The following is a 230,686-nucleotide window of genomic DNA, read 5'->3' as shown; positions in this document are numbered from 1 at the left end:
AAAAGTCTTTATGATTTTCAATAAGTTGACAAGCCAATCGATGAAGAATGATGTTTACCTCTTTTTCGTTAAGTAACACTTTTTGACTCATAGAATATCCAAACGTATTTGGTAAACAAAGTTACGGTAAAATTTTAGAAGTTGAAAGACTAATTATATGTATTAAAAAAGCCTCATATTTCTAAGAGGCTTTTTTAATTAAATTATTAACCTTTATTTTTTGATAAACTTTTTAGTGGTTTGTACGCCATTCACTTTTATACTTATAAAATAGACTCCCGTATGTAATTTGGTAACATTAATAGCATTGTAATTTACAGAATATGTATGGTTTAAAATTTTTCTTCCGTTTAAATCAAATATTGCAACCGATGCTTCCTTTAAAGGATTAGATTCTATTTTTAAATAGTCAGTAACTGGATTGGGATATATTTTAATTTTAACTTCATTAAAAGTAACAGTAGATAAAGTAACATTAGACTCTAAATAATCTGGTATTTCATTACTATTAGTATCATCATCTAAAGGAGAACCATTATTATTATAATCTTCATTTATGGTTAAAACACCATCGCCATCATCATCATCATCTTCGAAGTTTTTTAAACCATCGTTATCGGTATCGTCATCATTAATATTTCCATTTCTGTTTGCATCTTCTCTAACATTATCAATTCCATCTGCATCATCATCTACAGGAGTACAAGTAGTAATATTTAAAATATAATCGAAGATATTAACTTCTGTATTTACTGTGTTTTTTACTTTGCTATATATGTAAGTATCTGTACTAAATGTAAAAACCGGATTAATAGGATTTAAATCATCTACAGCATCTTGGTAAGACAAGTGGTATGTAACTGTTAATTCATTATCGTACAAACCACAAAGCAGTGTATTATAGATTCTCCCTTCTGTTTGGTATAAATTATTTAAATATGCTGTTTCTACTCCGTCATTATCTACATCACAAAAATCGAATTGATATTGGCCATTTGGAGGTGGTGGGCAACAAGTAAATACATTTAAAGCAATAGTAATTTGCGAAGTTGCATACGTTGCGTTTACTGTGTTACTTACTCTTGCGTATACCGTTTCATTATTGGAAGTGTACGTATAAAAACGAGTTAATGGATTTATGTTATTTTGCGCATCTACTAAAGAATTATGATAGGAAACTTCTACATCTACTTGATGTCCTTTTACTGTAGTATTAAGTATAAACAAATCTATACAATCTGTATTATCAAAATTAATAAAAGTGGCATCATAAGCAACGGTTTGCGCATGTATAATTAAACTGTAAAAGAAGGCAAAAAAAAGAAGTACTTTATATTTCATAATCATTTAGTTATATGGATAAAGGTATAAAAAAAACCTCTCCAAAAGGAGAGGCTTTTATTTATAAAAAATTTCAGGAAAGACTATGCTTTTCCGTCTAATTTATCTTTAAGTGCTTGTAAAGCTTCATTAGCATCTCCTAAAGTAGGTTTTGCTTCAGCTGCTTGACTTGCTGCTTTTTTAACAGCTTCTTTTACATTCTTGATTTCTTCTTCTCTAAAGATAGCAGTATGCGAAGCAACTACTCTTTTAAATTCTTTATTAAATTCGATAATCTTGAATTCTGCTGAATCTCCTTTTTTAAGTTTCTTACCATCTTCTTTTTCAAGGTGACGAGAAGGTACAAAGGCAACGATATCTTCATTAAATTCGATAGTTGCTCCTTTGTCTACAACTTCTGCAATTTCTGCAGTATGTGTAGTACCTAAAGCGAATTCAGTTTCGTATTTATCCCAAGGGTTTTCTGTTGTTTGTTTATGACCTAAAGATAATTTACGTCCTTCAACATCTAACTCAAGTACAACTACATCTAATTTATCTCCAACTGCACAAAACTCCGATGGATGTTTGATTTTCTTAGTCCAAGATAAATCTGAGATGTAAATTAATCCATCAATACCTTCTTCTAATTCTACAAAAACACCAAAGTTTGTAAAGTTACGAACTGTTCCTGAGTGTTTAGAACCTACAGGATATTTAGTTGTAATGTCTGTCCATGGATCTGGAGCTAATTGCTTGATACCAAGAGACATTTTTCTATCTTCTCTATCTAAAGTTAAGATTTGCGCTTCAACAACATCTCCAACAGATACGAAATCTTGAGCAGAACGTAAATGTGTAGACCAAGACATTTCACTTACGTGAACTAATCCTTCAACACCTTCAGCAACTTCAACAAAAGCACCGTAATCTGCAATAACTACAACTTTACCTTTTACTTTATCACCTACTTTTACTTCTTCTCCTAAAGCATCCCAAGGATGTTTAGATAATTGTTTAAGACCTAATTGAATTCTTGATTTGTTTTCATCAAAATCAAGGATTACAACATTTAATTTTTGATCTAACTCAACAATCTCATTTGGATGATTGATTCTAGACCAAGAAAGATCTGTAATATGAACTAATCCATCAACTCCTCCAAGATCAATAAATACACCATAAGAAGTAATGTTTTTAACAACACCTTCTAGTACTTGACCTTTTTCTAATTGACCAATAATTTCTTTCTTTTGTACTTCAATATCCGCTTCAATTAAAGCTTTATGAGATACTACTACGTTTTTAAATTCGTGATTAATTTTCACCACTTTAAATTCCATAGTTTTATTTACATACTGATCGTAATCTCTAATTGGCTTCACGTCAATTTGAGAACCTGGTAAGAATGCTTCAATACCAAATACATCTACAATCATTCCACCTTTAGTTCTGCATTTTACAAAACCGTTTACTATTTCACCAGTGTCATGTGCATTGTTTACTCTATCCCAAGCTTTAATTACACGAGCTTTTCTGTGCGATAATACTAATTGACCAGTTGCGTCTTCACGAACATCAATTAATACTTCTACTTTATCTCCTACTTTTAAACCTGGATTGTAACGAAATTCGTTTAATGAAATTACACCTTCAGATTTTGCGTTGATGTCAATAATTGCATCACGATCTGAAATGTGAATTACTTCACCTTCTACTACTTCATCATCTAAAGTATCTACGAAATTTTCGGATACTAATTTTTCAAATTCTTTTAATTGAGAATCTTCAACCTCATCAATACCTTCTTGGTAATTGTGCCAATTAAAATCTGCTAAGAATTTTTCTGGGTTTGCTTGTGCTTCAGAAACTTGAGGAGTTTCTTTTACTACTGCTTCCGTTGCTTCAACTTCCGCTTGTTTTGCTTTTTCAGCCATTAAATTAATTTAATAATGTAATTGTTTAATTTAAACGTCTTTACATTATGTTTTGTATTCTGTTATGTTTTAAGAAATGAAATGCGAGAACACACAGAAGTGTTAAAATTGTTTTATTTTATCCCTTTTATATTTCTACTATTCGCTAAAAGGAGTGCAAATTTACAATTATATTTTTGATTCTCAAATGTTTTCTAGTTGAAATTGAAGTTGTAATTTAGAAAAATAATCCATCTTAGCTACTTCGCTAAACGGAAGGAAGAACAATTCTACTTTAGCGGAATTCGTTAGGTTAAAAAAACGAAGTTTTTAATCTATAATAAACCTAATTTATAATTTAAGATTTTTAACTACTCAGAATCCTTCAAAGTCATGTTAACTAGATCTAAAACTTTATTAAATTGTTCTTCTAAAGAAAGGTTCGAGTTATCTATTTCTACAGCATCATCTGCCTTTACTAATGGCGAGTCTTCTCTATGCGAATCTATATAATCGCGTTCTTGTACATTATGCAGTACATCTTTGTAAGAGACATTATCGCCTCTATTGATAAGCTCATCAAATCTACGTTGTGCTCTAGTTTCGGCAGAAGCAGTCATAAATATTTTTAATTCAGCATACGGAAAAACTACGGTTCCAATATCTCTTCCGTCCATTACTACGCCTTTATCTTTTCCCATTTTTTGCTGTTGTTTTACCAATTGGTAACGTACTTCTGGAATGGTTGCTATTTGGCTTACAAAACTGGATACTTCGAGTGTTCTAATTTGTTTTTCAACATTTACACTATTTAAATACACCTCCGCAAAGCCTAATTTTTCATTAAATAAAAAGCTGATATTAATTTCTGCTAGCTTTGCAACTAAAGCTTCTATGTCAAAATGGTTTTCATCAATAAAATCATGTTGCATTGCATATAGCGTAATAGCTCGATACATTGCTCCAGAATCTACATAAATGTAACCCAAATGTTTTGCTATTTGTTTTGCTACTGTACTTTTTCCTGTGGATGAAAATCCGTCGATGGCTATGGTAATATTATTCATATAATAAATTAGAGATGTCTAAATTATTTTTTATTGTAAATCAATTTGTAAACCGAAAAAGTTAGCATTTGCTGCACTTGTATATTTAGCGTGTGTATAACTAAAACGCAATTTGTTTAATTTGATTGAAATTCCTGCAGATAATCCAGAAAAGTTTCTTTGTTCAACAATTCTAAGTTCTTCTGCTCTTCTAAAGTTATAACCAAATCTAACTTGAAAACCTCCTTCTGGAAACAGCTCTGCTCCTATTATTGTATGACGTAAAACTTGATTAAAAAAACCAACTTCTTCTTGCGTTTGGTTTCCTTCTAGATCTGTTGTAGCTCTTGCTGGGTTTGAAGCTCCTATTGGCCATTTCTGCAAATTCTCGAAAGTTAAATGCCAACGTATTGGAACAAATTCTAATGTTTGCGACATACCAAAGTCTACCTCAAAGGGTAAAGGTTCATTTTGTCCAGCATAGGTAGTAATTTGTAATCCAGCATTTCTAAGAACCAATGTTGCTTGAAACTCTATGTCTTCGTTTATATAAATTAAGCCTGCATCTATAGCAGCTCCAATAGAGCTATATTCTTCTAGTTTTGATGTGATTAATTTTATATTCCCTCCTAAATAAAAATTGGAATATCCTATTTGTCTTGCATGTCCAAACGAGACTGCTGCTTCATTACCGGAAAAGGAGGAAGTAGCATTACCTTGTTCATCATAACCATCAAAACTTCCATAATTAATATAAGTAACTCCTACATGATAGGTTAGATTTCTTCTATCTACAGTATATGCATATGCAGCAGTACCATAGTTTACACCTCCTAAATAGCTAGAATAATTTACCGCTAATTGATTATCCATATCTAAATTAATAGTAGCTGGATTAAATATAGCTTGCGTTACATCGTAATCTACGTTAGTTAACACTTTTCCTCCAAGCGCTGCTTGACGAGGGGAAGACACCAAGTTTAAAAATTGGTATGTTGTTTCTCCTCCTAATTGCGCATTAGAAGTAACAAAGTACAAAAGACAAATACAAGTAAAATATTTCTTAACCATAAAGATGCAAAGTAACTAAATCTATCTTAAAACGTAGATATAAGAAATATATTTTTATTGAAGCTTTAACTTTTGCCCAATACTTAGATTATTGGATTCTAAATTGTTTAATTTTTTAAGGACATCTACTGATATATCATGCCTTTTAGCAATGTTGTACAAGTTGTCACCTTTTTTAACTGTGTAAAAAGAATTTAAAGAATTTTTAGTGGAAGCCTTCACATTTTCAATAATTTCTTCTGTATTTTCAATTTCTTCTGCTTTTTTAGTTACTTCTGTTTCCTTTACAACAGGACTAGATGTAACTACAGTAGGTCTATTTGTAGGAGCAGCATCTAAACCAGTTGGTGTTTGACCTGGACTCAACTTTGCTATAATTGTAGCTTCTTCTTGACTAATAACAGGGCTACTAGATTTTACTACTATTTTTTTAATGATTTTAAGTTGCTGACCAATACTTAATTTAGAATTAGATAATTTATTTTGTTTTATTACCTCTTCCTTGCTTAAACTATAGAGTTTTGCAATTTTAGAAATCGTTTCCTTTTTGGCTACATCATGTGTTTTTATATCTGTATAAATAACACCATTATTAGTAGTCTCTAATTTAGTTGCATCTGTTTTTGCATGTTCTAAAAAAACATATTCTCCTGTTTTAGTAGAAAGGAATGCTTCTTTTCCTTCTAGATTTATAGGAAGAAATTCTTCTTTAGCTTCTGCTTCTTGTGCAAAGGAAGCAAACGAAACGAAACAAGTTAAAATAAAAATTAGAGACCTCATAATTACAGTTTTTTATAATTCTTAACTTTAGAATTTGTTATTGCAATATCGATAACATCTTTCATTTCTGAAACATAATGGAAAGTTAATCCTTTTAAATAATCTGGTTTAATCTCCTCGATATCACGTCTATTATCTTCGCAAAGTAATATTTCTTTTATTCTTGCACGCTTAGCTGCTAGAATTTTTTCTTTAATTCCGCCAACAGGTAATACTTTTCCTCTTAACGTAATTTCACCAGTCATTGCTAAGCTCTTTTTTACTTTACGTTGCGTAAACAAAGATACTAAAGAAGTTAACATAGTAACACCAGCACTTGGTCCATCTTTTGGTGTAGCTCCTTCTGGTACGTGAATATGCACATTGTATTTAGCAAAAACTTCTGGATTAACTCCTAATTCTTCTGCATTTGCTTTAATATATTCCATCGCAATGGTTGCAGATTCTTTCATGACTTTACCAAGGTTTCCAGTAATGGTCATTGCTCCTTTTCCTTTAGAAAGAATGGATTCTATAAATAAAATATCTCCTCCTACTCTAGTCCAAGCTAATCCTGTAACTACTCCTGCTACATTATTATTTTCGTATTTATCTCTTTCTAGTTTTGGTCCCCCAAGCACAGTAATAATATCTTCGTTAGATACTTTTACATCGTATGCTTCTTCCATCGCAATATTTTTGGCTGCATAACGCACCATTTTTGCAATTTGCTTTTCTAAACTACGAACACCAGATTCTCTTGTATATCCTTCCACTATTTTTTCTAATTGCGGCTTTCCTATTTTAAGATGCTTGTCTGTTAAACCATGTTCTTTTAATTGTTTAGGTAATAAATGACGTTTTGCTATTTCTACCTTTTCTTCAATAGTATAACCTGTAACATTTATAATTTCCATTCTATCTCTTAAAGCAGGTTGAATGGTAGATAAACTATTAGAGGTTGCAATAAACATGACTTTAGAAAGATCGAAGCCCATTTCTAAAAAGTTGTCATAAAAGGCACTATTTTGTTCTGGATCTAACACTTCTAACATTGCAGAAGAAGGGTCCCCTTGATGCGAATTAGAAAGCTTGTCTATTTCATCTAAAACAAAAACCGGATTTGCAGTTCCTGCTTTTTTCAAACTTTGAAGAATTCGTCCTGGCATTGCACCAATATACGTTTTTCTATGTCCGCGAATTTCTGCTTCATCACGTAAACCACCAAGTGACATACGTACATATTCTCTACCTAAAGCTTCAGCAATAGATTTCCCTAAAGATGTTTTACCAACTCCAGGAGGTCCATATAAACAAAGAATTGGGGACTTCATATCTTTTCGCAATTTAATAACTGCAAGATGCTCGATGATACGTTGTTTTACATCATCTAAACCATAATGATCTCTATCTAATATTTTTTTAGCTCTTTTTAAATCAAATTTATCTTTAGAAAAATCATTCCAAGGCAAATCTAAAAACAGATCAAGATAGTTACGTTGTATGGAGTATTCTGCAACTTGCGGATTCATACGTTGCATTTTAGCTAATTCCTTTTTAAAATGCGCTGCAACTTTATCATCCCACTTTTTAGTTTTAGCACGAGTACGCATTTCTTCTACTTCTTCTCCAGACGAAACACCACCACCAAGTTCTTCTTGGATCGTTTTCATTTGCTGGTGTAAGAAATATTCGCGTTGTTGTTGGCTCATATCACTTTGAACCTTTAATTGAATATCATTTTTAAGTTCCAATTTTTGAAACTCTAAATTCATATATTTTAATGTTGCAAGAGCACGTTCTTTTAAATCATTATTTTCTAATAAAAGTTGTTTTTCTTTTACAGAAAGATTCATATTAGACGATACAAAGTTTATTAAAAACGAATTGCTTTCAATATTCTTAATTGCAAAAGAAGCTTCGCTTGGTATGTTTGGGCTATCTTTAATTATTTGTAAAGCAAGCTCCTTTATAGAATCTATAATAGCATCAAACTCTTTATTCTCTTTTGCTGGTTTAGCTTCAGGAACTTCACGAATGGTAGCATTCATGTAAGGTTCTTCTGTTATAACTTCTGCAACTTTAAAACGTTTTTTACCTTGAATAATCACTGTTGTATTACCATCTGGCATTTTTAAAACACGTAAAATTCTAGCAACAGTTCCAGTCTCGTGTATATCTCCTGCTTTGGGATCTTCTACACTTTCATCTTTTTGAGCAACAACTCCAATAACTTTACTTCCTTTATTGGCATCGTTAATTAACTTGATCGATTTATCTCTACCTGCTGTTATTGGAATTACAACTCCTGGAAACAAAACCGTGTTTCTTAAAGAAAGAATTGGTAAGGTTTCTGGTAGTTTTTCTTTATTTATTTCTTCTTCATCTTCAGGTGTCATTAATGGAATTAACTCTGAATTTTCATCAAAATCCTGTAATGACAAACTGTCAAGGCCTAATAAACTTGATTTTTTCATATATATATTTAAGTCATAATGTCATTAATTAAAATAATAACAAAATGATTTTTGTTTAAAATTAATACTATTTTTTAACTTACTACAATGAATACCAGCGTATTGCTATCATTTCTCTAGTATTCATTCTATACATTAAAGTCAATTAATATGCCAATAGACAGAAAAAATAGAAAGTTTTTATTTGTAAACTGTAACAGTTTATCTTTATGCGTATCTATACTATAACAATTTGATTTAATTTTTTTGACACTAACCAACCAAAATATCGAACAGCTCATAGCGCTATGTAGATCTAACAACCAATTTGCGCAATTGGAGATTTACAATAGGTACTATAAAGCAATGTTTAATGTAGCATATAGAATTGTAAAAGATAGATTTGAAGCAGAAGATATTATGCAAGATTCTTTTCTTTCGGCTTTTACAAAACTAGACACTATAAAAGATACAATGACTTTTGGTGCTTGGTTAAAGCGAATTGTAATTAATAATAGTATTTATCATTTTAATAAAAATAATAAGTATCAAGACGTTCCTTTAGATGATGTATTGTATAAAATGGAAGACAATGATGGTATTTCTAGTGATTACGAGTTTACAAACTTAAAAGCGCAACAAGTTTTAGAGACTATGAAATTACTAAAAGACAATTACCGAATTGCGCTAACATTGCATCTTATTGAAGGATATGATTACGAGGAAATAAGTGGAATTATGAATCTTACTTATGCAAATTGTAGAACAACAGTTTCTCGAGCAAAAGAAAGCTTAAGAAAAAAATTAGAACTAGTAGAAAATTAATAAAGATGAAAAAAGACAATTTAGATACACTCTTTGATAATTTAAAAGATGATTTTGATGTAGAAACTCCTACACTAGATCATGAAAAAAGATTTTTAAAGAAACTAAACAAGCAAGAAATTGCATATACATCTAAACCAAAAAATAATTTTTGGAAACCTTTTCTTGGTATTGCTGCCACATTAGCAATTTTAGTTACTGTTTTTGTAACTACACAACAAGAAGAAGCGGTTAATGATCTAGCAAGTATTTCTCCCGAAATGGCAGAAACACAAAATTTCTTTACTAATGCAATTGCAAGTGAATTAACAAAAATAGAACAAGAATCTAATCCAGAAACAAAATTATTAATTGCAGATGCAATGATGCAAATGCAACGATTAGAAAAAGAATATCAAGGCTTAAAAGAAGATTTATCGGAAAGTGGCGAAGACAAGCGCGTTATCTATGCCATGATTAGCAATTTTCAAAACAGAATTGATATTCTACAAAACACATTATCACAAATAGAAAACATTAAACAATTAAAGAATAATTATAATGAGAACAGCACAACTATATAAAACCCTTATAGCTTTTATGCTATTACCAATGTTACTTGTTGCAGGTACAAACCCTGTTCATATAGGAAAACATACCAAAGAAAAAGTAATAAAAAAAGAATTTAATGTTACTCCAGATGCTACTTTAAAAGTAGATAATAGTTATGGTAATTTAGACATTATTACTTGGGAAGAAAACCGAATAGTCTTTGAAGTTACCATAACAACAAATGGTAATGATCTAGAAAAAGTACAGGAAAAATTAGACGACATCTCTGTTAATTTTGAAGCTTCTTCTAACCAAGTTTCTGCAAAGACACTTTTTAACAATAGTAAATCTAGCTCTTGGTGGAAATGGAATAAAGGCAATAGCGTTAATATGAAGATTAATTACGTAATAAAAATGCCTATTACCAATAATGTAAACCTATATAATGATTATGGCAATATTAATCTAGATAAATTAAAAGGCAATACTGCAATTAATTGCGATTACGGAAAAATTACTACCAAAGAACTTTTAGGAGACACGAACAATATCAATTTTGACTACTCTAATAATTGCTATTTTGAATACATTAAAAAGGGAAAAATAAACGCAGATTATAGTGGCTTTACAGTAGCAAAAGCTAAAGATTTAGATATTATTGCAGACTACACAAAATCGGTTGTCGAAATTGCAGAAGATGTTACTTACGATTGTGATTATGGATCTATTTATATTGAAAAAGCAAATAATATAAAAGGAGATGGCGATTATCTTACAACTAGAATAGGAGATATTTACAAAAACCTAACTATTAATGCAGATTATGGTTCTATAAAAATTGAAAACATAACTGCAAATGCAAAAAATGTTAATATAGTATCCGATTACGTAGGAATAACTATTGGCTATCATCCTAACTATAACTTTAACTTTAATATAGATTTAGAATATGCTTCATTAAGAGATTATGAAGGATTAGAATTCACTAAAAAAAGAATTGAATCTACAGACAAATATTACGAAGGTTATAATGGGAATACAAATTCTGGAAACACACTTAGCATATCCTCCGATTACGGAAGCGTAACACTAAAGAAAAATTAATAAATAACAATCATCCATCAAAAAACGAAAATTATGAAAACTTTAAAATCATTTCAAAAATCTATTTTAATAGTTGCGACTATTTTATTAACTACGCAAACACAAGCACAATCTTGGTTTGGTAATAAAGTAAAAGGAAACGGTAATGTTACTACCATCTCTAGAACCACTAACGATTATGATGCTGTTGCTTGCACAGGATCTATGGACTTTATTTTAGTAAAAGGACAAGAAGGGAAAATTACTATCGAAGGAGAAGAAAACCTATTAGAACATATTGTAACAGAGGTAAAAAACAATACGTTGGTAGTAAAAGTAGAAAAAGGAGTTAACTTAAGTACTAGCTATAATAAAACAATTAAAATTACAATTCCTTTTGAAGATATAAACAAAGTATCACTAACAGGATCTGGAGATTTATGGAATACTAATACCATTAACACTACCGATTTAGATGTAGATTTAACTGGATCTGGAGATATTGTATTAGATATTAATACCAATAATGCAGAAGGAAGCGTAACAGGTTCTGGAAATGTAACTTTAAAAGGAAAAACGACTAACCTTGAAGCTAGTGTTACAGGTTCTGGAGATTTCAACGGAAACAGCCTACAATCAGAAAACACAGAGGTTTCTGTAACAGGTTCTGGTGATGCAGAAGTAGTTAGCACCGAATTTTTAAAAGCAAGAGTCTCTGGTTCTGGTGATATAGAATATTCTGGAAACCCTAAAAAAGAAGATACTAAAGTTGCTGGCTCTGGAAGTATTAGTCGAAGTTAGAAAATAATGACATAAAAAAAAGCCATTCAAATAGAGTGGCTTTTTTTATGTTTTAAAAAAGATTATTCGTAGATATACTCTCTTGTTGAATCTAAATCTCCTTCTATATAATCATTAGAACTTACAGGATAATTACTAGAGTTATACGTATACTCATAATTCTCATATACAACAGGAGTACCATTAACATCTTCTGTTAATGATATAAGATTATTAAATCCACCATCTATATAGCCTGAGAAATCTATGTTAATTAAGTTTAGCGTACGTAAATTAGAAATATTTTTAAACATCCCATTTCGGGTGTCATAAGCATAAACAGAATCTGTACCATCATCATAGCTTTCTGCTATAATTTGATTATTTTCCATAGTAATTATTGTCTCACTAAGAAAGCTAGTTTGAGATACATGGTCTCCACTATACTTCCTTTCCGTAATGGTTCCGTTGGTATTATAGGTAAGGTCAAATTTTAAACCTTCATTACCATTAGTAATATATACAACGTACGAAATCAATTCATCATCTGCATTGTATTCTGGTATCACATAGTCGAGGATACTACCATCTTCATAACTATTAATTCTAGTTAATACATCACTTTCATATATATACGTATTAACTAAATCTCCGTTTTCTGTAATAGATGTTAATTTATTTCCATCATAAGAGAACGTATCGGTATAGCTTGTACCATCTAATTCTGTCCAGATCATTTCTTTTAATAATAAATCTTCTGAATTAGTAGTTTCACAATCCAACCCATCTAAAGTACTTTGTAAACTTCCATCTGCATCACCACAAAGAGCAATTTCATTTTCTAGAGCAGTTTTATAGGCTAAACATAAATTATTATTTGTAGTATCTGCTGTGTAAGCTAATTCTGCACTACTTGTTGTTTCTTGTGCAGTTGCACAATCTTCTGTAATAGCCGGGCAATTTAACGCATCTAATAGCGTTTGTATTCCTCCAGTATCATCGCCACAAGCTGTAATAACATCTTGTAATGCAGCTGCATACGCATTACAAACAACTGCATAATTAGCATCGTCTGTTGGAGTTGTTCCATAAGCTGCAGAAGCAGTTGAAAGAGTTTGAGTTGCTTCTACACATGTAACATCACCTCCACCATCTGTGACAAAATCCCCTTCTAATGGTTCATCATTACAAGACAAAACAACAAGCATAAATAGTGATAAAATAAAAACACTAGCAATTTTTAAGTTTTTCATAAACATATTGTTAATTTAATTTATAATATAAACAAACTTAGTGAAATAATTTAATTTATATCTTCTTTAGGAACCCTAAACAAGAGAACTATTCCTATTAAAAAGAAAACAAATAAAAATAGTATGGCATTACGCATGCTACCTGTTATTTGGTCTATAGTTGCAAATATTACCATTCCAATAACAATTCCTATTTTTTCGGCTACATCATAAAAACTAAAATACGATGTCGTATCCTCTGTTTCTGGTAGAAATTTAGAATAAGTAGAACGGGCTAAACTTTGAATACCTCCCATTACTAAACCAACAAAACCTGCCGCTAAATAAAACTGAAATGGGGTTTGCATAAAATAGGCATAAAAACACAATGCCATCCAAACAAAATTAACAACAATTAAAGTTTTAATGTTTCCAAATTTAGATGAAGCTTTAGAGGTTAAATAAGCACCAAGTATCGCTACTACTTGAATTACTAATATACTTACAATTAGTCCTGTTGTTTTTTCACCATCAGTTCCCCAAGCTATTTCTTCTTCACCAAAATATACAGCAACTAACATAATAGTTTGCACAGCCATACTGAACACAAAAAAAGCTACTAAATATCTTTTTAGCCTAAGATTTTGTTTTAATTGACTCCAAACAATTTGTAATTCTTTTAAACCATTAAAAACAATAGCTTTAGTTACTTTATGACCAGAAGAAACTCCTTTTGGTAAAATATAAAAAGTGTATTGACTAAATAAAACCCACCATAAACCAACAGTTATAAAAGAGTAACGCATCATTTGCATTTTTTCTTCACCCGTTTCTTGAGTCATAACCATTGCTAAATTGATTATCAATAACAAAACGCTACCAATATAACCAAAGCTAAATCCTTTGGCACTAATACTATCTTGTTGTTCAGGGAATGCAATATCTGGTAAATAGGAATTGTAAAAAACCAAACTTCCCCAATACCCTATTAAGCCCATAAAATAGAACAGTAAACTTAAGTGTATATTTTCTATACTAAACCAGTATAAACCTATGCAACCAAAACCACCAACATAACAAAAGAACTTCATAAAATTCTTTTTATTACCAACATAATCAGCAATACCAGATAGAATTGGTGATGTAAAAGTTACCACTAAAAAAGTAAAAGCTGTAACATAAGTTATTAATGCTGTACTTTTAAAATCCATACCAAAAGCATGTACTGTTTTAATTTCGCTAAGAAATAAGGCAGAATAAAATATAGGAAAGATGGAAGATGCAATGGTAAGTGTATACACCGAGTTTGCCCAATCGTAAAATGCCCAGGCATTTAGAAGTTTCTGACTTCCTTTTTCAAGTTTATTCATAAAAAAAGCTGCTCTTTTTTGGAGCAGCTTCTAAAGTAAACAAATATTTTTAATTAGTACGAAAAACTAGTAATTGGTCGGAATGATTGTACCCCAAACTTTTTAGATTCGGCAATAGCTTGAGGTGCTAATGCTTTTAAGTTAGCAATTCTGCTATCATTAGATGGATGCGTACTTAATATTTCTGGTGGTGCTTCTCCTCCACTGTTTTCTTTCATTCTAACCCAAAGATTAGAAGCTTCTGTAGGATTATACCCAGCAATTCCCATTAAATATAAACCAATTTTATCTGCTTCGGTTTCATGACTTCTACTAAAAGGCAGCATAACTCCTACTTGTGAACCAATACCATAATATTGATTAAAAGTGTTTCTATCTTGCTCATTTTGTATTGCTATATTTCCTGCAATTGCAACTCCTTGTTGTATATAAGCAGCACTCATACGTTGTTGCCCGTGGTTTGCTAATGCATGAGCTACCTCATGTCCCATTATTGCTGCAACACCAGTTTCGCTTTGTGCAATTGGTAATATTCCTGTATAGAATACTATTTTCCCACCTGGCATACACCACGCATTTACAGTAGCATCATTAATGAGGTTATATTCCCATTTATAATCTGCTAAATATCCTTGATGGCCATTAGCATTTAACCAACGCTCTGCAGCAACAGCAATACGTTGACCGACTCTAGTAATCATATCTGCTCTAGCAGTTCCAGTTTCTACATTACTTTCGGATAATACTTGATTATATTGAGCAAATGCAGTTGGAAACAATTGCGAATTTGGCACTAATGCCATAGTTTGTTTTCCTGTAAAAGGGTTTGTTGCGCAAGACAGAAAAACTACAATTGTACCGCATGCAATTATTGTATTTTTAAATTTCATTTTAGGTAAGTGTTTTAAATATTGACTATAAATTTACAAAAACTGTTCCTAAATCAGTATACAACTACACTATATTAATAGCAACAATACCGATAGAATACAAATAAATCCTATTAACGACTTCCCTTTATATGAATTTCACTAAAATTCTTATCTACTAACATATAAGAAGTTCCATTTTCATGTAAATGATTTAATGGAATTATTTCATTGTCAACCTCTATTTCTTCAATTTTAAAAGGTAGGCCATGAATATTTAATTTGAACGATTGGTAAGATGCTTCGTATTTTCCTTCTTTATGTTGTTGCAAAATTAGCTCATTAGATTTACCAGTAAGTTTAATAGTTCTAAAACTATAACGTCCTTTTGTATAATCATAACCATCATGTGCATCATCAAATAATTGCGAACTTTCTTTTCCTTCTGTATAATAAATATCTAGAGTAAGTTCTTCTATATTTTTTTCACCAACATATTGTTGTACCGGATATTTTGGTATAACAGCTCCTGCTTTTATAAAAATTGGCATACTATCTATTTCTGCATCTACCCATTTTTCTTTACCTCCTTCTACGATCTCGTCTGTCCATATATTATACCAATTACCTCTTGGTATATACATGCGTCTTCCTTTAGCATTAGGTTCTAAAATAGGACATGCTAATATGTGATTACCAAAAACAAATTCGTCTGTTCTATAATGTGTTTGCGTATCTTCTTGATCGAACATTACTAAAGATTGAAGAATTGGTGTACCATGTTCTACTAAATTCCAAAAACAGGTATATAAATATGGAAGTAGTTGGTATCTTAATTCAATAAATTTTCTAACAATATCTGTTACATCCTCATCAAAAGCCCATGGTTCTTGATCACCATGATCTCCAGAAGAATGCACACGACAAAAAGGGTGGAAAATTCCTAATTGAATCCAACGTGTAAATAATTCGCCTTGAGGTTGTTCGGCAAACCCTCCAATATCACTACCTGCAAAACTAAAACCAGACATTGACATACGTTGTGCTTGTACGTTTGCAATCCATAGATGCTCCCAAGTTGCAACATTATCACCTGTCCAAGTAGAAGTATAACGTTGAGTACCAGAATATGCAGCTCTAGTAATTACAAATGGTCGTTTTGGATAATTAAACTTTTTTAAACCATGATACGTAGCTCTTGCCATTTGCATACCATACACATTATGTGCTTTTCTATGGCTACAAGGGTTACCATCATAATCATGGCGTACATCGTCAGGAAATGTTTTATTTGGCACTTCCATAACTGCTGGTTCATTCATATCATTCCAAACACCTTGAATACCTACGTCTTCAATAAGCTCTTGAAATAATCCTGACCACCAATCACGAACTTCAGGTTTTGTAAAATCTGGAAAATAACATTCTCCAGGCCAAACTTTACCTTTCATATATGGACCATCTGCACGTTTGCAAAAATAATCTTTATCTAGTGCTTCTTTAAACACCGAATATTCGTCGTCAATTTTTATTCCTGGATCAATAATAGCAACGGTTTTAAAACCATCATCTGCTAATTCTTTTACCATACGCTTGGGATCTGGAAAGTACTCTTTGTTCCAAGTAAAGCATCTAAAACCATCCATGTAATCGATATCTAAATAAATAGCATCACATGGTATTTGTAGTTCTCTAAATTTATTGGTGATTTCTTTTACATTAGCTTCCGGGTAATAACTCCATTTACATTGATGAAATCCTAAAGCCCAAAGTGGAGGCAATTGATGTGGTTTACCTGTTAAATCTGTATATTTTTCTACAACTGTTTGAATTTTTGGTCCATAGATAAAATAGTAATCCATTTCTCCTCCTTGCGCCCAAAAACTAGTTACATTTCTTCTTTCTTGACCAAAATCGAAATACGAACGAAAAGTATTATCAAAAAAGATTCCGTAGGCTTTATTGTGATGTAATCCTGTAAAAAACGGAATTGCTTTATAAATAGGATCTGTTTCTTTACCAAAAGCATAAGAATCTGTAACCCAATTTTGAAATCGTTTTCCTTTTAAATTTAAATGTTCTGGTTTATCACCAAGCCCAAAATAACTTTCACGCTCGTTAACCACTTTACTCATTTTTACAATGTTCCCACCAAATTCATAACTTTCTTCCCAGTGAAAACCAATTTCGTCTTGATTAACAAGCGTCATATCTAAAGCGTCATATAAAGAAACGCCTAAATTTTCTTTAGAAATTCTACAAATTAATTTTAAAGTAGAAACTTCATAATACTCCTCTTTTTCTTCAATTTCAAGCTTATTATAACCAGTACTTGCATATTTGGTTATAGCATATGAGAAATCGTTTTCAAAAGTTCCAGTTGTTGTATATCGAAAACGAAATACACTATCTCTTAATACTTTTAATTGTAGTATTACATTGTTCTCTGTATAAAAGAATAATGTGTCTACATCTTTTTTAAATTTTATAATTTTCGAAGGAAATAAATTCCCTTTTTGTTCTAATTCTGTATTTACAATCATCAAGTAATCTTTTAAATAGGTATGTAAAAAAACATAAAATAATGGTGAAAAAAAAACTAAAGCAATAGTAGTTATAACTAATTGTTAACTACATCGTTTTAGTTTCATTTTTTTATTAAATATCTAATATGTAAGCCTTAAAATGAGATATATATTTATTGATATTTAAAAGCAACCATGGTTAAAGGAGGAATATTAACTGCAACAGAATGCTTTCTAAACTGCCAATTTTTTGTTTGAGATGTTACTACTTTATTCTTAAAATCTCCAGTTCCAAAATATTCTTTCTCGTTGCTATTAAAAACTTCTTTAAGTTTTCCTTTTTTTGGAAGCCCAATACGATAATTCTCTCTAGGTACAGGAGTCATATTACAAGCAATAATTAAATTATCTTTTGCTTTTTTTCCTTTTCTAATATATACTAGAACCGAATTTTCGGCGTCGTTATAGTCTATCCATTCAAAACCATCTTGTGTGAATTGATTTTGGTGTAAAGCGGGTTCTAATTTATAGAGCGCATTTAAGTCTTTTATTAGTTTTTGTACACCTTTATGAGGTTTGTATTGTAATAAATGCCAATCTAAGCTTGTTTCAAAATTCCATTCTTCACTTTGGCCAAATTCTGCTCCTTGAAACAATAGTTTTGTTCCTGGATGCGTAAACATATAACTATATAACAAACGTAAATTAGCGAATTTTTGCCATTCGTCTCCCGGCATTCTATTTAGTATCGATTTTTTACCATAGACTACTTCATCGTGACTTAATGGTAGCATAAAGTTTTCGGAAAATGCATAAGTCATGCTAAAAGTTAAATCGTTTTGATGGTGTTTTCTATATACTGGTTCTTTAGCAAAATACTGAAGTGTATCGTGCATCCATCCCATCATCCATTTCATTCCAAATCCTAATCCTCCTAAAAATACTGGTTTAGAAACACCTGGAAAAGATGTAGATTCTTCTGCTATAGATTGCACATCTGGAAATGTACCGTAAATAGCTTCGTTTAAGTCTTTCATGAAAGCAATAGCTGCTAAATTTTCACGACCTCCATATTGGTTAGGTTCCCATTCACCTTCTTCTCTAGAATAATCTAAAAATAGCATGGATGCTACAGCATCTACACGTAATCCGTCTGCATGATATTGGTCTAACCAAAACAAAGCATTGCTAATTAGAAAAGATTTTACCTCATTACGTTCGTAATTAAAAATAAGGCTTTTCCAGTCTTGATGATAGCCTTTGCGTTTATCTGGATGTTCGTATAAACAAGAACCATCAAAAAAGCCTAAACCGTGAGCGTCTTCAGGAAAATGGGATGGTACCCAATCTAATAAAATGCCGATATCATTTTGGTGTAATTTATCGACTAAAAGTTTAAATTCTTCTGGATAACCAAATCTTGATGTTGGTGCAAAATAGCCAGTAACTTGATAGCCCCAACTTGGATCGTAAGGAAACTCCATAATTGGCATAAGCTCTACATGCGTAAAGTTCATTTCTTTTACATAATTCACTAATTGATCTGCTAATTCTACGTAAGAAAGGAATCGATTTTCTTCGATTTGTTTTTTCCAAGAACCTAAATGCACTTCGTAAACAGAAAATGGTGCATCTAATGCATTTTTTTTCTTTCGAGATTTCATCCATTTAGAATCTTTCCAACCATATTCATCTTCCCAAACTATAGATGCTGTTTTTGGGTTGTGTTCATAGCGTCTAGCATAAGGGTCTGCTTTTTCGGTTTTAATACCATTATTATGGCTTTCAATTTTATATTTATAGGTAGTTCCTTTACCTATGTTTGGAATAAAACCTTCCCAAATACCACTTTCGTCCCAACGTACATTTAATTGGTGTTCTCCTTCTTGCCAATAATTAAAATCACCAATAACCGAAACGTATTTTGCTGTTGGTGCCCAAACTGAAAAATAAGTTCCTTCTACTCCATTTAAAGTGGTTATATGTGATCCAAATTTTTCGTAAAGTTTATAATGTTTTCCGGATTTAAATAAATTAATATCAAAATCTGTAAATAAGCTATGCGCTATTACTTTAGACATATGTTGTTTTTAGGTAAGTATACTATTATTTTATGATTGTTCCTTTTGGAATTGTTGCTCCTTTTTTAATAACAACTATTCCATCTTTTACTAAATAATCATCGGTTTCAATATCTTTTAAATGTTTACCACCTTCTATTTTAACATCATCACCAATTCTACAGTTTTTATCTACAATACAATTATTTATATAGCATCTATCTCCTATCCCTAAAAGGTTTACAATTTTATTTTCTTCAATTGTTTTTAAAGATTCATAAGAATCGTTACCCATCATATAAGTATTTAAGACAACGGATTCTTTACCAATTCGAGAACGAATACCAATCACACTTCTTTCAATTTTAGCTGCATGTATAATACAACCATCTGAAATTACAGTCTTATTTAAAAGTGTTCCAGAAATTTTAGAAGTAGGCAATATTCTTGCTCTTGTGTATACTCTATCGTCTGCATATAAGTTAAACTTAGGAATATCATCTGTTAGACCTAAATTAGCATCAAAAAAAGATTCAATGGTTCCAATGTCTGTCCAGTATCCTTCATATTGATAACTAAGTGTTTTATGCTCATGAATAGATTGCGGAATAATTTCTTTCCCAAAATCGTTTGTATCAGGATTTTCCATTAATTTGACTAAAAGATCTCTATTAAAAATGTAAATCCCCATAGAAGCTAGATAATTTCTACCTTCTTTTTTCATATCTTCACTAACATCTGATGTCCAATCTGGTAATAAATCGGCCGCTGGTTTCTCTATAAAAGAAGTAATAATATTATCATCATCAGTTTTTAAAAGCCCAAAACCTGTAGCATCACTTGCATTTACAGGATAAGTTGCAATAGTAATTTCTGCATTACTTGCTTCGTGCTTATCGATCATATCTTGCAAATCCATATTATACAATTGATCTCCAGAAAGTATTAAAGCATATTTAAAATCATTACTTAAAACATGATGCATACTTTGTCTTACTGCATCTGCAGTACCTTGAAACCACTTATCACTCTGCATGGTTTGCTCTGCAGCCAAAACATCTACAAAAGCTGAACTAAAGAAACTAAAGTGATAGGTATTTTTTATATGTTTATTTAAAGAAGCTGAATTAAACTGTGTTAAAACATACATTCTTTTAATATCGGAATTAATACAGTTAGAAATTGGAATATCGACCAATCTATATTTTCCTGCTATTGGAACAGCTGGTTTAGATCTGTCTGCAGTTAATGGATATAATCTGGAGCCTTGTCCTCCACCTAAAATAATAGATAACACCTTATCATTAATCATAGTTTTGTTAGTTTATTGAATTATACAATTTAATATATTCTTTTGCTGATGCATCCCAGGAATGATCAATTTTCATTATGTTTTTTCTAATTTCTTTAAATCGTTCTTGATTATTATATAACGAAACACCTCTTTTTATTGCCTGTTCTATTTGCAAAACTGTTACCTCGTTATGGCAAATACCAAATCCGTTTTTATCTTCAATATCTATAACTGTGTCTTTTAATCCTCCTGTACTTCTTACTATTGGAATGGTTCCGTATCGTAAGGAATACATTTGGTTTAATCCACAAGGTTCTACACGAGAAGGCATTAATAAAAAGTCTGCTCCTGCATAGATAATATGCGATAGTTTTTCATCGTACCCAATAAAAGCATCGTAGTTTCCTTTATGATGTTCTTTTAATGCGTTTAACTGTTCTTCCACTTCATTATGACCTGAGCCTAAAAGAAGAATATTACATTCTTTTTCTTTTAAAATAGTATCAAAAACTTCTGGAAGTAAATCGGTTCCCTTCTCACCTACTAATCTTCCAATAAAAGCAAATAAAGGTTTTGTTTTATCTAAATTAAAAGTTTCACACAACCAGTTTTTATTTTTACCTCTTCCTAAAGTTACGTTTTTTTCAGAGAAATTTTCAATAATATATACATCGGTTTCCGGATTCCATACTTTTATGTCTATTCCGTTTAAAATACCAACACATTTTTGACTTTCTTGTTTTAATAAATCTTGTAAACCATTAGCTTCTATTTTCAATTCTTCCATATAACTTGGAGAAACTGTGGTAACTCGCCATGCACATTTTATTGCAGCTGCAAGTGGATTAATCATACCATTCCAATCTAATAAACCTGCATTATTCATTTCAAAAGGTGGAATTAAATGCAATTTATTATAAGCAAACCATCCTTGGTATTGTGCATTATGAATGGTAGTAATAACTGGAATTTTATTTAAGGATGTATATTTAAAACTTTCTTGTAACATAAAAGGAACAAGTCCGGTGTGATGATCATGGCAATGTATAATGTTTGGTTTATCTTCTAGAGCAAGCATCCAATCTAGAGCTGCAATTTGAAATGCCAAAAAACGATCAGTATCTTCATACGAATACACATAATCTTTAAAAAGTAAAGTTGGAATATCTATAAAAAAAACATCAAATTCTAATATGTTTTTTTTAAGCTTTAATACTTCAAATTTATGATCATAAACACCGAGCAAAACTTCTGATTTACAGATAGATACAAATTCGTTTTCTTTGCTAAATTTATTGTCATAAAAAGGCATAATAACACTACTTTTTAATCCAAGTTCATTTTGATATTTTGGTAACGCACCAACAACATCTGCTAAGCCTCCAACCTTAGCAATAGGATAACATTCTGCACTAATATGGGTTATATTCATTAAATAATGTTCAATTTTACTCTTCTAATTTAGTAATTTATTATTAATACAATCCTTTTTTTAGGAAATAATAAATATAAAGTTAAAACTAAAACGATTTCGTAATGAAGTCGTTTTTATTACGACCTATTAAAGAAACAAAAACAATATATATTTAAACATGAAAAAGTATTTATTAGTGAGTCTTATTGGTATTTTCTTTAGTTGCAATTCTTCTGCACAGAAAAGTGATTCGAATACTAAAAAAAAGTACCCTGTTACAAAAACAGATATAGAATGGAAAAAGGAGCTAACTGAAGCACAATATTATGTATTGCGAGAAGCAGGAACCGAACGCCCTTTTTCTAGTCCGCTTAACAAAAACTACCAAAAAGGAACCTACCATTGTGCAGCTTGTAATATTGCTTTGTTTAAAAGCGAACACAAATTTGATTCTGGAACAGGTTGGCCAAGTTTTGACAGAGAAATTAAAGGAAATGTTGCATATGGCTCTGATAACAAATTGGGGTATTCTAGAGATGAAGAACATTGTGCTAACTGTGGTGGTCATTTAGGTCATGTATTTAATGATGGCCCTAGAAAAACTACCGGTAAACGCCATTGTATTAATGGTGATGCTTTAGTATTTGTCCCAATAGAATAAAGCAATAACAGAATAAATTCTATAAATAATTCCCTTTCTTTTTTATACCTTTAGATTGTTTATTTTAGGTAATCCGTTTTTAATACAATGAAAAACTCCTATTTATCGAGTACTATTAAACAATTTGAATATTATAAGTCATTAGGTGATAAAACCATAAACCAACTTTCTTTTGAAGAATTACAATGGCAAGTACATGTCGATTCTAATAGTATATCTATTCTAATAAAACATATTGTTGGTAATATGTTATCGCGTTGGACTAACTTTTTGACCGAAGATGGTGAAAAAACATGGCGTAAACGAGATGATGAATTTAATGATACTTATACTACAAAAGAACAACTTGTTGCCTCTTGGGAAAGTGGATGGCATTGTTTATTTAATGCAATTACTCCATTAAAGACTATAGATTTAGAATCTATTATCTACATACGAAACCAAGGACATACTGTAACCGAAGCCATTAACAGACAACTTGCACACTACTCTTACCATATTGGACAAATAGTTTTTTTAGGAAAACTTTTAAAAGGAAGCAATTGGCAAACCTTATCTATTGCTAAAGGGGAATCTATTTCCTATAATGAAGAAAAATTTTCGAAAGAAAAAGAAAGAAAACATTTTACCGACGATTTATAAACCATTCTAGCATTCGCGTGAGGGATAGAAACGGCATCCTTTTGCTTTTTTATAGCAAAAGATACAGTGTATAGCCCGACCTTTAGGTCACGCCCAAATAAAAATGAAGCATCAATTTATTATTTCGGCTTTGTTTTGTAAATTCGTTGCTTTATAAAACGATTAAAAAACACACAATGAGTAAATACGATATAATTGTACTTGGAAGTGGTCCTGGAGGCTACGTAGCTGCTATTAGAGCATCTCAATTAGGTTTTAAAACCGCTGTTGTTGAAAAAGAAAGCCTTGGTGGTATCTGCCTAAATTGGGGTTGTATTCCTACTAAAGCACTTTTAAAGTCTGCCCAAGTTTTTGAATATTTGAAACATGCAGAAGATTATGGACTTTCTGTAGCAGGTTTTGATAAAGATTTTGATGCTGTTGTAAAACGTAGTCGTGGTGTTGCTGAAGGAATGAGTAATGGCGTTAAGTTTTTAATGAAAAAAAATAAAATTGATGTTATTGAAGGTTTTGGGAAACTAAAAACTGGAAAAAAGATCGATGTAGATGGCAAAGAATATAGTGCCGATCATATTATAATTGCAACTGGAGCACGTTCTCGCGAGTTACCTAGTTTACCACAAGATGGTAAAAAAGTAATTGGCTATAGAGAAGCAATGGTTTTACCAGAGCAACCAAAGAAAATGATCGTTGTAGGTTCTGGAGCAATTGGTGTAGAGTTTGCATATTTTTATAACTCTTTAGGAACAGACGTTACTATTGTTGAATATTTAGATAGAATTGTACCTGTTGAAGATGATGAAGTTTCTAAACAATTAGAGCGTAGCTTTAAAAAAGGAGGTATAAACATTATGACTTCTGCCGAAGTAACTAGTGTAGATACTTCTGGTAAAGGAGTAAAAGCTACGGTTAAAACAAAAAAAGGAGAAGAAGTATTAGAAGCCGATATTGTATTATCTGCTGTTGGTATAAAATCGAATATAGAAAATATAGGTTTAGAAGACGTAGGTATTGTTGTAGATAGAGATAAAGTTTTAGTTAACGATTTCTACCAAACAAACATTCCTGGTTATTATGCTATTGGAGACATTACTCCTGGACAAGCTTTAGCACACGTTGCTTCTGCAGAAGCTATTTTATGTGTAGAAAAAATTGCGGGACAGCATGTAGAAGCTTTAGATTACGGGAACGTTCCTGGTTGTACTTATTGTACTCCAGAAATTGCTTCTGTAGGTTTAACCGAAAAACAAGCAAAAGAAAAAGGTATCGATATTAAAGTTGGTAAATTTCCATTCTCTGCTTCTGGTAAAGCAAGTGCTTCTGGAGCAAAAGATGGTTTTGTAAAAGTTATTTTTGATGCTAAATATGGCGAATGGTTAGGTTGCCATATGATTGGAGCTGGAGTTACAGATATGATTGCCGAAGCTGTTTTAGGTAGAAAGCTGGAAACAACTGGTCATGAAGTATTAAAAGCTATTCATCCACACCCAACCATGAGTGAAGCGGTTATGGAAGCTGTAGCTGCCGCTTATGATGAAGTGATACATCTTTAAGAAAAAAAAAGCAGAATAAAAAAAGACGATTTCATTATGAAATCGTCTTTTTTTTATTCTATAACCAACAAACCTACAAAAAACTCTGAATAGCAAGTTCATAACTCTGCAATCCAAAACCAAGAATAACTCCTTTCGCATTTGGAGAAACATATGAGGTATGTCTAAACTCTTCCCTTGAAAATGTATTAGAAATATGTACTTCTACTACTGGTGTTTTAATAGCATTAATAGCATCGCCAATTCCAACAGAAGTATGTGTATAAGCTGCTGCATTTAAAATAATTCCGTCGTAAGAAAACCCTACTTCTTGTAATTTATTAATCAGTTCTCCTTCTACATTAGATTGGTAATAATCTAGATCTGCTTGTGGGTACTTCCCTTTTATTTCCTCTAAAAATTCAGTAAAAGATAAACTTCCGTAAATTTCTGGTTCTCGAGTTCCTAATAAATTTAAATTAGGACCATTAATGATAATGAGTTTCTTCATAAAGTAAAAATACAAAAGTTATTGTATAAAAAAAGCCAAAGCAAGAACTTCGGCTTTTACAATATTATAATAATTACTGTTAAAACATATAACCAACAGAAAATTGAATTACTTTATTTTTAACATCATTACCTCCATCGTTAATATTGATTATTCCTAAGTTGTAACGTACAGAAAACAGGATACCGCTATCCATTTTGTAACCTGCTCCAAAATTAATTCCAAAATCTATATCCTTTATGTTATCAAGATCTATAGAATCGGAATCATTTTTCGCTTTTGCATTAACCAAATAACCAACTTGTGGTCCTGTTTCTACACTTAAACCTTCTATTACAAAATATTTAACCATAACGGGAACATTAATATAATCAAAGTTATATTTAAAGTTATCATCACCAATATCTTCCTTACCACCTTGCGAAGAATACAAAATCTCTGGTTGCACACCTAGCTTGTCATTAAACATAATTTCTGCAACACCTCCAACATGAAACCCTACTTTCATATCCGTATTATTACTATCTCCATCTATGGAAGCTAAATTAACACCTGCTTTAGCTCCAAAAGAAACCTCTTGCGCTTGTAAACCAAACGATAAACCAAATACAGCAATAGCTGCAATACATAATTTTCTCATAATTTATAAGTTTTAAAAATTGATTAGTCCAAACTAACACTTTTTTTTAACTTATCACCAAAAAAAACAACTGATTATCAAGTTGTTAGCAAACAATATAATGATATTGAATTAATACAATTGAATTAAATTAGAACAAAATCTAAATTCCTATTTTTGCAGCAATGAAATGGGAACAAGCACTTTTAGATTATAAAATGTATTTAAAGATAGAACGAGGTTTATCGCAAAACTCTATAGATAATTACGCTTTAGATGTACATAAACTAATTGGTTTTTTAGAAGAAAATAGCATTCAAGAATCCCCTTTAACAATTACTTCAGAAATTATTCAACAATTTATTTATGAAATTGCGAAACATGTTAATGCAAGATCGCAGTCTAGAATAATATCAGGCTTACGAAGTTTTTTTAATTACTTAGTTTTTGAAGATTACATGAAAACAAATCCACTAGAACTAATAGAATCTCCAAAAATTGGAAGAAAACTTCCAGACACATTATCGGAAAAAGATATCAATGCACTTATTAATGCTATAGATTTGAGCAAACCACAAGGAGAAAGAAATCGCGCCATTTTAGAAACTCTTTATAGTTGTGGATTACGTGTTAGCGAGCTTGTTGGTTTAAAAATTTCGGATTTATTTTTTGAAGAGGGCTTTATAAAAGTTACAGGTAAAGGAGACAAACAACGCTTTGTGCCTATTGTACCAGAAACACAGAAGATAATCAACATCTACAAGAATCAAGTAAGAGTTCACAGTCCTATTAAAGAAGAGTTTCAAGATGTTTTATTTTTAAACAGACGGGGAAAACAGCTTACAAGAGCTATGATTTTTACAATAATTAAACAATTAGCAGTAAAAATTGATTTAAATAAAAATATTTCACCACATACTTTTAGGCATTCTTTTGCAACCCACTTGTTAGAAAATGGAGCAGATTTAAGAGCAATACAGCTTATGCTTGGCCATGAAAGTATTACAACTACAGAAATATATATGCATGTAGACAAAAGTCATTTAAAGGAAGTTATGAATTCCTATCACCCTAGAAACTAGAGCTTTTAGCTCATAATTATTTGTTTTTAGTCGGTGTTTTGTTATATTTGAGTAGACTTATGTAAGTTGAAACTGACTTAAATAATTTAAAAATATCCCTAAAAACATTTTTAAATATAATATCTATGTCTGCTCTAAACCCAAGAATTATAAAAAACAACACTTTAAATGTGCTTAATGACACAAAGTGGAAACTCGCATTAGAATATACTAATATTGGTTTTTGGGAATTTGATGCAGATTTGAATAAAGTTTACTTTTCTAATGAATCCAAAAAGATAATAGGTACTCAAAACAAAACTTCCTTTGGTTCTAATATAAACGACTGGAATGAAAGAGTGCATCCAGATGATATAGAAAAATATTATCAAGACTTTCAAGACCATCTCAATGGATTAAAACCTATGTATGAAAATGAACATAGAGTAAAATGTCAAGACGGGAGTTACAAGTGGATTTTAGACAGAGGAAAAATAGTAGAATTCACTAAAGATGGTATTGCAAAACGTGTTATTGGTACACATACAGAAATAACCAATCAAAAAGTTGCTGAAAACAAAGTAATTGAAGCTTTAAGTATTGCAACAGAACAAAATAATAAGCTGAAGAATTTTGCACATATAGTTACCCATAACCTAAAACAACATGTAGCCAATTTTGAAAGCCTCCTTCAATTTCATGATGAAGCCGAAACTTGCGAAGAAAAAGAGAGCTTAATGAATCATTTAAAAACACTTTCCTCCTCTTTAACTAAAACAATACATAATCTAAACCAAGTCGTTTCTGTACAAACAAATAAGAATAAAAAAATAGAAAGAATATACGTTGCTAAAGAAATTAATAATGTTTTAAAAACACTCGATTTTGTTATTAAAGAAAGTAAGGCTACAATTAATAATAATGTAAATGAAAGGTATTTTATCTATTATAATATATCCTATTTTGAAAGTGTAATTCAAAATCTATTAACTAACGCTATTAAATATAAACACAAAGATAGAAACCCTGTAATTAATATAGATTCTATTTTTAAAAAGGACGCTATTGATTTAATTGTCACCGATAATGGTATCGGAATTGATTTAAATAAATTTGGAAATGATATTTTTGGTTTATACAAAACGTTTCACAAGAATGAAGATGCCGAAGGAGTTGGCTTATATCTAATTAAAAACCAAATTGAATCCTTTGGTGGAAAAATTTCTGTAGCAAGTACTGTGAATACAGGAACCGCTTTCACCATTACAGTAACTAATAAATAAACTATTTTCTTCTCTCTCTATTTATGTTATTACTCTTTATTCTAAAGGTTTAAAATAATTACCACCTCAAATACACGTACTTAAACGGAAAAAATTGTATTTAATCGTGTTTTAAAGGTTTTTACACTTTTTAGAAACTAGAATAAACCCTACGAGTATATTTTTGTTTTACCAAAGCTAATTAAAGACCTCTAATGGAAAACAATAATAATTCGAATACTACAGTTTCCAACCCCAACGAAAAAAGTACAAAACTAAATATTAAAGAACAAGTTTTAAGGTTTGCCCTAGAAAATTCTAATATTGGCGCTTGGGATTATGATGCTAGTACACAAAAAGTTATATACTCTAAAGAATCTAAAAACATTTTAGGTTTTAAAGATCATGAAATTGGATCATCTGCTGAAGAATGGAATAATCGTGTTCACCCAGAAGACAAAGCGCATTATTTTAAAGAATTTAACGACCATCTTAATGGGATAAACCCTTTTTACGAAAGTGAACATAGAATACAATGCAAAAATGGTACATATAAATGGATACTAGATAAAGGCAGAATAGTTTCGGTAGGAGAAAATGGTAAACCTAAAAGAGTAATAGGCACACATACTGATATAACAAAAATAAAACTTGCAGAAAAGAAAACAAAAGAGGCATTAAACTTAGCTACTGAATTAAATAATAAATTAAGAAATTTTGCGCACATAGTTACACATAATTTAAAACAACATGCAGGTAATTTTGAAAATTTAATTGAGTTTTATAACGAAGCGGAAACAGTTAACGAAAAAGATGAATTAGTAAAGCATATTGAAACTACTTCTAATTCTTTAACAAAAACGATTAAAAATTTAAACCAAGTTGTATCAGTACAAACAAATAAAAACAAAAGGGTAGAAAAAATATTTATCGCTCAAGAAATTAATAATATTCTAAATAACCTTGAATTTGTTGTTTTAAATAACAATGCCATAATAAACAATAATGTTCCTGAAAATATATATATAAACTATAATCCTATTTATTTTGAAAGCATTGTACAAAACATGTTAACGAATGCAATAAAATATAAACATCCTGAAAGAGATCCTGTAGTAAATATAGATTTAAATATATTAGAAAAAAGGATGGAGTTATTAATATCGGATAATGGAATAGGTATAGACTTAGAAAAATACGGTAATACTATTTTTGGTTTATATAAAACGTTTCATAATAATGAAGATTCTGAAGGTGTAGGTTTATATCTAATAAAAAATCAAATTGAATCCTTTGGCGGCAAAATTACTATAGCCAGTAAAATAAATACAGGTACTACTTTTACGGTTACTTTAACTAATTAAGTTAAAGTATAATTCTTCAAAAACGCACTATGATAAGGTTACCTGCTAATTTTCCCTTGCAACAAAAATACAATGAAAGTAACAAGCTCGTGCTAAAACTTTACTTGCAAAAATTATTTGTTTAACCGCAAATTAACCATGAACTATTATAGTTTAGAGCAATCTGAATAAAAAAAACATGTATTTAGACGCTTTTATTTGCTTTTAATCGTATATTCGCAAGAATTACCGATTAAATGTTATGATGAAAGTCAATAACTTATTTTTGGAGTCCCAAATTATTATTTCTACTAAATGAAAACTACTTTAACTTCAAATCAAGATATTTCAAATATTGTTGATTACGATTCAAAATTAATATTAGAAGAATTCGTTTCTAAATTTGCTTTAGAAAACTCTAATATTGGTGTATGGGATTTTAATGTAATTAATAAAACAGTTAACTACTCTAAAGAAGCTAAACAAATACTTGATCTTAAAAACACAGACCATAATGCCGAAACTTATAATTGGCAAGAAAAAGTACATCCGGATGATTTGGATAATGTAATTGAAAATTTACTAAATCATTTAAACTACAAAACACCTAATTATATAAGCGAACATAGAATACTTATTAGTAATGGTAGTTACAAATGGATAAAAGATATTGGTAAAGTTGTAAAACGTGATGAAAATGGAAATCACACCCGTATGATTGGTACAACAATAGATATTAGTGAAAGAAAAAAACAAGAAGCTAAATTAATAGAAAAGAATAATATTATTAAAGATCAAAATACAAAACTTAAAAATTTTGCTCTAATTGTTTCACATAATTTAAAATCACATACTGCAAATTTTGAAAGCCTTTTAAGTTTTCATGATGAAACAGAAGATGAAGATGAAAAAAAGGATATTATTAATCATTTAAAAACGGTTAATAACTCACTATCTAAAACAATTTCAAATTTAAACAAGATTGTTAATGTAAGTAACTCTAAAAATAAAAGCTTACAAACAATAAATTTAAATAACATTGTAAAGAACACTTTAGAGCTTTTAGCAGTAAAAATTATTAGCTCTAATACTATTATTAACAATCAAATTGATAGTGATTTGTACCTAGAATTTAATTTGTCCTATCTTGAAAGTATTATTCAAAATTTACTCACTAATGCAATTAAATACAAGCATCCAGAGAGAAATCCGATAATAAATATAAGTTCAGAAAAAACTAACGAACATATAATTATTACTTTTTCAGATAATGGTTTAGGAATAGATTTAGATAAATTTGGAGATGCTATTTTTGGACTGTATAGAACATTCCATAAAAACGCAAATTCCGAAGGTGTTGGTCTTTATCTTATAAAAAGTCAAATTGAAGCTTTTAATGGCACTATAGATGTTACTAGCACAGTAAATGTTGGAACTACTTTTAATATTAAGTTACCAAACAAAAAAGTCTAACTAAATAGTTAGACTTTTTTATATAAATATTTATTATTACTTACTTCGCTATATTTACTGCTCTAGTTTCACGTATTACTGTCACTTTTACTTGACCAGGATAAGTCATATCTGTTTGTATTTTTTGCGAAATATTAAACGATAAATCCGCTGCATTTTGGTCAGAGACTTTTTCGCTTTCTACAATGACTCTTAGCTCACGTCCAGCTTGAATAGCATAAGCTTTCTTTACCCCTTGAAAACCAAAAGCAATATCTTCTAAATCTTTTAAACGTTGTATATAACTATCTAATACTTGACGTCTTGCACCAGGTCTAGCTCCAGAAATAGCATCACATACTTGTATAATTGGCGATAATAAAGAAGTCATTTCTATTTCATCATGGTGTGCACCAATAGCATTACAAACATCTCCTTTTTCACCAAACTTTTCTGCCCATTGCATACCAAGAATTGCGTGAGGTGTTTCCATATCTGCTTCTGCATCAGGAACTTTACCTATATCATGTAATAAACCAGCACGTTTCGCTAATTTAGGGTTTAAACCAAGTTCTGCTGCCATCACACCACAAAGTTTAGCAACTTCACGCGAATGCTGTAGTAAATTTTGTCCATAAGAAGATCGGTATTTCATTCTACCTACCATTTTTATTAACTCAGGATGCAAGTTATGAATACCTAAATCGATAACAGTACGTTTACCAACTTCAATAATTTCTTGCTCTATTTGTTTTTGCGTTTTCTTAACTACTTCTTCAATTCTAGCAGGATGTATACGCCCATCGGTTACTAGTTTATGTAAAGATAATCGTGCAACTTCACGTCTTACCGAATCGAAACAAGATAAAATAATTGCTTCTGGAGTATCATCTACAATAATCTCTACTCCTGTTGCAGCTTCAATAGCTCTAATATTTCTTCCTTCTCTACCAATAATACGCCCTTTAACATCATCAGATTCAATATTAAATACAGAAACACAGTTATCTACTGCTTCTTCTGTACCAATACGTTGTATGGTATTTATTATCACTTTTTTAGCTTCTTGCTGTGCCGTCATTTTTGCTTCTTCCAGCGTACTTTGCACAAATGCCATAGCATCATTTTTAGCCTCTCCTTTTAAAGATTCCACAAGTTGTTCTTTTGCTTCTTCGGCAGAAAGACTAGATATAACTTCTAATTGTTGTATTTGACTCTTATGTAACCTATCTACTTCTTCTTGCTTTTTCTCAATAATATCCAACCTATGGTTGTAGTCTTTTATTTTAGCTTCAACTTGCGTATTTACTTTTTTACTTTTAGAAAGTTCGTTAGAAATTTGTGACTCTTTATCACGAATACGTTTTTCTGTTTCTGCCATTTTCTTATCGCGAGATAAGATAACTTTTTCATGTTCCGATTTTAATTCAATAAACTTTTCTTTTGCTTGAAGAATTTTATCTTTTTTTATAGACTCTCCTTCAATATTTGCTTCTTTAAGAATAGAAGTTGCAGATTTTTTTGCTTCTTTAATTAGTTTTGATGCATTACTTTTTTCTAATGCTTTAGCTATAATGTATCCTATAATTACACCTACTACAATGCCTATTATTGCTAATACAATTGGGTTTTCCATGTTTAGTTAATTAGTTTTAATGTATAAAAAAGCCTACATTAATTTATGGTTTTGTATAAACTCCTTAAAAACAAGTTTAGGGCTAACAAGCTGATCAAGTATCTACTCAAGGTAGCTCGCTTTTACAACTTCAACTCACCCTTTTTAAAGAATTAACGTTGAGTTTATCAAAAAAAATAACTAATGCAGGCAGTAACCTTTATTTTATTTAAAGAACGAATTATAAATTTAAATGCTCCTGTAACAAATCATTCAAAGCACTAAGCTTATCTTGTACATGTTCGTTAACATTTTCTTTATCTATAGTTTTTTGTTCTGTTTGTGATGCAAATTGTAAAGCACACATGGCTAATACATCTTGTTTATCTCTAACAGAATAACTTTGCTCAAATTGTGTAATCATAGCTTCAATATTTTTGGCTGCTTTACGTAAACCTTCTTCCTGACTTGGATTAATGGTTAAAGGATATACTCGATTTGCTATAGATAGCTTTATTTTAAGCTGTTCTGCCATTTAACTATGTGCATTATTCAGAAAGTTGAGCGATACAATGATCTATCTCTCTAATTAATGTATTTATTTTAAGCTTAGTTTCTCTTTTATTATTATCACTGCCAAGCAAAGAATTTGCCATTTTGAGTGCTTCATATTTTTCTTGCCAAACAACAATGTGTTGTTTCTCCTTTAAAAGCTCTTGATTGGATGCTTGTAAATCTTTCTCTAGTTTAATATTAGCTTGTTTTAAAACTTCTAGTTTATGTAATACTTTGCTAATTTTATTCTCTAAAGCATCTACAATATCTTCAATATGACTCATTTACAAATTCAATACTTATCTCACAAAGTTAACATACCTAACGCAAATTAGCAATTGTTTTTTATAATAAAATTAAAAAACATTCAAATGTGCTAGATATCAATACAATGCAGTAGTATTTGTAAATATTCTTCCATAATAAAAAAAAATAATTATATTTATAGAAAATATTCTACATATGTTTTTTTTGAATATTTTATAACTTTTTGGTTATGCTCATTTCAATTTAATACTTTAGCAACACAAATTATTTTATGAAAATTCTATTTATTTTAATGCTCTTTTATACTTCGCTTTGCAATGCACAAAGTATATATCCTACAGATTATTTTAGGTCTCCTTTAGACATCACACTAATTGCCGCTGGTACTTTTGGAGAGTTACGATCTAATCATTTTCATTCTGGAATGGATTTAAAAACACAACAACGTCAAGGTTTACATGTTTATGGCGCTGCAGATGGATATATTAGTAGAATTAAAGTTTCGCATTTTGGATATGGTAAAGCTTTATATGTAACACACCCAAATGGATACACTACGGTTTATGGTCATTTACAAAGTTTTTCTAAAGAAATTGAAGCATATGTAAAAAAACGGCAATATGAAGAGGAATCGTTTGAAATTCAATTATTTCCTAATCCCGAAGAATTAAAAATAAATAAAGGAGAAATTATCGCTTATTCTGGAAATACCGGTAGTTCTGGCGGTCCTCATTTACACTACGAAATAAGAGATAACCAAGAAAGACCTATAAATCCATTACTTTTCGGCTTAGATATTAAAGATAGTACAAAACCAATTATCACAGAAGTATACGCATATGCCATTGGAGAAAATGCACATATAAACAAATCAAAGAAAAAGCAAAAACTCCGTTTAATAGATAATAAAAACGGCACATATTCTGTAGAAAACATAGAAGCTTATGGCAAAATTGGCTTTGCTATTGCTACTATAGATAGACAAGATTTAGCTGCCAATAAAAATGGTGTTTACAACATACAAGCTAGATACAATGGTGATTTATGCTTTGAATTAGATTTTAAACGATTTTCATTTAACGAAACTAAACATTTAAACAGATTAATAGATTACGACCTTTATAAAACGAAAAAACAAAGGCTTCAAAAGTTATTCATAGAAGAAAACAATCCATTGAGTATGTACAATAACAGCTCTAATGATGGTTATGTTGAAGTAGAAGACAACACATCATCTGTTTATAAAGTGCGTGTTAAAGATATTGAAGATAACGACGCTTGGCTGCAAATTAATATTAAAGGTGTAAAATCTAATGATATAGAACCTTTGGAAGATACCACTACTCCATTTTATATATATGCAAACCAGGATGAAAATTTAAACGAAGGTCGCGTTCATGTAAATATTTCTAAAAACACTTTTTATGATGATTTTTTTATCGATTTTAAAGTGGAAAAAGATACATTAACACTTCATAAAAACACAATCCCTGCAAAAAAGAATTTCGACATTAGTTATGATTTAAGTGGTTATACAACCGAAGATGCTAGCAAATTATATATTGCCAGATTAGTAGGTTGGAATGATTATCCGCTATATTCCACTACAAAAAGAAAAGGAAATATACTAACCACTAGTACAAAAACCTTAGGGAAATATGCATTAGCAACAGATACTATTGCTCCTACTATTAAACCAAAAAACTTTTCTAAAGGAAAATGGTTAAGCAAATACAGGTTTTTAAAAATTAAAATTGAAGATCAAGGCTCTGGAATATCCAATTATAGAGCCACTATTAATGGAAAATGGATTTTAACTGAGTACGATTATAAAACAAAAACATTAACTTACGACTTTAATGATGGGGTTTCCACAGAGACTAAAAATAATTTAAAGCTAATTGTTACGGATAATGTTGGAAATAATTCTACATTTGAAACTATGTTTTACCGAAAATAAAAACGAACTATCTTGAATACTAAATTTCGATTCCTAACTTCATTCTTTATTCTTTTACCTTTTTTCATGTTCGCACAAACAGGAACATTAAGAGGTGTTATTCTTGACGAATTTAACAAGCCAGTAGATAATGTAAATATTAAAACGGAAGATTCTGGAACCACTACCAATGCAAATGGTTTTTTTATTATAAAAATACCTGCAAACCAAGACATAACAGTAACCTTTACTCATATTTCATTAAAAAAAATAACTGCTACTTTTAATCTAAAAAATGGCGAAGAGTTAGAGTTTAATCCAGTAATGCAAACCAATATTGAGCAAATTGCAACAGTTGTTATTTCTAGTAGAAAAAGGAAAGATGTTCAAGGTGTTCTTACTTTAAAACCAGCAACTATTAGAAAAATTCCTGGTGCAAATGCAGGTGTAGAAAACTTATTAAAAACACTTCCCGGTGTAAATAGTAACAATGAATTAAGTACGCAATATTCTGTTCGTGGTGGTAATTACGATGAAAACTTAGTATATGTAAATGGCATTGAAGTTTACAGACCATTTTTAATTCGTTCTGGCCAACAGGAAGGTTTAAGTTTTGTAAATACCGATTTAGTTCAAAATGTAGACTTTTCAGCTGGAGGATTTCAAGCCAAATATGGAGATAAACTTTCTTCTGTTTTAGATATTACTTATAGAAAACCTACAGATTTTGGAATTGCTGCAGATTTAAGCCTACTTGGAGGAAGCCTAGCTATTGAAGCCGTAAGTAATGACAATAAACTAACTGGAATTGTTGGTGTACGTTATAGAGATAACAGCTTGTTGGTAAATGCAAAAGAAACAGAAACCAATTACGACCCAAAATTTTTAGACGTACAATCGTTTGTAACATATAATTTTACCGATAAGTTTAGCCTGAGCTTTTTAGGAAACGCTTCTCTAAACAAATACAATTACGAGCCACAAACAAGACAAACCAATTTTGGTACACTTACAGATCCTATTGCATTACTTGTTTTTTATGAAGGACAAGAAAAAGATGCTTACCAAACCCTTTTTGGTGCATTACAAGGTACTTATAAAGTTAATGACGATTTAAATTTAAGTTTAGTAGCTTCTACATATCACACCACAGAAGAGGAATATTTCGACATTTTAGCGCAATATAGACTTGGTGAAGTAAATACCAATATTGGTGACGAAGATTTAGGAGAAGTTGAATTTAGCGAAGGTATTGGAGGACAATTAAATCATGGTAGAAATGATTTAGATGCACTTATTACAACAATAGAACATAAAGGAGACTATGAAATAAATGAAAACAACTTCGAGTGGTCTGTTAAATATACCAACGAAGATATTAGGGATCGATTAGTAGAATGGGAAGTTATTGATTCAGCAGGATTTACAATCAACCCTCCTAGCCTAGATGATTTTAACACACAACCTTACCAACCAAACGAAGGTCCTATTACTGCATACCAAAACGTTAGAGCAACCAACAATACATCTATAGATAGAATTCAAGCCTACCTACAATGGAGCAGACGGTTTGATGTTGGAGATAGTAAACTTTGGGTAAATGCAGGAGCAAGAATGCATAATTGGAATGTAGAAGGTGACGGAATTGAAAGTAGTTCACAAACCGTTTTTAGTCCAAGAGCTCAAGTAGCAATTAAACCTAATTGGAAAAAAGATATGCTTTTTCGATTTGGAACTGGTTTATACTACCAACCTCCTTTTTACAGAGAATTACGTGACCAAAACGGAGAGGTACAACCTAATGTAAAAGCGCAACAATCTATACATTTTGTTCTAGGAAATGATTATAGTTTTGAAATGTGGGATAGACCTTTTAAACTAACTACTGAAGCTTATTACAAAAAAATAAATGATGTAAATCCGTACACTGTTGAAAACGTAAGAATTCGTTATAGAGCAAATAATTCTGCCGAAGCATATGCCTATGGTTTAGATTTAAGATTAAATGGAGAATTTGTTCCTGGTACAGAATCTTGGTTTAGTTTTGGGTATCTTAAAACCGAAGAAAACATAGATGATCGAGGGTATATTGCAAGACCAACAGACCAACGTTTAAAATTTGCTGCACTGTTTCAAGACTACGTGCCAACCATGCCTAACTTAAAAATGTATTTAAACTTAGTTTATAATACGGGACTTCCTGGAGGTTCCCCAAGTTATGCAGATCCTTATGTGTATCAAAACCGTTTACCAGATTATAAACGTGCCGATTTAGGTATCCAATATGTAATTGTAGACGATAAAAAACAATTTAATTCTGGTTGGCGTAAACCATTTAAAGAACTTACTTTAGGTTTAGAAATTTTTAATGTTTTCGATGTGCAAAACTCAATTACCAATACTTGGGTTAGAGACGTATATAGCAAACGCCAGTATGCAATACCAAACTACTTAACGCCTAGAGTTTTTAATGTAAGAACAACAATGAAGTTTTAACATTTCTTTTTATTGTTGCTTTTTACAACTTAGCTAAATTTGCACTTATGAAACAAATGTTTAGAAATATAATGGCATTAAGCCTGCTACTTGCTTATAGTTTAAGCATGAGTATTTCTATGCAAAATCTAATTATCGATGTTGTTTCAGATAGCAGTAAACAGCAAGATGTTGCTTATCATACTTCCGATTCTAAAACACCAGAGTTAGCTGCTTTTCCGAGCTTAGAACCACTTGCAGATTTAGCAAATGATACCAATTTTAGTTTTAAAACGGAAAAGTTAAAATCGAAGTTTATACTTTTCAAATACGTTGAAAACTATACCGTAACTAAAAACAATCAATATCTTTTCCGAAGTGTTCATATTCAACCTGGATTAGATAAGGACGCACTACTCTATCCTTTTCACCGTTTTACATAAAATTATTTTTTATTTATTCGAACAGCAAGTGCATAAAACTGCATTCGTTGTTACACTATATTACTCTTGGTTTTTATCCAAGAAAAATTACTTATAATCAAATAAAAAAATAAAATTATGGAATCTACAAGCACCATTATTGGAGTTATAATAACACTTATCATATTATTACCTATTATAGGTATTCAAAGATCACAAACGAGTAAAAAGAAAAAATCAAAAAAGCGATTTATAGATGAAGCTATAAAAAACAATTTAAATATTATAGAACCAGATTTTTGGGGAACATACTATGCTATTGCTATAGATGAAAGTAAAAACAAATTAATATATTCTAAAATAATTAATGAAGTATACAACACCAAAATCTTGGATTTAAATACAATTAATTCTTGCGAAATTATTAGAACCAATAGAACTTTTAAAAATAATAAGGTTTTTAAAACAGAAACCGATAAAATAGACTTAGTTATTAGTTTTACTACAAACAAGGATATAGAAATCTTAGAATTTTATAATGTAGATGTAAATCTTGAAATGACAAATGAAATTGCTCTTTTAGAAAAATGGGAAACTAAAATTAAAAGTAAAGCACATAAAAACGAACAGGCCGCATAAACCGGAATCAAATGGAATAAAAAACCTTCAGAAAAAATCTGAAGGTTTTTTTTATATTTAATAACATAACTGCGGTTTAAACAAACTCCTTCAATACACCAACAGCATAGTCGATCTCTTCTTTGGTATTGTATTTACAAAATGAAAAACGAATAGAAGGTTTTAGCATATCTTCTTCATCTAAAATTTGCGCCAAAACATGAGAGCCTTTTCCGCTTCCACTCTGGCAAGCAGACCCTTTAGAACATGCAATTCCTTTTAAATCTAATTGAAACTGTAATGTCAATGCCTTTTCTGGACTCATTGGCAAACACACATTAATTAATGTATAAGTACTTTTTACTTGGTCTTCGCAGTTTCCATTATACTTAACTTCTGGAATCTCTTTTTTAAGAATAGCTTTAAAATAATCTTTTAAATCTTGTACATAAGCACGTTCTTCTTCTAAATTCTCATAAGCTAATTTAAAAGCGGTTTCTAACCCCTTTATCGCATGTACAGGTTCTGTTCCTGCTCTATAACCACGTTCTTGGGATCCTCCAAAAATAAGTGGTTTAAAATTACTATTCTTTCGTATGTATGCAAAACCAATACCTTTTGGCCCATGAAATTTATGTGCTGCAGCAGTCATAAAATCAATAGGGATTTCTTCAACATTCCACTCATAATGACCAATAGATTGTACCGTATCACTATGAAAAAGCGCATTATTAGTCTTACACAAATTTGCTACTTTATCTATGTCTAAAATATTACCAATTTCATTATTTATATGCATTAAACTAACTAGTTTTCGTTCATCGTTAGCAGCTAGCAATCGTTCTAAATCTTCATAATCTGGTGTACCACAATGTTGTAGCTTTACATACTCTACAGTAACATTATATTCGTTCCTTAATTCTTCTACAGTATGCAAAACGGCATGATGTTCTATTGGAGAAGTAATTATAGTTGTTACATTTCCATCTCTAACCGCACAACGTAAAATCATATTATCTGCTTCAGTACCACCAGAAGTAAAAATAATTTCTTGCGGTAATGCATGTAATTGCTTTGCAATGGTTTTTCTAGCTGTTTCAATAATAGATTTTGAAGCACGACCAAATGCATGTGTTGAAGAAGGGTTACCATAATGTACAGCAAGAACATCTTGCATATCTTTTATTACTTCATCACGTACTTGTGTGGTTGCAGCACTATCAAAATAAACAGTTTTCATAAATAAAATTGTGTGTTAGAAACAACAAAAATAGTGCAATTAAAATTATTTGCAAGAAGCATCGTTATAAGTTTAACAATTATATTATTTTTGATTAAAATTACAATACTATGAAAAAATTACTTTTTGGTTTTCTATCTGCTTTTTTGCTTATTTCTTGTAATGATGGAGATATAATTACCGAAGAACTTGATTTTGAAGATACCTTTTTAGCTTGTGGTGAATTAGTATTTTATAAAATTAAAGAAGATCCAGCAGAATCCCTTTCTTTACAAATAACATCGGAAGAGTTATCTCTTGCAGATTTGTTAATCCAAACAGATGGTGTTTTAGAAACTACAGAAGAAGAATTCTCCATTAATGGAACTACTAATACTTTTAATTACAGAAGATATAATACTACACCAACAGATTTCTTTTGTAACGATGTACCTTCCTCTGATATAACAATTACACATGACGAAGAAAGTACAACCGGTACAGCAACAGTTTATATTGCTTTAATTGAAGATGATAATGATGGTATTGAAGCCGATTTAGAAGATATTAATGGTAATGGAGACTTAACAGATGATGATACCGATGGTGATGGGTTACCAAATTACTTAGATGAAGATGATGATGGTGATAATGTATTAACACGCTTAGAAATAGATACAGAGGATGAGGATGGAGATGACGATCCCACAACAAATGCATTAGACACAGATATTGATGGCATTCCAGATTACTTAGATACAGATGACGATAATGATGGTGTAGCTACTATTGATGAAGAAAACGATAGTCAAGACGAAGATCCGAGTAACGATTTTACATCGACCAATCCTGCGATTACAGTTGCCGATTTTTTAAACGCTGAAGTTGCAAATACGGTTCTTGCAACTGCTTATAAAGACCATGATATCCAACAAACATTTGAAGTAACCGTAGAAATAACAAGCTTAGAACTGCCTTCTAATGTGACTTTTGATTATTTAGATTTTGGAACTCTAGAAGATGATAGTTTAATTGATGAACGAACAGTAGAAATTCCTTTTTAAGATTTCGCATTTTGGTAAATGTATACCTCCGTTGCTCCTAATCCATATTTTTGGTAATTAGCTTCATAGTATTTCACATTATATCTACCAAAAAGGTATTCTAGTTCCATTTTTAAAACACCTTCTCCTACTCCATGAATAAAAACCATTTTTTGCATACGTTTATGTATAGCAAATTCTAACTGACGTCTCGCTGTGTCTAATTGCAAATTTAACATGTCATGGTTAGACATGCCTCTAGAAGATTTTGTTAAATGATGAATATGTAAATCTACTTCAAAAGTAGGTTCGTAACGTTCTTTAGACTTTCTTATAATGGGCTTTCGTTTTTTACTTTCTTTTTCTGTAACTACCGATTGGAGAGAAGCTTCACTAAAAACATTTGCTTTAAATGCGGAAGTATCCTCTATTTTAACCAACTCTTTTTTATTAAAATCTAATGGGAAACCATCTTCCGTTAAAACGGTAACACTTTCTCCTAAAATTGCTGTTATTTTTCCAGAGAGATTATCGTCTAAAACCATAACAGAATCTCCAACATTAAATATTTTCATTTTCTTCCTCCTTTTTTTTATTTGGAATAGTTCTAGAAATTCTAAACAAACCAAACATTAAAACAACAATCCCCACAACTAAAATTAGTGTGTTTTGTTTTGATTCCGCACTAGCATAAATTGCTACAATACAACCTATTACCACTAACAGATAATCGTATTTTTTTGTCATACCTCATTTACTTTTAACAACATTATCCCCACATTTTTACATTACATCGAAAATACTGATTATAAATTAATTAAGTATAACTTTTTTTATAGTTTTAAAATTAAAACCTAATAAAACGCTATTTATATGGAAAAGATTACAAAACTTTTAAACTCCCAATTTCTACTGTTTTTTATTATATTTACAACTACTGCTTCTGCTCAAATAGGTATTGGTACAACTACACCTAGTTTAATGCTTGATGTGGAAACTAATGCTTTAGCAGATGGTATTCAAATAAACAATACTCGTGGAAATGGAGATCCCATATTACAATATCAAGTAAATGGAAATTCACAAATTACTATGGGTATTGATGATAATGATGATGATAAATTTAAAATTGGTACAACCGGAATTACAGCTAATACTAGATTAACAATTCAAACTAATGGCTATATTGGTGTTGGTTTGACTGCTCCTGCATATCATTTTCATTTGGTTAACAATAGAAATAATTACTTAGCTTATTTCGAAAACACAAACACAAATGGTTCAAGTTTAGCAGGCTATGTAAATGGTACATATAATGCTTTAGGTGGAATAACAAATAATAATAATGGATTAGGTATTTATGGTGTTCATCTTCCTGCTACTGGCTCTGGAACTTCCATTTGGGGAACTTCAAATAGTTCGGATGCTATTGGTGTTTATGGTACTATTCCAACAACTGGTTCATGGCTTGGTTTTGGCGGATTATTTACTGGAGCATTAGGATATGCAAATGGCCTTTATAATTTATCTGATGAAAGAGTAAAATCTAATATTGTAACTATTGATAATGCTATTAACAAACTTAAACAAATTCGTGGTGTTTCTTACACATATAATTTAGATGAATATAATTATTTAGCTAAAGGAGATACAAGAACTTATTTAGGTTTTTTGGCACAAAATATTAAAGAAACTTTTCCTGAAGCTGTTGCAGAAAAAAATCTAATTGTTGACGGTCCTGATAAAGTATCATCAACAATTAATAATTCTGAATTTAAAAGAGAAGTCTTTAATGTAGTAGACTATACTTCATTAATTCCTGTAACTGTTGAAGCTATTAAAGAACAACAAGAAATCATTGAAAATCAAAACAATAAAATCGATACTCTTGAAGACAAAATTACCGTGTTAGAAAATAAATTAAATGAATTGATTGATAATCAAAATTAATATATTTGTTATTTATACCTATCCGCAATTAAATAATCCGTTAAAATTAAAATTTTATGAAATATTCCCTCTCTATATTATTGCTAACCATATCTAGCATAACATTTGCTCAATCTGATTTATTTGTCAGTAATGGTAGTTATGTCTATGTAGATGGTACTGCATTTACAAGTGGACCAAATGTTGCTCCATTATATGTAACAGACGATGTTAATTTAGATACAAATGGTCATGTATATTTACGTAATGATGCACAATTATTACAGAGTAATGCTACTCTAGCTAGTACGAATACTGGTACAGGACAACTTAGTGTATACCAAACAGGTAATTCTAATACTTATATGTATAATTACTGGGCTTCTCCTGTTGGTCAAAATAGTGGAGTAACTGGTAATTCTGCTTTAATGCCATCCAATAATATGTATCGCGAAACTGGTGCACCTATAACAAGTACTCCTTATGGATTTGTAGCTGGTTATGATGGTACTACAACTCAAATAGCAAGCTATTGGCTTTATACATTTATTGGATTGCCATCTACAACTAATGCTTATGAGGATTGGATTGGTCTTGGTGGTGGTTCTTTACCTGTTGGTGGAGACCCAAATGGTACATTAGCTTCAGGTTATGGTTTTTCTATGAAAGGGAATGCTACTGGAGCAATGCAATACGATTTTAGAGGAAGACCTAACAATGGAGATATCACAGTAACATTACACCCAAATAGAGAAACTCTAGTTGGCAATCCTTATCCTTCTGCTATAGATGCTCTAGAGTTTATTCATGACACAAATACGCAAGCTAATACCACTGGTGTTCTAAAATATTGGGAACAAGCTCCTGGTGCTACTTCACATGTATTATCGAACTATGTTGGAGGTTATGCATTATATACCATTTCTGCAGGAGGTGTAGACTCTTTTACTCCTGCTGTTTTTAGAATGTATTTATTAAATGGCAATGTTGCTGGTGGACCATCTCCAGGAACTGGATCTAAAACAGGAAGAAGATATATACCTATTGGACAAGGGTTTATGATGGAGGGAACCGCAAGTGCAACTAACATTTCTTTTTCTAACTCGCATAGAGTATTTTATAAACAATCTAGTCCTAATAGTGAATTTTTTAGAACATCAAATTCAAGTTCAGATACAAATAGTGAAACACTACCCCAATCTAGATACAACGAAGATGGTAACAATATCGTTCCTGCAGATTTTAAACGCTTTAGAATAAATGTTGGATTTGATAATAATGGAAACGACTCCTACACTAGACAACTATTACTAAATTTTCATGCAACTGCTACAGATGGTTTTGACTATGGTCTAGAAGCACAAATAGCGGAACAAGTTTCATCGGATGCAAATTGGGTTTTAGATGGAACTCCATATGCTATTCAAGCTTTTAATTATGACCAAACATTGAAAATACCACTAATTGTAAATATTAACAACCAACAATTAGTAAGATTTGGTATTTATGATGTTCAAAATTTTAATGAAGAGCAACCTATATACATTCACGATAAAATCAATGATTCCTATATTAATTTACAAGATCAAGCCTATGAAATAACACTCGAAACCGGAAATTACACCGATCGCTTTGAAATTGTATTTCAATCGCAGTCTTTATCTACAGAAGAATTTAATGAGGAGGACTTCTTGGTTATGCAAAACAATAATACAGCGCAATTAATTGTTTTAAACCCAAAACAATTAGAAGTACAATCAATATCTTTATTTGATGTCTCTGGAAAAAGAATTTTTAATGAAGTAAATTTATCTACTCAAGATAGCTACCAATTTTCTACTCAAGGTTTAAGTGATGGTGTTTATATAACTAAAGTAACTTTTACAAACCAAAGCACTAGTAGTAAGAAAGTAGTTATTTCACAAAAAAATTAAACAACACCAATTTATAATCTAAAAAGCCAATTGTATACAATTGGCTTTTTAATACATTTGCATTATATAAAACAAACAAATTTATGTCTTCATTTGAAGATTACATGCTTCCTTGTTTAAACAAAAAACTATTTGGTATAGACTGCCCAGGTTGTGGTATGCAACGCTCTGTTGCACTAATAGTTCAGGGAGATTTTACTGCTGCATTTAATATGTATCCTGCAATTTTTACCATTATTTTAATGCTAATTTTATTAGTATTACACATTAAGTTTAAAATAAAAAACGGACATAAATACTTAATGCTTTTATTTATTATAAATATTCTAATTATCTTTATTAACTATATCAACAAATTTATTTAAACTAACTATGGAAAAACAAACATTACCAAACTCGACACTTATTTTAGTATTTGGAATATTATCTATTTTAACCTGCTGGTGCTATGGAATTATTGGATTAGTATTAGGAATCGTTGCAATAGTACTATCCAGCAAAGCAACTGCTTTATACAAGGAAGCTCCTGAAAATTACTTAGGATATGGAAATGTAAAAGCTGGTAAAATAATGGCAATAATTGGCATTATATTATGTATTGCTACTATAATTTTTATGATTTGGGCAGTAATGTTTATTGGTTGGGATGCTATGCAAAACCCAGAACTTATGCAACAAAGAATGGAAGAGTTACAACAAACAAACCAATAATATATATTATTTTGAAATAAAAAAAGCGACCAATTGGTCGCTTTTTTTATTACTTATATTTCACTTCTATATTAGTTTTCAAATTGCTTTAAAGTTTTTATAATAATAGCAACACAATCTAATAATTGCGCTTCGGTCATAACTAAAGGTGGAGCAAATCTAATAATGTTTCCATGTGTAGGTTTTGCTAATAACCCATTATCACGTAAAGCTATACATATATTCCAAGCTGTTTCACTTTCTTCATCATCATTAATTAAAATAGCATTTAACAAACCTTTACCTCTTACACCATTAACAATATTAGATGTTTCTATAAATTTAGAAAGTTCTGTTCTAAATAATTTTCCTAAAGCTTGTGCATTATCGGCTAGGTTCTCGTCTTTAATCACTTGTAAAGCAGCCATACCAACTGCAGCAGCTACAGGATTACCGCCAAATGTGCTTCCATGATTTCCTGGTTTAATAACATTCATAATAGCATTGTTCGCTAAAACTGCAGAAACTGGATAAGCTCCTCCAGACAATGCTTTTCCAAGAATTAAAATATCTGCCTTAATATTTTCATGATCAATTGCGAGCATTTTTCCAGTTCTTGCAATTCCTGTTTGCACTTCATCTGCAATAAATAAAACATTATACTTTTCGCACAATGCTTTTGCTTTTGTTAAATATCCTTCGGTTGGTACATAAACACCAGCTTCACCTTGAATTGGTTCTACTAAAAATCCTGCAACATTTTTATTGCTAGAAAGTACTTCTTCTAAAGCTATAAGGTTGTCGTATTCAATTTTAATAAACCCATTCGTATAAGGTCCAAAGTTTTTTCTAGCTACTGGATCGTTAGAAAACGAAATAATTGTAGTAGTTCTTCCGTGAAAGTTATTTTCACAAACAATAATTTCTGCTTCATTTTCGTCTATTCCTTTTACCTCGTAAGCCCATTTTCTACATAGTTTTAAAGCTGTTTCTACAGCTTCAGCTCCCGTATTCATTGGTAATAACTTATCGTACTTAAAAGTTTCTGTTGCATACTTTTCGAACGCTCCTAACATATCGTTATAAAACGCACGAGAAGTTAGTGTAAGAGTTTGTGCTTGGTTTACCATTGCTCCAATAATTTTTGGATGACAATGCCCTTGGTTTACTGCAGAATAAGCGGAAAGAAAATCGTAATATTTTTTTCCTTCTACATCCCAAACATATACACCTTCTCCTCTACTCAGTACTACTGGAAGCGGATGGTAATTGTGTGCGCCATACTTGTTTTCTAAATCCATCGCTTCTTGCGATGTTAATTGGTCTAAAACAGCCATTTTTAATAATTTTTAATTTATAAAATAACCATTCCTTATCTACCTTTATCCTTTCGAAGTGTCGAAAATTCAGCGTGGGAAAGAAATCATCCCTAAAGACTTGCAAATTACTAAATATTAGTGCCGAATAAAAAATCTTATTAAGATATTTTTCCAGCTATAGAGGATACTTGTAATTCTAATCGTTTTAATTCTCTTAACAACGCATTTTTATCCATTTGCATCCATGCGAAAATTTTAAGCATACTCACTCCAAGCATAAAAAGGATACTTGCTAATCCCCATTTTAATAAATCTTTAGTTGCTTCAACATTGAAAAATTGGACCAAACAGTAAATAAATAATCCAAAAAAGATTAGAGTCATCATGTTCATTAGTATTAATAGCCATTTATTTTTCCCTTTAAATAATCCGAAAATCATTCCTAAAACACCTTGTTCTTCAAGTGTGTCGTAAAATTTTGCTTCTTCTTCAGATAAAGTTTCTTTTATTAGTGCATCGATGTCTTCCATATTATTTTTCATAATAAAACGAATTTTATAGTTCTCCAAAAAGAGGAAAACAGTTATTAATTATTTTTTATTTTTTTAATATTAATCGTAATTTCTCTCTAGCATAAAATAGTCTAGATTTTGCTGTACCAACAGAAATATTAAGTGTTTTGCTAATTTCTTTTAGTCCATATTCTTCTACATAAAATAACTTAACAACTAATTGCTGCTCTGTAGACAAACCTTGAATTGCTCTTAAAACTTTCTTTTTTAAAGCTGTATCTTCAGAAGCATCTTCTGCTATAGCATCCTGGTTTTTCGCATATTCTTCGTTATTACATCGCTCGTAATTTTTTTTTCGTAAAACATCTAAAGATTTAGAATACACAATACGAAAAGCCCAACTACTAAAGCTATTTTTATCTTGCAAAGTATCTATTTTATCAATAATTGTTTGCCAAGTATCTTGAGCTATATCTTTAGAAAGTTCTGCGTCTTTAACAATCCAAAAAGCTTTCTTACAAAACGTAAAATGCCATCTTTTTACCAGTTTGGCTAGAGCTTCTTTATCGCCAGATTGAAAAGCTTCTACCAATTGTGCATCTATATGTTTGTATGGTTTCAATTATACTTGTTTGGTTAGCAACGGTTTTCTTTTATACCTATTTCTTAAAAATTGTACCCAAATATTGTATCTCGGAATTTTCTTTACTTCCATAAAATGATTTTCAACATTATCAAAAGCCTCTTCTATTAATGCATCGTGCAACCATTTAATTACAAAAAACCATAAAATAGACGCTCTAAAAGTAGAGGTATGCATTCTTATTTCATGAATGATTTCTGTTTCTTTTTCTGAAACTATTTCTAGAAATAATTGATGTATTCCAATAAAACCATCTGGTTTGGTAAATTTAAAGGTGATACTTTTTCCTTCTTCAAAAGCAATAATTGTATATTTAATAATACCATGTCCGCCTTTACTTTTTACTTTTACTCCTTCATTAAAACGTATTGCTGGCCAATTTTTAACAGGCCAAATGGCATCCTTATTTGTTGCTATCGTATTAAATAACACGGAAACATTTTCAATAGGTTGCTTAATTTTTCGTTTATGAACATTTACTACTTGCATATTATAAAGACGTAAAAAAATTAAAAAGGTTCATTTTATTTCCACTAAAATGAGAATCTTAGGAATAAAACTAAAATTTACTTCACGAAAAGGATAAACTTTTAAAATAAACTAGAAATCTTTTAAAGATAATTCAAATAACATACATTTTATTTACTGCTATTATTATTTTTGCAACATGTCAAGAAGAAAAAACAGAAAACAAGTTTTCACAAACGTGGAAGTTATAGATGCAGGAGCAAAAGGTAAAACCGTTGCAAAAGCACCAGATGGAAAAGTGATTTTTTTACCAAACGCAGTTCCTGGAGATGTTGTAGATGTACAAACATTTAAAAAACGTAAAGCATATTACGAAGGAAAAGCAACCGTTTTTCATAAATTATCAGACAAACGTACAGCACCTGCTTGCCAACATTTTGGAACTTGTGGTGGTTGCAAATGGCAAGACATGGCATATGAGCACCAATTGTTTTATAAACAAAAAGAAGTTACCAATAATTTAACTAGAATTGGGCATATAGAACTTCCAGAAGTTACTCCTATTTTAGGAGCTGCTGAACAATATTTTTATAGAAATAAAATGGAATTCTCTTTTAGCGATTCTCGTTGGTTAACGTATGAAGAAGTTGAATCTTCAGACGATTTAGGAGACAGAAATGCTTTAGGTTTTCATATTCCTGGTATGTGGGACAAAATTCTGGATGTTAAAAAGTGTCATTTACAAGCAGATCCTTCAAACGCTATTCGTAATGCTGTTAAACAGTTTGCTTTAGATAATGATATGGAATTCTTTAATACCAGAAATCAAACAGGTTTGCTTCGTACGTTAATGATTCGTACCTCTTCGACTGGAGATATCATGGTAGTAGTTCAGTTTTTTAAAGACGATAAAGAAAAACGAGAATTATTATTAGATTTCCTTTCCGAAGAATTTAAACAAATTACATCCTTACAATATATCATTAACCAAAAAGCTAATGATACTATTTACGATCAAGAAGTTGTTTGCTATAAAGGAGAAGATCATATCTTTGAAGAAATGGAAGGTTTAAAGTTTAAAATTAATGCTAAATCTTTTTACCAAACCAATTCCGCGCAAGCGTTCGAATTATATAAAATAACACGTGATTTTGCTGAATTATCTGGCAATGAGTTAGTATACGATTTATATACAGGAACTGGAACTATTGCGCAATTTGTTGCTAAAAAAGCTAAAAAAGTAGTTGGTGTAGAGGCTGTTCCAGATGCTATTCTTGCTGCAAAAGAAAACGCCAAACTAAATAAAATTGATAATACCGATTTTTATGTAGGCGATATGAAAAACGTATTTAATCAAGAGTTTATTGAAACACACGGTAAACCTGATGTAATTATTACAGATCCTCCTAGAGATGGAATGCATAAAGATGTTGTTAATCAAATATTAAACATTGCGCCAAATAAAATAGTTTATGTAAGTTGCAATAGTGCAACACAAGCTAGAGATTTAGCTTTAATGAAAGACATGTATAAAGTGACTAAATTACAATCTGTAGATATGTTTCCGCAAACTTTTCATGTTGAAAATGTTGTACTTTTAGAAAAAAGATAAATTTAATGCGATTTCCGTTTTTTCGGAAAATAAATATGAAAAAATTAAAAATCATACTAATACCAGTACTTATCCTTTTTACCATTTTTTTAAGTTGTGAAAGAGATGATTTATGTTCCGACGATACTTCTACCACAGCACATCTTTATATGCAATTTTATAATAGTGCAAATACAGAAAACCTAAAAAATGTACTAAATTTTAGAGCACAGGGCGTAGACAATGATGCTGTTTTAAGTGATTATGATGTAGTTACTGCTAATAGTGTTTATTTGCCATTAAAAACTACAGAAACTTCTACGCAGTTTAAATTACATAATGATTATTCTATTAATGATAATGGAACTCCAGATGATGATACAGATGATTATGTAGACGGAAATGAAGATATAATAACCATTCATTATGTTACAAAACTAGAATATGTATCTAAAGCTTGTGGCTATAAAACCGTTTTCGAAAATGTTACTATAAGCATAGAAGACGATGGAGATAAATGGATAGACTACATACTATCAACAACAGATAACGAACCAATTAGCAACGAAGATGAAGCGCACTTTAACCTTTTCCATTAATATATTTCTCTTTTTTATGCTCTTTTGTGTATCTGTTAATGCACAAAATGACAGTATTGCTAAAGCAAAGAAAGATTCTATTAAACATATTCAAAAATACGGACTTCGTATTGGAGGAGATTTAAGTAAACTAATAAGAACTGCCCTCGAAGACGACTATAAAGGTTTTGAGATTATGGCAGATTTTAGACTAACAAAACGTTTATATGTTGCTGGAGAATTAGGTACAGAAGAAAGAACTTTAGGTAACGACAATATTAACGCAACAGCTTCTGGTTCTTATTTTAAGGCTGGAGTAGATTACAACACATACACCAATTGGTTTGGTATGCATAATATGATTTATGGAGGTTTACGTGTTGGTGCAAGTACTTTTAGTCAAACTAGAAATAGCTACTCGGTATATTCTCAAGACCAATATTGGGATCCTGAAATTTCTAACGAATCCAAAAAATTTAGTGGACTTACAGCAATATGGGCAGAATTAATAATTGGTATTAAAGCAGAAATATTACCAAATTTATTTATCGGGCTTAATGCGCAATTAAAAAATATTTTTAGTCAAGACCAACCAGAGAACTTTGAAAATCTATATGTTCCAGGTTATAATAGAACTTATGATGGTAGTAGCTTTGGTGTTGGCTATGGCTATAATATTTCTTACCTTATTCCTTTATTTAAAAAAGGATAAACTAATGAACAAGGAAGATATTGTAAGCAATTTAGAAGAAAAACATACTACACTTTTAAATTGGTTGCAAAATCAAGAAGACGATAAATGGCAAAAAGGCCCAGAAGGAAAATGGACCTCTGGTCAACAAGCATTGCACTTGCTTCAAAGTATAAAGCCGCTAAATGATGCGTTAAGTATGCCAAAAATTTTATTAAAATTTAAATTTGGTAAAGCAAATAGAGACTTAAGAGATTATGATACAATTGTAAATCGGTATCATGAACGTTTAAAAAACGTAAAAGGAAGCACTTTTAAAGGATCGCAAAACATGAAAACCCCTACTTTAAGTGAAAAAGAATACATTCTTAACAGATTACAAGTAGAGAATAAAAAACTACAATACAAAACCTTAAAACGCTGGAACGATAAACAACTGGATAGCTATATTTTACCACATCCTTTAATGGGAAAAATGCCAGTAAGAGAAATTATTATGTGGACAGCATATCATATAGAACATCATACTAAAATACTTCAAGAAAAATATTAGCTATAAAACTGACAAATATCATAGTTAAACACTTTTTAAAGAAAGACCTTTAAGGTATAATACTTATATCATGAGATCTTTAATCGTTTTAAAATTTTTAAGCCTTTTTACAGTTATTCTTTTATTTGGTTGTGCTGTAACAGAAGACATTATCTCCGATTATGATGATAAAATAGATTTTAATTACTACGAAACATATGTTCTTTGTTTAGATGATTTTCAAGTTGACAATACCAAGTATACAAATTTAGATAATGCTTTTGTACGTCAATTAATAGGAAATGAATTAGATAATCAAATGGCTGCTTTGGGATACAAAACCAATGTATTTAAACCACAATTACAGGCTGGTTTTAAAATCTCAATTATTGAAAAAGAAAATATAGTGCGAAACTGTGAATTCGAAAGTGAATTCGACTATTGGAGAACTTGCACTATAAATACCGTAATTTATACGCAAGAAGCACTTATTATTTATGTTTCCGATATTGAAAAAAATCAAGTGATATGGCAAGCTTCCATTCCTTGTGAATTAAATAAATCTAAACATGCTTTAAAAAAGTACACAAAAGAATTAGTAGACCAATTGTTTTTAGAATATCCTGAAATTAGCAAATAAAAACATGAAAAGCTATACGCTGTAAAAAAGCTAAAAAAAAACTATTTGCAACGCAAAAACACTAGTTTTCCTTATTCATATATTTACCTTTCTTACTCCCAGCATACATTTCATATTTCACCAAACGCGCTTCCAGCTTTGCATTAAATACTTTTATTTTTCGTGAAGGACGTAAACCTACAAACTTTAGGGCCTCTAAGTTTGAAGTAACCAACCAAGCATCGGTTCCTGGATAGCCTTGCTTTAAGGTATCTCCTATTTTACTATAAAAATCTTCTACATCTAAATTATCTAAACGTTCACCGTAAGGAGGATTAAATACCATGTGTAATTTTTCCTCTCCTCCCTTTTGAGTTTTAAAAAAATCTTCATGTTTTATAGTGGCAAATTCATCTAAATGTGCATTTTTTAAATTCTCTTTTGCTTTGGTAACTGCACTTGGTGATTTATCAAAACCAAGTAATCTATGATGAAAATCTCTAGTTTTACTTAATAAAGATGCTTCAATTTTTTCAAAAAGTTCTACATCCCAATCGTTCCAACGTTCAAAACCAAATTCTTTACGCATTAGGTTTGGCGGTATATTACAAGCAATCATTGCTGCTTCTACAAGCATAGTTCCAGAACCACACATTGGATCCATAAAATCGGTTTGTCCATCCCAACCAGAAAGCATAATTAAACCTGCAGCAAGAACTTCGTTAATTGGTGCAATATTAGTTGCTGTTTTATATCCACGTTTGTGTAACGATTCTCCAGAAGAATCTAAAGAAAGCGTACACATTTGTCTATCTATATGTACATTAATCTTTAAATCTGGAAAACGTAAATCTACATTTGGTCTTTCTCCAGTAGTATCTCTAAACTTATCTACAATAGCATCTTTTGTTTTAAGCGAAATATATTGTGAGTGTGTAAACTGCTTAGAATTTACCGTAGAGCTAATAGCTAAAGTTCCAGAAGATTTTAGATATTCACTCCAATCCATTTTATACACTTGCTTGTACAAATCCTCTTCGTTTACAATTCTAAAAGTCTTTATAGGTTTTAAAATTTTAATTGCAGTACGCAGTCCTAAATTCGCTTTGTACATAAAGCCTTTATCACCAACAAATGAAACACTTCGCACTCCTATTTTAACTTGTTGTGCACCAAGTTGTGTTAGCTCTTTTGCTAATAAATCTTCAAAGCCAAATAAAGTTTTGGCTAGCATTTTATAATTATTCTCCATGTATTACGACAAATAGATTGCAAAAATAGATTATTTTTGTGCTGATATATAACAATACATGATAAAAAGCGAAAAAGAATGGTTTGCTTCGTGGTTTGATTCGCCATTTTACCATATTCTTTACAAAGATAGAGATTATACCGAAGCCCAACAGTTTATGGATAATCTTACCAATTATTTAAATATTCCAGAAGGTGGAAGCATACTAGATCTTGCCTGCGGAAAAGGCAGACATTCCATATACTTAAACACTATAGGTTATACTATAACTGGAGTAGATTTGTCTGCTAATAGCATAGCACATGCAAAACAGTTTGAAAATGAGACCTTAAAATTTAAGGTGCACGATATGAGTAAGTCATATCCAGATCAATTTGATGCAGTTTTTAATTTGTTTACCAGTTTTGGTTATTTTGATAAAGAAGAAGACAACTTAAACACTATTAAAGCTATTAAAGCAGAATTAAACGAGTTTGGTTTTGGTGTAATCGATTTTATGAATAGTGAATATGTAATAGATAACCTAGTTGCTGAAGATGTTAAAACCGTTGAAGGGATAGCTTTTACTCAAAAACGAAGTGTTGTTGATGGTTATATTATTAAAGATATTTCTTTTACTGTAGATGGTAAAGATTATTCGTTTCAAGAACGTGTTAGAGGATTTACTTTAGCTGACTTTGAATCTCTCTTTAATCAAGCAGGAGTTTATTTATTAGATGCTTTTGGCGATTATAAACTCAATCCCTTTCACGCCAAACAAAGTGAAAGATTAATCTTAATTTTTAAATAATTAGAAAATTGTTACTCTAAGCTTGTCTAAGAGTCATTAATTTAAATATTGCTTTAAATAGATGCAAAACATATTATTACCAATATTAAGTGTTCTTTTAGGTTATGCTTTTGTTTTAATTTTAAAACCATCGCGAAATAAAAACTTAAAACTATTACTCGCTTTTAGTGGAGCTTTCCTCCTATCTATTACTGTTTTCAACTTTTTACCTGAAGTATACCAACACACTAATAAACCAATAGGATTGTTTATTATGATTGGTATTTTACTTCAAATAATTTTAGAGTTTTTCTCTAAAGGTGCAGAACATGGTCACGTGCATTTAAATAAAAGCGCAACTGCTTTTCCCTGGCTATTATTTATAAGCTTAAGTATACATAGCGTTTTAGAAGGTATACCAATACACAACCACAGTAGTTTACTGTTTGGTATTATTATACATAAATTACCAGTTGCTATTATTCTTGCATCCTTCTTTTTTGCATCCCAATTACCAAAAACAAAAATTGCCTTTTTCTTAATTTTATTTGCATTAATGACACCTTTTGGTGTTTTACTTTCTGAAAATTTTAGCTTTATACAAGAATATTATTTTGAATTTTCAGCAATAGTAATTGGTATATTTTTACATATTTCGACAACTATTTTGTTTGAAAGTAATGAAGATCATAAATTTAATATCACTAAATTAATAACTATTGTTGCAGCTATTGCAATTGCTTATTTTGTGTAACCATATATGTTTAGCAAAGAAGAATCAAGACAGATAAAACAGTTATTTTGGACCAGCTTTGGAAAATCTTTTCCAAGAAAGTGGATTTTATATAACACCAAAATAAAAGGATTTAGCTTTAAGTTTCATTTTGATAACAAAAAAGCATTAGTCGCACTAGATCTTGAAGATGATTTAGAAAATCGAATAACCTATTGGGAAAAACTAGAATCCCTCCAAAATATTTTAGTTAACGAATACCTACCAGAAGCGATTTTTGAAGAAGAATACTTTTTAGAAAATGGAAAAGAAATTTCTCGTATCTATATTCCTTTAGGTAAAAAAGTATCTATACACAACAAAAATACATGGCAAGAAGTTATGGTGTTTTTTAATGAAAACATGCATCAATTTGAAGCCTTTTTCAACGAATATCAAGATATTATAAAGGTTTAACTTGCCTTTAATAAAAGTTTCTACTAACTTCGTTAAACGACTGACAAGGAACTTATTATACTTAAAGATTATTCAATATGAAATTACGTCGTCTGGTTTATTCTAGCCAAGCTACAACTCCGTTTAGTAAACGTGATTTATTAAATTTGTTACACGATTCACACGGTTATAATACTATAGATAACATTAGCGGAGTATTAATGCATAGCAAAGGATTCTTTATTCAAGTGATAGAAGGAGAACCAGAAATTATTGATGATCTTTTATTTAGAATACGAAAAGATTCTAGACATACCAAAATAAAAATAATTTATGATAATTTAGTAAACAATCGTCTTTTTAAAAACTGGGCTATGGGTTGTGCAGATTTTGATGATCCATCTTTAAGTATGTTGCCAGGAATTACAACAGAATTTTCTAATCCAAAAGTAATGGAAGACTTAATAAATAAACTACCAGAAACAGCAAATTTTTTAATAGAAAACCTTACCGAAGAACAAATACATGGATAATAAGTCTTTTATTATTTTGTGTTTATATAAAAAAACAACTATTCTTTTACTAATTTACTTAATTGGATTTTTGTATATAAAGTATAGACATATCAAAAAATGCATTACCCATGGATTTACCTACAAACAAACAATTGTTTATAAGGTGTTAGCTTAAGTAACTTTTTCATTAGTTATAAGTTAAATAAAATAGAATTTACTTAATATATTTACTCCTTTTTAACCCAATAAAAATCAACCTTGAAACTATTAGCCAACTATATTATAATTATTTTTATTATTTTCTTCTGTACATCCACTTATGGTCAAAGTGATTTTGCTACAATAAATATTTATAGACCAAAGATGACTTATGGTTCTGGAGCTAGGCATCATATTATTATGAATGGCGAAAAAATTTGCTACCTAAAAAATGGAGGACATTTAGAATATAAGATTTTCAATTCAGACAGTATTACAATTGGTATTTATGCTTCTGCTATTGGCTCAAAAAGTAAAGTTCAAAAATATGATGTTTATTTAGAAAAGGGGAAAAGTTACTATTTTCAAACCATCCCTAAGTTTAGCAAGACTATAATGGAACAAATAGATTCGCCAATTTCAGATAAAAAATTAAATTATAGACATTTTAAAATGTATTCCGATTTTAAAGACAATTCGATTTTATTAAATACATCCAGTAATGAAAAATCTAGTGCAGACAAATTGAGAGAATTAAAACAATTACTAGATGATGGAATAATAACTTTAGATGATTTTGAAAAGAAAAAAGAGGAATTATTAAATAAATATTAGTGACTGTTTATAACCAAAAACATTCGCTACATACTATTAATACGCTACTCTAAACTTCCTTTTTAAAATTTTTAAAATCTATTCTTTATTTCGTTTCCTAAGCATAACTAGTTGCTCCTGAACAAAAGCTACATGTTGTTCTTTTACCTGTGTTTTTGTAAGTCCTTTTAGACCACCAACATAACCAGTAAAAATATGACTAATATTTAGAGGTGTAATACTTTTTTTATGAGTTGCACCATGACAAAGAAAACAATTTACAAGATTACTATCAATGGTAGTATGTATTCCTTTAGAAGTAAAACCTACTTGCACATAGGTTTCCATAGTTATATTATATGCAGCAACAGAACCTCTAGTAAAATCTCCTTTTTTTGAATTTTGAAGTGCAAATTTTTCAGATAACGAATCAATTAATTTAGCCTGTGCTTCTATACCTTTATAACCTTCGGTATTAATCCATAAAGAACCATTGTAAAAGTAATTATTCCAAATTCCAGATAGCTGGCTCTTTACACTAGTATTTATGTTTTGTATGTTATTAAAGTTTTCCGAACCATTCTGGCTAGTTTCCATATACGATTGCACATTTTTATTATCAATGCTTTTTATCTCAATTGGTGTTCCATATTTATACACCGAAAAGACATTCGTGTTTATACTATTTGGCGATGTAATGTTTTTTACGCTAGAGGTGTTACTTTTATCAAAAAGCGGATAATCTATTGTACTAGTAACTGGTGCATCTGTAGTAGCTGTAGCTTTACTCCAATCGTAATAAGGTGCAAGTGCATCATGTTCAAAAGTTGCCCAAACAAACTCTGGATGGTTTTCTACTACTCCAACAACATGCATTCCTAAAAGTGCTACTTTAGTAGGTATATCATTTATTAATGCATCGGTTACAAAATAAGAAGAAGCATCACTTAAAGCATTTACATCTACCCAAGAAGTTTTAAGCTCTAATGCACCAACAGGAAAAGCAACATTTTTCGCGCTTAAAGGATCTGCTTTCACTTTCGGACCATATTCTATCATTGTACTATAACTAATATCATTCATATAAATCGCATAATATATAGTGCTTGATACTGGTTTTCCTGAAGTAAAAACTGGTGTTTTTAAAATATCTTGTTTATTACTTGCTTGCGACGTATCTGTTAATACAATCGTTTTATTTTTAGGATATTTTTCTCCTATAGATGAAACTTGGTGCAAACTATCTAAAAACATTGGTCTTTCATTATATTCATTAGTTAACCATAAAAATTTTTGCCAGGACCATTGGTGAAAATTACAATTAGAAACCGTAACATTATTTGCAAATACACTAGTTTGTCCTTCATTTGGTGCTGGAGTTCTACGCGAACCATTTACCATAGTAAACCAACTAGGATCTGGAGAACAATTCGAGTTTTCAATATTTGAAATCTGTACATACTCAGACAAAGTATTATTATTTTTAACATCTTGCTTTACTTCTTTTTTACAAGCATACATAATGACTAAAGCAACAAAAATTAAAATGAATTTTAAAGATTTCATAATACAGGTTTTTAATAATTAGACTAGTTCGTTTAACAATATAAATATCTGATTTATAATTAAATACAAACAGCGTAAAAACACCTGAATATAAAAGAAGTTATAAATACTTGATAAAATATTTTAATTTTCAAAACATTAATCGTAATATTGCAATGAACAAATTAACACTTTAAAATGGGACTAGCGAAAACGGAAATATTTACAGATCAACAAAACGAAATTGCCCTATTTGCAAAAGTATTTGGGCATCCTGCTCGAGTTGCAATTTTACAGCATTTATTTAAGATTAACACTTGTGTTTGTGGCGATTTAGTTAACGAAATTGGTTTAGCACAACCAACCATTTCGCAACATTTAAAAGAACTTAAACTACTAGGATTAATAAAAGGAAATGTTGAAGGCACTAGCGTTTGCTATTGTATAGATAAAGAAAACTGGACAAAAATGAAAAATGTAATGCTTCTGTTTTTAGATCAGGATATTAATATTGCCAATTGCTGCTAAAAAAAATTTGAATTCATTAATCGTATAATCGCAATAAACAAATATAACTGTAAAACATTCATAACAAAGACCTGAAAATCAAGTAAAAAAATAAAATATGAAACTATCTGAAATTAAAAACATCTTAAAAGAATTAAAAACGATTGCTTTTCAATTACCAAATGGCGAGTTAGTACCTAATCACTTTCATGTAACTGAAGTTGGAAAAATAACTAAACACTTTATAGATTGTGGAGGAACTGTTAGAAAAGAAGAAGTAGTAAACTTTCAACTTTGGAATGCAAATGATTACGATCACAGATTACATCCTGAAAAATTGGTGCATATTATTTCTCTATCTGAAAAAACACTTGGAATCGAAGATTTAGAAATTGAAGTAGAATATCAAGCGGAAACCATTGGTAAATTCGGATTAGATTTTGATGGAAAAAACTTCTTATTAACAACAAAACAAACAGATTGCTTAGCAAAAGATAATTGCGGTATTCCTACAGAAAAACCAAAATTGCAATTTTCAGAAATACAAACAGGAAACACTTGCGAACCAGGAAGTGGTTGTTGTTAATTAATAAAATCAATCAAATACCAATAAAATGTCCATATTCAAATCTATTGAAAAATCTATTGCTTCGCTAGATGTAGAAAGCATAGATGCTACTCGAAAAGAAATACTACAACCATTAGTTACTTACCTTGAAGATAAAGTGAAAGCAAATCAAGAAATTAGGTTAAACTTTATTTGCACACACAACTCTAGAAGAAGTCATTTATCGCAAGTTTGGGCGCAAACCATGGCAAACCATTTTAGTATTAGGAATGTATTTTGCTATTCTGGAGGAACCGAAGCTACTGCTCTATTTCCAATGGTTACTGAAACCTTAAAGAATGCCGGTTTTAAAATTCAAAAAATAGCAGAAGCAAGCAACCCAATATACAGTATTAAATATACAGATAATGCACATCCAATAATTGGTTTTTCCAAAAAGCTGGAAGCTGATTTTAATCCGAAATCCGAATTCGCAGCAATCATGACCTGCTCGCAGGCAGATGGAGGTTGTCCTTTTATAGCTGGAGCAGAAAAACGAATTCCAATTACTTTCGAAGACCCAAAAGCTTTCGATAATACACCACTACAAGCAGAAAAATATAAAGAAAGAAGCTTACAAATTGCTACCGAAATGTTTTACGTATTCTCACAAATTCAATCTTAAAATGGCAAATAAAAAACTAAGTTTTCTAGACAGGAATCTAACCTTATGGATTTTTGTAGCAATGGCTATTGGTGTTTCTATAGGCTATTTTTCACCAAGTTTTCCAGATTTTATTAATTCGCTAAGTAGTGGTACCACAAACATTCCAATTGCAATTGGTTTAATTTTAATGATGTACCCGCCTTTGGCAAAAGTAAATTATGCACTATTACCTAAAGTATTTAAAAATACCAAAATCCTTTCCATTTCCTTAATCCTAAATTGGATTATTGGTCCTGTTTTAATGTTTATTCTAGCCATTACTTTTTTAAGGGATTATCCTGAATATATGGTTGGACTTATTTTAATAGGTCTTGCAAGATGTATTGCTATGGTTTTAGTGTGGAACGACCTTGCCGAAGGCAGCAGCGAATATGGAGCAGGTTTAGTTGCCTTAAACAGTGTTTTCCAAGTGTTTGCCTATAGTTTTTATGCTTGGCTTTTTATTACAGTACTTCCTCCCTATTTTGGTTTTGAAGGTGCTATTGTAGATATTTCAATAACTACTATTGCAGAAAGTGTTGCCATTTATTTAGGAATTCCTTTTGCTTTAGGAATTTTAAGTCGTCTTATTCTTGTTCCTTTAAAAGGAGAACATTGGTATACAACCAAGTTTATTCCTACTATTTCACCAATTACTTTAATTGCTTTACTCTTTACTATTATTGTTATGTTCTCATTAAAAGGAGAACTTATTGTACAAATCCCAATGGATGTTATAATTATTGCTATACCTCTACTCATTTACTTCACCTTAATGTTTATTATAGGCTTTTTCTTTACTAAAGCTACAGGAGCAACTTATGACAAAACAGCTTCGGTTGCATTTACAGCAGCAGGTAATAATTTTGAATTAGCTATAGCGGTTGCTATTGCTGTTTTTGGATTGAATTCCGGACAAGCATTTGCAGGTGTAATAGGCCCTTTGGTAGAAGTTCCTGCATTAATATTGTTAGTTAAAGTATCCTTTTGGTTACGAAAAAAATATTATGGCAAAGGAAGTATTTAAAAAGTTATCGGTTTAAAAATTTCCTATTTTGAAAACCAGAATGTCACAAAAAAAGAACTTAAAGAAGTTGCTAAACTATTTTTAACCTTTTAAGCATTGCAGTTATTGTTTAGTTGGTGTTCGTGCTAATTTAGACGAGCTATTTTAATACAGCTTCAACTAATAAAAATTAAAACCTCTTCTTTTTAATCTCTAAAGAAGAGGTTTTTAGGTATATAATAAACCAACACACAAAAAATTAAACTAAAACTCCAACATCTAAAAAGAAGTAGTACCTTTGCACTCGATTTAGAAAACAGCTTTATACATGAAACGCATCAACGAATACAAGAAATTATTTAACGTAGAAAAAGAAATGACTTTAAAAAGTTTAAAAACTACGTATAGAAGTTTAGTAAAAGAATGGCATCCAGATAAGTTTCAAGAAGGAGATGAAAAGGCTGTAGAAGCAGAAATCATGAGCCGTAAAGTTATTGATGGTTACCACTTTTTAGTAAGTATGGCACCAGAAACTATTGCTGCAAATAAAGAAGAATACACAACTACTATTTCTAGTCCAATAGTAGACTGGCAACATAAAGGATTGTTGTTAGAGGTTTCTTTTTTAGATGGTAACACCTATGAGTACTTTGGTGTAAACAAAGGTTTATATATTAAATTCTCACAAAGCGATAAGCAATCTCGTTTTGGAAAACGCAGTATTTTTAACTCATTTCCATACCGAAAAATTAAAAAGAAAGACGTTGTGGCTTAATACTACAAAGCGTTATTAAATAAAAACAAGGTCCCATTACAGACCTTGTTTTTTTATGCCTTCGTTGGACTAATAATAAATGGCAAAGAGGATTGTTTAATTAATTTAGACTAACTTCGTTTTGCAACTTATAAAAACCTAACGAATTCTATTTGAAGACCATTAAGAAAATACTATTTCCTCTAATATCTGTTTTTTTATGCTATCAAACAATTGCTATGCTAAAACTTCTAATAGCGACGCAACCTGATGATTATAGTCTTTTAGCGAATTTTATAATTGCCTTTTTAATTACTTTATTTGTTACAGGTATTTTTGCCTTTATTGGATTTGTATTCCCAACGCATCGCATTCTTCCTAACCGCTACTATCGACTTAAAAATGTAAAAGCGCTAACAACTATTAGTAATATTCTTGGTGTTAAATATTTTAAATACCTACTACTCATTGCTTTCTGGGGTACTAAAAAAAATAAAACAAAATACTTTAATGGGACTAAAAAAGGATTGACAAACTTTGTATATCAAACCAAGCAATCCGAATTTGGACATTTTGCCGCTTTGGTTATCCTCCTTATTTTATCTATAGGTTTATTACTACAAGGTTATTTACTTTTGGTAAGCATTATCACTATAATAAACATAATAGGAAACTTTTACCCAATTCTGCTACAACGCCAACACAGAATTAGAGTGGATAGAATAAGAAATTCATTTAAAACTCCCATATAATCAAAAGAATTACTAGCTCATATAGTAGATAAAAACTTACAGCTAATACAAACAAATGCGAAATACATTATTGCATTTCGCATTCATAAAAATTAAATGTACTGTGTTTAATTATGATTTAACATAATTATAATTTGCAACAGTATATTTATAGTCATAAGAGTAATGATCTGTGCTAACACATAAAACATCAACAAACCATTGGCTTGTTTCTGCAGAAGAGAACACATATTGAAAGCTTGTTACAGGCACTTCTAAAACTGGCATTACAGATATTAAACCTACAACTACACCAAAAGTATCTGTTACAGTATTCTTTTTTACTTGTGCTTGCACATCTCCCATTTGTGTTGTTAAATATTTAAGCATAGGTGCAACGTCACCTGTTAATCCTCCTAAAACTACTTGAAAAAATTCTTTAGTAATACCTACTGCAGTTCCAGAACCTTGATTTTCATGTTGCGCACTTGCGGTTAACCCCATTCCATCAATAGAATTCATTGCTTTTGTCATTGCTGGTTGATCTAAAAGATACAAACCATCTACTACAGCTTGACCACTAGTCGTTTTTACCGCATCTTTAATTTTTGTAGACATTTTAAGAGCTTCTTTAAAGGCGTCTGTTACCGCTTTTGTAGTACTAGGATCCCAATCATTATCTAAATAAGCGAATAAAAAATCTGATCCTGGAGCATGCACCATGATCCTTTTTCTGTTACTAAAACATGATAAGTTAAATGTTTTACTGGTTTTGTTTGTGTTTCCATAATTTTTGATATTTAAAAAATTGATAATTGCGTTTTTAAAATCAAAAAAAAGATAGTAGCTACTCAATCTGAATATGTAGTTTTTGATTTCTATACAAATTTAAAAGGAAACAAAGGGAATAGTAAGAGTATAAATACGCGATTAAACAATCACGTATATTACTGAAAAACAGATAGATATACGCGAAATAATTAAAATTATATCACATAAAAATATACCATAAAGAAATGAAAAATAGCTCCCGCTAATACAAACAAGTGCCAGATAACATGATTGTATGGTATTTTATTTATAATATAAAAAATAATTCCTCCCGTATATGCTAATCCACCAGCAAAGAGTAGTGAAATTCCTGTACTACCAATAACTTCACTCAAATGACTAAAATCGAAAACTACTAACCACCCCATTGCTAAATATAGGATTACCGAAAAAGCTTCAAAACGTCCTGTAAAAAATATTTTTAAGATTACACCAAAAGCAGCAATACCCCAAACCGTATAAAACAAAGGCCATCCTAAACTATTTTGTAAAGATATTAATAGAATTGGCGTGTAGGTTCCAGCGATTAAGATATAGATACTAATATGATCTAAAACTCTAAAGTAATGTTTCTTCTTTTCATCTAATACAAAATGATACAAAGTAGATGCTGCAAATAAAATAATAATAGAAATGCCATATACAATAACACTAAAAAGGCTCCAATCGCTTTTATGCGACTCTTTAATTATTAAGAGCACCAAGGCTGCAATACCAAATAAAACACCAAAACTATGTGTTATTGCATTTAGTTTTTCTTCAAAAGGAGTTTGAATACGCATTATGGTAGGTTTTTAGAAGATAACCATTTATTAGAAAGCGCATAAAAATCGAAAGATATCGCAGGTTTTTGTTTTTCTAAAATTCCGTTTTGAAAATTTCTTTGTAATATATCTTCAATAAGATAGTCTTCTTTTTCATTTTCTGGATCAAATTCCCTTTTTAACGAAATATCAAATAAGTTTGCTGTACTATTAAACCAAAAAGCTCTCCAACCACTTCGTAATTCTTTTATTAAATCGAAAGCAGTACTACCTGTTTGTCTGTGTATTAGTTTTACGAGTATTTGTCCTTCGGTACGTGTTAATTTTTTTAACTCTTCAGAAAACTCTTCTTCAATATATTTCTGTACCCGTTTAGCATATTTTTTCTTTAAATTTTTTCTTTCAATGGCATCCATTCTTTCTTGCATGGTTTGTAAACGTTCTGCTGCAAGTTTAGCATAAGGATATACTTTTATGGTTTTTCGTCTTAAAATAAGATAACGTTTTCTATCTGCTCTACTATCAAATTTTAATTTATTTAATAACATGACTTCGTCTAAATCGATTGACGATGTTGCAATAGAATCTCCTTCAACAATAATATATTCATAATCTGTTGTATCCTTTGCTACTTCTTTAATTTGTGCAAAGAGAAACATTGGAAAAAGTATAAAAAGGGAACTAAAATATTTCATTTGTATTTCTGTGAAAACGGAATTATTTTGATTTTTAATACTAAATGCCAAAATCATTCCAAACCTAATAAGAAACTTTTTTTCTTAAAATTATAGCATATTAGATACGTACAAAATTAACTAATCTATTCTTTATAACAAACAGAGTAAAATTAATAATTTACACTTTGTAAACCCTTAAATTATTATTAATATTCTTAATTTAGACAAAAATTAATTCAAATGGCAAAAAAGAGCATACTTAACAAAAAGTCTATAGACTTTTTAGAAAAATATTTAAACAATGCAGCTCCTACTGGTTACGAATGGGAAGGACAAAAAATATGGATGGACTATTTAAAACCGTATGTAGATGATTTTATTACAGATACTTATGGTACTGCAGTTGGTGTTATTAACCCAAAAGCAAAATACAAAGTAGTTATTGAAGGACATGCAGACGAAATTTCATGGTATGTAAACTACATTAGTGATGATGGTTTAATTTATGTAATTAGAAACGGAGGAAGCGATCACCAAATAGCACCAAGTAAAATTGTAAACATTCATACCAAAAATGGAATTGTTAAAGGTGTGTTTGGCTGGCCAGCAATACATACTAGAAATAGAGCTAAAGAAGAAGCTCCGAAACCAACAAACATTTTTATAGATTGTGGTTGTACTACTAAAGAAGAAGTTGAAAAACTAGGAGTACATGTTGGTTGTGTTATTACATATCCTGATGAGTTTCATATACTAAACAAAGACAAATTTGTATGTCGTGCTTTAGATAATAGGATGGGCGGATTTATGATTGCTGAAGTTGCTCGTTTACTTAAAGAAAATAAAAAAACACTTCCTTTTGGTTTATACATAACCAATTCGGTACAAGAAGAAATTGGCTTACGTGGTGCCGAAATGATTACACAAACCATCAAACCTAACGTTGCGATTGTTACAGATGTTACGCATGACACAACGACGCCAATGATTGACAAAAAGAAAGAAGGTCATTTAGAACTTGGCAAAGGTCCTGTGGTTGCTTATGCGCCTGCTGTACAACAAAAACTAAGAGATTTAATTACAGAAACTGCCGAAGCTAACGAAATACCTTTTCAACGTTCTGCTTTATCAAGAGCTACCGGAACAGATACAGATGCTTTCGCGTATAGTAATGGTGGTGTTGCTTCTGCCCTAATCTCATTACCTTTACGTTACATGCATACCACAGTCGAAATGGTTCATAGAGACGATGTAGAAAATGTAATAAAAATGATTTATGAAACGCTTCTTAAAATTGAAGATGGAGAGACATTTTCATATTTTAAATAAAGTTTTAAGAATAATAAATACAAAATAAAAAAGTCTCTCTTTAAGAGGCTTTTTTTATTTAATATAAAAAATGAGTAATACTTTTAACAGCTTACTTAGTTGATTATATTACTTTTAATATATATTAACTAAAATTACATTATAATGTATACTTCTAAATATATTTTTGTTTTATCTATTATACTGATTTGTCTTTTCAATTGTAAAGATGATGAATACACAGAAAATAATACTTCCATTTCTTTAACTAGTAATGTTGAAATATTTAATAACGAGAAATTAGATAATAGTCTAACTCTTGCTATTCTAAAAGGTGAAAAATCGGCCTTTTTAGTAGACAAACAAGGCTACAAAAAACATGAATGGGAATTTGAAGACAATTTGGGTAATGATTTGGAAATTATGCCAAATGGTAAATTATTAGGTATTTTTAAAGATGAAAACGCACAAATTACTTTTGGCGGTTATGGTGGTAAATTAAAAATTATTAATCCCGATCATACTGTTGATTGGGAATATACTATAAGTTCACATGATTATATTTCACATCACGACATAGAAATGCTACCAAATGGAAATGTCTTGTTTTTAGTATGGGAAAAAATTGAGGAAGAAATTGCAGAACAAAATGGAGCCATATCAAGTGGTAGTATCTATCCTGAAAAATTAATAGAAATCAACCCAAATACAAATCAAATTGTATGGGAATGGAGAAGCTGGGATCATATTATACAAGATAATGATAGCAATTTTCCAAACCATGGCGTTGTAAGCGAAAACCCGCAATTAATTAATATAAACTATAATGCTGCATCAAATGGAGATATTATGCATGCCAATGGAATAGACTATGATGAAAATAAGGATGTTATTTTTTTAAGTATCAATTTTTTTAATGAAATATGGGTCGTAGACCATAGTACTTCTACTTTAGAAGCTTCAACTAATTCTGGTGGAAATTATAATAAAGGCGGAGATTTAATTTATAGATTTGGTAACCCGCTAGCATATGATAATCTTCAAGGAGAAATACGTTTTGATAGAAACCATTTTCCAAATTTATTAGAGAATGGCGTACCTGGTGAAGGAAATTTATTAGTATATGTTAATGGAAAAAGCGAAAATAAATCTAAAATATACGAATTAGAACTACCTGAAACTTTTAATTTATTACCTAATACAGATAACGAACCTGTTGTTGCTTGGGAGTTTCAAGATGAAGCTTTATATGATGATAATATCTCTGGAGCTGTAAGACTTACAAATGGGAATACTTTAATTTGTGAAGGAGATTATGGAATCTGGGAGGTCACTCCAAATAAAGAGGTTGTATGGAAATATAATAATTTAGGAGGTGAACTTTGGAGATGCTATAATTATGATTTAAACGCTACAGAATTAAGCTATTATAATTTAATTGATTAATGAATGACCTACATTTATTAAAATCTGTCTTTTGTATGTAGTAAGATAAATCAAATACAACTCTATTTTTATCCTAATAAATCTAATGCATTATGAGATTTACTAAAATAGATTATCCTTAGTATTAATAAACACATTATTATGAGCTTAGCAAACCAAAAAAAGCATTTCGATATTCCTGAAAATATTACGTACCTAAATACTGCTTCACAAGCTCCTGCTTTTAAAGCAATCTATGAAGCTGGAATAGAAGGTTTAAAACAGAAAAGCAGACCGTATACTATTAAAGGATCCGATTATTTTGAACCGGTAGTAGAACTCAAAAAATTGTTTGCTGAATTAATAGATGTTTCCAATTATAATAGAATAGCTTGTATACCTTCTGCTTCCTATGGAATTGCAACGGTTACAAATAATATTGTTTTAAAGGAAGGGGATGAAATTTTAGTAATTGATGAACAGTTTCCTAGTAATTATTATTCTTGGAAAAATTTAGCAGAAAAATATGATGCTACAATTAAAACAATTTCTAAAAAGGAAGGAGAACTTTGGAACACTAATATTCTAAATGCGATTACAAACAAAACAGCAGTTGTTGCCATGGGTCATATTCATTGGTCTAATGGAAGTCTCTTTGATTTAAAAACTATCAGTTCAAAAACAAAACAACATAAAGCCTTATTCATTATAGATGGTAGCCAAACCATTGGCGCTTTACCTTTTTCTGTTAAAGAAATACAACCCGATGCACTAATTTGTGCAGGATACAAATGGTTATTTGGTCCTTATGGTTGTGCTTATGCATATTTTGGGGAACACTTTGATCATGGTAACCCAATTGAAGAAAACTGGAGTAATCGATTAGATAGTGAAAACTTTGCTGGGCTAACTAATTACCAAGAAGAATACAAACCCTTAGCGAATAGATATTCTGTTGGTGAAAGTGGAAACTTTATATATGTAAAAATGCAAATTGCTGCACTAAAACAAATTATAGCATGGACTCCTAATGCAATTCAAGAATATTGTAAAAATATTTCATCTGAAGCTGTAAAAGAATTAAGAAATCTAGGTTGTCAAATTGAAGAAGAATCCATTAGAACACATCACCTTTTCGGAATAAAATTACCAGAAAACATAAACATAGAAGCTTTAAAAGCAAGTTTAGCACAACAACAAATCTTTGTTTCGTTTAGAGGGAATTACATTCGTGTATCTTGCCATTTATTGAATACTACAGAAGATTTTTCTAGATTGGTACATTGTCTAACTTCCGTTTTAGCCAAATAATATTTTAAGTTGTTTTTTTTGAAAACAAACTTTGGATTGTTATTATATTTAGAGGAAACTCTAACATCACATGAGATACGCTCAAAAAAACAGACAACACTAAACCTAATCGGAAGTCATATAAATAACATAATAATATTCCTATCCAAACACCTAAAATAATTATTGTTTTCTTATTGGTTAATTGTTTATGCCATCCAATAATTGTTGTTTTTGAAAACCAATTAAGATAATGGTATATATATGCAAAGGCTATAAATATTTGAATTTTTAAATCTATTTTCTCATAGAAAAAGAACTTTAGATCCTCATAGACACCAAATAGTTTAGCTAAATTAGCGTTAAGTAAATGAAAATTATTACTTAAATAGGTGTTTTTTACTTCAGAAGAAAATTGATAATTAAATATACCAACATCTAAATAAACTAAGCTTAAAGGTAAAACAATAATTAAAACGATATTTAATAAACCATATATCGTTTTTTTATTTTTCACTCCATAAACCATAAAAAGAATCGTAAAAATATATACATGTATAATTGTTGGTAATAAAACACCAATAATTAAAAGATAAACACTGGTAGTATATGTCCAAATAGATAATAATAATGTTATTAAAAAACTAATAACAAATGCTTTATACGTTTTATAAACCAAAGCTAAAATAGCCGAAATTAGTATAAAAAAGAGAACGAAATTCGTGTATTTCCCAATTTTATAAGTTAAGAATGTAATTGTTGATTCGTTTAAAAATTCTAACATGATAGATAAACTAAAAATGTAGGGTATAGAATAAATAATAGCAGCTACTAAAACTAAATACTTCCAGTTTTTGTTAGCAACAAAATAGTTTTTATCTGCAATCCAATTTGTTTCTGTTAAATAATGTAAAGGCCCTAAAAATGCATATGCAAAAAGAAATAATTCAAAAGGAAGGAAACAAGCAAGAGCAAAACTAATGAGTAATAATATTAAATTTAACTTATCTATATAAAGAGTTTTCATACGTAGTGGTTTAAAGATATATTTAAAGACATTTAAATATATAAACATAAAAAGCTACACATGAAGTGTAGCTTTTGTATGTTTAATTTTTAGATCAATTACTCTATAATCATCTTTTTAGTATCAAATTTTCTACCATCAATAAATAATGTGTAATAATACATACCAGATGCTAAAGATTCACTATTAAAAAATATTTCATGATCTCCTAACTGCTTCAGTGCAACATTATCTATTATTTGACCAGATGTATTACTAAATACAATCGCAGCACTCTTATTAGATGCAGGAACATAATACTTTATAGAAGTAGTCCCATTAAATGGGTTTGGAATATTTTGATATAATATTGGACCACTTTTACTATTTGCTGGGTTAGAATCTTCAACAGATAGTGTTTGACAAGCACAAGCTTCTAATGTTTCTAATCTAGTAGTTAAATCTGCAACTTGAGCATCTAATGTTGCTAAAATAGGAGCTAAATCAACATTTACCGACGTTCCTCCTTCTATAGCTACTGTTAAAGTATTTCCAGATAATGTAGCAGAAGTTAAATTTTGATCATCTGTTCCTGCTCCATCTTGTAAAGCAGACAAATCTACTGTTGTAGGGTTTCCTGTTATTGCTAATGTTGTTCCTGTTAAGGACAACTCTTGCGCATCGGTTCCTGTTCCATCTTGTAAAGCAGACAAATCTACTGTTGTAGCGTTTCCTGTTATAGCAAGTGTTGTTCCTGTTAAAGACAATTCTTGTGCATCGGTATTATCTAAATAAGGAGCTAAATCTACGGTACCTGCATCCCCAGTAATACTTAAAGTGTTCGTAGTTAAAGAAATAGCCTGAGCATCTGTGTTATCTAAATAAGGGGTTAAATCTACCGTATCTGTACTTCCTGTAATACTCAATATATCACTAGCTACCGAAAGGTCTTGAGCATCTGTATTAATGCCACTTAACCATGCTGTACCATCCCAAACGTATAAAGCGGTATCTTCTGTATCATATACAGCTAAACCTTCGTCTGTAGTTCCTAAAGAAGTACCTAATGCAGTTCTTTCCGAGGTAAGCATACGGTTTAATTGTAAACCTTTTGTTGTTCCGGATAAATCTAAAGACGCATTCGGATTTGGAGTATCTGTACCAATACCAACACTTAAAGGGTTAGTAAAACCACCAAGTACCATGGTATTATCATTAATTGCAGTTGCTGCATTTCCAATAGCAACTGAGTTTATTCCTTGTACATTTGCTGCATATCCAATTGCAATATTATTTGTTGGATCTAAAGCAGATGGATCTGTAGAAGAAGCGGTATAACCAATAACAATAGCTCCATCATTTTGCGCTATTGTTGTAGAACCAATAGCTACAGCTTGTTGATTGTCTACATCTACACTACGTCCAATACCTACTACATCATTTTCTTCAATATCTATTCGATCACCTATACCAACAGAATAATCTGCTAATGTACTCATGTTTCCTAAGTATCCCATCATCACTGAGTAATCACCTCTAACATCATGATCGTGTCCTAAAGAAATTGAATATTGTCCATCTACAAAAGCTCTATTTCCAAATCCCATTACGTTATTATTACTAGCAGTTATATCATATCCAAAAAACATCGTGTTAGAACGGTTTGTATTGTCAAAATCTGCTAATGATCCCATACCAACATTGTATTGTCCTTCTCTGTTTGAAAAACCAGTAGAGAAACCTACATAGGTATTGTGGTTTGCATTACTTGTATTATTTGTACGGTTATTATCCCAACCCGATTGCGCACCTATAAACGTGTTATAATCTGCATATTCTGTTGCAACTCCAGAGGCAGCTCCTACAAAAGTATTATAAATACCATCCCCAACATCAATACCAGCAGAATCACCTAATGCAGTATTGTGATGTCCATCGTCTACATCACTCATAGATTCACTACCAACAGCTGTGTTTCTATATCCTACATCTGATGAAATTCCAACTTCGTTTCCAATAAAGGTTTGTTTATACCCCGTTGTATTGCTAAAACCAGCATCTTCTCCAATAAACGTATTTTCGTAACCTGTAGTATTATTTGCTCCAGACTCTTCCCCAACAAAAGTATTGTCGTAACCCGTTGTATTATTTTCTCCAGATTCTGCACCAATAAAAGTATTATCTCCACCATTAATGTTTAATCTACCTGCTTCATAACCAATAAATGTATTATCAAAACCTGTAGTATTTGAGTATCCCGCAAGATACCCAATGGCAACTAGCTCACTAGTAGTAACACTTCTTCCGGCGCTATAACCATACAATGTGTTTCTAGATCCTGTACTTGTAAAAGATCCGGTACTGTCTCCGTAATAGGTGTTAAAATCTCCAGATGTTATGGATACTCCAGAGCCTGTACCCATTGTTTCGTTTAAAGTTTGTGCTTTCATCCCTAACATAGAGAAAAAGAAAACACATAAATAAATGTAATAGTTTTTCATGATTTAATTATTTTGGTTTATGGTTTTATGGTTTAATTACTTTATACTTTACTTAAAACAGCTTTTTGTAATAAAATTACATTAGACAATTTAGCCGCATCTTTTTCTAACTCCTTAGTTCTTTTATTATTTATTTTTTTAGATAAAATAATGTTTAATTTAACTTTTCCGTTGTTAGTAAATTCTAATGCTGTAAACATTATGTTTTCATTAATTTCGAACGTACTATATAGCGTATTATCTATTAAGGTTGCTGTAAACTCTAAGCCCATGTCATCTTTTATAGCATAAAATCCTTTTTCTTGATCGATTATAAATACTTTATATGTGCTACTTTTTTTATCTTTACCTTGTAAATAAGATAAAGAATAGACAAATTCATCTTTAACATCTGTTTCTTTAAATGAAAATTCTGAGGGAAGATTAGCAACAACACCTGTATAATCTGAAACTCTTAAGTTTCCAGAATAATTGCCAAAATAATCGTAAGGGAAAGATATTGGGGTTGGAAATTCTTCATCTATTCTATTTTCTCTTTTCTGAGCAAATGCAGATATATTAAAGAGAACTAAAACAAATAAAATCTTTTTGTAATGCTTAAAATTCATTTATATTCTGATTTTTCAACAATATTTTACACCAAATATTGATTAAATAGACTATAAAATCTTACGGAACACCTTTTTCATCGTGAATTAGACAAAAAAAATCACACGAAACAAGTGTTTTCATGCAGGTTAAGAAGATTAATAGCTTTTACGAATATAATAAATATTTTTAATATAATTTTAAAAATTAAACCTTTACCTATTTATGACGCAAAGATATTTAGTATTGCTTCTAATTTTATTTAGTAATTTATTATTTAGTCAAAAAAAAAACAATCCTAATAAAGAAGAAATAACTACTCGCTCGTTAGATTTTCAATCCGTTACTTTTAATGGAATTTGGAGTTGGTTTTCAGATCCCAGAGCTGTTTATTATGAAGGAAAACATAAAAGAACATATACTGGTTGGGTTGATAATTATGGAGACATCCATATAGCATATTATGACCATGATAATAAAAAAATTAAATCTAAAGTAATTTTTGATAACCTCGAGATAGATGATCATAATAATCCATCTCTCTTAATAGACAAAAACGGGTATATAACCGTCTTTTTTAACTCGCACCTACAAAATGAAAAACCTTTGTACATGGTTAAATCTAGTGCTCCAGAACGTATTGATAATTGGAATACAGTAAAAGAGTTATTTCTAAACGATGAAACACACTATAAAAATGCAAAAAACTTAAATCATACCTACACCAATCCTATTCAATTAAGTGCCGAAAATGATAAAATATTTCTATTTTGGAGAGGAGTGGACTTAAAACCTAATTTTGCAACATCTATAGACAATGGAGAAACATGGAGTTCTGGCAAAATTCTTTTTAAGCCTAATGAAGTCGCTTCTTTAAAAGTGCCTTATACAAAAGTGTATTCGGATGGAGTGTCTAAAATCCATTTTACTTTTACTAATGGGCATCCAACTCAAGAAACTTCTAACGCGATCTATTATATGTATTATGAAGCTGGCGCTTTTTATAAAGCAGATGGAACAAAAATAAAGACTATAGACGAGTTACCTATTCAAGAACAAGATTTGGATGTTATTTACAAACAAACACCTGAAAACAATAAAGTTTGGAATTGGGATATTGCGCAAAGTAAAAACGGAAACCCAATAATCGTCTACGCAAAATTTCCTGATAGCGAAAACCATATTTACTGTTATGCTATATGGAAAAACAATAAATGGCATAATTATGATTTAATAAATTCTGGCACTAGTTTTCTTGATATCCCAGAAGGGGACAAAGCTTCAGAACCAAATTACTCTGGAGGAATTACTATAGACCATGAAACGCCAAACACATTATATTTATCGGTTAAAAGGAATGATTTTTTTGAAATAGAAAAATGGATTACCAAAGACGATGGAAAAACTTGGAAAGTGAAGCATATAACTAATAATTCTACTAAAAATAATATTAGACCATTTGCCATTCGAAATGCAAAAAAAGATCAGTATCCGCAAATTTTATGGATTCAGAATACAAATTACATTAATTACTCCTTGTTTTCTGTAAATAAAAACAGAGCGCTTCACTTTGAAGACAGGTATAAAACAGCCATAAAAATGGATGTTAAATATCCTAAAACAGACAAAGAAACAACAAAAGAAGGAATACTTCAAACCATGCGTGAATTAGCAGATTGGCAGTTAGAAAACCCTTCTGCTTTAAAAAAAGGAGAACATGAATATGGTATCTTTTTAGATGGATTAAAAGCTTTTTACACGATTACTAATGAAAACCGATACAAAAATGAAGTGCTTAACATACTTCAATATGAGGAAGAAGTTGAATTTGATGTACTTTCACTAGAAAACCTTATTTGGAACTTTAACTTAGGAGATAATCGAACGGTAGTAAATAGATTAAATGCATTAAACACAGAAGATATAGAACAAATAAACCCAGATATTAAAGTAGTTACCTTATCGAAGCTATTAAGCTTAATTAATGAAAATGATAATTTAGAAAAGGAAAATCTATCGCAATTATACCTTAAACATGTAGCCGATTTATTGAAAACCCAAAAAAACGTTACAAATTATAAACAGCTATACACAAATGCACTTTCTATTTATACAATTGCTAAAGGAATTAATGATGGTGTTATTCCAATTAGCCACAAGCAAAAAACAATAGAGTCTTGGATATTATTAATGCAACCCATATTTGAAAAAAAATATAAAAGTGAAGAATGGAATATTGGCATCTCTGGAGCCATTCTTTTAGCTAGTAATGAAATATATAATTTATTAGATTAAATTATATATCCAATTTATATTTCTCCTATCTTGCCATTAATTTTAAATAAATTACTACTGTTAACATGATAAAAGTTGAAAGAATTGTAAGCTTTATTCTTTTTATAATTGTATTTATTGTATACTATATTTCTGCACCAAGAACCATCACTTTTTGGGATAGTCCAGAGTTTCTAGCTAGTAGTTATAATTTACAGGCAACTCATCCTCCTGGATCCCCTTTTTACACGATGCTTTGCAGTGTTATTTTACAGTTTTTTCCTGTAACAAAAGTTGCTTTTATTTCTAACTTAATATCCGGTTTTTTTGGAGCACTAACCGTAACTTTCCTATTTAAAATAACCTATTTTATAACCACTAAAATACAAATAAATTCATCGCTATTTGAAACTAAATACTTACCCTTTTTTACTGGTATTACAGCTGCCTTAACATTAGCATTTTCTAATAGTTTTTGGGTTGCCGCAACAGAGACTGAAGTCTACACACTTTCATTTGCATTAATGACAATAATGATTTATGTAATGGTAAAATGGGAGAATACTTCTAATAAATATATTGAAAGGAGACTTCTTTTATTATTTGCTTTGCTTTTAGGAATAGCAAGTAGTGTTCATTTAATAACCATTTCTATAATTATTCCATTATCGCTTCTATTTACGCATAAAAAATATGGTTTAACTATTAAAAACATCGTTTTATCCTTAATTATTGGGACTGTACTCTTTTTTAGTATTTACTTATTTGCTATACAAGGTCTTATTAAATTAAGTTATACCATAGATTTATGGTTAGTAAATACTTATAATGCAAATGTAAATACAGGTGTGCTAATTACAATTCTATTATTAGTCCTATTCTTTTCGGTTACATTATGGATTACCTATAGAAAACAAAAAATCATAATACACTATTGTACTTTAGCTTTTCTGTTTTTTTTAATTGGTTTTAGCTCCTATATTATGCCACTTCAAAGAGCGAATGCTAATACATTAATTGCAAATGGCGTAAGTACTAGTAATAGAATGTTACAATACATTAAAGGAGATCAATTTGGAATTGGACATATACCACTTCTTAAAGGATATACATATAATGCTCCTTTAGATAAAAATGTACCTTTTACAGATGGAAAACCTATTTTAACTTATAATACTTCCAAAAAAAAATACATTACAATAGACGATGGGAAATATAATCAGGTAAACTATTCGGAAGAATTTTCCATGTTATTTCCTAGATTATTTGACGCTGGTAATGCAGGAAATTATAAATCTTGGACTACAATAAAAGGAGCGCCTATTAATTACCCAGTTAATGGGGAGAACAAAACACTTTATAAGCCTACCTATAAAGAAAACTTCCACTTTTTTATAAATTATCAAATCTCTTGGCTAAATCTAAGGTATTTATATTGGAATTTTATAGGGAAACAAAACAACAATCAAGGCTTAGGTTATATAAAAGATGGGAATTGGGTAAGCGGAATTAATAGTATCGATAAATCAAGAGTTGGCGACTACTCCATCATGCCAGATCGTTTTAAAAAAGATAAAAGTAGAAACACCTATTATTTTATTCCTTTTCTTTTCGGAATTTTAGGATTGCTTTCCCTACTAAAAAGTAAAAAATATTTATTAACAACACTTTTTATTTTCTTAGCTTTTGGTGTAGGTATTACCATTTACATTAACCCAGTTCCATCTAGTATTTTAGTTCGAGAACGGGATTATATTTTTATGGGGGCATTTGTGATTTTTTCACTTTGGGTAGGACTATCCATTCTTTATATCTACAACGCTTTTAAATTTATTTTATCTAGTAAAACGAGACTGCTAATTGTAGCTAGTATTGTTTTTATTGGTGCACCTATACAATTAGTAGCTAAAGGATGGAATGATCACCAACGTAGTTATGACACTTTTGCATACGATTTTGCTAAAGCGTATCTAGATTCATGCCCAGAACAATCCATACTTATTACTAATGGAGACAACATGACTTTTCCTTTATGGTACTTACAAGAAGTTGAAAAATATAGAACAGATGTGAGAGTTCTAAATTTTGATCAAATGAATTTAGATACACATATCGATAAACTGAAACATAAAATATACAATTCCAATCCAATTGAAATTAGCTTAGAGAAAGATTTTTATGTAAATGGTGTCGATAAATTAATTCCGCTTCAAAAAGAAACCAATACTGCAGCTGTATTACCTGTTTTATTTGAATTTTTTAAGAATAGCAACACAAAAATTAATTGGAATGGAAAGTTAAGACATTACATACCTGCAACCAAATTTGCTATCCCTATAGATACTGTAAAAATAAAAAGCAAACACCTAAGTGCTGAAGCATTAAATGCTCAATATACCAATAAGATAGCATGGGAATATGCTAAAGACTTTTACGGTTTAAACGAGATTGTATTACTAAATATAATTAATAATAATATTGAAAATAGATCAATATGCTTTGCCATTAATGGAAAAACTAGTCATTATTTAGGCCTGCAAAATTACTTTATTCAAAATGGCTTAGTAGAGGAGTTAGCTCCCATTCAAAGAAAAAACCCTCTAGCAAACCAGAAAATTGTTAATACAAAAATGATGTATCCTTTTTTAATAGAGAAAGTACAATTTAATAGACTAAATGATGATACAAAATTTATTACTTATGAAAATAGAACTTATGCGCAAGATATTTTAAGGCGTAATTATTATTTTTTAGCACAAGCATTATTAGAAGAAGGCAAAAAACAACAAGCCATAGCTGTTTTAGACAAATCTTTTTCTGTTTTACCTAATAACACTATTGCTTATAAGCAATATGCATATGCATTAGGTAAATTATATTTTAGAGCTGGTCTACCTAATAAAGGCACTAAAATATGTGTTTTAGCTATTAATAATCTCTGGGAAGAACTGCAATGGACAACCTCTTTTAACCCTCCAAATCCAATAATAAATGTAAAACATGCTGAAAAATTAAAAAACATGTATTTACAAATGATAAATCAATTCCCTGGCGATAAAGAAATTATTATATCTAACAAACAACGCTTTAAAAATTTTGAACCAAATTATATACAATGGCAAAAGATAAATTGGCCATATTAACCTAATTATTTAAAATGTTTTCATTTTCAACCGAGATTACCTCTTCCCAAATAACTTCAGACCAACCATTATTTCAAAGAACATTAAAAGCATATCATTTAATAGCTGAAAAAATACATGGAAATGTTTTAGAAATTGGATGTGGAGAAGGCTATGGCTTAGATCTTATTCTAAAAAAAGCAAAGAATATAACTGTTATAGATAAATCTAAATATGTATTAGATAAAATAAAATACAGACATCCAAAAACCACAATTCTACATCAAAACATACCTCCTTTAAGTAATTTAAAAGACAATAGTTTTGATGTGGTTATTTCATTTCAAGTAATCGAACACATAAAAGATGTCAATCTTTTTATTAATGAAATTCATCGAGTTTTAAAACCTAATGGAAAAGCATATATAACTACCCCAAACGCAAAAAAATCGATAGCAAGAAACCCTTGGCATGTTAAAGAATATAAGTATTCGGAATTAAACGACCTAATTAAAAAAAAATTTATAAAATATACTATTGAAGGTATTCAAGGTAATAAAAAAACAGATCAGTATTATTTTAAAAACGAACAATCTGTTAAGCGAATTATGCGCTTTGATATTTTTAATATACAATATAAACTGCCTAAAACATTACTTAAAATACCTTATGAAATAGCAAATAGAATGAATAGAATTACGCTATTAAACAAAAATAGAGAATTAGTTAACAACATAAAATTAGAAGACTATTCACTTCAAAAATACTCTAAAGACACGTTAGATTTTTTCTGTATATTAACAAAGTAATATTTATTAAATGCAAGACGAACAAATAGACATTGTTTCAAAAACAGGTGAAGCTACTGGGAAATCTGTAGCAAAATCTATAATTCATCAAAAAGGCTACTACCATAACACAGCACATATTTGGTTTTATACTCCAAAAGGCGAGATTTTATTAGCACAACGAGCAGCTTCAAAAGTAATTTGTCCTTTACTTTGGGATGTTTCGGTTGCTGGCCATGTAGATGCTGGCGAAACCATAGAGCAAGCTGCTATTAGAGAAATACAAGAAGAAATAGGATTAAGTATTTCAAAAAAAGGTTTACAAAAAATTGGTGTTTTTAAATGTTTTCAGACTTATGAAAACGGTATTATAGATAACGAATTTCACCATACTTTTTTAGCAGGTTTAAATGTAAATATTTCCGCTTTAAAATTCCAAAAAGAAGAGGTTGAAGGACTTAAACTTGTTCATATTACTGAATTTAACGAGTTATTAAAACACTCGAAAAGTAATAATCATTTCGTTGCAAGCAATAAAGCATACTACACTAAAATTATAGCTGAAATTTTAAAAAGAATACCTTAATTTAGCCAAATGCATTTACTCGCTTTAGCAATAGCTCCGGTTTTTTTAATCATATTGTACATTTATTACAATGATAAATACGATAAAGAACCCAAACTTCTACTTTTTTATAGTTTCTTACTTGGTGCAATTGTAAGTATACTAGTTACAACCATACTTTATGTGATTTCCGATTATACAATTCCTATTGCTATTGCTGGTAATACAAGTGTGCTACAACTTTTTATTAAAGCTTTTTTTATCGTTGCTTTAATTGAAGAGTTTAGCAAGTACATCATTGTACGCTATTTTGCGCAACCAAATAAAGCTTTTAATGAGCAATTTGATGGCATTGTTTACGCGGTAATGGTATCCATGGGTTTTGCAGCTACCGAAAACATTATGTATGTCCTTCAAGGAGGCATAGAAACTGCACTTTTAAGAGCTTTTACTGCAGTTCCTGCACATGCTACATTTGCTGTATTAATGGGCTATTTTATGGGGAAAGCAAAGTTTTCCAACAATAGAATGATCCTAAACCTATTAGGTTTACTACTAGCAATACTATTTCATGGTGCTTATGATTTCTTTTTATTCCTAGAGTTTATTCCTGGTATCTGGATTGGTGCTTTTATTTCGCTGTTTATTGGTCTACTACTTTCTCGAAAAGCAATTAAAAAACACTCTAATAATTCTAGATTTAAAGATTCTTCAACAATATAAAACTTAAAACTATAACAAATTAGCAGAAATATAATCTTCCAACTAAATCGTTTTCGTAATTATACATATCTTTGCTTGCATTTAAATTTATAATAATGAACACATCTTATACAGTAAAAATCAATGACGCTTCAGAAATTGATATTACAAAAAATGACGCATTAGCATTAGATAATATAAAAATTGCTCCTTCAAAATTTCATATACTTCAAGAAAACAAATCGTTTAAAGCAGAAATCACAGAAGCAGATTTTAACAAAAAAACGTATAAAGTAAAAGTTAACAACAACACATACAAAATACTAATTAACAATAGTTTAGATTCGTTAATAAAAGAAATGGGATTTACCATTGGCGCAGCCAAAAAAGTAAAAGACATAAAAGCGCCAATGCCTGGGTTGATTTTAGATATCAATATAAAAGTAGGTCAAGAAGTAAAAGAAGATGATGCTCTTTTAATTTTAGAGGCCATGAAAATGGAAAACGTTATAACCTCTCCAAGAGATGGAATTATAAAATCGATTTCTATAAAAAAAGGAGATGCTGTAGAAAAAAACCAACTACTCATTGAATTTGAAGCATAATCTAAGTAAACTATAAACAAAAAGATTCCCGTTTTTTAGGGAACGATAAATAAATTTATCGATGAAAAAAATACTAGTAGCAAATAGAGGTGAAATTGCCATTCGTGTGATGCAAACCGCAAAAAAAATGGGCATCCAAACCGTAGCAATCTACTCTACTGCAGATAGAAATGCACCACATGTAAAGTTTGCAGATGAAGCCGTTTTTATTGGAGAAGCTCCTTCTAATCAATCGTATTTATTAGGAGATAAAATTATAGCTGTAGCTAAAAATTTACAAGTAGATGCTATTCATCCAGGATACGGTTTTCTTTCTGAAAATGCCGATTTCGCAGAAGCTTGCGAAAAGAACAACATCCTTTTTATTGGTCCAAAATCGAAAGCAATTAAGATTATGGGAAGCAAATTAGCAGCAAAAGAAGCTGTTAAAGCATATCATATACCAATGGTTCCTGGTACAGATGAAGCGATAACAGATATTCCTGAAGCTAAAAAAATAGCTAAAGAAATAGGCTTTCCAATCCTTATTAAAGCTTCAGCTGGAGGTGGTGGAAAAGGAATGCGTGTGGTAGAAAAAGAAGCCGATTTTACTTCTCAAATGGATCGTGCTATTAGCGAAGCTGTTAATGCTTTTGGTGATGGTTCCGTGTTTATTGAAAAATATGTGACTTCACCAAGACATATCGAAATTCAGGTAATGGCAGATACACATGGTAATGTGATACATTTATTCGAAAGAGAATGTAGTGTACAACGTCGTCATCAAAAAGTAGTAGAAGAAGCACCTTCTGCCGTTTTAACTCCAGAAATGAGAGAAAAAATGGGAGAAGCCGCAATAAAAGTCGCAAAATCTTGTGATTATGTTGGTGCTGGAACTGTAGAATTCCTTCTAGATGATGATCTTAATTTCTATTTTCTAGAAATGAATACTCGTTTACAAGTAGAGCATCCAGTTACAGAATTTATCACAAATACAGATTTAGTAGAATTACAAATTCGAGTAGCTAGAGGAGAAACACTTCCTATTAAACAAGAAGATTTAAAAATTCATGGCCATGCGCTAGAATTGCGTGTATATGCCGAAGATCCTTTAAACGATTTCTTACCTAGCGTTGGTAATTTAGAAGTCTATAAACTACCTATTGGCAAAAATATTCGTGTAGATAATGGTTTTGAACAAGGTATGGATATTCCAATTTATTACGATCCTATGCTCGCAAAACTAATTACCTTTGGAGAAACTAGAGAAGCAGCTATTGAGCTTATGCTAAAAGCAATTCAAGAATATCAAGTAGAAGGTATTGAAACCACCTTACCATTTGGAAGCTTTGTTTGCGAACATGAAGCATTTCGATCTGGAAACTTTGACACACATTTTGTGAAAAAATATTACTCTTCAGAAGCTTTAAAAGAAAAGCAGGAAGAAGAAGCTAAAATTGCTGCATTAATAGCTGTTAAACAATATATTGAAGACCAAAAAGTATTGCGATTACCTATAAAATAATTTACAATACTCAAGATATAAAAACAGTAGCGATGTTTCATTATTTTAATTTAAATAAAAAGTAACCATACACTGCATTGCGCCTTTGCGTTTTTGCGAGAAAAAAGTATTTAAAAATGGAATCCAAAATAAAAAACCTCAACGAAAAACTAGCACAAGCCTATTTAGGAGGTGGGCAAGCAAGAATTGATAAACAACACCAAAAGAAAAAACTAACAGCTAGAGAACGCGTTATGTACTTACTAGACGAAGGTTCTTTTGAAGAAATTGGTGCTTTGGTAACACATAGAACGAAAGACTTTGGTATGGAAAACCAACAGTTTTATGGAGATGGTGTTGTAACTGGTTATGGAACCGTAAACGGAAAACTTATTTACATATTCGCACAAGATTTCACTGTTTTTGGTGGATCCTTATCCGAAACACACGCAGAGAAAATTTGTAAGGTTATGGATTTAGCGCTTAAGGTAGGTGCACCAATAATTGGTTTAAACGATTCTGGTGGAGCACGTATTCAAGAAGGTGTTCGTTCGCTTGGTGGTTATGCCGACATATTTTACAAAAACGTACAGTCCTCTGGAGTGATTCCGCAAATATCTGCAATCATGGGACCTTGTGCTGGTGGTGCTGTATATTCGCCAGCAATGACCGATTTCACTATTATGGTAGAAGATACCAGTTACATGTTTGTAACCGGTCCAAACGTTGTAAAAACAGTAACGAACGAAGAAGTAACTAGCGAAGAACTTGGTGGAGCGAGTACACACTCTTCTAAATCTGGAGTAGCACATATTACAGCTTCCAATGATGTGGAATGTTTAGAAGATATTAAAAAACTTATAAGCTACTTACCTCAAAATAATACTGAAACTCCCACACAACTTCCTTTTGAATTACAAGACGAAGTACGTGATAACTTATCGAATATAATTCCTAGTAATGCAAATAAACCGTATGATATGCATGCAGTTATTTCTGGTATTATTGACGAAGATTCGTTTTACGAAATACATAAAAATTATGCAGAAAACATTGTAGTAGGTTTTGCTCGCTTGGGCGGAAGAAGTATTGGTATTGTTGCTAATCAACCTATGTTTTTAGCAGGTGTTTTAGATGTTAATAGCTCTAAAAAAGCGGCACGTTTTGTTCGTTTTTGCGATGCATTTAATATTCCGATATTAACATTAGAAGATGTTCCAGGATTTTTACCAGGAACCGATCAAGAATGGAATGGTATTATTGTACATGGCGCAAAACTTTTATATGCTTTTAGTGAAGCTACTGTACCTAGAATTACTGTAATTACTAGAAAAGCCTATGGTGGCGCTTACGATGTAATGAATTCAAAACACATTGGTAGTGATATGAATTTTGCTTGGCCAAGCGCAGAAATTGCGGTTATGGGAGCTAAAGGTGCTGCTGAAATTATCTTTAAAAAAGAAATTAAATTAGCTGACAATCCAGAAGAAAAATGGAAGGAAAAAGAAGCAGAATACGCTGCACTTTTTGCAAATCCGTATAGTGCTGCAGAACGCGGGTTTATAGATGAAGTGATTCTACCTAAAGATACCAGAAGAAAGCTAATTAAAGCTTTTGCAATGCTTGAAAATAAAGAGGTTGTAAGACCAAAACGCAAACATGGTAATATTCCGTTATAATTTCTGCGCAGACAGAAAACCTCTATATCTTAAGTCATTTTTATCATGCACCACACTCCTACTATTAGCAGTATACTTTCGCCAGAATATCTTTCAGGATTTGTAAAAAAGCAATATAATCTAGATGCTTCTACAACGTGTAGCATTTTAAAAACCGGAATTAATCATACCTATTTAATTTCATCTTCATCTAAAAAATACGTTTTACGCGTCTATTTTTTAAATTGGAGAACCCAAAATGAAATTGAAGAAGAATTAAATTTATTAACCTATTTAAAACTTAATGGGCTTTCTGTTGCCTTTCCTATAAAAAATATAAAAGATACTTATATACAAAGTTTAAATGCTTCCGAAGGAAAACGTTTTGCAGTTTTATTTTCTTATGCAGAAGGGGAAACGATACGAAATCCTTCCAAAGAAATTTGCAATACTATTGGCAAAACGATGGCAAAATTTCATCAGTCTACTTTAAATAAAACGATAAACAGGATAGATTACAATGCGAATACTCTTGTAAGTGAAGCCTATCAAACTGCAACAAAATTCTTTAAAAAAGGGTCTGAAGAAATGGCTTTTTATAAACGAGCAAACAGTAGAATTACTACCGAATTTGAAATGGCAAATACCGGCGAATTACGAAAAGGTGTTGTGCATTTAGATTTTTGGTATGAAAATATGAAGATTAAAGGTGCTACTGAAATTACCATTTTCGATTTCGATAATTGCGGTAATGGCTGGCAGTTTCTAGATATTTCCTATTTCTTAATGATTTTGTTTAGGAACGAACCTAACAAAGAAGTTTTTAAACAAAAACAAATTGCTTTTTACGAAGGCTATGAAAATATCACTCCAATTAATAAAGAAGAAAAACGATTAATTCCTTTTGGTAGTTTAGCGATTTGGCTACATTATAATGGGATTCACATCCAACGATTTAACGATTTTTCTAATCCGTTTTTAAGTGAGGAATTTTTAAAATACTGGATACATACTGTCAAGCAATGGATGGTATTTAATACTATAAAAATTTAAAAAACTATTTACTTTAAATTTTTGCCTGATATGTATACAGTTCAAAGTATCTTCCTTGTGAAGCAATTAATGTATCATGAGTACCACGTTCAGCAATTTCACCATTTTCAATAACTAGAATTTGATCCGCTTTACGAATCGTACTCAATCTATGTGCAATTACTATAGTCGTTCTATTTTTAGTTAATTGCGATAAACTCTTTTGAATTAGTGCTTCACTTTCTGTATCTAAATTAGAAGTAGCTTCGTCTAGAATAATAATTTTAGGATCTGCCAAAATAGCTCTTGCAATGGCTATTCGCTGTCTTTGACCTCCAGATAGCTTCACTCCTCTTTCACCAATTAAAGTTTCTAAACCATCCTCGAATCTATCTGTAAATTCATTTACATACGCTGCTTTTATTGCTGCTTGTACTTGTGCTTCGGAAGCATTTGGCCTAGGAAACATAATATTTTCTCTAATGCTTCCTTCAAATAAAAACTCATCTTGCAAAACAACACCTAAATGTTTTCGGAAGCTATTTAATTTTACTTTAGAAAGATCTTGACCATCAATTGTAATTTGACCAGATTCTGGATTTAAAAAAGTTGCAGATAATCCAGCGATGGTAGATTTTCCAGATCCGGAACTACCAACCAAGGCAATTACCGAACCAGAAGGTGCATTAAAATCTATATTGTGTAATACAGGTTTACCTGCTTCATAAGAAAAATTAACCTTATTAAATGCAATGTCTCCTTTTACTGTTTGTAGTTCTATGGTTCTGTTTTCGTCATCCGCTTCAGCTGGCATATTCATTAGCTCTTCTGTTCTATCTAAACCAGCTAAGGCTTCGGTTAATTGACTTCCAATATTACTCATTTGAATAATTGGTGCAATCATAAATCCTAGAACTAAAGTAAAAAACAGAAAATCTCCAGTAGTCATTTCATTTTGAATCATATAATAACCACCAATACCCATAATTCCCGTAGTTGCCACTCCTATTAAAAATGTAGAAGAACTTGTCATTAAAGCAGTAGCTGTTAAACTCTTTTTTACATTTTGATATAATCTATCTACTCCTTTTTCGAAAGCTATGTTTTCTTGTTCTTCTGCATTAAATGCTTTAATTACACGAACTCCTGCTAAAGTTTCGGTTAATCTACCAGTAACTTCTGCATTAATTTTACCTCTAGTTCTAAAAATTGGTCTTATATATTTGAATGCTTTTAATGCAATTACTCCGAAAATAGATAACGGAATAAACACAAAAAGTGTCATCCATGGATTTAGTTTAATTAAGATAATTAGTGAAATAATTGCTGTAAATGTTCCTCCTACTAATTGTACTAAACCTGTACCAATGAGGTTTCTAACTCCTTCCACATCGGTCATTATTCGAGAAACCAATGCACCAGACTTGGTATTATCGAAAAAACGAATTGGTAGAGAAAGCACTTTTTTTTGTACTTGTGCACGTAACTCAGAAATTAAATATTGCGCTTGCACACTCAAAATTTTAGTAAGTAAAAAAGAAGTAATTGCTTGCACTGTTATTGCACAAATTACAATTAGAATTAAGGTCCATAATTTACTTGTGTTTCCACTTGGGACTACATCATCTAACAATACTTTACTTTGCCAAGGCAGTATTAAACCAGAAATACTTTTAATTACAATTAATACCAAACCAATAAACACCAATTTACGCCTAGGCCAAATAATGGTTTTAAACGCCTGTTTTAGGGTTACTTTTGACTTAGATTTATCTTTAGAGTCTGGAGTTTTTAAATGTTGCATGTCTATTATTATATCTAGCAAAGATACGTTTGAAAACCTAATAGGCTTTAGTGTAAGAACAAATGTTTTGTTAATTTAATACTATGGCACAAGTTGTATTTCCTATTTACAACCTCTTATAATAAAAGAAAGAGCCACTTTCGCGGCTCTTTTTTCCTTAACATTTAATTTACGAACTACTCTATAAGTACTTCCTGTAATTTTTTCTTAATTCAATTTATATGGAATTCAAATATCATTAATTACTAAACGCTGCTAAAAATTAAAATAAAACTTTGTTAATTGAAATAGAACCATCAGAAAGAGAAGTTCTAACAAATAGAACACGCTGACTTTTTGTAATAGAATTATCTTTAAATATTGTAGCATTTATTCCTTCTTTTTTAAATATTCTTTTTCCTAAAACATCATAAATTACTACTTTATCTATATTATGTAAAGAAGACTTTATTTGTAATTGTTCATTTTCATCACTAGAAATAAGTACTGCACTATTACTATTAACATTAATAATTTCTTCAATACCTAAAGTTTGAGTATTAAGATCAGACTCCCAAACACCTCTACCATAGGTTCCTGCTCTTAATTTATTGGTTGGATAAAAAATTTCTAAATCTCTAACAGCAGCATTAGGTAAATTAGTCATAAATGGTTGCCATGAAGTCACATTATTATTAATAATAAAGACACCAATATCTGCTCCTACATAAATTTCATCTGCAATACCAGCATTTCTAAAAACCAGCGTATTTATTGGTACGTTTGGCAGTCCTGCAGAAATATTAGTCCATGTTACACCTCCATCGGTAGATTTAAATACTTTATTTACACTATCATAACCAGAATATGTTACCCAAACTTTATTTGCATCTATATTAGAAACAGTTATACTTGAAAATGCAACAGTAGTTGGTAATGTACCTGTAATATCTGTAAATGATCCTCCTGAATTTGTTGATTTAGAAATAGCATCCATTTGTACCGTATAAATAACCGTTGGATCACTTGGTGCAACTACAAAATCTGTAATACTACCAGTACCTGGAGATGTTCCTAGAGCCGACCAATTGTTACCTTGATCTACAGATGTGTATAACGTTGGTGTACCACCAGAATAAAGTTTCAAGTGATTTACTGGATCCATTTTAAAAGGACTATAAAAATCTATACCAGTTGGAAGTCCTGACTGAATTGGTGTATTTGTTTCGGCAGGATATTCAACACGACTATATTTGCCTTCTACATATTGCACATAAATAATATTATCATCTGTATAATCGATAAAACATTCACCTCCATCACCTCCATTGATACCATACCAATCATTTAATGAAACATCGTTTAAAATAGTCCCATTATCTTGCTCACCAGCAACAATACCGAAAGGGTTGTTACTAGACAATCCCAATTTAACAACTTGACCAATGGCTAAATTACCGCTAATATCTGTCCATTGATCCCCATTATCGGTAGAAATATAAAAGCCACCATCATTACTCGAATACATTATTGAAGAACTACCTGGTTTATATACAAGCTCATGAACATCTGCATGAATCTCTCCGGAATTCCAAACCGATTTATTTGACCAATTTACACCACCATCTGTAGATTGCCAATGGTTAACACCACCTACTGTAATCGTATTTGGTGCTGTAGGAGAAGCTACAATTGCTAAATCATAAAATGCTTGTCCACCAGAATCGGAGCCATCAAAATCATATCCTAATAGGTTTGGTGTTGTAGACATGGTAGTAAAATTATTTCCACTATCTGTAGAACGATACGTACCCATATAAGATTGATCGCTATCTTTACCAATTACCGCATACACATAAGAGTCATTTCCAGGAGTTACAGCCAAAGCTATTCGAGAAACATTAGAAGTTGGTAAGCCATTACCAGCTAATGACCAAGTTGCTCCAAAATCTGTTGATTTATAAAATTCTGTACCAGAAGCATACACAGTTCCAGCATTTAATAATCCTGGTTTAAATTCCATATCCTTTAATACTGGAGTACCACTACTAAAAGTACTACTATAATAGGTATCCCAACCATCTGTGGTATAATAAGCACCATAGCTTGAGGCTACAATCATTTTTAAAGGATCATTTGGATCCATCAATAATTTAGAAAGTTTCTCCTCGTATGATGCAGGATCAAAAACAAGAGATGTAGTATTCCATGTTACACCTCCGTCTTCAGATTTTAAAATCCCTAAACTATTTCTATTACCTTCAATATCTCCAGTTGCTAAATACATTATTTGTGTATTGGTAGGATCTATTGCTAAATCTGAACATCCAATAACCGCTAAGAAATCTGTATTTGTGGTCCAAGTTGTACCTCCATCTGTAGAATTCCATAAACCACCATCTGGAGCTCCAACATACATGTTATTTGCATTTGTTGGGTCGAAACGCACAAAATTTACTCGCCCAGCTCCAGTACCTGTATAAGGCAAAGGTCCGTTTGCGGCACCTATTGGTCCAAGTTGAGTCCAGTTACTTGTTACTGTAGTAGAAGATCTATTAAATGGATTCGCTTTTGCTAATTGCCATTTCAAATAATTATCGTAGGTTGTAGTAGGTAATGACATATCTCCAGAAGGATATACTCTTGGTGTCATATAATCTTCCCAACGCTTAAAAGGTTTATATCCTTTTCCTCTTTCTGGTGATTTACCTTTCCAATAAGTATTAAAATTTTCTTGTACTTGATAAAAGGTAACTCCTTCGTTATTATTCATTTTTGTCCAATCTATTTTCGATTGAAATTTCGAATCGGATTGTGAAAACATCATTACATATGAAAGCAACAATGTTACTAAGTAGATTTTTTTCATTTTTAAAAGTAGATTTATAAATTATATATCTACAAAAATCCACATATTCTATTTTAGTATCATAGTTTTAAACTACGCAATAACTACGCATTCATAAAATAGCTTGTTAAGTGTTGTTCTGCTTTGATTCTTCAAATACTTTATTAATATAATCCACAAGTGAAACACTGTTGGTTATACCATCTATTTTTTTGGTAATTCGGTATCTTTTACTCTCTACAGCTCGCGTTGAAGTATTTAAAAAAGCTGCAATTTCTTTATTTTTGAAACCCGTAAAAAGATAATAACATATTATTTGCTCGGATGAATTTAACTCTGGATGCAACACATTAATTTTTGAGAAAAAGGAAACATTTAGATCATTAATTAATTCTAAATGGCTTTCTCCTTTGGCTAATATAGTGGAGGAGTTATGATGAATTTTTTTATAAAGTTCTTTTATTCTATTTCGTTGTTCTAATTGATTATTTAAAACAGCAATATTTTTTACTTCCTTTTTTACTTCAGTAATATAATCTTCTAAACCATGAACTTTTACTTGAAGTTTTTCATGGTTCTTTTTTAAAAACACAAATTCTTTATCTCTTTTATTAAACTCTTTAAAAGACTGTTTTATTTTTTTATAACGCATACTTACAAATCCAGCTAAAAAAAGTAAAACCAGTAATGCAGCGATAAACAAATTTCTATTTAAATATTTTTTTTTGGTTTCTTTAAGCAAGAGATTTTCGGAATCTATTAATTCATTATTAATTTGAATACTTGCATCTAGAACTTTATTCATTTGTAGAGCTTCAAAATCTCGTAAAGAATCATTAAAAGCATTTCTGGTATCAAAATCTTTAATACGATCATAATAATCGAAATTTAATCTAAAATAATTTCGGGTATCGTGATCATTCATTGCTTTTCGCAAGGATCCAAATTTTTGTAAATAAACTTGTAATGAATCTATATTATTTTTTTTAAAATAAAAATTAGCAATAGCTCCATACAAGGTAACCTCATGTTTATTATAGAGTGACTTTGGTATTGTTTTATTCTTTTTTAATTTTTTTAAATGATTAAAATATTTGTGGGCATTATCTATATCGCCCAAATTAGTGTAATTAGTGGTTAACATAAATAATGCATACATATAGTAATATGCATCGTCTTCTATACTTTTATAGTACTCTAAATCTTTAAAAATTATTGCGTTGCTCTTAAAATAGTTTTTATTATTTAGAGCCATATAAGCGGTCATTTGTTTTACCTCCGCTAAACCGTTAGTATTGTTTGAAAGAGAATAATACTTTTCAGCTTCATTTAAATATTTTAATGCTAAAACAGAATCTTGTTTTACTAAATGAATATTATAAAAAAGTTCTAAACTACTCATTCCTGCAATGTCATAATCCGCTTCAATTTTAGCATACTTTAAAGCTTGCATGAAATTTTGAAACACTAATGTTTGCTCATCAAAATCATCATTAATAATTCCTTTTAACTGATAATATTCAGCCAAACGACCTTCAATATTTTTATCAATAGGTTTCGGAATAGAATCTAAATAAACATTTGCTAATTTTTTGTTTTCATCTATATAACTAGCTGCCGAATCTATAAACTTTATAAACTCAGTTTTATTAGATTGTGCAAATAAACTAAAAAAGCTAAAAAATAATACGAAAGTAAAAACGATACCTTTTGGGTAGCTATTAAACATATTTATACTTTATTTAATGAAAGTGTAAATGTAAAAATAATATGATATTTTCATTCTAATAAAAGTTGTATGTTTTTAATTAAAACAGTAATCTTTTATAATTATTGATCTAACAAACGTCTGTGATAATTTATTTGCCCTAAATGATAGGAGAGGTGCATGGTAAGATGTACTAAAAAATATTCGGTCGTCATGGTATCTTCAAAAACCCGACGTCTATATTCTTTTTGTAAATCGGCTTCTGTTAGATTTTTCAACGTATGCTTAACAACCAGAATAGTATCTTGAATTTGTTTAATTAATTCTGTTTTAGGAATATCTTTAAGTGAAAACTCTAATTCTCGTTGTCTTATATATCCTGAATTACCTAATGAATCGCCTATAAAAGTGTTTAAATTTCCTACCAGATGAAGACATAAATTGCCTGCAGAATTTTTAACATCACCTTCTACTTTCCATAAGTTACTTTCGTTGGTATATGCATTTATTTCTGCTATAATTGCGTTTAAATCTCTATTGAAAAGTTTACTTAAAGTTTCTATTAACATAATTAAGATTTTATTAAGATTGGAAACCCAAAAATAGCTAATAATTGGCTTACTTTTGCAGGATGCAAGAAAACCAATCTGTAAAATTAGAATTCATATGTTTAATGGCATCTTTAATGTCGATTGTAGCATTAGCAATTGATGCAATTTTACCAGCAATGACTTCTATTGGCATTTCTATTAACAGTCTGGATAGCAATAACAACCAATTACTAATTACTATGATTTTCTTAGGTTTAGGATTTGGACAATTATTATTTGGGCCATTATCGGATAGTTTTGGAAGAAAACCAATCGTTTATATTGGGTTTTCTATCTTTACTATTGGTAGTATTGTTTGTGTACTATCGCATAGTTTAGAAGTCATGGTATTAGGAAGAATACTTCAAGGTATTGGTTTAGCTGCTCCTAGAACAATTGCAATTGCTGTGATTAGAGATATGTACAAAGGAGATTACATGGCTAAAATTATGTCTTTTGTAACTACTTTCTTTATTTTAGTTCCAGTGATCGCTCCTGTAATGGGGAAATTTATTCTTAATCATTATGATTGGAAAGGCATTTTTTATGTGCAATTAATCATGGCTTTTTTAGTTAGTATTTGGTTTTGGAAAAGACAACCAGAAACACTTAAACCAGAATATAAAATCAAATTTAGCAGGCATGTTTTTTTAGATGGTTTAAGAGAGTTAATAAAACATAAAGAAACAATGGGTTTTACTGTGATTTCTGGTTTTATCTCTGGGGCTTTTATTGTCTACTTAAGTGCTTCTCAGGTTATTTTTGAAACGCAATATGGTTTAATTGAAGAGTTTCCTTACATTTTTGCTGGATTAGCAGCAGGTGTTGGTTTATCTACTTTTTTAAATGGTAGCTTTGTTATGCGTTTAGGTATGTGGCGTTTATCGTATTTTGCTATTATAGTATTTAGTGTAAACGCTTTATTATATGTTTCCTTATTTTGGAATGCAACTACAAATCCTTCTTTAGCAATCATTTTAGTTTTTATGGCCATACAATTCTTTACCATTGGCTTTATTTTTGGAAATTTAAGAGCCATTGCGATGGAACCTATTGGGCATATTGCAGGAATTGGAGCTGCTATTACAGGTTTTGTTTCTACTATAATGGCTGTGCCAATTGCTAATTTTATTGGTAGTTTTATTCACGATACTGCTTTACCTCTATTTATTGGGTTTACGGTATTTGGTTCCCTTTCCTTTTTAATCTTTATTCGAATGCGGGTAATTCATAAAAGAGAAGAAATACAAGCTTAATTTCTTTTCGTTCTTCTTATTTCTAAATCTTAAAACACTACAAAAAACATCTTAATCTTCTTTAAAAAGCACCTGAATCTACCTCTTTTATAAAGTTTATCAATCCTTTAAAAAATACTTTTTGATCATCAAATTGCGAGAGATGGCTTCCATTAGGACACAATAAAAATTGTCCATTTTGTACTTCTGTAGAAATCCATTTCATATGTTCTGGGTCCATAGTGTCATGTGTTGCACCAATAGTTAATGTTGGTGTTTTAATTTCTTTCAATCTATCTTTAACATTCCAATTTTTAAGAGTTGCGTCCCCTTTTATTCCAAATTCACTTGGTCCTTGCATGGTGATATACACATCTGGATTTAAATGTTTAAAACTTCTATTTATCGGTTCTGGCCATTCTTCAACAGGCATTCTAATTACGTGTTTGGTATAATAGTTTTTTACTATTAAATCTAAATAACGTGTATTCTCATAATCTTCTTTTTCTTCAAAACTCATAATCTCTTTTAAAACTTCTGGATCTAGCTTAGGAGCCAAAACTTCGTCAGAATATTTTTGATAATCTGGTATAGAAGCAACCATATTAGAGATAATTAATCCTTTTAAATTTTCTTGATATTTTAATGCATATTGCATGCCTAAAATACCGCCCCAAGATTGTCCATAAAGATAAAAATTATCTTTATTTAAACCTAAAGCGATTCGTACTTGTTCTACTTCTTCTACAAAGCGATCTAAATCCCAAAGGCTTAAATCTTTTGGTTGATCGCTGTAATAAGATCCTAATTGATCATAATAATAATATTCAATATTTTCTTGTGGAAAGTAGCCATCAAAACACTCGTAAATTTCGTGTGTCATTCCTGGGCCTCCATGTAATAATAGCACTTTCATTGTAGGATTATTTCCAACACGCTTAGTCCACACTTTAAAATCTCCTTTTGGTGTTGTAATTGGTATCATTTTAATCCCGCCAAGAAATTGATCTTCAGTATTAGGTTGTAAATAAGTTACTGCAGAAGAATGTATGCCAACAGCTTCAACTATAGGAGTATTTTCTTCTTTACAATTAAAACACAATAACAAGGATAAAACGATTACAAGTAGTTTAGTTTTCATATAATGGAATAATTAGAACACGAAGTTACTTAAATTATTACTAATTATTAGCTATAACATTTTACCAACAATATGATAATTATCAAGTTATTAATGAATGATTTTCTATAACTTAGTACAATGAAGAATACTATTGCAGAACGTATTTTAGATTTCTTAAAAAGCTTCCCTCCTTTTGATGCATTAACTTACGAGCAACTCTTTACTATAGCTTCACAAGTAAAAGTAATTTATCTTGAAAAAGAGGATTTTATATTTAAGCAAAATGAGCATTTGCACGATTCGTTTTATGTGGTAAAAGATGGTGCTATTGGCATTTATAGAGGGTCTAGTTTGGTAGATGAATGTGACGAAGGAGATATTTTTGGATTGCGTGCTTTAATTAGAAAAGATTCATATTTACTAGATGCCAAAGCAATTGAAGAAAGTATTGTATACAGTATGTCTTCTAAAGTGTTAGAGGATATTATAATTACCAACCCCAAAGCCAATCAGTTTTTAATTGCAAGTTTTGCTACCAATACAAGAAATCCGTATTCGGAAGAAGATAAAGGAACGCTATTTGCCAACGAAGACTTTTTGCAAACCAATAGTACTAGTTTTACCGAAGTTCAATCGGCTAACTTCTCTAAAAACCCAATTATTTGCAAAGCACATACTATTATTAAAGAAGCGGCTTTAGTTATGAGTAAAAACAAAGTTGGTTCTATTGTTATTACAAAAAACAAACAACCAATTGGTATTATAACAGATAAAGATTTACGTAATAAAATTGCAACAGGTTTACATGCAATTACAGAAGAAGTAGAAAACATTATGTCCTTCCCTGTTATTACGTTTCCACAAAGCATAACCGTTGCCGAAGCACAAATAGCGATGCTAAAAAACGATATTTCGCATTTATGCATCACCAAAAATGGTTCGCCAAACTCAGAACTTATTGGTATTTTATCCGAACATGATATTATTGTTATACATGGTAACAATCCTTCGGTTTTAATTAAAGAAATAAAGCGAGCAACTACAGCAGAAACACTAAAATACATAAGAGAAAAAGCGCAAGAACTACTAACAAATTATATAGAACAACACATACCAATTTCATTTATTGCAAATATTATTTCTGCGATAAACGAAGCTATTACTAAACGTATTATTACTATAAGTATTTCTGAAATGAACCAAGAACCGCCAGTTAGCTTTGCTTGGTTAGCTATTGGTAGTCAAGGTAGAAAAGAACAATTACTACTCACAGATCAAGACAATGCCTTGGTATTTGAAGATGTTACCGATGAAGATACCAAAGACAAAGTGAACACTTATTTTATCAAACTATCCCTAGCCATTAACAACAAACTAAACACAGTTGGTTTCGAGCTATGCCCAGCAAACATGATGGCAAGCAATGCTAAATGGTGTTTATCTCTTGCCGATTGGAAAGCACAATTTAAAAGTTGGATTACACATCCAGATGAAGATACAATACTGTTATGCAATATCTTTTTCGATTATGATATGGTTTACGGAAATCAGGAACTGGTAGATGAAATGTCTACCAGTATTTTTGAAGCTATAAGCAGTTACGAGATATTTTTAAATTTCATGGGTCGAAATGCTTTAAAAAACCCTGCGCCTTTAAGTTTTTTTAGAAACTTTCTTGTGGAAGATTCTGGAGAACATAAAGACCAATTCGATATCAAAGCAAGAGCCATTATGCCTCTGGTAGATGCTGCTAGACTATTCATTTTATCGCAAAATATTAAGGGAGTCAATAGCACAATTGAGCGTTATAAAAAGCTAGCAGAAATAGAACCGCAAAACAAAGATTTATACGAATCGTGTATTAGTGCTTTTAGAATATTATTACGATTTAGAACACAACAAGGATTAAAAAATAAAGATTCTGGTCGCTTTATAAATGTTAATCATTTAAGTAAAGCAGATCGATTAAAACTTAAAGGCTGTTTTAAGCCTATAAAAAATATTCAGGAAGCATTAAAAACACGCTTTAAACTCTCTCAATTATTATAGATGCATTGGTTTAAACGTAAAACATATCCAGATTTTTATAACGCTTACGCGGAAAGTTTTAAAGGTAAAAAAAAACCTTTAGAAGCTACACGATTTGTAGTATTTGACACCGAAACTACAGGGCTAAATACGAAAGAAGATTATATTCTTTCCATAGGAACCATTACTGTTCAAGATTTTACTATTCATGTTGCAGATAGCTTAGAGTGCTACTTAAAACAAGACCATTTTAATGCAAAAACGGTAGAGATACATGGTATTTTAAAAGCTGGTAATATCACCAAAATAAAAGAAACCGAGGCCATTAAACTGTTTTTAAAACATATTGAAGGCGCAGTTTTAGTTGCACACCATATTGCTTTCGATGTTGCTATGATTAACCAAGCATTACAACGTATGCAATTGCCTAAGCTTAAAAACAAACTAGTAGACACAGGACAACTTTATAAAAAAACCAAATACGTAAAAGACAACAAACACTATAGCTTAGACCAGCTATGTACTACTTATAATATTACTATGCACGATAGGCATACAGCTTCTGGTGATGCATACTTAACCGCTATGTTATTTTTAAAACTATCTGCTTTATTGAAAAAAAAGAAAAATAGAAATTTAACCTTACGTGATTATTAAGGATATACATTATGTGTTTAACATGCCAACCTGTTATTAATAATCCCTTTTACTTTATACGATACTTACATACTGAATAAAGCACCAAATTGTATCTTTTATATTTCTTGTTTTATGTTTAACACTTAACGTTTCTTGCCTTTAGCCTTTACCTCTTTTATTTTTACATAAATCAATTTCATTCGTCCTCTAGCATCTTCGCGACGTTCGATTTCGAAATTTTTTATCGATTTAATTAAAGGGGTTAATTTTTGAAACCCATAATTTCTAGAATCGAAATTTGGTTGTTTTTTTTGTAATAAACTTCCAACATCACCTAAAAATGCCCAACCATCATCGTCTGCAACATCGTCTATAGTTGCTGCAATAAATTTAATTTCTTTTTGAGTTATGGCATCTAACTTGTTTTGTTTGTTTGTTTCTTTTTCGGTAGAACTACTATCGCTTTCTTCTGCTTGATTTTTAAGAATTTCGATATAAATAAATTTATCGCAAGCTACAATAAAAGGATTCGGTGTTTTCTTTTCGCCAATACCATATACTTGCATTCCTGCTTCTCGTAATCGAGTAGCAAGACGAGTAAAATCGCTATCGCTAGACACCAAACAAAAACCATCTACTTTTTGCGAGTACAAAATATCCATAGCATCAATAATCATAGCAGAATCTGTAGCATTTTTACCTGTTGTATATCCATATTGCTGGATTGGCGTAATGGCATTTTCTAACAGCATATTTTTCCATTTAGAAAGATGTGGCTTGGTCCAATCGCCATAAATACGTTTAATGGTTGGATTTCCATATTTTGCAATCTCCTCCATCATTTCTTTTACATAGGCGGATGGTATATTATCGCCATCAATAAGTACTGCAAGTTTTATGTCTGTCATTTTTTTGTTTTAAATAATTGTGTATAAAGATAATGGCATTATAACATAAAACCACTTTAATAACTAGGTTTATTATAATTAAAATACATTATGTGCGTTACTTGTAATTTCTTATTCCGTTAAGCCATGGGGTTTAACAGATCTATTATGTACTATATTATTGTTTAAGGGAGTGTTTAAATATAACATCTTTTTAAAAACTGAATACGTAATGCTTCGTAAAAACAAGATTTTTAATGGTACTAAAAAAGCAACTTTTTTTGGTTGCTTTTTGCATTAGTGATTGTAGTGGCATCCTTTTGCTTTTTTGCAAAAGATATAACGAAAAGCACGACGCTTTGTAGCTTTGCGGAAAAGGGTAATGCCCAAGTTTAAAACGTTTTTATTTTGCTTTAGGTAGTACTAAATTATGCTTTTGTTTTATTAAGCTTAATACAATGTAGTTTATCTAAAACCACCATAATACAGTATGTAACGTCTATTTCGTGCCATTTTACGCCAAAATTTGCGCGTCCGCTGTGTGTGTGGTGATTATTGTGGTAGCCTTCTCCCATCATTAAAAAATCGAATGGTAGTAGGTTTTTTGAAGTGTCGCTTACTTTAAAATTTCGGTAGCCATAAATGTGTGCAAACCAGTTAATTATTACGCCATGAATTGGTGCCATTAAAAAAGCAACTGGTAATAATAACCATTGCCACCAAGCGGTTGCAAATGCGATAAAAAATATGGTGTATGCTGCTGCCCAAACGACTCTAGATATTCTGGAGCTTGCAAAGGCATCGAAGCTTTGCCATTGTGGTACGTTTTTAGTAAACTTATCTGCTACGTCAATTCGTTTTTGGTTAATGTCTTGGTATATGTTTTTTGTTCTCCACATCATTGCAAATACATTAGCGTCGTATTTTGGAGAGTGAGGATCTTTTTCGGTATCTGCATAAGCATGATGCATTCTATGCATAACGCCATAACCATAAGCGCTTAAATAATTAGAGCCTTGAAATACCCAAGTTAAAAAGAAACATACTTTTTCGGCAAATTTAGACATGGTAAAGGTTTGGTGTGCTGCATAACGATGCAAGAAAAAGGTTTGAAAAAATAAACCGGTATACCATAAAATAATAATAAATATAAGAATTGCCATAGTGTTTGCTTAATACACAAAGGTCTGCATACTGGATGCCAATTAAAATGAATCTAGGTTAAGAAATTTGTTTTCTAATTCGGCTTAATGCTTGTGGTGTTACACCAATATAGGAGGCGACATATTTTAACGGAATTTCTTTTATTAGGTTTGGTCTTTCGGTAAATAAATTAAGGTAACGTTCTTTTGCTGTTTCGTTTAAAAGGGATTGTTCTCTTTTAGATTTTATAAGAAACAAACGTTCTGAGGAAAGCCTCCCAATTAGATTTCCGATTGCTGTTTTTTCGTATACTTCTTGGAGGTCTGCATATGAAATACTCCAAACAGACATATTACTTAAAGCTTCTATTTGGTATAAGGAAGGGGTTCTGGTTAGAAAAGAATCGTAGGCACTTATGAATTCGTTTTTAAAACAAAACCCGAAGGTGATTTCTTTTTCTTTTTCTTCTTTAGGAATTAAAAAACGTGCGATTCCTTTTTCTATAAATGAGATGTAGTTTTCGGTTGCACCAACTTCTAAAAGTTTCGTCTTTTTTTTAAAGACTCTGTTTTCTAATTTTGAGGAAAACAATTGCCAATCTGCATCGGAAACTGGAACCGTTTTTTCAATATACTCTCTAAAATTCATGCACTATTTTTTGTGTGTAGCAAAGAACGTTATTTAATTTTATAGTTTAAATGAAAACCTTACGATTTTATACTTTTATAAGCATAAAATCGCAAGGTTTTTTGTTTTTAAGAAAGAGGTTGTTTTCGCATTAGGGATTGAACGCGTGTTTGAGCTCCTCGCAGAGAGCGAGTAGTGAAAGCCCGACAGTTTGTAGCTTTAGCGAAAAAGTGAAATGCCCAACTAATTAAGCAACTTTTCTATTTCTAATTTTATTGTTTTTAATTGTTCTCTAATGGTTTTATCTTTTATATAACATAGTAAAAAGTCGATTTGAATAATTTCATTTTTAATATATCGTGGACTATATAGGAGCTGAAAAACATGTTTAAACCTGTCTATAATATCTATTTCGATGTTTGGTTTAAAGTTATTGTTGATTAGCATGAGCCCGAAATTAGCTTCTGCCATACCAATTAGCACAGAGACATCTAAGTCGGTTTTATCATAATCTTCTAGTTCTTGATGAAAATCTATTAGGTAAGATTTTATGTCTACACTGTTTTCGAAAGCGCCACTATTTGCTATTAGGTCTTCTAGTTTTTCGTCGTCTAAAAGTTCTATAATATGTCCTATAAATATTAGGTTTGACATAGCATCTAAGCTATTACCATCGTATTTATTGGTAGAAGTTTTATACGAATCTACATACATTGCAAATGCTTTTTTAAGGTATTCTATTTTTTTGTTTTTAGATTCTAAATGTGTTGATGCTAGTTTGTAAGCATTACCAACAATGTTTAATCGACAAGGGTTTTTGCCTACTAAAGTTAAAAATTCGATTTCTTGAAGATCGTTTATAAGCGTTTTATTATTTAAATGATTGGTTTTAATAATACAGTATTGCTCTAAGGCTTCGATTGAAAAATTACCATTTGAGTAAACAAATAGGTCTTTAAATTTTTGTAATGCTATTTCTGTTTCGCCTAACTCGTTGTACACTAATGCTTCTTTTTCTAAAATATTAGCGTCTAGTAGGTTTGCTTGTTCTACTTTTTCTAAATAGTATTCTAATTTTTTAAGTGCTTGATTGCTGTTATATTTTTGATCTCTAATCGCTATTAAAAGGTTATCGAAATCTGTATATACTTGAGAAGGGATTACATATTCGAATTCTTCTTTTTTATTAGAACCTCTAGTAAAAAATCTATAAAACTGATTTCCGTAACATTGATATGCTCCCCAAGTATTGGTATTAGAATGGTTTTGATAACATGCTAATCTTGCTTTTTGTACAGCACTACCAAACATATCTCCATCGAGCATGTTTTTATAAAATACTTCGGAAAACGTTTTTGCTGCAGCATCATTGACAGCCCAACCTGAAATTACAATGGCCTTTACTCCCATTTCTATAAGTTGCGTTCCTACGTTTGCAGCTAATCGGTAACGTTCTCTAGTATATTTTTCGTCTTTTACATTTATTGTACCTGAATAACAACAATTAATAAACACAAATTCTGGTACGTACCCCAATTGGTTTATGGTTGCTGGATCTATACAAATGTTATCTCCAATTGCGATACCTACTTCTTTATTTTCTGGATCGTATAAACCATGTCCTGCAAAATGTAATATCTTATATTTTTTATTAAACAGCTCCATCATTATAGGTGCTGCCGAGGCACTAATCATAGAATTGGTTTCGAAACCAAACTGATTTAATTTTTTGGTTACCCATTCTGCTTCTTCTTTTGCTGCTGGTAATTGAGGTAAATTGTCACTATTATATATTGGGTCTCCAACTACAAAAACACTGTTATTATTTAAGGATACTTGAGTGTTGTTTGTTGCGTACTCTGTTACTAGTTGTCTAATAAAACTAGAACTCACTGCTGCTGGTGTTTCGTCAGTCTCGTGATCGTGTAAAAGTTCCCAAGGTATTTGTGCCGCATTTTTATCTAACTTGATAATCATATTGGCTTGATTTCTAAAAGTGTTTTTAAACTCGTTAGGTATTAACATTTCAAATAATGCCTTAGATAATCTTTGGTCCCAAGTAGATTGATAAGATTTTTGTTGTAATAAAAAGTTAATTTTATATAAGCCAATATCTATCATTTCTTGTTCAACTCTTGCCAACCCATTAGAGGAATAATATTTAAATCCTACTACATTGTCTTTTTCATTTTTATCATTATCTGATTTTAAAACACCATTAATGTGTAGGTTATACCACCAGTTATATTTGCTATCGGAATATAGTTGTTTCTTTTTGGCTCCTGCTCTACGCAAAACACCTTTTGTTAGATTAATTAAAATTCGGTTATCATTATCTTGCATTCTACTTAAACTGAAATATGCTTGACTTGCTACAGATTCGTAATAGTTAATAATTTCTAAATCTTTAATTTGTTTTAAACCTTCTCCTCTATCTTTTATGTATGCATTTGCTGCAGATATGCCTAGTAAAATACCTTTAAGAGAATCTTCTAACGGTAATTTACCATAACCAATACCTATTAATATTGCCGAAATTCCTGTAGCATATTTTTTAGCTTCTGGTAAGGTATAGTTATCTCGCAAAAACATGGCGTACTTTAGGGTTGCCATTTTTACTGTTTTAGCTAATAAAAAAGTGGTTAATGTATCGGAGCTTCCTAGTCCGCAAATCACAGCTCCTTTTGGTTGGGTTTTTAAATTAAAAAACACTTCGCTTTCACCTACTTTACCTGGATAATAACCAATATCTAAACGCTGCGACAAGCGACTATTTAAGTAACTATCTAATGCTTTTTCTGCGCTTAAAATTAAATCCATATAAAAATGACCAACCAATACTGGATAAGAAGAGATACGTAAATCACCATTTATTACGCTAACATTAATCATTTCTGCTTCCTTTTCTGCAACTTGTTGTGTATCGAATAATGCTTTAATAATATCCTGTTCATTGTTTAGTGGTTCGGCATATTTATATACTTCGCTAATTACTTCGCCACTTCTAGATTTTGGTTGTTGTGTACTTAATTTATTAGTACTTCCTGTTGCGATTATATCTTCAAGACCATCAAAAATATAAGACTCGTTTGCTAACTCGCCATGCGTTGTATTGGAATAGTATAAATTTGGACTGCCTATTAATTGTTTCGGAATTCCAGATTGCCAGGTTACACTTCCGTCGCCATAAGAGGTTGCTTTATATACTAGTTTTTCATAACTAGATAAAAATCTACTTTTAAATGTATAGTCGAAAACAGTTTCGTCTGCTTTTCCAGCTACATAATATATATTTTTAAAAAAGTCTTTATTTTCCTGTTTTTCTAAATCTTTAAGAAAGTCAAGTACGCTTATTCTAAAATTCTCAAACTCCTTTAACGATCTCGTATTTTTACTAGCTGGAGGCATGTGTTTTAAATTGGCTACTTTATCTAAATCTGCCCAAAACTGTGGATCCCAAAACGGTCTTTTGCTATATTTTTCTATTGGTAATAACTCGAATACTCCAGGGTATTTCCAGAAAATTTTTAGTAGGTCTTTTTTGTTATTTCTAAAGTCTAAAGCGGCTAATTGTTTTACTCGTCTGCTATGACCTGTTAGTACTTCCATGATGAGATAAGAGCCCATCCAAGGTGTACCAAGCATAATAAATTTATTCTTTTTATTATCAGAAAACGCAGCCCATAAATCTTTAAAATCCATCATGCATTGTCTAGCAACTAATCCTCCCATAGAATGCGCTATAATATTAATATTAGCATTCGATTCTATTAGCTTTTCTAATTGACTACTTAATTCTTTTGCAGCACCTTTTAGAGATTTTCGCCAGTCAAACTCTAGGGTTATTACATCATACTTACCTGCATAATACTCACTTATTTTAGAATAAAAGTCTTTAATAATACCTGAAGCTTTTACTTTATCTGAGCTAATATTTAATTCATTTACAATAGCTCCTTTATTAATGTTACGCATGTTTACCCATTGGTCATCTTCATCGGTAGCTAAAGTAGATCCCATAATTCCTGGAATAATAATAACAACATCTCGAGTAATATTACTTGGTTTTAATGAAAAACCTTCTAACGAAAACTTATCAAGTATTACTCCTCTATCTCCATTTTCTGCATTAAGAAGTTTCGTATAAACAGAAGCTGGATGTTGTTCGGAATCGTTAAAAGCCTGGATAATAGCATCGCAAGATTTTACATTAGAAAAGTATTTAAAATGATTTGTATTACTTCCTTTGGAAGGAAAAACGTGAACCCCATTTGTTCTTTGTACACCATGAACCATACGATAGGTATCCACTACAAGATCATTTGCTGTTCGGTAAAAAAGATTAGCAAGAATTACTTTTAGCGAGCTAAAGTTTACTCCTGAAACATCTGAATCTCCAGAAATAACATACAAATCACCAGCAACAATTGTATCTGCCGCATTCATCATTTTTTGAAACAAAGATTCTGGCATCATGCTATTTAATCCTGGCAATACTTCAGGGTTTTCTTTTTGAGAAATCAATTCCATAAGGAAAGATTTTACAGCTTCATACATTGGATTTCTAACACCTAAAGCTATAGAAATAGCGTTTAAAAGGAGATTAAAAAAATGATCTGCTCTTCTAGAAAGAATAGTAGTTCCACTAGCTGGAGCTGCTACTCGTACTACTTTATCTATTTTAATTCGCTTATTTACTACTAGCGCATTAATTTCTTGCATTAGTTTATAGGAATGCGCATCTTCTTTTTTTAGAATACTTAATTCATTTTCGCTAAAACCTACTTTAGAAATATAATTTCTAAAATCACATTTAGCTAAAATATCTGCTATTAATCCTCCTCTAGAATGGCTTAATATATCGATAGTACAATCTTCTGGACAAAGTTTTAAAAAATCTAATGCATTTTGCAATGGGCTATGAGATAAGGTATAATGTTCTAATGCTAAAATATTGTCACCATAAATATCCATTATTTCTTGCCATGTATTACTACTATTTAAACTACCAAAAGCATCAATAGTAGTAGATAATGTACCATGAAGTAATACTAAGTATTTATCTTGTTTTGATTTTTTATAAGGCACTAATTTAAAATTAGCATCTACTTGATATAATCCTGGATGTGGCTGAATTTTTTTATCATAAGTCTGACCAAGAATCTTCATAGAAACTTGAGCTACTTTTTTTGCCTTAAAAACACTAAACACCTTTACTAAAGCGCGTTTAATGAGTCCTCTAGAATTTTCGTCTGTTGCTATTTGAGTTTCAAATAAATAATCATCGTCACCACCAGATCTTTTTTCTAATGTTTTTTCATTATATATTTCTTGAATATCTTCTGGATGCCCTATCCATTCTGTATTATCTGTAAATTGCAAAGCCAGCAAATCGTGTGCTTCAAATTCTACAATTATTGGTTTATTTTCTGATCTATTAGAAGATACCTCAATACTGGTTTTTAATTCAAATTTATTGTGTAATGCTATTGGTAGAATACTATCAATATTATCCACTTTAATTTCATTTCCGTAAAACTTTGCTTTTTTTATCATAATACGCACCTAATTAATGTTTTATAAAACATATAATTCACGCGCAGAAAATTAGTTTTCTACGCGTGAATCTATCTGAATGCAGATAGTTTGATGCTATTAATTTATTTCTAGGAAGAAATAGTTAAAATTAACTTCAATAAATATACAAAAAAAAGATTTAACTTTTAAAGTGCATTATCCATAATATCTTGTACACATTCTGGATTTAATAGGGTACTAATATCTCCTAAATTAGAAGTGTCCTTTTCTGCTATTTTACGTAAAATACGTCGCATAATTTTCCCACTTCTTGTTTTTGGTAACCCGTTAGTAAACTGTATTTTATTTAATTTTGCTATTGGACCAATTCTATCGGAAATTAGTTGGTTTATTTCAATTCGTAAATTATCATGATTTCTACTTTCACCAACATCTTTTAATGTAATATAACCATATAGTGCACTTCCTTTTACATCGTGAGGAAAACCTACAATTGCACTTTCGGAAACAGCTGGGTGTTCATTAATTGCATCTTCGATTGGAGCTGTACCCAAGTTATGGCCAGAAACAATAATAACATCATCTACTCTACCAGTTATTCTGTAATAACCTACCTCATCTCGCAATGCGCCATCCCCTGTAAAATATTTGTTTTCATAGGCTGAAAAATAGGTGTCCTTATAACGCTGGTGGTTTCCCCAAATGGTTCTTGCTATACTTGGCCAAGGAAATTTAATACACAAACGCCCTTCTACTTGGTTGCCTTTTAATTCTTCCCCGTTTTCATTCATTAAGCAAGGTTGAATACCAATAAAAGGTAAAGTTGCATAGGTTGGTTTTGTTGGTGTTACATACGGAATTGGTGTAATCATAATTCCACCAGTTTCGGTTTGCCACCAAGAATCTATAATAGGACTTTGACCTTTACCTACATTATCATTATACCAATGCCAAGCTTCTTCATTGATTGGCTCTCCAACACTTCCTAAAACTTTAAGAGAGGATAAATCGTATTTTTCTACCAATTCTACACCTTGCTTTGCCAAGGCACGAATTGCAGTTGGTGCAGTGTAAAACTGATTTACTTTGTGCTTTTCTACAATATCCCAAAAACGTCCAAAATCTGGATAACTTGGTACCCCTTCAAACATAACACTAGTTGCCCCATTAGCTAATGGCCCATAAACAATATAGCTATGTCCTGTAATCCAACCAATATCTGCTGTACACCAATACACATCATTTTCTTTATATTGAAATGCATTTTTAAACGTATATGCTGTGTATACCATATAACCTGCAGTGGTATGTACCATTCCTTTTGGTTTACCTGTAGAACCTGAAGTATATAAAATAAATAATGGATCTTCAGCTTGCATAATTTCGGCCTTACATTGGTTAGAAGCATCGTCTAATAAAGGTTGTAGCCATTTATCACGACCTTCTTTCATTTTTATATCGGAATTGATTCGCTTAGCGACCAGAACCGTTTTTACACCAGGGCAACTTTCTAGAGCTTCATCTACAATTCCTTTTAAATCAATTGTTTTTGCACCACGATAAGAACCATCACTAGTAATTACCATTTTGCAATCGCTATCATTTATTCTAGTTGCCAATGCTGTTGCAGAAAAACCTGCAAAAACGACAGAGTGAATTGCTCCTATTCTAGCACATGCCAAAACCGAAATTGCCAACTCTGGAATCATTGGAACATAAATACAAACGCGATCTCCTTTTTTTACACCTTGCTCCTTTAAAACATTTGCAAATTTATTAACACGGTGGTGAAGTTGTTTATATGTGATGTGCTCTGCTCCTTCATTTGGATCATTTGGTTCGAATAAAATAGCAGTTTTATCCCCTCGAGTCGCTAAATGTCTATCGATACAATTTTCGGTGATATTTAGTTGTGCTCCTTGAAACCATTTTACTTCTGGTTTAGAGAAATCCCATTCTAAAACGGTATCCCATTTTTTTCGCCATAGAAAATGTTCTTCTGCAATTTCTTCCCAAAAATTCTCAGGATTTCTAACCGATTTTCTATAGACTTGATAATATTCTTCTAGGTGTTTAATGTGGTAATTACTCATAATGTGTTATTTATTTTATTTAGACACTTTGGCAAGCGCAGTGTGGTTTTTTTTTACTTTTATTTGCTTCTCAATATTATTTTCTAGCTCCTCAAAAATCACTAGATGTGACGTCATCATTTTCATTCTTTATACTATCTCGTCTCTTTGAGTAATGCGATTTTAATAGCATTGTATCGAGAACTATTTGTGAATTCCAATATGATGGCTTTTATAAACAGATTCAATTTCGTTAATTATATGTACATCATCAATAGTTGAAGGTATATTGTATTGTTGCTCATCTGCGATATTACGTAACAATTTACGTAGAATTTTTCCGCTTCTGGTTTTTGGCAATCGATTAACAACTAAAACATCTCTAAACGAAGCAACTGCTCCAATTTCCCTTCGTACATCTTGTACTATTTCTGTTTCAATTTGGTTTTTCATTTTTTCTTCACCAGACTTCAAAACTATAAGCCCCAATGGCTTTTGGCCTTTAATTTCGCAATGCACACCAAATACGGCACACTCTGCTACGGCATTGTGAGATGCTACAATTTCTTCCATTTCTGCAGTGGACAATCGATGCCCTGCAACATTAATAATATCATCAACACGACCTGTTATAAAGACATAACCGTCTTCATCTTTATAGCCTCCATCACCTGAAAAATAATACCCAGGAAAACGATCTAAATATCCAGATTTAAAACGTTCTGGGTTTTCCCAAAGATTCATTAAAGTACCTGGTGGCAATGGTAGTTTTACAGCAACATAACCTTCTACACTAGATGCTACTTCGTCACCATCTTCATCTAAAATTTGAATATCATAACCGCAAACTGGAAAACTTGCAGACCCTGGTTTTACTTCTTGTAATGCCACTCCAACCATATTAGCTAACATTGGCCAGCCACTTTCGGTTTGCCACCAATGGTCTATTACTGGAACTTTCAATTTTTCTTCGGTCCAATTTAGTGTAGCTACATCGCAACGTTCTCCTGCTAAAAATTGATATTTTAAACAGGATAAATCAAATGCTTTTAATAAGTCACCATTAGGATCCTCCTTTTTAATCGCTCTAATTGCTGTTGGAGCAGTGAACATTACTTTTACTTGATGTTCACTAATCACGCGCCAAAAAGTAGATGCATCTGGTGTTCGTATTGGTTTTCCTTCAAATAAAACTGTAGTATTTCTGTTTAATAATGGTCCGTAGGCAATATAACTATGTCCTACCACCCAACCAACATCACTTGCTGCCCAAAAGGTATCGCCTTCATTTACACCATAAATATATTTCATAGAGAATTTTAAAGCAGTTGCATAACCTCCTGTGTCTCTAATAATTCCTTTAGGAGTCCCTGTTGTTCCAGAAGTATATAATATGTAAGAAGGATGTGTTGCTTTTAAGGATATCGCTTCTACTTTAGGGGATTTCTCAACTAAAGTTGTGTAATCTACATCGTAGTTTTTATTTGGAATATCTACACCTAACTGTCTATCGAAAACGATAACACGTTCAGGTTTATTTTCAGCTTTAGCGATTGCTTGATCTACAAAAGGTTTATAAGGAATAATTTTATTGATTTCTATACCGTTGGATGCTGTAATAATTATTTTTGGCTTACAGTCATCTATTCGAATAGCTAATTCATGCGGTGCAAATCCGCCAAAAACTACCGAATGTATAACACCAATTCTTGCACAAGCTAACATGCTATATAGCGCTTGCGGAATCATTGGCATATATATAATACAAGTATCCCCTTTTTCTAGTCCTAAACTTTGTAATCCACCAGCTAATTTTGAAACTTCGTGGTGCAATTGATTAAAGGTAATATGTTCTTTATTGTTAGTAACAGGCGAGTCGTAAATGAGTGCATTTTGGTTTCCGAAACCATCTTTAATATGCTTGTCAACACACAAATAACTGAGGTTAAGCTCCCCATCTGCAAACCATTGGTTATAATTATACTTATCTTTAGATAAGATAGTATTTGGTGTTTTAAACCAATCGATTTGATTTGCTTGTTCTTTCCAAAAATGTTTTGGATGCTGAATACTTTTTTGATAAAATTCTTGGTAATTCATGACTACTAATTTTTAGAGTTTAGTAATCCAAACCAGTTAGGATTAAGCACCTTAAGCTTGATAAGCACCCAAATAATAGCTACAAAACAAATTCCCATTACTATAGAAAGCATAGGACTTGTATAGGTTTCACTTTCGAATTTAAACCTTAAAAAAAGTGTAGCAATAATGTAGATACTAATAATAATATCTGATGCTAATGGATTGATGTGAAATTTCATGTCTTTAAACTTTAATTAAACTTAGTTTGTTTGCACACAAAACCAACTTTAAAAAAACTTAAAAAACTATTTCTAAGTTACTAATTCCAGTATTTCTGAAACTATTTTTTTTACTGAAAAAGGTTTGGTTAAATACTTATCAGCTCCAAGTTTTATACCCTTTTCAATATCTGAAGCTTTATTTTTTGCAGTTAAAAATACCACCTTGACATCTTTAAAATCGTTTGTTTTTTTTATGTGTGTTAAGGTTTGATAACCATCTACATTTGGCATCATAATATCTAACAAAACCACATTAGGAATATGATGTTTTAATATCTGTAAAGCTTCACTTCCATCTCTTGCAATAAACACTTCAAAATCTTGTTTTTTGAAGGCATATTCTAACGACATGACAATATTTGGTTCGTCGTCAACAATTAAAATTTTCTTCTTCATACTTTAAGACAACAATTTACTTAAAAGGGATGGTAAAAACAAGTCTTGCACCGTTTTTTATGTCTTTTATAGCCCAAATTTTTCCGTGATGCTTTTCGACTATTTGTTTCGTAATTGCTAAACCTAAACCACTGCCTTGGGGTTTTCGTGTATTTTGATCTTGAGATTGATAAAACTTATCAAAAATATAATCGTGATCTTCGTCTGGAATCCCTTTACCATTGTCGGTTACAGAAATTTCAAGACATGTATTACCAAGTTTATAATCTACTATAATTTCACCCTTTTTTGGTAGGCAAAATTTAATAGCATTAGATAGTAAATTGGTTAGTACTTGTAAGATTCGGTCTTCATCATAATTGGTTTTAAAACTATGTGTATTTTTATTAATAATCTGGACTTCTTTTTTCTTTGCAATTTGATAAGTACTACTTATTGCTTTAGTAATAGTTTTTTGAATGTCTTGATATTGCATATCTAAATGCAAGCGCCCAGTTTCTAACTTTTCAAAATCTAGTATATTGTGAATTAAACGCGCTAAACGATCAGAATCTTGAAGAATATTTTTTAAAAATTGCGATTTAATTTCCTGAGGCATGTCATCTTCTTCATCCATTAAAAGCTCCGTTGCAGCTCGTATACCAGTAATTGGCGTTTTGAGTTCATGTGCAACCGTATCTAAAAATTCATCTTTTTGTTTATCTTTTGAAATTAATTCTTCATTAGCATCCTTAAGCTTTGAAGATAGTTGTGTGAGTTGATTAGACTTTTCTAACAATACTTTATTACTTACTATATTATCTTTAGATTCTTCTAAAATTTTTAATACTTCCACCAAACTAATCTGCTCTTCTTTTACCACACTTGCAATTAGTATTTTGGCAGAAGCAGAACCAATGCTACCTGTAAGAAGTTTTTCTGAAAAATTAATTAATCGTGCATCTGCTAATTGTGTATCTTGTGATAATTTATATTTTGTGAAGAAAATTTTTAAAGCACGAGTGGCTCTTTTATCTCCTAAAAAACGAACTAATACATTTTTAATATCCGATACATACGCTTCCCCTTTCCATACCAATGCACTATCTTGAAGTGTTGTAAAATTTTTGCTATCTACAAACATCTCGGCATAATTACGTTCTCTATAATTTCCTTTAGAAACTAGTGAAAACACTAAATAACTCAATACATTAAATGTCATGCTCCAGAAAAAAGCATGGGCTGGTGGACTTAAAAAATGGATACCAAAAAGGGCATAAGGTTTTAATGCAGATATACCAAATAACCCAAGTTGTGTAAAATCTTCTGTACCAGTGTATGCGCGTAAAGTAAAAGGTAAAACTAAAGTATATACTGCTATTAAAAAACCTACAATAATACCTATGATTGCTGCTTTTGAAGAACCTCGATTCCAATACAATCCAATAAAAAAAGAAGGTGCTAATTGAGAAATAATGACAAAAGAAATTAAGCCAATAGAATATAGAGAGAGTTCTTTTGAGAAGGAAATATAAAAGAAATATGCAGAAATAATAATTGTAAAAATAGAAATACGACGTATATTCTTAATATACTTAGAGTTACGCTCTGGTTGATTTTTAATGAATTTATCTAAAAAACCATAAGGAATAACTAGGTTATTACTCACCATGGTCGATAACGCTAAAGTAGATACAACTACCATGGAGATGACCGCTGAAAATCCACCTAAAAAAACAAGTGTTGCTAAAAAGGAGTTTCCATTTTCTAACGGTAACAATAACGAATAATACTCTGCATTTTGTGTAGAACCAAAAGTGAGTTTTCCAGCCCAAGCAATAAAAATAACAAAGAGATTAAAAAGCAGCAAATAGAGAGGAAAGAGCCATATTGCTTTTTTTAAATGCTTCTCTCTATTGTTCTCTAAAACGGATACTTGAAATTGTCTTGGTAATAAAAAAATAGCCATAAAAGACAAACCAATTAGAAAAAACCAATTAAAACCATCTTCTACTCCACTAAGTGTGGTAAGTTGTTTAAAATTATCGGTTATAGATATTTGATTATAAATAGCTGTAGTACCATTAAACAAATAAAAAGTAACATAAGCACCAATGATTAAAAAGAAAACTAATTTCAATATAGATTCGAAAGCTACAGAAGCAATTATACCCTTATGTTTCTCGGAAGCATCTGTATTTTGTGTTCCAAAAAAAGCCGCAAAAATAGCTAGTATTAAAGCGACATAAAATGTAGAATCGTCGATAACAGCAGTTGAAATATAACTAGTGTCATCAGACATAATTTCGAAAGTTTCTGAAACTGCTTTAAGCTGTAATGAGATATAAGGTAAAGTACCAAATAAACAAATAATAGTTACTAATGCTCCTAAAAATCTATTGTTTCCGTAGCGAAGAGAAATAAAATCTGCTATAGATGAAATTTTATGTTGCTTAGAAATTCTAATAATCTTTCTAAGTACAACAATCCATAAAGGAGCTGCTATAACTGGGCCTAAATATATAGGTAAAAAGTTAATCCCAGAATTTGCAGCAATTCCTACACTACCATAATACGTCCAAGCCGAGCAATATACAGCTAAAGACAAAGTATATACATACGGATTATTAACCCATTTGCTTTGGCGTTTCTTTTCCGCAAGAAAAGCAATGTAAAATAACACTGCTAAATAGATAATGATAATAAAAATTAAAGCGTAATTATTCATAGTGGCGTTTTAAAACGATATATGAAATAATTATAGATAACAACCAAATAGAAAAAATAGAGAAATATAAGGTTGGTACACCAAAAACAGCACCTTGAAAATTAAAAACAAGTATAAAAGGGATATTAAAAATTAAAAACAATGCTATAGATAAAACTACTAGTTTTTGTTCGTGACGTTTTTTCATTCGGTTAAAAATAAATTGGATTTTATTCTACTAATATAAGAAATCAGCACTACATAAATGTAATGCTGATTTGCTAACTAACTAAATTAAATCAAGTTCTAATAATTTATAGTAGAACTTCAATCTAATGGTCTGAAGCTTCCCCTGCTCCAGAAGGTATTCTTATACTTTCTACCATATCTTGTACATCTTTGGGGGGCTCTACTGTCATACGAGAAACGACTAAGGAAATCACAACGTTAACACACATTGCAACAGTACCAAACCCTTCTGGAGATGTACCAAACCACCAATCTTCACTTGTTCCTCCTCCAAACATGTTTAATTTAAATTTCATCATGTAGAATAACATTAAAACGATACCTACAACCATTCCTGAAATAGCACCTTGGCTATTCATTCGCTTATCAAAGATTCCTAAAATAATTGCTGGGAAGAATGATGCAGCTGCGAGACCAAATGCGAGCGCGACGACTGCAGCTACAAAACCTGGCGGATTAATACCAAAGTAACCAGCAATTAATATTGCTACAAAAATGGAGATTCTTGCAGCTGTTAATTCGCCTTTATCCGAAATGTCTGGTTTTAATTGCTTTTTAATTAAATCATGAGAAATAGAAGTAGAAATTACTAGTAATAATCCTGCTGCTGTAGACAAGGCCGCAGCAAGTCCACCAGCTGCTACTAATGCAATAACCCAATTAGGTAAATTGGCAATTTCTGGATTAGCTAACACCATAATGTCTCTATCTACATATAATTCGTTTGTTGCTTCACTAGCATTGGAAACCATACGCTCACCATGTGCTCCTCTTGCATCCGTATAGACTGGTTTTTTACTTGATAAAGCACTACCTGCTACATATTGAATTTTCCCATCTCCATTTTTATCAGCCCAAGCAATTAAGCCCGTGTTTTCCCAATTTTTAAACCATTCAGGAATTTCAGAATATTCTTTATTACTAACAGTTTCAATTAAATTTGTTCTTGAAAACACTGCAATAGCAGGAGCTGTAGTGTAAAGAATTGCTATTAAAAATAAAGCATAACCAGCAGATTTACGAGCATCTTTTACTTTAGGTACTGTAAAGAAACGTACAATCACGTGCGGTAATCCTGCAGTTCCTGTCATTAATGCTAAAGTAATAGCAAAAACATCCCAAGTAGATTTTGTTCCGCTAGTATATTCGTTAAAACCGAGTTGTGTATGTAATTTATCTAGTTTATCTAATAGAAACTCGCCGCCTTCTACTGTCCCTCCCATTCCTAATTGCGGAATAATATTCCCTGTCATTTGCATAGAGATAAAAAATGCTGGAACCATAAAAGCAAAGATTAAGACACAATACTGTGCTACTTGTGTATATGTAATTCCTTTCATTCCTCCTAAGAGAGCGAAAGTTAAAACGACTGTCATTCCAATAATAACACCCAAGTTAATATCGACTTGTAAGAACTGAGAAAACACGATACCAACGCCTCGCATCTGACCAGCAACATAAGTAAACGATACAATTAGCGCACAGATTACTGCTACGGTTCTAGCCGTGTTAGAATAATATCTATCGCCAATAAAATCAGGGACAGTAAACTTACCAAATTTACGTAAATAAGGTGCTAACAATAAAGCTAATAGCACGTATCCTCCAGTCCAACCCATCAAATACACGGAACCATCATAACCAGCAAAGGAAATGATTCCCGCCATACTAATAAAGGAGGCTGCAGACATCCAATCGGCAGCTGTTGCCATACCATTTGCAAGAGGAGAAACACCTCCACCAGCAACATAAAATTCTTTAGTTGAGCCTGCTCTAGCCCAAATTGCTATTCCGAAATATAAGGCAAAAGTAATTCCTACTAATAACCACGTCCAAGTTTGTACACTCATAATATTTTTATTTTTTTTAGGTTTCCTTTAGTGTTTAATTTTATTGCTACAAATTCTAAAGAAAAAGAAGAATCGCATTAAAACTATAAAGCAAACATTTAGTTATTAGTTAAGACTACTCGTCGAAACCGTATTTTTTATCTAGTTTATTCATTAATCTTACGTATACGAAAATGAGTACTACGAATACATAAATGGATCCTTGTTGTGCAAACCAGAAACCTAGTTTAAAGCCTCCAAGTCTTATTTCGTTTAACTCTTCTCTAAATAATATGCCGCATCCAAAGGATACTACAAACCATATGACTAGTAATATGATTAAATATTTAAGATTTTCTTTCCAATACGCAGATGCGTGTTCTTGTTTTTCGCTCATAATAGTTCGTTATTTTATAGATATATCATTGCTTGAAGAGAAATAATATTTTCATCTAAAGCACCAAATTGTTGATTTTTATATTCTAAAGTTAGCTTAGAGTTATGGCCACTCATAAAAGCATTTATCCCCACACCCAAAGTAGTTCTGTCATCGCTTACAGCATCATAGTTATGCATACCATAGCTTAGATAAGGTTGAAATCTTGTTTTCTTTTTATCTCCATTAAATACATAGCCTACATGAGCATATAACATGCTTCCAGTTCCATAAGCACTGTATAAATAATCTTTTCCATAGTCACTATTTTGATACACTGCATAAGCTGTAATTGCGCTACCTTTATCTCCAATTGGTGCATCATAAAATGCATCTAAAGCAAAAATAGAAACATCCTCTCCTTTTAAATCAGGATTTAATAAAGTACCATCATCTACAACAGATCCCTTAGGATGTAAAAAGAAACCCGCACCTACATTAAATACTTTTTTTCCGCCTAAATAAGTTCCAACTTTATAAGGTAAAAAATTCGATTCTTGATCGAAAAAGTGATAATCAAAGTAACCGGCATAGGTTTTACCTGCATCTTTAGAACCTAAAGAAGAACGACCATTATAAACAGCATCTTCTCCAGCGACTGGAGTTCTACTATCTAAAGTTGCATTGGAAGCATCATTAATAGCAACACGGTATTGAAGCTTGTTAAAACTACCTTTTGCAAAAATTCCTAAGTGACGTGCAAATTGATCTGACAAACCTATAGTAGCCCAAGATTGGCGATTATTATCTAAGGTCATCATATTTAAAGTACTTTGATTATTTAATCTAGAAATACCATTAAAATAATGTAATCCACCACCAACAGTGTGGTTAGCACCTATGTTATATTGTGCCCAAACATCATGAAAAAAGAGTTGAGATCCATCTCCTTTTCCGGTTGGACTTAAGGTAGTACTTGTTAAACTGTTTAGTCCAAAATGTGTTAGGATTAAAAAGTCTTTGTTAATTTGAGCAAACATTAAAACACGAGCACGACGTAAATTAAAATTTAATTTACTGTTTTCGTTTCCGTTTGCATCAAATGTTTCATCTGTGTTGTAATTGGCTTGAACTTGCGCCCAAGAAATTAGCCGAAGATATTTAGAACCATCTTCATTAAATTTAAACTTAAGTCCTCCAGAATAATCTGGAGATCCTTGCGCTTTAATATATTGAAAGGACATTAAAAAGAGTCCAACCAATAAAAGGATTTTTTTTCTCATTGTTTAAAAGGATTAGTTAGTAATTGGTTTTGTGTGCACCACTAAGCTCTTAAAAACAATCTGTTAACAAAAAATTAATATATCTATTTGTTAATTTAGTATACTAATCTTTAAAACGCTCCCATTTAATAAGCATAAATTTATCTCCTAACTCAGTAACTACAACTCCTGCTCCTTTTATATTTTCAGAATTACTAAAATATATTCCCAGCTCTAAAGCATTTAAAATCTTGTATGTTGGATGATAATTAGAATTATATGGTCGTTTAATATTGTATTTTTTAACCCAATTCATAATGCTTACATGAGAAATACCTAAAATACGTTCGATTTCCCGATAGGTTAATCCTTCTAAATATAATTGCAATGATTTGTTTACGTAATAATCATCTATCTTCTTCCCTATCTTATTTACAGAGAAAAAGTAATTACATTTTTTGCACTTATAACGTTGTCTGTCGTTAACAATTCCACTTTTAATGTAATGGTCGGAACCACAATTTGGACACAAATCTATATTCATATATATTAATTTAGCATAAATATATTAAATTAGCAACTTAATTTTTATTAAAATGTTAAAAAATCATTGTTTAATCATAAAAAAAGCCCAAAAATCATGAATACTTATAATTTTAAGGGCTTATTTTAATAAAATGAAAAAACAGAAAACTAATACGCAACTATATTAAGTATTAAAAAAAACTTCTTCTTCTGGTGTTAATAATCTAGAATGGATTAAAAAACGTAGCCCTAAAGGTATCTCTAAAGAGAAACTTGCGCCTCTACCTTCGGTTATATCAACAGTTAAATGTGTATGCTTCCAGTATTCAAATTGATCTTGATTCATATAAAAATTTACGCTATTTAAAGTTCCTAAAAGGATATCACTTTCGTCTAAATACATATCTCCTTTTTCAAAAACCATTGGTGCAGAGCCATCGCAACAACCACCACTTTGATGGAAGATTAATTCCCCATGTTTAATTTTTAATTGTTCTAAAACCTTTGCCGCTTTTTCTGTTATTGCAATTCTTTCCATATTTAAAGGTATAAATTATAAAGGCTGAATTTTAATAAATCCAGCCTTATTTTTGCTATTAATCTACTACTAAAAGAAACCTAATTTATTTTTATCGTAAGAAATTAACATGTTTTTAGTTTGACGATAGTAGTTTAACATCATCACATGGTTTTCTCTACCAAATCCAGATTTTTTATAACCTCCAAATGGAGCATGTGCAGGATATGCATGGTAACAATTTACCCAAACACGACCAGCTTTAATAGCTCTTGGTATTTGGTATAATTGGTGTGCATCGCGCGTCCAAACTCCAGCTCCCAATCCGTAAAGTGTATCGTTAGCGATTTCTATAGCTTCCGCTTCATCTTTAAACTTGGTAACACAAGCTACAGGGCCAAAAATCTCTTCTTGAAAGACTCTCATTTTATTATGGCCTTCTAATAATGTTGGCTTGATATAAAATCCGTTTGCTAAATTTCCTTCCAATGAATTCGCTTCTCCTCCTGTAAGTACTTTAGCTCCTTCGTCTGTTCCGATTTTAAAATACGATTGAATTTTCTCATATTGATCGTTAGATGCTTGTGCTCCAACCATGCAATTTACATCATATGGGCTGGATTGTATGATGGCATTTGTTCTTTCAATTACACGTGCCATAAAAGCATCGTAAATATCTTCTTGCACTAAAATTCTAGAAGGGCACGTACAAACTTCCCCTTGATTAAAAGCAAATAAAACAGCACCTTCAATCGCTTTATCTAAAAATGCATCATCATGATCCATCACCGAATTAAAGAATACATTTGGCGATTTTCCACCAAGTTCCATCGTTACAGGATTTAAGTTTTTTGAAGCATATTGCATAATTAATTGTCCTGTGGTAGTTTCTCCAGTAAAAGCCACTTTATCTACACGAGAACTTGACGCTAAAGGTTTTCCAGCTTCTGGTCCGAAACCATGAACAATATTTACTACTCCAGGAGGAAATACTTCTGCTATTTTCTCCATTAGTAAAGTTGCAGAAGATGGTGTTTGTTCTGCAGGTTTTAAAACCACACAGTTACCAGTTACTAAAGCTGGAGGTAATTTCCAGGATAGCATTAATAATGGGAAATTCCATGGAATAATTTGACCAACAACACCTAATGGCTCCTTAATATTCATCGATAATGTGTTCTGGTCTAACTCGGTTGCGCTTCCCTCTTCCGAGCGAATACAAGCTGCAAAATAGCGCCAATGATCTACTGCTAAAGGAATATCTGCATTTAAGGTTTCCCGAATTGGCTTACCATTATCACAGGTTTCTACCAATGCAAACTCTTCTAAATTTGCTTCAATAATATCTGCTACTTTATTTAACAAAGTAGCACGTTCTGTTGCTGAGGTATTTCCCCAAGCTTCCTTTGCCGCATTTGCCGCATCTAAAGCTAGATCAACATCTTCTTTTTGCGATCTTGGATATTTAGCTATTAAACTATTATCTATTGGAGATGTATTTTCAAAATACTGACCTCCTATAGGATCGACAAATTTCCCGTTAATAAAATTGCCATATTTTTCTTTAAATTGTGGTTTAGAATAACTCATTTTATTTAATGTTAAATTAGTAATTAGATAATTTATTAATTCAAAAAATACATTATCTTTATTTTTGATAAAGTTATTTTATCATATTCTAATTAACTTGAACATATTTATCATAGTTTAGAACATATCTATTATTTAGATAATTATGAATTGAAATTTTGTAATATTGAGTATGAAGTCCATAATAAGTCAACATAGAAACAATAGAAAACTCACCACTTTGGTGGAAAATAGAACTACGTATAATGCGGATTATGCAGAGCTTAATATATTTGAAACACACGCTTTCGCGGAAAAAGTATCGCTAACGTTTAACTTTCCTATTATAGCAAGTATGCTTGCTGGAAAGAAGATTATGCATATTGATGGTTTTGAAGCTTTTGATTTTTTTCCTGGCGAATCGGTTGTGATGCCAACCAACAAAGAAATGGTTATTGATTTTCCTATGGCAACAAAAGAAAATCCGACACAATGTTTAGCCTTAGGTATTGACGCATTTAAAATTGAAGAGGTTGTTGAAAAATTTAATCAGCAAGTAGCTATTGAAAATGAAAACAATACTTGGGATTTAGACGAAACTACTTCACATTTAATAAACAATACAGATGTTAACCATTTAATTGAAAGACTTACCTACACTTTTACCAACAACAATAAATCTAAAGATGTATTATTAGATTTAATGATTCAAGAACTCATTGTTAGACTCCTACAAACAAAGGCCAAATCTTTAATAATAAACGATCCACATCAAATTTTTAACGACACCAGAATTGGAACAGTTATTAAATTTATTAAAGATAATTTAACTAACAAAGACATATCTGTAGATGTTTTAGCCAAGAAAGCATACATGAGCACTTCGCATTTTCATAAACAGTTTAAAAACACATTAGGCATCTCTCCTATTGATTATATAAATTCGGAAAAGATTAAATTTTCAAAGAAACTTATTAAACAATCTAAAGATTTTAGAATGTCGGAAATTGCATTTAAATCTGGGTTTAATAATACGAGTTATTTTAACAGACAATTCAAAAAAATGGAAATGATGACTCCGCAACAATTTAAGGCATCTATAAATAAGTCTTAACTGTGCTTCATTCTTTTAAAATACGCTTTCGCTTCTTTTACTACTTTTGGCGCTAAAATTAAAGTTGCTGTCATGGTTGGTATTGCCATTAAGGCAAACACACCATCAATTAAATTAATCATTAAAGCCAAAGAGGTTGTTGCTCCAAGAAGGATACTTAAAATATAGAAATAATTATAGTAATGTTTGTTTTTGTCTCCTATTAAAAACGATAAACATTTTCCGCCATAGTATGCATACGAAAACAAAGAAGAGACACTAAAAACCACAATACAAACAAGTAATAAATACCTGCCAAAAGTTGGCATAGCTGCTCCAAAAGCATTTGCTGTTAAACTCACGCCATTTGCTTCGGTAGTTTGCCAAACACCAGTAACTAATATTGCCAAAGCGGTTAGTGTACAAACAATTAAAGTATCAATTGCAGGACCTAACATAGCGACTAAACCTTCACGAATTGGCTCGTTGGTTTTTGCTGCTCCATGTGCTAAAGGTGCTGTACCAATACCTGCTTCGTTAGAAAATGCACCACGACGAATTCCTAAAATAATTAATCCACCTAAAAGTCCACCCAAAAAAGCATCTCCTTTATAATTTTCGGCAGCAAAAGCATCTGTAAAAATAAGCTTGAAATAGGTTGGAACTACTTCCGCATTAGCGAATAAAATAATAAGAATCAGCACAAAATATAGCAATACCATAGATGGCACTAACTTAGATGCCACTTTACTTATTCGGTTTAAACCTCCTAAAATAACTACCGAAGTTATAGTTACTAGAATAAGACCTATTATTAAATTAGAAGTAAAATTAACAGCAACACCATTTGGTTTTAAAACAATATCATTAATAGCTTGCGTTAACTGATTCACATTAAAAACGGGTAATGCACCTATTAATCCGCAAAGACTAAAAAACACTGCCAAAGGCTTCCAGTGTTTTCCTAAACCTTCGGTAATAAAGTACATGGGTCCACCTTGAGTATTGCCTTTACTATCTTTTCCTCGGTACATGATTGCTAAGCTAGAAGTAAAGAATTTGGTAGACATACCAATAATAGCACTAATCCACATCCAGAAAACAGCTCCTGGTCCTCCAATAGAAATTGCCACAGCAACTCCAGCAATATTTCCCATTCCAATGGTAGATGATAATGCCGTAGTTAAGGCTTGAAAATGGGTGATTTCTCCAGCATCTTCTTTATTGTCATATTTACCACGAAGCACTTGAATGGCATGCCCTAAGTAACGAAATGGAAGGAATTTAGACAAAAAAAGTAGATACAACCCACCTCCTATTAATAATATTAGTAATGGAAGTCCCCAAACGAAGGAGGCAAAATCGGCAATAAATTGGTCTAATATTTTCAACGGCTTCTATTTTTTTTATAAATGTATTGAAACGAATTGACTTTTAGATTTTAAAAAGGTAATTTAGTTCCTTTATTATTCATCAATCAAAATCAAAATCATGAAATTATTAAAACTATTATTCGCTTTTTGCTTTGCCTTTTCTTTACATGCACAAAATAATACTACCGAAAAACATTTCAGGCATTTAAGGTACAACCATGTATCACCTTATATTGATCTTGCTGGAATTCACCCTATCTCAAAAGAAGAAGCGCAAAACACATCACATTATAAATTTACTTACGATGCTTCGGAAAGGCTCACCGAAATTATTAACAACCATTATCACACCGAAAAGAAACACCCTCTTGCCTCTATTGGTGTGTATAGAATGGTTATTACTTATGAAGATAACAAGGAAACCAGAATCTTTTTCGACATAAACAATAAACGAATTACAAACGATCGAGATGTTTATAAAGAAGTCTTTTCTTATGATGCAAAAGGATTTAAAAATAAGTTAGCATTTTATAATTTAGAGGATGACGCAACCGAAACTAATTGGAAAATAGCTACCTACCAATGGTCAAAAACAAAAAATGGGATTATTGAAAAACGCTTTAATCTTAAAAACGAAGCGGTTCCTGTATCTCCTTATTTTGCATTTGGTACTACACGTATAGAAGTGGATGAAAACGGCATACCAAAAGGACATTACAATGTAAATGATAAATTAGAAACAACCGAAAACGCTGCTGGTGTTGCTTCTTACCAAGACACTTATGATGCTATGCTAAATCATGTAAAATACACATATCATGATAAGGACAACAATTTAACAATGAACCAATGGCAATTTTCAATTGGCGAAAAAGTATATGATAGTATTGGTAATAATATACAGCTTAACTATTATGATACCGAAGGGAAATTCTTAAGAGATCGATTTGTATATTCTAATACCAAAACAACTTTAAGTACAGTAGCTACCAAAAAAGATTCTACAGAAATTAAAGAAAAAGCATTGGGTTACCTTATTGGTTTACAACAATTAAAACCAGAATTAATGAATACGGTTATGAATGATAGCCTAAACAAAGTTACCATTGGCTGGGATAGAGCAACTAAAAAGGAATACTCCAGAAGAACCACAAAAGCACAAATGATAGAATTTGCTAATTCTTGGAATAAATCGAATACCATGTTTCCAGATCCACCAAATAACAAGGTAACTATACTTGACATTTACAACCGTATTGCAAATGTAAAATTGGTTTCAGATAATTGGGTAGAATATCTACACCTCATGAAATTAGATGGTACCTGGCAAATTGTAAACCTTATTTGGCAACATAAAGATATTAATCGCTATCCTAAAGAGTAAGCATAAAAAAGACCTAGCTAATAACTAGGTCTTTTTTTTTAATAAGTATTATTAATCCTATTTTCCCAAATACACTAAAACATTGTTTTCAATTCGTTTTTGAATATTAGAAACATCTGCTTTTACAAATGGCTCTCCCATGATGTTCTCGTAAAGTTCAATATATCTTTCGGAAACTGTTTCAATGTACTCATCGCTCATTTCAGGAACGGTTTGCCCTTCTAATCCTTGAAAGTCATTTGCAATTAACCATTGGCGAACAAACTCTTTAGACAGTTGTTTTTGTGCTTCCCCTTTATCCTGTCTTTCTTGGTAGCCATCGGCATAAAAATAACGCGAGGAATCTGGTGTATGAATTTCGTCAATTAAAACAATTTTCCCGTCTTTTGTTTTACCAAATTCATATTTGGTATCGACCAAAATTAATCCGCGAGATGCAGCAATTTCCGTTCCTCTTTGAAATAATTTTCTAGTGTAGTCTTCTAATATAAGATAGTCTGCTTCCGATACTATTCCTTTTGCTAGAATGTCTTCTCTAGAAATATCTTCGTCATGATCTCCCATTTCTGCTTTGGTTGCAGGCGTAATAATTGGATTAGGAAATTTATCGTTTTCTTGCATTCCTTCTGGCATGGTTACACCACAAAGCATACGCTTTCCAGCTTTATATTCTCTTGCTGCATGACCAGACATATAACCACGAATTACCATTTCTACTTTAAAAGGTTCGCATAAATGACCAACAGCTACGTTTGGATCTGGCGTAGCGGTTAACCAATTTGGCACTACATCTTCGGTAGCTTTCATCATACTAGTTGCTATCTGGTTTAGTATTTGCCCTTTATATGGTATTCCTTTAGGCATCACAACATCGAACGCAGAAAGTCTGTCTGTTGCAATCATTACCAATTCTTTATCATCGATATTGTAAACGGCTCTTACTTTTCCCTTGTAAAGGCTTTTTTGATTTGGAAAATTAAAGTTAGTATCTATAATTGTGTTACTCATTATTTGTATGCTTTTGGCCAATAGCGATAGCCTTTTGTGTTTTTATTTTACGTAATGCTTTTTTAGCCCTGATTGCAGTGGCATCCTTTTTATGTTGGTTCGAGCACATTTGCTTTTTTGCAAATTTGTATCGAGGAGCAACATAAAAAGATATAACGGAAAGCAGGTTCCTGGCTACTAAAAAAATTAAGCTTCTATATTTTCAATATTTCTATATGCGGCAATTACTTTTTTAACTAATTTATGACGAACCACATCTTTATCGTCTAAGAAAATCATACCAATACCTTCAATATCTTTTAAAACCAACAAGGCTTCTTTAAGTCCGGAAACGGTACGACGTGGCAAATCTATTTGTCCGGGATCTCCTGTTAAAAGAAATTTTGCGTTCTTTCCCATTCTGGTTAAAAACATTTTCATTTGTGCATGTGTGGTATTTTGACCTTCGTCTAAAATTACAAATGCATTATCTAAGGTACGACCACGCATAAATGCTAAAGGTGCAATTTGAATGGTTCCATTTTCTATGTAATGTGCTAACTTTTCTGGAGCAATCATATCTCGCAATGCATCGTAAAGAGGTTGCATATATGGATCTAATTTTTCTTTTAAATCACCAGGAAGAAATCCTAGATTTTCACCAGCTTCTACCGCTGGACGTGTTAGAATAATTCGTCTTACTTCTTTGTTTTTTAACGCTTTTACAGCTAATGCAACGCCTGTATAAGTTTTACCAGTTCCAGCTGGACCAATAGCAAAAACCATATCATTTTTATGCATAAGCTCCACCAATTTACGTTGGTTTGCAGTTTGTGCTTTAATAATTTTTCCGTTTACACCATGAACAATAGCTTCTCCGCTTTTTGTACTTGTAGCATAGTCGTCACTAGTATTGCTAGTTAATACACGTTCAATAACGTTCTCGTCTAACTTATTGTATTTGCCAAAATGCTGCATTAACATGGTAAGCCTCCTATCGAACTCATCTAAAAGCTCCTCTTCTCCGTAAGCTTTAATTTGGTTGCCTCGAGCAACAATTTTTAATTTAGGAAAGTACTTTTTTAATAGTTTAATATTTTCGTTTCCAGCTCCAAAAAATTCTTTTGGAGTAATTTCTTCAAGTTCAAGTATTAATTCATTCAAAAGCGCATCGATTTAATTATATTAATCTGTTCCATTTTATTAGATTTGTTATCCAATTAGAAAGCTAAACAAACTTAAACAATTTTAAGGTGTATTATGTTAAAAAAATATCAACAATAATTCATGGCAATAATAACTTTAACGACAGACTTTGGGGAGAAAGATCACTTTGCTGGCGCGATAAAAGGCGCTATTTATAGTGAAATGCCTGATGTTAGAATTGTTGATATCTCACATTCTGTTTCTCCTTTTAATATTCCAGAAGCTGCATATATTATTCAAAATGCGTATAGTAGTTTTCCAGAAGGTACCATTCATGTTATTGGTATTGATGCAGAAATAAACCCAGAAAACAAACATATTGCCGTAAAGTTAGATGGTCACTATTTTATATGTGCCAATAATGGTATTATGAGTATGATTTGTGCAGAAATTGCTCCAGAAAAAATTGTAGAAATTAATATTCATGATAAAATAATAACTAGTTTTCCTGTTTTAGATGTGTTTGTAAAAGTAGCAACACATATGGCGCGTGGTGGTACTTTAGAAGTGATTGGAAAACCGATAAAAGATATAAAACCTATTAAAAACATTCATCCTTTTGTAAACGACGAAAAGACACAAATTATAGGAAGCATTATCTATATTGATAATTATGGTAATGTGGTAACTAATATAAGAAAGTCGTTTTTTGAAGAAATACAAAAAGGACGTGGTTTTGAAATTTCTGCTAGAAATTACAAGTTTAAAACCATTCATAAAAAATATAGCGATATTATTAATTTTGATACTCCTGAAGAAAAAAGACACGATGAAGGACGTGGTGTTGTGGTCTTTAATTCTTCTAATTATTTAGAAATCGCATTGTATAAAAGTAATACACAAACCGTTGGTAGCGCATCGACATTAATGGGTTTAAAACTTAGAGATACGGTAACCATTAATATTAATAAAGTTTAATCCGTTTACGCTTTCGCGGAAGAAAAATAAGACACATCTATGTTTGTACGTATTGTAAAAATGAGTTTTGATCCATCAAGAATTGAAGAATTTTTAAAAAACTTCAAGGAGAAGAAAGAAAATATACGAAACTTTAAAGGCTGTCGTTTTTTAGAATTATATAGAGACAAGCAACAAGACCATATATTTTTCACCTATAGTTATTGGGAAACTGAAGCCGATTTAGAAAATTATAGAAACTCGGAATTATTTAAAGGTATCTGGGCAAAAACAAAACCAATGTTTAACGGAAAACCAGAAGCTTGGAGTGTGGATAAATTAGCTTCGCTTAAGTAAGCAGTGAGCAGTGAGCAGTGAGCAAAAAAAATACTGTTCTAGATAAACAGATAATACATAAAGAAAATACATAAACAAAGTATGCTAGCAATACTCAAAAAAGAAATAAACGCCTTCTTCGCTTCACCAATAGGGTATTTGGTGATTGCAATATTTTTATTGCTAAATGGTTTATTTCTATGGTTGTTTAAAGGAGAATTTAATATTCTAGATAATGGTTTTGCAGACTTATCTTCTTTCTTTTTACTTGCTCCTTGGATTCTTATTTTTCTTATTCCTGCAGTGACGATGCGTAGTTTTAGCGACGAGAAAAAACAAGGAACCTTAGAACTTTTACTCACCAAACCCATTAGCAATTTAAACATTGTACTTGGTAAATATTTTGGTGCATTTGTATTAATTTTAATGGCCCTTTTACCTACACTTCTTTATGTATACACTGTTAACCAACTTGGTAATCCGCAAGGAAATCTTGATACTGGTAGTACACTTGGTTCCTATTTTGGATTACTATTTTTAGTTGCAGCATACACTGCAATTGGATTATTTGCGTCTAGTATAACAGACAATCAAATTGTTGCCTTTATAAGCGCTGTGTTTTTGTGCTTGCTTTTTTATATTGGTTTTCAAGGTATAGCAGATTTTATGTCTAGTACTTTAATAGAACAATTAGGCATGAGTGCTCATTTTAAAAGTATGAGTCGTGGTGTTTTAGACACTAGAGATATTGTATATTTTTTAAGTGTAACCCTTATATTTATTCTATTTACAGCAAGAAACATTCAAACAAAACCTCTTATAAAAAAGGACTATTTGATTCTTATTTTATTGCCATTAGGGCTTTTGGTTTTTAATATCTTTTCTGCCTCTAGTGGTTTATACCAACGTTATGATTTAACACAAGATAAACGCTATACTATTAGTGATGCTGCTTTACAAATTATAGATAAAGTAGATTCCCCAATATTAATAGATGTATTTTTAGAAGGCGAAGATTTCCCAACAGAATTTAGAAGACTACAAGCAGAAACCAAACAACTTCTTGAAGAATTTGAAGCAGAAAACCCAAACATAAAATTCAGTTTTATAAATCCTATTGCAAACGAAGCTACTCGCGAACGTACCATGCAACAACTTAATGATAGAGGTTTAATCCCCATGCAATTAACGGTTCAAGAAAGTGGCAAATCTAGCCAAGCAGTAATTTTTCCTTGGGCATTAGCGAGTCATGATGGTGTGACGGTTAAAATTCCATTGGTAAAAACTAAAATTGGAGCTACACAACAAGAGCTAGTAACGAACTCCGTACAACATTTAGAATATGCTTTTGCCGATGGTTTTAGCAAACTTATAAATCCTAAAAAACGTAAAGTTGCTATTCTTCGAGGAAATAATCAATTAGAAGACAAATACATTTTCGATTTTGTAAAAACCATTGGTGATTATTATTTTATTGCTCCTTTTACTTTAGACAGCGTAGCTAGTAGTCCGCAAAAAACATCGAAAGCACTAAATGATTTTGATTTAATTATTTCAGCAAAACCTACAGAAGCTTTTACCGAAAAAGAAAAACTTGTACTAGATCAATTTACCATGAAAGGTGGAAAAAGTTTATGGTTGTTAGACGCTGTTGCTATCGAAAAAGACAGTTTATACAACCCTTCTGGAAAAGGGGTTGCCGTTGCAAGAGATTTAAACCTTACCGATTTCTTTTTTAAATATGGCGTTCGTATTAACCCAATTTTAATAAACGACCTCTACTCTGCTCCCATTACTTTAGCTTCAGGAGAAGGTAGCCAATCGCAATTTCAACAATTACCATGGTATTATTCGCCATTAGTAAATGCAGAAAGTAAACACGCAATAACCAACAATTTAAATCTAGTAAAATTTGATTTTGCAAACCAAATAGATACCTTAAAAAATAATATCGATAAAACGATTCTTTTAAAAAGTTCGGTATTGACCAAATTAGATGGCACCCCAAGAGAGGTTAGTTTAGAAATGACGCAAAAAGAACCAGACCCAAAACAATATAATAAAGGCAGTCAAAATCTTGCAATATTGTTAGAAGGTGCATTCACTTCGGTGTACAATAATAGGGTTAAACCTTTTCCAATTTCCGAAGAAATAAACACCAGCATACCAACTAAAATGATTGTTATTGCAGATGGAGACCTTATTAAAAACGATGTAGGTAGAAATGGACCACAAGAACTTGGTTTCGATAAATGGTCTGGACAAACATACGGAAACAAAGAATTTCTACTAAATGCTGTAAATTACCTATTAGACGACGATGGACTTATAAACATTCGTACAAAAGAAATAGCGGTTGCATTTTTAGATCCGAAAAAAGTAGCATCCGAAAAAACAAAATGGCAATTAGTAAACATCCTGTCACCATTAGTTTTATTAGGCGTTTTCGGATTTATTTTTAATTATTTCCGAAGAAAAAAATATGCAAAATAGCAACTTAAATGCGACCTGAAATCCCCTTTTTCAAGGAAACAAGTTGTTAATAAGTTTCTTTCCTTTTTCACTAGGTTTAAGATATATTTGTATCTATTCAATATTGAAACGAATTAACGTATTATATACATGAAATTTATAGTATCCAGTACCTATTTACTAAAACAACTACAAGTTCTTGGAGGTGTAATTAACAGCTCGAACACTTTACCGATTTTAGATAATTTTCTATTCGAATTAAATCATAACGAACTTACAGTTTCTGCAAGTGATTTAGAAACGACCATGTCTTCTAAGCTAGATGTAGAAAGTGATAACGAAGGTAGTGTTGCAGTTCCTGCGCGTTTACTTTTAGACACTTTAAAGACTTTTCCGGAGCAACCGTTAACTTTTGTTGTAGAAGAAAATAACACGATAGAAATTAGCTCTAACCATGGTAAGTATGCATTAGCATATGCCGATGGTGCAGAGTTTCCTAAAGCAGTAGCTTTAGAAAACCCAAGTTCTACAACTATTTCTGGCGATATTTTAGCTACTGCTATTAGCAAAACCATTTTTGCTGCAGGAAATGATGATTTACGACCAGTAATGAGTGGTGTCTTTTTTCAGTTCTCTACCGAAGGTTTAACCTTTGTTGCAACAGATGCACACAAATTAGTTAAATACACTCGCGAGGATGTAAAAGCGAGCCAAGTTGCAGAGTTTATTATGCCTAAAAAACCTTTAAATCTTTTAAAAGGAATTTTAGCTGCTAGTGATGATAATGTAACTATTGAGTATAACGATTCTAATGCAAAATTCACTTTTGAGAATACCGAATTAGTTTGTAGATTAATTGATGGAAAATATCCTAACTACGAAGCGGTAATTCCTAAAGAAAACCCGAATAAATTAAGTATCGACAGAACACAATTTTTAAACTCTGTGCGTCGTGTTAGTATTTTCTCTAACAAAACAACACACCAAATACGCTTAAAAATTGCTGGAGCAGAATTAAACATATCTGCTGAAGATATTGATTACTCGAACAAAGCAGAAGAACGTTTAACTTGTGATTACCAAGGAGACGATATGCAAATTGGTTTTAACTCGCGTTTTTTAACAGAAATGCTTAATAACTTAACTTCCGATGAAGTACAGTTAGAAATGAGTTTACCAAATAGAGCAGGAATTTTAACTCCTGTGGATGGATTAGACGAAGGAGAACAAGTAACTATGCTTGTAATGCCAGTGATGCTTAATAGCTAGATTTTTACTTTATTAATATAATTAAAAAGCAATTCTTCGGAATTGCTTTTTTTTTAACACCATATTTTCAAATTCTCTTTCTAAAACGGTAGTATTTTTACTACCTTTACAACAACCAATATCCTAAAAGATTCCCTTAAATCTAGATATTGCCAAGTAATGAAAACAATTAATCCAAAAAATGAAAAACGGCATTAAGCTATTCTTTCTCGTTACACTTTTCCTTGTGCAATTTTCATGTAAAAATGCTAGTGCTCCTTTAATTGGTGCTTGGTTACGCCATGATTTTAAAGCAGATTCGGAATATACAGTTACCTTTGAGGAAAACAATACAGGATTTATAGTAGATCAAAAAAAAACAGAAACTGGTATTATTTCTAATATTGTTTCCATAGATTGGAATGTTAAGAATGATTCATTAACGATATCACAAGACGGAAAAAATATAGTTACAACTTTTGAGTTCACATCAGATGGAAATCTGATTTTAGCAAACTTTTCAGGATTTGAATTTGTTAAGCAATAAGATTTTAAAATGTTTTTAAATAAAAAACGCAACCTTTTCGGGTTGCGTTTTTCTTTATCTAAGTAATTAACTAACTAATAAAATTAAAAGATAAAGGGTATGTTGGTGTTTCTCCATTACTTGCTTTTATAGCATTAATTATTGGGAAGATTATAGAAATAATTCCTAAAATAATAAAACCTAAAAGACCTAATCCAAATAAAAGGATTAATGGTACACATATAATGCAGTATACAATTAAGCTTAACTGAAAATTAATAATGTTTTTACCATGTGCATCCATTTCTTGCACTTTTTCTTTCTGAGTAACCCAAAGAATAAGCGGAAGAATTAAACTACCAAAACCAGTAACCAAAGTAATTAATTGGCTTAAGTGCGTGATAACTAGAAGTTGTTTGTCTTGTCTTTTCATGAGGATTGTGTTATTGATTGATACTTATAAGACGCACAACACCAAAAAATGTTACAAAAACTAGAGGAAATTATTAGTGTGGCAATTTATCTTTTAATAAACCATATAAAAAAGTACCAAATACAGCAGCAAATAAAACAATAAGTATTGGTAAATATCCTGCACCAATAAGCACAAAAATGGGTCCAGGGCATGCTCCTGCTAAAGCCCAGCCTAATCCAAAAATGATTCCTCCAATCATATATCTAGAAAATGATTTTTCTTTTGGAAGTATAACAATAGGTTTCCCGTCAAATGATTTTATTTTATAACGCTTGATCATTTGCACAAATAAAACCCCAAAAGCTAAAGCTGTTCCTATTATCCCATACATATGAAACGATTGAAACTGAAACATTTCATAAATACGAAACCAAGAAGCTGCTTCCGATTTGTACATAATTATTCCGAAGATAAACCCAATAAGTATAAATAATATCTGTTTCATCATTAAAAAATTAAAGGAAATACTAAATGTACCATAACCAGTCCTCCTATAAAGAACCCAATAACAGCAATTAAAGAAGGTAGTTGTAAATTACTTAAACCAGAAATGGCGTGACCAGATGTACAACCGCCAGCATATCTCGCACCAAATCCGATAAGTATTCCTCCTATTATTAAAATAAATATGGTTTTTATATCGCTTAAAGCGGAAATAGAGAATAACTCCACAGGTAGATATTGGTTTTCTGTTGCAATGTTTATACTTGCTAATGAAACTTTTGTTGCTTCACTAACTGCTGGCATTTCGGAAGTAGACAAATAATGAGAAGCTACAAAACCACCAAGCATTGCTCCTAAAACCACAAGTAAATTCCAACTGTCCATTTTCCAATCAAATCGAAAAAAATCACTTGCTTTACCTGCTCCGCAAATGGAACAAAATGTTCTTAAATTTGAAGACATACCAAACTTTTTCCCCATAAGTAATAGCAATAACATAGTACATGCTATTAAAAATCCAGAAATATACCAAGGCCAAGGTTGTAAGAAAAATTCCATAAATAAATTTTTGGCAAAAGTACATGCTAAAAACGTATTTATGGAATATAAATCGAATAAAAAATGTAATAATCTATTTCACACTACAACCTGTAACTTCTTTCTTCACTCCTAATTTTACTAAAATAGTTTCTAAAAGGCACCATTTTGTAAACGCAGATTGAATTAAATTAACACCTATAAATACCGTAAACCACATCCATTTTGGACTTACATAAACCGTTAAAACAACGCTTAAAAGCACCATAAAACCTACTATAATTCTAAAATATGTATTTAACATTTTAATTTCTTTTTAATTATTTATAATTCTTTTTTTCTATCATATAATACACAAGCGGAACAACTAATAAAGTCAATACTGTAGAAACAATTGTTCCTCCCATTAATGAGATTGCTAATCCTTGAAAAATAGGATCAAACAGGATTACAAATGCCCCTATAACAACCGTTCCTGCAGTTAATAGTATTGGAGTTGTACGTACTGCACCAGCTTCAATTGCTGCTTGTTTTAAGGGAACTCCTTCTTCGGTTCTTAAGTTTATAAAATCAATTAATAACACGGAGTTTCTAACCATAATACCAGCTAAAGCTATCATTCCTATAAAAGAGGTTGCTGTAAAGAATGCTCCCATAATCCAGTGACCAAGAATAATTCCAATTAAGGATAATGGTATAGCAACCATCATCACAATTGGTGCTTTAAAGTTTTGAAACCATCCTACAATTAATATATATATCAATATAATAGCTCCTAAAAAGGCAATTCCTAAATCTCTAAATACTTCTAAAGTAATTTGCCATTCACCATCCCATTTTACGGTATAATCATCTTCAAAATCAGGTTGCCCTAAATACATTTCATTAATAGTATAGCCTTTTGGTAACGGAATTTCTTTTAATTTTTCTTCCATACCTAAAATGGCATAAGCAGGACTTTCTAATGCTCCAGCCATATCTGCCATGACATATACTACACGTTTTTGGTTTTTACGATAAATACTTTTAGCTGCAGTGTTTTCTGTAATACTTACTAAATCTGCAATAGGAACCATATTTCCTTGTTTCGATTTTACTTTTAATTGTGAAATATCTGTAATTGTAGATTTCTCTTTTTCATCTAGTGCCAACACCAAACCTACTTGGTTTACCGCATCTTCATCATATAAATTGGTAATTGCTCTATTAGACAATGCCATATGCATAGTATACGCTATTTGCTGTGGCGCAACTCCATATAACATGGCTTTTTCTTTGTTAATCTGAAATTGATATTCTGTTTGATTCGCTTCCACCATCCAATCAATATCTACAACGTCGTCTGTGTTTTTTAAAATATTTTGAACACTATTCGCTATTTTTATTTGCTCTTCATAATCTGGCCCATAGACTTCTGCTACAATTGTAGAAAGTACTGGTGGTCCTGGTGGCACTTCCACTAATTTTACATTAGCATGGTATTTTGCTGCTATTTTTTGAATATCTGGACGCAGTAATTTAGCAATATCATGACTCTGTGCTGAGCGCTCTTCTTTATCTAATAAATTAACTTGAATATCTGCCATATTGCTTCCACCACGTAAATCATAATGACGTACCAATCCATTAAATGTTATTGGTGCAGAAGTACCAACATAGTTTTGGTAATTCACTACTTCTGGTCGCGTAGCTAAATATTGTGATATTTCTTGGGCAACTACTCCTGTTCGCTCTAAGGTAGTTCCTTCTGGCATATCAATGACAACCTGAAACTCATTTTTATTATCAAATGGCAACATTTTTACGGCAACCGATTTGGTAAAAAACAGTACCATAGTTCCCATCAATACAAGAAAAGTTAGACCTAAAAACATCCATCGTTTCCCTTTACTTTCTAATAACGGACGTTCAAATTTGTTATATATTTTATAAATAAGCGTATCTTCTACTGCTTTTTCGGGTTTTTCTTCTACTCCTTTTTTGTCCTTTTCTCTTAAGAAAATATATCCTAAATATGGCGTAATAGTCAAAGCAACAAATAACGATAAAATCATAGCGATAGACGCTCCTATTGGCATGGGTGCCATATATGGTCCCATTAATCCAGAAACAAAAGCCATAGGTAAAACCGAAGCAATAACCGTAAATGTTGCTAAAATGGTTGGATTACCAACTTCATTAATTGCATATAAAGCGGCTTGTTTAAAAGGCAAGCGTTTCATTTTAAAATGCCTGTGCATATTTTCGGCAATAATAATAGAATCATCTACTACAATTCCGGTTACAAAAACTAATGCAAATAATGTTATACGGTTTAAAGTATAATCTAACATATAGTAGCTCAACAAGGTCAAAGCAAAAGTAATTGGAACCGATAAAAACACGACCAATCCACCTCTCCAACCCATTGCTAACATTACAACAAGTGTAACGGCAAAGATAGAACCAATTAGATGTAACAGCAATTCAGACACCTTATGCGAAGCGGTTTCCCCATAATTTCTAGTAATTTCTACATGTACATCATCTGGAATTAAAGTACTGCGTAAATGCGCTACTTTATCAATAATTACTTCTGCAATTTTCATGGCATCTGCACCTTTTCTTTTGGCTACCGAAATGGTAACCGCAGGATATTCAGACTTATATTCTGCAGATTTTTCTGCACCTTTTCCAAAACCTAAACTCACATAATTTTGTGGTATTTCTGGGCCATCAACAATTGTAGCAACTTGTTTTAAATAGATTGGTTGATTTTGTTGTACACCAACCACTAAATTTTCCACATCGTTAACTGTTTCTAAAAACTGCCCAGTGTTTACCAAAAACTCTTTATCGTTTTTATCAAAACTTCCAGAATTTAATTGACTATTATTGGCTTTTATCATTTCAGAAACCGATAAAAAATCCAATCCGCTAGCTGCTAATTTATCTTTATCTAAAACCACACGTAATTGACGATTTCTACCACCAATTTTATGCGTCATTGCTACATCATTTATTTTTTTAATTTCTGCTTCTAACTCTTGAGCCATCTGACTTAATTGATAGTCGTCATACTTTTCACTCCACAAGGTTAAACCTAACATTGGCACATCATCAATTGCTCTTGTTTTTACCAACGGAAAGGTTACTCCTGCTGGCATTTGATCCATATGCTTATTAATTTCGTTGTATAATTTCACAAAAGAACGTTCAATATCTTCGCCTACATAAAATTGTACAATGACCATTCCTTGCTCTTTCATAGACGTAGAATACACATACTCTACCCCTTTTATATTCGAAATTAATTGCTCTAATGGCTTTATTACTCGCGATTCTACTTCGGTAGGACTAGCTCCAGGATACCCTACAAAAATATCTGCCATTGGTACGTCAATTTGTGGCTCTTCCTCACGTGGAATTAAAAATGAGCTATACACACCAACAACCATAAATACAATCATTAACAACACGGTTAATTTGGATTGCATAAAGATTTTGGCAATTTTACCTGCGATTCCTTCTTTCATAATTGTTATCTTTTTTCATTCCCATGAGGCTGGGAAATTTTATATTTTTGGGCGTTTTAACAGGCTATCCGTTACAATCTTTTTACTTGTTCTCGATACAAATTTGCTTAGGCAAATTCACTCAAACGTACGTAAAAAGGATTTCCTCTTCTATCCTTAACGCGGCTTTTTAGTTATTGAATAGAGATTTTAGCGCCATTAAATAGTTTTCCTTCTGCCGAAACAATATAGGTTTCTTCAGCATTTAAACCAGACAATACTTCCACTTGATTACCAAAGGTTCTACCTAAACGTAACCAACGTAGCATTGCGGTATTACTTTGGCTTACCGTATACACTCCAGACAATTGTCCGTTGGTAACAATAGCATCCGTTGGTACTAAAACCATAGACGATTTCACTTTGCGTTCTACAGGAAACTGCACGGTGGTAAACATTCCAGATAATATATTAGCATCGGTTTTATCTAAAGCTATTTTTACTAAATATTGTCCTCCAGTATTTTTTGCTGAAGTACTCACTTCTGTTACTTTTCCTTTTATAATTTGTTTTATAGATTTCACCAAAACATCTACAGTAGTTCCTTTTTTAATTTCAGAAATTTCTGTTTCTGGTACCATTGCCATCACTTCAAAACTACCTGGAGATTCTATACTAATTAATGGCATTCCTGGATTTGCCATATTGCCTGCTTCTACATTTTTACTAGTAACTGTACCATTAAAAGGAGCCGTAATATTACTGTATGCAAATTGTGCATTGATTTCGTTTTTCATTTGTCTTGCTCCTTCTAAACGTGCTTTAGCCATATTAAAATTAGCAGTCATATCATCCATTTCTTTTTGAGATGCACTTTGGTCTGCAAACAAATTTTTATAACGATTATAATCTTTTTCTGCATTGGTATACGCAGCAGTGGCTTCTGTTATTCCTGCATTAACTTGCGCACGTTTCGCTTGTAAATCACTATTATTAATCGAAACTAAAAGTTGCCCTTTACGTACTTTATCTCCAACATGTACGTGAACTTTATTTACGTATCCCATCATTCTTGTACTTAAATCAGCACTGTTAGCAGCTTGTATTTTTCCACTAACACTTAAAAACGGACTATTTGCATTTGCTTCTATTGGACTTACTTTTACAGCAATTGCTGGTGTATTATCTACAACAATTTTTTTGTCTTCGCTACCACAACTTGCTAGTAACAATGCAAAAGAAAAAGTTAGAATTGTATATATTTTTTTCATCTTAAAAATTTATTCTTTGGTTAAAAATTGTACGTATGCTTGTGTATAATTATATTCAAAAATGGTTTGATAATATTCTAATTGTTTTTGGGAGTATTGCGTTTCTGCAAGTAATAAATCGGATGTTTTTTCTAAACCTTCTTTAAATCTGTTGGTTCTAATTCTTAGTGATTCTTCCGATTGCTCTAAAGCCAATGTGGTAAGCTTTAATTTATTCTCCGCATCTATAAAAGCACGTTTTGCTTTATTCAATTCTAAATTGCTTTTTGATACGTATTGCTTATATTCTAATTTAGATTTCTCCAATTCCGATTTACTTTTTTGCGCTTTACCAAAACGCTTAGAACCTTGAAAAATATCCCAACTTAATTGTGCTCCAAATAAATATCCATTAGCATCACCTTGAAATATTTGATCATCATATAACTCATAACTACCAAAAGCATTTAATCTTGGTAAAAATGCCATTTTATCTGCTTTGTTTATAGCTTCATATGCATTGGATGCCATTTGCATTGCTTTAATATCCGAACGATTTTCGGAAACTTTTTTATCTTCCATAGTAAACGAAGCAACTGTTAATTCATCTGTTGGAGTATACACCACATAATTTTCATCATGCATTAAAAAAGACAGATAATTAGATGCATTTTGCACATTACTCTTTGCAGTTTGCAACTGGTTTTGAACTTCGGTTACACGAACTTCTACATTTAAAACATCTGCGCGTTGTAAATAGCCTTGTTTAAAACTATTATCTGCTAATTTTTTATTTGCATTTGCAGCTTCTAATGCTTTTTCTAAAACATTTACCGCTTTATATGCTAGTTGTAATTGCATATAAGCTTTCTCTACTTCAAAAGCTAAATAATCTTGGGTTCGTTCTGTTTTTAAAGACATGGCTTCCATTTTAGACTTAGCCGCTTTACGTTGAAAAATACCATCTACATTAATTAATGGTTGTTGTATTTCAAACTTTGTAGCATAATTTTCTATTTGAGAAGGATCATTTAATAATGCAGGATTAAAATCATTTTGTGTTAATATTTCCTGATTTAATTTAGATCCAAAAGCCATTAAAGGATTTGTTGTAGCAATTGCCGTATGACTAGCTGTAATATTTGGTAAAAACACTGCATTGGTTTGTCTGTAATCTGCTTTAGCTTGCTTGAACTCTTCTTCTGAAATTTTAATACTTGTATTATTTTCAGAGACTTTAGCTAAGACTTCCGCTTTAGCAATTGGCACCATTTCTTGGGCTTTTATCGATATTGAAAAAGCCAAAAGTGCTAAGGATATATAAAAATGTTTTTTCATTAATTAATATTTTACCATACAAAAGTACATTAGAAAAACACCGAAGTCAGTAACAAAAGTTACCAAGCAATTAAAGGCGCTTTTAAAACTATTTTTTATGTGGTTTAAAGCGGAATGGCTTACTTTTGAAAACTATATGGATTCATTAACTCAAATTGTTTTAGGAGCTGCAGTAGGAGAAGCTGTTTTAGGTAAAAAAGTTGGAAATAAAGCCATGCTTTATGGCGCTATTGCTGGAACCATTCCCGATTTAGATGTGTTTGCTTCCTTTTTTACAGATACCGTTTCTGCACTTTCCATACATAGAGGGTTTACCCATTCGATTGTATTCTCTATATTCTTTGCTCCTGTTTTTGGATGGTTGGTATCTCGCTACGAAAAATTTAAAGATTTTAAAAGTTGGTCCTGGTTATTCTTTTGGGCATTTGTAACACATCCAATTTTAGATGCACACACTACTTGGGGAACGCAATTGTTCTGGCCTATGGATATGCGATTAGCTTTTAAAACCATATTCGTTATAGATCCTCTTTATACTTTACCGTTTTTATTTTTTTTAATATTAGCAATGCGACAAAAACGAACATCCAACAAACGTCGTTTGTATAATAACTTTGGATTGCTATTGAGTTCTTTCTATTTACTACTCACTTTTCTTTTTAAAGGCATCGCATTTAAACAATTTGAAAAAGCTTTACAAAACCAACATGTCGAATATTTACAATTGGACACTAGACCTTCTCCTTTAAACACCATTCTTTGGAGTGCTAATGTAGAAATTGAAGATGCTTATTTATTAGGAAATTATTCGTTTTTTGATAGTCAACCTATTTCTTTTGAAACCTATCCGAAGCGTCATTATTTGTTAGGTAATTTAATTAAAAACGAAAAGGTACAACGTATGATTGCAATTTCTGAAGGTTGGTATACTATATCTGAAAAAGAAGGTGTTCTTTATTTTAATGATTTACGTTTCGGATTGTTAAGCTTAAAACCAAAAGCAGATAATTTTGTATTTCAATACAAGATAGAGGTGGATACTATAGAAAATGTAAAATTTATTGAAATGCCCAAAAACAATAGAGATGGTAAACGATTACTAGCAGATTTATGGACGCGTTTAAAAGGGAATTAAAAAATGAAAAAGCATTTATAATTTCTTACAAATGCTTTTTACTAACCAACCAAAAAAAAACTGATAACCACATCAGTTAACTCTATTTACTGTTTATAAGTTGCATGACATTGCACACAATAGTTTAATGTATTTGAAAGTGCATTAAGAGAATGCTCCTTATTTCTTTTTTTTAAAATTTCACTCATTTTATCTGCACTTTTATGAAATTCTAGTCCCATATTTTCAAACCCTTTATCACCAAAAGAAGCACACATTAACTTCATTTCTGTAGTAGACCCTAATTTAGTATATGCTACTTTAGAAGCTTCATCATACTTTTCTTGAGAAAGAAGTAAAGTAATTTGTTGCACAGCTTCTAAATGACTTCTCATATTAGAAAGTTGATGGTTTTTCTGCATTGGATTTAATTTTAGAGAAATACGACCATCATCGATACTCATTGGCTCGAATACTGTTTTTTCTTTTGTTTTATGGGCTTCCTTTTTTTGTTCATTTTGACAGGAAAAAAATCCTAAAAAAATAAAACAAATAATTACACGTACTATACTTTTCATTTTTTATATTTTGCTTTGTCTTGTTCCTCCATGACCTCCAGCAACTACTAGCATAATTTTTATGCTTAAGTATATAAACTTAAAAAACTGCAGGATAGGATTCATCATTTTAAATCTTTGATATTTTGATATTCTTTGTGTCATGATTTTGTCTTTTAAAAAATTTCTTATTCCGGAATTAACCACCAAAAAGGTTTCATTTTAGCTTTATAAATAAAAGCATAATGCAAGGCTAATTTTAACCAATGGCCTGCTAAGCCTATTTCTCCAAAGGTTTTACCTAATTGTCTTCCTTGTGTTTTAGGATATTTTTCATAATCTGGAACTATTGGATATGTAGTAATACTAACACCACTTCCCTTAGTCATTCCGTAACCAGCTGAAGCAATACAAGCTGCCCCCATATTTCCTAAACTTCCTTTATGTTCAAGCGATTGTTTACCATTTTTAATAGAATCTATAATATTATCTGCTACCAATTTTGCGGTAATACCAGAAGGCATTCCTGTTCGTGGTGGTGCAGGTGCAATTACAGTTCCATTTTTACTCGTTCTAGGTTTAGAAATAGCATGTGGAGGAGCAAATGCTATTCCTGGTGCAAATATGTTTTTATAACTAGGATTTTGATAGGTTTCTGGCCAATCTTTAACCGACCATTCTTCATAAGGTTTTGGAGTATAATCTGCATCTACTAACATAAAACCTTTAAAAAGTTTTTCTGTAATATCCTTTTCGTTTTTATCATAAGCTTTAAACCCATGCCCTGAAAACGAGGGGATTAACATGGCAAAATCATAAGATTCTGATTTGTGTTCACCATCTAAGTTTTCATAATACGCAACCCCTTCTTCAATTTTATTAACACCTGCGCCAAGTATCCATTTAATATCTCTATCCTCAAAAATCATTTCGACCATTTCATGCGATTTCATGGTCATGCTTCCATAACTTAATAGCATACCATCCATACCGAAATCACCTAATTGGTATTCATTAGAAATCCATGTAACTTCTGCCATATCACGCACATTATGGTTGCGTAATTCTTGTTCTACATTTAAAATATACTCAAAAGCAGCACCTTGACAGGTAGATTTTGCGTGACCTGTACCAATTAAAATTTTGGCTTTTTTACCCGCTTTCATTTGCTGAATTACTTCATTTAAACCTTCCCAAGCATGGTCTGCATGTGTATATGTACAAACAGAATAGGTCTTGTTTTTACCAGGAATTAAACCTTCAGTTGCTTCAAAATTCAATTTTGGCCCTGTAGCATTAATTAAATAATCATAAGTCACTTTTTCCTGTTCTCCCTTATTTTCTCCAACAACATATTCTGCTAAAACATAAGGTTTTTTTTCAGTCTTATCTCCTTCTGGGTAAAACGAAATTGCTTTAGCTTGTTTATAACCAATACCTTTCTTTTTATACAAAGGCGCTAATGGAAACAAGATTTTTTCTGATTTCATTCTTCCAATTCCAACCCAAATATTAGAAGGGACCCACTGGTAATTACTGTTAGGAGACACTACAACTACTTCGTGTTTTTTCGGCAATTTTCTGCGTAAATGTGATGCAGCTACGTGACCTGAAATTCCAGCTCCTAGAATTACAATTTTAGACATTTTATATGATTTAATTTTTGATTTACAATTATAAATTAAGATTCTATTCAACTTATACTATTTATAAGTTCATGTGCATTACACTTCTTAACTACACTATAAAGGTTGCGTTTTTAAATAAGCTACACAGTAACTTTTGTTACACAAAAAAAGCAGCTAATTAGCTGCTTTTTTGTTCATTTTATTATCTAAGTACGTAATAAACAAGAGACCTAAAACACCCCCTAAAATGGAGACCAAACAGTTTATAAAAAAGGGAAAACTATGAAATGTTTCATTATGCATAATGGACCAAGGATCAAAACCTAATCGACCAAAAGATTTAATAAAAAAGATACTTCCAAAAACACCAACTAATGTATTTCCTGTAAAACCAAAAGAATATTGTTTTTTAAAGTAAGCAAATGTATTTGCAGCTAGGATTCCTATAAAAATACTAATTAATGAGATTAATGTTCCTGTCATAACGATACTGTTTTATTAATGTTCGCCATAGCCAACATCATCCATTTTACCTTTAAAAACACGATATTGAATAACCATATAAATAGCGACTAAAACTACTGCTATTGCAAACCAATACACACCAACAGACAAACCATATTCATGGGCTGCTACATTATATAAAGTTAAATCTGGATTTATTGAATTTGTAGAAGGTAGTACTTTTGGGAAAATGGAAGCTACTGTTGACGCTAATCCTCCTGCTAAAAATAAAGAAGAAAATAAAAATCCTTTACCATGTTTTTGGAAAGATTTCACTTTAAACAACCCAAATAATCCTATAAAAGTGATTATTGGAAAAATCCATAACCAAGGTTTATCTAAAAAATTATGAAAAGGTTTAGGTTCTATAACATGCCAAACTAGAAGTGAAATAACGACTAAAGCCAACAATACAAAATTAAGGTTAAAAACGACGCGTTTTAATTTTTCATTTAAATCGGAATTCGTTTTAAAAATAATCCAATTGGCACCATGAATGGTTAAAGCTACTACTCCAACAACACCTAATAAAACGGTAAACCAATCTAGTATTCCTAATTGCTCTGCTTGTGGACTAAACGTTGGATTCCAAAGTGGCAAAAAGAAATAATGTGCTTCGTGCGTTGAAACCCCATCTACAACACCTCCCAAATTAACTCCACGTACAACATTACCTAAAGCGACACCAAAAAAGAGTGCTAATAATAAACTGGATATTCCAAAAGCTTTATCCCAAATAGTTTCCCACATTTTATTGTGAATCTGTCCTCTTAACTCTAAACCAATTGCTCTAAAAATAAGTAACCATAAAATCATCATTAAGGGCAAATAAAAACCGCTAAAAGAAGAAGCATATAAAGTTGGAAAAGCAAAAAACAACACTCCACCAGAAGCAATTAACCAAACTTCGTTTGCATCCCAGAAAGGGCCAATAGCATTAGTAATTGCTTTTTTATCTTTTTCTTTTTTAGCAAAGAATAAATGAATAATTCCTGCTCCAAAATCATAACCGTCTAAAATTACATAAACAGCTAACATTGTCATTAAAACGATATACCAAAATAATTCCATAATTAGTGTTGATTAAGTTGTGGTCCTTTATTTATAATTTTTCCTGCTAGCATTAAAAACAATAAGCCTAGTAGTAGGTATAGACCAATAAAACCAAGTAAAGTAAATAAGGTGTTCCCGGAAGAAACCGTTGGAGATGCACCATCTGCAGTACGTAATAAATTGTAAACTAACCATGGTTGTCTACCTAATTCTGCAGTATACCAACCAGTCGTATTTGCAATATATGGAAATGGAAGCATAAATAATAAGGACCATAAAATCCATTTTGTTTGGTATAGTTTTTTACGAAATAACTGCACAGATGCTAGTAACATTAAACCAATAAATATAGTACCTAAACCAACCATAATATGATACGAATAATACAAGCCTGGAACATTAGTAGGATGTACACTTTCATCAAATTCGCTTAAACCTTTAATTTGAGCATCCCATTCTTGATAGGTTAAAAAGCTTAAGATATTTGGAACTGCTATTTTATTATCTAGTTTTTTTTCTAACATATTAGGTTGCCCAATAAGAACAATTTCTGAACCACCATCTTCGGTTTCAAAAATCCCTTCCATTGCTGCAAACGTTGCTGGTTGATGTTTTACTACATTTTTTGCTACTAAATCTCCTGTTGGAAAAGCCACTAACAAACTAGAAATCAAACCGAATACAACGCCAGTTTTTACAAACAGTTTTCCAAACTCATGATGCTTATTGTTTAACAAATAGAAAGCTCCTATTGCAGCAACAACGAAAGAAGAAGTTACTAAAGATGCAGCTTGATTGTGCAAATAAGAAGGTAATAACCAAGGATTAGAAAACAAAGCACCAAAATTATTTAAAACGAATTTTCCATTTTCTAAAATCTCATAACCTACGGGATATTGCATCCAAGAGTGTGTTGCAATAATTAAATAACCACTTGCCCAAGAGCCTAAAAAAACGAGGAAACCAGTAAGAAAATGAAGTTTATGACCTAAAAGCTTTTCTCCGAATAAAAAGAGCCCTAAGAAGGACGATTCTAAAAAGAAAGAAAACATGCCTTCCATGGCTAAGGTTTGTCCTATAATACCCCCTGTAAGTTCTGAAAATTTTGCCCAATTAGTACCAAATTGAAACTCCATAGGAATACCTGTTACAACTCCCATGGCAAAATTAAGGGCGAAAATTTTCATCCAAAATTTCGCAGCATCGTTATATTTTTCCATTTTAGAGTAGAGAAATTTCCCTTTAAAATAGACTATCAATAACGATAAACCCATAGTTAATTGTGGAAATAAATAATGGAATGTGATAGTAAATGCAAATTGCATTCTATCGTAAAAGAGCATATCTTCCATAATAAAAGACTTTTTAAACAATAAATTTATTCTGTAAAGATATTTTAAATACTTTTTAAACTATGTAACATATGTAACTAAAAATTCTATAAATTATGAAAATCTGCATTTTACATTATGAGTGTGGTTTTAACATCATCTTAACGCAGTTTAGTAACATTAGTTACACTTGATACCTTTATTTTATTTTATCATTGTACATATTTTGAAAATAAAAACTTACATATCGGCAATTTTAATGATCATCTTTTTGGTAAAACTAGGAGCCATAGATGCTAACGGATTACATTTTCTTTTTTAATTGAATTTATTTTACTTTTTTAAGATTGAATCTAATACTAAATCCTTGTCTAATTTCTTCGTACAGAAGAACCAATCTTTACAATCTAAATCTTCAGTAGAACTCATACGTTCTTCGGCTACACCGCAAGATCCAGCAGGAGAAACAATAACATCATCTCCAGGATTCCAATCTGCAGGAGTTGCGACGTTAAATTTATCGGATGTTTGCATAGCAATTAAAGCTCTATACAATTCATCAAAATTACGACCTAAACTTAATGGATAATAAATAATTGCTCGAACGGTTTCATTTGGATCTACAAAAAAGACAGCTCTTACCGCTTGAGTTTTACTTTCTCCAGGTTGAATCATTCCGTATTTTTTAGCAACTTCCATAGAAATATCTTCTATTAAAGGAAATTTAACTTCAATGTCTTTCATGCCATTAAATTCGATTTTATCTTTAATAGTTCTTAACCAAGCAATGTGGCTGTATAAACCATCAATAGACAAACCAATTAGGCTGCAATTTGCTTTTTCAAACTTTTCTTCTAAATGCGCAAATGTCATAAACTCGGAAGTACAAACAGGTGTAAAATCTGCTGGGTGGCTAAATAATATAGACCATTTCCCTTTATAATCGGAAGGATAATTAATATCTCCTTGTGTGGTAACCGCTGTAAATTGAGGTGCTTTATCTCCAATTCTTGGCATTGCAAATGTTTCTTGTTGTGTTGTTTCTAATGTAGTCATAATATATAGATTTTTAATTTATCAATACTGTAAAATTACTTTAGAAGCGCTTTTTTGTATGTAACAATTGTCACTTAAATCATATTAAAAGCTTATAGTATTATAAGGGTAAACGATATTGGACAAAAAAGTCTTAATTAATACTAAACATGATAAAAATCATCTTTGTTCAAAATGGTTAACCTTATTTTTGTAGCAATGAAAATATGCACATATATATTTACTTTTTTATTAACCACACTACTTCTATTTAATAGCACCAGAGTGTCATTAACCTATATATACTATAATATGGATACTGTTGGTTTTATTGAAGTTTTTTGTGTGAATAAAGACAAGCCAGAATTAGTATGTAATGGAAAATGTCATTTAAAAAAGGTTGCAAAATCACAAAACAAAGAACAAAAAACACCAGAAAGTATTATTGATTTTAAACAGCTTCTATTGTATACAAATACTTTAGAAACTATGGTGTTTTCTAAAAAACAACATGTAAAAAAAAAGCAGATAAACACCTATCAAAACCTATATTCTTTTAAAAATATAAGCGATTGTTTTCATCCTCCAAGAGTATAATTTTATTAACAAACTAGTATTATTTCATACTACAAACAATTAATAAATAATAAAATTACTACATATGAAAACATTATATGGTGTGTTATTGTGCACACTAATTACAGCTCTGTCTTATGGTCAAGAACAAAATGAATTAAAAAAAGACAGCACCCAACAAAAAATCACGATTTTAGATGAAATAATTGTAACAGGAAATTTAAAAAAAGATCCTGTTTTGACTGTTGTTTCTAATAATTACGAGAAAGACATTGTGCAACCTAAAAATGTTGCCGATTTGTTTAATAACATCAATGGATTTTCGGTAATAAAAAGAGGGAATTATGCTATAGACCCTTCTTTTAGAGCTTCACAATACGAACAATTAAACATTCAATATGATGGAGGAACAAAAGCTATGCATGCTTGCCCAAATCGAATGGATCCAATAACCACACATATAATACCCGAAGAAATTTCTAAAATTGAAATAATTAAAGGTCCGTATACTGTACGTTATGGAGCTACTTTTGGAGGTATCATCAATTTGGTAACACAAAAACCAGATTATGAAGATTATGGGTTACATGGAAAAGTTTCTGCTGGTTATGAAAGTAACGGAAACAATTTAGTAAACTTAGCGCAACTACAGTATATTCAAGAAAAATATGATATAGTTGCTAATGCTGGTTACCGAGATTTTGGCAATTATGAGGATGGAGATGGTACTGAAATACCTTCTTCTTTTAGAAGTACCGATTACGGAATTAAAATTGGATATAATTTTACAGATGACCAACGTTTACAAGCACATTGGCGACAATCTTTTGGACGAGATGTATTACATGCTGCTTTACCAATGGATACAGAATATGATGATAGCAGTATATTATCTTTAAATTATAAATTAGAAAATATAAGCGATAAGGCTAAATCATTAACAGCAAAAGCGTATTATAGTTATGTTGATCATTTAATGACTAATAACAATAGACCTTCATTTATGATGATGGAAGCTGCATCTGCTGTAGATGCTACAACTATTGGAGGAAAACTTGAACTAAACTGGAAACCATTAGAGAAACTAAATATTTTTTCTGGTGTAGATGCCATGCATATAGCTAGAGATGGAGGAAGAACTCGATTAGTAAAAGTAATGAATGGTACCATGTTACCTACACCAATAACTTTTAATGACAAAGTTTGGCAAGATTCTTACATTACAGATTTAGGTGTTTTTACGGAAGCTAAGTACAATATTCATCCTAAAACCATATTTACAGCAGGAATTCGCTATGACCATGTAACATCAAACATACAAGATCCAGAAGTAGATTTTGAAGCTATGTATGATTTAGAAAAACGTACAGAACATAATATAAGTGGTACTGTTTCTATTAAAAGTAAAGTGTCTAGTAACTTTACATTAGAAACTGCTTATGGTCGTGGTGTACGCTCTGCTAATATGATTGAGCGTTTTATAAATCACTTTACTGTAGGGCAAGATCCTTATGAATATATAGGAAACCCTAATTTAAAAGCAGAAGTAAACAATCAATTTGAAATAGGGTTTAAGGGAAAAGAAGCTTTAAAAAATGGCCTTAATAGATTTTCTTATGAAACGTCATTTTATTATTCCTATTTTGAAAACTATATTGTTGGAATCATTGATCCATCCATTTCAAGAAAATTTAATCCAACAGTAGAACCTACAAGCGTTAAAGTATTTCAAAATATAGATGAAGCGTATAAAACTGGTTTTGAAATAATGGCACAAGTAGATTTTTTAAAAGATTATTATTTTAAAACAGATTTTGCTTATGTGTATTCTAAAAACAAAGATTTAGCAGAGTCTTTACCTTTAACACCTCCTTTTACCACTAGATTATTTTTAGGATTTCAAAAAGAAAAAGTATGGGCTAATGTACAATACAATGTTGTTTCTAAGCAGGAAAACATTTCTGTAAGCTATGGAGAAACGGAAACAGAGGGTTACCAAACTGTAGATATTCGTTTCGGTATAAAACCAATAAAGAATATTACTTTAGGTGTAGCAATACTTAATGCATTAGATGAAGATTTCAATAGTCATTTAAACTTTTCGTTTACCAACCAAGCGGACTTTGGGTACAAACCAATTACAGAACCAGGGAGAAACTTTTCTGCCTTTTTACAGTATAAGTTTTAAAGTATTAGAACAAAAAAAAAGGAGAACAATAAAAATTGTTCTCCTTTTTTTTATACCATAAATTATTTTTTAAAAATCATCTTTCCTTTGGTTCTTCTCCTTTATTTCTATCATTACTAGACATAGATTTCACTAAAAAAAACACAAGAGCTGCACAAACGAATGCGAAAACAGCTATCATTATTACTCCGTTATTCCAGTTAGATAATGCAATACTTTGAGATATCATAATTTTTATTTTTAAGCTTTATATATTAATGTAAAATTACAATGGAAGAAGAAAAATAAATATGACAAATATCATAAAACAAAAAAAGCATCTTAAAAAATAAGATGCTTTGCTATTAATCAATCATATATCGTTTTATAAAAACTAATATTATACAAACTTATAGTAATCTATCGATTCTATTTGCAACTTTTGTTACACTTCTTTTCCTTTCATCATTTTATTCCAATATAAATAAGGCAATCCGTATTTTTTAAGCATCCACAATCTCCAATGTTCTTTTTCACTATTAAAAACCAGCATTTGTTTTAATTTTGGATCTGGAATAAAATTGTTATCGTAATCAAATTCTGCCAAAATCATTTTACCATATCCAGTAACTAAAGGACATGACGAATAACCATTATAAGATTTAGTTCCTTTTTTATTATGTGCTATTAATTGTAATATATTATCGGAAACAACAGGTACTTGTTTACGTATAGCTGCTCCTGTTTTTGCAGTTGGTAAAGCTGCAACATCGCCTAAACCAAAAATATTTGCATGTTTATTGTGTTGTAGTGTTTGTTTATCAACATTTAACCAACCAGCGTCATTAACTAAAGTAGAATTTTTAACAAAATCTGGAGCCCGTTGTGGTGGAGCAAGATGTAGCATATCAAAAGGCATTTCAATAATAGACTCGCCAGACATGATTTCTCTTAACGCATTATCTTCATTAATAACACATTTATTTTCACCTGTACCAACTCCCTTAAATGTTACCATTTGGTTTTCACCATCAATTTTAATTGGTGCGTAAAAGGGTTTAAAATGAATACCATATTTGCTAATAACTTGCATTAAACTTTCTCTAATTTCTTTTACTCCAAAAATAACCGAACCTGGAGTTGCAAAAACAACATTAGATTTGTTTTTAAGTCCATTTTTCTTGATATAATCTGCTGCTAAATACGCTATTTTTTGAGGAGCTCCACCACATTTAATTGGTGTCGTTGGTTGTGTAAAAACAGCATTACCACCTTTAAATTTTTTTAGAACTTCCCAAGTATGTTTTGGATCTGTATAATTGCTACAAACTACTCCTTTCCCTAAAGACTCTGTTAGCCCTTCAATTAAAGACGTATCCATAACTAAACCAGGAGAAACGATAAGATAGTCATAAGTAATATCACCATTTTCTTTTGTTGAAACCGAATTCCCTTCAGGATTAAAACCAGTAGCATAATCTTTAATCCAATCTACACCTTTTGGCATCACAGAAGCCATGCTGCGTTTGGTTTTATCAAAATCAAAAGTTCCACCTCCAACAAGTGTCCAAGCGGGTTGATAATAATGCCAATCTGCTGGCTCAATTAATCCAATGTCTAAATATTTATCTTTGGAAAGTAAATTAGCAGAAATCATAATTCCTCCTGTACCTCCACCAATGACTAAGATTTGATAGTGAGATTTCATTAAAAAAGTTTTAAGTTAGATTTTATTTGTATAAAAATAGTAGTCTAACTTATAATTTCATGTAACTAATGTTACATAAAGCGACATTTAATAAGAAATAATAAGTTTTACAGCGTAAAAATTATCACTTTCGCAAAATAAGTGCTAAAAAAATTACTTTTTAATTTTACAGGTATTTATACCCAATAATGTATATAAAGGGCAAAAACTAATTAAACTTGTAAGCACAAATATTACAGCTAATGCTAAAAGTATATAAGCTAGTGTGCCGACTAATAGTCCTTGCCAAAATAATACTGCAATAGTTATTGCTATTATTATTCTTATACCACGATCTAAACCATTCATATTTACTTTCATAATATATCTTTTTTAATTATTACTTTATTAAAAATCTTATAAGCAGATTTAGTTATTATGTTAAAAATTAAAAAATTGTTTTATTTATTTTTTAGTTACCATTATAAAAAACAACTCTTTCCCTTGTCTTTCTTTGATAGAATTATGTGCTTCTTCCATTATTTTAATTTCAAAGTACGGTTTAAAATACTCTAAATATTCAGCTTTATAACCTCCAAAAGGTGGATGTGTTTGGTTTAAAAGTGTATTAAAAAGCAAACCAACTAATTTACCATTTGTATTTGTAATTTCTGAAGCTTTTACAGCATAAGCTGGTCGCAAATCAGGTGTTATTGCACAGAAAAAGGTTTGTTCAATAATAAGATCGAAAGCCATATCGATATCAAAAAAGTCTTCTTGAATGAGATGAGAAGTTGGAAATGAAGGTACTCTGGTTTTAATATTTTGTAAAGCCGTTTTTGATAGATCTACAACATACACATTTTCAAAACCTTTATTATGAAGATATTCAGCTTCATAACTATTTCCACCTCCTGGAATTAAAATTTTGAGGTTTTTATTTGTTAATTGGTCAATATAGGTTTTCAGTGGTGTTGAAATTTCGCCTAAATCCCAACCTGTTTTCTTTGTTTTATATCTATCCTCCCAAAACTCTTGGTTTAAATCCATTAATTGGAAGTATTGATAATATTAATGATGTCGTTTTTTTGAAGCACACCAGACTGCCTCCACACTTGTTTTCCGTTTTTAAAAAGCAACATTGTTGGTACTCCTCTAACTTGGTATTTTGCTGCTAAAGGTTGGTTTTTATCTACATCAATTTTTATAATGGTTACACCATCACCTAATGTATCTTTTACTTCTTTTAAAATAGGGCCTAAAGTTTTACATGGTCCACACCAAGTAGCAAAAAAGTCAACTAAAACTGGTGTTTCTTTATTTATTAATTCTGAAAATTTGCTCATACCTAACTTAAATTATTTATCGAAAGTAATACTCCAAATACCTCTAACTTGATTAATATTATAGCCTGTAGCTTTATCTTGAGGATATAAACTAGTAAGCTTACTTAAAGTTGGCTTATGTATATCTTGATTTGGTTTGCCGTGGCACTGTAAACACATTGCATTCGTTGTAATTGGGTAATATACATGTACTTTATTTTCTAACTGATCGACAATTGGCTTTGGCTCAATACTATTTTTAATATCCTTTTTAAAAGAATTAATATACACTAATTCTTTATCATTTGCTTGATTGTTTTGGTTTCTAGGTTTATCGGAAACACGTTTAATAGTAGCATTGTGCACAACAGACATACTATCGGTTAAAGGGTAAGCTTTTTCATTACAAAATGCTAAAGCTTCTAAAGTTCCTCTTTTTTGAATGGTTCCCATTAAATTTTTGCCTAAAACAGCTTTTGTTGTTAGTGCATATTTTAAACCACGTTCGTCATATGGCAAGTCTTTTAAGTTTGTTTCTGCTTGCTGTTTCTGCTGTGCTTGACCATTCCCTTTATACTTTCCTTTACCTTGACCATTATGTTTTCCTTTACCCAATCCCATTTCTTCATTATAATGTTTTTCAAACCATTTCGGTTGGGCAATATCAAAATCATACATATAATCAGCAATTTGCTTTATGGTTTCTTCAGGAAAAGGCTGTTTTGGCATTACTCCAAATCGTTTAACAGCACCATACATTTTGGCATCCTCTGCATTAGGGTTTTTAATCCAAGTTTGCATTTGTGTTATAAACTGTTCTTTAGTTATATTGTCTTTAATATAATGTTTTTTAATAGCAATCATTGGAGGGCCAATTCGGTCTTCCTGACTAGCTGTAGGACTATGACAAGTATAGCAATTGGTTTCCATTAGTTTTTTTCCTGGATGTTTTTTTGCTTGCATTTGCTTTTCAAAAGCTGAAAATTCTTTCTTATTGGAGTTATTACAACTCCATATAAAAATGGAAAATATAGATAGTATTATTAAATTTTTCATGTTTAATTTATTTTGAAAGTTTACCCGTAGCACAACTAACAAAAGATTTTGCTTTTGAAGTTAAAGAATTTGCATCCTCAATAGTTGGATAACCTAAAGTCTTTAATTTATCTCTAACTAGAAGTGCATCTGCTTCATTTATATGATTAAAAGTCACTTTACTATCTTCAACATCAACATTAATATCATTTATATTTTCAATTTCGGATAATTTTGTTGTGATGGTATGTGCACAACCGCCACATTTTAAATTTTGTACTATTATTGTAGTCTTCATTTTTTATATTTTTTTGAAAAGTATTTGCTTAAAAATTACAGGAATTACAAGAGTTTTACAAGTTTAGTTTCAAAACATTTTTTGCCTGCAAACTAAATCTATTCCTTTAGGTTTTTAAATGTTGTTATATTATTTGTAGTTTAAAATTCCTCCTTTTAAATCATAAATTTCTGTAAAGCCCATTGCTTCTAACTTTTTTGAAGTTTGCCTACTTCTACTTCCGCTTCTGCAATAGACATAAACAGCTTCGTTTTTATTTAGTTTATTGAATTCTATATTAAATTTTCCAGAGTAAAAATCAATATTTTTTGCTCCATTGATATGTCCCGATTTAAATTCTCCTGGAGTTCTAACATCAATTAATTGTACTACTTTGTTTTCTGTTTGGGCTTTAAATTCTTCTGAAGACAACACTTTAATAGTACTGTTTTTAGAAGTGTTAGAACCGAATAATGCTGTAAAAAAAGACATGATAATTATGTATTTCATATTTAAAATTATATCTAATAAAATTAATCAATAAATCACCAAATATTGGTAACTTTTGTTACATAAAAAAAGCATGTATACAAAAATGCAATACACGCTTTTATTAACTAAAAAAACTATTTTTTTACTTTAATGTTGAAGGACAAACATAGTCTGTTCTTGGTACAGAAGTATTTTTAATTGCTCCATAACCACCAGCAATATCAATAAAATTGTGTATTCCTCTACTTTTTAAAATAGAAGCTGCTATTACAGATCTGTAACCACCAGCACAATGTATATAGAATGGTTTATCTTCTGGAAACTCGCTTAAATGACTATTAATAGTATCTAATGCAGTATGTTTTGCTCCGTCGATATGCTCTGATAGAAATTCGCCATCTTTTCTAACATCAAAAACAACATCTTTATTATCTTCAAATCTATTAGCAAACTCTTCTGCATTAATAGATGTTAAGGTATCATAATCCATTCCTGCTTGTTTCCAAGCTTCAAAACTACCCTCTAAATACCCTATTACATTATCAAAACCAACACGAGAAAGTCTTGTTATAACTTCTTCTTCCCTTCCTTTTGGTGCAATCAATAAAATTGGTAAACTAACATCTGCTATTAATGCTCCAACCCAAGGAGCAAAACCACCATCAATTCCTATAAAAATAGAACGAGGAATATGCCCTTTAATAAAATCTGTTTGATGACGTACATCTAAAACAATAGCTTCCGTTTCATTTGCAGCTACTTCAAAAGCTTTTGGAGTTAAAGGTTTTTGTGATTTTGTCATGACTTTATCAAAGCTTTCATATCCTTTAATATTCATCATTACATTTTGTGGAAAGTATGCTGGAGGTGCTGTTAAACCATCTAATAATTCATCTATAAATTCTTCTTTAGTCATATCTGCACGTAATGCATAATTAACCTTTTTCTGATTTCCTAAAGTATCTGTGGTCTCTTTACTCATATTTTTACCACATGCAGAACCAGCGCCATGATTTGGATACACAATTAAATCATCACTTAGTGGCATAATTTTATTGCGAAGTGAGTCATATAAATAACCAGCTAATTTTTCTTGTGTTAGATCTGAAGCAATTTTTTGCGCTAAATCTGGTCTACCAACATCACCAATAAATAAAGTGTCTCCAGTAACGATACCATGTTCATTACCATTTTCATCTATTAAAAGGTAGGTGGTACTTTCCATAGTATGCCCTGGTGTATGAATTACTTTTATTTTGTAATCACCAATTTCAAATATTTGACCATCTGTTGCAATTAATGCTTCGTAAGAAGGTTTTGCTGTTGGACCAAATACAATTTGTGCTCCAGACTTTTCTTTTAAATCTAAATGGCCAGAGACAAAATCTGCATGAAAATGCGTTTCAAAAATGTATTTTATTTTAGCATCATCTAGTTTTGCTCTATTGATATAAGGTTGTACTTCTCTTAATGGATCTATAATTGCTGCTTCGCCATTACTTTCTATATAATAAGCTGCATGCGCTAGGCATCCTGTATAAATTTGTTCTACCTTCATTTTTTTATTATTTAATTTTATATACAATGTCTTTACTAAGAAGATTAGACATTTTATAGCTTTTAATTATTCAAATTTACTAATGTTTTTAAATTTTTAATGCAACAGTTACCTAATTAAAAAATCAATTCTTTTAAAGTAATATAGATAGACATTGCTAATACAAACCATCCAAATCCTTTTTTTAACTTTTTACTGGATATATATTTAGAAAAATAGCCTCCTACTAAAATCCCTATAATTGTTAATGCAGAAAAAGTTAATAAAAAGAACCAATCTATTTCTAATACTTGTACATCTCCAGAGAAACCTATTAACGAGTTTATAGCTACTATTATTAAAGAAGTTCCTACTGCTTTCTTCATCTCTAACCCAGCCCAAAGCACTAATGCTGGTACATATAAAAAACCACCTCCTGCTCCAATAAGGCCTGTTATCACACCAATTACAACACCTTGAATAAATGTTTTATAATAGGCTTGCGTTTCCTTATTTTTTTCGTTTTTAGGTTTTGACTTTATCATAGAAAAAGCTGCCAATAACATGATTATTGCAAAAAATATCATGATTGCCATTCCTTTAGTTAGAGAGAAATCTCCAATAGTAAAAATAGTTTCAGGAATTGCTGGCACTAAAAATCTTCTAGATAAATAAACAGCCAAAAATGAAGGGAAACAAAATGCTAATCCTGTTTTAAAATCTACTAACCCTTTTTGATGCTTTTGAATTACTCCAACCAAAGATGAAGAACCAACTACAAATAACGAATAAGCGGTAGCAATTACAGGATTGTATCCTAAAAAGTAAACCAATAATGGTACTGTAAGAATAGACCCTCCTCCTCCAATTAAACCTAATATAGCCCCAATTAAAAAAGCACTTAAGTACGTAATAATTTGTTGTATATCCATATTACTACAAAGATAATTCTTCTTAATTAGTAGTTTGTAACTTAAGTTACAAATCTAAAATTTTAATACTATTTCTGTGAAGTTCTATTTTCCCTGAATTCTCTAAAGTTTTTAGTAATCTTGAAATCACTACTCTTGAAGTATGTAAATCTCTTGCTATTTCTTGATGCGTTACATGAATTACTTCATTATGATTAACCATTGCTTTATCCTTTAAATATTTAAATAAACGCTCATCCATTTTAAAAAAAGCAATGGTATCTATAGCTTCTAGCAACTCCGTCATTCTGTTATGATAACTTTGCAATACAAATTGTTGCCAGGTTTTGTATTTACCTAGCCATTCTTCCATTTTTGCAATAGGTACCATTATTAATTTAGTATCGGTTTCTGCAATTGCTCTAATTTCACTTTTAGAATTCCCTAAACAACAGGATAAGGTCATTGCACAAGTATCTCCTTGTTCTATAAAATATAAAAGGAGTTCATCGCTATCTTTATCTTCTCGCAAAATTTTAATTGCACCACTTATTAAAAGCGGCATCGATTTAATATAATCCCCTATTTCTATAAGTTTAAATCCTTCTGGAATATCTTTATAAGTACCTACATTATTAATTTCTTGAAGTAATTCTTTTTCAAACAAATACCCATAATGTTGCTGTAATTCTTCTAACATAATATAATTTTTACCTAGACAAAGTTATATAAATAACTGTATTGCAAATTATTATTTCGGTTTTATTAAAATGTAATTTGATAAAAGACTAAAAAACATGTTATTATGTCGCTTATATTTGCCTTTTATCGATTTAAGAAATAAAATAAAATGTATACTGAAGAAACATTCAAATTAATTTTATAAAATTGCATTATGATGAATAATTACTCCATTGATTGCACCCTCTTAATTGATGATGATAAAGTTATCAACTTTTACAATGAAAAAATTGTAAACAGACATGAAGATTTCGGACAAGTAACTTCTGTAAATAGCGGCCAAAATGCATTAAATTATTTAAAAGATGCTAAAAATGGTTTAATTGCTAAGCCTGATTTAATTTTTTTAGATATTAATATGCCAGCAATGAATGGGTGGGAATTTCTAGAAGAGTTTAATAAATTAGATACGGACTTCACTAAGTCTATCAAGGTAATTCTATTAACAACTTCTAACAATCCTGATGATTTTGAACGTTCAAAAACTATTGAAATAATCTCAGACTTTATTAACAAGCCATTAACTGCAGATATTTTAGACCATGTAAAACAAAATCATTATGTGCTAACTTCTTGTAAAAAAACATAAAGGTTTTATTAACTTAGCAGAAATATTTGTAAAGCAATTCGGTTTACAAATCCGTAATTTTATTCCCTAATTTATTTTGCATGTTTATGCTGCATCATTACTCTACATACTTTAATAAAAAAAAAATATTTTTCTTTTTTATATTACCCCTTAGTTTTTCATTGTTTGCACAGAATAAAGCTAAATTAACAGGTACTATTTCAGACCAATTTGGAAGCCTTCCTGGAGCAAAAATTAGCATTGAAGGCACTAATATATCAACAACTAGTGATGTTAATGGAGATTATATTTTATTAATAGATGAAGGAGATTTCATTATAAATGTAGCCTTCATTATGTACAAAACGGCAACGAAATCGGTAAGTATTAAAGCAAATGAAGAAACACTATTAGATTTTAAATTAGAAACTGGTTTTTCTATAGAACAACCTGTTTCTTTAGGATCTAGGGCAAAACCAAGTTCCCTTTTAAAAAATACAGCACCAGTAGATATTATTTCTCCGCAAGATATTACGAATTCTCCACAAATTGAATTAAGCCATATATTACATTATTTAGTTCCTTCTTTTCACTCTACAAACCAGACGATATCCGATGGTACAGACCATATAGACCCAGCAACTTTAAGAGGCCTAGGACCAGATCAAATATTAGTTTTAGTAAATGGTAAACGGAGACATAATAGTTCGCTTTTAAATGTAAACGGAACAGTTGGAAAAGGTACCGTTGGAACAGATTTTAATGCAATACCTGTTGCATCTATAGAAAGAATAGAAATATTAAGAGATGGTGCTACCTCGCAATATGGATCGGATGCCATAGCTGGAGTTATTAATATAATACTAAAAAAACAAACACAATCCATTGAAGTGCAAGGTCGTGCAGAACAAACTACTGAAGGAGATGCATTCACCACTTATTTTTCTGCAAATTTTGGTTTTGAAATAGGCAAAAAAGGATTTGTAAACATTACTGGAGAGTACAGAAATAGAGAATCCTATAATAGAGCTGGCGATTATAATGGTTTGATATATTCTAATGATCCTGAAGAAGATGCAATTTTAGTTGCCGAAAATAATTTTTATGACCATAATGATTATGCAAATAAACGCGTAATGGAAATTGGTAATGCAGCAACTCAAAATCTTGCTTTATCGTTTAATGGAGAATTACCAATATCAAACAACTCCTTATTTTATTTTCATGGAGGACGTAATTACAGAGAAGGAAAATCAAAAGGATTTTATAGATTTCCTAAAGAGATTGATCGTGTAGTATTAGAATTATTTCCAAATGGCTTTTCACCAGAAATCTTAACCGATATTCAAGATGATGCTATCTCGTTAGGCTTTAAAGGAGAAAAAAACGATTGGAAATTAGATTTTAGTCACACCATTGGTATTAACACTCTAGACTATACAGTAAACAACTCTAATAATGCATCGTTAGGTATTACCTCGCCACGTACATTTTATTCGGGTGGTTTTTCCTATAAACAAAACACATCCAATTTAGATGTATCAAGAGTTTATGATTGGTTAGAAGGTGTAAACATTGCATTTGGTGCAGAATTACGTGTAGAAAACTATAACATTATCGCTGGCGAAGAGGCTTCATTTGCTGATGGAGAAAACACGTATATTGACGGTGAAGGTAACGAACAGCAAAGTATCGCTGGAGCGCAAGTTTTTCCTGGCATACAACCAGAAAATGAATTAAGTAGATTTAGAACCAATAGTTCGGGGTATGTAGACCTAGAAGTAAACACATCAAAAGAAACCTTATTAAAAGCTACTGCTAGATATGAATCTTACAATGATTTTGGTGCACAATTTATTTGGAAACTATCCGGTAGATATAAAATTAGTGAAGATTTAAACTTTAGATTAGGTTTCTCTACAGGATTTAGAGCTCCTTCCCTACATCAGGTATATTTTCAAAATATAAGTACTCAATTTATAAATGGAGACATAGTACAAGTTGGAACTTTTAATAATGAAAGCGCTGTTGCAAAAGAAGCTTTTCAAATTGAAAACTTAAAACCAGAGCTTTCCAACCACTTTAACGCAGGTTTTTCTGGAAAATTGGCGAAAAACTTATCCTTTACTGCTGATTATTACAATATAAAAATTAAAGATAGAATTGTACTTTCTGGACGTTTTGATGAAGGATACGAAGAAACCCTAGAACCATTTAACGTTGGTGCTGCTCAATTTTTCACTAACGCAATAGACACTAAAACCATTGGCTTAGATCTAGCTCTACATTATAAAAACAAAATAGGAAATGGCGAGTTAAATGCATCATTAGCAGGAAACTTAAAACAAACTGAGGTAATTAGACTCAATAAAGTTTCCGATTTTTTAGAAGGTCAAGAAAGTACATTATTTAATAGGGAAGACATCGCAAGAGTGGAGTCGGCACAGCCTAATTATAAGATCAATTCCATAATATCGTATCATTTTGATAAATATAATATTCAATTAGGAAATACCTTTTTTGGAAAAGTGGAATATGTACATCCAGATGATGGGAATCAAGAAAGTTGGATGTTAAATGAGTTTTCTGGAGAAATAGAAAGTAGAGACCAAACGTTCTCTTCTAAATTAGTAACCGATTTAGCGTTTACCTATACTTTTGAAAAAATATGCAACATAACTCTTGGAGGAACTAACATCTTTAATGTCTATCCAGATAAACACGCACATTCTGCTAATACCGAAAATGGCAACTTTATTTATAGTAGAAGAGTGCAACAATTTGGTGTTAAAGGTTCGAATTATTACATTAGAGTTTTATTAAAATTATGATAATAAATACTCCTAAATTTAGTTTAAATTCTAAATCTATATTTGCCTTTTTACTAGTTTGCTTTCTTTTTCAAATTTCCGCGCAATCTCAAGAGGCTAATAATGAAGAAATTAAACGACTACAACGTAGTATTTTTATATTTAATTTTACACAACAAGTAAGTTGGTCTAATCTAGAAGCGCTTAATCAATTTAATATTGGAGTTCTTGGTCCAGACAGAACGATTATTGACCTAAAATCTCTCGCCTTAAAAAGAAGAATCTTTAATAAACCCGTAAAAGTTGTTAATTTTAATACTGTAGAAGATATAAGAAATATTCAAGTTCTATATGTTAATAATATTTACAACTATGACATTAACCACGTTTTAAACAAAATTGCCTCCAAAAACATTTTACTTATTACTGAAGATTATAAGTACCACGTATCCATGATTAACATGGTTAATGCTGGTAATTCTTTTGAATATGAAATAAACGAAAACAGTCTAGAACAAGAAGGATTTATTTTAGCAGAAAGCCTAATTAATAACGCTATAACTTCTTCCGAAAAATGGAAAATACTATATCAAGATGTCAATAAAAATTTAAATAAAACTAAAGACACATCTGCATTACAAGAAGAAATCATTAAAAATAGTGAAAAGGAAATTCTAGATAAAGAAAATGTAATCGATACTATTTCTAGCAAATTAAGCGATCAGGAAAATTGGATAAATCAATTAAACAAAGACAATCAATTACAGAATAAAAAATTAGAAGATAAAGTTGCTATTGAAAATCAACTAGAGCAAATAATAAATTCACAATTAGACACATTAAAAGCTCAAACTGAAACAATAAGAAAAAGTAACGAAAAAATTAAAATTCAAAATGATTTTCTTGCTACGCAACTTCAAGATATCGAAAAAAAGAAAGCAGTATTAAAACAAAATAATAATCAAATAAGTAAACTAAAATTATTTAACTACTTATTAGTTGCACTAGTTTTATTAGCTCTTATTGCCTGTTACAGTATTTACAGAATGTACGTTACTAATAAAAAATTCTTAAAAAGTTTAAAACAAAAAAATGCTGTAATTTATAAACAAACGCAAGAATTAGCCTCACAAAATAAAGAGCTAGAACAGTTTGCTTACATTACCAGTCATGATCTTAAAGAACCATTAAATACCATATCTGGATTAATTGTTTTGCTTTTAGAAGAATATGAAGATAAATTAGATGAAGATGGAAAAATGAGCTTAAACTTTATTAATGAATCTAGTTTAAGAATGAAAACACTAATTGATTCGCTTTTAGAATATTCTAGGTTAGGAAAAACAAAAGCTTATAATACCATAAATACTACGCATTTAATTGAAGCTATAAAAACAGATTTAGGAAGTATGATATCTAAATCTAAGGCTATAATAACAACACAAAATCTACCAACTATTATTGGTTCTGATATCGAAATACGCCTATTATTTCAAAATTTAATAAGTAATGGTATTAAATTTATAGATCCTAACACTACTCCTAACATAACCATATCTTGCATTAAGACAGAAGAAGAAGATGTACAGGAATATTGGCAATTTGCAGTAACGGATAATGGTATTGGTATTCCAGAAAACTATCAAGATAGAATCTTTGCTATTTTTCAACGCTTACATAATCGAGAAAAATATGAAGGTACAGGAATTGGGTTAGCACATTGTAAAAAGATTGTAGAATCCCATGGCGGGAAGATTTGGCTTACCTCTAAAGAAGGAATAGGAACAACTTTCTATTTTACAATCCCTGCAGCAGTTTAATTACTTGTTTGCTGAAAACATTCCGAAAGCATCCTATATAAATCTGGATGTTTTTGTTTAAAAAGTTTTGGTCTTTCAAAAAAATACTCGGAAGCAACAGCAAAAAACTCAATTTCACTTGTTCCTCCATATTTTCTAATATCGGATGCGTCTTTATTAATAGCTTCCATTTCTTTATGCATTAAAGCTAACCAAGGCGCAATATATTCTTTACCAATAAAAAACGCAGGAATGCCATCCGTTTCCCCATCCATTTTATCTAATAAATGTACAAACTCGTGCACTGGTGTATTGTGTTTATCGGTTTTATTATTAAAAGCCAATCGAATTGCTTTTTTAGAAAGAATCATTTGGTTTTCAAAACGGCCGGTTCCAACCATACCAAGAATTCGTTTATTTTCATCTCGATCCGAAAACTGTAAATCTGCATTAAAACTATCTGGATAAACTAGGATTCCTGATAAGTTATTATAACTCCAATTAGAAAATCCAAATACAGGAATCACACCACTAGAAGCAATTAATATTCTATCTAATTCTTCTATCTCTGTTTGCACTCCTTCTATATGTATCTCACTTAAAAACAGCATCATTCGTTTTCTAAAAACCGCCTGTTTAGTTTGGGATAACTTTTTATAAAACAGTACATTTTGCATTAAAATAGCATGCCAATGTTTTGGTACTTTTCCTACTTTTTTAGGTTTCATTACATAAAAGGCATAGCATACAAAAATTACAAATACTATAAAAAGAAGGGTGTAGATCATGTTATTAAATTGTATTTGCAAAATATTCTATTTAATACAGAGAAAAAAATATATTCTATAACTTATCTTCGTAAAAAAAAAAAGCAACAATGCCAAAAGCAATTTTATTTGATATGGATGGTGTAATTGTAGATACAGAACCATTACATCATAAAGCCTACCACAATATGTTTAAAGATTATAATCTAGAAGTTAACACTAGTTTATATGAAAGCTTTACAGGGCAATCTACAAAAAATGTATGTAAAAAACTGTGCACACATTTTAATTTAGCTACCAATGCAAATGAACTTGTGAAAAGAAAAAGACAGCATTTTAAAACACTTTTCTTTAATGATCCTAACTTAAAATTAATAGATGGTGTTCATGATATAATTAAAGATTATCATGCCAATAAATTAACCTTAGTTCTTGCTTCTTCTGCTTCTATGCTAACCATTAATAATGTGTTTTCAAAGTTTGACTTAGACCAATACTTCATTGCTAAATTAAGTGGTGCAGATTTAAAAGCATCTAAACCGCATCCTGAAATATTTATCAAAGCTGCAGAGGCTTCTGGTTTTAAAAGAGAAGAATGTATGGTGATTGAAGATTCAACAAACGGTATTAAAGCAGCTTTTGATGCTGGAATTTATTGTGTTGGTTACAATAGTCTACATTCTAAAAATCAAGATTATAGTTTGGCGAATAAAGTAATTAATGATTTTAATGAAATTCGTTTTGATAAAATTAAAGGTCTATTTTAATTACTTTCCGATACAATATTTAACTACCCTTGTATTCATTGGTACTATCGTATTTGGGCAACAAATAGCATACAAAAAATGGATAATAAGAGAAGATTAGTAACAACTATTAATAAATAGAGCAACAAATATAGCATAAAAAAAACCGCTCGATTAGAGCGGTTTCCAAATAAAAACACCAAGCATTAATTAGCTGTACCAGAGCCTAAATAAATACTGTTTGATACTTGACTACCATCAGCAGAAATAAAAGCCATAAATAGCTCTACTGTATCTCCTGCATAAGTTGTTGGGATTGGAATAATTTGAGAACCTACTGTTCTGTCTGCTCCATCAAGTAAAGAAATGGATTCCTTTTTTGAAGGATTGTAAACCAATAACATCGCCTTGTCAGTAGCATTTGCGTTACCTTCAGCAGAGTTATCATCCCAACCAAACGTTACTTCTCCAGCAGTTGCTAAATCAGTCGTTGGGTTTAGCACACCAGATAAACCTCCTCGACTTACTAAAGCGTTCGGATAGTCAACAACAAAGTTAGGTTCAGTACCTGTAATAGCATTATTCAATACATACGACATTGCAGCATTAAATTCTGTTTTCTTAACAGCTAACCCTTTATATCCTAACTTAATAAAAGGCTTTACAGCCTGTAAAAATTCTAAAGTGGCAGTAAACTTGGTTCTTTGGTTTACTTGACCAACAGTTCTTGGATTGGCTACACTTGAAGGTTTAATTCTAATGTAATCAATTCCTTTCCAGCTTCCACCGATAACGTTACCAACCTTACCTGAAAGACCTCCTAAAATACCTTGAGCAATTTTACCCATAACATAAATAATTTAAATGAAACATAATTTTCTTCGGACTTGGTACGGACTTAACACGAAGTTGTACCTTCCGCTGAAATATATGGCAAGTTTTATGCTATTCTTTTGATATGGATTTTGTTGCTTTAGATTGCTTCTTTTTGCATTTTAGAAAATAAACTTTGAATATATGATACTTTCAAATCTGCCATTTTTGAAATGATTTTATGAAGCTCCTTTTCCTTTTTATTAATTGCTGACACAATATTAATATGTTTTTGCAACTGAATTGCATCATAAAACAATGAGCTGTAGCTGTTTTTCAAAGTGTTCCTACAATCATCTATTGAAATAAACGGAATAACACTACCTTTTAAATAGTAAGCGTAAAAACCGCCTATTTGCAACATCATAGATAAGTGAAAAAGTGTGTGTTTTACCTCTTCTGTTGTAGTAGTGACAACGAAACAGTTAGCACAGGATTTTAAGAGTGGTTTTCCGCTGTTTAGACCTTTATTTAGAATGAAAAAATGAGGGTTCGAGTAGGTTCTTCCGATTTGGTGTGTTTTTAGTTCAAAAGTTGACATAGCTATCCAATTTAAAATTGCTTCGCTACGCTTCGCGCCATTATTTTTTTTGAAAAGAAAAAAGATAGCCGTAGTTGTTGTGGCGTGGGTAAGGCTGTCAAGGTTTTTGGATAAAAGTTTTTTGAGTTGAATGTCTAAATCAAAAGAAAAAGGGTATTGAAAAAAGTTTTATTCAAAACCCGTAGGGCTTGACCTTTATAGCCTTGTGCGGTTGGCAGAGGTAGCCACATATATTTGCCATTTTTTTTTATTTTAATATTTCAAATCGGTTTAAACTTGATTCAATTTACTTTTAACTTTTCTGGGGAATTAACACTTAAAAAAATAGGTTTCAGTTCGTATTTGAGCGTTGGATGAAGCGTTTGTATATGTAGCGTTTTAAATAGTTGTTTGATAAAACAGCATTTAAACAAGCTACTTATACAGGACTTTTAGACAATAGCTTATTGCCTTTTTGAGGCACGATAAAAAGTAATGTGCTATGGCGTATTACTACATATTCTAAACCTATTTTTTTATATCCTATTTCTTGGGTGGTGGGGAAAAGTGGACATTAATATTTGTTAACGAAATGAAACAAACAAAGACTTGAGGTAAGGAATACTTGGACTTAACGATGGTTTTGTGCAGTTGAATGAGATAACGAATATTATAATAAATTAACGTTACCCTTTGAATGTTCGACTGTTTAATGTTTGTTGAAAATGTAGTTAGAAGTTCGGATGTGAGCGTTGGAATAGCGGATATTTAGCTCGTTTCATTTTTATTTTAAATTAATGTACTCGTGAATATCCACAGTTTAATTTTAGTTCCGATTTGTGCGGATGGTGAGTGGATATTTTACATAATAGCAGTTATAGCGACGAAAATATAATAAAACGCCGTAGGCAACCATTGAAAGGATTTTTGCTCCTATAACTTCTATTATGTAACATAGCTTGGGATTGGTTTTGTGGCGGAATAGTTGTTTTTAGCGTTGGCAATAGCTCTTTGCTTTTTTATTGTACCAATTTATTAAAATGGATACTTTTAAATAAAAAAAGAAATGTGCTATTATAGCGCTGGCTACAAGAATTATGACATAAAACCAATTATGTATTGGCGTGCGGAACAACACAAAAGACAGAGGATTTTGAGGTACGAAAAAACTGGGTTTTGGGTTGTGGGGAATAAAAAAAGAGCCTTCCGAAAAAGACTCTTTCATTTTTGTTTAATGGTCGTGATTTGAATGGTCATCACTTTCTTCTTCACCAGATTGATTCATTATCATTTCGTGGTCGTATTTACAACAACTTGGTAAACCATTATATGCTTCTTCATTACTTGCTACTTTTTCGGTATCATAGCCTGAAGTTGCTATTGCTTTATGGATTGCCATTGCATCGGTTTTGCTATCATCAAAAGAAACGTCTATTTTCTTTTTATCGACATCCCAATTAGCACTTGCTACACCTTCAACACCGTTAGCTGCTTTTTCGATAGTGTTTTTACACATTCCGCAATTTCCTCTTACACCAAAAGACAGGTCTGTGATTGCCATATCTTTTGACATTTCAGTAGTTGTGGTTTCTGTTTCTTTTTTGGTTTCGTTTTTACAACTTGTAAAACCTAATGCTGCTATTACAGCTACACTTAAAATTACTTTTTTACTCACGTCGATTACATTTTTGTTTTTGTGTTCGTGATTTTTCTTTGAAAAATTCATTGTTTAAAATTTAATTGTTATTACTTGATTTTTTATTCTATTACTTGTTTTACTTCACCACAGGTTAGCATGGCGCTGCCAAAGTATGGATTGATTACTTTTTCTTCTTTACTCAACCAATATGCACCATTGTTGTTATCTGACATTGGACAAAATTCTACATAGACCTTTTCATTGACACCAAATAGTTGAACAGCATTGATTAGATGTGATGATAAATGTTTAAAATGGTCTCTTTGTGATTTTATATCGGATGTTTCAGAAATTGAGGTTGCAGAAGATTTTATTTCGCCTTCTAATGACATCCAATGGTTATGCGCCTTATTATCTGACAACAATTTCATATCTACTTTGTTCAATTTATTTAATAAAGTTGTTGCGTTTGCTGAAGTACTTTTTGAATCTTCTTTTACTAAAGCATCTTTTAAATTGATATACGCATTGAAAACAGCTTTTAACTGCTCTTGAAATTTCGCTGACACTTTCAAACGCTCATTCATATTAGTGTGGTCACTTTCTTTGTTAGATGCATTGTTATCCATACCTAAATGACCTTCGTGTCCCGTCATTACTTTACCACCTTCTTTATTCATCATAGACTTTTTGCCTTGTAATTGTGCAGCTGCATCAACCGTAAATGTTCCGTTAGTCACTATTTCATTTCCAGCAAATATACCTTCTACAACTTCATATTCATTACCAATTTGATTGCCTAATTTAATTTCAACCATTTCAAAAATAGGTTGGTCTGGATTTGTTTTAAGGTACACCACAGAACGTTCACCTGTCCATAACACAGAAGATGCAGGAATTGTTAATACTTCGTCATTTTTAGCTGTACTGCCTTCAATATTTGCGGTTACAAACATCCCAGGTTTAAATACATCGTCCTTATTGTTTAAAACAACACGTAAGGTTACAGTTCTTGTTTTTGTGTTTAAAACTGGGTCAATGAAATCTACTTTACCTTTAAACTCTTTATTAGGATAAGCATTGGTTGTTATCATCACTTCCTGTCCTTTTTTAAAGCGGTCAATCTGATTTTCATACACATCAAAATTTCCCCAAACCGTGTTTAGATTAGCAATTTTAAGTAAGGGTTGTCCTTGTTTAATGTAATCGCCTTGCTCTACCAATTTTTCTGTAACAGTACCCGAAACGGTTGCATAAACAGGAAAGTTTTCTTTTACTTTCCCTGTTTCTTCAATCTGATTGACTTGATTTTCAGAGAGCTTCCATAATTTCAATTTATTACGGACTGCTTTGTATAAAGCAGGTTGTGATTCTTTTAAAGATGCTGCTGTAATTAATTCTTGTTGTGCTGCATAGAGTTCTGGTGAATAAATGGTTGCCAATAATTGACCTTTACGAACTTCTTCACCTGTAAAACTCACATTCAAGCGTTCAATTCTACCTGAAAAGTAACTGACTTGTACTGCATTAGCTTCTTCGTTTTCAGCAATTTTACCAGATAATTTGATAGTATTGCCTTCAACATTGCCTTTACCAACAATAGATGTTTGAATATTAGCTAAAGCCATTGCGTTTTCAGTCAATTTGAATTGGTCTGCTAATAAACCATCACTTCCACCATCAGCAGGAATTAAATCCATACCACAAATAGGACAATCGCCTGGTTCTGGTTGCATAATTTGTGGATGCATAGAACACGTCCACATTTGATTGGTTGCTGCAACCGCATCGTGATTATGGTCTGTTCCTTCTTTTGATGAGCCACCAAAAAGCAACCAACCCAATAACACACCTACTACGAGTATGCCAATATATATGACTATTTTATTATTTTTCATTCTCTAATCGTTTTATCATTGCTTTCATTTCTTTTATTTCTTTACGTTGTGCTTTTATAATGTCTTCTGCTAATTTCTTAACTTCTGGGTCTTGAATATCTGCTCTTTCACTTGTTAAAATAGCGATAGAATGATGTGGTATCATTGCTTTCATCCAAAGGACATCACCAATAATTGGTGCTTGTGTTCTCACCAACCCTAATGCACCTACAAACAGAATAAAACTACCTGCGAGTATGGCGATATTCTTCTTTTTGTCGTTATACATTTTTCGCATAAAAAACCACATTATTACTGCCATTGTTGAAATTCCTAAACACGTCATATAGAATCGTGTTAAACTAAACCATACGTGGTCTATGGAATAGGTGTTTAAATACATTGTGATGTACATTGCTACAAATGAGCAAGCCAGCATTATAAAGAAGGTTTTGTAGTTTCCTTTGTTTGAGTGTTTTTTTGAATTTTCCATAATTTTTGATTTTAAAAGATTAACATTAAACTTGCCATAACAATCATAATTGCATTCTCTATAAATGTGGCTTCAGTCATAGGTAATTTTAAAGCAGTACCCAAACACGCACATCGAATTGATTTTTTGTCCAATAATGTTTTTGTTACTCCAATAGTTGTTATCCCTAATACTATTAGTGTAATTATTAAGGCTATATTGATTTCAAACCGCATTAAAAACATCAGTCCTAAAGCTGTTTCAATAAAAGGATAAACTTTCCCATAAAAAGGGACACGTTTAGCTAAAGGGTCGTACATACGGAAGGATTCAGGAAAGCCTTTTAAATCTAACATCTTGAAAAAACTAAACACGATGTAAAATAACCCCATAAAGTCGAGCATAAAAGCGCTCCAAGTCCAATTTTTATAATGTAATAATACACTTGCAGTTGCTATATAAAAAATGATAAGCAATAAAGGTTTTAGCTGTTGTAATTTGCTTTTTTCTTCTTCCATAGGCATTGCCGACATACTTGAAGATGCAAACACATTCTTCTCTTTCTTTTCAGATAAAGTATACTTTTCTGGTAATGCTTTTTGTAGTATATCAGTTGAAATATGTTTATTCATTTTCACTTCTGCCTCACCTTTTTCAAGATTAACAGACACCTCTGATACGTGGTCTATTTTACTCAAATATTTCTCGACGGAAGCCTTACAGTTATTGCAAGTCATTCCCGCAATCTTATATGTGTGTTTCATTATTGCTGTGTTAAATAATTAATAATCGTTGATTGAACATAATAAGTTCTAATTGATTCTATTTGGTTCATTTGAAACTTTAGTTGTAGTTCTTGAATATCCAAAACATCATTAAAATCAATCGTTCCTGTTTCATAGCTTTTGATTAAAATATCTTCTGCATCTTTAGCTTGCTGTAGGTTTTTTGTTTGAGTAGCATAACTTATTCTTGCAGAAATGCGTTCATTATTTGCTTTGTCTAAAAGCGTTTCCAATGCATTTAAACGTTCCTGTTTTTGGACCGTAATTTCCTGCTGTTGCAAATCATTTTGTTTGGTCTGTGATTTATATTTCTTATTGAAAATTGGGATAGATACCGAAACCATTGGCATTACAATATCCTTTCCGTTATCGCTGAAATCCATATTTGGTCTTTCAGCAACATTGATATAATCTAATCCAAAACCAATCATTGGACTGCTTTCTTTTTGATTTAATAATTCTGATTGTTCTATGGATTGATAGAGTTTATCATACTTCAACAATTCGGGATGTAATGCTAAATTTTCAGTAGTGATTTCAAAATCTTCTGAAGGTATCATTAGACTATCTACCACATTGACCTCAACATCATTTTCTCGATTCAATAGATTATTGAAGTTAGTTTGTTCTGCTAAAAATTGTTGACTTAACACATCTTTTAATTGTTGCATTTCGTTTTGACGCATTTGCAATCGCAACACATCTACTGCAGATGCTTTACCAACCTCAACAGAAGTTAATGCCAACGTCTCATAAGTTTCTAATAGTTTAATATTTTCAGTTAAGACCTCTTGCTTTGCTTTGTTGGCGTATAGATTATAATAGGATTGAGATACCGAAGCCATTAGTTTTCGCTTTGCGATAACAATGTCCTCGTATTTAGCATCTGCCAATGAACTCACATAGTTTTCTCTTGATGTAATGGTTCCGAACCACGGTAACATTTGTTTAGCAGATACTTTAAAGCGTTGTGCTCCTGTTCGTGTTTCTGGTTCACTTACAAAGTAACCAACACCAAATTCGGTATTAGGAATGGTATTGACTTCGTTTACTTTTTCAGAAGCTCTTTTGTATTGTAACTCAAACTTTTGAATTTCTGGATTGTTTGTTAAGGCTTCATCTATAAGTGTTTCTAATTGTTGTGCATTTCCAATGAGAACAAAGAATAACGAACAAAGAATAAAGACTGTTTTTATGTGTGATTTTATCTGTTTCATTTTACAGTTCTTTTAAGTTGAAATTCGGCTTTCCAGCTATATAATACTGGAACAACAAATAAGGTTATTAAGGCTATAAGCATTCCACCAAAACTTGGTATTGCCATAGGTATCATTATATCGCTTCCTCGACCTGTAGAGGTTAATACTGGTAATAATGCCAAAATTGTAGTAGCTGTAGTCATTAAACAGGGTCTGATACGTTTTTCTCCTGCTTCCACTATGGATGCTCTAATTTCCTTTTTATTCTCTGGTGTATTTCTATCAAAAGTTTGCGTTAAATAGGTTGCCATTACCACACCGTCATCGGTTGCAATTCCGAATAGTGCAATAAACCCAACCCAAACAGCAACACTTAAATTAATTGGGTGCATTTGGAACAAGTCACGTAGATTTTCGCCAAAGAAATTGAAGTTTAAAAACCATCCCTGACCATACAGCCATATCATAATAAAGCCTCCTGCAAAGGCTACTGCAATACCTGTGAATACCATTAATGATGTCCCTACTGAACGAAACTGGAAATACAAAATCAAGAAAATTATTGCCAATGCTAAAGGAACGACAACCGATAAAGTTTTTTCTGCTCTTAACTGATTTTCGTACGTTCCTGTAAATTGGTAGTTAATACCTTTTGGAACTATCAATTCACCAGAATCTATCTTTTCTTGGATTAAGGCTTGTGCATTTTCTACGACATTGATTTCTGCAAAGCCATCTAATTTATCAAACAAGACATAACCTACCAAAAAAGTATCTTCACTTTTAATGACTTGTGGACCTTGTTCGTATCTTATAGTTGCCAATTCGCTTAATGGGACAGGACTACCCTTTTCTACTGGCACATAAATCTGTTGTAAGTCTGTTGGGTTTGCTCGTAATTCTCTTGGGTATCGTACTCGAACACCATAGCGCTCACGACCTTCAACCGTTTGAGTTAATACCATACCACCAACTGCTACTTTTAATACGTCTTGAACATCTTGTATCGAAATGCCATAACGTGCAATTTTCTCTCTATCAATATCAATTAACAAATAGGGTTTACCAACAATGCGGTCTGCAAAAACAGCTTCTTTTTTGACACCTTCAGCTTCCTTGACTATGTTTTCTAATTGCATACCAAACGCTTCAATCTGCTTTAAGTCTTGACCTTTTACTTTAATTCCCATAGGTGCTCGCATTCCTGTTTGAAGCATCACTAATCGGGTTTCAATAGGTTGTAGTTTTGGCGCAGATGTAACACCTGGTAACTTTGTAACTCTTACGATTTCATTCCAAATATCGTCTGGTGATTGTATTTCTGGTCGCCAATTACGGTAGAACTCGCCATCAGCGTCGGGAATGAGTTGTTCTTTTGCATTAAGAGATTGCCACGCTTCACTCTGTTCCGCTCGCAATGACATTCCGTTTTTTAACACATATTCACCATCATCATTGACTTTATAGCGTTGGCGTTCTCTGTTTTCATTCAGCATATATTCTGGTTTGTACTGAATGATATTTTCATACATCGACAAAGGTGCTGGGTCTAAAGCTGATTCTGTTCTTCCTGCCTTACCAACTACGGTTTCAATCTCTGGAATACTGGCGACAGCCATATCCAATTGCTGTAAAACACGTTTGTTTTCTTCTACGCCAGAATGAGGCATCGAGGTTGGCATTAGCAAAAATGAGCCTTCATTTAATGATGGCATAAACTCTTTACCAGTGTTTTTCATAATGAAAAAACCTGCAATTACAATAGCCGTTGGTACAGATAAAAACAACAATTTATTATCTAAACACCACCTTAAAATACGTGTGTAATATTTGATGAATAATGAGAAAATACCTAATAAACCAAAGCAAATAACACTAACGAAAATGAGATTCCAGAAAATGCTTTTATCAACACCTAATGGTCTCCAGTATTCGGCTAACAAGAACACAATAGCTGATACGGAAATAATAATATTGATAAGATTAGCTTGTTTCTCTGTTATCTTATTTTGAAGATTGAGAAGTGCGGTAATTCCAAAAGCTATTAATATCAACCCTAACCAATACCCATAGATAATTGCAGCGATACCTAACGCTATTAAAACACCATTTAAAATATATTTAAAAGTGTTTTTGATGTTTTTCTTTCTGAATAAAAATGCAGCAAACGGTGGAATTAAAAACAACGCTACTATTATAGAAGCTGTTAATGCAAAAGTCTTTGTGAAGGCTAATGGTCTGAATAGTTTTCCTTCCGCTCCAATCATTGTAAATACAGGAATAAAACTGATAATAGTTGTCATAACTGCGGTTACGATTGCGCCAGACACTTCAGCTGTTGCGTTATAAACTACTGTGTTAATTGGGATGAGATTCCCACTTTCGTGGGAACGATTCTCGTCTAAATGTCGAATAATATTTTCTGATAGTATAACACCAACATCGACCATTGTACCAATAGCAATTGCAATACCCGATAAGGCAACTATATTGGCATCTACACCAAAGAGTTTCATTGCAATAAATACCATTAAAACTGCAACGGGTAATAGTCCAGAAATTAGTACGGAAGCTCGAAGATTAAACACCATAATAATTATTACTAAAATGGTAATCAATATTTCAAGAGTTAAGGCTTCGTTAAGTGTGCCTAATGTTTCTTGTATCAGTTCTGTTCTGTCATAAAAAGGCACTATGGTAACTTGTGATGTTCTACCATCCGCTAATACTTTTGAAGGTAATCCTGCGCTTAACTCGTTAATTTTTTCCTTTACGTTATTAATGACTTCCATTGGGTTTGCGCCATAACGAGCCACCACAACAGCACCAACAACCTCTGCGCCTTCTTTATCTAATAATCCACGTCTTGTTGCAGGACCTAATAATACTTTACCTATATCCTTTATCCTAATTGAAGTATAATCTTCTGAAGTGACTACTGCATTTTCGATGTCTGAAATGGATTTCACATAACCCAAACCACGAACTAAATATTCGGCTTGGTTAATTTCCAATGTTTGTGCACCAATGTCTTTATTGCTTTCCTTAACTGCCTTTACAACTTGGTTTAAACCAATGTCGTATTGACGCATCAATTCTGGATTCACATCCACTTGATATTCCTGAACATAGCCACCAATAGAAGCAACCTCTGAAACACCACTTGCAGAGGACAACGCATACTTTACATAGTAATCCTGAATACTGCGTAACTCTTGTAAATCCCATCCACCAGTAACGTTTCCATTTTCATCACGTCCTTCAAGAGTGTACCAAAATATTTGTCCTAATCCTGTGGCATCGGGACCCAAAGCAGGATTAACACCTTCGGGTAATAAACCACTTGGTAAGGAATTAAGTTTTTCGAGAATACGACTTCTACTCCAGTAAAATTCTATGTTTTCTTCAAAAATGATATAGATACTTGAAAAACCGAACATAGAGGAACTACGAATGGTTTTTACACCTGGAATACCGAGTAAAGATGTTGTGAGTGGATAGGTGATTTGGTCTTCTATATCTTGTGGTGAGCGACCATCCCATTTAGTAAATACTATTTGTTGGTTTTCACCTATATCTGGAATGGCATCTACAGCAACTGGGTTACTTGGTAAAAATCCTGTATCCCAATTAAAAGGTGCATTTACTGTTCCCCATCCTACGAAAAGGACGAGAAGTAGTACTGCAACGAGTTTATTCTCGATGAGAAATTTGATTGCTTTATTAAGCATAAAATTTGATTATTAAACAGTTAGACATTGGTAGAATACCTGATAAACTTCAAAATAATCGATTGAATTAGTTTACTCACATCTATTCTATAGCATAAATAGGTGTTCGTGATGTGCTTCGCAGTTCTATTTCCTTTATATTTCAATATAAAATAGAACCGTAACTTTGGCTATGCTTATATTTTCTATTTCATCTAAAGAAAATATAATTCAAATTCACTATCAATCATTTTAAAATTCATTCGGTATTAAGAAAACACCGAATACAGCAAATTATCCTTACAACATTGCTGTCATAGGATAAAAGAGTCTATTGTTTAAAAATCAAATTAAATAAGTCTCGTCAATCTTGAAGATTTGCTTTATGACGAGTGGTGGTTCGTATTCTTCAAAAGAAGATACATTGTTATCTAAACCTTCAAAAAGGTTAATGTAAGTGTAAACAAATGAAGCGATGAATACCTGTTGCTCAAATGAGATTTTGTCAACTTGCAATTGCAATTCGTCTTGACCTTCAATTGCTAATTGTTCATCATCACAACAATTTTTCTTGGTAATAGAACATCCTTCGGTTGAAGGCTTTTCCATTTCCATTCCGCACCCTTTGGCTTTTTGAAAGATAGCAGTTTCTACTAACGTATCTCCACAATAATGCATATTCAAAGTAAATGACATTGTAGAGAATAACACTACAAAAGCCATTGTTAAAGACATTATTTTATGGAAAAATTGCTTCATATTGATTGCGAAGTTACGAAATTTTAACAACTATTGATTTTGTTTAACAGAAGTTTAATTGACTAATCTGCTTAATCCCAAGTCATTTTCTGCAAGCGAACCGCATTTAATATTGCTAAAAGTGCAACACCAACATCTGCAAAAACTGCTTCCCACATTGTTGCCAAACCTCCTGCTCCTAAAATCAATACAATTACTTTGACACCAAATGCCAAAATAATATTTTGCCAAACAATTTTTCTTGTGGAACGACTTATTTTAATCGCCTTTACCACTTTTGAAGGTTGGTCTGTTTGAATAATAACATCTGCTGTTTCAATAGCTACATCACTTCCTAAACCACCCATTGCGATCCCTACATCACTTGCTGCTAAAACTGGTGCGTCATTAATACCATCACCTATAAAAGCTATTTTGTTTGCTGGATTTTTCTTTAAAATTTCAACTTCGTTTAATTTATCTTCTGGTAATAATCCACCTTTAGCATTTTCGATGTTCAACTCTTTAGCGACTTGTTGCGTAATGGAATCTTTATCACCGGAAAGCATCATAATATTTTTAATGCCTACTTTGTGTAATGCTGTAATAGTTTCTTTTGCATCTTCCTTTAATTCATCTGCTATGACTACATAACCTGCAAATTGATTATCGATTGCAACTAATACTATCGATTCTACAATAGGTTCCGTTTCAGATGGAACATCAATATTATTGACAGTCATTAAGGCTTTATTTCCTACTAAAACTGTTTTACCATTAACAACGCCTTTTAAACCTTTACCTGCAATTTCAGACACTTCAGTAGCTTCAAAATCTTCTCCTTCTGCTTTGTACTCTAAAATGGCTTTAGCAATTGGGTGCGTGGATTGTTCTTCCATCGCCATTAAATATTGCATAAATTCGGTTTCATTCCAACCGATTGCTTTTACTTCTTTGATTTTAAAAACACCTTTGGTAACTGTTCCTGTTTTGTCCATTACCAAAGTATTTATCTTGGTCATTGCATCTAAAAATGAAGCACCTTTAAATAATATTCCATTTTTGGAAGCTGCTCCCAATCCACCGAAATATCCTAATGGAATTGAAATCACTAACGCACAAGGACAAGATATTACCAAGAATATTAATGCTCTGTATAACCAATCTCTAAATACATAATCATCTACAAAAAAGTAAGGAATGAATGTCACGCCTATAGCCAAGAACACAACGATTGGTGTGTAGATACGAGCAAACTGTCTAATAAATAATTCTGTTTTAGATTTACGTGCTGTAGCATTTTGAACCAAGTCTAATATTCTCGCAATAGAACTATCTTCAAACTTATTGGTTACCTCAACTTCAATAACGCTTTCTAAATTAATACTACCTGCATAAACCTTGGCTTCCTTCTGAATGGAATCTGGTTTACTCTCCCCTGTTAAAGCTGAAGTGTTTAATGATGCTTTTTCGGATAATAAAATACCATCCAATGGAATTTTTTCACCTACACGAATTTGAATTTCCTCTCCAATATTTACAGCTTCTGGCGACACACTTATAAAGTCACCATTACGAAATACATTGGCTTCTTTTGGCCTAACATCCAATAATGCTTTAATATTTCCTTTTGCTCTGTTGACTGCTGCGTTTTGAAATAATTCTCCTACTGCATAAAATAGCATTACTGCAACACCTTCTGGATATTCACCAATAACAAATGCACCAATGGTTGCTATAGACATTAAAAAGAACTCTGTAAAAACATCACCTTTTTTAATACTAATCCAACCCTCTTTTACAACAGGAAACCCTACAGGAAGATATGCAATACCATACCAAGCAATACGAATCCAATCCTTAAAGAATGAAACATCAAAATAATCTAAACCTATACCAATGATAAGCATTGTAAAACTTATTATTGCAGGCACGTAGGTTTTGAATGCACTTCCATTACCGTGATTATGACCATCATTATGCGTGTGTTGCACTTCTGAATTTGGTTTTAAATCTCTTAAATTGACTTTCTTTTTTTTCATTTAATATCTAATAATTTTTCAATGTCATTTGGAATAGGCATTCGTTTTAATGGTGGCACGTTTGCTCCACCTGTATTACCAAGTGGAACGTGATTAATAAATGATTTCCAGCCACCCACAAGCAACCTAATTATTTGACCTATTACTTCTTTCGTATCTTTTTGTCTATATCCAAACTTTAGCATAAGCCAATGTGAATAGGTATGTTCTATAGGATAAGATTGTCCTATTATATGACTACGTTCTAAATGATACCAAGCATCACCAAATTGTTTATTTTCTAAACAGAAACTGTATTGTTTTAATTCTTGGTTATACGCCTGTTTTAGATGTTTAGGTATTTTAGTATGAAACTTCATATCCTCTAATTTTGGATAAATGTACTTTAATAATAAGTGCAATGGAAGTGCAATAATTAGACACTACACTTATCGCAAATACCTTTTACCACCAAATTTACATTCTCTGACACAAAACCATCTGGCACTTTTATTTGAGGTATTTTATGTTCTGTTAAGCAAATGGTTTCATTGCAATTATTACAATGGAAATGTAAGTGCAAATCGGTTTCAATTTCACAATTACATCCCTTTTCACATAATGCATATTTTGTAATCCCTGTACCATCGTCTATTTGATGCACAATAGCCTTTTCTTCAAAGGTTTTAATAGTTCTGTATAAAGTGGTTCTGTCTGCTTTTGAGAAAGCATTTTCAATATCACTTAAAGTAACAGCGACCTCTTTTTCTGCAAGAAACTTATATATAAGCAAACGCATTGCTGTAACACGAATATTTTTTGACTCTAATACTTGTTCTATTGTTTCCATAATTAATGTGCGTGTTCTGCTTCTCCTTTTTTCATTTCTGCGTTAAGATAATAAGCATTGTTATAAGCAAATTTTGTATTACTTTCTATGTTTTCAGTAAATTGAACCGATACCCAATCACCATCCTTAGTGCCTAACACAACTTCGATAGGTTTAAAGCTCCAATCGTCATTTTCTTTTTCTACTGAAAACACATAATATCTTTCGCCTTCTTTTATAATTGCACTTTCTGGTAAAGCTTTTGTTTGGGTATTATCTACTTGAATTTTACCTTGAATATACATACCAGGAATTAAGTTACCTTTTTTGTTTTCTATTTCTGCGTGAACGTGGACTGCTTTTGGGTTGTCCTCAAAGGTTTTGCTTACGGAATAGATTTCTGCGATAAGCTCTGCATCTGTTATGGATTGTACCGTAAAGTTAACTTTCTGACCTTTCTGTACTTTATAAACATCTTTTTCAAAAACCATTAAATCGGCGTGAACGTGATGCGTATTTACAATTTCAAATAATTCGGTTTGTGGCTCTACATATTGACCTGTTTTTACTTCAACTTTTTGCACAAAGCCTTCTATTGGACTTCGCAATGCTATGCGCTGTGCAATTGTTCCATTGCGAACTGATGTAGTGTTAACGTTGAGTATTCTTAATTGCGCTTCTAAACCATTAACCATTGCTTTTGATGCTTGATATTCTGCTTCTGCTTTCTGGAAATTAGCACCAGAACCAACACCAGCATCGTATAATTTTTGTTGACGTTCATAATTTTTCTTTGCAAGCTCGCTATTGCTATAAGCGTTTAAATAATCCGTTTGCGCTTGTATGATATTTGGGTGCGATAGATAAGCCACAACTTGACCTTTATTAACCTTATCACCTTCAATCACTTCAATTGAAACGACATTTGCACCAACAACAGTAGTAATAGCTGCTTCGTTTTGTGGTGGTACTTCTAACGTTCCGTTTGCTTCTACATAGCCGCTCATATTACGTAATGCTAACGTATCTATTTTCATTTTCAATGCATCGAATTGCTGTTGTGAAAGCATTACTTCGTCTTCATCGTGATGCTCTTCGTTAACTTCTGTTTTTTCTTCCTCATCGTGGGAATGACCATCATTCTCGTTATGATTTTCTTTATTTCCGCAAGCTGAAACAAATATGGCTAACACCATTACGGTAAGGATTTTATATATTTTGTTTTTCATTGTCTTATTTATTAAAATATTGTAATTGAAATGTGCTTTCTAAATAGTTTACTAATGCAGTCTGTGCTTCCAGTTCCGATTGAATTGCTTCTTTTATCAACTGCGTAAATGCAGTATAATCAATTTCGCCTTCTCTATATGCCAGTAATGCACCTGTTTTTTGCTCTTTTGTTAATGGTAAAACTTGGTCTTTGTAAAACTCCCAAGATGTTTTCCATTTCATATAATTTTCTTTAGCCTGAACAAATCTTGATTGTACTTCCTGTTTTTTGAACGCTACATTGGTTTCCGCTATGTCTTTATCAATTCTGGCACTTCTAACCTGTGCTTTGTTAGTACCTGATAAAAACGGAACTGAAATTCCTGCTTGATAGGTGTAAAATCCTGAATTGCCATTTACTTTTTGTAAACCACCTTGAAGATTGAACTTTGGCAAATTATCTGCTTTTGCAGCTTTATATTTAGCTTCCGCTTCATCTACAATGTTCTGCGACATACTGTACAATGGATGACTTTCAATACTGAATGTTTCCATATCACTATCTATCGCTACCTCAAATTCATCTGAAACTGTAAAAATTTCTTCTGATACCAACCACAAATTGAATTGCTGTAAGGCAATAAGATAATTACTATAGGCTTGCGCTTTTTTATTCTGAATTTGAAACGCTTGATTTTTTGCTGCCGAATATTCTAATTTAGAAATAGCTTCGACTTCATAATTTAAAGCTACTGCTTGCTCGAATTTGGAATAAATGGAATCCAATTCCTTATACAAATCATAGTTTTGTTTCATTTGATAGCAATTAGACCAAGCTTTTTTAACTTCCAATTCTAATTCCAACTCGGAAAGTTGAAAGGCTTTTTGTGCCAATTGAATGCGTTGTTCTTGTAGCTTCTTTTTAGAACCAATGCCAAATACATCGATATTTGATTGACCAATACCAATGGCTGTATAGATGCCATTTCCATTATCAATTTCTTCTCCACCTGTAAAAATTTGAGTTGTTCCAAAATCATAAGCAGTCGCTTTTAATTGCTCTTGTTTTGTAATTTCCAACTGCTTTTGTTTTAATAATGGATAATTACTTTTGGAAAGTTTTATCGCTTCCTGTAATGAAATTTCGGGAATTGTATCGTTTTTCTCTTGTGCATTACTTTGTGGTGAAAAGCCAAATAGTAATAATACAACTGCTGTTGCTGTTACTAACTTTTTATTTGGCTTAAACGTAAAAGATTTGTTTTCTACCCAATGATATAAAATTGGTAAAACAAATAAGGTAAGCAAAGTTGAAGTTAATAATCCACCAATAACAACCGTTGCCAATGGACGTTGTACTTCTGCACCAGCTGATGATGAAATAGCCATTGGTAGAAAGCCTAATACATCTGTAAAAGCAGTTAGCATAATAGGTCTGATTCTTCGTTTAGTACCTTCAACTATTCTATCCTTTAGATTGGTTACACCTTCTTCTTTTAATTCGTTGAGTCCGCTTATCATTACCAATCCATTTAAAACCGCAACGCCAAACAATACAATGAAACCAACACCTGCCGAAATACTAAATGGCATATCACGTAACCACAACGCCACAACACCACCAATAGTTGCCATTGGAATAGCTATGTAAATCATTAAGGTCTGTGGTAAAGATTTTAATGCAAAATATATTAGTATAAATATGAGTAACAATGCAATAGGCACAACGGTTTGTAATCGGTTGCTGGCACGTTCTAAATTTTCAAATGCACCACCATAACGAATAAAATAACCTGATGGTAATTCTAATTGTGCATCTAATTTTGATTTAATTTCAGTTACTAACGATTTTACATCACGTCCTCTAACATTAACACCTACATAGGTTCTTCTATTGGTGTTATCTCTACTGATTTGCATTGGTCCTGCTTTATAGCTTACATCTGCAATTTCACGTAAAGGAATTTGAGCACCCGAAGGTAAATTGATATACAGGTTTTGAACATCTGAAATATCCTTACGGTTTTGATCGCTTAATCGTACTACTAAATCGAAGCGTTTTTCACCTTCAAAAATTACACCTGCTGTACCACCTGCAAATGCAGATTGTACGGTTTGATTAAGCGTATTTATTTGAAGACCATATTGCGCCAATTTATTCCTGTTGTAATTGATTGTCATTTGTGGCAAACCTGTTGTGGCTTCCGCTTTCATATCACCAATACCTTCAGTACCTGCGATAATTTTAGATATTTCTTCGGCTTTTTGAGATAGAATATCAATGTCTTCACCATAAAGTTTTATAGCAATATCTTCACGAACACCTTCTAATAACTCGTTAAAACGCATTTCAATAGGTTGTGTAAACTCATAATTAACACCAGGAACCATTTCAACTGCTTCTTTCATTGCTTCAATCAATTCATCTTTTGATTCTATAGTAGTCCATTCACTTTTAGGTTTCAGAATTACAAAAACATCGGCAATATCCATAGGCATCGGGTCGGTTGGAATTTCGGCAACACCAATACGACTCACAATTTTTTCAACTTCTGGAAATTTGGCTTTTACTATTTGTTCTATTTTGGTAGTAGTTTCAATAGTTTCGGTAAGTGAACTACCTGGTTTTAAAATAGCGTGAAATGCAATATCGCCTTCATCGAGTTGCGGGATAAACTCGCCACCCATTCTTGAAAACATAAAAACAGTTATCCCGAACAAGACAACTGCAATACCAATTACCCATTTCCCTTTTCGCAAGGCTCTAACCAATAAAGGTTGGTATTTATCTTCAACCCAATGCACAAATCTATCTCCATAAGATTTTTTATCGTTTTTAGGTGCTCTTAATATTAAAGCTGACATCATTGGTACATAGGTTAAACAAAGTACCATTGCACCAATCATAGCAAAAATAAAGGTCAAAGCCATTGGTTTAAACATCTTTCCTTCAATACCTTGTAAGGCTAAAATGGGTAGAAAAACGATAAGGATAATCAACTGACCGAAGAAGGCAGCATTCATCATCTTTTTTGAAGCATTTGACGCCACTTTATCTCTTTCTTTAGATGTAAGTTGTTTCTTTTTCAAAACTTGTGATGCTATAAGAAAAACAGTGCTTTCAACAATAATTACAGCACCATCTACAATGATTCCGAAATCAATTGCTCCTAAACTCATTAGGTTTACCCAAACATCAAAAACATTCATTAAAATAAAAGCAAATAATAAGGATAATGGAATAGTAGAGGCAACTATTAAACCTCCTCGCCAATTACCTAATAAAAAGACCAACACAAAAATGACGATTAATGCACCTTCAATAAGATTAGTTGTTACTGTAGAAGTTGTTTCGCCAATTAATTTACTTCGGTCTAATAATGGTTCAATAATTACGCCTTCTGGTAACGACTTTTCAATTTGAGTCATTCGCTCTTTTACATTGGCAATAACATCATTGGAATTAGCTCCTTTTAGCATCATTACCAATCCACCTACAACTTCTCCTTCACCATCTTGGGTTAATGCACCGTAACGAATTGCAGAGCCAAATTGTACCGTAGCAATATCGCCAATAGTGACAGGTATATTATTAATATTCTTGACAGTGATTTTTTTAATGTCCTCTAAACTTCTCACCAAGCCTTCACCACGAATAAAATTGGCTTGATGGTTCTTTTCAATATATGCACCTCCTGTATTTTGATTATTGGCTTCAAGTGCATTAAACACATCTGTAATGGTAAGGCCAATAGCATTTAAATCGTTTGGGTCAACCGCTACTTCGTATTGTTTTATTTTTCCACCAATAGCGTTTACTTCAACCACACCAGGAACCATTGCCATTTGACGCTGTACAATCCAGTCTTGCATTGAGCGTAAATCTGCAATGTTGTATTTGTCTTTAAACTCTGGTGCAACTTTTAGTGTGTATTGGTAAATCTCTCCTAAACCTGTTGAAATAGGCCCCATTGTAGGTTCGCCAAATCCAGTAGGTATTTGCTCTTTGACTTTGTTTAGTTTTTCGGCTACTAATTGGCGAGGTAGATATGTTCCCATATCATCATCAAATACAATAGTAACCACAGATAAGCCAAAACGAGAAATTGACCTTATTTCCTGAACATCAGGAAGATTGCTCATTGCCACTTCAATTGGATAAGTAACAATTTGCTCAATATCTTCAGTACCTAAATTGGGGGATTGTGTTATAACCTGTACTTGGTTATTGGTAATATCTGGAACAGCATCTATTGGCACTTTGGTCATACTCCAAATACCTGTTCCGATTATGGTAAGCGTAAGCAAACCAATAATGAATTTGTTATTGATTGAAAAATCAATGATTTTATTAATCATAGAAAATGTATTAATTCAGTTAAACTATTCGATACAATTCTGATATAAGAAAATAGAATTACACGAAATGAAATGAACCCTTTAGGCTCAAAATTGGATATAGCTATCCATTAAAAAACTGAATTATACTTTAGGTGGCTGGAAAAGTGATTCCAAATATCTGGAAGTAAAGTTTACTTTATGTAAATTATATTGTTTTTTCTCTTCAAACTTTAATCGATTGGTTAAAGCCAAATTATTGTTCGCAATAATTAATACCAAAGGGTGACAACATTGATTATGGGAATGGACTGGTGTATTCTCCTTATCTGGGTTATGATGATGCTCTTCATTTTTAGCATCGCTCTCAATGTAATCTTCAACTACATATTCAAAGAAAGAGTCTCCATAAACTTTATGGTCTTGATAATGGGTAATTACATTTGAAATTTCTTTAATTGGACCACAAAAGTCCATATCTATGCTTATCCCTTGAAAAAAGAATAAAATAGACATTGATATGGAAACAAATATTTTCATATAATTTATACAAATATACAAATTATTGAATGCAATGGTGTTGCAAATAAATTGATTGGTAAATTACAAAAACCATAGAGCATCTTTAGCATCGTCTGGAACGCCATTATTAAAACGTGGTGCTATTTGTGCTACCATTTCTGGATATTTTATTGTGATTGGTACATTTTGTTGTCGAAGCGATTTCCAATATAATCTGCTAAACTGATACACTTGTGTTAATAATTCTAACACTACATCTGCATCTTCAAAAGCATCTTCATCTGGACTGCTTACCTTAATTTTTATTGGGAACGGATAACCATCTGTATCTGAATACCGCTGTGAATTAGGGTAACGTGCATTATTAAACAACAAAAATTGATTTTCGCTAATACGTATGTATGTACCACTTACAGGCATTAACTTTTTGTTCCAATTAAGGTCGTAAGCAATAATATCTTCTGCTTCTGTTTTATTGATATTTAGAATGTAGAGCGGAATTTTTAACCCTAATGTATGCATCCCTCTAATAATTGGTTTTAGTTCCTCGTAACTCATTTCCTTATAGAAGTGAATGACTACTTTATCTGCTTCTGCAACCGATGTAAAATCTCTAATGGCTTTACATATACTTCCTGCCAATAGGTCTGTTTCGCTTTGGTCAAAATATTCGAACTTTCTAAATAAGCCATTGTTTTGAAAACTAAAGGCACTTGCTATATAACGTCTGTTTTCGCCTTGATTGGTAAATGCACCAACACCTATTACTAATTCTTTTTTATCGGTTACTGCAAGTTTCCAAGGTGCGCCACCTAATTTGGCGTGAATAGCTAACGCCATATTTTGCAATGAAAATTGGAAGTTGTATTGATTCTCGATATTGACCACCATTTTTTCATAATCTACCACTTGTGTAACAATGCCTTCATTTAAAAACAGTTCTTTGATTTGAATATAGATTTCGCGGTCTTCGGGATTTTGTGTGAACTTATCGAAAGGACTTAAATAAAAAGCTGCGTAAAGCACATTATCGTGGTCGAAGGTTAAACTCTCTAACTTTTCAATTATTTCTGGTATTGGGTCGTTTTCGTTGGTAAATTCAATGAAGTGTTCTTTGGATGATGATGCTTTAATGTTCACATAGGCTTCTAATCCTTTATAATAATTCTTTTCTGTATTTACACCTTCCTTTAAATTTTGATAGAAAGACAATACCGAATCTTTATGAGAAGTATGGCAAATGAAAAATATCTTGATATTTTGATTGTTTGGACGTCTGTAAGGGTTTAGGATATTCATTGCCTTTTTAGGCACTAAATGGGTTTTCTTGTTACCGTATTGGTCTTTACCAAATTCCAATAAACCTACTTTTGGGTTGATATGGTTGATACGATTGAGTGGCACATCTATAAACGTATCAGTTTTAAATGGAAATATGACTTTAAAATCTTCTTTAAACAAATAGTTGGTTGCAAAATTATTAATAAGTGCTACGTACTTTTGATATTTATTAATTGGTCTTATAGGTTCCTCAATAGGAATATCTAATGCTCGTGCTAATGGCAAATTAAAAATTGGGTATGCTTGGTCAAACTGAATGGCATTGTAAAATTCTTGTTTTTCCTCTGTATCGAGGTCCATTTGGTAATTGAACGTTTTTTGACCATATACACAACGTTTTATTAACTCTGAATCCTCTATATCCTTAACCGATGTTGTAAGGACTTTTGAAGTACCATCGTATGATACAATTAACTCTGGTAAGTCTGTGAGTTTTGCAAATTGTATCTTAAATGAGAATTTGTAATACAAATTATAATGTACTGTATTGCCTTTAAGAGAAGGCATCCACACTTGTACATCACCAACAAAGTTTTTTACTACTATATAGTCTTTTGATTGAAAATAGCTTCTTAATTGGTATTTAAGGTATTGTTTATATATTCTCAATTCTCTACCATCAACTAAATTCAGCTTAATCTTTGGTGCATTAGGTGTTTCTGTTGTAAATGTTGTAAATATTTGGTCTGTATTAGATAGGTCTGTGTCTGGAAACACCTCTTTAATCTGTCTTGAAAATTTAGATTTATGAATGGGATGACTACCTTCAATATCATCTAACGATAAAAATATTGTAGGCGCACTATTAGGCCATTTAAAATTAAGTATGTTGGTTTTGAGGTGTTCTTGCATTGGTATTGTAATTTTCAGTTTTACATAAAATCTATTTGAATTGCTCTGTTATTTTTAATCCTTTTTCAATAACTAAATTAATATCATTACTGTTATTTGATTGTGCGTTTAGAGAGCCTAAAATTTTTAAACTTTCTTCTGTTTTATAGTCAATATCTTGTTTAAAAAACACTTCAATAGCTTGTTCTATTCTTTTTTGTATAATTTTAAGTTCTTTTTGGTCGTCTCCTTTTTCTTCTGTTCTGGTAAGTGAATAGTATTCTCCTTTTGAAGGTCTTTTAATTCTTTTATCCAATTTGTATGCTCTATTTAGGAATGCCTCTAAACGCATTGCTTTTATTTCTTCTGTTGCCATATCTTAACTATTTTCTATAATGCTACGTTCTTCTTGTGTAAGACCATAGAGGTCGTACACCAACGTATCAATTGTTTTTTCTGTTTGGGTGATTTGGGTTTGTAACTTTTGGGCTTTTTTCTTGTTGTCCTCAAAGAGTTCTAACCACTCAAACTCGTCTTTTTTGGTAAGTGGTGTGCCACCTGCTTTTTTAATGGCTTTGTTGAGTTCTTTTATAAAGTCTGCAAAGTCTAATTCTTGCCAGTTATCGAGTTTCTTTGACAAGGATATTGACTTAAAAGTCGATATGAAAAAATTCTTAAAGTTGTTTACCACTTTAGAAATTTGCTCGTTTAGCATCAAAATATTAGTCACAGCATTTAATAAGTTATTTTTATTGGATGGAATAATTAATGGAAATTTTAAAATATCCCTAATCATTATTTGAGGAAAGGTATCATCATCACTTATTTGAAATTTATGACGAAAATACCAAGCAATTAATTTTGAGTTCAAAATTCCTAATAACGTTTTATAATCTATTATCTCCTTATCTTTTAGTTTTAAAACAAATAAAAGCGTATTACAATATGACGTTTCTGGAATATAAGTTGCTATAAGTCTTGCTCCTATTATTTTTCGTATTAAAATCTTTTCTCCCAAAAACTGATTTGGGTCTCTTGGGGCAGCTAACCATTCCCCATAACTTATATAAGAATTTTGATTCCATTTTAAACCATAGCTTGTTACGTGTTTTCCTTCATAAAATGGTAACCATTCTTTGGTCTTTTTTAATATTGCTGTATATGGTTTTTTATCACGAATTTCAGTTGTTTGACGTGGCGTACCTTTACCAACTTCATAGGCTTTAATACCAGAAAACATTTCTGCTATGTCCTCCACTTTATAAGTTGCCTTATCAATTTTTGATAAAAGTTTTAGTTCATCCTTATCACTTTGTATCAGAAAAGAATCTTCTGAAACCCAAAGTTTTGTGTTAACATATATTTCCTTGTTTAAGGAATCAAATTCTATCATTTTAGATTTCTTGTTGACAAGATTAATCTTAACATCATTAATGTACGCAGATGTACTAGGTTCTTTTCTTTTAAGAATCAGATTAGTTGTATCTACAGTTGCACTCTCAAAGACATTTGCAGGCAAGAGAACAATGTTTTCAACTACAGAATTATGTAGAATATAACTTCTGATACTTTGAGAAAATCCTAAATTCAAATACGTATCAGGAATTATAAAACCTAACCTACCATCTAATTTCACTAATTGAATGGACTTTTCAACAAATAAAATATAGCTTTCACCTGAAAGTGAAAAAGACACATATTTGTTTTTTAGATAATCAAGTTGAACGGATAAATCTGCTCCATAAGGCGGATTTCCAATAATTACATCAAAACCACCTTTATCAAATATCTGTGGAAATTCTTGTTGCCAATTAAAGGCTTTATCTCCTGCTACGGTTTTGCTGTCAATTAATGAGTTACCACATTTAATGTTGTTGCTTAAATCGTTGAGTTTTCGTCGTGGTTGCGCTGTACGTAACCAAAGCGATAGTTTGGCTATTTCTACGGATTCTTCATTAAGGTCCACACCGTAAATATTGTTTTCTAAAATGGTGTTTTCTATATCGCTTAATATAAGGCCGCCACCCAATACTTTTGCTTTTAGCTCATCGATGTAACGGTGTTCTTTAATTAAAAAATCTAACGCTTGGTTTAAAAATGCTCCAGAGCCACAAGCAGGGTCGCAAATGGTTATTTGCAGTAACCACGCTCTGTAATTATCTAAAACCTCTAATAGTTGTTTTTTTGTGTTTTGATGTGTTCCCTTTTTTATCTCGAAATAGGCTTCTTCCTTAAAACCTAATTGGTCTTTTTTCTCTTGGCAAAGTTTACCAACGGTATTTTCTACAATGTATTTGGTAATGTATTTTGGTGTGTAGAACACGCCATCTTTTTTACGCTTGCTCTTTTGCTTATCGAACTCGCCACCTTCAATTTCGGCATTAACGCTTTCTATTTCGTTAAGTGAGTTTTCAAAGATGTGACCTAAAATGTTAACATCTACTTGACTGCTAAAATCGTATTTAGCGAGTTTATAAGTGTGTTTGTACAGCAAATCATCATCAATCTCTAAACTATCGAGAATGGCATCCGGTTTAAACAATCCGCCATTATAGGCATAGATTTCTGCTCTTGAGGTTGTGCCTTTTCTACCTTCATCCAAGAAATGAAAGTATTGTTTAAAGAGATTATATAATGGGCGTTCGTCACCAAAATCGATGTCGGCTTTCCACTTATCTAATATCTGTATGGTTGAATTTGGTGGTAACAGGTCTCTATCTTCGGCAAAGAAAATGAACAGAAAACGGTCTATGAGTTTCTGTGATTTTTTGAATAGGGATAGTTTTACGTTTTTTTCGAGTGCTTTTAGTTCTTCTACTTCTCGATACGATTCACTTTGTGAATCACTCGAAGTGACGTTTTTAGTTGCTTCTGTTTTAAGGCGTTTGGCATTTCGTTTTACGAGGTCTCTAAAGAGTTCGCGTTTAAATACAGAATAGTCGTTGTAAAACTGTTTGGTAATCTTGTCTTCTTCAACTAAAGACGCTTCTTTAATGGTTAGCGGTAGATTGTTAAGAATGTTATCCTTTTGTAAGCATAGGTACATTAAAGCAAATTCTTCGGGCGCTAACTGAAAGAGATTAAACTCTAAAAACTCGGTAGCATCGTTGATGTAAAACCTCAACTTCTCAAAATTGGACGTAATAACATACACACAGCCTTTTTGATTGGCTTTATAATCGAACGCCTGTTTACGGATGCTTTCTAAATCTTTGGTATTGGTTCCCTTTAGTTCAATTACGCCAATTGCTTTAGTTTCCTTTAAAATAGCTCCATCTGCTTTACCTGCGCCTTTTTGGTTTTTAAACTCGGTAGTGATATTAAAATCAGGCTTTGGATTTAGCGTATAACCCAAGACATTGACAAACAGCTCATCCAGAAACTTTGCCTGGTACTGTTCTTCTTTAGAGTTTTTAATATTCTCTTGAATGGTAGCATTGTGAAAATACTTGGTATATTTTTTATAGGCACGCTCTACTACTGAATTATCTTGTTGCGCCAGATATGTTTTTATTACTGATGTTTGAAATAATGCCATTTAAAGCTGCTGTTTTTTGTTGGTTAAGTTCTTAATTTCTTCTTCTACTTTTTTGAGGATTTCCGTAATGTTGGATTCATCTTTAAGCATATTGACAATTTTATCAGCCATCCAAAAGTTTAGTAACTCATTTTTACTTTTGTTTAAAGCCTTTGCTAAATCTTCTACTTGTTCCTTTCTGGCCATACGTGTACCACGTTCAATCTTACTTAATAAGGCGGTATCGATATTCATTTGAGAGGCAACCTCACGCAGTAATAGTTGCTTTTCTTCCCTTAACTTCCTTATATAATTACCAAATGTCATTTTAGAGATATTTTGACTTGTCAATATTTGTCTAATGTAAGAAAAAGTAAGTAAAGGAAAATAAAAAGATATAAACAGTTATTAACAGGTAATGAGGATATTAAGGATTTGAGGAAGTCCATTTAATCATATCCTTAAATCCTTAAAATCCTTAACTATGTTTTCGCAGGATTTGAATAGTTGTTGTGTGCTTCTCTATGTATTAAACCTGCATCAACAAATTTGGTAATATAGCCTTCTGCGGTTTTGTGTGGGATGCTTTGTTTTGTGGCTAAATCTAAATACTCTTGTCTGCTAAATTGCTTTGGCAAACTTTCTAAAAAGCGTTCTTTTCTATTTGAACGTTTTGTTGCTTTTTGCTCTATTGGTAAATCATTAAATACTTTACTACTGTGTTTTACTAAAATTGAAATAATAGTTAGTGCATTTTCAAAATCTATATCCTCACATTCTTTAGTTGCGTTTACATCACCATCTTCCATAATTCGGAATGCTGTGAATAGCATCATTATCCTAAACGCAATTAAGCCTAACCGCCTTATTGTTGCGATGTACTCTTCGGGTTGTAGGTTGATGTATTTGGTTTGTAAGGATTCAAAAAATGTATTGAATTGCTGTTGTTGGGTTGTGGTTAATCGTATTTCAATCTCTGGATTGTTTTTTAGCGTTTTGTACAATTCTAAAAACTCACTACCTAATTGGTTATAGTAATCATCTAAACCTACTTTATTGCTATTTTGAAACACGTTTTTCCAAGTTGGTTTAATATTCATATAGTAAAACATAAAACGACTAAACAAACCATTTTCTGCGTTGGGTATTAGAGTCGCCACTTGTTTAGGTGTACCTGACAATACTGTTGATAAACACGGTTTTTCAATATCTACATATTCTCTATCTGTTCTGCGATAATAGCTTATAGTTTCGTGATGAAAGGCTTTACGAAAACCATCGGAATAATTACCATAATCACTTTTAAAGGCTTGTGCTAATGTATCGCCTTCGGTTTCAAAAATTAACCCTCTGCCTTTATTATCAGAAATTAATTGATATACGCCTGTTACACTATTGTTAGCAGGAATGAACAGCATCCGCTCTGGCGGTTTACTCGGTTTTTCCAAGTTTTCATCTTTGCCTTTGTTCATATTGTAAGTAGCGGTTTCTGATTGAAATTGCTGCTTTAATACTTTGGCTTGTTCTCGTTTTAATTTGTGAACGGGCTCTACCAAATTTTTAATTTGGTTAAGCCTTCCTTTACCTGCAGATGCAGGTGCAGTTACAAATAGATATAAATTACAAAACACTTTACGTTGGTCATATATCCCGAAGAGTTTAGGAAAACACGCACTAAATGCTGTTAATGCACCTAACAATAAAATGTCTTTTTCTTCCTGTCCATTAGCAGGGTTTACAACTTGTTGTAAAAACTGTGGCAAATTCTCATATACCTTTTCTGGTATTGTTGGCATAGATTCATTTGGTGTGTCAACTACAGTTGCAACCTTTGTTGCAACTTCGTTGTTGTTTTGTAGTTTAGTCGGTTTGACACCTGATTGATGTGCATAGTGATAAAAGGTAGCAATTGTAATTCCGTGTCCTTTTGCGTTTAAGCATTTATCGAATTGTGCATCACACTCTTTAGCATCGTAACCTGCATAATTTTTACTTATACGATGGAAATAATCTCTTCCTGTTTCTCTGTATTCTTCTGCTAAAGCAAAGCCTAAATCTCTCCAAGTGGCATAACTTCCTGTTATGTCTGTACCTGATTGCTCGATTGCTGAAATGTAGGATTCAATGTCGTTATCAGCAACTGCAACAACATTGGTTGTTGCTGTGTTGCTTTTTGGTTTTGTTGGCTCTTTAGGAACTTCTAACCAATCTTTTGGGTTAAATATTTTAGTCATAATGCTTGATGTCTTTTATGTAGAAAGGCCGTTGGGTCGTATGGTAAAAAACACGCTCTGGAAACGTCTTTACCTGACTGGTCAACCTCAATGTTATAATTGTGTTTAATGTAATTTGCTACTGCTGTGAAATATTCTGAATGTGATACTTCTGAAATATCTATTCTAATAATCCATTTTAAACCATCACCAGATGGTGAAATAAAGAGCATTTCGGTTTCAAAATATTCATCATTTAAGAGCTGTGTTCTTAACTCTTGTAGATTCTCTAAATGGTCAAAATCAATGGTTAATAAATTAGAATGCTTTAGCAAATTGTTATCGCTTCGTTTTTCAAATGTTCCTGAAAGTGTTACGTAATCAAAGCGATTCGCTTTGAATTTACGCGCTTCTTTTATATTGGTAATTGCTCTTAATTCTTCAGTAATCTTTTTGTATTTATTACTTGTGATTAATGCAAATACTTGATGTAATCGCAAGGTTTCCGAAGGAAACACATTGCGAACAGGTGCTTTAAAAAAGCTACAGTTGGCATACCACGTATCGTCTGGTTCATTAAGCCATTCCAATTCGTCTTTTTCCTTGACTTCTAAATTTAGATGTAGCTCTTGATTTATCTTCTGGTACAAATCTTCTTCATCGGTTATTCTAAAATGATATTGTGCAAAATCGAATACATCACCTTTAAAGGCTTCTAATTCTGTATCTCTATGTGTTGCTATAATACCATCAATATGAATCCGTAAGGTTTCTTTACCACCATTAAAAGGGTTTCGAGTTATCCCACAGTCCCTTCCTTTTACAGAAAGGACTGTTTGATTAGGATAATACTGTCTCAACACATAGGCATAGATTTTTAAACCATAATGTGTTTTGTCTAAAATTGCTTCTCTACTTATTTCCATCTTGCTTGAAATTATGGTTGTAGTAGTTGTCTTGAAGCAACTGCTCTATGTCAGCAACTTTATAGTAAAATTTACCTTTTACTTTGCTGTAAGGCAAAGTGCCATTGGTTCTTAAAGTTTGTAGCGTTCGCTTACTTATATGTAAGGTCTGCAATACATCTTGATTGTCTATCCACGTATCTTTTAATACTTCTGCTCTCGATTGTCGCAACAATTCGATACGTGCTTTTAAGTGCTTAACATCTTGCGAGAGCGTTAAGAGTAAATCGATTATTTCAGTCATAACTTCACCGCTCCTTTCTTAATTAGGTAATCGGCAGCTTGCTGTTCGATTTCGTCTCTTGAGTCCATACGGTTACGTAGTAACCAATGGTCTAACTCTTCTCGTTGGAAATAAATCTTTTTACCATTCGGTTTATAATGTGGAATGGTTCCCGTACTTGTAAGTTTATACAAGTGCGATTGGGATAATTCTAAATACTTGCAAGTTTCATTAAAGTTTAATACTTGCTTTTGCATTGCTTGTTGCTCTAACAAGAGTTTTTCAATGCGGTCTAACTTTTCGATGATATTTGTGTCCATCGTTTATTTTGTTTTAAATAAATGAGGACATCTGGCCAAATGTCATTCTTGGTTTTCAAGAACAGGACAAAGGTTGAAAATTGGCTTCCCGTTTTTAGTAAGAGTGTAAAACAAGGGTAAGACAACAGTAAGATTTCTTACTATTCTTACTGTTTTTTATTGCAGTTGTTGGATGATTTTATCTATTTCTTCCTTTTCTTTTGGGTTGTGAACTTTGTTTTTGTGAAGATTATTCGCTTTTAATAGCGTACCTGTTTTAGTAACAAATTTTTCAGAACGTTCTATTGCCGTAGGATTGAAACCATTAAAAAATGGCTTTAGTTTTGTTACAAGGTAACTAAACTGTGTAGTTTCGCACTGAAGATAAATTTGCGATTCTGTATTTGCAAAATCTTTTGTTAATAACAGTTGGTGCAACTGTTCAACAGTTGTGCGGTTATCTAACAAATCGATTTTTAGATTTACTTGTTTAAGTACAGTTAGCAAGGTTGAGGTGTCATTACTTTTATATCCAAAAGAAGTCTTGGGTTTTGCTTTAGCTTTTGATTTTGTTTTAGCAGCAACTTTTTTAGTGGTGTTCTTTTCTAATAAGCTAACATCAAAAGTTTCATCATTAAAATATTTTTCTGCAATTTCAGAAATAGAGAATTTTGTATTTTCCGAAAACTGTCCGAATTGCTCTTGTAGTTCAGCATACAACCTCATAACAGACACTTTTAGGTTGTTTATGATATAATTGTCATCATTATTTAAATCTGTTGTTATTCCTCTTTTATTGATATAAGTTGAAATGTCATTTAAGTACTTATCAAATTTATTAAGTAGAATGGTATAGCTGTATTTATTTTCTGGTGTAGTTGCATTTTTCGGAAATTCCTTCGCAAATGATGCTACTGTATTTTCTGTTTCATTAAATATTAGCTTTTGATAGTATTCTTTTTTGGCATTTAAAGGCTTTTTAAAGGTTACTTTAAAAACTGCGTTATTAGCTTTTTGGTTCAATTTAAAATCAGACAATAAGTATTTAAAATCCTTTTCCTGTCTATTATCTCTATGTAAGCCATTGGTTATAGAAACCAAACTTGAAAATATACTTCCTTTCATTATAAATCCAGTTGAATACGGTTAGCAGCTTCTTTCTTTTTATCGTCAATTACTTTGGCATATATCTGTGTAGTGCGTAACTCTTTATGACCTAATAATTTTGATACAGTATATATGTCTGTACCCAAAGTTAATTGTAAGGTAGCGTAGGTATGACGCGCACAATGAAACGTAATAGTTTTAGTAATACCTGCTTTCATCATCCATTGTTGTAATTTTAAATTAGACCAGGCACTATAATGTAAGCCATCAAATACTTTATCGTCTGGATTACCTTTTTCTCCTAATAGATTTCTTGCTTGGTCTGATATTGGTAAGGTTGCGACACCTTTAGTTTTCTTTTGTCTAAATCGGATATAATATCCCATTTCTTTTGAGTGCTGGATTTCTGACCATATTAACTTCTCAATATCTGACCAACGTAATCCAGTTAAAGCTGAAAAAATAAAAGCATTCTTTAAAATAGGCAGTTCACATTCTGTATTAACTGCCTTTTGTAATTCATCAAGCGTTAAAAATTCTCGTTGAGGTTCGCCTTGTTTAAAATACTCTACACCATTTGCAGGATTTACTTTTAATATGCCATCCTTGACCGCTTGTTTTAATGCCGCTGAAAATTTACCATAATACGAATATTTTGAATTTTGAGACAATTGCTTACCTGCTCTACCTATTGCTTCTTTATCTAAATACTCTTTGAAACGCTCAACAAACGATTTGTCTATATCTTGAAAACTAACATCTGTTGGACAAAACTTTTTTAAATGTTTTAGCATACTATTCCAATTACCATAATTGCCAGAGCTTGTATTTTTCTTTTCTGCTAAAGCTGTGATATAAGTAATAAAACTACCTTTTAGCTTTTCAATATCTTGAAAGCCATAAATACCATTTTGAATTTCTATTTGTCGCTGTGCACATATAGTTTCAGCCAATTGTTTGGTTTTCTTATTAACCTCTCTTTCAGTTTTGGTTTTAGGATTAGGTGTAAGGTATAAGCGTAAGTATTCTGTTTTACGTTTGCCTTTATGATAGTAATCTAAATACAGACTTATTTTGTCGTTCTTCTTGCGTTGTCTTAATGTTACTTTCATAATGGAATTAATTAAAAAGGTTTTCTATTTGCCATCTGGCCACAATACGCTTTCTACCAAAAGGAACTGCTTTTAAACGTCCTTGTTGAATCATTCTTTGAATGGTCCATCTACTCACGCCAATCAGTTGTGAGGCTTCTGTTACGCTTAAAAAATCTTTGTTATTTACAGCATTAGGATTGCGAACTTCAACAACTTGTTTTTGCTGTTGCATATCTTCAGTAAGAGTAGCTTGAATTTTTTCTTGACGTTTGCGTGCCTTATAAGCTCTTTTTGCACAAGTATCGCCACAGTATTTAGTAACTGTTGTACGTGCTGTAAATGCATTACCGCAATGCTTACAAGTTTTAGGAATGAATAAATTACTGCTCATAAATGGTGCGTTATGTAGCGTAATGGTGCAACGTGGTGCGTTATGGTGCATCATTTCGCCAATATCTTAGCCAACAGAAATGGGCAACAATTCTATATTTCAGGCAACAGATATACAACAAATTTAATCAAAAAAGAGCAAATAAACAACAAATAAAAGAAGACAAAACACTATAAAGCCAACAATAACAAGGGATTAACAAATAAAAGAAAGTAAGTTACTTCCCAATACAAAAATTAGCAAAAATATTACCAAGTAAATCATCGCTTGTAATTTCACCTGTAATTTCCCCAAAGTGAAATAATGCTTGTCTAATATCTATTGCTAAAAGGTCTCCAGACAAACCAGAATCTAAACCATATTTTACTTTTGTAACTTCTTCAAAAGCTTTTATTAAAGCATCATAATGCCTAGAATTAGTTACAATAGTTTCGTTATTACGCAAAGCTCCTGTATTTACAAAACCTAGTAGTTTTTCTTTTAAAGCATCTACTCCTACTCCAGATTTTGCAGATAATAAATGAAGATTATCAATAGAAATCTGTAATGCTTCTACTTCATTTTCTAAAAGCTTGTCGACTTTATTAGCTATTACTACTAATGGTTTTAAAGGGTATTTGTTTTTTATTTTTTCTATTTCAACAATAAATTTTTCACTATTTGTTTTAAACTTTTCTGCATCAAACAAATACACAACAACTTGAGCTTGATCTATCTTTTCAAAAGTTTTTTTAATACCAATACTTTCAACAACATCTTTAGTTTCACGAATTCCTGCAGTATCGATAAAACGAAAACCTATTCCTCCTATAACAATTTCATCTTCAATAGTATCTCTTGTAGTTCCTGCAATTTCACTTACAATGGCGCGCTCTTCATTTAATAAGGCATTAAGCAATGTCGATTTCCCAACATTGGGTTCGCCAACAATGGCTACAGGAATTCCGTTTTTAATAACATTACCAACTGCAAAACTGTCTATCAAACGTTTTAACACAAAAACAATTCTATCTACTAATGCTTTAAATTGTGTTCTATCTGCAAATTCTACATCTTCCTCGGCAAAATCTAATTCTAACTCAATTAAAGATGCAAAATTTAAAAGTTCTTCTCTTAGTTTAGCAATTTCAGAAGAAAAACCACCACGCATCTGTTGCATAGCAATTTGATGTGATGCTTCATTATCACTCGCAATTAAATCGGCTACAGCTTCGGCTTGACTTAAATCGAGTTTTGCGTTTAAAAATGCACGTAGCGTAAATTCTCCAGCATTAGCCATTCTGCAACCATTTCGTAAAAATAGTTGTATAATTTCTTGCTGAATGAATATAGATCCATGACAGGATATTTCTATTACATTTTCTCCAGTATACGAATTTGGGTTCTTAAAGACAGAAACTAAAACTTCATCAAGTATTTTAGTCCCTTCTATAATATGACCTAAATGAATCGTATGTGTCTTTTGCTTACTTAAATCTTTATTGTGAATCGATTTAAAAAAATTAGAACAAATACTTATAGCTTCTGGTCCTGAAAGTCTAATAACAGCAATAGCTCCAGCTCCAGAAGGTGTTGCTAAAGCAATAATGGTATCCTTTAATATCATGTTGCAAAAGTAAGCAATTGTTAAAATATAACTAACATATTTACATTTTGAAAATAAATAACTTATATCTGTTATATTTGCACAAAAAATAATTTATGCAACGTATTATATACCTTTTATGTATTTCTCTTTTTCTAACTTCTTGTACCAAAGAAAAAACAGAAGGATTTGTAGTTAACGGAACTTTAGATAATGCTAAAAACAATAGTTTAGTACAATTGATTAGAACGGAAGCTAGAAAAAATATTATTCTAGATTCTACCCGAGTTACTGAAAACTCATTTACTTTAACAGGTAAAGTAGATAAACCAGACATGTATTATATACAAATTGAAGGAGTAAGAGGAAATCTTCCTTTTATTGTGGAAAACGAATCCATTGATATAAAAATACCTACAGATAGTATTTATGCTTCTTCGATTAAAGGTGGAAAAGAAAACGACTACTACAACGAATACCAAGCTTTTATAAAAACATTGCGTTTTAAAAACAATAAATTGGCGGAAGAGTTCAAAATCGCACAAAGAAAATCAGACACTTCTAAAATCACGAGTATACAACAAGAATTTCAAGGACTCATGAAAGAGAATGACGCTAACGATTTAGACTTTATGACTACAAATAAAGATGCGCTATTATCTGCTCTTCTTTTAGAACGTGCCATAATGACAAATAAATTAGAATATAACAAAATTAAAGAGTTATACACCAATTTTGATGAAACTATAAAAAATACAAGACCTGGTAAAAAAATAGCTACATTTATTATTGAAAACAAAAAAACTGCTATTGGTAGTGTTGTACCAGATTTTTCTGGTCCAAATCCAGAAGGAAAAACTATAGCTTTAAATGCTATAAAAGGAAAAGTTACAATTATCGACTTCTGGGCAGCTTGGTGTGGTCCTTGTAGAAAAGAAAATCCTAACGTTGTAAATGTATATGAAAAATACCACAACAAAGGTTTAGAAATTATTGGAGTTTCTCTAGATGGTACACCGCAACAAAAAGATGCAAAACAAGCTTGGATAGATGCTATTGAAAAAGACAACCTAAATTGGCATCATGTATCTAACCTACAATACTTTAATGACCCTATAGCTAAAGAGTTTAATATAAATGCAATTCCTGCAACCTTTATAATAGATGCCGAAGGTAAAATAGTAGCTAAAAACCTTAGAGGGCCTGCTCTTGAAGAAAAAATAGCAGCGCTGTTAGATTAAAATTTCTTCCTATTTTAACAATATTTATTTTGTCATTTTGAGCATTGTATAAAAAATCTATCCTTTGATTTATACACTTTGGTCAAAATGACATTTTTTTTATCCTTGGTTTACTTTTTTAAATCTTCCCCATTCGTTTCAAAACAAATAACAAAACAATTGGTATTGCCAATAATCCAATCATTAAAAGATTCGTTTCAAAAAGCCAAGTTGCTAATAAAAGTGTTATTAAATAACCTCCAATGGCACCACCAAAATGTGCATCGTGTCCAATATTACTAGATCTAGTTTTCATTCCATAAATAGAATATAACAAATACCCTATTCCAAAAACATAAGCAGGAATTGGTATAGGCACAAAAAACATGTACAAACTCATATCTGGACGTAATAAAATTGCAGAATATAAAATTCCCGTTACTGCTCCACTAGCACCAACAGCACTATAATGATATTCGTTTTTATGAAAATACAAGGATAACAAACTCCCCAAAATTAAACTACCAACATAAACAAGTACAAAACTTAATGTACCTAAATCTTGTATTACTATATCTGCAAAAAAGTATAATGTTAACATATTAAACAACAAATGTTGTGTGTCTACATGTAAAAAACCAGAGCTAAACATTCTAAATTGCTCTCCTCGTTTTATCCCTCCAACATTAAACTTATATTTTTCGAAAAAATTAAAATCATTAAACCCCTTGTAAGAGATTAATACATTTGCTACAATCACTACAATTGTTACAATACTTAAATTGCCCATAAATTTGAAACGTTTAAATCAAATATAACATATATTTGTTCTTGCAAATCTAAAATTATTTCATGCAATTTCTTGCTTACATTTTAATTTATCCACTTTTATGGATTATTTCTATACTTCCGTTTAGATTATTATACATTATCTCGGATGTTTTATATGTTCTGGTATACTATATAATTGGTTACCGAAAAAAAACAGTCAAGTATAATTTAGAACTTGTTTTTCCCGATAAATCGGAAAAAGAAATTCAAGCACTTTCTAAAAAATTCTTTCATCATTTATGTGATATGATTTTAGAATCGGTAAAATCATTAACGGTCTCTGAAGCTGAAATGATTAAACGTTTTAAATTAATTGGTTTAGAAGAAGTACATAAATTAGAAAATGAAAATAGAAATATTGTTCTAATGTGCGCACATTATGCAAATTTTGAGTGGATTTTTATAGCACAAAGATTTATTAAAATGAAAGGCTTTGGGGTATATAAACGCTTAAACAACAAATATTTTGATCGTTTAATAAAACGAAAAAGAGCAAAGTATAACACAACACTTATTACAACAAAAGAAACCATTTCTGTTTTAATGAACTCGATTAAAAAAGGAGAACAATCTATTAGTGGTTTTGTATCCGACCAATCCCCAAAACCCAATAAAGCTTTTCATTGGAATGATTTTATGGGAATAAAAGTTCCTGTGCATACAGGAGCCGAAATGCTTGCAAAAAAACTAGACACATCTGTAGTTTTCTTTGGAGTAAAAAAAGTAAAACGTGGTTATTATGAAACTACTTTTAAAACCATAGCAATTAATGCAAAAGATTATAAAAATTACGAAATTACAGATATGTTTCTAAAACTAGTAGAAAAACAAATCTATGAAGCTCCAGAATATTATTTATGGACCCATAAACGTTGGAAACATAAAGATAAAGTTCCTGCTAAATTTCAATAACAATTAAACAAAAAAAATCCTCGAAGTCATTTCGAGGATTTTTTTTGTTTTATATTCCAGCTATTTCTTTTAATTCTTTTATAAATCTATCTGCTAGAGTATTTGCTGTTTCTTGCGATTTTGCTTCTGTATAAATTCTAATAATTGGCTCTGTATTACTCTTACGTAGATGTACCCAATTTTCAGCAAAATCAATTTTTACTCCATCAACGGTAGTAATATCTTCATTTGCATAACGAGATTGCATCGTATTTAAAATAGCATCTACATCTATTTGAGGTGTAAGCTGAATTTTCTTTTTACTCATAAAATAGCTAGTATACGTTTTACGTAATGCACTAACTTGCATATCTTTTTCTGCTAAAAGACTTAAAAATAAAGCAACACCAACTAAAGAATCTCTACCATAATGACTTGCAGGATAAATAATACCTCCATTACCTTCACCACCAATTACAGCATGGTTCTTTTTCATTAACTCCACGACATTAACTTCTCCTACTGCACTGGCCTCATAGGTTCCACCATGTTTTTCTGTAACATCACGTAATGCCCTAGATGAGCTCATATTACTTACAGTATTTCCGGGTGTTTTACTCAATACATGATCTGCACAAGCTACCAAGGTATATTCTTCACCAAACATTTCCCCACTTTCATCCATAAATGCAAGTCTATCTACATCTGGATCTACAACAATTCCAAAATCGGCTCTTTCTTTAACAACCATTTCAGACAGGTCTGTTAAATGCTCTTTAAGAGGTTCTGGATTGTGTGGAAAATGTCCATTAGGCTCACAATATAGTTTTACAGGATGTACGCCTAAACGTTCTAATAACTCAGGAATTGCAATACCTCCTGTTGAGTTCACACCATCTACAACCACTTTAAAATTAGCATCTTTAATGGCTTTTACATTTACCAAATCTAGTGCTAAAACGGCATCAATATGTAAATCTATATATGCTTGATTTTTGGTTATTTTACCTAGGTAATCTACTTCTGCAAATTGCATCGTATCTGCCTCTGCAATCTTTAAAATTTTCTCTCCTTCTACTCCATTTAAAAATTCGCCTTTCGCATTTAAAAGTTTTAAAGCATTCCATTGTTTAGGGTTATGGCTTGCTGTTAAAATAATCCCTCCATCTGCATGCTCCATTGGAACAGCAATTTCAACTGTTGGCGTTGTAGACAAACCTACATCCACCACATGAATTCCAAGACCTACCAAAGTATTCATCACTAAATTTTGAATCATTTCACCAGAAATTCTAGCATCTCTACCAACCACAACTTTATAGTTTTCTTTATTGCGTTGTTCTTTTAACCATGTACCATAAGCTGCTGCAAATTTTACTGCATCAATTGGTGTTAAATTGTCGCCAACTTGGCCTCCAATGGTTCCTCGTATTCCTGAAATTGATTTTATTAAAGTCATAAATAATGTAATGTTTTTACAAATATAATATTTCAAAACGGGAATCTTACATTATGAATTTGTAAATTCACAGAATGAATTTTCTAGCCCATATTTATCTCTCTGGTAGTAACGAATTTATAACAATTGGTAATTTTATTGCTGATGGTATTCGTGGAAAAAAATATCAAAAATTCAACAAAGAAATACAAACAGGAATACTATTACATCGACAAATTGATTCCTTTACAGATGCCCATAAAACAGTTAGAGAAAGCACCAAACGTTTACATAAAAATTACGGCCATTATTCTGGTGTTATCGTCGATATTTTATACGATCATTTTTTAGCAAAAAACTGGAGTAATTATTCCGATATTCCTTTAGATAAATATGTAGATGATTTTTATATTGTATTACAAGATAATTTTGAAATTCTCCCTAGCCGAATTCAAAAAATGATGCCATATATGATTGCAGATAATTGGCTACTAAGTTATGCATCTATAGATGGAATTGCCAAAGTTTTAGAAGGAATGAATCGAAGAACCAAAAATCGCTCAAAAATGAATTTGGCCGTAAATGAATTACAAGAGTTTTATAACGAATTTGAAGATGAGTTTACTCGATTTTTTGAAGAATTGATTTCATTTTCTAATGAAAAATTAATAGAAATACAATCCAAACAATAAATCGAATTATCATTAAAAGCTACTATTATATCTGATAAAACGAATACACTATGAAAAAATACATTTTAGTAATACTTTTAAGCATTCTAGTTTTTACTTGTAAAAAAGAAACAAAAAATAATAGACAAGGTTTAGTTACAAAACATGCCATGGTCGTTTCTGCTCGCGAAGAAGCTTCCAAAATAGGAAGTGTTATTATGAAACAAGGCGGAAATGCTTTCGATGCTATGCTTGCAACAGATTTAGCTTTAGCAGTTGCCTACCCTTATGCTGGAAACCTTGGTGGAGGCGGTTTTATGGTTTATCGTTTAGAAAATGGAGAAATTGGCGCCCTAGACTATAGAGAAAAAGCACCTCTAGCGGCTAGTAAAAATATGTATTTAGATTCATTAGGTAATGTAATTCCTAACCTAAGCACTCGTGGCGCTCTAGCTGTTGGCGTTCCTGGTACAGTTGCCGGAACTTTCGAAGCACATAAACGCTTTGGTAAATTACCCATAGAAACAATTATGAAACCAGTAATTGAGCTTGCAAAAAAAGGTGTAAAAGTTACCCAAAAACAAGAATTACGTATTGCAGAAAAACAAGAAGATTTTATAATAGCAAATAAAGAACCTATATTATTTAGTAGAGCTTGGAAAGAAAACGATACAATTAAGTACAACAACCTTGCTGAAACTTTAACAAGAATCATGAAAAATGGTCCTGACGAATTCTACAAAGGAAAAACAGCTAGAATATTAGCAAAACATATTCAAGAAAATGGTGGAATTATAACAGAAGAAGATTTAGCAAGTTATAAACCAAAATGGCGTAAACCAATTACATTTACTTATGATGATTTAAACATTATTTCCATGTCGCCTCCTTCCAGTGGTGGGATTTGTTTGGCACAAATAATGAAAATGATTGAACCATATGATTTACATGAATTAGGACATAACTCAGAAAAAGCAATCCAAATAATTACTGAAGCAGAACGCCGTGCATACGCAGACAGAAGCTTTTACTTAGGCGATCCCGATTTTGTAAATATACCTCAAGAACAATTAATTACTAATAGTTACTTGCAAGATAGAATGAAGGATTTTTCGTTTGAAAAAGCTACTAAATCTGAAGCACTCGCTCACGGAAAAGTGGAAATAATAGAAAGTAATGAAACCACACACTACTCTATTGTTGACGCATTTGGTAATGCAGTTGCAGTAACAACAACTTTAAATTCCGGATTTGGTTCCAAATTATTTTGCGAAGAGCTTGGCTTCTTTTTAAACAATGAAATGGACGATTTTTCTAGTAAACCTGGAGTCCCAAATGTATACGGATTAGTTGGTGCTGAAGCAAATAGTATTCTTCCTCAAAAACGTATGCTAAGTTCTATGACTCCAACTATTATAGAAAAAAATGGAAAACTGCACATGGTGGTTGGTTCTCCTGGAGGTTCTACCATAATCACTTCGGTTATGCAAACCATTTTAAATGTGCATGAATACAATAGCAGCATGCAAGAAGCTGTAAATCTTCCTCGTTTTCATCACCAATGGTTACCAGATGAAATTAGAATGGAACCGTATTCTTTTTCTTCAAAAATGATACATAATTTAGAACAAAAAGGGTATCTCATTAATGAAAAAGATTCTCCAATCATTGGAAAAGTGGACGCTATCTTAGTTTTAGAGGATGGTTCATTAGAAGGTGGAGCAGATAGACGTGGTGATGATGAAGCATCTGGATTTTAATTATGGATTTTAATTATGGATTTTATTACACAATTAGACAAAAGTTTTAGAGCAAATTCAAATTCGGAATTTGCAGCACAAATGAAATCTTATTTAAAAGATAGATTTGAATTATATGGCATAAAATCGAAATTACGAAGAGATTTACTAAAACCATTGGCCAAAAACAATGCATTAGAAATTAGAGATACTATACGAACTTTAGCTTTTAATTTATACGATTTTAAACAAAGAGAAATGCATTTATGCGCTATTGAATTGTTTGAAAAACAATTACGTAAATCGTATAAAAAAGAAGATATTAATTCTATTGAAAAATTAATTAGTGTTAATTCTTGGTGGGATTCAGTAGACTTTATTGCAAAACAAATACTTGGTAAATATCTTATTATACATCCAAACGAAACAGAAAAAATAATTACAAATTTTTCGAACTCTGAAAACTTATGGTTAAACAGAAGTAGCATTATTTTTCAATTGGGTTATAAAGAAAACACAAACAAAGAATTGCTATTCCATCAATGTTTAGAACATAAAGAATCTAATGAATTTTTTATTCAAAAAGCAATTGGTTGGGCACTTCGAGAATATGGCACGTATAATCCAAAAGATGTACTTACCTTTGTAAAGAATAGTAACTTAAAACCTTTAAGCAAAAGAGAAGCTATTAGAAAATTACTTTAATGCTTTTGTATTTTACATAGCAATCCAAGCATAAAAAAACAAACAAGTGGCAAAACAAACAAGCGCAAAAAAAATAGCAAAAATAATTGCAGGAGTAATCATTTTCTTCACCTTACCTACTTTCCTTTTCTTCGGGTTTTTATATTTTAAATATAACGAAGAAATACCTTTAGGAATTGTAGATAAACAAGCGGACGCTTTAGCTTACAAAATGCTAGACGCATTAAACCATAAAAAATATGAAGCAACAGATTATTTAGAATGGACCTTTAAAAAGAGACATCACTTTAAATGGAATAAAAAAGAAGGAAAGTGCCAAGTTTTTTGGAAAAACTATGTGGTGTTTTTAGATTTTAAGGATAGCTCAAAAAATAAAGTATATGCTTCTAATTTAGAAATAAAAGAAAAACAAGAAGCCGAAAAATTAATTAGAAAAGCTACAAAATATTTTAACAACGATTCGTTTTGGTTAGTTGCTCCTTATAAGGTTTTTGACACTGGTACCAAAAGAAGTTTAGTTACTCTAGATAATGGAGAACATGCACTTTTAATTACTTACACTTCTGGTGGGTCTACTCCTGGAGATTCGTATTTATGGTTATTAGACGATACAGGAAAACCAACAGGTTTTAAAATGTGGACCTCTATTTTACCTATTGACGGTTTACTAGCTACTTGGAGTGATTGGATTACTACAGAAACTGGAGCGATGCTTCCAACGTTTCATAAGTTGTTGGTATTAGGATTGGAAATTGAAGATATTAAAAGTTCACAGTCTCAGGAATAAAATAATAAGAATATTATAAACAAAGACTGTAAACTTTAATTAAAATTGTAAGATAGAATCACTTACTTTTTTGCCCTACGAACTGCTGGTCTTTAATTTTAAAAAGCACATTGAATGTAGTTAAACTCCCATAAATACGCGTAATGTATTGTTGCAAATCTATTTTTTCTTGTTCTTCCAAATTACTAGAATTCACCTTTTGCTCCATCACCCGAAGTCTATCTCTAACCATAGTTATTTTATGAAAAAAGTCTTCCACTTTAATTTCTTTTGGTTTTAAATTAACATCTTCTGGTTGTAGAATAAGTTTCCCCCCTTTCCATTTATCTCCTATTGGCACAATCTCAGTTACATCACTCCATTTTTTTAAAATTTGAACCAAACTACTTTCTACATCAAACAAGCTAACGGTATCTACTTCATCCTCTGCAACTTCAATCACTTCAAATGCATCCGTTAAACCAATTGTTTCAAGACCGTTTTCAATAAAAGTTACCCAATAGTGTTTGGATGTAACATTGGTTACTACTCCTTTACCAAATTCACTATGATTTATTCTAGAACCTATTCCTAATATTTTCATACGTACAACTTTTAAATTACTAATTATTTCTAGTTAAAAATTACATGATTTTATAATAAAAATCAAGACACTAAAATATAAAATTTAACAATGTATTCCTTAGCCATTGGAATTTATATATTAAATTTGATAAACTATAAAACGCTATTATAATGATTAAAAACTACTTATTTTTTTTATTACTTCTTCCAATTATAGGTTTCTCTCAAGAGAATTCTTTTTGGCAAAAAGTAAAAAATACAAATATTAAACAAGAACAATTACTAGAAAGAAAAGCAACTCCTTCTGTATATGATGTATATACTTTAGATGTAGATGGTTTAAAACAATTATTAGCTTCTGCTCCAGATAGAGGATTAAATGTAAATTCTGAAGTTATTGTACAATTCCCAGTTACCGATGGTAAAATGGAAAATTTTCAAATATTTAATGCTTCTGTTATGGATTCCGAATTAGCTGCAAACCATCCAGAAATTCAATCTTATGTTGGTGTAAGCAAAGAAAAATCGGGAACAATAATTCGTTTCTCAACAACTGTCTTTGGTTTACATGCATCTATTCAAACCATTGGAAAAACATTATACATAGATCCTTTAACCAAAGATCTAAACTCTTATGTAATTTATGCAAAGCAAGATCTGTATTCCAAACTAGAAGAAAGAATAGGATGTCTTTTAGAAGATACTATTGAAAAAAGCGAAAATACCGACGTTGATTTTACTCAAAGAAATGCAAATGACGGTGTCTTAAGAACCTTTCGTTTAGCATTAGCTTGTACACAAGAATATGCAAATTACCACATCAATGCTGCTGGCCAAGCTGCAGCTACAGATGCTGTAAAAAGAGCTACAGTATTAGCAGCTATGAATGTAACAATGACAAGAGTGAACAGTATTTTTGAAAGAGACTTGTCTTTAACAATGTCATTAATAGACAATACTAGTATTATATTTTTAGCAGAAAATGACGGTTTTACAGATGATGATGCGACACTATTGATCAATGAAAACCAAACCATTATTGACACCAATATAGGAACTGCAAACTATGATATTGGCCATGTGTTTACTACTGGAGGAGGTGGCTTAGCTGCTCGTGGAGGTATTTGCTATAGCAATGCAAAAGCTAGAGGTGTTACTGGTTCTCCAAACCCAGTTGGAGATCCTTTCGATGTCGATTTTGTAGCTCACGAAATGGGACATCAATTTGGAGCAAACCATACTTTTAATGGTGGACAAGGCTCTTGTTCTGGAGGAAACAGAAGTTCTACAACTGCTGTAGAACCAGGAAGCGGAACAACAATTATGGCTTATGCTGGTATTTGTGGGTCTGATAATGTACAAGGTAATAGTGATGATCATTTTCACGCAATTAGTATTGCCGAAATGTGGACACGTATTACACCTCCTGGAGAACCAACTTGTTCTACCGATACAGCAAATGGAAATACTGCTCCTACAGTAAATGCAGGAGGAGACTACACCATTCCTTATGGAACAGCATTTACTCTTACAGGAACTGCTAATGATGTTAATGGAACGACACTATCTTACTGCTGGGAACAAACAGACGTAGGTGTTAGTACAAATGTACCATCTACAACAAGCACTACAGATCCTCAATTTAGATCTTACTCTCCAATGGCTACTGGAGATCGTACATTCCCACAATTAAGTGATATATTAAATAATGACTTAACCCCGGCTTGGGAGGTAATGCCAAACGTTGCTAGAACTATGGATTTTGCGTTAACAGTTAGAGACAACGGCACTCCTAATGGATCACAAACCAATAGAGATGATATGACAGTAACCCTTGCAAATACAGGTCCATTTACTATTACTGCTCCAAACACAACAAATGAAAGCTTCAGTACTGGAGCTTCAACAACTATTACTTGGGATGTAGCTGGAACGACTGCTAATGGTATTAATACTGCAAATGTAAATATCCTATTATCTACAGATGGAGGACAAACCTTTACTACAACCTTAGCTGCAAATACTCCTAATGATGGTTCAGAACCTATTACATTCCCATCTGGACAAGGAGAGCCTTATTGTAGAATAAAAATTGAAGCAGTTGGTAATATCTTTTTTGCAATATCTAAATCTTTTTCTATTGGCGCAACTGTTATAACTTCTACACAATGTAATAACTACACTACAGGTGCTATAGCAACTGCTATTCCAGATGGTGGTGGTGCTAATGTGCAAGGTAATCCTGTATTTATTCCTTTAACGGTTACAGAAAGCACACCAATTACAGATATTAGAGTAAGTGCAGATGTTACTCACTCTTATATTGGAGATTTAATTATGCAATTACAAGCACCAAACGGAGGAGGTTTCTCTAATATTTGGGCCAGAACTTGCAATGATGCACAATACGGAAATATAGATATTACATTTAAAGATGGTGAATCCGCAATTGCTTGTGCTTCGCCAACAACTGGAACCTATGCTCCTGCGAGTTCAATGACTGGATTTACTGGGAATGATCCTTCGGGAACGTGGAATCTTGTATTTGTTGATTTCTATAATGGAGATTCAGGAGTTGTAAATGAATGGTCTATTGAACTTTGTACTACCACAACACAAGTTACTTTGGGTACAGAAAATCAAGAATTAAACAACTTTGCATTATATCCAAATCCTAATAAAGGAAACTTCTCTCTTGCATTTGATTCAAATTCTGGAAAAAACATTAATGTTGCAGTATATGATATGTCTGGTAGATTAGTTTTTAATAAAGAATACGATGCTACCTCAAGATTTAATGAAAACATCTCACTAAACAATGCCAGCTCTGGAATGTATATTATGACGGTAATTGATAATGGTAAAAGAATTACTAAAAAATTAATTATTGAATAATTCACAATAAACCCAATATTTTTAAAACTCCTAAATATATATTTAGGAGTTTTTTATTTTATTGAATTCTAAAATAGAAAAAATTGCAACATATTTTATAAATACTTAAACTAAGGTTCTTTTCAATAATAATAATAACAAAAATCGTATCTTTGCACCTTTGCAAATTTATGGCCAAATTCGAAGAAAATATAGAAGTTCAAGGTGCACGTGTTCACAATTTAAAGAATATAGATGTTACCATTCCAAGAGAAAAACTAGTAGTTATTACTGGCTTGTCAGGTAGCGGAAAATCTTCGCTAGCTTTCGACACCATTTATGCAGAAGGACAGAGACGTTATATCGAAACATTCTCTGCATATGCCCGACAATTTCTTGGTGGATTAGAACGACCAGATGTAGATAAAATTGATGGTCTTTCACCTGTAATTGCAATCGAACAAAAAACGACAAGTAAGTCACCACGTTCTACAGTTGGGACTATTACAGAGATTTATGATTTTTTACGCTTACTATTTGCTAGAGCTAGCGATGCGTACAGTTATAATACTGGCGAAAAAATGGTGAGCTACAGTGATGAGCAAATAAAGGCTTTAATTATAGAAAGTTTTTCTGGTAAACGTATAAATATTCTTGCTCCTGTTGTTCGCTCACGTAAAGGACATTACAGAGAATTGTTTGAGCAAATTGCAAAACAAGGTTTTGTGAAAGTTAGAACAGATGGTGAAATAAAAGACCTTGTAAAAGGTATGAAACTGGACAGATACAAAAATCATGATATTGAAATAGTAATCGATAGATTGAAAATTGATGCATCTGTAGATAATGATAAACGCTTAACCGAAACCATAAACACCGCAATGTATCATGGCAATGATGTGCTAATGGTTTTAGATCAAGATTCTAACGAAACACGTTTTTTTAGCAGAAGCTTAATGTGTCCTAGTTCAGGAATTTCATATCCTAATCCAGAACCTAATAATTTTTCATTTAATTCTCCAAAAGGCGCTTGTCCTAAATGTAATGGGATTGGTACATTGTATGAAGTAAATAAAGATAAAATCGTTCCAGACGATTCCCTTTCCATTAAAAATGGTGCACTTGCACCGCATGGACCAGAAAAAAATTCATGGATTTTTAAGCAGTTAGAATTAATTGCACAGCGTTTCAATTTTAAATTGAGTGATGCTTATAAAGATATTCCTAAAGAAGCGAAACAAATTATTCTCTATGGTGGAAACGAAAAATTTACAGTAGACAGCAAAACTCTTGGTATAAAGAGAGATTATAAAATAGATTTTGAAGGGGTTGCCAACTTTATTGAAAGCCAATATGCAAACGCAGATTCTACTTCGCTAAAACGTTGGGCAAAAGAATATATGGATAAAGTAGCTTGTGGTACTTGTCATGGAGCTCGACTACGTCAAGAATCGCTTTACTTTAAAATAAACAATCAAAACATAGCCGAATTAGCGAATAAAGATATTATTGATTTGGCTGAATGGTTTACAGATTTACATAAAAACCTTTCTAAAACCCAATTACAGATTGCGGAAGAAATCATCAAAGAAATTAGAACTAGATTACAATTTTTATTAGATGTAGGTTTAAATTACTTATCGTTAAACAGAAGTTCTAAAACCCTTTCTGGTGGCGAAGCGCAACGAATTCGTTTAGCAACTCAAATAGGATCTCAATTAGTTGGCGTACTATACATATTAGATGAACCTAGTATAGGCTTACACCAACGAGATAACGAAAAATTAATAAACTCGTTAGTTGCATTACGTGATGTTGGTAATTCGGTAATTGTTGTAGAACACGATAAAGACATGATAGAACGTGCAGATCATGTGATCGATATTGGCCCACATGCAGGAAAACATGGTGGTGAAATTATTAGTCAAGGTACCCCAACAGAACTTTTAAAACACCATACGCTAACCGCAGATTACCTTAATGGCACCAAACAAATTGAAGTACCAAAAACACGTAGAGAAGGTAATGGAAAATTCATGGAGCTTAAAGGCTGTACAGGAAATAACTTAAAAAATATTTCGGTAAAATTTCCTTTAGGAAAAATGATAGGTGTAACTGGTGTTTCTGGTAGCGGTAAATCTACCTTGATAAATGAAACCCTATATCCTATTCTTAATGCATACTATTTTAATGGTGTTAAAAAACCAATGCCATACAAAAGCATAAAGGGCTTAGAACATATAGATAAGGTAATCGATATTAACCAATCGCCAATTGGTAGAACACCACGAAGTAACCCTGCAACTTATACAGGTACTTTTAGTGAAGTTCGTAGTCTTTTTGCAAAAATACCAGAAGCTATGATTCGTGGTTATAAACCAGGAAGATTTAGCTTTAACGTTAAAGGAGGACGTTGCGAAACCTGTCAAGGTGGTGGCTTACGTGTTATTGAAATGAATTTCCTTCCAGATGTATATGTAGAATGTGAAACTTGTCAAGGAAAACGTTTTAATCGCGAAACTTTAGAAATTCGTTATAAAGGAAAAAACATTAGTGATGTATTAAATATGACCATAAATGAAGCTGTTGACTTCTTTGAGCATATTCCAAAAATTAATCGAAAATTAAAAACAATAAAAGATGTTGGCTTAGGATATATTACATTAGGGCAACAAAGTACAACACTTTCTGGTGGTGAAGCACAACGCATTAAACTTGCAACAGAGCTTAGCAAGCGGGATACAGGAAATACTTTTTATATTCTAGATGAACCTACAACAGGATTACATTTTGAAGACATTAGAGTATTAATGATTGTACTAAACAAACTAGCTAATAAAGGTAATACGGTCTTAATTATTGAACATAATTTAGATGTTATTAAAACGGTAGACCATGTTATTGATATAGGTTATGAAGGTGGAAAAAATGGTGGCGAAATTCTTGTAGAAGGCACTCCTGAAAAAGTTGCAAAACATAAAACCAGCTATACCGCAAAATTTTTAAAGAAAGAATTAAAATAAAATAATAGTATTTAGTTTTGTCGAACGGCTAAAAAAAGAAGTAAATTAGCTAGTTGCAAAAAAAATAAAATACTAAAAATTAATAGTAAAATATATGAGAAAAGAACAACATCCAAAAGGTTGGAATGAAAAGAAAACGAATGATTCTTGGGCGATTTTTAAAATCATGGGAGAATTTGTTAATGGTTATGAAAAATTAAGTAGAATTGGACCTTGTGTATCTATTTTTGGATCTGCTAGAACAAAACCAGAAGATAAATATTATAAGTTAACAGAAAAAGTTGCACATAAAATTGTAGATCATGGTTATGGTGTAATTACTGGTGGAGGACCAGGAATTATGGAAGCTGGTAACAAAGGAGCACATCTAGGCGGAGGAACATCTGTTGGTTTAAATATTGAATTACCTTTCGAACAACATGATAATCCATATATCGATCATGATAAAAGTTTAGATTTCGATTACTTTTTTGTACGAAAAGTAATGTTTGTGAAATATTCACAAGGCTTTGTTGTAATGCCTGGAGGATTCGGAACATTAGATGAGTTATTTGAAGCGATTACATTAATTCAAACCAATAAAATTGAAAAATTCCCAATTATTCTTGTTGGAACTGAATTTTGGGAGGGTTTATTTGATTGGGTAAAAGCTACGTTATTAGATAAATTTGGAAATATTAGTGCGAAAGATTTAGATTTAATTCACCTTGTAGATACCGAAGATGAAGTAATAGAAATCTTAGATGCTTTTTATAAAGAATATGGCTTTAGCCCTAACTTCTAAAAAATTATAACCTATAAAACATTTCCATTTTCGCGGAAAGTAAACATGAAAAAAAACATACTAATCGTTTTTATAAGTTTAATTAGTATTAAAAGTGTTTTAGCACAAGACACTTTTAATGCTATGTTTTATAACTTATTAAACTTTCCAACACAAACAAATCCTGTTAATAGAATAGACCATTTAAGTATTATTTTAAATGAATACAAACCAGACATATTTATGGTTTGTGAATTAAATAATGAAACAGGTGCTAATAGCATTATTAATATGATGCAACAAGAAATTAACCCTAATTATGCTATGGCTAATTTTGAGTTAAATACTTCGGATGATACTATAGGAAATCAAAACGATTTACAAAACCTATTGTTTTTTAATAACACAAAATTTAGCTTAGAAAATCAAACTATAATTACAACAATATATAGGGATTTTAACCACTACAAACTAAAGCTAAATACAGATGAAATAAATACAAACCCTATTTATCTAGATGTAATTGTTGGCCATTTAAAAGCTTCTAATGGCGTTGAAAACCAATCTTTGCGTTTGCAAATGGTACAAGACTTAGAAACTTATTTAAATACTATACCGCAAGAAAATCATATCCTATTAGCCGGAGATTTCAACTTATATACTAGCTCTGAAGAGGCTTTTCAAAAATTAATAAATTCCGAAAACCACATTACCTTTGTTGATCCAGCAAACAAAATAGGTTCTTGGCATAACAATACTGATTTTATAGAAGTTTTTACACAGTCCACAAGAACCACTACTGGTTTTGGTGGAGCCACTGGAGGCTTTGATGATCGATTTGATTTTATTTTAACTTCCGAAAGCTTAGACAATTCGACAAATATTAATACCGATTTATTTTTTGTTGAAGATTCTTATCAAGTTATTGGTAATAACGCGAATGTAAATTGTTTTAATCAAGAAATCACATCGACAAGTTGTGCTGAAGATGGAGATGCCTCTACAGCAGATTTTTCTCAAGCAATTAGAGATGCACTTTATAATTTTAGTGATCATCTACCAGTTTCTTTACAAATGCAAACAAATCAGCAATTTTTAAGCATCCCAGAATACATAACATCTAATTATTATGAAATAATTGGGAAAAACTTTGTTTCTAATACTTTAAATTTACGAACCAACAACCAAACATTCACCAACAAAAAACTAAACATTTTTAACACTTTAGGTCAATTAGTAAAAATAATTCCTTTAAATAATGACGAAATTCATAGCATAGACGTTTCTAATTTATCTAATGGTTTATATTACATTACAACACCTAATTTTAATGTAGAACCTTTAAAGTTTGTGAAAGTATATTGAGAAATTGCAACCTACTTTTTATCGTATTCACCTTTGTGAGTTTTTTTAGCTTTAGTCAAAACACCATTGACCTTAAGGCTACTTTTGATGTGGCTGAAAAAAAAATTAAAATAGCTCAAACAATTCAATACCAAAATACAACAAACAATACTTTAGATTACATTTATTTAACCGATTGGAGCAATAGTTATTCCACAAAAAGTACACCGTTAGCTAAACGTTTTGCTGAAGAATATAAAAACGATTTTCATTTCGCAAAAAATGAAGACAGAGGCTATACGGTTATAACCTCTTTACAACAAGACTACAAAGAAGTATCCCACGAAAGACTGAAAGAGCAACTAGATATTATTAAAGTAAAACTAAACACTCCATTAGCTCCTAACGAAACCTACACACTACAATTAAACTATATAGTTCAAATACCTAATGCAAAGTTTACAAGACAAGGTATTTATAAAGACAACAATATTACATTACGATATTGGTATATCACTCCTGCAGTTTATGATGGCGAATGGCATTACTTTAGTAATAAAGATTTAGAAGATGCTTATATTCCTAAAGCAAATCACAACTTTGAAATAACGTATCCTGAGCGTTATATTTTAACTTCAGAACTTAACGAAACCGGAAGCACCAAAAGCAATAACACAATTACAACTACTTTAGAAGGGAAAGATAGAATTAATTCAAAATTATTTTTATTACAAGACCCACAATTTAATACAGTAGAAACCGATTATTTCAATGTGGTATCTAGTATTGATGACGAAAATCTAGCACAAATTGAAAGAGTACTACTAACAGACAAAATTGCTGGATTTATCACTAAAAATCTTGGCGATTATCCACATGAACGCTTATTAGTTTCTAATACAGATTACAGAAAAAAACCAATATACGGACTTAATTTACTTCCAGATTTCTTCCGTCCTTTTCCAGATAGTTTTCAATATGAATTAAAACTATTAAAAACCGTATTATATAATTACCTAGAAAACACACTTCTAATAAATCCACGAAAAGACCAATGGTTAATAGATGGTTTTCAAATTTATTATTTAAAAAAGTATGTAGAAGAAAATTATCCAGAAATGAAAATTTTTGGAAGCCTTTCTAATATTTGGGGAATAAAATCCTTTTATGCTGCACAGCTTAATTTTAATGATCAATACAGTCTTTTGTTTATGAATATGGCCAGAGGTAACCAAGACCAGCCACTAACTATGCAAAAAGATTCTTTGTTAAAATTCAACAAAAATATTGCAAACCCAAACAAAGCTGCTATTGGTTTAGAGTACTTAAATAGTTATGATGAAAACCTAGATATAGAAAAATCTATTCTTGAATTTGTTTCTAATCAAAAATTAAAAGCAACCAATACTAAAGACTTTGAAAATTTTATAACACCCAAAGCAAGCAAAGAAATTAATTGGTTTTTTGACGAATATCTAAAAACAACTAAAAAGATAGATTACAAAATTAAAACCATAGAAAAAAGTAAAGATTCTATTACAGTAGTTGTAAAAAACAAAAGTAAAACAAACATGCCTTCTTCGTTATTTGCTTTACAAAAAGATAGCATCATCAATAAAACATGGCTAAAAAGCAATAAAAAATTAGATACTATTAAAATAGAAAAAAACGAGGCAACAAAACTAGTAATTAATCAAGATAAAATAACACCAGAATTAAATAATAGAAATAACACAAAAGCATTAACAGCTTCATTATTAAATAAACCCTTACAAATTAGACTTATAAAAGATGTAGAAGACACTAGATACAATCAAGTATTAATCATGCCCATTTTAGAGTTTAATAATATATATGATGGCATCGTTGTAGGTACAAAAGCATATAATAAAACCATGCTTAAAAAAAATCTGACATACAAAATAGCTCCACAATATGGTCTAAAATCGAATGCAATAACAGGCTCTGGAAATGTTGTATATGATCAGTTTAATACCACAAATAGAAACTTATTAAAAATTCAATATGTTTTAACTGGAAGTTATGATAGCTATGCTCCTGGCCTATTTGTAACCTCCATTAAACCATCTATAACACTTCATTTTAGAGACACAAAAAACTTACGCGCTAATAAAAGAGGGTATTTAAACCTTAGATATGTTAGTATTCATAGAGACGAAGATGTAAATAATATTCTCTTAGACGAAGCTGCACCAAACTACAACATACTTAATCTTAGATACATTAATAAAAATCCAGGATTAATAGAATTTTCAAGCTGGTTTGCAGATTTTCAAGCATCCCAAAATTTTAGTAAAGTATCCTTTAATTACGAATACAGAAAACTGTACCAAAACAATAGACAATTAAATGTACGTTTCTTCGCTGGTGCATTCTTAAAAAACAAAAACGATATTAACAGTAATTACTTTAATTTTGCTTTGGACAGACCAACTGATTACTTGTTTGATTACAGTTATTTGGGGAGATCTGAAAGTACTGGATTATTTAGTCAAGAATTAATTATTGCAGAAGGAGGTTTTAAATCTAAATTAGAAACCCCCTTTGCTAACCAATGGATGGCAACAACAAACATAAGCACATCAATTTGGCAATATATTCATGCCTATGGAGATTTAGGAACTTTAAAAAACAAACACCAAAACGCCAAGTTTGTATATGATTCGGGTGTTCGAATTAATTTAGTTGAAGATTATTTTGAAATATATTTCCCTGTATATTCTAATCTTGGTTGGGAAATAGCGCAACCACAATACAACCAAAAAATACGCTTTAAATTCACAGCAGACATACAATCACTTCTAGGATTGTTTAGAAGACGTTGGTATTAATTGGATACCTTTTTCTGAAAATACTTTACATATAAAAGCTATAAAGAAATCATCGCTGTAAAGCTAATTCTTATATGTGCATTTGAAACACTTTTAATTCTTTTTGAAATTATCCGACTTACCAACAAACAATAAGAATGCTTTTACAATTTACATCTAATTCTTTCCTACTAAAGTGCTATAAACTTTTTTAAAAACAGAACTTTTTCTCAGTTTAAAAATTCTCAATAAAAAATTAATAAACTGAAAATACATTAAAAAATATTCAACAAAAATGCTAATAATTGCATTATTTTTAATTTTTAATAAAATCACGCTTTAAACAATATTGATTTCGCAATTTTTTAAGATTTTCAAAATTGCAAAAACGCTTTATTTTTCGTAAATTTGCAATATATGAAAGCATCAAAAATGACATCTAATCCAGACGAAATAGAAGACATTTCTTATAACGATTTTAAAGCGGAAGTTTTAAAAGACTATACCATCGCTGTAACTTCTAGAGAGTGCAGTTTACTTGGTAGACGTGAAGTGCTTACAGGTAAAGCAAAATTTGGAATTTTTGGAGATGGTAAAGAAATACCACAACTAGCTTGGGCTAAAGCTTTTAAAAATGGAGATTTTAGATCTGGCTACTATCGCGATCAAACTTTCATGATGGCTATAGGCGAATTAACCATTGAGCAATTTTTTGCAGGCCTATATGCACATACCGATATTAAACATGATCCAATGTCTGCTGGTAGACAAATGGGTGGGCATTTTGCAACCCATAGTTTAGACGAAAAAGGAAATTGGAACGACCTTACAAAACAAAAAAACTCAAGTGCCGACATTTCACCAACTGCGGGGCAAATGCCACGTTTACTGGGCTTAGCGCAAGCTTCAAAAATGTATAGAAATATAAATGAAATGGATGCTACTAAGTTTTCGAATAATGGAAATGAAGTAGCTTGGGGAACTATAGGTAATGCAAGTACTAGTGAAGGTTTATTTTTTGAAACCATAAATGCAGCTGGTGTTTTACAAGTACCAATGGTAATGAGTGTTTGGGATGACGAATACGGCATTTCTGTACACGCAAAACACCAAACGACAAAAGAAAACATTTCCGAAATATTAAAAGGTTTTCAACGAGAAGAAAATACCAATGGATACGAAATCTTAAGAGTTCAAGGTTGGGATTATCCAGCTTTAGTAGATACCTACCAAAAAGCATCCAAAATAGCAAGAACACATCATATCCCTGTTTTAATTCATGTTAATGAGTTAACACAACCACAAGGTCATTCTACTTCTGGTTCTCACGAACGATACAAAAATACGGAACGTCTTAATTGGGAAGCAGCTCACGATTGTAACCTTAAAATGCGCGAATGGATTATTGCCAATAACTTTGCTACTAAAGAAGAACTTAGAACCATTGAGAAAGATATAAAAAAGCAAGTTCGTGAAGGTAAAAAAGCTGCTTGGTCTGCTTATAACACTCCAATTCTTCAAGAACGCAAAACGTTAGTTGCTCTCCTTGAAAACCTTTCTAAAACGAGTGCTAACAAAGTTTTTATAACGAAACTAATTAATAACTTAACTGCAATTGTAGAACCTATTAGAAAAGATAATATTTCTACTGCTAGAAAAGTGTTACGTTATGTACTAAACGAAGATTCTTCAGAAAAAACACAACTTATAAACTGGATTAATAATTATATAAACCTAATCCAACCTAAATATAGCTCCCATTTACATAGTCACTCTAAACTTTCCGCTTTACATGTAAAAGAGGTAAAACCAACTTATGATGACGATGCTAAATTAGTAGATGCTCGTTTAGTTATTAGAGATAATTTTGATACGCTCTTTGCAAAACATCCAGAAGTATTAATTTTTGGTGAGGATGCAGGACATATTGGAGATGTAAACCAAGGCCTAGAAGGTATGCAAGAAAAGTATGGTGAATTGCGGGTCTCAGATACTGGAATTCGTGAAGCCACTATTATAGGTCAAGGAATTGGAATGGCAATGCGTGGTTTAAGACCAATTGCCGAAATTCAATACCTAGATTATATCTTGTACGCTTTGCAAATTATGAGCGACGATTTAGCAACTTTGCATTATAGAACTCATGGTAGACAAAAAGCACCATTAATTATTCGTACACGTGGACACCGACTAGAAGGTATTTGGCATTCTGGTTCGCAAATGGGAGGTGTTATTAATCTTGTTAGAGGTATACATGTTTTAGTACCTAGAAATATGACAAAAGCCGCTGGTTTTTACAATACCCTATTAGAAAGTGACGAACCTGCTTTAGTAGTAGAATGTTTAAATGGATACCGTCTAAAAGAAAAAATGCCAAACAATATTGGTGCATTTAAAACACCATTAGGAGTCGTAGAAACCATTAAAGAAGGAAGCGATATTACTTTAGTTTCTTACGGTTCTACTTTAAATATGGTAGCTCAAGCAGCAAAAGAATTGATTGAAGTGGGTATTGATGTAGAGGTTATAGATATTCAATCCCTTTTACCTTTTGATATTAATCATGATATTGTAAAAAGTATAGCTAAAACCAACCGTCTTATGGTTATAGATGAAGATGTTCCTGGTGGTGCTTCTGCTTATATTTTAAATGAAATATTAAACACACAAAACGCATACGAGTATTTAGATAGTAAACCGCAAACCTTAACTGCCAAAAGCCATCGTCCTGCTTATGGTACAGATGGTGATTATTTTTCTAAACCTTCATTAGAAGATATTTTTGAAGCTGTTTACCAAGTTATGCACGAAGCAAATCCTAGCGATTTTCCAAAATTGAGATAACAATTTTTTAAATATGAATTTAAAAGCCTTTCAATACATACTTGAAAGGTTTTTTTTATATTTATAGAAATCAATAAAAGCAAATGCTTACCAAAAAAGACAAAGAACAACTTCGAGGAACTATTTTTAAACATTTAGATGGTATTGCTACAGCAACGACAGCATATTCTCTTTACAAAAAAGGGGTTTTAGATTTTTTATTGGAACAAAAAAAAACAACCACTGAAGAAATTACTACAAGTTTTAAAGCTAACGAAGGCTACTTAAACATTGCATTACGCATTTTAGCTTCACAAGGTTGGCTGCAGCAACATGTAGATAACGTTTCTAACAAAGTAACTTATCAAATAAATGGAAATAGCGAAGCGGCTTTTCATCTTGCAAGCCATTATGAAGATGCTGTTAAGCTGCTCTCCTATTCGGTTACATTCCCAGAAAACCATATAAGTGCAGATACTTTTATTGTTTTAGAGCAGATTTTTAAAAACTATCAAAGCAATTTTGGCTTACAAGCAAAAACAGAAATAGAACAACAAGTTTTAAAACATATCGAAGGCTGTATCGTAGCTCCAATAATTGTGATGCTAGGTGTAAATGGCTTGTTTCATAAATACTTCATGGAAGCTTCTTTTACAGCAGAAGAATATCATAAAGATCCAGAAAGTTTTAAAAAAATTCTAGACTTCTTTTCGTTTTTAGGATGGTTTGTCAAAAAGAAAAACACCTACCAATTTACAGATCAAGGGTTATTTTTTGCAAAAAGAGCTAGTGCCTATGGGGTAACTGTTTCTTATTTACCAACTTTTTTACAATTAGACGAATTGCTTTTTGGAAATCCTTTAGTATTAAAAACAAACTCACCTCAAGAAACGGAAAAACATGTACATCGAGAAATGAATGTTTGGGGAAGTGGTGGTGCGCATTCAACGTATTTTAAAGTAATAGATCAAGTAATTATTAAACTCTTTAATAAACCAATTAATGAACAACCTAAAGGGATTCTAGATATGGGTTGTGGTAATGGCGCTTTTATAAATCATATTTTTGATGTCATTGAACACCAAACTATTCGTGGTAAAATGCTGGAAGAACACCCGTTATTATTGGTTGGTGCAGATTTTAATCAGGCTGCACTAAAAGTAACCAGAGCAAATTTAATAAAAGCAGATATCTGGGCTAAAGTAATTTGGGGCGATATTGGTAGACCCGATTTATTAGCTAAAGACCTTAAAGAAGATTATAATATAGCACTTAAAGATTTACTAAATGTTCGTACCTTTTTAGATCATAACCGAATTTGGGAAACACCAGAAGTGATTAGTAATAAAGTAAGCACTTCTACTGGAGCATATGCAAATCAAGGAAAACGTTTGCCTAATAATTTAGTAGAAGACTCTTTACGAGAACATTTATTAAAATGGAAACCTTATGTGGAGCAATTTGGTTTATTAATTATCGAGTTACACACCATTAACCCAAAACTTACTGCACAAAATATTGGAAAAACTGCAGCAACTGCCTACGATGCTACACATGGTTATAGCGACCAATTTATTTTAGAAGTTGACGTATTTAACAAAATAGCTACCGAAGTAGGCTTGCAACCAGATGCAAATTATTTTTCGAAATTTCCAGATAACGACTTAGCAACAGTAAGTGTAAATTTATTAAAAGGATAAAGTAAAAATGACAGAATCAGATACATTAACTACAAGGGATTGGCTCGCAATAGAAAGAACTAAGCTAGCAAACGAACGTACTTTTTTAGCTTATTTTAGAACTTTTTTAGTAATACTTGGTACAGGGTTAGCTATTTTAAAACTAGACCTTTTTTCCGAACTTAAAACCTTTGGGGTAACGCTATTAGCTATTTCTCCTATCATTTTATTAATAGGTTTATATCGATTATTTCGAGTGAAAAAAACAATTAATAAACACTACAAAACATCGCAGTAAACAAAACTGTTAATTATAAAAATAAACTGGCCATAAAAACTATACTTGAAAAAGAGTAGTTAAAAAAATCACACAATAAAATCGTTACTATTATTATATTTGAATGTATTGAAATTCATTCCAGCTTTATTATTTAGCTTTTCTTTTACATAAGAATAAAGTTTATAATCATATGCATTGTATTTCAAAATTTTACTTTTTAAAGCATCATCTAGAAACATTTCATATTCAATAGGTGTCCTTTTTCTTATCGTAATATGCTTCTTTAATTTTACGGATGTTAATTCTTGAAATTGGTGCAAAAATTGACTGTAATTTTCTGTTAGACCGCAATGAATAGAAAGAGTTTCAATACTATCAATGATTTTCTGATAGTCGCTGGCTGTTATGGGTTTTGGATCAGCTATTTTTCGACCTAGTAGAAATTTAATTTGATAATTATGTGTGTGCGGGAATTTAATATATTCTTTTAATGAATTAGGCAGTGGCCTAAGTTTAGAAATAATAGCAGCGTTTGTATTACCATCTTTTCCGTTAAGTATATGATATTGAAATGTAAACTCCGAAACAATTCTGTCCACTGGATGCCTAATAAGCATAAATATTAAAAATTTATCCTTAAAATTTAAATGTAAAGACTTATCAAAGATTTCGGGAGATTGAAAATAACGGTGTTTAGTACTAAAATCTATATGACTAATTTTAACATTGCCAATTTGGTCGATAATATGGGAAGGTAATTTATAATCTTCTTTTGTAATTTTAATAGAATCCTTTAATAACCCTACAAATGTAGACCCTCCAGTTTTAGGGATGTGTAAAAAAAAAGCATTTTTTTTTGATATATTCTTTCTTTGAAATAATTTGATCATATAAATATTTTAAGAACGTAATACTTCTACCACTAATCCGAGAACTTCATTTGAATTATTGATAACCGTATGACAATAGTTTATTGGAATAAAAACAATATCGTTTGGAGATTGTATACATTCATAAACCTTATCTACCTTAGCAGGAAGTTTAGCGTACTCCTTTTTAAACCAATCTTTAGCATGAGTGCCAGGAGGATATTTTTTATGAGTCTTCATCATTAATGAATAACCTTTTGGTGCTATAATCCTATCGGCATCATACATAACCCAACGTTTCTCTCCTTCCCGAAGAATATTAAAGGCATCTCTATGAATGTGAGGCAAAGTACCAGCGTCTTTAACAGAATGATAAAAGAAAAACCGATGTATATTCTTCTTTGAAAAAAACATATTAGGAAATTTTATTCCCTTCAAAAAAAAAGGCTCCTTTTTTCGATCATACCCCTCCAATGTTAAGGTACTCTTATTTTTATGCGTGTTGAAGTAATTTTTTAGCGTCGTTTTATCTTTAGAATAGGCAGGCCTTGAATCACTAATTACGGTACATAAGTAATCCCCATTTTTTTCGGAAATATAATCTTTGGTCCACAACTTAATTAATGGCCAATCATGAGCTCCATTTTTAATAATTAAAGGCACTCTTGGATTCAAATACTTAGTTAAGAAAGTATTTTTATCTAGTTCTGAATATAAAACTTCATCAATTTTTAGTACAGAAGAAGAGTTTGGTTTAAAAAAATTTAATATTCCCATAGTATATTAAAATAAAACATTTTTATAAAGCAATTTAATAAAAAAACAACCAAATAATAACTTAGTTATAGTCATATCTATTTTTAATAGTTGCATTATTATTTTTTAAACGATAAAAACTAATTTATACTTTTATTAAAATCCTACATTAACAAAATAAATATAATGATAAAGATAGATAGGGCAAACTCGAAAACAACAGTATGATTTACTAGATTATTTTAAGTAAATAAGCATTATAAAATATAGTAATATAAAACCTTCTAAGCTTAGTTTTCGTATTTTGCAACTAGAATTAGAAAACAAAAATAGTTTTATAAAAAACATATTATTTATGCTACTCCTTTTAGCGTGAATACATTTTGGACAGAAAATAACAAAAGACAAACTTTTATTTGATTGCAAAGCAATGGCTATTTTCGATTTTAAAGCTAAAAGGTACAATTTTAAGCATCTAAACGTGAAAAAGCTTTAATCCCTTTTTCGTAGTGAAAAAGAGTATAAAGATTGTGTTAACTAAAAATATTTCCTCTTTCGAGGTAAGTAAATATGAAAACAGCTACTGTAAAACAACTTAAAGACGAACTAAAACATAACTCTACCGAAGAATTAATGAATCTTTGTTTGCGTTTATCTCGCTTTAAAAAGGAAAATAAAGAACTGCTTACTTATTTGCTTTTTGAAGCACATGATGAAGCAGAATATATTGAAAACGTAAAACAGGAAATAGATACTCAGTTTGAAACCATAAATACAGATAGTTATTTTTATATTAAAAAGAGTGTGCGTAAAATATTAAGACTCATAAAAAAATTTAGTCGCTATTCTTTAAAAAAAGAAACCGAAGTAGAGCTACTACTCTACTTTTGCCAAAAACTTAAAGCCTTTAAACCATCTATAAAAAGAAACGTTACGCTTACCAATATTTATGACAGACAAATAAATTCTATAAAAAAAATAATTTCGGGTTTACATGAAGACTTACAATACGATTACACAATGGCTTTAGAGGATTTAGAAAATTAATACATTTAGCTATTAAAACGGGTAGTTTAAAGCTCTATACTTTCACCAATATCTAAAAGCATCAAATCTTTATCCTTATTAAAAAATTCTTTTTTAGCAGCTTCATGGTCAATTTCTATATAGCCAAAAGTATCAAAATGATATCCTAAGACCTTATCACATTGCACAAAATCACTTGCAAGAATAGCATCAGCTATTCCCATAGTAAAATTGTCACCAATTGGTAAAATAGCTAAATCTAACTTTGTTTGCAGCGGTATTAATTTCATATCATACGTTAAAGCAGTGTCTCCTGCTATATATATATTTTTATGTTCACCTTCTAAAACAAAACCTCCTGGTTGTCCTCCATATTTTCCATCAGGAAAAGAGGAAGTATGTATCGCATTAACATATTTAAGGCTTCCAAATTCAAAATCCCAAGTTCCGCCATGATTCATTGGATGCCCTTCTAATCCTAAATTTTGAAAATGTGTTACGATTTCATAATTAGAAATAATTACTGCATCTGTACGTTTTGCTATTGCTTCCACATCTAAAATATGATCTTGATGTGCATGTGTTAGTAATATATAATCTGCTTGTAAAGTTTCTATATTAATATGTGAAGCTTTTGGGTTTCCTGTAATAAATGGGTCGACAAGAATATGTACATCTTCAATTTGAATACCTAAACTTGCATGCCCGAAAAATGTGATTTTCATAATTATTTTTTAGAAAAGAAAATTACAAAAAAAACTCAGACATATTGAAGAATTTGTCTGAGTTTTTCAATCCCCAAAATTGAAGTTCATACTTTAGTATACCATAAAGCATCAACAAAATAAATATACATATAATTATTTGATTTACAAATACTTATAATTAAAATTAATAGCAAAAACAATTATTATAAGAAATGTATTACAACAAATGACCAATAGCTAACAGAATGGCTAATAAAAAAGTGGTAAGTGCTAATTTTTTAAGCTCTGGATCGAGATGCACAGGATTGGTATTGTTCTTAACGTTTTTTAAGTGTATAAACAAAGGGATATATGCGATAAGGAATAGCAAATTAAATATAGAGGTATAATATAAAATTCCAAAAACAAAGGATAAAATTATGGCTGAAATAATTAAAAAGTAATGATACTTTTTTGCTTTACTGCTTCCTAATTTAACTACTAGAGTATTTTTATTCGCTTTTCTATCCGATTCAATATCTCTCATATTATTTAAATTAAGCACTGCTGCACTTAAAAAACCTAGAACACAAGCAGGTAAAAAAGTAACATGATCAATTTGTTTACTATATAAAACATAACTTCCTATCACACTTACTAAACCAAAAAACAAAAAAACAAAAACATCTCCTAAACCTCTATAACCATAAGCATTATTTCCCATAGTATATCTAATTGCAGCATAGATAGATGATAAACCTATAACAAAAAATGCTAATGCATATAATAAGTGTTTAGAGCCAAATGCGGAATAGATTAAGCTAAAAGATAAAATAATACAAATAAGAATGTTTTTTTTAATTACTTCCAGCATTGCTTCTGATGAAATGTTTCCACTTTGTAATGCTCGTTGTGGACCAATTCTATCTTCATTATCTGTTCCTTTTACACCATCTCCATAATCGTTTGCAAAATTTGAAAGTACTTGAAGGCTAATAGTTGTTAATATTGCTAATGTAAAAACTTGCCAATCAAAAAAACCATTATATGCAGCCAAAGCGGTACCTACTATTATTCCGGAAATAGAAAGTGGCAAAGTTCTTAATCTTGCAGCTTGTACCCAATATTTAAGTGTACTCATAAATTATGGAATCCACTTTTTAGGAAAGTTTGGTTTACGTTTTTCAAGAAAAGCATCACGTCCTTCTTTTGCTTCATCTGTCATATAAGCTAATCGAGTAGCTTCACCAGCAAAAACTTGCTGACCAACCATACCGTCATCTGTTAAATTCATTGCAAACTTTAGCATCTTAATAGATGTTGGCGATTTTTCTAGTATTTCTTGCGCCCAATTATAAGCTGTTTCTTCTAATTCAGCATGGGGAATTACTGCATTTACCATACCCATATCGAAAGCTTCTTGAGCAGTATAATTTCTTCCTAAGAAAAAGATTTCACGTGCTTTTTTCTGCCCAACCATTTTAGCTAAATAAGCAGAACCATAACCTCCATCGAAACTAGTTACATCTGCATCTGTTTGTTTAAAAATGGCGTGTTCTTTACTTGCTAATGTTAAATCGCAAACCACATGTAAACTATGACCTCCACCAACAGCCCAACCTGGAACTACAGCGATTACTGCTTTTGGCATAAAACGAATTAAACGTTGTACCTCAAGAATATTTAACCGGTGGTAACCATCTTCACCAACATACCCTTGATGACCTCTTGCTTTTTGATCTCCTCCAGAACAAAAACTCCAAATACCATCTTTGGTAGACGGTCCTTCTGCAGATAATAATACTACACCAATACTAGTGTCTTCTCCTGCATCATAAAAAGCATCATATAATTCTTTAGTCGTTTTTGGTCTAAATGCATTTCTAATATCTGGTCTGTTAAAAGCTATTCTAGCAACCCCATTACACTTTTTGTATGTAATGTCTTCGTATTCTTTTGCTGTTATCCAATTTGTTTGACTCATCGTTTTTTTTTGGAGAGTAAAAATACTTCTTTTTTCAAACTACTACAACTAATAATTTACGTAAAGCTTCAAAACTAAACTTAAACAACTGTTTTACAGATAGTTCAAAATCGTTCGGTTTTCTAGATTGATGTTTTTTCTTACACAGACAATGTATTTTGTCGATGTTTATTGATTTTAATCGTTAAAATTGATTTTGTAAAAAAGAATTATACGTATAAAAGTAATCCCGTCTAATTTTGCTTCGAAACTGAAAGCAAAGGAATGAAATTAATTGATTCTAAATATGTTACACTAAAACATACCGCAATAAAAACAAATTTTGGTATGGTATACTGTTTTAAACATTTTATTGTTACAGAAGTAAATGAAGCTGTTATATATGATTCAAAATGTTCAAAGGAATTAACAGAATTAATATTTAATCATTATGGAAAAAACACCTGTTTACATGTAATTTCAAATAGAGTAAACAATTACTCTGTAGTGCCTACATACTGGTTTGATTTCTATAAAAATGAAAATGCAAAAAACCTAAAAAGTATTTCCTTTGTTTATTATAATGCATTGGCATATTCTAATGCAAAATTAGAACAAACGTTTATAAAATGTAAAACAGAATGTTTTAAAGATTTACAAGATGCTATACATAGTTTTTCAAATATTACGGATAAAAGGATCGCTTAAATAAGGTAGATTAAAAAACCCTAAAAACGAATTAAATAGCACCTAAAAACTAATTTAATCTACCTTAAGCCTCCTATAACTTTTTTGCTCCAAACCCTACCTACAAAACTACTTATTTAGGTAAGTATATTTTATTAAAGTTATTAAATACCAAATAGTACCATTAATTTTTAATTAGAAGTTAATGGTACTTCATGTAATAAATGAAAATTATTGAAACTAACTTAAGCAATTTTATTGAAGAGATTCATACTTCTAAAAATGGTACTTTCTATTTTTTTAAAGATTTTATTGTATCTGAAATTAACCAAGGCGCTATAATAAACTGGGAGACTGTACAAGAGATTATAAATATGGCTACCGATTATTATGGAGAAAACCCTCAAATTTGCTACATATCTAATAGAATAAATCCATACTCTATTAATCCGATTGATTGGAATATTTTTTTTAAGTCTGGAAAGCGTTTAAATGGTTACGCAATAGTTTCTTATACAGAAAATGGCTGGTTAAATGCTTTAATAGAAAAATTGTTTTATAATTCTAAAATTGCTCGATTTAAGAATCTTTTTGAAGCGATTAGTTGGGTAAAAGAAATAAATTATAATGCAACAAAAAATAACACTTAATATCTAAACTTGATGAATTCCGTCTTCTTTAATTTCAATAAGTTTTTGCTTGTATAAAGACCCTACAGCTTTTTTAAAGCTCTTTTTACTCATTTGGAGTAATTCTTTAATCACTTCGGGATTTGATTTGTCTGTTAAGTTTAAAAAACCGTTATTATCTTGAAGATGATTCATTATTTTTTCTGCATTGGGTTCAATATTTCGATAACCTACTTGCCCTAAAATAATATCTATTTTATTTCCTGGTCTAATTTTTTTAACAACTCCTTTCAGCTTATCGCCTACACTAATATCTTGAAAAATATTATCGGTATAAATTAAACCAGAGTGTTTTTTATTTATAATAACATTCCAACCAATATCACTTTTATGGGATGCTATTAAATCTACTGCATCAAATTCTGCAACACTCAGTTCGTTATTATCTAAAAACTGATTCGTCTTACTTGAAGCTACTAACCTATTCGTTTCTTCGTCTAAAAAACAATATACCAAATACCAGCCTCCTTTTTTCATTTCGTAGGCTTGTTCTTTAAATGGGCAAAACAATTCTTTTACCATTCCCCAATCTAAAAAAGCTCCAAATTTAGTAGTTTCATTACAGCGCAATAAAGCAAATTCATTACGTTGTATATATGGTTTATCGGTTACTGCAACTAAACGTTCCTGATTATCTAAATAAACAAACACTTCTAACTTGTCCCAAATTTTAAATGTTTCTGGTACATATCTATTGGGTAGTAAGACTTCATTATCTTCTTCATCACTCAAGAATAATCCTGGTTCTGTTTCACGTATAATAGAAAGCGTATTGTATTTTCCTAAATGTATCATGCTGCAAAAGTAAGGATATTAAAAGTTAAAAATGTTATTTTTTAATTACGAAATTAACAGAAAACAAAAAAGCGCTACATTGCTGTAGCGCTTTTTATAAATTTTATAATTAAAGGTCTATTTGTAAACAGACTCTTTTTTGAAATGTTGTGTTAATAAGTAATATACAACTGCTCTATATTTACTTCTGTTAGATTTACCATATTTTTCCATTACAGAATCTATAGCTTTATCTAAATCTGCACTGTCTGCTAAGCCTAATTTTTTTATTAAAAAATTGTTTTTTACTGTTGCAAGTTCAGATGCATCAGATCCTGAAACTGTTGCAGCATCTGCATTGTAAATAGATGGTCCACAACCAATTGTTACTTTAGTTAATAAATCCATATCTGGAGTTACACCAATTTTGTCTTTTAAATCTGCAGCATACTTTACAATTAAATCATCTCTTTTACTCATTCTTATTATATTTTATTGTTATTGATTGTTTTAAGTATTCTAAAGATACGCTATTTAAATATTTTCTAATAAGAAAAA

203 protein-coding genes and 1 other RNA gene (1 of these 204 running past the window's edge) are annotated in these 230,686 nt (G+C 31.3%); 82 read left to right on the top strand and 122 right to left on the bottom strand.

Annotated features, from left to right (window positions below; genetic code table 11):
• From pyrR to lon, 7 genes are all read right to left on the bottom strand, one after another.
• Window positions 1-91: the beginning of a bifunctional pyr operon transcriptional regulator/uracil phosphoribosyltransferase PyrR gene (gene pyrR / locus Q4512_RS11530; RefSeq protein WP_303424652.1), read on the bottom strand. It extends 449 nt beyond the left edge of the window; the window shows 91 of its 540 coding nt (coding positions 1-91); the start codon lies at window positions 89-91; the stop codon falls past the left edge of the window.
• Window positions 92-213: 122 nt separating this feature from the next.
• Window positions 214-1,341, bottom strand: coding sequence for a T9SS type A sorting domain-containing protein (locus Q4512_RS11525; protein ID WP_303424650.1), 1,128 nt, complete (start codon window positions 1,339-1,341; stop codon window positions 214-216).
• 83 nt (window positions 1,342-1,424) lie between these two features.
• On the bottom strand, window positions 1,425-3,257 hold the full coding sequence (gene rpsA, locus Q4512_RS11520; RefSeq protein WP_303424649.1) for a 30S ribosomal protein S1: 1,833 nt from the start codon (window positions 3,255-3,257) through the stop codon (window positions 1,425-1,427).
• Between the two features lie 350 nt (window positions 3,258-3,607).
• Complete coding sequence (gene cmk / locus Q4512_RS11515; RefSeq protein WP_303424647.1) at window positions 3,608-4,303, bottom strand: (d)CMP kinase; 696 nt, start codon at window positions 4,301-4,303, stop codon at window positions 3,608-3,610.
• Between the two features lie 30 nt (window positions 4,304-4,333).
• A complete protein-coding gene (gene porQ / locus Q4512_RS11510) occupies window positions 4,334-5,353 on the bottom strand; it encodes a type IX secretion system protein PorQ (RefSeq protein ID WP_303424646.1) in 1,020 nt (339 codons plus the stop codon).
• Between the two features lie 54 nt (window positions 5,354-5,407).
• Window positions 5,408-6,133, bottom strand: a complete 726-nt coding sequence (locus Q4512_RS11505; RefSeq protein WP_303424644.1) for a LysM peptidoglycan-binding domain-containing protein — start codon at window positions 6,131-6,133, stop codon at window positions 5,408-5,410.
• A 2-nt stretch (window positions 6,134-6,135) separates the two neighbouring features.
• Window positions 6,136-8,589 carry an endopeptidase La gene (gene lon / locus Q4512_RS11500; RefSeq protein WP_303424642.1) on the bottom strand — a complete coding sequence of 818 codons (2,454 nt, stop codon included), beginning with the start codon at window positions 8,587-8,589 and terminating at the stop codon, window positions 6,136-6,138.
• A gap of 246 nt (window positions 8,590-8,835) precedes the next feature.
• Here lon and Q4512_RS11495 point away from each other — a divergent pair, with 246 nt between their 5' ends.
• The 4 genes from Q4512_RS11495 to Q4512_RS11480 are packed head-to-tail and all read left to right on the top strand — an operon-like array spanning window position 8,836 to window position 11,808.
• Complete coding sequence (locus Q4512_RS11495) at window positions 8,836-9,393, top strand: RNA polymerase sigma factor (RefSeq protein WP_303424639.1); 558 nt, start codon at window positions 8,836-8,838, stop codon at window positions 9,391-9,393.
• 5 nt (window positions 9,394-9,398) lie between these two features.
• The gene (locus Q4512_RS11490; protein WP_303424638.1) at window positions 9,399-9,956 is read left to right on the top strand and encodes a hypothetical protein; all 558 of its coding nucleotides are present in this window, start codon (window positions 9,399-9,401) and stop codon (window positions 9,954-9,956) included.
• The gene (locus Q4512_RS11485; RefSeq protein ID WP_303424636.1) at window positions 9,934-11,028 is read left to right on the top strand and encodes a hypothetical protein; all 1,095 of its coding nucleotides are present in this window, start codon (window positions 9,934-9,936) and stop codon (window positions 11,026-11,028) included. The genes Q4512_RS11490 and Q4512_RS11485 overlap by 23 nt, the downstream gene beginning before the upstream one ends.
• Window positions 11,029-11,061: 33 nt before the next feature.
• A complete protein-coding gene (locus tag Q4512_RS11480) occupies window positions 11,062-11,808 on the top strand; it encodes a head GIN domain-containing protein (protein ID WP_303424634.1) in 747 nt (248 codons plus the stop codon).
• Between the two features lie 62 nt (window positions 11,809-11,870).
• On the opposite strand, the gene Q4512_RS11475 is transcribed toward Q4512_RS11480, so the two are convergent.
• The 7 genes from Q4512_RS11475 to Q4512_RS11445 all read right to left on the bottom strand — a co-directional run bounded on the left by Q4512_RS11475 (window position 11,871) and on the right by Q4512_RS11445 (window position 22,569).
• On the bottom strand, window positions 11,871-13,040 hold the full coding sequence (locus tag Q4512_RS11475; protein WP_303424633.1) for a hypothetical protein: 1,170 nt from the start codon (window positions 13,038-13,040) through the stop codon (window positions 11,871-11,873).
• A 50-nt stretch (window positions 13,041-13,090) separates the two neighbouring features.
• Window positions 13,091-14,389, bottom strand: coding sequence for an MFS transporter (locus Q4512_RS11470; RefSeq protein ID WP_303424632.1), 1,299 nt, complete (start codon window positions 14,387-14,389; stop codon window positions 13,091-13,093).
• A gap of 53 nt (window positions 14,390-14,442) precedes the next feature.
• Window positions 14,443-15,279, bottom strand: coding sequence for a M48 family metallopeptidase (locus tag Q4512_RS11465; RefSeq protein WP_303424630.1), 837 nt, complete (start codon window positions 15,277-15,279; stop codon window positions 14,443-14,445).
• Window positions 15,280-15,392: 113 nt separating this feature from the next.
• Window positions 15,393-17,801: a glycoside hydrolase family 31 protein gene (locus Q4512_RS11460; RefSeq protein ID WP_303424628.1), complete on the bottom strand. Its 2,409-nt coding sequence runs from the start codon at window positions 17,799-17,801 to the stop codon at window positions 15,393-15,395.
• A gap of 155 nt (window positions 17,802-17,956) precedes the next feature.
• Entirely contained in the window at window positions 17,957-19,864 is a 1,908-nt protein-coding gene (gene glgB, locus Q4512_RS11455) for a 1,4-alpha-glucan branching protein GlgB (RefSeq protein ID WP_303424627.1), read from the bottom strand.
• A gap of 25 nt (window positions 19,865-19,889) precedes the next feature.
• A complete protein-coding gene (locus Q4512_RS11450) occupies window positions 19,890-21,155 on the bottom strand; it encodes a glucose-1-phosphate adenylyltransferase (RefSeq protein WP_303424626.1) in 1,266 nt (421 codons plus the stop codon).
• A 7-nt stretch (window positions 21,156-21,162) separates the two neighbouring features.
• Window positions 21,163-22,569, bottom strand: a complete 1,407-nt coding sequence (locus Q4512_RS11445; RefSeq protein WP_303424624.1) for a glycogen synthase — start codon at window positions 22,567-22,569, stop codon at window positions 21,163-21,165.
• Between the two features lie 160 nt (window positions 22,570-22,729).
• On the opposite strand from Q4512_RS11445, the gene msrB reads away from it, so the two are divergent.
• The 3 genes from msrB to lpdA all read left to right on the top strand — a co-directional run bounded on the left by msrB (window position 22,730) and on the right by lpdA (window position 25,407).
• Entirely contained in the window at window positions 22,730-23,212 is a 483-nt protein-coding gene (gene msrB / locus Q4512_RS11440) for a peptide-methionine (R)-S-oxide reductase MsrB (protein WP_303424623.1), read from the top strand.
• Window positions 23,213-23,299: 87 nt separating this feature from the next.
• Window positions 23,300-23,854: a DUF1572 family protein gene (locus Q4512_RS11435; RefSeq protein ID WP_303424621.1), complete on the top strand. Its 555-nt coding sequence runs from the start codon at window positions 23,300-23,302 to the stop codon at window positions 23,852-23,854.
• A gap of 176 nt (window positions 23,855-24,030) precedes the next feature.
• Window positions 24,031-25,407, top strand: coding sequence for a dihydrolipoyl dehydrogenase (gene lpdA / locus Q4512_RS11430; RefSeq protein ID WP_303424619.1), 1,377 nt, complete (start codon window positions 24,031-24,033; stop codon window positions 25,405-25,407).
• A 73-nt stretch (window positions 25,408-25,480) separates the two neighbouring features.
• On the opposite strand, the gene aroQ is transcribed toward lpdA, so the two are convergent.
• Window positions 25,481-25,897 (bottom strand): type II 3-dehydroquinate dehydratase, encoded by a 417-nt coding sequence (aroQ, locus tag Q4512_RS11425; protein WP_303424617.1) that lies wholly within the window; start codon window positions 25,895-25,897, stop codon window positions 25,481-25,483.
• A 79-nt stretch (window positions 25,898-25,976) separates the two neighbouring features.
• Window positions 25,977-26,537: a porin family protein gene (locus Q4512_RS11420; RefSeq protein ID WP_303424615.1), complete on the bottom strand. Its 561-nt coding sequence runs from the start codon at window positions 26,535-26,537 to the stop codon at window positions 25,977-25,979.
• A 164-nt stretch (window positions 26,538-26,701) separates the two neighbouring features.
• Here Q4512_RS11420 and xerD point away from each other — a divergent pair, with 164 nt between their 5' ends.
• From xerD to Q4512_RS11400, 4 genes are all read left to right on the top strand, one after another.
• Window positions 26,702-27,598: a site-specific tyrosine recombinase XerD gene (gene xerD / locus Q4512_RS11415; RefSeq protein WP_303424612.1), complete on the top strand. Its 897-nt coding sequence runs from the start codon at window positions 26,702-26,704 to the stop codon at window positions 27,596-27,598.
• 125 nt (window positions 27,599-27,723) lie between these two features.
• On the top strand, window positions 27,724-28,860 hold the full coding sequence (locus Q4512_RS11410) for a PAS domain-containing protein (RefSeq protein ID WP_303424609.1): 1,137 nt from the start codon (window positions 27,724-27,726) through the stop codon (window positions 28,858-28,860).
• A 194-nt stretch (window positions 28,861-29,054) separates the two neighbouring features.
• Window positions 29,055-30,203 carry a PAS domain-containing protein gene (locus Q4512_RS11405; protein WP_303424606.1) on the top strand — a complete coding sequence of 383 codons (1,149 nt, stop codon included), beginning with the start codon at window positions 29,055-29,057 and terminating at the stop codon, window positions 30,201-30,203.
• A gap of 294 nt (window positions 30,204-30,497) precedes the next feature.
• A complete protein-coding gene (locus Q4512_RS11400) occupies window positions 30,498-31,655 on the top strand; it encodes a sensor histidine kinase (RefSeq protein WP_303424604.1) in 1,158 nt (385 codons plus the stop codon).
• A 40-nt stretch (window positions 31,656-31,695) separates the two neighbouring features.
• Here Q4512_RS11400 and rny read toward each other — a convergent pair whose 3' ends face one another.
• From rny to Q4512_RS11380, 4 genes are all read right to left on the bottom strand, one after another.
• Window positions 31,696-33,270, bottom strand: a complete 1,575-nt coding sequence (gene rny / locus Q4512_RS11395; protein ID WP_303424601.1) for a ribonuclease Y — start codon at window positions 33,268-33,270, stop codon at window positions 31,696-31,698.
• 57 nt (window positions 33,271-33,327) lie between these two features.
• Window positions 33,328-33,434, bottom strand: a non-coding RNA gene (gene ssrS / locus Q4512_RS11390) — 6S RNA.
• Between the two features lie 56 nt (window positions 33,435-33,490).
• Window positions 33,491-33,784, bottom strand: coding sequence for a cell division protein ZapA (locus Q4512_RS11385; protein WP_303424598.1), 294 nt, complete (start codon window positions 33,782-33,784; stop codon window positions 33,491-33,493).
• A gap of 13 nt (window positions 33,785-33,797) precedes the next feature.
• The gene (locus Q4512_RS11380; RefSeq protein WP_303424595.1) at window positions 33,798-34,088 is read right to left on the bottom strand and encodes a hypothetical protein; all 291 of its coding nucleotides are present in this window, start codon (window positions 34,086-34,088) and stop codon (window positions 33,798-33,800) included.
• A 254-nt stretch (window positions 34,089-34,342) separates the two neighbouring features.
• On the opposite strand from Q4512_RS11380, the gene Q4512_RS11375 reads away from it, so the two are divergent.
• The 4 genes from Q4512_RS11375 to Q4512_RS11360 all read left to right on the top strand — a co-directional run bounded on the left by Q4512_RS11375 (window position 34,343) and on the right by Q4512_RS11360 (window position 39,546).
• Window positions 34,343-36,031, top strand: a complete 1,689-nt coding sequence (locus Q4512_RS11375; protein ID WP_303424592.1) for a M23 family metallopeptidase — start codon at window positions 34,343-34,345, stop codon at window positions 36,029-36,031.
• 66 nt (window positions 36,032-36,097) lie between these two features.
• A complete protein-coding gene (locus Q4512_RS11370; protein ID WP_303424589.1) occupies window positions 36,098-38,506 on the top strand; it encodes a carboxypeptidase-like regulatory domain-containing protein in 2,409 nt (802 codons plus the stop codon).
• 47 nt (window positions 38,507-38,553) lie between these two features.
• The gene (locus Q4512_RS11365) at window positions 38,554-38,928 is read left to right on the top strand and encodes a hypothetical protein (protein WP_303424587.1); all 375 of its coding nucleotides are present in this window, start codon (window positions 38,554-38,556) and stop codon (window positions 38,926-38,928) included.
• Window positions 38,929-39,045: 117 nt separating this feature from the next.
• A complete protein-coding gene (locus tag Q4512_RS11360) occupies window positions 39,046-39,546 on the top strand; it encodes a hypothetical protein (protein ID WP_303424585.1) in 501 nt (166 codons plus the stop codon).
• A gap of 76 nt (window positions 39,547-39,622) precedes the next feature.
• Here the strand turns inward: Q4512_RS11360 and Q4512_RS11355 are convergent, their stop codons facing one another.
• The gene (locus tag Q4512_RS11355) at window positions 39,623-40,765 is read right to left on the bottom strand and encodes a cysteine desulfurase family protein (RefSeq protein WP_303424582.1); all 1,143 of its coding nucleotides are present in this window, start codon (window positions 40,763-40,765) and stop codon (window positions 39,623-39,625) included.
• 110 nt (window positions 40,766-40,875) lie between these two features.
• Here Q4512_RS11355 and Q4512_RS11350 point away from each other — a divergent pair, with 110 nt between their 5' ends.
• A complete protein-coding gene (locus Q4512_RS11350) occupies window positions 40,876-41,808 on the top strand; it encodes a hypothetical protein (protein ID WP_303424580.1) in 933 nt (310 codons plus the stop codon).
• Here Q4512_RS11350 and Q4512_RS11345 read toward each other — a convergent pair.
• A complete protein-coding gene (locus tag Q4512_RS11345) occupies window positions 41,805-42,362 on the bottom strand; it encodes a DNA mismatch repair protein MutS (RefSeq protein WP_303424578.1) in 558 nt (185 codons plus the stop codon). The two genes, Q4512_RS11350 and Q4512_RS11345, sit on opposite strands and share 4 nt — an antisense overlap.
• Window positions 42,349-42,534 carry a hypothetical protein gene (locus Q4512_RS11340; protein ID WP_303424576.1) on the bottom strand — a complete coding sequence of 62 codons (186 nt, stop codon included), beginning with the start codon at window positions 42,532-42,534 and terminating at the stop codon, window positions 42,349-42,351. The genes Q4512_RS11345 and Q4512_RS11340 overlap by 14 nt, the downstream gene beginning before the upstream one ends.
• Before the next feature lie 126 nt (window positions 42,535-42,660).
• On the opposite strand from Q4512_RS11340, the gene Q4512_RS11335 reads away from it, so the two are divergent.
• The 4 genes from Q4512_RS11335 (at window position 42,661) to Q4512_RS11320 (ending at window position 46,361) form a co-directional block, all read left to right on the top strand.
• The gene (locus Q4512_RS11335; protein WP_303424573.1) at window positions 42,661-43,737 is read left to right on the top strand and encodes a tail fiber domain-containing protein; all 1,077 of its coding nucleotides are present in this window, start codon (window positions 42,661-42,663) and stop codon (window positions 43,735-43,737) included.
• Window positions 43,738-43,793: 56 nt separating this feature from the next.
• Window positions 43,794-45,650, top strand: a complete 1,857-nt coding sequence (locus tag Q4512_RS11330; RefSeq protein WP_303424570.1) for a T9SS type A sorting domain-containing protein — start codon at window positions 43,794-43,796, stop codon at window positions 45,648-45,650.
• Between the two features lie 83 nt (window positions 45,651-45,733).
• Window positions 45,734-46,015, top strand: a complete 282-nt coding sequence (locus Q4512_RS11325) for a DUF2752 domain-containing protein (RefSeq protein WP_303424569.1) — start codon at window positions 45,734-45,736, stop codon at window positions 46,013-46,015.
• Between the two features lie 7 nt (window positions 46,016-46,022).
• Window positions 46,023-46,361 (top strand): CCC motif membrane protein, encoded by a 339-nt coding sequence (locus Q4512_RS11320; RefSeq protein WP_303424567.1) that lies wholly within the window; start codon window positions 46,023-46,025, stop codon window positions 46,359-46,361.
• 71 nt (window positions 46,362-46,432) lie between these two features.
• Here the strand turns inward: Q4512_RS11320 and rocD are convergent, their stop codons facing one another.
• The 4 genes from rocD to Q4512_RS11300 form a co-directional block, all read right to left on the bottom strand.
• Window positions 46,433-47,677: an ornithine--oxo-acid transaminase gene (rocD, locus tag Q4512_RS11315; RefSeq protein ID WP_303424565.1), complete on the bottom strand. Its 1,245-nt coding sequence runs from the start codon at window positions 47,675-47,677 to the stop codon at window positions 46,433-46,435.
• Window positions 47,678-47,817: 140 nt separating this feature from the next.
• Window positions 47,818-48,201 (bottom strand): DUF6768 family protein, encoded by a 384-nt coding sequence (locus tag Q4512_RS11310; protein WP_303424563.1) that lies wholly within the window; start codon window positions 48,199-48,201, stop codon window positions 47,818-47,820.
• 55 nt (window positions 48,202-48,256) lie between these two features.
• On the bottom strand, window positions 48,257-48,793 hold the full coding sequence (locus Q4512_RS11305) for an RNA polymerase sigma factor (RefSeq protein ID WP_303424561.1): 537 nt from the start codon (window positions 48,791-48,793) through the stop codon (window positions 48,257-48,259).
• On the bottom strand, window positions 48,794-49,303 hold the full coding sequence (locus Q4512_RS11300) for a hypothetical protein (protein ID WP_303424558.1): 510 nt from the start codon (window positions 49,301-49,303) through the stop codon (window positions 48,794-48,796).
• Window positions 49,304-49,481: 178 nt separating this feature from the next.
• Here Q4512_RS11300 and rlmD point away from each other — a divergent pair, with 178 nt between their 5' ends.
• From rlmD to Q4512_RS11275, 5 genes are all read left to right on the top strand, one after another.
• Entirely contained in the window at window positions 49,482-50,894 is a 1,413-nt protein-coding gene (gene rlmD / locus Q4512_RS11295) for a 23S rRNA (uracil(1939)-C(5))-methyltransferase RlmD (protein ID WP_303424556.1), read from the top strand.
• A gap of 35 nt (window positions 50,895-50,929) precedes the next feature.
• Window positions 50,930-51,472 (top strand): DUF6452 family protein, encoded by a 543-nt coding sequence (locus Q4512_RS11290; protein WP_303424554.1) that lies wholly within the window; start codon window positions 50,930-50,932, stop codon window positions 51,470-51,472.
• Window positions 51,473-51,488: 16 nt separating this feature from the next.
• Window positions 51,489-52,163 carry a DUF6048 family protein gene (locus tag Q4512_RS11285; protein WP_303424552.1) on the top strand — a complete coding sequence of 225 codons (675 nt, stop codon included), beginning with the start codon at window positions 51,489-51,491 and terminating at the stop codon, window positions 52,161-52,163.
• A 4-nt stretch (window positions 52,164-52,167) separates the two neighbouring features.
• Window positions 52,168-52,695 (top strand): DinB family protein, encoded by a 528-nt coding sequence (locus Q4512_RS11280; protein WP_303424549.1) that lies wholly within the window; start codon window positions 52,168-52,170, stop codon window positions 52,693-52,695.
• 70 nt (window positions 52,696-52,765) lie between these two features.
• A complete protein-coding gene (locus Q4512_RS11275) occupies window positions 52,766-53,314 on the top strand; it encodes a DUF4136 domain-containing protein (RefSeq protein WP_303424546.1) in 549 nt (182 codons plus the stop codon).
• Between the two features lie 61 nt (window positions 53,315-53,375).
• Here Q4512_RS11275 and Q4512_RS11270 read toward each other — a convergent pair whose 3' ends face one another.
• Window positions 53,376-54,545 (bottom strand): class I SAM-dependent RNA methyltransferase, encoded by a 1,170-nt coding sequence (locus tag Q4512_RS11270; protein WP_303424544.1) that lies wholly within the window; start codon window positions 54,543-54,545, stop codon window positions 53,376-53,378.
• Window positions 54,546-54,603: 58 nt separating this feature from the next.
• Between Q4512_RS11270 and Q4512_RS11265 the strand changes: the two genes are divergently transcribed.
• The 5 genes from Q4512_RS11265 to Q4512_RS11245 all read left to right on the top strand — a co-directional run bounded on the left by Q4512_RS11265 (window position 54,604) and on the right by Q4512_RS11245 (window position 57,810).
• The gene (locus tag Q4512_RS11265; protein WP_303424503.1) at window positions 54,604-55,335 is read left to right on the top strand and encodes a class I SAM-dependent methyltransferase; all 732 of its coding nucleotides are present in this window, start codon (window positions 54,604-54,606) and stop codon (window positions 55,333-55,335) included.
• 61 nt (window positions 55,336-55,396) lie between these two features.
• Complete coding sequence (locus Q4512_RS11260) at window positions 55,397-56,068, top strand: ZIP family metal transporter (RefSeq protein ID WP_303424501.1); 672 nt, start codon at window positions 55,397-55,399, stop codon at window positions 56,066-56,068.
• Window positions 56,069-56,074: 6 nt separating this feature from the next.
• Window positions 56,075-56,503: a DUF4268 domain-containing protein gene (locus Q4512_RS11255; protein ID WP_303424499.1), complete on the top strand. Its 429-nt coding sequence runs from the start codon at window positions 56,075-56,077 to the stop codon at window positions 56,501-56,503.
• 77 nt (window positions 56,504-56,580) lie between these two features.
• Window positions 56,581-57,015, top strand: a complete 435-nt coding sequence (locus tag Q4512_RS11250) for a BLUF domain-containing protein (RefSeq protein ID WP_303424496.1) — start codon at window positions 56,581-56,583, stop codon at window positions 57,013-57,015.
• Between the two features lie 240 nt (window positions 57,016-57,255).
• Window positions 57,256-57,810, top strand: coding sequence for an SHOCT domain-containing protein (locus tag Q4512_RS11245; protein ID WP_303424494.1), 555 nt, complete (start codon window positions 57,256-57,258; stop codon window positions 57,808-57,810).
• A gap of 78 nt (window positions 57,811-57,888) precedes the next feature.
• Here Q4512_RS11245 and Q4512_RS11240 read toward each other — a convergent pair whose 3' ends face one another.
• The gene (locus Q4512_RS11240; protein ID WP_303424492.1) at window positions 57,889-59,355 is read right to left on the bottom strand and encodes a hypothetical protein; all 1,467 of its coding nucleotides are present in this window, start codon (window positions 59,353-59,355) and stop codon (window positions 57,889-57,891) included.
• 177 nt (window positions 59,356-59,532) lie between these two features.
• Between Q4512_RS11240 and Q4512_RS11235 the strand changes: the two genes are divergently transcribed.
• The 6 genes from Q4512_RS11235 (at window position 59,533) to Q4512_RS11210 (ending at window position 63,606) form a co-directional block, all read left to right on the top strand.
• On the top strand, window positions 59,533-59,862 hold the full coding sequence (locus tag Q4512_RS11235) for a helix-turn-helix transcriptional regulator (RefSeq protein WP_303424491.1): 330 nt from the start codon (window positions 59,533-59,535) through the stop codon (window positions 59,860-59,862).
• A gap of 97 nt (window positions 59,863-59,959) precedes the next feature.
• The gene (locus Q4512_RS11230) at window positions 59,960-60,427 is read left to right on the top strand and encodes a DUF6428 family protein (protein WP_303424488.1); all 468 of its coding nucleotides are present in this window, start codon (window positions 59,960-59,962) and stop codon (window positions 60,425-60,427) included.
• Between the two features lie 28 nt (window positions 60,428-60,455).
• Complete coding sequence (locus Q4512_RS11225; protein WP_303424486.1) at window positions 60,456-61,073, top strand: low molecular weight phosphatase family protein; 618 nt, start codon at window positions 60,456-60,458, stop codon at window positions 61,071-61,073.
• 1 nt (window position 61,074) lies between these two features.
• On the top strand, window positions 61,075-62,121 hold the full coding sequence (gene arsB, locus Q4512_RS11220) for an ACR3 family arsenite efflux transporter (RefSeq protein WP_303424483.1): 1,047 nt from the start codon (window positions 61,075-61,077) through the stop codon (window positions 62,119-62,121).
• Window positions 62,122-62,428: 307 nt separating this feature from the next.
• Window positions 62,429-62,875, top strand: a complete 447-nt coding sequence (locus Q4512_RS11215; RefSeq protein WP_303424481.1) for a KTSC domain-containing protein — start codon at window positions 62,429-62,431, stop codon at window positions 62,873-62,875.
• 218 nt (window positions 62,876-63,093) lie between these two features.
• Window positions 63,094-63,606, top strand: coding sequence for a hypothetical protein (locus Q4512_RS11210; protein ID WP_303424478.1), 513 nt, complete (start codon window positions 63,094-63,096; stop codon window positions 63,604-63,606).
• A 111-nt stretch (window positions 63,607-63,717) separates the two neighbouring features.
• Here Q4512_RS11210 and Q4512_RS11205 read toward each other — a convergent pair whose 3' ends face one another.
• The 3 genes from Q4512_RS11205 to Q4512_RS11195 all read right to left on the bottom strand — a co-directional run bounded on the left by Q4512_RS11205 (window position 63,718) and on the right by Q4512_RS11195 (window position 65,875).
• The gene (locus tag Q4512_RS11205; protein ID WP_303424474.1) at window positions 63,718-64,308 is read right to left on the bottom strand and encodes a hypothetical protein; all 591 of its coding nucleotides are present in this window, start codon (window positions 64,306-64,308) and stop codon (window positions 63,718-63,720) included.
• Between the two features lie 263 nt (window positions 64,309-64,571).
• Window positions 64,572-65,198, bottom strand: coding sequence for a hemolysin III family protein (locus tag Q4512_RS11200; protein WP_303424472.1), 627 nt, complete (start codon window positions 65,196-65,198; stop codon window positions 64,572-64,574).
• Window positions 65,198-65,875: a DUF4294 domain-containing protein gene (locus Q4512_RS11195; RefSeq protein ID WP_303424469.1), complete on the bottom strand. Its 678-nt coding sequence runs from the start codon at window positions 65,873-65,875 to the stop codon at window positions 65,198-65,200. The genes Q4512_RS11200 and Q4512_RS11195 overlap by 1 nt, the downstream gene beginning before the upstream one ends.
• 222 nt (window positions 65,876-66,097) lie before the next feature.
• On the opposite strand from Q4512_RS11195, the gene Q4512_RS11190 reads away from it, so the two are divergent.
• The 3 genes from Q4512_RS11190 to Q4512_RS11180 all read left to right on the top strand — a co-directional run bounded on the left by Q4512_RS11190 (window position 66,098) and on the right by Q4512_RS11180 (window position 69,901).
• Window positions 66,098-67,186, top strand: a complete 1,089-nt coding sequence (locus tag Q4512_RS11190; protein ID WP_303424468.1) for a M42 family metallopeptidase — start codon at window positions 66,098-66,100, stop codon at window positions 67,184-67,186.
• Window positions 67,187-67,330: 144 nt separating this feature from the next.
• Entirely contained in the window at window positions 67,331-68,611 is a 1,281-nt protein-coding gene (locus Q4512_RS11185; RefSeq protein ID WP_303424466.1) for an aryl-sulfate sulfotransferase, read from the top strand.
• Between the two features lie 141 nt (window positions 68,612-68,752).
• Window positions 68,753-69,901, top strand: a complete 1,149-nt coding sequence (locus Q4512_RS11180; RefSeq protein WP_303424464.1) for an aminotransferase class V-fold PLP-dependent enzyme — start codon at window positions 68,753-68,755, stop codon at window positions 69,899-69,901.
• A 4-nt stretch (window positions 69,902-69,905) separates the two neighbouring features.
• Here Q4512_RS11180 and Q4512_RS11175 read toward each other — a convergent pair whose 3' ends face one another.
• The 3 genes from Q4512_RS11175 to Q4512_RS11165 form a co-directional block, all read right to left on the bottom strand.
• A complete protein-coding gene (locus Q4512_RS11175) occupies window positions 69,906-70,907 on the bottom strand; it encodes a hypothetical protein (protein ID WP_303424461.1) in 1,002 nt (333 codons plus the stop codon).
• A gap of 98 nt (window positions 70,908-71,005) precedes the next feature.
• Entirely contained in the window at window positions 71,006-73,387 is a 2,382-nt protein-coding gene (locus Q4512_RS11170) for an S-layer family protein (protein WP_303424459.1), read from the bottom strand.
• A gap of 41 nt (window positions 73,388-73,428) precedes the next feature.
• A complete protein-coding gene (locus Q4512_RS11165; RefSeq protein ID WP_303424458.1) occupies window positions 73,429-73,995 on the bottom strand; it encodes a hypothetical protein in 567 nt (188 codons plus the stop codon).
• 205 nt (window positions 73,996-74,200) lie between these two features.
• Here Q4512_RS11165 and Q4512_RS11160 point away from each other — a divergent pair, with 205 nt between their 5' ends.
• The 9 genes from Q4512_RS11160 to Q4512_RS11120 all read left to right on the top strand — a co-directional run bounded on the left by Q4512_RS11160 (window position 74,201) and on the right by Q4512_RS11120 (window position 86,225).
• Window positions 74,201-76,270 (top strand): BNR-4 repeat-containing protein, encoded by a 2,070-nt coding sequence (locus Q4512_RS11160; RefSeq protein ID WP_303424455.1) that lies wholly within the window; start codon window positions 74,201-74,203, stop codon window positions 76,268-76,270.
• Window positions 76,271-76,335: 65 nt separating this feature from the next.
• Entirely contained in the window at window positions 76,336-79,392 is a 3,057-nt protein-coding gene (locus Q4512_RS11155; protein WP_303424452.1) for a DUF2723 domain-containing protein, read from the top strand.
• 14 nt (window positions 79,393-79,406) lie between these two features.
• Complete coding sequence (locus Q4512_RS11150) at window positions 79,407-80,180, top strand: bifunctional 2-polyprenyl-6-hydroxyphenol methylase/3-demethylubiquinol 3-O-methyltransferase UbiG (RefSeq protein WP_303424449.1); 774 nt, start codon at window positions 79,407-79,409, stop codon at window positions 80,178-80,180.
• Window positions 80,181-80,190: 10 nt separating this feature from the next.
• Window positions 80,191-80,745 (top strand): NUDIX domain-containing protein, encoded by a 555-nt coding sequence (locus Q4512_RS11145; protein WP_303424446.1) that lies wholly within the window; start codon window positions 80,191-80,193, stop codon window positions 80,743-80,745.
• A gap of 9 nt (window positions 80,746-80,754) precedes the next feature.
• Complete coding sequence (locus Q4512_RS11140; RefSeq protein ID WP_303424443.1) at window positions 80,755-81,447, top strand: PrsW family intramembrane metalloprotease; 693 nt, start codon at window positions 80,755-80,757, stop codon at window positions 81,445-81,447.
• Between the two features lie 95 nt (window positions 81,448-81,542).
• Complete coding sequence (locus tag Q4512_RS11135; RefSeq protein ID WP_303424440.1) at window positions 81,543-82,031, top strand: acetyl-CoA carboxylase biotin carboxyl carrier protein subunit; 489 nt, start codon at window positions 81,543-81,545, stop codon at window positions 82,029-82,031.
• Window positions 82,032-82,092: 61 nt separating this feature from the next.
• Complete coding sequence (accC, locus tag Q4512_RS11130; protein ID WP_303424437.1) at window positions 82,093-83,535, top strand: acetyl-CoA carboxylase biotin carboxylase subunit; 1,443 nt, start codon at window positions 82,093-82,095, stop codon at window positions 83,533-83,535.
• A gap of 116 nt (window positions 83,536-83,651) precedes the next feature.
• Entirely contained in the window at window positions 83,652-85,193 is a 1,542-nt protein-coding gene (locus tag Q4512_RS11125) for an acyl-CoA carboxylase subunit beta (protein ID WP_303424435.1), read from the top strand.
• Between the two features lie 45 nt (window positions 85,194-85,238).
• The gene (locus tag Q4512_RS11120; RefSeq protein WP_303424433.1) at window positions 85,239-86,225 is read left to right on the top strand and encodes a phosphotransferase; all 987 of its coding nucleotides are present in this window, start codon (window positions 85,239-85,241) and stop codon (window positions 86,223-86,225) included.
• 13 nt (window positions 86,226-86,238) lie between these two features.
• Here the strand turns inward: Q4512_RS11120 and Q4512_RS11115 are convergent, their stop codons facing one another.
• The 4 genes from Q4512_RS11115 to Q4512_RS11100 form a co-directional block, all read right to left on the bottom strand.
• Window positions 86,239-88,008: an ABC transporter ATP-binding protein gene (locus Q4512_RS11115; RefSeq protein ID WP_303424430.1), complete on the bottom strand. Its 1,770-nt coding sequence runs from the start codon at window positions 88,006-88,008 to the stop codon at window positions 86,239-86,241.
• 262 nt (window positions 88,009-88,270) lie between these two features.
• Window positions 88,271-90,856 carry a hypothetical protein gene (locus Q4512_RS11110; RefSeq protein ID WP_303424428.1) on the bottom strand — a complete coding sequence of 862 codons (2,586 nt, stop codon included), beginning with the start codon at window positions 90,854-90,856 and terminating at the stop codon, window positions 88,271-88,273.
• Window positions 90,857-90,962: 106 nt separating this feature from the next.
• On the bottom strand, window positions 90,963-92,564 hold the full coding sequence (locus Q4512_RS11105) for a hypothetical protein (protein WP_303424426.1): 1,602 nt from the start codon (window positions 92,562-92,564) through the stop codon (window positions 90,963-90,965).
• A gap of 101 nt (window positions 92,565-92,665) precedes the next feature.
• Complete coding sequence (locus Q4512_RS11100) at window positions 92,666-93,112, bottom strand: DinB family protein (RefSeq protein WP_303424424.1); 447 nt, start codon at window positions 93,110-93,112, stop codon at window positions 92,666-92,668.
• A gap of 62 nt (window positions 93,113-93,174) precedes the next feature.
• Between Q4512_RS11100 and Q4512_RS11095 the strand changes: the two genes are divergently transcribed.
• Window positions 93,175-94,389 (top strand): multidrug effflux MFS transporter, encoded by a 1,215-nt coding sequence (locus Q4512_RS11095; protein WP_303424422.1) that lies wholly within the window; start codon window positions 93,175-93,177, stop codon window positions 94,387-94,389.
• A gap of 61 nt (window positions 94,390-94,450) precedes the next feature.
• Here the strand turns inward: Q4512_RS11095 and Q4512_RS11090 are convergent, their stop codons facing one another.
• Window positions 94,451-95,509, bottom strand: a complete 1,059-nt coding sequence (locus Q4512_RS11090; RefSeq protein WP_303424421.1) for a proline iminopeptidase-family hydrolase — start codon at window positions 95,507-95,509, stop codon at window positions 94,451-94,453.
• Window positions 95,510-95,629: 120 nt separating this feature from the next.
• Between Q4512_RS11090 and Q4512_RS11085 the strand changes: the two genes are divergently transcribed.
• Both Q4512_RS11085 and Q4512_RS11080 read left to right on the top strand, forming a co-directional pair.
• Window positions 95,630-97,540 (top strand): DUF294 nucleotidyltransferase-like domain-containing protein, encoded by a 1,911-nt coding sequence (locus Q4512_RS11085; RefSeq protein ID WP_303424419.1) that lies wholly within the window; start codon window positions 95,630-95,632, stop codon window positions 97,538-97,540.
• Entirely contained in the window at window positions 97,541-98,176 is a 636-nt protein-coding gene (locus Q4512_RS11080; protein WP_303424417.1) for a 3'-5' exonuclease, read from the top strand. It begins immediately after the preceding gene.
• 125 nt (window positions 98,177-98,301) lie between these two features.
• Here Q4512_RS11080 and Q4512_RS11075 read toward each other — a convergent pair whose 3' ends face one another.
• The 16 genes from Q4512_RS11075 to Q4512_RS11000 form a co-directional block, all read right to left on the bottom strand.
• The gene (locus Q4512_RS11075) at window positions 98,302-99,066 is read right to left on the bottom strand and encodes an NYN domain-containing protein (protein WP_303424414.1); all 765 of its coding nucleotides are present in this window, start codon (window positions 99,064-99,066) and stop codon (window positions 98,302-98,304) included.
• A gap of 407 nt (window positions 99,067-99,473) precedes the next feature.
• Entirely contained in the window at window positions 99,474-100,208 is a 735-nt protein-coding gene (locus Q4512_RS11070; protein WP_303424411.1) for an acyl-CoA desaturase, read from the bottom strand.
• Window positions 100,209-100,266: 58 nt separating this feature from the next.
• Window positions 100,267-100,836: a Crp/Fnr family transcriptional regulator gene (locus Q4512_RS11065; RefSeq protein ID WP_303424408.1), complete on the bottom strand. Its 570-nt coding sequence runs from the start codon at window positions 100,834-100,836 to the stop codon at window positions 100,267-100,269.
• 222 nt (window positions 100,837-101,058) lie between these two features.
• Complete coding sequence (locus Q4512_RS11060; RefSeq protein WP_303424406.1) at window positions 101,059-106,371, bottom strand: CHAT domain-containing protein; 5,313 nt, start codon at window positions 106,369-106,371, stop codon at window positions 101,059-101,061.
• 167 nt (window positions 106,372-106,538) lie between these two features.
• Window positions 106,539-108,446 (bottom strand): acetate--CoA ligase, encoded by a 1,908-nt coding sequence (gene acs, locus Q4512_RS11055; RefSeq protein WP_303424404.1) that lies wholly within the window; start codon window positions 108,444-108,446, stop codon window positions 106,539-106,541.
• 183 nt (window positions 108,447-108,629) lie between these two features.
• The gene (locus Q4512_RS11050; RefSeq protein WP_303424403.1) at window positions 108,630-110,525 is read right to left on the bottom strand and encodes an acetate--CoA ligase; all 1,896 of its coding nucleotides are present in this window, start codon (window positions 110,523-110,525) and stop codon (window positions 108,630-108,632) included.
• Between the two features lie 5 nt (window positions 110,526-110,530).
• Window positions 110,531-110,746 carry a hypothetical protein gene (locus tag Q4512_RS11045; RefSeq protein ID WP_303424401.1) on the bottom strand — a complete coding sequence of 72 codons (216 nt, stop codon included), beginning with the start codon at window positions 110,744-110,746 and terminating at the stop codon, window positions 110,531-110,533.
• Between the two features lie 72 nt (window positions 110,747-110,818).
• Window positions 110,819-111,184: a response regulator transcription factor gene (locus Q4512_RS11040; protein ID WP_303424400.1), complete on the bottom strand. Its 366-nt coding sequence runs from the start codon at window positions 111,182-111,184 to the stop codon at window positions 110,819-110,821.
• 16 nt (window positions 111,185-111,200) lie between these two features.
• A complete protein-coding gene (locus tag Q4512_RS11035) occupies window positions 111,201-113,891 on the bottom strand; it encodes a sensor histidine kinase (protein ID WP_303424398.1) in 2,691 nt (896 codons plus the stop codon).
• The gene (locus tag Q4512_RS11030) at window positions 113,884-114,078 is read right to left on the bottom strand and encodes a hypothetical protein (protein ID WP_303424396.1); all 195 of its coding nucleotides are present in this window, start codon (window positions 114,076-114,078) and stop codon (window positions 113,884-113,886) included. Before Q4512_RS11030 ends, Q4512_RS11035 begins: the two co-directional genes overlap by 8 nt.
• 124 nt (window positions 114,079-114,202) lie before the next feature.
• Complete coding sequence (locus tag Q4512_RS11025; RefSeq protein WP_303424394.1) at window positions 114,203-115,969, bottom strand: sodium:solute symporter family protein; 1,767 nt, start codon at window positions 115,967-115,969, stop codon at window positions 114,203-114,205.
• A gap of 115 nt (window positions 115,970-116,084) precedes the next feature.
• Entirely contained in the window at window positions 116,085-116,345 is a 261-nt protein-coding gene (locus Q4512_RS11020) for a DUF4212 domain-containing protein (protein WP_303424392.1), read from the bottom strand.
• A 14-nt stretch (window positions 116,346-116,359) separates the two neighbouring features.
• Window positions 116,360-117,607: a hypothetical protein gene (locus tag Q4512_RS11015; protein ID WP_303424391.1), complete on the bottom strand. Its 1,248-nt coding sequence runs from the start codon at window positions 117,605-117,607 to the stop codon at window positions 116,360-116,362.
• Between the two features lie 103 nt (window positions 117,608-117,710).
• Window positions 117,711-118,130 (bottom strand): terminase gpP N-terminus-related DNA-binding protein, encoded by a 420-nt coding sequence (locus Q4512_RS11010; RefSeq protein ID WP_303424389.1) that lies wholly within the window; start codon window positions 118,128-118,130, stop codon window positions 117,711-117,713.
• Between the two features lie 165 nt (window positions 118,131-118,295).
• A complete protein-coding gene (locus Q4512_RS11005; RefSeq protein ID WP_303424388.1) occupies window positions 118,296-118,649 on the bottom strand; it encodes a DUF779 domain-containing protein in 354 nt (117 codons plus the stop codon).
• A gap of 69 nt (window positions 118,650-118,718) precedes the next feature.
• Window positions 118,719-120,218, bottom strand: coding sequence for an aldehyde dehydrogenase family protein (locus Q4512_RS11000; RefSeq protein WP_303424386.1), 1,500 nt, complete (start codon window positions 120,216-120,218; stop codon window positions 118,719-118,721).
• 172 nt (window positions 120,219-120,390) lie between these two features.
• Here Q4512_RS11000 and Q4512_RS10995 point away from each other — a divergent pair, with 172 nt between their 5' ends.
• Window positions 120,391-121,311, top strand: a complete 921-nt coding sequence (locus tag Q4512_RS10995; protein ID WP_303424384.1) for an AraC family transcriptional regulator N-terminal domain-containing protein — start codon at window positions 120,391-120,393, stop codon at window positions 121,309-121,311.
• Here Q4512_RS10995 and Q4512_RS10990 read toward each other — a convergent pair.
• Window positions 121,308-122,681, bottom strand: a complete 1,374-nt coding sequence (locus tag Q4512_RS10990) for a sodium:alanine symporter family protein (RefSeq protein WP_303424382.1) — start codon at window positions 122,679-122,681, stop codon at window positions 121,308-121,310. The two genes, Q4512_RS10995 and Q4512_RS10990, sit on opposite strands and share 4 nt — an antisense overlap.
• Window positions 122,682-122,781: 100 nt before the next feature.
• Here Q4512_RS10990 and Q4512_RS10985 point away from each other — a divergent pair, with 100 nt between their 5' ends.
• Window positions 122,782-124,047: a nuclear transport factor 2 family protein gene (locus Q4512_RS10985; protein ID WP_303424381.1), complete on the top strand. Its 1,266-nt coding sequence runs from the start codon at window positions 122,782-122,784 to the stop codon at window positions 124,045-124,047.
• A gap of 57 nt (window positions 124,048-124,104) precedes the next feature.
• Here Q4512_RS10985 and Q4512_RS10980 read toward each other — a convergent pair whose 3' ends face one another.
• Together Q4512_RS10980 and Q4512_RS10975 are read right to left on the bottom strand one after the other, a co-directional pair.
• Window positions 124,105-125,055, bottom strand: a complete 951-nt coding sequence (locus tag Q4512_RS10980) for a phosphoribosylaminoimidazolesuccinocarboxamide synthase (RefSeq protein WP_303424379.1) — start codon at window positions 125,053-125,055, stop codon at window positions 124,105-124,107.
• Between the two features lie 186 nt (window positions 125,056-125,241).
• On the bottom strand, window positions 125,242-126,198 hold the full coding sequence (locus Q4512_RS10975; protein ID WP_303424377.1) for a PhoH family protein: 957 nt from the start codon (window positions 126,196-126,198) through the stop codon (window positions 125,242-125,244).
• 123 nt (window positions 126,199-126,321) lie between these two features.
• On the opposite strand from Q4512_RS10975, the gene Q4512_RS10970 reads away from it, so the two are divergent.
• From Q4512_RS10970 to Q4512_RS10950, 5 genes are all read left to right on the top strand, one after another.
• Complete coding sequence (locus Q4512_RS10970; protein ID WP_303424375.1) at window positions 126,322-127,158, top strand: S-adenosyl-l-methionine hydroxide adenosyltransferase family protein; 837 nt, start codon at window positions 126,322-126,324, stop codon at window positions 127,156-127,158.
• 39 nt (window positions 127,159-127,197) lie between these two features.
• Window positions 127,198-127,494 carry a putative quinol monooxygenase gene (locus Q4512_RS10965; protein ID WP_303424373.1) on the top strand — a complete coding sequence of 99 codons (297 nt, stop codon included), beginning with the start codon at window positions 127,198-127,200 and terminating at the stop codon, window positions 127,492-127,494.
• An 81-nt stretch (window positions 127,495-127,575) separates the two neighbouring features.
• On the top strand, window positions 127,576-129,966 hold the full coding sequence (gldG, locus tag Q4512_RS10960) for a gliding motility-associated ABC transporter substrate-binding protein GldG (RefSeq protein WP_303424371.1): 2,391 nt from the start codon (window positions 127,576-127,578) through the stop codon (window positions 129,964-129,966).
• A 129-nt stretch (window positions 129,967-130,095) separates the two neighbouring features.
• Window positions 130,096-131,214 carry a DNA polymerase III subunit beta gene (gene dnaN, locus Q4512_RS10955; RefSeq protein WP_303424369.1) on the top strand — a complete coding sequence of 373 codons (1,119 nt, stop codon included), beginning with the start codon at window positions 130,096-130,098 and terminating at the stop codon, window positions 131,212-131,214.
• A 181-nt stretch (window positions 131,215-131,395) separates the two neighbouring features.
• Complete coding sequence (locus Q4512_RS10950) at window positions 131,396-131,740, top strand: hypothetical protein (RefSeq protein ID WP_303424368.1); 345 nt, start codon at window positions 131,396-131,398, stop codon at window positions 131,738-131,740.
• Between the two features lie 70 nt (window positions 131,741-131,810).
• Here the strand turns inward: Q4512_RS10950 and Q4512_RS10945 are convergent, their stop codons facing one another.
• The 7 genes from Q4512_RS10945 to Q4512_RS10915 form a co-directional block, all read right to left on the bottom strand.
• Complete coding sequence (locus Q4512_RS10945) at window positions 131,811-132,152, bottom strand: DUF4870 domain-containing protein (protein ID WP_303424366.1); 342 nt, start codon at window positions 132,150-132,152, stop codon at window positions 131,811-131,813.
• A 73-nt stretch (window positions 132,153-132,225) separates the two neighbouring features.
• Window positions 132,226-132,639 (bottom strand): YeeE/YedE family protein, encoded by a 414-nt coding sequence (locus tag Q4512_RS10940; RefSeq protein WP_303424365.1) that lies wholly within the window; start codon window positions 132,637-132,639, stop codon window positions 132,226-132,228.
• Between the two features lie 2 nt (window positions 132,640-132,641).
• On the bottom strand, window positions 132,642-133,196 hold the full coding sequence (locus Q4512_RS10935) for a YeeE/YedE family protein (RefSeq protein ID WP_303424363.1): 555 nt from the start codon (window positions 133,194-133,196) through the stop codon (window positions 132,642-132,644).
• Between the two features lie 73 nt (window positions 133,197-133,269).
• The gene (locus Q4512_RS10930) at window positions 133,270-133,479 is read right to left on the bottom strand and encodes a DUF2892 domain-containing protein (protein WP_303424361.1); all 210 of its coding nucleotides are present in this window, start codon (window positions 133,477-133,479) and stop codon (window positions 133,270-133,272) included.
• A 16-nt stretch (window positions 133,480-133,495) separates the two neighbouring features.
• Complete coding sequence (locus Q4512_RS10925) at window positions 133,496-136,690, bottom strand: efflux RND transporter permease subunit (protein ID WP_303424360.1); 3,195 nt, start codon at window positions 136,688-136,690, stop codon at window positions 133,496-133,498.
• A gap of 173 nt (window positions 136,691-136,863) precedes the next feature.
• A complete protein-coding gene (locus Q4512_RS10920; protein WP_303424357.1) occupies window positions 136,864-137,940 on the bottom strand; it encodes an efflux RND transporter periplasmic adaptor subunit in 1,077 nt (358 codons plus the stop codon).
• A gap of 9 nt (window positions 137,941-137,949) precedes the next feature.
• Complete coding sequence (locus Q4512_RS10915) at window positions 137,950-139,257, bottom strand: TolC family protein (RefSeq protein WP_303424355.1); 1,308 nt, start codon at window positions 139,255-139,257, stop codon at window positions 137,950-137,952.
• A gap of 136 nt (window positions 139,258-139,393) precedes the next feature.
• Here Q4512_RS10915 and Q4512_RS10910 point away from each other — a divergent pair, with 136 nt between their 5' ends.
• Entirely contained in the window at window positions 139,394-140,392 is a 999-nt protein-coding gene (locus Q4512_RS10910; protein ID WP_303424681.1) for a metal-dependent hydrolase, read from the top strand.
• A gap of 86 nt (window positions 140,393-140,478) precedes the next feature.
• Here the strand turns inward: Q4512_RS10910 and Q4512_RS10905 are convergent, their stop codons facing one another.
• The 7 genes from Q4512_RS10905 to Q4512_RS10875 form a co-directional block, all read right to left on the bottom strand.
• Window positions 140,479-140,949 carry a hypothetical protein gene (locus tag Q4512_RS10905; protein ID WP_303424354.1) on the bottom strand — a complete coding sequence of 157 codons (471 nt, stop codon included), beginning with the start codon at window positions 140,947-140,949 and terminating at the stop codon, window positions 140,479-140,481.
• Window positions 140,950-140,952: 3 nt separating this feature from the next.
• Window positions 140,953-141,093 (bottom strand): hypothetical protein, encoded by a 141-nt coding sequence (locus Q4512_RS10900; RefSeq protein ID WP_303424353.1) that lies wholly within the window; start codon window positions 141,091-141,093, stop codon window positions 140,953-140,955.
• 23 nt (window positions 141,094-141,116) lie between these two features.
• Complete coding sequence (locus tag Q4512_RS10895; RefSeq protein ID WP_303424351.1) at window positions 141,117-142,574, bottom strand: NAD(P)/FAD-dependent oxidoreductase; 1,458 nt, start codon at window positions 142,572-142,574, stop codon at window positions 141,117-141,119.
• A 156-nt stretch (window positions 142,575-142,730) separates the two neighbouring features.
• A complete protein-coding gene (locus tag Q4512_RS10890; RefSeq protein ID WP_303424350.1) occupies window positions 142,731-143,039 on the bottom strand; it encodes a hypothetical protein in 309 nt (102 codons plus the stop codon).
• A 15-nt stretch (window positions 143,040-143,054) separates the two neighbouring features.
• A complete protein-coding gene (gene cydB, locus Q4512_RS10885) occupies window positions 143,055-144,131 on the bottom strand; it encodes a cytochrome d ubiquinol oxidase subunit II (protein ID WP_303424349.1) in 1,077 nt (358 codons plus the stop codon).
• A gap of 2 nt (window positions 144,132-144,133) precedes the next feature.
• On the bottom strand, window positions 144,134-145,465 hold the full coding sequence (locus Q4512_RS10880) for a cytochrome ubiquinol oxidase subunit I (RefSeq protein WP_303424348.1): 1,332 nt from the start codon (window positions 145,463-145,465) through the stop codon (window positions 144,134-144,136).
• 312 nt (window positions 145,466-145,777) lie between these two features.
• Window positions 145,778-146,500 carry a peroxiredoxin gene (locus Q4512_RS10875; protein WP_303424346.1) on the bottom strand — a complete coding sequence of 241 codons (723 nt, stop codon included), beginning with the start codon at window positions 146,498-146,500 and terminating at the stop codon, window positions 145,778-145,780.
• Between the two features lie 174 nt (window positions 146,501-146,674).
• Between Q4512_RS10875 and Q4512_RS10870 the strand changes: the two genes are divergently transcribed.
• Both Q4512_RS10870 and Q4512_RS10865 read left to right on the top strand, forming a co-directional pair.
• A complete protein-coding gene (locus tag Q4512_RS10870; protein ID WP_303424345.1) occupies window positions 146,675-147,076 on the top strand; it encodes a hypothetical protein in 402 nt (133 codons plus the stop codon).
• Window positions 147,077-147,140: 64 nt separating this feature from the next.
• Window positions 147,141-149,243: a TonB-dependent receptor gene (locus Q4512_RS10865; RefSeq protein ID WP_303424343.1), complete on the top strand. Its 2,103-nt coding sequence runs from the start codon at window positions 147,141-147,143 to the stop codon at window positions 149,241-149,243.
• A 76-nt stretch (window positions 149,244-149,319) separates the two neighbouring features.
• Here the strand turns inward: Q4512_RS10865 and Q4512_RS10860 are convergent, their stop codons facing one another.
• The 11 genes from Q4512_RS10860 to Q4512_RS10810 all read right to left on the bottom strand — a co-directional run bounded on the left by Q4512_RS10860 (window position 149,320) and on the right by Q4512_RS10810 (window position 157,186).
• The gene (locus Q4512_RS10860; RefSeq protein ID WP_303424342.1) at window positions 149,320-149,472 is read right to left on the bottom strand and encodes a hypothetical protein; all 153 of its coding nucleotides are present in this window, start codon (window positions 149,470-149,472) and stop codon (window positions 149,320-149,322) included.
• A 195-nt stretch (window positions 149,473-149,667) separates the two neighbouring features.
• Window positions 149,668-150,930 (bottom strand): FAD/NAD(P)-binding oxidoreductase, encoded by a 1,263-nt coding sequence (locus Q4512_RS10855; protein WP_303424340.1) that lies wholly within the window; start codon window positions 150,928-150,930, stop codon window positions 149,668-149,670.
• A gap of 153 nt (window positions 150,931-151,083) precedes the next feature.
• Window positions 151,084-151,290 (bottom strand): DUF2892 domain-containing protein, encoded by a 207-nt coding sequence (locus tag Q4512_RS10850; protein ID WP_303424338.1) that lies wholly within the window; start codon window positions 151,288-151,290, stop codon window positions 151,084-151,086.
• Between the two features lie 84 nt (window positions 151,291-151,374).
• Window positions 151,375-151,959, bottom strand: a complete 585-nt coding sequence (locus Q4512_RS10845; protein ID WP_303424336.1) for a methyltransferase domain-containing protein — start codon at window positions 151,957-151,959, stop codon at window positions 151,375-151,377.
• Window positions 151,959-152,255: a thioredoxin gene (trxA, locus tag Q4512_RS10840; RefSeq protein ID WP_303424335.1), complete on the bottom strand. Its 297-nt coding sequence runs from the start codon at window positions 152,253-152,255 to the stop codon at window positions 151,959-151,961. The genes Q4512_RS10845 and trxA overlap by 1 nt, the downstream gene beginning before the upstream one ends.
• Window positions 152,256-152,267: 12 nt before the next feature.
• Window positions 152,268-153,290, bottom strand: a complete 1,023-nt coding sequence (locus tag Q4512_RS10835; protein ID WP_303424333.1) for a DUF3365 domain-containing protein — start codon at window positions 153,288-153,290, stop codon at window positions 152,268-152,270.
• A 7-nt stretch (window positions 153,291-153,297) separates the two neighbouring features.
• Complete coding sequence (locus Q4512_RS10830) at window positions 153,298-153,567, bottom strand: heavy-metal-associated domain-containing protein (protein ID WP_303424332.1); 270 nt, start codon at window positions 153,565-153,567, stop codon at window positions 153,298-153,300.
• A 129-nt stretch (window positions 153,568-153,696) separates the two neighbouring features.
• On the bottom strand, window positions 153,697-154,056 hold the full coding sequence (locus Q4512_RS10825) for a rhodanese-like domain-containing protein (RefSeq protein WP_303424330.1): 360 nt from the start codon (window positions 154,054-154,056) through the stop codon (window positions 153,697-153,699).
• Between the two features lie 124 nt (window positions 154,057-154,180).
• Complete coding sequence (locus tag Q4512_RS10820) at window positions 154,181-155,596, bottom strand: rhodanese-like domain-containing protein (protein WP_303424328.1); 1,416 nt, start codon at window positions 155,594-155,596, stop codon at window positions 154,181-154,183.
• Window positions 155,597-155,712: 116 nt separating this feature from the next.
• Window positions 155,713-156,507 (bottom strand): sulfite exporter TauE/SafE family protein, encoded by a 795-nt coding sequence (locus Q4512_RS10815; RefSeq protein WP_303424327.1) that lies wholly within the window; start codon window positions 156,505-156,507, stop codon window positions 155,713-155,715.
• Between the two features lie 46 nt (window positions 156,508-156,553).
• Entirely contained in the window at window positions 156,554-157,186 is a 633-nt protein-coding gene (locus Q4512_RS10810; protein WP_303424326.1) for a Crp/Fnr family transcriptional regulator, read from the bottom strand.
• Window positions 157,187-157,381: 195 nt separating this feature from the next.
• Between Q4512_RS10810 and Q4512_RS10805 the strand changes: the two genes are divergently transcribed.
• The 3 genes from Q4512_RS10805 (at window position 157,382) to Q4512_RS10795 (ending at window position 162,425) form a co-directional block, all read left to right on the top strand.
• Window positions 157,382-157,816, top strand: coding sequence for a response regulator (locus tag Q4512_RS10805; RefSeq protein ID WP_303424325.1), 435 nt, complete (start codon window positions 157,382-157,384; stop codon window positions 157,814-157,816).
• A 161-nt stretch (window positions 157,817-157,977) separates the two neighbouring features.
• Window positions 157,978-160,626, top strand: coding sequence for a TonB-dependent receptor domain-containing protein (locus tag Q4512_RS10800; RefSeq protein ID WP_303424324.1), 2,649 nt, complete (start codon window positions 157,978-157,980; stop codon window positions 160,624-160,626).
• Window positions 160,623-162,425: a YfiR/HmsC family protein gene (locus Q4512_RS10795; RefSeq protein ID WP_303424322.1), complete on the top strand. Its 1,803-nt coding sequence runs from the start codon at window positions 160,623-160,625 to the stop codon at window positions 162,423-162,425. The genes Q4512_RS10800 and Q4512_RS10795 overlap by 4 nt, the downstream gene beginning before the upstream one ends.
• Here the strand turns inward: Q4512_RS10795 and Q4512_RS10790 are convergent.
• Window positions 162,422-163,192 carry a zinc-dependent peptidase gene (locus Q4512_RS10790; protein WP_303424320.1) on the bottom strand — a complete coding sequence of 257 codons (771 nt, stop codon included), beginning with the start codon at window positions 163,190-163,192 and terminating at the stop codon, window positions 162,422-162,424. The two genes, Q4512_RS10795 and Q4512_RS10790, sit on opposite strands and share 4 nt — an antisense overlap.
• Before the next feature lie 89 nt (window positions 163,193-163,281).
• Between Q4512_RS10790 and Q4512_RS10785 the strand changes: the two genes are divergently transcribed.
• Window positions 163,282-163,938 carry an HAD family phosphatase gene (locus tag Q4512_RS10785; protein ID WP_303424318.1) on the top strand — a complete coding sequence of 219 codons (657 nt, stop codon included), beginning with the start codon at window positions 163,282-163,284 and terminating at the stop codon, window positions 163,936-163,938.
• 185 nt (window positions 163,939-164,123) lie between these two features.
• On the opposite strand, the gene Q4512_RS10780 is transcribed toward Q4512_RS10785, so the two are convergent.
• The 27 genes from Q4512_RS10780 to mnmE form a co-directional block, all read right to left on the bottom strand.
• Window positions 164,124-164,765 (bottom strand): DUF6266 family protein, encoded by a 642-nt coding sequence (locus Q4512_RS10780; RefSeq protein ID WP_013622785.1) that lies wholly within the window; start codon window positions 164,763-164,765, stop codon window positions 164,124-164,126.
• A gap of 125 nt (window positions 164,766-164,890) precedes the next feature.
• Window positions 164,891-165,331 (bottom strand): DUF6943 family protein, encoded by a 441-nt coding sequence (locus tag Q4512_RS10775; RefSeq protein ID WP_179319604.1) that lies wholly within the window; start codon window positions 165,329-165,331, stop codon window positions 164,891-164,893.
• A gap of 1,210 nt (window positions 165,332-166,541) precedes the next feature.
• Window positions 166,542-167,036: a heavy-metal-associated domain-containing protein gene (locus Q4512_RS10770; RefSeq protein ID WP_303424314.1), complete on the bottom strand. Its 495-nt coding sequence runs from the start codon at window positions 167,034-167,036 to the stop codon at window positions 166,542-166,544.
• Window positions 167,037-167,068: 32 nt separating this feature from the next.
• Window positions 167,069-168,847, bottom strand: coding sequence for an efflux RND transporter periplasmic adaptor subunit (locus Q4512_RS10765; RefSeq protein ID WP_303424312.1), 1,779 nt, complete (start codon window positions 168,845-168,847; stop codon window positions 167,069-167,071).
• Window positions 168,837-169,319: a DUF305 domain-containing protein gene (locus Q4512_RS10760; RefSeq protein ID WP_215935955.1), complete on the bottom strand. Its 483-nt coding sequence runs from the start codon at window positions 169,317-169,319 to the stop codon at window positions 168,837-168,839. The genes Q4512_RS10765 and Q4512_RS10760 overlap by 11 nt, the downstream gene beginning before the upstream one ends.
• 11 nt (window positions 169,320-169,330) lie before the next feature.
• On the bottom strand, window positions 169,331-170,062 hold the full coding sequence (locus Q4512_RS10755) for a heavy metal-associated domain-containing protein (RefSeq protein ID WP_215935954.1): 732 nt from the start codon (window positions 170,060-170,062) through the stop codon (window positions 169,331-169,333).
• The gene (locus tag Q4512_RS10750; RefSeq protein ID WP_303424307.1) at window positions 170,062-171,300 is read right to left on the bottom strand and encodes a TolC family protein; all 1,239 of its coding nucleotides are present in this window, start codon (window positions 171,298-171,300) and stop codon (window positions 170,062-170,064) included. Before Q4512_RS10750 ends, Q4512_RS10755 begins: the two co-directional genes overlap by 1 nt.
• Window positions 171,297-175,013, bottom strand: a complete 3,717-nt coding sequence (locus tag Q4512_RS10745) for an efflux RND transporter permease subunit (RefSeq protein ID WP_303424305.1) — start codon at window positions 175,011-175,013, stop codon at window positions 171,297-171,299. Before Q4512_RS10745 ends, Q4512_RS10750 begins: the two co-directional genes overlap by 4 nt.
• A gap of 324 nt (window positions 175,014-175,337) precedes the next feature.
• On the bottom strand, window positions 175,338-175,751 hold the full coding sequence (locus tag Q4512_RS10740) for an HYC_CC_PP family protein (RefSeq protein WP_252723595.1): 414 nt from the start codon (window positions 175,749-175,751) through the stop codon (window positions 175,338-175,340).
• Window positions 175,752-175,822: 71 nt separating this feature from the next.
• Entirely contained in the window at window positions 175,823-177,772 is a 1,950-nt protein-coding gene (locus Q4512_RS10735; protein ID WP_303424303.1) for a heavy metal translocating P-type ATPase, read from the bottom strand.
• On the bottom strand, window positions 177,769-178,131 hold the full coding sequence (locus tag Q4512_RS10730) for a DUF3703 domain-containing protein (protein ID WP_303424302.1): 363 nt from the start codon (window positions 178,129-178,131) through the stop codon (window positions 177,769-177,771). The genes Q4512_RS10735 and Q4512_RS10730 overlap by 4 nt, the downstream gene beginning before the upstream one ends.
• 56 nt (window positions 178,132-178,187) lie before the next feature.
• A complete protein-coding gene (locus Q4512_RS10725; protein ID WP_013622780.1) occupies window positions 178,188-178,601 on the bottom strand; it encodes a Fur family transcriptional regulator in 414 nt (137 codons plus the stop codon).
• A gap of 2 nt (window positions 178,602-178,603) precedes the next feature.
• The gene (locus Q4512_RS10720; protein ID WP_303424298.1) at window positions 178,604-179,809 is read right to left on the bottom strand and encodes an efflux RND transporter periplasmic adaptor subunit; all 1,206 of its coding nucleotides are present in this window, start codon (window positions 179,807-179,809) and stop codon (window positions 178,604-178,606) included.
• Between the two features lie 4 nt (window positions 179,810-179,813).
• A complete protein-coding gene (locus tag Q4512_RS10715) occupies window positions 179,814-184,148 on the bottom strand; it encodes a CusA/CzcA family heavy metal efflux RND transporter (protein ID WP_303424297.1) in 4,335 nt (1,444 codons plus the stop codon).
• Window positions 184,149-184,271: 123 nt separating this feature from the next.
• Window positions 184,272-184,604: a hypothetical protein gene (locus Q4512_RS10710; RefSeq protein WP_226696410.1), complete on the bottom strand. Its 333-nt coding sequence runs from the start codon at window positions 184,602-184,604 to the stop codon at window positions 184,272-184,274.
• Between the two features lie 126 nt (window positions 184,605-184,730).
• A complete protein-coding gene (locus Q4512_RS10705; RefSeq protein ID WP_303424293.1) occupies window positions 184,731-186,842 on the bottom strand; it encodes a Piwi domain-containing protein in 2,112 nt (703 codons plus the stop codon).
• A gap of 31 nt (window positions 186,843-186,873) precedes the next feature.
• On the bottom strand, window positions 186,874-187,197 hold the full coding sequence (locus Q4512_RS10700) for a hypothetical protein (RefSeq protein WP_303424291.1): 324 nt from the start codon (window positions 187,195-187,197) through the stop codon (window positions 186,874-186,876).
• A 3-nt stretch (window positions 187,198-187,200) separates the two neighbouring features.
• Window positions 187,201-190,359 (bottom strand): Eco57I restriction-modification methylase domain-containing protein, encoded by a 3,159-nt coding sequence (locus tag Q4512_RS10695; protein ID WP_303424290.1) that lies wholly within the window; start codon window positions 190,357-190,359, stop codon window positions 187,201-187,203.
• Window positions 190,360-190,665 carry a helix-turn-helix domain-containing protein gene (locus Q4512_RS10690; protein WP_157362171.1) on the bottom strand — a complete coding sequence of 102 codons (306 nt, stop codon included), beginning with the start codon at window positions 190,663-190,665 and terminating at the stop codon, window positions 190,360-190,362. It lies immediately after the preceding gene.
• A gap of 155 nt (window positions 190,666-190,820) precedes the next feature.
• Window positions 190,821-192,572 (bottom strand): DUF3987 domain-containing protein, encoded by a 1,752-nt coding sequence (locus Q4512_RS10685; protein WP_303424286.1) that lies wholly within the window; start codon window positions 192,570-192,572, stop codon window positions 190,821-190,823.
• Window positions 192,569-193,477, bottom strand: a complete 909-nt coding sequence (locus Q4512_RS10680; protein WP_215924632.1) for a BT4734/BF3469 family protein — start codon at window positions 193,475-193,477, stop codon at window positions 192,569-192,571. The genes Q4512_RS10685 and Q4512_RS10680 overlap by 4 nt, the downstream gene beginning before the upstream one ends.
• Window positions 193,464-193,760: a helix-turn-helix domain-containing protein gene (locus Q4512_RS10675; RefSeq protein WP_303424284.1), complete on the bottom strand. Its 297-nt coding sequence runs from the start codon at window positions 193,758-193,760 to the stop codon at window positions 193,464-193,466. The genes Q4512_RS10680 and Q4512_RS10675 overlap by 14 nt, the downstream gene beginning before the upstream one ends.
• Window positions 193,757-194,059 (bottom strand): helix-turn-helix domain-containing protein, encoded by a 303-nt coding sequence (locus Q4512_RS10670; protein ID WP_215924633.1) that lies wholly within the window; start codon window positions 194,057-194,059, stop codon window positions 193,757-193,759. The genes Q4512_RS10675 and Q4512_RS10670 overlap by 4 nt, the downstream gene beginning before the upstream one ends.
• Window positions 194,060-194,215: 156 nt before the next feature.
• A complete protein-coding gene (locus Q4512_RS10665) occupies window positions 194,216-195,163 on the bottom strand; it encodes a DUF6617 family protein (RefSeq protein WP_303424280.1) in 948 nt (315 codons plus the stop codon).
• Window positions 195,163-196,257 (bottom strand): site-specific integrase, encoded by a 1,095-nt coding sequence (locus tag Q4512_RS10660; RefSeq protein WP_303424278.1) that lies wholly within the window; start codon window positions 196,255-196,257, stop codon window positions 195,163-195,165. The genes Q4512_RS10665 and Q4512_RS10660 overlap by 1 nt, the downstream gene beginning before the upstream one ends.
• 7 nt (window positions 196,258-196,264) lie before the next feature.
• A complete protein-coding gene (locus Q4512_RS10655; protein ID WP_245738299.1) occupies window positions 196,265-196,684 on the bottom strand; it encodes a helix-turn-helix domain-containing protein in 420 nt (139 codons plus the stop codon).
• Window positions 196,685-196,847: 163 nt separating this feature from the next.
• Window positions 196,848-198,236: a tRNA uridine-5-carboxymethylaminomethyl(34) synthesis GTPase MnmE gene (gene mnmE, locus Q4512_RS10650; protein ID WP_303424274.1), complete on the bottom strand. Its 1,389-nt coding sequence runs from the start codon at window positions 198,234-198,236 to the stop codon at window positions 196,848-196,850.
• A gap of 95 nt (window positions 198,237-198,331) precedes the next feature.
• On the opposite strand from mnmE, the gene Q4512_RS10645 reads away from it, so the two are divergent.
• On the top strand, window positions 198,332-199,456 hold the full coding sequence (locus Q4512_RS10645) for a TlpA disulfide reductase family protein (RefSeq protein ID WP_303424272.1): 1,125 nt from the start codon (window positions 198,332-198,334) through the stop codon (window positions 199,454-199,456).
• A gap of 118 nt (window positions 199,457-199,574) precedes the next feature.
• Here Q4512_RS10645 and Q4512_RS10640 read toward each other — a convergent pair whose 3' ends face one another.
• Entirely contained in the window at window positions 199,575-200,225 is a 651-nt protein-coding gene (locus tag Q4512_RS10640; protein ID WP_303424271.1) for a rhomboid family intramembrane serine protease, read from the bottom strand.
• Window positions 200,226-200,287: 62 nt separating this feature from the next.
• Here Q4512_RS10640 and Q4512_RS10635 point away from each other — a divergent pair, with 62 nt between their 5' ends.
• On the top strand, window positions 200,288-201,178 hold the full coding sequence (locus Q4512_RS10635; RefSeq protein WP_303424269.1) for a lysophospholipid acyltransferase family protein: 891 nt from the start codon (window positions 200,288-200,290) through the stop codon (window positions 201,176-201,178).
• Between the two features lie 49 nt (window positions 201,179-201,227).
• Here the strand turns inward: Q4512_RS10635 and glmM are convergent, their stop codons facing one another.
• Window positions 201,228-202,616 (bottom strand): phosphoglucosamine mutase, encoded by a 1,389-nt coding sequence (gene glmM / locus Q4512_RS10630; RefSeq protein ID WP_303424268.1) that lies wholly within the window; start codon window positions 202,614-202,616, stop codon window positions 201,228-201,230.
• Window positions 202,617-202,690: 74 nt separating this feature from the next.
• Here glmM and Q4512_RS10625 point away from each other — a divergent pair, with 74 nt between their 5' ends.
• The 4 genes from Q4512_RS10625 to Q4512_RS10610 are packed head-to-tail and all read left to right on the top strand — an operon-like array spanning window position 202,691 to window position 206,497.
• Window positions 202,691-203,287: an acyl carrier protein phosphodiesterase gene (locus tag Q4512_RS10625; RefSeq protein WP_303424266.1), complete on the top strand. Its 597-nt coding sequence runs from the start codon at window positions 202,691-202,693 to the stop codon at window positions 203,285-203,287.
• Between the two features lie 50 nt (window positions 203,288-203,337).
• Window positions 203,338-205,026, top strand: a complete 1,689-nt coding sequence (gene ggt, locus Q4512_RS10620; RefSeq protein WP_303424265.1) for a gamma-glutamyltransferase — start codon at window positions 203,338-203,340, stop codon at window positions 205,024-205,026.
• Between the two features lie 15 nt (window positions 205,027-205,041).
• Window positions 205,042-205,710: a DNA alkylation repair protein gene (locus tag Q4512_RS10615; protein ID WP_303424263.1), complete on the top strand. Its 669-nt coding sequence runs from the start codon at window positions 205,042-205,044 to the stop codon at window positions 205,708-205,710.
• Between the two features lie 46 nt (window positions 205,711-205,756).
• A complete protein-coding gene (locus Q4512_RS10610) occupies window positions 205,757-206,497 on the top strand; it encodes a hypothetical protein (protein ID WP_303424261.1) in 741 nt (246 codons plus the stop codon).
• A 58-nt stretch (window positions 206,498-206,555) separates the two neighbouring features.
• On the opposite strand, the gene Q4512_RS10605 is transcribed toward Q4512_RS10610, so the two are convergent.
• Window positions 206,556-207,080, bottom strand: a complete 525-nt coding sequence (locus Q4512_RS10605) for a hypothetical protein (protein WP_303424259.1) — start codon at window positions 207,078-207,080, stop codon at window positions 206,556-206,558.
• A gap of 152 nt (window positions 207,081-207,232) precedes the next feature.
• Between Q4512_RS10605 and Q4512_RS10600 the strand changes: the two genes are divergently transcribed.
• The 8 genes from Q4512_RS10600 to Q4512_RS10565 all read left to right on the top strand — a co-directional run bounded on the left by Q4512_RS10600 (window position 207,233) and on the right by Q4512_RS10565 (window position 222,696).
• Window positions 207,233-209,956 (top strand): reprolysin-like metallopeptidase, encoded by a 2,724-nt coding sequence (locus tag Q4512_RS10600; protein WP_303424258.1) that lies wholly within the window; start codon window positions 207,233-207,235, stop codon window positions 209,954-209,956.
• 170 nt (window positions 209,957-210,126) lie between these two features.
• The gene (gene uvrA / locus Q4512_RS10595; protein WP_303424256.1) at window positions 210,127-212,958 is read left to right on the top strand and encodes an excinuclease ABC subunit UvrA; all 2,832 of its coding nucleotides are present in this window, start codon (window positions 210,127-210,129) and stop codon (window positions 212,956-212,958) included.
• Window positions 212,959-213,052: 94 nt separating this feature from the next.
• Window positions 213,053-213,742 carry a TIGR00730 family Rossman fold protein gene (locus tag Q4512_RS10590; RefSeq protein ID WP_303424255.1) on the top strand — a complete coding sequence of 230 codons (690 nt, stop codon included), beginning with the start codon at window positions 213,053-213,055 and terminating at the stop codon, window positions 213,740-213,742.
• A gap of 45 nt (window positions 213,743-213,787) precedes the next feature.
• Window positions 213,788-215,086, top strand: coding sequence for an endonuclease/exonuclease/phosphatase family protein (locus tag Q4512_RS10585; protein ID WP_303424253.1), 1,299 nt, complete (start codon window positions 213,788-213,790; stop codon window positions 215,084-215,086).
• 89 nt (window positions 215,087-215,175) lie between these two features.
• The gene (locus Q4512_RS10580; protein ID WP_303424252.1) at window positions 215,176-217,917 is read left to right on the top strand and encodes a metalloprotease; all 2,742 of its coding nucleotides are present in this window, start codon (window positions 215,176-215,178) and stop codon (window positions 217,915-217,917) included.
• Between the two features lie 411 nt (window positions 217,918-218,328).
• Complete coding sequence (locus tag Q4512_RS10575; RefSeq protein WP_303424679.1) at window positions 218,329-220,740, top strand: thiamine pyrophosphate-dependent enzyme; 2,412 nt, start codon at window positions 218,329-218,331, stop codon at window positions 220,738-220,740.
• Between the two features lie 83 nt (window positions 220,741-220,823).
• The gene (locus Q4512_RS10570) at window positions 220,824-222,419 is read left to right on the top strand and encodes a class I SAM-dependent methyltransferase (RefSeq protein ID WP_303424251.1); all 1,596 of its coding nucleotides are present in this window, start codon (window positions 220,824-220,826) and stop codon (window positions 222,417-222,419) included.
• Window positions 222,420-222,426: 7 nt separating this feature from the next.
• Window positions 222,427-222,696, top strand: a complete 270-nt coding sequence (locus Q4512_RS10565) for a DUF202 domain-containing protein (protein ID WP_303424249.1) — start codon at window positions 222,427-222,429, stop codon at window positions 222,694-222,696.
• A 68-nt stretch (window positions 222,697-222,764) separates the two neighbouring features.
• Here Q4512_RS10565 and Q4512_RS10560 read toward each other — a convergent pair whose 3' ends face one another.
• Window positions 222,765-223,568 carry a sulfotransferase family 2 domain-containing protein gene (locus tag Q4512_RS10560; protein ID WP_303424247.1) on the bottom strand — a complete coding sequence of 268 codons (804 nt, stop codon included), beginning with the start codon at window positions 223,566-223,568 and terminating at the stop codon, window positions 222,765-222,767.
• Between the two features lie 9 nt (window positions 223,569-223,577).
• Window positions 223,578-224,324: a hypothetical protein gene (locus Q4512_RS10555; RefSeq protein ID WP_303424246.1), complete on the bottom strand. Its 747-nt coding sequence runs from the start codon at window positions 224,322-224,324 to the stop codon at window positions 223,578-223,580.
• Between the two features lie 549 nt (window positions 224,325-224,873).
• On the opposite strand from Q4512_RS10555, the gene Q4512_RS10550 reads away from it, so the two are divergent.
• Complete coding sequence (locus tag Q4512_RS10550; RefSeq protein ID WP_303424245.1) at window positions 224,874-225,350, top strand: hypothetical protein; 477 nt, start codon at window positions 224,874-224,876, stop codon at window positions 225,348-225,350.
• 26 nt (window positions 225,351-225,376) lie between these two features.
• Here Q4512_RS10550 and Q4512_RS10545 read toward each other — a convergent pair whose 3' ends face one another.
• The 3 genes from Q4512_RS10545 to Q4512_RS10535 form a co-directional block, all read right to left on the bottom strand.
• Window positions 225,377-226,054: a metal-dependent hydrolase gene (locus Q4512_RS10545; RefSeq protein WP_303424244.1), complete on the bottom strand. Its 678-nt coding sequence runs from the start codon at window positions 226,052-226,054 to the stop codon at window positions 225,377-225,379.
• 199 nt (window positions 226,055-226,253) lie between these two features.
• Window positions 226,254-227,156, bottom strand: a complete 903-nt coding sequence (gene menA, locus Q4512_RS10540; protein ID WP_303424243.1) for a 1,4-dihydroxy-2-naphthoate octaprenyltransferase — start codon at window positions 227,154-227,156, stop codon at window positions 226,254-226,256.
• Window positions 227,157-227,159: 3 nt separating this feature from the next.
• The gene (locus tag Q4512_RS10535) at window positions 227,160-227,999 is read right to left on the bottom strand and encodes a 1,4-dihydroxy-2-naphthoyl-CoA synthase (protein ID WP_303424242.1); all 840 of its coding nucleotides are present in this window, start codon (window positions 227,997-227,999) and stop codon (window positions 227,160-227,162) included.
• 264 nt (window positions 228,000-228,263) lie between these two features.
• On the opposite strand from Q4512_RS10535, the gene Q4512_RS10530 reads away from it, so the two are divergent.
• Both Q4512_RS10530 and Q4512_RS10525 read left to right on the top strand, forming a co-directional pair.
• Complete coding sequence (locus Q4512_RS10530) at window positions 228,264-228,686, top strand: hypothetical protein (protein WP_303424241.1); 423 nt, start codon at window positions 228,264-228,266, stop codon at window positions 228,684-228,686.
• Between the two features lie 203 nt (window positions 228,687-228,889).
• Window positions 228,890-229,315, top strand: coding sequence for a hypothetical protein (locus Q4512_RS10525; protein ID WP_303424240.1), 426 nt, complete (start codon window positions 228,890-228,892; stop codon window positions 229,313-229,315).
• Window positions 229,316-229,318: 3 nt separating this feature from the next.
• On the opposite strand, the gene Q4512_RS10520 is transcribed toward Q4512_RS10525, so the two are convergent.
• A complete protein-coding gene (locus Q4512_RS10520; RefSeq protein WP_303424239.1) occupies window positions 229,319-230,149 on the bottom strand; it encodes a S1 RNA-binding domain-containing protein in 831 nt (276 codons plus the stop codon).
• 117 nt (window positions 230,150-230,266) lie between these two features.
• Complete coding sequence (locus tag Q4512_RS10515; protein WP_203459243.1) at window positions 230,267-230,608, bottom strand: DUF2853 family protein; 342 nt, start codon at window positions 230,606-230,608, stop codon at window positions 230,267-230,269.
• Between the last annotated feature and the right edge of the window lie 78 nt (window positions 230,609-230,686).

It is taken from the genome of Oceanihabitans sp. 2_MG-2023, from assembly GCF_030547245.1.
Lineage (GTDB): Bacteria > Bacteroidota > Bacteroidia > Flavobacteriales > Flavobacteriaceae > Oceanihabitans.
Note: the sequence above shows the minus strand (reverse complement) of the source record. Positions and strands in the feature narration are given on the sequence as shown.

Excerpts from the sequence above, each read along its gene's own strand:
- Q4512_RS11525 (WP_303424650.1), bottom strand. The coding sequence starts at position 1,341 with ATGAAATATAAAGTACTTCTTTTTTTTGCCTTCTTTTACAGTTTAATT.
- rpsA (WP_303424649.1), bottom strand. The coding sequence starts at position 3,257 with ATGGCTGAAAAAGCAAAACAAGCGGAAGTTGAAGCAACGGAAGCAGTA.
- cmk (WP_303424647.1), bottom strand. The coding sequence starts at position 4,303 with ATGAATAATATTACCATAGCCATCGACGGATTTTCATCCACAGGAAAA.
- porQ (WP_303424646.1), bottom strand. The coding sequence starts at position 5,353 with ATGGTTAAGAAATATTTTACTTGTATTTGTCTTTTGTACTTTGTTACT.
- Q4512_RS11505 (WP_303424644.1), bottom strand. The coding sequence starts at position 6,133 with ATGAGGTCTCTAATTTTTATTTTAACTTGTTTCGTTTCGTTTGCTTCC.
- lon (WP_303424642.1), bottom strand. The coding sequence starts at position 8,589 with ATGAAAAAATCAAGTTTATTAGGCCTTGACAGTTTGTCATTACAGGAT.
- Q4512_RS11490 (WP_303424638.1), top strand. The coding sequence starts at position 9,399 with ATGAAAAAAGACAATTTAGATACACTCTTTGATAATTTAAAAGATGAT.
- Q4512_RS11485 (WP_303424636.1), top strand. The coding sequence starts at position 9,934 with ATGAGAACAGCACAACTATATAAAACCCTTATAGCTTTTATGCTATTA.
- Q4512_RS11480 (WP_303424634.1), top strand. The coding sequence starts at position 11,062 with ATGAAAACTTTAAAATCATTTCAAAAATCTATTTTAATAGTTGCGACT.
- Q4512_RS11475 (WP_303424633.1), bottom strand. The coding sequence starts at position 13,040 with ATGAAAAACTTAAAAATTGCTAGTGTTTTTATTTTATCACTATTTATG.
- Q4512_RS11470 (WP_303424632.1), bottom strand. The coding sequence starts at position 14,389 with ATGAATAAACTTGAAAAAGGAAGTCAGAAACTTCTAAATGCCTGGGCA.
- Q4512_RS11465 (WP_303424630.1), bottom strand. The coding sequence starts at position 15,279 with ATGAAATTTAAAAATACAATAATTGCATGCGGTACAATTGTAGTTTTT.
- Q4512_RS11460 (WP_303424628.1), bottom strand. The coding sequence starts at position 17,801 with ATGATTGTAAATACAGAATTAGAACAAAAAGGGAATTTATTTCCTTCG.
- glgB (WP_303424627.1), bottom strand. The coding sequence starts at position 19,864 with ATGTCTAAAGTAATAGCGCATAGCTTATTTACAGATTTTGATATTAAT.
- Q4512_RS11450 (WP_303424626.1), bottom strand. The coding sequence starts at position 21,155 with ATGATTAATGATAAGGTGTTATCTATTATTTTAGGTGGAGGACAAGGC.
- Q4512_RS11445 (WP_303424624.1), bottom strand. The coding sequence starts at position 22,569 with ATGAATATAACCCATATTAGTGCAGAATGTTATCCTATTGCTAAGGTT.
- msrB (WP_303424623.1), top strand. The coding sequence starts at position 22,730 with ATGAAAAAGTATTTATTAGTGAGTCTTATTGGTATTTTCTTTAGTTGC.
- Q4512_RS11435 (WP_303424621.1), top strand. The coding sequence starts at position 23,300 with ATGAAAAACTCCTATTTATCGAGTACTATTAAACAATTTGAATATTAT.
- lpdA (WP_303424619.1), top strand. The coding sequence starts at position 24,031 with ATGAGTAAATACGATATAATTGTACTTGGAAGTGGTCCTGGAGGCTAC.
- aroQ (WP_303424617.1), bottom strand. The coding sequence starts at position 25,897 with ATGAAGAAACTCATTATCATTAATGGTCCTAATTTAAATTTATTAGGA.
- Q4512_RS11420 (WP_303424615.1), bottom strand. The coding sequence starts at position 26,537 with ATGAGAAAATTATGTATTGCAGCTATTGCTGTATTTGGTTTATCGTTT.
- xerD (WP_303424612.1), top strand. The coding sequence starts at position 26,702 with ATGAAATGGGAACAAGCACTTTTAGATTATAAAATGTATTTAAAGATA.
- Q4512_RS11410 (WP_303424609.1), top strand. The coding sequence starts at position 27,724 with ATGTCTGCTCTAAACCCAAGAATTATAAAAAACAACACTTTAAATGTG.
- Q4512_RS11405 (WP_303424606.1), top strand. The coding sequence starts at position 29,055 with ATGGAAAACAATAATAATTCGAATACTACAGTTTCCAACCCCAACGAA.
- Q4512_RS11400 (WP_303424604.1), top strand. The coding sequence starts at position 30,498 with ATGAAAACTACTTTAACTTCAAATCAAGATATTTCAAATATTGTTGAT.
- rny (WP_303424601.1), bottom strand. The coding sequence starts at position 33,270 with ATGGAAAACCCAATTGTATTAGCAATAATAGGCATTGTAGTAGGTGTA.
- Q4512_RS11385 (WP_303424598.1), bottom strand. The coding sequence starts at position 33,784 with ATGGCAGAACAGCTTAAAATAAAGCTATCTATAGCAAATCGAGTATAT.
- Q4512_RS11380 (WP_303424595.1), bottom strand. The coding sequence starts at position 34,088 with ATGAGTCATATTGAAGATATTGTAGATGCTTTAGAGAATAAAATTAGC.
- Q4512_RS11375 (WP_303424592.1), top strand. The coding sequence starts at position 34,343 with ATGAAAATTCTATTTATTTTAATGCTCTTTTATACTTCGCTTTGCAAT.
- Q4512_RS11370 (WP_303424589.1), top strand. The coding sequence starts at position 36,098 with ATGTTCGCACAAACAGGAACATTAAGAGGTGTTATTCTTGACGAATTT.
- Q4512_RS11365 (WP_303424587.1), top strand. The coding sequence starts at position 38,554 with ATGAAACAAATGTTTAGAAATATAATGGCATTAAGCCTGCTACTTGCT.
- Q4512_RS11360 (WP_303424585.1), top strand. The coding sequence starts at position 39,046 with ATGGAATCTACAAGCACCATTATTGGAGTTATAATAACACTTATCATA.
- Q4512_RS11355 (WP_303424582.1), bottom strand. The coding sequence starts at position 40,765 with ATGAAAACTGTTTATTTTGATAGTGCTGCAACCACACAAGTACGTGAT.
- Q4512_RS11350 (WP_303424580.1), top strand. The coding sequence starts at position 40,876 with ATGAAAAAATTACTTTTTGGTTTTCTATCTGCTTTTTTGCTTATTTCT.
- Q4512_RS11345 (WP_303424578.1), bottom strand. The coding sequence starts at position 42,362 with ATGAAAATATTTAATGTTGGAGATTCTGTTATGGTTTTAGACGATAAT.
- Q4512_RS11340 (WP_303424576.1), bottom strand. The coding sequence starts at position 42,534 with ATGACAAAAAAATACGATTATCTGTTAGTGGTAATAGGTTGTATTGTA.
- Q4512_RS11335 (WP_303424573.1), top strand. The coding sequence starts at position 42,661 with ATGGAAAAGATTACAAAACTTTTAAACTCCCAATTTCTACTGTTTTTT.
- Q4512_RS11330 (WP_303424570.1), top strand. The coding sequence starts at position 43,794 with ATGAAATATTCCCTCTCTATATTATTGCTAACCATATCTAGCATAACA.
- Q4512_RS11325 (WP_303424569.1), top strand. The coding sequence starts at position 45,734 with ATGTCTTCATTTGAAGATTACATGCTTCCTTGTTTAAACAAAAAACTA.
- Q4512_RS11320 (WP_303424567.1), top strand. The coding sequence starts at position 46,023 with ATGGAAAAACAAACATTACCAAACTCGACACTTATTTTAGTATTTGGA.
- rocD (WP_303424565.1), bottom strand. The coding sequence starts at position 47,677 with ATGGCTGTTTTAGACCAATTAACATCGCAAGAAGCGATGGATTTAGAA.
- Q4512_RS11310 (WP_303424563.1), bottom strand. The coding sequence starts at position 48,201 with ATGAAAAATAATATGGAAGACATCGATGCACTAATAAAAGAAACTTTA.
- Q4512_RS11300 (WP_303424558.1), bottom strand. The coding sequence starts at position 49,303 with ATGCAAGTAGTAAATGTTCATAAACGAAAAATTAAGCAACCTATTGAA.
- rlmD (WP_303424556.1), top strand. The coding sequence starts at position 49,482 with ATGTCAAGAAGAAAAAACAGAAAACAAGTTTTCACAAACGTGGAAGTT.
- Q4512_RS11290 (WP_303424554.1), top strand. The coding sequence starts at position 50,930 with ATGAAAAAATTAAAAATCATACTAATACCAGTACTTATCCTTTTTACC.
- Q4512_RS11285 (WP_303424552.1), top strand. The coding sequence starts at position 51,489 with ATGCTCTTTTGTGTATCTGTTAATGCACAAAATGACAGTATTGCTAAA.
- Q4512_RS11280 (WP_303424549.1), top strand. The coding sequence starts at position 52,168 with ATGAACAAGGAAGATATTGTAAGCAATTTAGAAGAAAAACATACTACA.
- Q4512_RS11275 (WP_303424546.1), top strand. The coding sequence starts at position 52,766 with ATGAGATCTTTAATCGTTTTAAAATTTTTAAGCCTTTTTACAGTTATT.
- Q4512_RS11270 (WP_303424544.1), bottom strand. The coding sequence starts at position 54,545 with ATGGAGAATAATTATAAAATGCTAGCCAAAACTTTATTTGGCTTTGAA.
- Q4512_RS11265 (WP_303424503.1), top strand. The coding sequence starts at position 54,604 with ATGATAAAAAGCGAAAAAGAATGGTTTGCTTCGTGGTTTGATTCGCCA.
- Q4512_RS11260 (WP_303424501.1), top strand. The coding sequence starts at position 55,397 with ATGCAAAACATATTATTACCAATATTAAGTGTTCTTTTAGGTTATGCT.
- Q4512_RS11255 (WP_303424499.1), top strand. The coding sequence starts at position 56,075 with ATGTTTAGCAAAGAAGAATCAAGACAGATAAAACAGTTATTTTGGACC.
- Q4512_RS11250 (WP_303424496.1), top strand. The coding sequence starts at position 56,581 with ATGAAATTACGTCGTCTGGTTTATTCTAGCCAAGCTACAACTCCGTTT.
- Q4512_RS11240 (WP_303424492.1), bottom strand. The coding sequence starts at position 59,355 with ATGAAATCTTTAAAATTCATTTTAATTTTTGTTGCTTTAGTCATTATG.
- Q4512_RS11235 (WP_303424491.1), top strand. The coding sequence starts at position 59,533 with ATGGGACTAGCGAAAACGGAAATATTTACAGATCAACAAAACGAAATT.
- Q4512_RS11230 (WP_303424488.1), top strand. The coding sequence starts at position 59,960 with ATGAAACTATCTGAAATTAAAAACATCTTAAAAGAATTAAAAACGATT.
- Q4512_RS11225 (WP_303424486.1), top strand. The coding sequence starts at position 60,456 with ATGTCCATATTCAAATCTATTGAAAAATCTATTGCTTCGCTAGATGTA.
- arsB (WP_303424483.1), top strand. The coding sequence starts at position 61,075 with ATGGCAAATAAAAAACTAAGTTTTCTAGACAGGAATCTAACCTTATGG.
- Q4512_RS11215 (WP_303424481.1), top strand. The coding sequence starts at position 62,429 with ATGAAACGCATCAACGAATACAAGAAATTATTTAACGTAGAAAAAGAA.
- Q4512_RS11210 (WP_303424478.1), top strand. The coding sequence starts at position 63,094 with ATGCTAAAACTTCTAATAGCGACGCAACCTGATGATTATAGTCTTTTA.
- Q4512_RS11205 (WP_303424474.1), bottom strand. The coding sequence starts at position 64,308 with ATGGTGCATGCTCCAGGATCAGATTTTTTATTCGCTTATTTAGATAAT.
- Q4512_RS11200 (WP_303424472.1), bottom strand. The coding sequence starts at position 65,198 with ATGCGTATTCAAACTCCTTTTGAAGAAAAACTAAATGCAATAACACAT.
- Q4512_RS11195 (WP_303424469.1), bottom strand. The coding sequence starts at position 65,875 with ATGAAATATTTTAGTTCCCTTTTTATACTTTTTCCAATGTTTCTCTTT.
- Q4512_RS11190 (WP_303424468.1), top strand. The coding sequence starts at position 66,098 with ATGGCAAAAAAGAGCATACTTAACAAAAAGTCTATAGACTTTTTAGAA.
- Q4512_RS11185 (WP_303424466.1), top strand. The coding sequence starts at position 67,331 with ATGTATACTTCTAAATATATTTTTGTTTTATCTATTATACTGATTTGT.
- Q4512_RS11180 (WP_303424464.1), top strand. The coding sequence starts at position 68,753 with ATGAGCTTAGCAAACCAAAAAAAGCATTTCGATATTCCTGAAAATATT.
- Q4512_RS11175 (WP_303424461.1), bottom strand. The coding sequence starts at position 70,907 with ATGAAAACTCTTTATATAGATAAGTTAAATTTAATATTATTACTCATT.
- Q4512_RS11170 (WP_303424459.1), bottom strand. The coding sequence starts at position 73,387 with ATGAAAAACTATTACATTTATTTATGTGTTTTCTTTTTCTCTATGTTA.
- Q4512_RS11165 (WP_303424458.1), bottom strand. The coding sequence starts at position 73,995 with ATGAATTTTAAGCATTACAAAAAGATTTTATTTGTTTTAGTTCTCTTT.
- Q4512_RS11160 (WP_303424455.1), top strand. The coding sequence starts at position 74,201 with ATGACGCAAAGATATTTAGTATTGCTTCTAATTTTATTTAGTAATTTA.
- Q4512_RS11155 (WP_303424452.1), top strand. The coding sequence starts at position 76,336 with ATGATAAAAGTTGAAAGAATTGTAAGCTTTATTCTTTTTATAATTGTA.
- Q4512_RS11150 (WP_303424449.1), top strand. The coding sequence starts at position 79,407 with ATGTTTTCATTTTCAACCGAGATTACCTCTTCCCAAATAACTTCAGAC.
- Q4512_RS11145 (WP_303424446.1), top strand. The coding sequence starts at position 80,191 with ATGCAAGACGAACAAATAGACATTGTTTCAAAAACAGGTGAAGCTACT.
- Q4512_RS11140 (WP_303424443.1), top strand. The coding sequence starts at position 80,755 with ATGCATTTACTCGCTTTAGCAATAGCTCCGGTTTTTTTAATCATATTG.
- Q4512_RS11135 (WP_303424440.1), top strand. The coding sequence starts at position 81,543 with ATGAACACATCTTATACAGTAAAAATCAATGACGCTTCAGAAATTGAT.
- accC (WP_303424437.1), top strand. The coding sequence starts at position 82,093 with ATGAAAAAAATACTAGTAGCAAATAGAGGTGAAATTGCCATTCGTGTG.
- Q4512_RS11125 (WP_303424435.1), top strand. The coding sequence starts at position 83,652 with ATGGAATCCAAAATAAAAAACCTCAACGAAAAACTAGCACAAGCCTAT.
- Q4512_RS11120 (WP_303424433.1), top strand. The coding sequence starts at position 85,239 with ATGCACCACACTCCTACTATTAGCAGTATACTTTCGCCAGAATATCTT.
- Q4512_RS11115 (WP_303424430.1), bottom strand. The coding sequence starts at position 88,008 with ATGCAACATTTAAAAACTCCAGACTCTAAAGATAAATCTAAGTCAAAA.
- Q4512_RS11110 (WP_303424428.1), bottom strand. The coding sequence starts at position 90,856 with ATGAAAAAAATCTACTTAGTAACATTGTTGCTTTCATATGTAATGATG.
- Q4512_RS11105 (WP_303424426.1), bottom strand. The coding sequence starts at position 92,564 with ATGTTTAATAGCTACCCAAAAGGTATCGTTTTTACTTTCGTATTATTT.
- Q4512_RS11100 (WP_303424424.1), bottom strand. The coding sequence starts at position 93,112 with ATGTTAATAGAAACTTTAAGTAAACTTTTCAATAGAGATTTAAACGCA.
- Q4512_RS11095 (WP_303424422.1), top strand. The coding sequence starts at position 93,175 with ATGCAAGAAAACCAATCTGTAAAATTAGAATTCATATGTTTAATGGCA.
- Q4512_RS11090 (WP_303424421.1), bottom strand. The coding sequence starts at position 95,509 with ATGAAAACTAAACTACTTGTAATCGTTTTATCCTTGTTATTGTGTTTT.
- Q4512_RS11085 (WP_303424419.1), top strand. The coding sequence starts at position 95,630 with ATGAAGAATACTATTGCAGAACGTATTTTAGATTTCTTAAAAAGCTTC.
- Q4512_RS11080 (WP_303424417.1), top strand. The coding sequence starts at position 97,541 with ATGCATTGGTTTAAACGTAAAACATATCCAGATTTTTATAACGCTTAC.
- Q4512_RS11075 (WP_303424414.1), bottom strand. The coding sequence starts at position 99,066 with ATGACAGACATAAAACTTGCAGTACTTATTGATGGCGATAATATACCA.
- Q4512_RS11070 (WP_303424411.1), bottom strand. The coding sequence starts at position 100,208 with ATGGCAATTCTTATATTTATTATTATTTTATGGTATACCGGTTTATTT.
- Q4512_RS11065 (WP_303424408.1), bottom strand. The coding sequence starts at position 100,836 with ATGAATTTTAGAGAGTATATTGAAAAAACGGTTCCAGTTTCCGATGCA.
- Q4512_RS11060 (WP_303424406.1), bottom strand. The coding sequence starts at position 106,371 with ATGATAAAAAAAGCAAAGTTTTACGGAAATGAAATTAAAGTGGATAAT.
- acs (WP_303424404.1), bottom strand. The coding sequence starts at position 108,446 with ATGAGTAATTACCACATTAAACACCTAGAAGAATATTATCAAGTCTAT.
- Q4512_RS11050 (WP_303424403.1), bottom strand. The coding sequence starts at position 110,525 with ATGAATTACCAAGAATTTTATCAAAAAAGTATTCAGCATCCAAAACAT.
- Q4512_RS11045 (WP_303424401.1), bottom strand. The coding sequence starts at position 110,746 with ATGAAATTTCACATCAATCCATTAGCATCAGATATTATTATTAGTATC.
- Q4512_RS11040 (WP_303424400.1), bottom strand. The coding sequence starts at position 111,184 with ATGAAGAAGAAAATTTTAATTGTTGACGACGAACCAAATATTGTCATG.
- Q4512_RS11035 (WP_303424398.1), bottom strand. The coding sequence starts at position 113,891 with ATGAATAATTACGCTTTAATTTTTATTATCATTATCTATTTAGCAGTG.
- Q4512_RS11030 (WP_303424396.1), bottom strand. The coding sequence starts at position 114,078 with ATGAAAAAACGTCACGAACAAAAACTAGTAGTTTTATCTATAGCATTG.
- Q4512_RS11025 (WP_303424394.1), bottom strand. The coding sequence starts at position 115,969 with ATGAGTGTACAAACTTGGACGTGGTTATTAGTAGGAATTACTTTTGCC.
- Q4512_RS11020 (WP_303424392.1), bottom strand. The coding sequence starts at position 116,345 with ATGAGCGAAAAACAAGAACACGCATCTGCGTATTGGAAAGAAAATCTT.
- Q4512_RS11015 (WP_303424391.1), bottom strand. The coding sequence starts at position 117,607 with ATGAGAAAAAAAATCCTTTTATTGGTTGGACTCTTTTTAATGTCCTTT.
- Q4512_RS11010 (WP_303424389.1), bottom strand. The coding sequence starts at position 118,130 with ATGAATATAGATTTGTGTCCAAATTGTGGTTCCGACCATTACATTAAA.
- Q4512_RS11005 (WP_303424388.1), bottom strand. The coding sequence starts at position 118,649 with ATGGAAAGAATTGCAATAACAGAAAAAGCGGCAAAGGTTTTAGAACAA.
- Q4512_RS11000 (WP_303424386.1), bottom strand. The coding sequence starts at position 120,218 with ATGAGTTATTCTAAACCACAATTTAAAGAAAAATATGGCAATTTTATT.
- Q4512_RS10995 (WP_303424384.1), top strand. The coding sequence starts at position 120,391 with ATGAAGTCCATAATAAGTCAACATAGAAACAATAGAAAACTCACCACT.
- Q4512_RS10985 (WP_303424381.1), top strand. The coding sequence starts at position 122,782 with ATGAAATTATTAAAACTATTATTCGCTTTTTGCTTTGCCTTTTCTTTA.
- Q4512_RS10980 (WP_303424379.1), bottom strand. The coding sequence starts at position 125,055 with ATGAGTAACACAATTATAGATACTAACTTTAATTTTCCAAATCAAAAA.
- Q4512_RS10970 (WP_303424375.1), top strand. The coding sequence starts at position 126,322 with ATGGCAATAATAACTTTAACGACAGACTTTGGGGAGAAAGATCACTTT.
- Q4512_RS10965 (WP_303424373.1), top strand. The coding sequence starts at position 127,198 with ATGTTTGTACGTATTGTAAAAATGAGTTTTGATCCATCAAGAATTGAA.
- gldG (WP_303424371.1), top strand. The coding sequence starts at position 127,576 with ATGCTAGCAATACTCAAAAAAGAAATAAACGCCTTCTTCGCTTCACCA.
- dnaN (WP_303424369.1), top strand. The coding sequence starts at position 130,096 with ATGAAATTTATAGTATCCAGTACCTATTTACTAAAACAACTACAAGTT.
- Q4512_RS10950 (WP_303424368.1), top strand. The coding sequence starts at position 131,396 with ATGAAAAACGGCATTAAGCTATTCTTTCTCGTTACACTTTTCCTTGTG.
- Q4512_RS10945 (WP_303424366.1), bottom strand. The coding sequence starts at position 132,152 with ATGAAAAGACAAGACAAACAACTTCTAGTTATCACGCACTTAAGCCAA.
- Q4512_RS10940 (WP_303424365.1), bottom strand. The coding sequence starts at position 132,639 with ATGAAACAGATATTATTTATACTTATTGGGTTTATCTTCGGAATAATT.
- Q4512_RS10935 (WP_303424363.1), bottom strand. The coding sequence starts at position 133,196 with ATGGAATTTTTCTTACAACCTTGGCCTTGGTATATTTCTGGATTTTTA.
- Q4512_RS10930 (WP_303424361.1), bottom strand. The coding sequence starts at position 133,479 with ATGTTAAATACATATTTTAGAATTATAGTAGGTTTTATGGTGCTTTTA.
- Q4512_RS10925 (WP_303424360.1), bottom strand. The coding sequence starts at position 136,690 with ATGAAAGAAGGAATCGCAGGTAAAATTGCCAAAATCTTTATGCAATCC.
- Q4512_RS10920 (WP_303424357.1), bottom strand. The coding sequence starts at position 137,940 with ATGAAAAAAATATATACAATTCTAACTTTTTCTTTTGCATTGTTACTA.
- Q4512_RS10915 (WP_303424355.1), bottom strand. The coding sequence starts at position 139,257 with ATGAAAAAACATTTTTATATATCCTTAGCACTTTTGGCTTTTTCAATA.
- Q4512_RS10910 (WP_303424681.1), top strand. The coding sequence starts at position 139,394 with ATGGATTCATTAACTCAAATTGTTTTAGGAGCTGCAGTAGGAGAAGCT.
- Q4512_RS10905 (WP_303424354.1), bottom strand. The coding sequence starts at position 140,949 with ATGAAAAGTATAGTACGTGTAATTATTTGTTTTATTTTTTTAGGATTT.
- Q4512_RS10900 (WP_303424353.1), bottom strand. The coding sequence starts at position 141,093 with ATGACACAAAGAATATCAAAATATCAAAGATTTAAAATGATGAATCCT.
- Q4512_RS10895 (WP_303424351.1), bottom strand. The coding sequence starts at position 142,574 with ATGTCTAAAATTGTAATTCTAGGAGCTGGAATTTCAGGTCACGTAGCT.
- Q4512_RS10890 (WP_303424350.1), bottom strand. The coding sequence starts at position 143,039 with ATGACAGGAACATTAATCTCATTAATTAGTATTTTTATAGGAATCCTA.
- cydB (WP_303424349.1), bottom strand. The coding sequence starts at position 144,131 with ATGGAATTATTTTGGTATATCGTTTTAATGACAATGTTAGCTGTTTAT.
- Q4512_RS10880 (WP_303424348.1), bottom strand. The coding sequence starts at position 145,465 with ATGGAAGATATGCTCTTTTACGATAGAATGCAATTTGCATTTACTATC.
- Q4512_RS10875 (WP_303424346.1), bottom strand. The coding sequence starts at position 146,500 with ATGACTACATTAGAAACAACACAACAAGAAACATTTGCAATGCCAAGA.
- Q4512_RS10870 (WP_303424345.1), top strand. The coding sequence starts at position 146,675 with ATGGTTAACCTTATTTTTGTAGCAATGAAAATATGCACATATATATTT.
- Q4512_RS10865 (WP_303424343.1), top strand. The coding sequence starts at position 147,141 with ATGAAAACATTATATGGTGTGTTATTGTGCACACTAATTACAGCTCTG.
- Q4512_RS10860 (WP_303424342.1), bottom strand. The coding sequence starts at position 149,472 with ATGATATCTCAAAGTATTGCATTATCTAACTGGAATAACGGAGTAATA.
- Q4512_RS10855 (WP_303424340.1), bottom strand. The coding sequence starts at position 150,930 with ATGAAATCTCACTATCAAATCTTAGTCATTGGTGGAGGTACAGGAGGA.
- Q4512_RS10850 (WP_303424338.1), bottom strand. The coding sequence starts at position 151,290 with ATGAAAGTAAATATGAATGGTTTAGATCGTGGTATAAGAATAATAATA.
- Q4512_RS10845 (WP_303424336.1), bottom strand. The coding sequence starts at position 151,959 with ATGGATTTAAACCAAGAGTTTTGGGAGGATAGATATAAAACAAAGAAA.
- trxA (WP_303424335.1), bottom strand. The coding sequence starts at position 152,255 with ATGAGCAAATTTTCAGAATTAATAAATAAAGAAACACCAGTTTTAGTT.
- Q4512_RS10835 (WP_303424333.1), bottom strand. The coding sequence starts at position 153,290 with ATGAAAAATTTAATAATACTATCTATATTTTCCATTTTTATATGGAGT.
- Q4512_RS10830 (WP_303424332.1), bottom strand. The coding sequence starts at position 153,567 with ATGAAGACTACAATAATAGTACAAAATTTAAAATGTGGCGGTTGTGCA.
- Q4512_RS10825 (WP_303424330.1), bottom strand. The coding sequence starts at position 154,056 with ATGAAATACATAATTATCATGTCTTTTTTTACAGCATTATTCGGTTCT.
- Q4512_RS10820 (WP_303424328.1), bottom strand. The coding sequence starts at position 155,596 with ATGAAGGTAGAACAAATTTATACAGGATGCCTAGCGCATGCAGCTTAT.
- Q4512_RS10815 (WP_303424327.1), bottom strand. The coding sequence starts at position 156,507 with ATGGATATACAACAAATTATTACGTACTTAAGTGCTTTTTTAATTGGG.
- Q4512_RS10810 (WP_303424326.1), bottom strand. The coding sequence starts at position 157,186 with ATGTTAGAAGAATTACAGCAACATTATGGGTATTTGTTTGAAAAAGAA.
- Q4512_RS10805 (WP_303424325.1), top strand. The coding sequence starts at position 157,382 with ATGATGAATAATTACTCCATTGATTGCACCCTCTTAATTGATGATGAT.
- Q4512_RS10795 (WP_303424322.1), top strand. The coding sequence starts at position 160,623 with ATGATAATAAATACTCCTAAATTTAGTTTAAATTCTAAATCTATATTT.
- Q4512_RS10790 (WP_303424320.1), bottom strand. The coding sequence starts at position 163,192 with ATGATCTACACCCTTCTTTTTATAGTATTTGTAATTTTTGTATGCTAT.
- Q4512_RS10785 (WP_303424318.1), top strand. The coding sequence starts at position 163,282 with ATGCCAAAAGCAATTTTATTTGATATGGATGGTGTAATTGTAGATACA.
- Q4512_RS10780 (WP_013622785.1), bottom strand. The coding sequence starts at position 164,765 with ATGGGTAAAATTGCTCAAGGTATTTTAGGAGGTCTTTCAGGTAAGGTT.
- Q4512_RS10775 (WP_179319604.1), bottom strand. The coding sequence starts at position 165,331 with ATGTCAACTTTTGAACTAAAAACACACCAAATCGGAAGAACCTACTCG.
- Q4512_RS10770 (WP_303424314.1), bottom strand. The coding sequence starts at position 167,036 with ATGAATTTTTCAAAGAAAAATCACGAACACAAAAACAAAAATGTAATC.
- Q4512_RS10765 (WP_303424312.1), bottom strand. The coding sequence starts at position 168,847 with ATGAAAAATAATAAAATAGTCATATATATTGGCATACTCGTAGTAGGT.
- Q4512_RS10760 (WP_215935955.1), bottom strand. The coding sequence starts at position 169,319 with ATGGAAAATTCAAAAAAACACTCAAACAAAGGAAACTACAAAACCTTC.
- Q4512_RS10755 (WP_215935954.1), bottom strand. The coding sequence starts at position 170,062 with ATGAAACACACATATAAGATTGCGGGAATGACTTGCAATAACTGTAAG.
- Q4512_RS10750 (WP_303424307.1), bottom strand. The coding sequence starts at position 171,300 with ATGAAACAGATAAAATCACACATAAAAACAGTCTTTATTCTTTGTTCG.
- Q4512_RS10745 (WP_303424305.1), bottom strand. The coding sequence starts at position 175,013 with ATGCTTAATAAAGCAATCAAATTTCTCATCGAGAATAAACTCGTTGCA.
- Q4512_RS10740 (WP_252723595.1), bottom strand. The coding sequence starts at position 175,751 with ATGAAGCAATTTTTCCATAAAATAATGTCTTTAACAATGGCTTTTGTA.
- Q4512_RS10735 (WP_303424303.1), bottom strand. The coding sequence starts at position 177,772 with ATGAAAAAAAAGAAAGTCAATTTAAGAGATTTAAAACCAAATTCAGAA.
- Q4512_RS10730 (WP_303424302.1), bottom strand. The coding sequence starts at position 178,131 with ATGAAGTTTCATACTAAAATACCTAAACATCTAAAACAGGCGTATAAC.
- Q4512_RS10725 (WP_013622780.1), bottom strand. The coding sequence starts at position 178,601 with ATGGAAACAATAGAACAAGTATTAGAGTCAAAAAATATTCGTGTTACA.
- Q4512_RS10720 (WP_303424298.1), bottom strand. The coding sequence starts at position 179,809 with ATGAAAAACAAAATATATAAAATCCTTACCGTAATGGTGTTAGCCATA.
- Q4512_RS10715 (WP_303424297.1), bottom strand. The coding sequence starts at position 184,148 with ATGATTAATAAAATCATTGATTTTTCAATCAATAACAAATTCATTATT.
- Q4512_RS10710 (WP_226696410.1), bottom strand. The coding sequence starts at position 184,604 with ATGGACTTTTGTGGTCCAATTAAAGAAATTTCAAATGTAATTACCCAT.
- Q4512_RS10705 (WP_303424293.1), bottom strand. The coding sequence starts at position 186,842 with ATGCAAGAACACCTCAAAACCAACATACTTAATTTTAAATGGCCTAAT.
- Q4512_RS10700 (WP_303424291.1), bottom strand. The coding sequence starts at position 187,197 with ATGGCAACAGAAGAAATAAAAGCAATGCGTTTAGAGGCATTCCTAAAT.
- Q4512_RS10695 (WP_303424290.1), bottom strand. The coding sequence starts at position 190,359 with ATGGCATTATTTCAAACATCAGTAATAAAAACATATCTGGCGCAACAA.
- Q4512_RS10690 (WP_157362171.1), bottom strand. The coding sequence starts at position 190,665 with ATGACATTTGGTAATTATATAAGGAAGTTAAGGGAAGAAAAGCAACTA.
- Q4512_RS10685 (WP_303424286.1), bottom strand. The coding sequence starts at position 192,572 with ATGACTAAAATATTTAACCCAAAAGATTGGTTAGAAGTTCCTAAAGAG.
- Q4512_RS10680 (WP_215924632.1), bottom strand. The coding sequence starts at position 193,477 with ATGGAAATAAGTAGAGAAGCAATTTTAGACAAAACACATTATGGTTTA.
- Q4512_RS10675 (WP_303424284.1), bottom strand. The coding sequence starts at position 193,760 with ATGACTGAAATAATCGATTTACTCTTAACGCTCTCGCAAGATGTTAAG.
- Q4512_RS10670 (WP_215924633.1), bottom strand. The coding sequence starts at position 194,059 with ATGGACACAAATATCATCGAAAAGTTAGACCGCATTGAAAAACTCTTG.
- Q4512_RS10665 (WP_303424280.1), bottom strand. The coding sequence starts at position 195,163 with ATGAAAGGAAGTATATTTTCAAGTTTGGTTTCTATAACCAATGGCTTA.
- Q4512_RS10660 (WP_303424278.1), bottom strand. The coding sequence starts at position 196,257 with ATGAAAGTAACATTAAGACAACGCAAGAAGAACGACAAAATAAGTCTG.
- Q4512_RS10655 (WP_245738299.1), bottom strand. The coding sequence starts at position 196,684 with ATGATGCACCATAACGCACCACGTTGCACCATTACGCTACATAACGCA.
- mnmE (WP_303424274.1), bottom strand. The coding sequence starts at position 198,236 with ATGATATTAAAGGATACCATTATTGCTTTAGCAACACCTTCTGGAGCT.
- Q4512_RS10645 (WP_303424272.1), top strand. The coding sequence starts at position 198,332 with ATGCAACGTATTATATACCTTTTATGTATTTCTCTTTTTCTAACTTCT.
- Q4512_RS10640 (WP_303424271.1), bottom strand. The coding sequence starts at position 200,225 with ATGGGCAATTTAAGTATTGTAACAATTGTAGTGATTGTAGCAAATGTA.
- Q4512_RS10635 (WP_303424269.1), top strand. The coding sequence starts at position 200,288 with ATGCAATTTCTTGCTTACATTTTAATTTATCCACTTTTATGGATTATT.
- glmM (WP_303424268.1), bottom strand. The coding sequence starts at position 202,616 with ATGACTTTAATAAAATCAATTTCAGGAATACGAGGAACCATTGGAGGC.
- Q4512_RS10625 (WP_303424266.1), top strand. The coding sequence starts at position 202,691 with ATGAATTTTCTAGCCCATATTTATCTCTCTGGTAGTAACGAATTTATA.
- ggt (WP_303424265.1), top strand. The coding sequence starts at position 203,338 with ATGAAAAAATACATTTTAGTAATACTTTTAAGCATTCTAGTTTTTACT.
- Q4512_RS10615 (WP_303424263.1), top strand. The coding sequence starts at position 205,042 with ATGGATTTTATTACACAATTAGACAAAAGTTTTAGAGCAAATTCAAAT.
- Q4512_RS10605 (WP_303424259.1), bottom strand. The coding sequence starts at position 207,080 with ATGAAAATATTAGGAATAGGTTCTAGAATAAATCATAGTGAATTTGGT.
- Q4512_RS10600 (WP_303424258.1), top strand. The coding sequence starts at position 207,233 with ATGATTAAAAACTACTTATTTTTTTTATTACTTCTTCCAATTATAGGT.
- uvrA (WP_303424256.1), top strand. The coding sequence starts at position 210,127 with ATGGCCAAATTCGAAGAAAATATAGAAGTTCAAGGTGCACGTGTTCAC.
- Q4512_RS10590 (WP_303424255.1), top strand. The coding sequence starts at position 213,053 with ATGAGAAAAGAACAACATCCAAAAGGTTGGAATGAAAAGAAAACGAAT.
- Q4512_RS10585 (WP_303424253.1), top strand. The coding sequence starts at position 213,788 with ATGAAAAAAAACATACTAATCGTTTTTATAAGTTTAATTAGTATTAAA.
- Q4512_RS10575 (WP_303424679.1), top strand. The coding sequence starts at position 218,329 with ATGACATCTAATCCAGACGAAATAGAAGACATTTCTTATAACGATTTT.
- Q4512_RS10570 (WP_303424251.1), top strand. The coding sequence starts at position 220,824 with ATGCTTACCAAAAAAGACAAAGAACAACTTCGAGGAACTATTTTTAAA.
- Q4512_RS10565 (WP_303424249.1), top strand. The coding sequence starts at position 222,427 with ATGACAGAATCAGATACATTAACTACAAGGGATTGGCTCGCAATAGAA.
- Q4512_RS10560 (WP_303424247.1), bottom strand. The coding sequence starts at position 223,568 with ATGATCAAATTATTTCAAAGAAAGAATATATCAAAAAAAAATGCTTTT.
- Q4512_RS10555 (WP_303424246.1), bottom strand. The coding sequence starts at position 224,324 with ATGGGAATATTAAATTTTTTTAAACCAAACTCTTCTTCTGTACTAAAA.
- Q4512_RS10550 (WP_303424245.1), top strand. The coding sequence starts at position 224,874 with ATGAAAACAGCTACTGTAAAACAACTTAAAGACGAACTAAAACATAAC.
- Q4512_RS10545 (WP_303424244.1), bottom strand. The coding sequence starts at position 226,054 with ATGAAAATCACATTTTTCGGGCATGCAAGTTTAGGTATTCAAATTGAA.
- menA (WP_303424243.1), bottom strand. The coding sequence starts at position 227,156 with ATGAGTACACTTAAATATTGGGTACAAGCTGCAAGATTAAGAACTTTG.
- Q4512_RS10535 (WP_303424242.1), bottom strand. The coding sequence starts at position 227,999 with ATGAGTCAAACAAATTGGATAACAGCAAAAGAATACGAAGACATTACA.
- Q4512_RS10530 (WP_303424241.1), top strand. The coding sequence starts at position 228,264 with ATGAAATTAATTGATTCTAAATATGTTACACTAAAACATACCGCAATA.
- Q4512_RS10525 (WP_303424240.1), top strand. The coding sequence starts at position 228,890 with ATGAAAATTATTGAAACTAACTTAAGCAATTTTATTGAAGAGATTCAT.
- Q4512_RS10520 (WP_303424239.1), bottom strand. The coding sequence starts at position 230,149 with ATGATACATTTAGGAAAATACAATACGCTTTCTATTATACGTGAAACA.
- Q4512_RS10515 (WP_203459243.1), bottom strand. The coding sequence starts at position 230,608 with ATGAGTAAAAGAGATGATTTAATTGTAAAGTATGCTGCAGATTTAAAA.